The sequence below is a fragment of the Acidovorax sp. 56 genome (assembly GCF_002749705.1).
Taxonomy (GTDB): domain Bacteria; phylum Pseudomonadota; class Gammaproteobacteria; order Burkholderiales; family Burkholderiaceae_C; genus Acidovorax.
Genome location: NZ_PEEV01000001.1, coordinates 3,507,356 through 3,736,828, shown reverse-complemented (window position 1 = coordinate 3,736,828; position 229,473 = coordinate 3,507,356). Strand labels below are relative to the sequence as shown.

At 63.5% G+C, this 229,473-nt stretch carries 192 protein-coding genes, 6 pseudogenes, 1 CRISPR repeat array and 1 riboswitch (2 of these 200 only partly in view); of the genes and pseudogenes, 92 read left to right on the top strand and 106 right to left on the bottom strand.

All coding sequences use genetic code 11. From position 1 onward, the window contains the following. Positions 1–307, top strand: partial view of a response regulator transcription factor gene (locus CLU88_RS16505; protein ID WP_099657518.1) — the final stretch only. 413 nt of this gene lie to the left of the window's left edge; the window shows 307 of its 720 coding nt (coding positions 414–720); its start codon lies beyond the left edge, outside the window; it ends in the stop codon at positions 305–307. 8 nt (positions 308–315) lie between these two features. Beyond that, the gene (locus CLU88_RS16500) at positions 316–1,629 is read left to right on the top strand and encodes an ATP-binding protein (RefSeq protein WP_099657517.1); all 1,314 of its coding nucleotides are present in this window, start codon (positions 316–318) and stop codon (positions 1,627–1,629) included. Positions 1,630–1,634: 5 nt separating this feature from the next. Here the strand turns inward: CLU88_RS16500 and CLU88_RS16495 are convergent, their stop codons facing one another. After that, positions 1,635–2,891, bottom strand: coding sequence for a YbfB/YjiJ family MFS transporter (locus CLU88_RS16495; RefSeq protein ID WP_099658956.1), 1,257 nt, complete (start codon positions 2,889–2,891; stop codon positions 1,635–1,637). Between the two features lie 112 nt (positions 2,892–3,003). Here CLU88_RS16495 and CLU88_RS16490 point away from each other — a divergent pair, with 112 nt between their 5' ends. The 3 genes from CLU88_RS16490 (at position 3,004) to CLU88_RS16480 (ending at position 6,090) form a co-directional block, all read left to right on the top strand. Then, positions 3,004–3,930, top strand: a complete 927-nt coding sequence (locus CLU88_RS16490) for a LysR family transcriptional regulator (RefSeq protein WP_099657516.1) — start codon at positions 3,004–3,006, stop codon at positions 3,928–3,930. A gap of 16 nt (positions 3,931–3,946) precedes the next feature. Further along, a complete protein-coding gene (locus CLU88_RS16485; protein WP_099658955.1) occupies positions 3,947–5,020 on the top strand; it encodes a nitronate monooxygenase family protein in 1,074 nt (357 codons plus the stop codon). 92 nt (positions 5,021–5,112) lie between these two features. Continuing rightward, positions 5,113–6,090 carry a hypothetical protein gene (locus tag CLU88_RS16480; RefSeq protein WP_099657515.1) on the top strand — a complete coding sequence of 326 codons (978 nt, stop codon included), beginning with the start codon at positions 5,113–5,115 and terminating at the stop codon, positions 6,088–6,090. 8 nt (positions 6,091–6,098) lie between these two features. Here CLU88_RS16480 and CLU88_RS16475 read toward each other — a convergent pair whose 3' ends face one another. Beyond that, the gene (locus CLU88_RS16475; RefSeq protein WP_158235618.1) at positions 6,099–7,328 is read right to left on the bottom strand and encodes an O-antigen ligase; all 1,230 of its coding nucleotides are present in this window, start codon (positions 7,326–7,328) and stop codon (positions 6,099–6,101) included. Between the two features lie 155 nt (positions 7,329–7,483). On the opposite strand from CLU88_RS16475, the gene CLU88_RS16470 reads away from it, so the two are divergent. Beyond that, positions 7,484–8,173: a hypothetical protein gene (locus CLU88_RS16470; RefSeq protein WP_099657513.1), complete on the top strand. Its 690-nt coding sequence runs from the start codon at positions 7,484–7,486 to the stop codon at positions 8,171–8,173. Between the two features lie 8 nt (positions 8,174–8,181). Further along, complete coding sequence (locus CLU88_RS16465) at positions 8,182–8,922, top strand: glycosyltransferase family 25 protein (RefSeq protein WP_099658954.1); 741 nt, start codon at positions 8,182–8,184, stop codon at positions 8,920–8,922. A 9-nt stretch (positions 8,923–8,931) separates the two neighbouring features. Here the strand turns inward: CLU88_RS16465 and CLU88_RS16460 are convergent, their stop codons facing one another. From CLU88_RS16460 to radA, 5 genes are all read right to left on the bottom strand, one after another. Next, the gene (locus tag CLU88_RS16460) at positions 8,932–10,029 is read right to left on the bottom strand and encodes a glycosyltransferase (protein WP_099657512.1); all 1,098 of its coding nucleotides are present in this window, start codon (positions 10,027–10,029) and stop codon (positions 8,932–8,934) included. A 34-nt stretch (positions 10,030–10,063) separates the two neighbouring features. Beyond that, the gene (locus CLU88_RS16455; protein WP_099657511.1) at positions 10,064–10,270 is read right to left on the bottom strand and encodes a zinc-finger domain-containing protein; all 207 of its coding nucleotides are present in this window, start codon (positions 10,268–10,270) and stop codon (positions 10,064–10,066) included. A gap of 2 nt (positions 10,271–10,272) precedes the next feature. Then, positions 10,273–11,223 carry a branched-chain amino acid transaminase gene (locus CLU88_RS16450; RefSeq protein WP_099657510.1) on the bottom strand — a complete coding sequence of 317 codons (951 nt, stop codon included), beginning with the start codon at positions 11,221–11,223 and terminating at the stop codon, positions 10,273–10,275. Positions 11,224–11,321: 98 nt separating this feature from the next. Next, the gene (locus CLU88_RS16445; RefSeq protein ID WP_099658953.1) at positions 11,322–11,735 is read right to left on the bottom strand and encodes a glycerate kinase; all 414 of its coding nucleotides are present in this window, start codon (positions 11,733–11,735) and stop codon (positions 11,322–11,324) included. A gap of 113 nt (positions 11,736–11,848) precedes the next feature. Further along, entirely contained in the window at positions 11,849–13,231 is a 1,383-nt protein-coding gene (gene radA, locus CLU88_RS16440; RefSeq protein WP_099657509.1) for a DNA repair protein RadA, read from the bottom strand. 112 nt (positions 13,232–13,343) lie between these two features. On the opposite strand from radA, the gene hpaI reads away from it, so the two are divergent. The 3 genes from hpaI to CLU88_RS16425 all read left to right on the top strand — a co-directional run bounded on the left by hpaI (position 13,344) and on the right by CLU88_RS16425 (position 15,888). After that, a complete protein-coding gene (gene hpaI, locus CLU88_RS16435; RefSeq protein WP_099658952.1) occupies positions 13,344–14,174 on the top strand; it encodes a 4-hydroxy-2-oxoheptanedioate aldolase in 831 nt (276 codons plus the stop codon). Positions 14,175–14,221: 47 nt separating this feature from the next. Beyond that, positions 14,222–15,199, top strand: coding sequence for a 2-dehydropantoate 2-reductase (locus CLU88_RS16430; RefSeq protein WP_099657508.1), 978 nt, complete (start codon positions 14,222–14,224; stop codon positions 15,197–15,199). A 74-nt stretch (positions 15,200–15,273) separates the two neighbouring features. Continuing rightward, positions 15,274–15,888, top strand: coding sequence for a glutathione S-transferase family protein (locus tag CLU88_RS16425; protein ID WP_099657507.1), 615 nt, complete (start codon positions 15,274–15,276; stop codon positions 15,886–15,888). A 117-nt stretch (positions 15,889–16,005) separates the two neighbouring features. On the opposite strand, the gene CLU88_RS16420 is transcribed toward CLU88_RS16425, so the two are convergent. The 4 genes from CLU88_RS16420 to CLU88_RS16410 all read right to left on the bottom strand — a co-directional run bounded on the left by CLU88_RS16420 (position 16,006) and on the right by CLU88_RS16410 (position 19,579). Further along, on the bottom strand, positions 16,006–16,962 hold the full coding sequence (locus CLU88_RS16420) for an IS110 family transposase (RefSeq protein WP_099657506.1): 957 nt from the start codon (positions 16,960–16,962) through the stop codon (positions 16,006–16,008). Between the two features lie 3 nt (positions 16,963–16,965). Beyond that, positions 16,966–17,229, bottom strand: coding sequence for a hypothetical protein (locus tag CLU88_RS23010; RefSeq protein WP_158235617.1), 264 nt, complete (start codon positions 17,227–17,229; stop codon positions 16,966–16,968). Between the two features lie 86 nt (positions 17,230–17,315). Further along, positions 17,316–18,896: an ABC transporter substrate-binding protein gene (locus CLU88_RS16415; protein ID WP_099657505.1), complete on the bottom strand. Its 1,581-nt coding sequence runs from the start codon at positions 18,894–18,896 to the stop codon at positions 17,316–17,318. A gap of 74 nt (positions 18,897–18,970) precedes the next feature. Then, on the bottom strand, positions 18,971–19,579 hold the full coding sequence (locus CLU88_RS16410; protein ID WP_099657504.1) for a LysE/ArgO family amino acid transporter: 609 nt from the start codon (positions 19,577–19,579) through the stop codon (positions 18,971–18,973). Positions 19,580–19,656: 77 nt separating this feature from the next. On the opposite strand from CLU88_RS16410, the gene CLU88_RS16405 reads away from it, so the two are divergent. Further along, complete coding sequence (locus CLU88_RS16405; RefSeq protein ID WP_099657503.1) at positions 19,657–20,547, top strand: LysR family transcriptional regulator ArgP; 891 nt, start codon at positions 19,657–19,659, stop codon at positions 20,545–20,547. Positions 20,548–20,569: 22 nt separating this feature from the next. Here the strand turns inward: CLU88_RS16405 and CLU88_RS16400 are convergent, their stop codons facing one another. Beyond that, complete coding sequence (locus tag CLU88_RS16400; protein WP_099657502.1) at positions 20,570–21,376, bottom strand: siderophore-interacting protein; 807 nt, start codon at positions 21,374–21,376, stop codon at positions 20,570–20,572. 91 nt (positions 21,377–21,467) lie between these two features. On the opposite strand from CLU88_RS16400, the gene CLU88_RS16395 reads away from it, so the two are divergent. The 7 genes from CLU88_RS16395 to cas6f all read left to right on the top strand — a co-directional run bounded on the left by CLU88_RS16395 (position 21,468) and on the right by cas6f (position 30,825). Next, positions 21,468–21,905 carry a MarR family winged helix-turn-helix transcriptional regulator gene (locus CLU88_RS16395; protein ID WP_099658951.1) on the top strand — a complete coding sequence of 146 codons (438 nt, stop codon included), beginning with the start codon at positions 21,468–21,470 and terminating at the stop codon, positions 21,903–21,905. Between the two features lie 107 nt (positions 21,906–22,012). Continuing rightward, positions 22,013–23,059 (top strand): type I-F CRISPR-associated endonuclease Cas1f, encoded by a 1,047-nt coding sequence (gene cas1f / locus CLU88_RS16390; protein ID WP_099657501.1) that lies wholly within the window; start codon positions 22,013–22,015, stop codon positions 23,057–23,059. After that, on the top strand, positions 23,056–26,595 hold the full coding sequence (cas3f, locus tag CLU88_RS16385; protein ID WP_099657500.1) for a type I-F CRISPR-associated helicase Cas3f: 3,540 nt from the start codon (positions 23,056–23,058) through the stop codon (positions 26,593–26,595). Before cas1f ends, cas3f begins: the two co-directional genes overlap by 4 nt. Positions 26,596–26,640: 45 nt before the next feature. After that, positions 26,641–28,050 carry a type I-F CRISPR-associated protein Csy1 gene (gene csy1 / locus CLU88_RS16380; RefSeq protein ID WP_233205508.1) on the top strand — a complete coding sequence of 470 codons (1,410 nt, stop codon included), beginning with the start codon at positions 26,641–26,643 and terminating at the stop codon, positions 28,048–28,050. Next, on the top strand, positions 28,047–29,150 hold the full coding sequence (gene csy2, locus CLU88_RS16375; RefSeq protein ID WP_099657498.1) for a type I-F CRISPR-associated protein Csy2: 1,104 nt from the start codon (positions 28,047–28,049) through the stop codon (positions 29,148–29,150). The genes csy1 and csy2 overlap by 4 nt, the downstream gene beginning before the upstream one ends. A gap of 56 nt (positions 29,151–29,206) precedes the next feature. Further along, positions 29,207–30,232 (top strand): type I-F CRISPR-associated protein Csy3, encoded by a 1,026-nt coding sequence (csy3, locus tag CLU88_RS16370; RefSeq protein WP_099657497.1) that lies wholly within the window; start codon positions 29,207–29,209, stop codon positions 30,230–30,232. Positions 30,233–30,249: 17 nt separating this feature from the next. Further along, positions 30,250–30,825 carry a type I-F CRISPR-associated endoribonuclease Cas6/Csy4 gene (gene cas6f / locus CLU88_RS16365; protein ID WP_099658950.1) on the top strand — a complete coding sequence of 192 codons (576 nt, stop codon included), beginning with the start codon at positions 30,250–30,252 and terminating at the stop codon, positions 30,823–30,825. A 139-nt stretch (positions 30,826–30,964) separates the two neighbouring features. Beyond that, positions 30,965–37,008: direct repeats of the CRISPR family, unit length 28 nt; unit sequence GTTCACTGCCGCATAGGCAGCTCAGAAA. 66 nt (positions 37,009–37,074) lie between these two features. Here the strand turns inward: cas6f and CLU88_RS16360 are convergent. Continuing rightward, entirely contained in the window at positions 37,075–38,919 is a 1,845-nt protein-coding gene (locus tag CLU88_RS16360) for an ABC transporter ATP-binding protein (RefSeq protein ID WP_199173538.1), read from the bottom strand. A gap of 264 nt (positions 38,920–39,183) precedes the next feature. Here CLU88_RS16360 and CLU88_RS16355 point away from each other — a divergent pair, with 264 nt between their 5' ends. From CLU88_RS16355 to CLU88_RS16345, 3 genes are read left to right on the top strand one after another with little or no spacing between them, the layout of a single operon-like run. Continuing rightward, entirely contained in the window at positions 39,184–39,486 is a 303-nt protein-coding gene (locus CLU88_RS16355) for an iron uptake protein (RefSeq protein ID WP_099657495.1), read from the top strand. 14 nt (positions 39,487–39,500) lie between these two features. Next, positions 39,501–41,213: a PepSY domain-containing protein gene (locus CLU88_RS16350; RefSeq protein ID WP_099657494.1), complete on the top strand. Its 1,713-nt coding sequence runs from the start codon at positions 39,501–39,503 to the stop codon at positions 41,211–41,213. Then, positions 41,206–41,520 carry a DUF3325 domain-containing protein gene (locus CLU88_RS16345; RefSeq protein WP_099657493.1) on the top strand — a complete coding sequence of 105 codons (315 nt, stop codon included), beginning with the start codon at positions 41,206–41,208 and terminating at the stop codon, positions 41,518–41,520. Before CLU88_RS16350 ends, CLU88_RS16345 begins: the two co-directional genes overlap by 8 nt. Before the next feature lie 168 nt (positions 41,521–41,688). Here CLU88_RS16345 and CLU88_RS16340 read toward each other — a convergent pair whose 3' ends face one another. Beyond that, complete coding sequence (locus tag CLU88_RS16340) at positions 41,689–42,507, bottom strand: hypothetical protein (RefSeq protein WP_099657492.1); 819 nt, start codon at positions 42,505–42,507, stop codon at positions 41,689–41,691. A 96-nt stretch (positions 42,508–42,603) separates the two neighbouring features. Further along, positions 42,604–43,710 (bottom strand): alanine racemase, encoded by a 1,107-nt coding sequence (gene alr, locus CLU88_RS16335; protein ID WP_099657491.1) that lies wholly within the window; start codon positions 43,708–43,710, stop codon positions 42,604–42,606. A 136-nt stretch (positions 43,711–43,846) separates the two neighbouring features. Between alr and lplT the strand changes: the two genes are divergently transcribed. The 3 genes from lplT to CLU88_RS16320 all read left to right on the top strand — a co-directional run bounded on the left by lplT (position 43,847) and on the right by CLU88_RS16320 (position 46,761). Next, positions 43,847–45,151, top strand: a complete 1,305-nt coding sequence (lplT, locus tag CLU88_RS16330; protein ID WP_099657490.1) for a lysophospholipid transporter LplT — start codon at positions 43,847–43,849, stop codon at positions 45,149–45,151. Between the two features lie 138 nt (positions 45,152–45,289). Further along, positions 45,290–46,174: a DMT family transporter gene (locus tag CLU88_RS16325; protein WP_099657489.1), complete on the top strand. Its 885-nt coding sequence runs from the start codon at positions 45,290–45,292 to the stop codon at positions 46,172–46,174. A 98-nt stretch (positions 46,175–46,272) separates the two neighbouring features. Further along, positions 46,273–46,761: a glutathione peroxidase gene (locus CLU88_RS16320; RefSeq protein WP_099658949.1), complete on the top strand. Its 489-nt coding sequence runs from the start codon at positions 46,273–46,275 to the stop codon at positions 46,759–46,761. Between the two features lie 674 nt (positions 46,762–47,435). Here the strand turns inward: CLU88_RS16320 and CLU88_RS16315 are convergent. The 10 genes from CLU88_RS16315 to CLU88_RS16270 all read right to left on the bottom strand — a co-directional run bounded on the left by CLU88_RS16315 (position 47,436) and on the right by CLU88_RS16270 (position 57,654). Further along, complete coding sequence (locus CLU88_RS16315) at positions 47,436–48,182, bottom strand: YafY family protein (protein WP_233205507.1); 747 nt, start codon at positions 48,180–48,182, stop codon at positions 47,436–47,438. A gap of 66 nt (positions 48,183–48,248) precedes the next feature. Further along, positions 48,249–48,731 carry a GyrI-like domain-containing protein gene (locus CLU88_RS16310; protein WP_099657488.1) on the bottom strand — a complete coding sequence of 161 codons (483 nt, stop codon included), beginning with the start codon at positions 48,729–48,731 and terminating at the stop codon, positions 48,249–48,251. 146 nt (positions 48,732–48,877) lie between these two features. Beyond that, the gene (locus CLU88_RS16305; RefSeq protein ID WP_099657487.1) at positions 48,878–49,765 is read right to left on the bottom strand and encodes a ProQ/FINO family protein; all 888 of its coding nucleotides are present in this window, start codon (positions 49,763–49,765) and stop codon (positions 48,878–48,880) included. 96 nt (positions 49,766–49,861) lie between these two features. After that, complete coding sequence (locus tag CLU88_RS16300; protein WP_143226035.1) at positions 49,862–51,169, bottom strand: HD-GYP domain-containing protein; 1,308 nt, start codon at positions 51,167–51,169, stop codon at positions 49,862–49,864. A gap of 211 nt (positions 51,170–51,380) precedes the next feature. Next, positions 51,381–52,676: a glycolate oxidase subunit GlcF gene (gene glcF / locus CLU88_RS16295; RefSeq protein WP_099657485.1), complete on the bottom strand. Its 1,296-nt coding sequence runs from the start codon at positions 52,674–52,676 to the stop codon at positions 51,381–51,383. Between the two features lie 52 nt (positions 52,677–52,728). Beyond that, the gene (locus CLU88_RS16290) at positions 52,729–53,589 is read right to left on the bottom strand and encodes a YoaK family protein (RefSeq protein WP_099657484.1); all 861 of its coding nucleotides are present in this window, start codon (positions 53,587–53,589) and stop codon (positions 52,729–52,731) included. Positions 53,590–53,599: 10 nt separating this feature from the next. Continuing rightward, positions 53,600–54,733, bottom strand: coding sequence for a glycolate oxidase subunit GlcE (glcE, locus tag CLU88_RS16285; protein ID WP_099657483.1), 1,134 nt, complete (start codon positions 54,731–54,733; stop codon positions 53,600–53,602). Between the two features lie 227 nt (positions 54,734–54,960). Then, positions 54,961–56,508 carry an ammonium transporter gene (amt, locus tag CLU88_RS16280; RefSeq protein ID WP_099657482.1) on the bottom strand — a complete coding sequence of 516 codons (1,548 nt, stop codon included), beginning with the start codon at positions 56,506–56,508 and terminating at the stop codon, positions 54,961–54,963. A gap of 31 nt (positions 56,509–56,539) precedes the next feature. Beyond that, positions 56,540–56,878 (bottom strand): P-II family nitrogen regulator, encoded by a 339-nt coding sequence (gene glnK / locus CLU88_RS16275; protein WP_099658948.1) that lies wholly within the window; start codon positions 56,876–56,878, stop codon positions 56,540–56,542. A gap of 44 nt (positions 56,879–56,922) precedes the next feature. Continuing rightward, on the bottom strand, positions 56,923–57,654 hold the full coding sequence (locus tag CLU88_RS16270) for a TorF family putative porin (protein ID WP_099657481.1): 732 nt from the start codon (positions 57,652–57,654) through the stop codon (positions 56,923–56,925). Between the two features lie 213 nt (positions 57,655–57,867). Here CLU88_RS16270 and CLU88_RS16265 point away from each other — a divergent pair. The 3 genes and pseudogenes from CLU88_RS16265 to CLU88_RS16260 form a co-directional block, all read left to right on the top strand. After that, a pseudogene (locus CLU88_RS16265) lies at positions 57,868–58,110 on the top strand (magnesium chelatase domain-containing protein); the annotation flags it as partial. Positions 58,111–58,353: 243 nt separating this feature from the next. Next, the gene (locus CLU88_RS22855) at positions 58,354–60,081 is read left to right on the top strand and encodes a hypothetical protein (protein WP_143226034.1); all 1,728 of its coding nucleotides are present in this window, start codon (positions 58,354–58,356) and stop codon (positions 60,079–60,081) included. A gap of 19 nt (positions 60,082–60,100) precedes the next feature. Continuing rightward, positions 60,101–60,776 (top strand): annotated as a pseudogene (locus CLU88_RS16260) (IS3 family transposase); the annotation flags it as partial. A gap of 30 nt (positions 60,777–60,806) precedes the next feature. Here the strand turns inward: CLU88_RS16260 and CLU88_RS16255 are convergent. From CLU88_RS16255 to CLU88_RS16220, 9 genes are all read right to left on the bottom strand, one after another. Next, entirely contained in the window at positions 60,807–61,337 is a 531-nt protein-coding gene (locus CLU88_RS16255) for a hypothetical protein (RefSeq protein WP_099657480.1), read from the bottom strand. After that, positions 61,334–65,470 carry an RHS repeat-associated core domain-containing protein gene (locus CLU88_RS16250; protein ID WP_158235616.1) on the bottom strand — a complete coding sequence of 1,379 codons (4,137 nt, stop codon included), beginning with the start codon at positions 65,468–65,470 and terminating at the stop codon, positions 61,334–61,336. The genes CLU88_RS16255 and CLU88_RS16250 overlap by 4 nt, the downstream gene beginning before the upstream one ends. Positions 65,471–65,544: 74 nt before the next feature. Further along, on the bottom strand, positions 65,545–69,597 hold the full coding sequence (locus tag CLU88_RS23460) for an Ig-like domain-containing protein (protein ID WP_143226033.1): 4,053 nt from the start codon (positions 69,595–69,597) through the stop codon (positions 65,545–65,547). Between the two features lie 32 nt (positions 69,598–69,629). Then, positions 69,630–72,455, bottom strand: coding sequence for a hypothetical protein (locus CLU88_RS22845; protein ID WP_143226032.1), 2,826 nt, complete (start codon positions 72,453–72,455; stop codon positions 69,630–69,632). 37 nt (positions 72,456–72,492) lie between these two features. Further along, entirely contained in the window at positions 72,493–73,305 is an 813-nt protein-coding gene (locus tag CLU88_RS16240; protein WP_143226031.1) for a rhodanese-like domain-containing protein, read from the bottom strand. Between the two features lie 41 nt (positions 73,306–73,346). After that, positions 73,347–78,185 carry a choice-of-anchor U domain-containing protein gene (locus CLU88_RS16235; protein ID WP_158235615.1) on the bottom strand — a complete coding sequence of 1,613 codons (4,839 nt, stop codon included), beginning with the start codon at positions 78,183–78,185 and terminating at the stop codon, positions 73,347–73,349. Between the two features lie 521 nt (positions 78,186–78,706). Further along, on the bottom strand, positions 78,707–79,234 hold the full coding sequence (locus tag CLU88_RS16230) for a hypothetical protein (RefSeq protein ID WP_099657476.1): 528 nt from the start codon (positions 79,232–79,234) through the stop codon (positions 78,707–78,709). A 59-nt stretch (positions 79,235–79,293) separates the two neighbouring features. Continuing rightward, positions 79,294–83,049, bottom strand: coding sequence for a hypothetical protein (locus tag CLU88_RS16225; protein WP_099657475.1), 3,756 nt, complete (start codon positions 83,047–83,049; stop codon positions 79,294–79,296). 286 nt (positions 83,050–83,335) lie between these two features. Next, complete coding sequence (locus CLU88_RS16220) at positions 83,336–84,052, bottom strand: hypothetical protein (protein ID WP_158235614.1); 717 nt, start codon at positions 84,050–84,052, stop codon at positions 83,336–83,338. On the opposite strand from CLU88_RS16220, the gene CLU88_RS16210 reads away from it, so the two are divergent. Both CLU88_RS16210 and CLU88_RS16205 read left to right on the top strand, forming a co-directional pair. Beyond that, complete coding sequence (locus tag CLU88_RS16210; protein ID WP_369827657.1) at positions 84,045–84,257, top strand: addiction module antidote protein; 213 nt, start codon at positions 84,045–84,047, stop codon at positions 84,255–84,257. The two genes, CLU88_RS16220 and CLU88_RS16210, sit on opposite strands and share 8 nt — an antisense overlap. A 353-nt stretch (positions 84,258–84,610) precedes the next feature. Beyond that, positions 84,611–84,847, top strand: coding sequence for an MbcA/ParS/Xre antitoxin family protein (locus CLU88_RS16205; RefSeq protein WP_099657473.1), 237 nt, complete (start codon positions 84,611–84,613; stop codon positions 84,845–84,847). 44 nt (positions 84,848–84,891) lie between these two features. Here CLU88_RS16205 and CLU88_RS16200 read toward each other — a convergent pair whose 3' ends face one another. The 9 genes and pseudogenes from CLU88_RS16200 to CLU88_RS16160 form a co-directional block, all read right to left on the bottom strand. Then, complete coding sequence (locus CLU88_RS16200) at positions 84,892–85,464, bottom strand: helix-turn-helix transcriptional regulator (RefSeq protein WP_233205506.1); 573 nt, start codon at positions 85,462–85,464, stop codon at positions 84,892–84,894. Positions 85,465–85,483: 19 nt separating this feature from the next. After that, entirely contained in the window at positions 85,484–85,783 is a 300-nt protein-coding gene (locus CLU88_RS23555; RefSeq protein ID WP_099657471.1) for a helix-turn-helix domain-containing protein, read from the bottom strand. 332 nt (positions 85,784–86,115) lie between these two features. Continuing rightward, a complete protein-coding gene (locus CLU88_RS16190; RefSeq protein WP_099657470.1) occupies positions 86,116–86,427 on the bottom strand; it encodes an HU family DNA-binding protein in 312 nt (103 codons plus the stop codon). Between the two features lie 375 nt (positions 86,428–86,802). Then, positions 86,803–87,255, bottom strand: coding sequence for an HAD domain-containing protein (locus CLU88_RS16185; RefSeq protein ID WP_099657469.1), 453 nt, complete (start codon positions 87,253–87,255; stop codon positions 86,803–86,805). A gap of 56 nt (positions 87,256–87,311) precedes the next feature. Further along, positions 87,312–88,715, bottom strand: a complete 1,404-nt coding sequence (locus CLU88_RS16180) for a hypothetical protein (RefSeq protein WP_143226030.1) — start codon at positions 88,713–88,715, stop codon at positions 87,312–87,314. A gap of 80 nt (positions 88,716–88,795) precedes the next feature. Then, a pseudogene (locus CLU88_RS16175) lies at positions 88,796–88,915 on the bottom strand (IS481 family transposase); the annotation flags it as partial. Positions 88,916–89,046: 131 nt separating this feature from the next. After that, complete coding sequence (locus tag CLU88_RS16170; protein ID WP_099657467.1) at positions 89,047–89,835, bottom strand: hypothetical protein; 789 nt, start codon at positions 89,833–89,835, stop codon at positions 89,047–89,049. Next, positions 89,798–90,781 carry an MvdC/MvdD family ATP grasp protein gene (locus CLU88_RS16165; RefSeq protein WP_099657466.1) on the bottom strand — a complete coding sequence of 328 codons (984 nt, stop codon included), beginning with the start codon at positions 90,779–90,781 and terminating at the stop codon, positions 89,798–89,800. Before CLU88_RS16165 ends, CLU88_RS16170 begins: the two co-directional genes overlap by 38 nt. Before the next feature lie 8 nt (positions 90,782–90,789). Continuing rightward, positions 90,790–91,134, bottom strand: coding sequence for a hypothetical protein (locus tag CLU88_RS16160; RefSeq protein ID WP_099657465.1), 345 nt, complete (start codon positions 91,132–91,134; stop codon positions 90,790–90,792). Positions 91,135–91,584: 450 nt separating this feature from the next. Here CLU88_RS16160 and CLU88_RS16155 point away from each other — a divergent pair, with 450 nt between their 5' ends. Continuing rightward, complete coding sequence (locus CLU88_RS16155; RefSeq protein WP_099657464.1) at positions 91,585–92,301, top strand: hypothetical protein; 717 nt, start codon at positions 91,585–91,587, stop codon at positions 92,299–92,301. Next, positions 92,291–92,863, top strand: coding sequence for a hypothetical protein (locus CLU88_RS22840; RefSeq protein ID WP_143226029.1), 573 nt, complete (start codon positions 92,291–92,293; stop codon positions 92,861–92,863). The genes CLU88_RS16155 and CLU88_RS22840 overlap by 11 nt, the downstream gene beginning before the upstream one ends. A gap of 37 nt (positions 92,864–92,900) precedes the next feature. Here CLU88_RS22840 and CLU88_RS16150 read toward each other — a convergent pair whose 3' ends face one another. Next, on the bottom strand, positions 92,901–96,014 hold the full coding sequence (locus CLU88_RS16150) for a metallophosphoesterase (protein ID WP_099657463.1): 3,114 nt from the start codon (positions 96,012–96,014) through the stop codon (positions 92,901–92,903). Between the two features lie 283 nt (positions 96,015–96,297). Between CLU88_RS16150 and CLU88_RS23410 the strand changes: the two genes are divergently transcribed. Together CLU88_RS23410 and CLU88_RS23550 are read left to right on the top strand one after the other, a co-directional pair. Continuing rightward, entirely contained in the window at positions 96,298–96,426 is a 129-nt protein-coding gene (locus CLU88_RS23410; protein ID WP_255410668.1) for a hypothetical protein, read from the top strand. 178 nt (positions 96,427–96,604) lie between these two features. Continuing rightward, a pseudogene (locus tag CLU88_RS23550) lies at positions 96,605–96,706 on the top strand (DUF1810 family protein); the annotation flags it as partial. A 48-nt stretch (positions 96,707–96,754) separates the two neighbouring features. On the opposite strand, the pseudogene CLU88_RS16145 reads toward CLU88_RS23550, so the two are convergent. Further along, positions 96,755–97,084, bottom strand: a pseudogene (locus CLU88_RS16145) (SDR family NAD(P)-dependent oxidoreductase); the annotation flags it as partial. Between the two features lie 121 nt (positions 97,085–97,205). Between CLU88_RS16145 and CLU88_RS16140 the strand changes: the two are divergent. Together CLU88_RS16140 and CLU88_RS16135 are read left to right on the top strand one after the other, a co-directional pair. After that, entirely contained in the window at positions 97,206–98,132 is a 927-nt protein-coding gene (locus CLU88_RS16140; protein WP_099657461.1) for a LysR family transcriptional regulator, read from the top strand. Between the two features lie 135 nt (positions 98,133–98,267). Beyond that, positions 98,268–98,777, top strand: a complete 510-nt coding sequence (locus CLU88_RS16135; RefSeq protein ID WP_369803843.1) for a MarR family winged helix-turn-helix transcriptional regulator — start codon at positions 98,268–98,270, stop codon at positions 98,775–98,777. Between the two features lie 23 nt (positions 98,778–98,800). On the opposite strand, the gene CLU88_RS16130 is transcribed toward CLU88_RS16135, so the two are convergent. Continuing rightward, positions 98,801–99,688: an amidohydrolase family protein gene (locus tag CLU88_RS16130; RefSeq protein ID WP_099657460.1), complete on the bottom strand. Its 888-nt coding sequence runs from the start codon at positions 99,686–99,688 to the stop codon at positions 98,801–98,803. 157 nt (positions 99,689–99,845) lie between these two features. On the opposite strand from CLU88_RS16130, the gene CLU88_RS16125 reads away from it, so the two are divergent. The 7 genes from CLU88_RS16125 (at position 99,846) to CLU88_RS16095 (ending at position 110,556) form a co-directional block, all read left to right on the top strand. After that, positions 99,846–100,631, top strand: a complete 786-nt coding sequence (locus CLU88_RS16125) for a crotonase/enoyl-CoA hydratase family protein (RefSeq protein WP_099657459.1) — start codon at positions 99,846–99,848, stop codon at positions 100,629–100,631. A 160-nt stretch (positions 100,632–100,791) separates the two neighbouring features. Continuing rightward, positions 100,792–102,687, top strand: coding sequence for a feruloyl-CoA synthase (locus tag CLU88_RS16120; RefSeq protein ID WP_099657458.1), 1,896 nt, complete (start codon positions 100,792–100,794; stop codon positions 102,685–102,687). A gap of 61 nt (positions 102,688–102,748) precedes the next feature. Further along, on the top strand, positions 102,749–103,513 hold the full coding sequence (locus CLU88_RS16115; protein ID WP_099657457.1) for an SDR family NAD(P)-dependent oxidoreductase: 765 nt from the start codon (positions 102,749–102,751) through the stop codon (positions 103,511–103,513). Positions 103,514–103,582: 69 nt separating this feature from the next. Continuing rightward, positions 103,583–104,572, top strand: coding sequence for a Bug family tripartite tricarboxylate transporter substrate binding protein (locus CLU88_RS16110; RefSeq protein WP_099657456.1), 990 nt, complete (start codon positions 103,583–103,585; stop codon positions 104,570–104,572). 213 nt (positions 104,573–104,785) lie between these two features. Continuing rightward, entirely contained in the window at positions 104,786–106,564 is a 1,779-nt protein-coding gene (locus tag CLU88_RS16105; RefSeq protein WP_099657455.1) for an acyl-CoA dehydrogenase family protein, read from the top strand. 125 nt (positions 106,565–106,689) lie between these two features. Further along, a complete protein-coding gene (locus CLU88_RS16100; RefSeq protein ID WP_099657454.1) occupies positions 106,690–108,447 on the top strand; it encodes a tannase/feruloyl esterase family alpha/beta hydrolase in 1,758 nt (585 codons plus the stop codon). 453 nt (positions 108,448–108,900) lie between these two features. After that, on the top strand, positions 108,901–110,556 hold the full coding sequence (locus tag CLU88_RS16095; RefSeq protein ID WP_099658946.1) for a tannase/feruloyl esterase family alpha/beta hydrolase: 1,656 nt from the start codon (positions 108,901–108,903) through the stop codon (positions 110,554–110,556). A 590-nt stretch (positions 110,557–111,146) separates the two neighbouring features. Here CLU88_RS16095 and CLU88_RS16090 read toward each other — a convergent pair. After that, positions 111,147–112,184 (bottom strand): ankyrin repeat domain-containing protein, encoded by a 1,038-nt coding sequence (locus tag CLU88_RS16090; RefSeq protein WP_158235613.1) that lies wholly within the window; start codon positions 112,182–112,184, stop codon positions 111,147–111,149. Positions 112,185–112,734: 550 nt separating this feature from the next. On the opposite strand from CLU88_RS16090, the gene CLU88_RS16085 reads away from it, so the two are divergent. Next, positions 112,735–113,724: a hypothetical protein gene (locus CLU88_RS16085; RefSeq protein WP_099657452.1), complete on the top strand. Its 990-nt coding sequence runs from the start codon at positions 112,735–112,737 to the stop codon at positions 113,722–113,724. Between the two features lie 419 nt (positions 113,725–114,143). Beyond that, positions 114,144–114,620 carry a DUF5063 domain-containing protein gene (locus CLU88_RS16080; RefSeq protein WP_099657451.1) on the top strand — a complete coding sequence of 159 codons (477 nt, stop codon included), beginning with the start codon at positions 114,144–114,146 and terminating at the stop codon, positions 114,618–114,620. A gap of 164 nt (positions 114,621–114,784) precedes the next feature. On the opposite strand, the gene CLU88_RS16075 is transcribed toward CLU88_RS16080, so the two are convergent. Beyond that, on the bottom strand, positions 114,785–115,297 hold the full coding sequence (locus CLU88_RS16075) for an AAA family ATPase (protein ID WP_099657450.1): 513 nt from the start codon (positions 115,295–115,297) through the stop codon (positions 114,785–114,787). 180 nt (positions 115,298–115,477) lie between these two features. Further along, positions 115,478–116,101: a tyrosine-type recombinase/integrase gene (locus tag CLU88_RS16070; protein WP_099657449.1), complete on the bottom strand. Its 624-nt coding sequence runs from the start codon at positions 116,099–116,101 to the stop codon at positions 115,478–115,480. A 630-nt stretch (positions 116,102–116,731) separates the two neighbouring features. On the opposite strand from CLU88_RS16070, the gene CLU88_RS16065 reads away from it, so the two are divergent. After that, complete coding sequence (locus tag CLU88_RS16065; protein WP_099657448.1) at positions 116,732–118,354, top strand: PAS domain-containing protein; 1,623 nt, start codon at positions 116,732–116,734, stop codon at positions 118,352–118,354. A 403-nt stretch (positions 118,355–118,757) separates the two neighbouring features. On the opposite strand, the gene CLU88_RS23130 is transcribed toward CLU88_RS16065, so the two are convergent. The 4 genes from CLU88_RS23130 to CLU88_RS16050 form a co-directional block, all read right to left on the bottom strand. Next, entirely contained in the window at positions 118,758–118,919 is a 162-nt protein-coding gene (locus tag CLU88_RS23130; RefSeq protein ID WP_199173464.1) for a hypothetical protein, read from the bottom strand. A gap of 248 nt (positions 118,920–119,167) precedes the next feature. Continuing rightward, positions 119,168–120,643 (bottom strand): cytochrome c oxidase accessory protein CcoG, encoded by a 1,476-nt coding sequence (gene ccoG, locus CLU88_RS16060; RefSeq protein WP_099657447.1) that lies wholly within the window; start codon positions 120,641–120,643, stop codon positions 119,168–119,170. Between the two features lie 148 nt (positions 120,644–120,791). Further along, positions 120,792–122,210 carry a PLP-dependent aminotransferase family protein gene (locus CLU88_RS16055; protein WP_099657446.1) on the bottom strand — a complete coding sequence of 473 codons (1,419 nt, stop codon included), beginning with the start codon at positions 122,208–122,210 and terminating at the stop codon, positions 120,792–120,794. Positions 122,211–122,312: 102 nt separating this feature from the next. Next, complete coding sequence (locus tag CLU88_RS16050; protein WP_255410666.1) at positions 122,313–123,056, bottom strand: acyl-CoA dehydrogenase family protein; 744 nt, start codon at positions 123,054–123,056, stop codon at positions 122,313–122,315. 128 nt (positions 123,057–123,184) lie between these two features. Here CLU88_RS16050 and CLU88_RS16045 point away from each other — a divergent pair, with 128 nt between their 5' ends. From CLU88_RS16045 to CLU88_RS16035, 3 genes are read left to right on the top strand one after another with little or no spacing between them, the layout of a single operon-like run. Then, positions 123,185–123,562 carry a VOC family protein gene (locus CLU88_RS16045; RefSeq protein ID WP_099658945.1) on the top strand — a complete coding sequence of 126 codons (378 nt, stop codon included), beginning with the start codon at positions 123,185–123,187 and terminating at the stop codon, positions 123,560–123,562. A 19-nt stretch (positions 123,563–123,581) separates the two neighbouring features. Beyond that, complete coding sequence (locus tag CLU88_RS16040) at positions 123,582–124,010, top strand: VOC family protein (RefSeq protein ID WP_099657444.1); 429 nt, start codon at positions 123,582–123,584, stop codon at positions 124,008–124,010. Positions 124,011–124,019: 9 nt separating this feature from the next. After that, positions 124,020–124,544, top strand: coding sequence for an EVE domain-containing protein (locus CLU88_RS16035; RefSeq protein WP_099657443.1), 525 nt, complete (start codon positions 124,020–124,022; stop codon positions 124,542–124,544). Between the two features lie 112 nt (positions 124,545–124,656). Here the strand turns inward: CLU88_RS16035 and CLU88_RS16030 are convergent, their stop codons facing one another. The 4 genes from CLU88_RS16030 to CLU88_RS16015 all read right to left on the bottom strand — a co-directional run bounded on the left by CLU88_RS16030 (position 124,657) and on the right by CLU88_RS16015 (position 129,368). After that, complete coding sequence (locus CLU88_RS16030; protein WP_099657442.1) at positions 124,657–125,394, bottom strand: ABC transporter ATP-binding protein; 738 nt, start codon at positions 125,392–125,394, stop codon at positions 124,657–124,659. Continuing rightward, entirely contained in the window at positions 125,391–126,167 is a 777-nt protein-coding gene (locus tag CLU88_RS16025; protein ID WP_233205504.1) for an ABC transporter ATP-binding protein, read from the bottom strand. Before CLU88_RS16025 ends, CLU88_RS16030 begins: the two co-directional genes overlap by 4 nt. Beyond that, the gene (locus CLU88_RS16020; protein ID WP_099657441.1) at positions 126,160–128,079 is read right to left on the bottom strand and encodes an ABC transporter permease; all 1,920 of its coding nucleotides are present in this window, start codon (positions 128,077–128,079) and stop codon (positions 126,160–126,162) included. Before CLU88_RS16020 ends, CLU88_RS16025 begins: the two co-directional genes overlap by 8 nt. 80 nt (positions 128,080–128,159) lie before the next feature. After that, entirely contained in the window at positions 128,160–129,368 is a 1,209-nt protein-coding gene (locus tag CLU88_RS16015; protein ID WP_099657440.1) for an ABC transporter substrate-binding protein, read from the bottom strand. Positions 129,369–129,577: 209 nt separating this feature from the next. Here CLU88_RS16015 and CLU88_RS16010 point away from each other — a divergent pair, with 209 nt between their 5' ends. Then, positions 129,578–130,351: a ferredoxin--NADP reductase gene (locus CLU88_RS16010; protein ID WP_099657439.1), complete on the top strand. Its 774-nt coding sequence runs from the start codon at positions 129,578–129,580 to the stop codon at positions 130,349–130,351. 69 nt (positions 130,352–130,420) lie between these two features. On the opposite strand, the gene CLU88_RS16005 is transcribed toward CLU88_RS16010, so the two are convergent. After that, positions 130,421–131,290 (bottom strand): glycine zipper 2TM domain-containing protein, encoded by an 870-nt coding sequence (locus CLU88_RS16005; protein WP_233205503.1) that lies wholly within the window; start codon positions 131,288–131,290, stop codon positions 130,421–130,423. Between the two features lie 121 nt (positions 131,291–131,411). Further along, positions 131,412–132,332 carry a YihY/virulence factor BrkB family protein gene (locus CLU88_RS16000; protein ID WP_099657438.1) on the bottom strand — a complete coding sequence of 307 codons (921 nt, stop codon included), beginning with the start codon at positions 132,330–132,332 and terminating at the stop codon, positions 131,412–131,414. A gap of 148 nt (positions 132,333–132,480) precedes the next feature. Here CLU88_RS16000 and CLU88_RS15995 point away from each other — a divergent pair, with 148 nt between their 5' ends. After that, a complete protein-coding gene (locus tag CLU88_RS15995; RefSeq protein WP_099657437.1) occupies positions 132,481–133,077 on the top strand; it encodes a shikimate kinase in 597 nt (198 codons plus the stop codon). A gap of 93 nt (positions 133,078–133,170) precedes the next feature. Here CLU88_RS15995 and CLU88_RS15990 read toward each other — a convergent pair whose 3' ends face one another. The 3 genes from CLU88_RS15990 to CLU88_RS15980 form a co-directional block, all read right to left on the bottom strand. Continuing rightward, entirely contained in the window at positions 133,171–133,566 is a 396-nt protein-coding gene (locus tag CLU88_RS15990) for a hypothetical protein (protein WP_143226027.1), read from the bottom strand. A 116-nt stretch (positions 133,567–133,682) separates the two neighbouring features. Continuing rightward, the gene (locus CLU88_RS15985; protein WP_099657435.1) at positions 133,683–134,768 is read right to left on the bottom strand and encodes a hypothetical protein; all 1,086 of its coding nucleotides are present in this window, start codon (positions 134,766–134,768) and stop codon (positions 133,683–133,685) included. Between the two features lie 139 nt (positions 134,769–134,907). Beyond that, entirely contained in the window at positions 134,908–135,639 is a 732-nt protein-coding gene (locus tag CLU88_RS15980; protein WP_143226017.1) for a hypothetical protein, read from the bottom strand. Positions 135,640–135,942: 303 nt separating this feature from the next. On the opposite strand from CLU88_RS15980, the gene CLU88_RS15975 reads away from it, so the two are divergent. Together CLU88_RS15975 and CLU88_RS15970 are read left to right on the top strand one after the other, a co-directional pair. Continuing rightward, positions 135,943–137,085 carry a serine hydrolase gene (locus CLU88_RS15975; RefSeq protein WP_099657434.1) on the top strand — a complete coding sequence of 381 codons (1,143 nt, stop codon included), beginning with the start codon at positions 135,943–135,945 and terminating at the stop codon, positions 137,083–137,085. A gap of 223 nt (positions 137,086–137,308) precedes the next feature. Beyond that, complete coding sequence (locus tag CLU88_RS15970; RefSeq protein WP_099657433.1) at positions 137,309–137,662, top strand: cupin domain-containing protein; 354 nt, start codon at positions 137,309–137,311, stop codon at positions 137,660–137,662. Between the two features lie 123 nt (positions 137,663–137,785). Here CLU88_RS15970 and CLU88_RS15965 read toward each other — a convergent pair whose 3' ends face one another. The 3 genes from CLU88_RS15965 to CLU88_RS15955 all read right to left on the bottom strand — a co-directional run bounded on the left by CLU88_RS15965 (position 137,786) and on the right by CLU88_RS15955 (position 139,763). After that, the gene (locus CLU88_RS15965) at positions 137,786–138,217 is read right to left on the bottom strand and encodes a hypothetical protein (protein WP_099657432.1); all 432 of its coding nucleotides are present in this window, start codon (positions 138,215–138,217) and stop codon (positions 137,786–137,788) included. Further along, complete coding sequence (locus CLU88_RS15960) at positions 138,214–138,672, bottom strand: hypothetical protein (RefSeq protein ID WP_143226026.1); 459 nt, start codon at positions 138,670–138,672, stop codon at positions 138,214–138,216. Before CLU88_RS15960 ends, CLU88_RS15965 begins: the two co-directional genes overlap by 4 nt. A gap of 134 nt (positions 138,673–138,806) precedes the next feature. Further along, positions 138,807–139,763 carry a LysR family transcriptional regulator gene (locus CLU88_RS15955; RefSeq protein ID WP_099657430.1) on the bottom strand — a complete coding sequence of 319 codons (957 nt, stop codon included), beginning with the start codon at positions 139,761–139,763 and terminating at the stop codon, positions 138,807–138,809. A 153-nt stretch (positions 139,764–139,916) separates the two neighbouring features. On the opposite strand from CLU88_RS15955, the gene CLU88_RS15950 reads away from it, so the two are divergent. Next, on the top strand, positions 139,917–140,312 hold the full coding sequence (locus tag CLU88_RS15950; protein ID WP_099657429.1) for a RidA family protein: 396 nt from the start codon (positions 139,917–139,919) through the stop codon (positions 140,310–140,312). A gap of 118 nt (positions 140,313–140,430) precedes the next feature. On the opposite strand, the gene metH is transcribed toward CLU88_RS15950, so the two are convergent. The 3 genes from metH to CLU88_RS15935 form a co-directional block, all read right to left on the bottom strand. Next, a complete protein-coding gene (gene metH, locus CLU88_RS15945; RefSeq protein ID WP_099657428.1) occupies positions 140,431–143,169 on the bottom strand; it encodes a methionine synthase in 2,739 nt (912 codons plus the stop codon). A 29-nt stretch (positions 143,170–143,198) separates the two neighbouring features. After that, a riboswitch (S-adenosyl-L-homocysteine riboswitch) is annotated at positions 143,199–143,299 on the bottom strand. Between the two features lie 16 nt (positions 143,300–143,315). Further along, positions 143,316–144,065: a hypothetical protein gene (locus CLU88_RS15940; RefSeq protein ID WP_099657427.1), complete on the bottom strand. Its 750-nt coding sequence runs from the start codon at positions 144,063–144,065 to the stop codon at positions 143,316–143,318. Positions 144,066–144,118: 53 nt separating this feature from the next. Next, positions 144,119–144,601: a PACE efflux transporter gene (locus tag CLU88_RS15935; RefSeq protein WP_099657426.1), complete on the bottom strand. Its 483-nt coding sequence runs from the start codon at positions 144,599–144,601 to the stop codon at positions 144,119–144,121. 72 nt (positions 144,602–144,673) lie between these two features. On the opposite strand from CLU88_RS15935, the gene CLU88_RS15930 reads away from it, so the two are divergent. From CLU88_RS15930 to CLU88_RS15920, 3 genes are all read left to right on the top strand, one after another. Next, entirely contained in the window at positions 144,674–145,612 is a 939-nt protein-coding gene (locus tag CLU88_RS15930; RefSeq protein ID WP_099657425.1) for a LysR family transcriptional regulator, read from the top strand. 178 nt (positions 145,613–145,790) lie between these two features. Further along, positions 145,791–147,953 carry a TonB-dependent siderophore receptor gene (locus tag CLU88_RS15925; protein WP_099657424.1) on the top strand — a complete coding sequence of 721 codons (2,163 nt, stop codon included), beginning with the start codon at positions 145,791–145,793 and terminating at the stop codon, positions 147,951–147,953. A 160-nt stretch (positions 147,954–148,113) separates the two neighbouring features. Continuing rightward, positions 148,114–148,980 carry a PPK2 family polyphosphate kinase gene (locus tag CLU88_RS15920; protein ID WP_099658942.1) on the top strand — a complete coding sequence of 289 codons (867 nt, stop codon included), beginning with the start codon at positions 148,114–148,116 and terminating at the stop codon, positions 148,978–148,980. An 84-nt stretch (positions 148,981–149,064) separates the two neighbouring features. On the opposite strand, the gene CLU88_RS15915 is transcribed toward CLU88_RS15920, so the two are convergent. Together CLU88_RS15915 and CLU88_RS15910 are read right to left on the bottom strand one after the other, a co-directional pair. Continuing rightward, entirely contained in the window at positions 149,065–150,363 is a 1,299-nt protein-coding gene (locus tag CLU88_RS15915) for a zinc ribbon domain-containing protein (RefSeq protein WP_233205501.1), read from the bottom strand. Between the two features lie 194 nt (positions 150,364–150,557). Continuing rightward, complete coding sequence (locus tag CLU88_RS15910; protein ID WP_158235612.1) at positions 150,558–152,018, bottom strand: zinc ribbon domain-containing protein; 1,461 nt, start codon at positions 152,016–152,018, stop codon at positions 150,558–150,560. Between the two features lie 394 nt (positions 152,019–152,412). On the opposite strand from CLU88_RS15910, the gene CLU88_RS15905 reads away from it, so the two are divergent. Next, on the top strand, positions 152,413–153,720 hold the full coding sequence (locus CLU88_RS15905) for a Glu/Leu/Phe/Val dehydrogenase (RefSeq protein WP_099657422.1): 1,308 nt from the start codon (positions 152,413–152,415) through the stop codon (positions 153,718–153,720). A 266-nt stretch (positions 153,721–153,986) separates the two neighbouring features. On the opposite strand, the gene CLU88_RS15900 is transcribed toward CLU88_RS15905, so the two are convergent. Further along, complete coding sequence (locus CLU88_RS15900) at positions 153,987–155,081, bottom strand: hypothetical protein (RefSeq protein ID WP_099657421.1); 1,095 nt, start codon at positions 155,079–155,081, stop codon at positions 153,987–153,989. A 204-nt stretch (positions 155,082–155,285) separates the two neighbouring features. Between CLU88_RS15900 and CLU88_RS15895 the strand changes: the two genes are divergently transcribed. The 4 genes from CLU88_RS15895 (at position 155,286) to CLU88_RS15880 (ending at position 157,770) form a co-directional block, all read left to right on the top strand. Next, on the top strand, positions 155,286–155,930 hold the full coding sequence (locus CLU88_RS15895) for a hypothetical protein (protein WP_099657420.1): 645 nt from the start codon (positions 155,286–155,288) through the stop codon (positions 155,928–155,930). A 46-nt stretch (positions 155,931–155,976) separates the two neighbouring features. Further along, positions 155,977–156,615 carry a hypothetical protein gene (locus CLU88_RS15890; protein ID WP_099657419.1) on the top strand — a complete coding sequence of 213 codons (639 nt, stop codon included), beginning with the start codon at positions 155,977–155,979 and terminating at the stop codon, positions 156,613–156,615. Between the two features lie 127 nt (positions 156,616–156,742). Continuing rightward, positions 156,743–157,267: a hypothetical protein gene (locus CLU88_RS15885; protein ID WP_143226025.1), complete on the top strand. Its 525-nt coding sequence runs from the start codon at positions 156,743–156,745 to the stop codon at positions 157,265–157,267. Positions 157,268–157,368: 101 nt separating this feature from the next. Beyond that, positions 157,369–157,770 (top strand): hypothetical protein, encoded by a 402-nt coding sequence (locus CLU88_RS15880; protein WP_099657417.1) that lies wholly within the window; start codon positions 157,369–157,371, stop codon positions 157,768–157,770. A gap of 172 nt (positions 157,771–157,942) precedes the next feature. Here CLU88_RS15880 and CLU88_RS15875 read toward each other — a convergent pair whose 3' ends face one another. The 6 genes from CLU88_RS15875 to CLU88_RS15850 form a co-directional block, all read right to left on the bottom strand. Then, on the bottom strand, positions 157,943–158,299 hold the full coding sequence (locus CLU88_RS15875) for a hypothetical protein (RefSeq protein ID WP_099657416.1): 357 nt from the start codon (positions 158,297–158,299) through the stop codon (positions 157,943–157,945). Positions 158,300–158,354: 55 nt separating this feature from the next. Continuing rightward, the gene (locus tag CLU88_RS15870; RefSeq protein ID WP_233205500.1) at positions 158,355–159,728 is read right to left on the bottom strand and encodes an SH3 domain-containing protein; all 1,374 of its coding nucleotides are present in this window, start codon (positions 159,726–159,728) and stop codon (positions 158,355–158,357) included. 149 nt (positions 159,729–159,877) lie between these two features. Further along, a complete protein-coding gene (locus CLU88_RS15865; protein WP_099657415.1) occupies positions 159,878–160,912 on the bottom strand; it encodes a M48 family metallopeptidase in 1,035 nt (344 codons plus the stop codon). 197 nt (positions 160,913–161,109) lie between these two features. Beyond that, entirely contained in the window at positions 161,110–162,570 is a 1,461-nt protein-coding gene (yegQ, locus tag CLU88_RS15860; RefSeq protein WP_099657414.1) for a tRNA 5-hydroxyuridine modification protein YegQ, read from the bottom strand. 34 nt (positions 162,571–162,604) lie between these two features. Beyond that, positions 162,605–163,567 (bottom strand): tRNA 2-thiocytidine(32) synthetase TtcA, encoded by a 963-nt coding sequence (gene ttcA, locus CLU88_RS15855; RefSeq protein WP_099657413.1) that lies wholly within the window; start codon positions 163,565–163,567, stop codon positions 162,605–162,607. Positions 163,568–163,893: 326 nt separating this feature from the next. Further along, positions 163,894–164,958: a homocysteine S-methyltransferase family protein gene (locus CLU88_RS15850; RefSeq protein WP_099657412.1), complete on the bottom strand. Its 1,065-nt coding sequence runs from the start codon at positions 164,956–164,958 to the stop codon at positions 163,894–163,896. Positions 164,959–165,101: 143 nt separating this feature from the next. On the opposite strand from CLU88_RS15850, the gene CLU88_RS15845 reads away from it, so the two are divergent. The 4 genes from CLU88_RS15845 (at position 165,102) to CLU88_RS15830 (ending at position 169,588) form a co-directional block, all read left to right on the top strand. After that, a complete protein-coding gene (locus CLU88_RS15845; RefSeq protein ID WP_233205499.1) occupies positions 165,102–165,683 on the top strand; it encodes a hypothetical protein in 582 nt (193 codons plus the stop codon). Positions 165,684–165,692: 9 nt separating this feature from the next. After that, on the top strand, positions 165,693–166,289 hold the full coding sequence (locus tag CLU88_RS15840) for a hypothetical protein (protein ID WP_143226024.1): 597 nt from the start codon (positions 165,693–165,695) through the stop codon (positions 166,287–166,289). A 401-nt stretch (positions 166,290–166,690) separates the two neighbouring features. Then, a complete protein-coding gene (gene recQ / locus CLU88_RS15835) occupies positions 166,691–168,550 on the top strand; it encodes a DNA helicase RecQ (RefSeq protein WP_099657410.1) in 1,860 nt (619 codons plus the stop codon). A gap of 189 nt (positions 168,551–168,739) precedes the next feature. Then, the gene (locus CLU88_RS15830; protein ID WP_099657409.1) at positions 168,740–169,588 is read left to right on the top strand and encodes a hypothetical protein; all 849 of its coding nucleotides are present in this window, start codon (positions 168,740–168,742) and stop codon (positions 169,586–169,588) included. A gap of 181 nt (positions 169,589–169,769) precedes the next feature. On the opposite strand, the gene CLU88_RS15825 is transcribed toward CLU88_RS15830, so the two are convergent. The 4 genes from CLU88_RS15825 to CLU88_RS15810 all read right to left on the bottom strand — a co-directional run bounded on the left by CLU88_RS15825 (position 169,770) and on the right by CLU88_RS15810 (position 175,399). Next, positions 169,770–172,007: an NADP-dependent isocitrate dehydrogenase gene (locus CLU88_RS15825; RefSeq protein ID WP_099657408.1), complete on the bottom strand. Its 2,238-nt coding sequence runs from the start codon at positions 172,005–172,007 to the stop codon at positions 169,770–169,772. A gap of 259 nt (positions 172,008–172,266) precedes the next feature. Then, complete coding sequence (locus CLU88_RS15820; protein WP_099657407.1) at positions 172,267–173,025, bottom strand: anaerobic ribonucleoside-triphosphate reductase activating protein; 759 nt, start codon at positions 173,023–173,025, stop codon at positions 172,267–172,269. After that, a complete protein-coding gene (gene nrdD, locus CLU88_RS15815; protein ID WP_099657406.1) occupies positions 172,985–173,179 on the bottom strand; it encodes an anaerobic ribonucleoside-triphosphate reductase in 195 nt (64 codons plus the stop codon). Before nrdD ends, CLU88_RS15820 begins: the two co-directional genes overlap by 41 nt. A 201-nt stretch (positions 173,180–173,380) precedes the next feature. Next, on the bottom strand, positions 173,381–175,399 hold the full coding sequence (locus CLU88_RS15810) for a ribonucleoside triphosphate reductase (protein ID WP_099657405.1): 2,019 nt from the start codon (positions 175,397–175,399) through the stop codon (positions 173,381–173,383). A gap of 200 nt (positions 175,400–175,599) precedes the next feature. Between CLU88_RS15810 and CLU88_RS15805 the strand changes: the two genes are divergently transcribed. From CLU88_RS15805 to CLU88_RS15785, 6 genes are all read left to right on the top strand, one after another. After that, positions 175,600–176,190: a TetR/AcrR family transcriptional regulator gene (locus CLU88_RS15805; protein WP_099658938.1), complete on the top strand. Its 591-nt coding sequence runs from the start codon at positions 175,600–175,602 to the stop codon at positions 176,188–176,190. A gap of 40 nt (positions 176,191–176,230) precedes the next feature. Further along, on the top strand, positions 176,231–176,824 hold the full coding sequence (locus CLU88_RS15800) for a cytochrome b (protein WP_099658937.1): 594 nt from the start codon (positions 176,231–176,233) through the stop codon (positions 176,822–176,824). Positions 176,825–176,857: 33 nt separating this feature from the next. After that, the gene (locus CLU88_RS15795) at positions 176,858–178,057 is read left to right on the top strand and encodes a threonine ammonia-lyase (protein WP_099658936.1); all 1,200 of its coding nucleotides are present in this window, start codon (positions 176,858–176,860) and stop codon (positions 178,055–178,057) included. An 83-nt stretch (positions 178,058–178,140) separates the two neighbouring features. Then, a complete protein-coding gene (locus tag CLU88_RS23125; RefSeq protein ID WP_162996057.1) occupies positions 178,141–178,287 on the top strand; it encodes a hypothetical protein in 147 nt (48 codons plus the stop codon). 122 nt (positions 178,288–178,409) lie between these two features. Further along, entirely contained in the window at positions 178,410–179,117 is a 708-nt protein-coding gene (queC, locus tag CLU88_RS15790) for a 7-cyano-7-deazaguanine synthase QueC (RefSeq protein WP_099657404.1), read from the top strand. 371 nt (positions 179,118–179,488) lie between these two features. Then, on the top strand, positions 179,489–181,357 hold the full coding sequence (locus tag CLU88_RS15785; protein ID WP_099657403.1) for a phosphoenolpyruvate carboxykinase (GTP): 1,869 nt from the start codon (positions 179,489–179,491) through the stop codon (positions 181,355–181,357). Positions 181,358–181,614: 257 nt separating this feature from the next. Here CLU88_RS15785 and CLU88_RS15780 read toward each other — a convergent pair whose 3' ends face one another. Beyond that, on the bottom strand, positions 181,615–182,055 hold the full coding sequence (locus CLU88_RS15780) for a hypothetical protein (protein WP_099657402.1): 441 nt from the start codon (positions 182,053–182,055) through the stop codon (positions 181,615–181,617). A 128-nt stretch (positions 182,056–182,183) separates the two neighbouring features. On the opposite strand from CLU88_RS15780, the gene CLU88_RS15775 reads away from it, so the two are divergent. The 3 genes from CLU88_RS15775 (at position 182,184) to CLU88_RS15765 (ending at position 184,607) form a co-directional block, all read left to right on the top strand. Further along, positions 182,184–183,167, top strand: coding sequence for a LysR family transcriptional regulator (locus tag CLU88_RS15775; protein WP_099657401.1), 984 nt, complete (start codon positions 182,184–182,186; stop codon positions 183,165–183,167). Between the two features lie 43 nt (positions 183,168–183,210). Beyond that, positions 183,211–184,059: a metallophosphoesterase gene (locus CLU88_RS15770; RefSeq protein WP_099658935.1), complete on the top strand. Its 849-nt coding sequence runs from the start codon at positions 183,211–183,213 to the stop codon at positions 184,057–184,059. A gap of 125 nt (positions 184,060–184,184) precedes the next feature. Further along, positions 184,185–184,607, top strand: a complete 423-nt coding sequence (locus tag CLU88_RS15765) for a universal stress protein (RefSeq protein ID WP_099657400.1) — start codon at positions 184,185–184,187, stop codon at positions 184,605–184,607. 65 nt (positions 184,608–184,672) lie between these two features. Here CLU88_RS15765 and CLU88_RS15760 read toward each other — a convergent pair whose 3' ends face one another. Then, positions 184,673–185,287 carry a TetR/AcrR family transcriptional regulator gene (locus CLU88_RS15760; RefSeq protein ID WP_233205498.1) on the bottom strand — a complete coding sequence of 205 codons (615 nt, stop codon included), beginning with the start codon at positions 185,285–185,287 and terminating at the stop codon, positions 184,673–184,675. Positions 185,288–185,391: 104 nt separating this feature from the next. Next, positions 185,392–186,303 carry a LysR family transcriptional regulator ArgP gene (locus CLU88_RS15755; protein ID WP_099657398.1) on the bottom strand — a complete coding sequence of 304 codons (912 nt, stop codon included), beginning with the start codon at positions 186,301–186,303 and terminating at the stop codon, positions 185,392–185,394. 143 nt (positions 186,304–186,446) lie between these two features. Between CLU88_RS15755 and CLU88_RS15750 the strand changes: the two genes are divergently transcribed. Together CLU88_RS15750 and CLU88_RS15745 are read left to right on the top strand one after the other, a co-directional pair. Continuing rightward, positions 186,447–187,784, top strand: coding sequence for a D-amino acid dehydrogenase (locus CLU88_RS15750; protein ID WP_099657397.1), 1,338 nt, complete (start codon positions 186,447–186,449; stop codon positions 187,782–187,784). Positions 187,785–187,865: 81 nt separating this feature from the next. Further along, the gene (locus CLU88_RS15745; RefSeq protein WP_099657396.1) at positions 187,866–188,438 is read left to right on the top strand and encodes a flavodoxin family protein; all 573 of its coding nucleotides are present in this window, start codon (positions 187,866–187,868) and stop codon (positions 188,436–188,438) included. 184 nt (positions 188,439–188,622) lie between these two features. Here CLU88_RS15745 and CLU88_RS15740 read toward each other — a convergent pair whose 3' ends face one another. Both CLU88_RS15740 and CLU88_RS15735 read right to left on the bottom strand, forming a co-directional pair. Then, positions 188,623–189,786, bottom strand: a complete 1,164-nt coding sequence (locus tag CLU88_RS15740) for a M14 family zinc carboxypeptidase (RefSeq protein WP_233205497.1) — start codon at positions 189,784–189,786, stop codon at positions 188,623–188,625. Between the two features lie 74 nt (positions 189,787–189,860). Then, the gene (locus CLU88_RS15735; RefSeq protein ID WP_099657394.1) at positions 189,861–190,652 is read right to left on the bottom strand and encodes an alpha/beta fold hydrolase; all 792 of its coding nucleotides are present in this window, start codon (positions 190,650–190,652) and stop codon (positions 189,861–189,863) included. A 187-nt stretch (positions 190,653–190,839) separates the two neighbouring features. Here CLU88_RS15735 and CLU88_RS15730 point away from each other — a divergent pair, with 187 nt between their 5' ends. Further along, entirely contained in the window at positions 190,840–191,361 is a 522-nt protein-coding gene (locus CLU88_RS15730; protein ID WP_099657393.1) for a flavin reductase family protein, read from the top strand. Between the two features lie 91 nt (positions 191,362–191,452). Here CLU88_RS15730 and CLU88_RS15725 read toward each other — a convergent pair whose 3' ends face one another. From CLU88_RS15725 to minC, 5 genes are all read right to left on the bottom strand, one after another. Then, positions 191,453–192,964 carry a DUF4832 domain-containing protein gene (locus tag CLU88_RS15725; protein WP_099657392.1) on the bottom strand — a complete coding sequence of 504 codons (1,512 nt, stop codon included), beginning with the start codon at positions 192,962–192,964 and terminating at the stop codon, positions 191,453–191,455. Between the two features lie 781 nt (positions 192,965–193,745). Beyond that, positions 193,746–195,947, bottom strand: a complete 2,202-nt coding sequence (gene yccS / locus CLU88_RS15720; protein ID WP_099657391.1) for a YccS family putative transporter — start codon at positions 195,945–195,947, stop codon at positions 193,746–193,748. A gap of 146 nt (positions 195,948–196,093) precedes the next feature. Further along, on the bottom strand, positions 196,094–196,360 hold the full coding sequence (gene minE, locus CLU88_RS15715) for a cell division topological specificity factor MinE (RefSeq protein ID WP_099657390.1): 267 nt from the start codon (positions 196,358–196,360) through the stop codon (positions 196,094–196,096). A 3-nt stretch (positions 196,361–196,363) separates the two neighbouring features. Next, positions 196,364–197,182: a septum site-determining protein MinD gene (gene minD, locus CLU88_RS15710; RefSeq protein ID WP_099657389.1), complete on the bottom strand. Its 819-nt coding sequence runs from the start codon at positions 197,180–197,182 to the stop codon at positions 196,364–196,366. Between the two features lie 44 nt (positions 197,183–197,226). Beyond that, a complete protein-coding gene (gene minC, locus CLU88_RS15705; RefSeq protein WP_099657388.1) occupies positions 197,227–197,982 on the bottom strand; it encodes a septum site-determining protein MinC in 756 nt (251 codons plus the stop codon). Between the two features lie 228 nt (positions 197,983–198,210). Here minC and CLU88_RS15700 point away from each other — a divergent pair, with 228 nt between their 5' ends. Next, positions 198,211–199,191 (top strand): DMT family transporter, encoded by a 981-nt coding sequence (locus tag CLU88_RS15700; protein WP_099657387.1) that lies wholly within the window; start codon positions 198,211–198,213, stop codon positions 199,189–199,191. Between the two features lie 94 nt (positions 199,192–199,285). Here CLU88_RS15700 and pssA read toward each other — a convergent pair whose 3' ends face one another. Next, entirely contained in the window at positions 199,286–199,912 is a 627-nt protein-coding gene (pssA, locus tag CLU88_RS15695) for a CDP-diacylglycerol--serine O-phosphatidyltransferase (RefSeq protein WP_099657386.1), read from the bottom strand. Positions 199,913–200,125: 213 nt separating this feature from the next. Between pssA and CLU88_RS15690 the strand changes: the two genes are divergently transcribed. Together CLU88_RS15690 and CLU88_RS15685 are read left to right on the top strand one after the other, a co-directional pair. After that, positions 200,126–202,174: an acyl-CoA synthetase gene (locus CLU88_RS15690; protein WP_233205496.1), complete on the top strand. Its 2,049-nt coding sequence runs from the start codon at positions 200,126–200,128 to the stop codon at positions 202,172–202,174. Between the two features lie 108 nt (positions 202,175–202,282). Further along, the gene (locus CLU88_RS15685; protein WP_233205495.1) at positions 202,283–203,305 is read left to right on the top strand and encodes a tripartite tricarboxylate transporter substrate binding protein; all 1,023 of its coding nucleotides are present in this window, start codon (positions 202,283–202,285) and stop codon (positions 203,303–203,305) included. A gap of 233 nt (positions 203,306–203,538) precedes the next feature. Here CLU88_RS15685 and CLU88_RS15680 read toward each other — a convergent pair. Both CLU88_RS15680 and CLU88_RS23005 read right to left on the bottom strand, forming a co-directional pair. Then, positions 203,539–205,736, bottom strand: a pseudogene (locus CLU88_RS15680) (acetoacetate--CoA ligase). A gap of 487 nt (positions 205,737–206,223) precedes the next feature. Beyond that, positions 206,224–206,427 (bottom strand): hypothetical protein, encoded by a 204-nt coding sequence (locus CLU88_RS23005; protein ID WP_158235611.1) that lies wholly within the window; start codon positions 206,425–206,427, stop codon positions 206,224–206,226. A 29-nt stretch (positions 206,428–206,456) separates the two neighbouring features. Between CLU88_RS23005 and CLU88_RS15670 the strand changes: the two genes are divergently transcribed. Further along, positions 206,457–208,181 (top strand): right-handed parallel beta-helix repeat-containing protein, encoded by a 1,725-nt coding sequence (locus CLU88_RS15670; RefSeq protein ID WP_099657384.1) that lies wholly within the window; start codon positions 206,457–206,459, stop codon positions 208,179–208,181. A gap of 121 nt (positions 208,182–208,302) precedes the next feature. On the opposite strand, the gene CLU88_RS15665 is transcribed toward CLU88_RS15670, so the two are convergent. Next, a complete protein-coding gene (locus tag CLU88_RS15665) occupies positions 208,303–209,133 on the bottom strand; it encodes a M48 family metallopeptidase (protein ID WP_099657383.1) in 831 nt (276 codons plus the stop codon). A 599-nt stretch (positions 209,134–209,732) separates the two neighbouring features. On the opposite strand from CLU88_RS15665, the gene ubiM reads away from it, so the two are divergent. The 3 genes from ubiM (at position 209,733) to CLU88_RS15650 (ending at position 212,913) form a co-directional block, all read left to right on the top strand. Continuing rightward, the gene (ubiM, locus tag CLU88_RS15660; RefSeq protein ID WP_143226022.1) at positions 209,733–211,082 is read left to right on the top strand and encodes a 5-demethoxyubiquinol-8 5-hydroxylase UbiM; all 1,350 of its coding nucleotides are present in this window, start codon (positions 209,733–209,735) and stop codon (positions 211,080–211,082) included. Between the two features lie 226 nt (positions 211,083–211,308). Continuing rightward, complete coding sequence (locus tag CLU88_RS15655; RefSeq protein WP_099657382.1) at positions 211,309–211,740, top strand: hypothetical protein; 432 nt, start codon at positions 211,309–211,311, stop codon at positions 211,738–211,740. Positions 211,741–211,962: 222 nt separating this feature from the next. Beyond that, positions 211,963–212,913, top strand: coding sequence for an intradiol ring-cleavage dioxygenase (locus CLU88_RS15650; RefSeq protein ID WP_099657381.1), 951 nt, complete (start codon positions 211,963–211,965; stop codon positions 212,911–212,913). Here the strand turns inward: CLU88_RS15650 and CLU88_RS15645 are convergent. Next, the gene (locus CLU88_RS15645) at positions 212,910–213,671 is read right to left on the bottom strand and encodes a zf-TFIIB domain-containing protein (protein ID WP_099657380.1); all 762 of its coding nucleotides are present in this window, start codon (positions 213,669–213,671) and stop codon (positions 212,910–212,912) included. The genes CLU88_RS15650 and CLU88_RS15645 overlap by 4 nt on opposite strands. Before the next feature lie 139 nt (positions 213,672–213,810). On the opposite strand from CLU88_RS15645, the gene CLU88_RS15640 reads away from it, so the two are divergent. From CLU88_RS15640 to CLU88_RS15630, 3 genes are all read left to right on the top strand, one after another. Continuing rightward, entirely contained in the window at positions 213,811–215,100 is a 1,290-nt protein-coding gene (locus CLU88_RS15640) for a solute carrier family 23 protein (protein ID WP_099657379.1), read from the top strand. Between the two features lie 209 nt (positions 215,101–215,309). After that, positions 215,310–216,824, top strand: coding sequence for an acetyl-CoA hydrolase/transferase family protein (locus CLU88_RS15635; RefSeq protein ID WP_199173463.1), 1,515 nt, complete (start codon positions 215,310–215,312; stop codon positions 216,822–216,824). Positions 216,825–217,044: 220 nt separating this feature from the next. After that, a complete protein-coding gene (locus tag CLU88_RS15630) occupies positions 217,045–218,199 on the top strand; it encodes an ABC transporter substrate-binding protein (protein WP_099657378.1) in 1,155 nt (384 codons plus the stop codon). Between the two features lie 34 nt (positions 218,200–218,233). On the opposite strand, the gene CLU88_RS15625 is transcribed toward CLU88_RS15630, so the two are convergent. After that, complete coding sequence (locus tag CLU88_RS15625; protein WP_099657377.1) at positions 218,234–219,388, bottom strand: ABC transporter substrate-binding protein; 1,155 nt, start codon at positions 219,386–219,388, stop codon at positions 218,234–218,236. A gap of 195 nt (positions 219,389–219,583) precedes the next feature. On the opposite strand from CLU88_RS15625, the gene CLU88_RS15620 reads away from it, so the two are divergent. Next, positions 219,584–220,009 (top strand): hotdog fold thioesterase, encoded by a 426-nt coding sequence (locus tag CLU88_RS15620; protein ID WP_099657376.1) that lies wholly within the window; start codon positions 219,584–219,586, stop codon positions 220,007–220,009. 301 nt (positions 220,010–220,310) lie between these two features. Here CLU88_RS15620 and CLU88_RS15615 read toward each other — a convergent pair whose 3' ends face one another. Then, positions 220,311–220,631, bottom strand: a complete 321-nt coding sequence (locus CLU88_RS15615) for a DUF4148 domain-containing protein (RefSeq protein ID WP_099658930.1) — start codon at positions 220,629–220,631, stop codon at positions 220,311–220,313. 381 nt (positions 220,632–221,012) lie between these two features. Here CLU88_RS15615 and CLU88_RS15610 point away from each other — a divergent pair, with 381 nt between their 5' ends. Then, entirely contained in the window at positions 221,013–221,474 is a 462-nt protein-coding gene (locus CLU88_RS15610) for a surface-adhesin E family protein (RefSeq protein ID WP_233205494.1), read from the top strand. 16 nt (positions 221,475–221,490) lie between these two features. On the opposite strand, the gene CLU88_RS15605 is transcribed toward CLU88_RS15610, so the two are convergent. Further along, positions 221,491–221,943 carry a hypothetical protein gene (locus CLU88_RS15605; RefSeq protein WP_099657375.1) on the bottom strand — a complete coding sequence of 151 codons (453 nt, stop codon included), beginning with the start codon at positions 221,941–221,943 and terminating at the stop codon, positions 221,491–221,493. Between the two features lie 260 nt (positions 221,944–222,203). Here CLU88_RS15605 and CLU88_RS15600 point away from each other — a divergent pair, with 260 nt between their 5' ends. Beyond that, complete coding sequence (locus tag CLU88_RS15600; protein WP_099657374.1) at positions 222,204–222,983, top strand: hypothetical protein; 780 nt, start codon at positions 222,204–222,206, stop codon at positions 222,981–222,983. Between the two features lie 111 nt (positions 222,984–223,094). On the opposite strand, the gene CLU88_RS15595 is transcribed toward CLU88_RS15600, so the two are convergent. Both CLU88_RS15595 and CLU88_RS15585 read right to left on the bottom strand, forming a co-directional pair. Beyond that, the gene (locus tag CLU88_RS15595; protein ID WP_099657373.1) at positions 223,095–223,664 is read right to left on the bottom strand and encodes a cob(I)yrinic acid a,c-diamide adenosyltransferase; all 570 of its coding nucleotides are present in this window, start codon (positions 223,662–223,664) and stop codon (positions 223,095–223,097) included. Positions 223,665–223,965: 301 nt separating this feature from the next. Continuing rightward, complete coding sequence (locus CLU88_RS15585) at positions 223,966–224,250, bottom strand: hypothetical protein (RefSeq protein WP_099657372.1); 285 nt, start codon at positions 224,248–224,250, stop codon at positions 223,966–223,968. 313 nt (positions 224,251–224,563) lie between these two features. Here CLU88_RS15585 and CLU88_RS15580 point away from each other — a divergent pair, with 313 nt between their 5' ends. After that, entirely contained in the window at positions 224,564–225,001 is a 438-nt protein-coding gene (locus CLU88_RS15580) for a calcium-binding protein (RefSeq protein ID WP_099657371.1), read from the top strand. Positions 225,002–225,119: 118 nt separating this feature from the next. Here CLU88_RS15580 and CLU88_RS15575 read toward each other — a convergent pair whose 3' ends face one another. The 5 genes from CLU88_RS15575 to CLU88_RS15555 form a co-directional block, all read right to left on the bottom strand. Further along, complete coding sequence (locus CLU88_RS15575) at positions 225,120–225,929, bottom strand: amino acid ABC transporter ATP-binding protein (RefSeq protein ID WP_304528994.1); 810 nt, start codon at positions 225,927–225,929, stop codon at positions 225,120–225,122. Beyond that, positions 225,913–226,566: an amino acid ABC transporter permease gene (locus CLU88_RS15570; protein ID WP_099657370.1), complete on the bottom strand. Its 654-nt coding sequence runs from the start codon at positions 226,564–226,566 to the stop codon at positions 225,913–225,915. Before CLU88_RS15570 ends, CLU88_RS15575 begins: the two co-directional genes overlap by 17 nt. 6 nt (positions 226,567–226,572) lie before the next feature. Then, positions 226,573–227,247: an amino acid ABC transporter permease gene (locus CLU88_RS15565; RefSeq protein ID WP_099657369.1), complete on the bottom strand. Its 675-nt coding sequence runs from the start codon at positions 227,245–227,247 to the stop codon at positions 226,573–226,575. Positions 227,248–227,468: 221 nt separating this feature from the next. Next, the gene (locus tag CLU88_RS15560) at positions 227,469–228,308 is read right to left on the bottom strand and encodes a transporter substrate-binding domain-containing protein (RefSeq protein WP_099658927.1); all 840 of its coding nucleotides are present in this window, start codon (positions 228,306–228,308) and stop codon (positions 227,469–227,471) included. An 8-nt stretch (positions 228,309–228,316) separates the two neighbouring features. Beyond that, positions 228,317–229,114, bottom strand: coding sequence for a GntR family transcriptional regulator (locus tag CLU88_RS15555; protein ID WP_099657368.1), 798 nt, complete (start codon positions 229,112–229,114; stop codon positions 228,317–228,319). A gap of 313 nt (positions 229,115–229,427) precedes the next feature. Between CLU88_RS15555 and CLU88_RS15550 the strand changes: the two genes are divergently transcribed. Further along, positions 229,428–229,473: the 5' end (the start) of a DUF4397 domain-containing protein gene (locus tag CLU88_RS15550; protein WP_158235610.1), read on the top strand. It continues 731 nt past the right edge of the window; the window shows 46 of its 777 coding nt (coding positions 1–46); the start codon lies at positions 229,428–229,430; the stop codon falls past the right edge of the window.

Sequence of the window (229,473 nt, the reverse complement as noted above, 5' to 3'; positions counted from 1 at the left end):
GGCGCTGCGCTTTGGCTCGCTGGAGATCGACCGCGACTCGCGCACCGTCACCGTGGGTGGGCAGGTGGCCGATCTGACCTCGTACCAGTTCGACCTGCTGGTGGCCCTGGCCGAACGCGCGGGCCGCGTGCTGACGCGCGACCAGATCATGGAAGCCGTGCGTGGCCGCGAGCTGGATGCGTTTGACCGCTCCATTGACGTGCACATGGGCCGCATCCGAGCCGCCATCGAGCAAGACGCCAAGAACCCCCGCCGCATCCTCACCGTGCGCGGCGTGGGCTATGTGTTTGCCAAGCAGCAGGACTGAGCCCCGCCGTGAAGCTCTCTAACCCCTTCGCCCAGCGCCTGTCCCTGCGCATCTGGCTGGCCGTGGTGGCCGGCATGGCCGTGCTGACGCTGGCCGTGGGCTGGGCCTGGCGGGTGGCGGTGGAAGAAGGCAACATGGCGCAGCCCGCACCGCATGGACGGGAATTGCTGCTGCGCAGCGCCGACGGGCAGACCGTGATGCGCGGCTATGCGGTGCGCGAGCCCGGCCCGCCGGGTGAAGGCATCGACTTCCGCATTGAAACGGACAACGGCGAGAAGTTCACCCTGGAGCTGGGGCCCAAGCCCCCGCGTGAAGACCGGCGAGGCGAGCGCGCCGATGAACGCGGCGGCGAGCGGCGGCGTGCCGTGGGCCCCCCCGGCCCACCGGGCGGCCCACCCGGAGGGGCTGACCGCGCCTTCTGGCTGCGCCCCCCGTTTGGCTTCGTCTGGATGCTGGCCATCATGGGCCTGGCGGCCGCGCTGGGCGTGTACCCCGTCATTCGCCGCCTGACCCTGCGGCTGGAGGCCTTGCAGCGCAGCGTGAAAAAGTTTGGCGAAGGCGACCTGTCAGTGCGCGTGCCCGAGACCGGGCAAGACGAGGTGGCCGACCTGGCCCGTCAGTTCAATGCGGCGGCCGCACGGGTCGAGACCCTGGTCAAGTCGCACAAGTCGCTGCTGGCCAATGCCTCGCACGAGCTGCGATCGCCCCTCACCCGCATCCGCATGGGGCTGGAGCTGATGGGCGGCGACCAGCCATCGCCCGCCTTCCGCGCCGAAATCTTGCGCAACATTGCCGAGCTGGACCAGCTGGTGGATGAAATCCTGCTGGCCAGCCGCCTGGACGCCCGCGAGGCCGATGTGGGCACCGTGGAAGAGGTGGATCTGATCGGCCTGGCCGCCGAGGAATGCGCCCGCGTGGACGCCGACCTGGACGTGAGCGCCGTGCCCGAGGGGCTGGAGGCGCACGGCATCTCCAAGCTGCTGCGCCGCGCCATCCGCAACCTGCTGGAGAACGCCCGCCGCTACAGCACGGGCGAGATCACCGTGGTGGTGCAACGCGCCGGCGGCATGGCCGAAGTGCGCGTGTGCGACCAGGGCCCCGGTGTGCCACCTGCGCAGCGCGAACGCATCTTCGAGCCGTTTTACCGCTTGCCCGGCGCCAGCGAACGCTCAGGCGGCGTGGGCCTGGGGCTGGCACTGGTGCGGTCGATTGCCGGGCGCCACAACGGCACCGTGCACTGCGAAGACCACGCAGGCGGCGGTGCCTGCTTTGTGCTGCGGCTGCCGCTGGCGCAGCCCGTTGCCGGGCCTCACACGCCATAGTGAGTTCAAAGGCCAGGGGGCTTCAAGGGCCAGCGCCACACCATGGCGGCATACAGCACGGCCCCCAGCACCAGTGCCCCGGCAGCGGCCCCCAGCCCCTGCGCAAACCCTTGCCCCTGCGTAGCGGCGCCGTGCAGCAGCCACGCCACCATGGGTGGGCCTGCAATCTGCCCCAAGCCATAGGCAGCCGTCAGCAGGCCCGTAAAGCTGTCCCCCGCCGCAGGCCACACCCGACGTGCCTCTTGCAGGGCATAAAAGGTGATGGCCGTGAAGGGCAGCCCCAGCAGCCAACTGCCTAGCGCAAACCCTGCGGCGCCGGGCCACACCAGGGTCAAGGCAATGGCGGCTGCCTGCATCAAATAGGCCCCCAGAAGCAGCCAGCGGCGGTCCCACCGCGCGGGAGTGCGTGTCGATAGCGCCGCGCCCATGGCGACACCCGCGCCAAACAGCGGCCAGAAAAAATCAGGCCAAGGCGAACCCGCAGGTAAGGCAGCGCGCGCAATCACCGGCAAAAACGTGGCCGTGACGATGTACCCCAGCCCCGCCAACCCGTAGGCCAGCGTGAGCAGGCTGCGGGCTGCCCCCCCCAGCCCGGCGGGCGCAGCCAAAGGGGCCTGCGTGCTGGCCGCGCTGGGCTGGGGCAAGCCCTGCAGCACCGGCCACACCAAGGCGGACAAGCCCACGCACAGCAAGCCAAACACAGCCCAGCCCGCCGCTGCGGGCCAGTGCCAGGCCACCATGGCGCTGGCCGACAAGCCTGTGAGCGCAATGCCCAGCCCCGGCCCACAAAAAATAAAGCCCCCGAGCGCGGGCTGCCCCAGCGCCACCAGGCGCAACATGCACCAGGCCGAGACGTTCAAAAACACCAGGGCGCTGGCCACCCCTGCGGCAAAGCGCAGTGCGGGCCAGGCCCAGGGCCATGGCAAGGCCATGCCCAGCGTCAACACCACCGTGGCCAGCAACCCCCAGCGCGCCAGCCGCGCCGCATGCCAGCGCTGGCGCGCACGCGGCGCCACCCACGGGAAGGCCATGCAGGCCAGCGCCCCTAGCAGGTAGCCCACATAGTTGGCCGTGGCCAACCAGCTGCCACCGGCCAGCGACACGACCCCGTCGCGCAGCATCATGGGCAGCAGCGGGGTAAAGGCAAAGCGGCCAATGCCCATGGCCGCCGCCAGCGCTGCCATGCCCGCCAGGGCCACGGCGTAGGGGCGGTCAAACAGGGCGACGGGGGCAGACGAAGAGGCCGAGGCAGAAGAGGACATGAGGGCAGGTTCCAGGCCACCAGAGAGCGCCTGCTGAGCAGTGGCGGCCACCTGGCGTATTATTCTGAATTGAGATTTATTTTTTATAAATCATCTCACAAAGAGAATATTCATGGACCTTGCTGCACTGGAAATCTTTCGCGCCGTCGCCGCCGAAGGCAGCGTGACCCGGGCGGCCGAGCGGCTGGGCCGCGTGCAGTCCAACGTGACCACGCGCGTTCAGCAACTGGAGGAGCAACTGGGCGCTCCGCTGTTTTTGCGCGAAGGGCGGCGCATGCTGCTGACGCCCGCGGGTGAGTCACTGCGCGGCTATGCCGACCGCCTGCTGGCGCTGGCCGAAGAGGCCCGCCAGGCGGTGCACCCCACCCACCCCAGCGGGCGCCTGCGCCTGGGCGCCATGGAAAGCACCGCCGCCGCACGCCTGCCGCAGCCCCTGGCACGGCTGCATGCGCAGTGGCCCGAGGTGGAGCTGGAGCTGACCACCGGCGCCTCTGCCCCCCTGGCAGAGCAGGTGCTGGCCCACACCCTGGACGCCGCCCTGGTGGCCTGGCCTTTGCAGGGGTTAGCGCCCGATGCCCCGCTGGAACGCACCACGGTGTACCAGGAGTCTTTGCTGCTGGCCCTGCCCGCCGACCACCCACCGGTGCACAGCCCAGCCGATCTGCAGCTGCACACGCTGGCAGCCTTCGGCACCGGCTGCACCTACCGCCACCTGGGCGAGGCCTGGATGCAGCAGGCCCCTGGCACGGCCCAATCCATAGGCACAGGCAAGCCCCCCAAGGTGCTCGAGCTGGCGTCGTACCACGCCATCCTGGCCTGCGTGGCCGCAGGCCGCTGCGCGGGCGTAGTGCCCCAGGCCGTGTGGGACCTGATGCGTGATCCCCCCGCACTGCGCCTGGTGCCGCTGCAGCACTGCGACACCGTGCTGGTGCGCCGGCGCGGCTACCAGTCGCCCGCGCTCGATGCCCTGCTGGACACCTTGTTCAGCCTGCGGCAGGGCCACGGCCCCGCCGTGCCCACCTGGATTTCCTCGACCTGAAATGGAGCCCGCACCCATGAGCTATTCACTTTTGCAGCGCCTGCCCATCACCCTGCCCATCGTCCAGGGCCCCATGACGGGAGCTGACAGCCCCGCGCTGGCCGCCGCCGTATCGGCTGCGGGCGGGCTGGGCATGCTGGGCTGCGGCATGCGCTCGCCTACCGCCATGGCCGAGGCTGCGGCCGCCGTACGGCAGCTGACGGACCGGCCCTTTGGCATGAACCTCTTTGTGCAAGCCACCCCCGCCCCCGATGCGGCCACGGTGCAGGCCGCGCTGCAGCGCCTGGCGCCGTTGTATGCCGAGCTGGGCCTCACGCCCGAGGTGCCCGCGCAGTGGTGCGAAGACTTTGGTGCCCAGCTGGACGCCCTGGTGGCGCTGCGCCCGGCGGTGGCCAGCTTCACCTTTGGCATCCTGACCGCCGCGCAAGTGGCGCGCCTGCAAGCGGTAGGCAGCCTGGTGGTGGGCACCGCCACCACGGTGGCCGAGGCCCAGGCCTGGGCGGCCGTGGGGGCCGATGCGGTGTGCGCCAGCGGCATGGAAGCCGGGGGCCACCGGGGCACGTTTTTGGGCGATTTTCAGTCGAGCCTGGTGGGCACCCTGGCGCTGGTGCCCCAGTGCGTGGATGCGCTGGACATCCCGGTGATTGCAGCGGGCGGCATCATGGACGGGCGCGGCATTGCCGCCGCCCAGGCCCTGGGCGCGCAAGCAGTGCAGATGGGCACGGCCTTTTTGACCTGCCCCGAGTCCAGCATCAGCCCCGCCTACCGCCAGGCCCTGGTGCAGGCCAAGGACACCGACACGCGGCTGACCCGCATCTTCTCAGGCCGCCCCGCGCGGGGCATCGTCAACCCCATGATGCAAGCCATGGCGGCCGACGAGGCGAATGTGCCGGCCTACCCCGTGCAAAACGCGCTGACCGGCGCCCTGCGCCGCGCCGCAGCCGCCCAGGGCCGCTCCAGCCATTTGTCGCTGTGGGCTGGCCAGGGGGTGGCAGCGGTGCGGCCCCAGCCTGCAGCCCAGCTGGTGGCAACACTGGCCGACGAATGGCGGGCGGCTTGCAGGCAGCTCAGCGCAGCCACCGCGCACTGAGCACGCTGCCGAGAGAAAGACCGAAGGCGCACGGGGCGCAAGGCCGCAGCCTGCGTGCCCCTGCCTACAATCGGCCCGAACCCCGATTGCCCATGCCCCACATCATCGCCAACCCTTTCACGCTGACGGAGTTTTTGCTCGACAGCCTGCCCCCCGCGCAACGGGCCGGTGTGCTGACGCACCCCAAGCGCATCAAGGGCGTGGCCTATTCACTGCTGAAGGCGCTGGACGCGTGGTGCCCGTTTCGGCTGCCGGGGTTTCGCCCATTTCCTGAGGCTTACCTGCAGGCGCTGCAGGCCATTCCTGAGCAAGCGCCGGTGCTGATCTTCGGGATCGAGAACATCAAGGACCTGCGCATTCTGCGCAAGTACCTGCGCACCCGGCGCATCGCGGTGTTCACCTGGAACCCGGTCATCGACTACCAACAAAACCACCGGGTGCGGCAGTTGCACATCCAGCAGCTCAAAGGGCTGGGGTTTCACATCTTCACGTTCGACCCGGGCGATGCGCAGCGCTACGGCCTCACGCTCACGCAGCAGGTGTACCGGTCTGTCGAGGGTTTGCGCCAACCCCTGCCCGAGGCGTTTGACATCTACTTTCTGGGGCAGGACAAGCACCGTTTCGAGACCCTGCGCACGCTGGCCGAGCAATGGCACAGCCTGGGCCTGCGCACCTGCCTGCGCATGGTGCCCGAGCCGGGCCAAACCTACGCTCCGGTGCCCGGCCTGGAAGTGCTGGCGCACAGCATCGACTACCCCAGCAACATCGACAGCATCAACCGCGCCCGCTGCCTGCTGGAGATCACCCAGGCCAACCAGAGCGGGCTGACGGTGCGCTGCCTGGAGGCGCTGTTCTTTGACAAAAAGCTCATCACCAACAACCCATGCGTGCGCACGCTGCCGTTTTACAACCCCGCGCGCTTTTTCATCCTGGGGCAGGATGACCCCCAGGCCCTCCCTGCGTTCTTGCAAGCCCCCATGCCGCCGCTGCCCCCTGGGGCCTTGCAGCCGTACGACTTTGCACACTGGGTGCAGCAGTTCGACCACATCACAGCCCCAGCGCGGGCCTGACGGGCCAATCAGGCCGGCACACCAGCCTGCGCCTTGGCGCACGGCCGCAGCGGCGCCGTCAGCACCAGCACCAGGCCAAAGCTGTAGGCCAGCCCTTCGTTGGCCAGCCAGATGCCGCTGTGCGTGAGGCTGCCCACGCAGGCCACCCCCACGAAGGCAAAAGCCACGGCGCGGTCCAGCCGCTCCATGCGTGCGGCTTGCCACAGGGCGGCAGCAAACACGGCCGCAAAGGCCAGCAGCCCCGGAATCCCGTGCTCGATCATGAAAAACAAGAACTGGTTGTGCGGATGGAACGAGCCCGCCGCGCACCACTCAGGCGTGGTGGCAATGCGGCAAAACTCGCCGTGGTAGGCACCCGTGCCCCAGCCCAACCAGGGCTTTTGCCAGAACAGATCCAGCCCATAGTGCAGGAAATACAGGCGCGGCCCGATGGAGGTCGTGGTCTCTGGCACCTCGCCCAGCTCTTTCAGGCCCAGTGCCACACGCGGAACAATGGTGGGTGACAGCAGCACGGCGCCCGCCAGCAGCACGGCGACCAGTGCCAGGGCCATCCACCACCGGCGCACCGGCACCAGCGCCAAGACAAAGGCCAGCACGGCCACCGCCGTGGCCACATAGCCCGTGCGCCCGTAGAGCAGCTGGGTGTTGCACACAAAGGCCAGCGCTGCCACGGCCAGCCAGGCCCCCCGCTGCCAAGCCACGTTGGCGCGCAGCGCCAAGTACAGGCCGCGCAGCATCAGCAGAGCCATCAGCACGCTTTGGGTGATGTAGTCCTTGAACACAGAATGGTCGCCGCCCCAGCCCAGCGTCTGGGCGCGTGACCAGGGCAGCCGCCACCAGATGCTGAGGTAACTGCTCGCCAACGTGAACAGGGCGGCGACAGTGAAAGCCGTCCAGCAGCGCTCGCGGGTTTTCTCATCCTGCGCCAGCAGCGAGATGGCGATGACCATGAGCAGCAGCTTGTCGTACTTGAGCCAGTGGTCCAGCACCACGCGCCAGGGGGCGGTGGTGTACACAGCCCCCAGCAAAATGATGGCGTACAGGGCCAGCAATGGGAGGGAGACGGCATTGCCGCGGGCAGCATCCCAACGCTGGCGCCAGTCGCCCGCCAGCAACCAGGCAAGCACCAGGCACAGCAGCGAGATGTTGGCCCCCGCAAGCGTCCACGGGATGGAAAAGAAGGCTGCGATGGCGCTGAAAACAGCCGCCGAGCGCAGGAAAACGTGGGGATACTGCATAGACCTTGTCGCCACAACGGCAACAACATTGACACCAGGCCAGCACATCACTGGTGCCCAGGCCGCGATAATTAGAGCCTCACATTATCCATTGCACGGCGGCAGCCCCTGCGCCTGCGTGCTTCGCGCCCATGCCCCAACCTATCGTTCACACCATGCACTGGGACAACATCCCCAGTGTCATCCTGCAAAAGCAGCGTGAAGTTTTTGCCGCCCTGGACGTTCCGCTGCAGCAGGAATCTGCGCACCGCATCCCCCATGGCACCTGGATGAACAGCGTGGTGGAGCGCATGGCATCCGACGACATCGTCATCTTTTGCGACATTGACGCCTTCCCGCTCAAGCGCTCGGCCTACGACCTGGCCGTGGCCCACGCAGAGCAAGGCGCCATCTTTGGCCTGTCGCAGTTTTCCAACCACAAGAAAACCACCGAGACCTATGCAGGCCCCATGTTCATGGCGTTTCGCAAAAGCGTGTGGGAGCGGCTGGGGAGCCCCGACCTCAAATCATCGTCGGCCTTTGACGCGGCCGAAGGCCTGTCGGCCCTGGCGCGCGAACAGGGCGTGCCGCTGGTGCTGCACAAGCCCACCTCCACACTGATTTCCAAGTTTGCACTGGGCAACGAAGGGGTGTTTGGCATTGGCACCTTCTACGGCGACAACGACTTCTTTCACCTGTTCGAGTCGCGCGAGCCCGCGTACGAGCAACTGCTGGTGGCCGTGGCCGACGACGCCATCGCACAGCGCCCATTGCAATTTGCCCGCTACCTGGAAGCGGCCATTGCCCTGCAACAAGGCACCCCGGTGAAAAAGAAACGCCGCTGGTGGCGCCGCCTGCTGGGCTGAGCGCACCCATGAGCCTGCCCATCGTCTTCATCAACCTGGACCGCGACGCCGAGCGCCGCACGCGGCTGCTGGCCGCATTGCAGTCCATCGACATGCCCAGCGAGCGCTTTCCTGCGGTGTGGTGGGCCGACGTGCCCCCCGAAAAAACCAGCCGCTGGTACAGCGACGCCTTGAATGCACGCCAGTACTACAAGCCCCTGCGCAATGGCGAAAAGGGCTGCTACGCCAGCCACATCGGCGCCTGGCAACAACTGCTGGCCAGCGACGCGCCCGCGCTGGTGGTGCTGGAGGACGACGTGCGCCTGACGCCCCAGTTTGCCGAAGTAGTGAACGCCATCGCTGCCCTGCCGGAGCCCTGGGACATGGTGAAACTGCTGGGCCGCGACCGCGAGAAGGTGCGATCCGAACGACCCTTGGTGCCAGGCACTACGCTGGTGGACTACAGCCGCGTGCCCAGCATGACGGCAGGCTATGTGGTCAGCCGCGCCGGGGCCGCCAAGCTGCTGGCCCACCGCCAACCCTTTGGCAGGCCGATCGATGTGGACCTGCGCTTTTGGTGGGAATGCGATCAGCTGCGCATCCTGGGTGTTTCGCCCTCGGCCATTGCCCTGGACGACACCAGCGAGGTCAGCAGCATCTGGGACACCCGCGACACCCTCACCCCCGGCCAGCGCTGGCGCAAGTTCACGATGAAGCTGGCACTGACCGTGGGCAATGCCTGGCACCGCCGTCGTCTGCCCAAGCTCTGAGGTCCTGCCTCAGGGAGTCCCAAGCGCATGCACGCGCTCCAGCAGTTGCTGGTAGCGGGTGTGCATCTTTGCCAGGCTGTACTCCTGCACGGCCTGCGCCCGTGCCGCTTCGCCCAGGCGGGCTGCGCGGGCCGGGTCGGCCAGCAAACCCGCCAGCGCCTGCGCCAAGGCGGGGGCATCGCCCTCAGGCACCAGCAGGCCGGTGCGGCCGGACTGCATCACGCCACGCACCCCCACCACATCCGAGGCCACACAGGCGCAGCCTGCGGCCATGCCTTCGACCAGGGCCAGGGGCATTCCCTCGTAGTGGGTGGCAAGCACAAAAATCTGGTGTTGCATCAGGCGCTGGGGCAGGTCGGCCACCGAGCCCAAAAAGTGCACCTGTTCGGCCACACCACGCTGCGCCGCCAAGGCGCGCATGCGCTTTTGAATGCCTGCCTTGCCGCCGCCGGCCAGGTACACCGGGGCAGTCACGCCCTGGGCCTTGAGCAAGGCCGCAGCTTCAATCAGGGTGGCATGGTCCTTCTGGCGGGCAAAGCGGGCCGCCATCACGATGCCGGGCGCGCGCTCGGCAAAGGGCACCAGGGCCGACTCGGGGAACCGATCCAGGTCAATGCCGTTGGGAATGGCCACACAGCGCTCTGCCGGAAAGCCGCGCGCCACCAGTTGCTCGCGCACGCCTTCGGACACGCCCACCGTGGCCGCCGTGCGCTCGGCCAACCACAGCGCCTGCTTCAAGCGCCAGCGCGTGTAGCGCTCGCGGGAGTTGTGCTCCACATGCACCAGGCGGGGCACCTTGGCCCACAGGCCTGCGTAGCGCCCCCAAAGGTGTTCGCTGTAGCCATGGGCAACCAGGATGTCAGGGCGCCACTGCTGCGCCAGCGCGCGCAGGGCCCACACCGTGGCGAAATGGGTCCAGCCGGGCACCACGCGCACGTCCAGGCCCTGGGCACGCAAGGCGTCCACCTTGTCCGGCAGCGTGGTGCGGCGTTTGCGGCGCAGCACCAGCACCACGTCCTGCCCCGCACTGCGGGCGGCCAAGCACAGGTCTACCGCCACCTGGGTGGCGCCAGAGAACCCGCCGGTGACGAAATGCATCACCCGCATGGCGCCCCCGGCAGCCGGCTGCGCCGCTGCAAGCTCAGTGCCCTGCGCGAACGACTTCGCCCGCCTTCAGGCGATACACCGTGCCGCAATAGGGGCACTTGCCCTCGCCGTGGTGGGCCACGTCCAGGTACACCTTGGGGTGGCTGTTCCAGAGCTTCATGTCGGCCTTGGGGTTGGGGCAGAACACGCCGCCTTGGGCGTTCAGATCCTTGGCCAGAACTTCAATAACTGCTTGCGACATGATCAAACCTTGGTGAGCCAGTGGGCGTATTGGGGGTTGCGGCCGTTGACGATGTCAAAGAACGCAGTTTGGATTTTTTCGGTGATGGGGCCACGGCTGCCCACGTAGCTGCCCTTGCCCAGCTCAATGCGGTCCAGCTCGCGGATGGGCGTGACTTCGGCCGCCGTGCCGGTGAAGAAGGCTTCATCGGCGATGTACACCTCGTCGCGCGTGATGCGCTTTTGCACGATCTCCAGGCCCAGGTCCTTGGCGATATGAAAGACGGTGTTGCGGGTGATGCCGTTCAGGGCACCGGCCGACAGGTCGGGCGTGTAGATCACGCCGTTCTTGACCACGAAGATGTTCTCGCCCGCGCCTTCGGACACGAAGCCCGAGCTGTCGAGCAGCAGCGCTTCGTCGTAGCCCTCATCGGTGGCTTCCATGTTGGCCAGGATGGAGTTGGTGTAGTTGCTCACCGCCTTGGCCTGCGTCATGGTGATGTTGACGTGGTGGCGCGTGTAGCTGCTGGTCTTGACGCGGATGCCGCGCTTCATGCCCTCTTCGCCCAGGTATGCGCCCCAGGCCCAGGCGGCCACCATCAGGTGGATGGTGTTGCCCTTGGGGCTGACGCCCAGCTTTTTGTCGCCAATCCAGGTCAGGGGGCGGATGTAGCCGGATTCGAGCTTGTTTTCGCGGATGACCGCTTTTTGCGCCTCGTTCACCTCTTCCTGGGTGAACGGGATCTTCATGCGCAGGATCTTGGCGCTGTTGAACAGACGCTCGGTGTGCTCCTGCAGGCGGAAGATCGCCGGGCCATTGACGGTGTTGTAGGCGCGCACGCCTTCAAAGGCGCCGCAACCGTAGTGCAGGGTGTGGGTCAGCACATGGATCTTGGCGTCGCGCCAATCGACCATTTGGCCGTCCATCCAGATTTTGCCGTCACGGTCGGCCATCGAGGGAACTACGGGGCTCATGGGTGTCCTTTGTGGGTTGCTGTGGTTGAGCAAGCCCCTGATTTTACGGGCGGCAGCAGGGGCCGCGCACGCAAAACCAGCCCACCCCGGCCAGGGCCTTATTCAGCGGCGGTGGGTTCCTGCGCTTGCGGCCGCTCCAGCGTCCACTTTTGCAGGCGGCCCTTGGCAAATTCACAGGTCACATGCGACTGCGTGCCGTCGGTCCAGCGGTAGATCTCCGGATCGGTGTCCGCGGGCGAGAGGCGCTCGCCCAGCGACTGGGTCATGGCCATCACGTGCATCAGGTTCACGCCGGACTTGAGCCGGGCATTGAGCATGACCGCACTGCCCACATACCCAATAGGGCGCTTGGCGGCCTTGCGCATCACATTCATCAACCGGGTGAAATGCAGCAGCGCCCACATGACCAAGCCGCCCGCCACAGCCGCCACACCGGGCCAGCCTGCAGAGGCATAACCCACCAGCACCAATCCGATCACCCCGATGGGGACAAAAATATTGCGCAAATTCATGGGCGCCATTGTCGTATGCCCAGGCCATGCCCCTGCTGCGGAGAGTGCGTACAGGGCGCCGCGACCATGTCGCTCCCTGGTCGCGGTTGCCCCGCCGTTCGCACTCACCCCAATCAGACCAGGCCACGCACCACGTTCATGGCCTCTTCCACCCGCTCTACGGCGTGGATGGTGAGACCCTCGATGGGCTTCTTGGGCGCGTTGGCCTTGGGCACCACGGCCACGCTGAAGCCCAGCTTGGCGGCCTCCTTCAAGCGCTCTTGCCCACGCGGGGCGGGGCGCACTTCACCGGCCAGCCCCACTTCACCAAAGGCCAAAAAGCCCCGGGGCAGCGCCTTACCCCGCAGGCTGCTCGTGATGGACAGCATGACCGCGAGGTCGGCTGCAGGCTCGCTGATGCGCACGCCGCCCACCGCGTTCACAAACACATCCTGGTCCATGCAGGCCACGCCCGCGTGGCGGTGCAGCACGGCCAGCAGCATGGCCAGGCGGTCCTTGTCCAGGCCCACCGACAGGCGGCGCGGGCTGGGCCCGCCGCTGTCCACCAGCGCCTGGATCTCGACCAGCATGGGGCGCGTGCCTTCCAGCGTCACCATCACGCAGCTGCCCGGTACGGGATCGCTGTGCTGGCTCAAAAAGATGGCGCTCGGGTTGCTCACGCCCTTGAGGCCCTTTTCGGTCATGGCGAACACGCCGATCTCGTTCACAGCACCAAAGCGGTTCTTGATGGCGCGCACCAGGCGGAACTGGCTGTGCGTGTCGCCCTCGAAGTACAGCACCGTGTCCACCATGTGCTCCAGCACACGCGGCCCGGCCAGCGCGCCTTCCTTGGTCACATGGCCCACCAAAATCACGGCGATGCCCGTGCCTTTGGCCATGCGCGTGAGGTGCGCCGCGCATTCGCGCACCTGGGCGACCGAGCCCGGAGCGCTGGTGAGCTGGTCGGAATAGGTCGTCTGGATGGAGTCGATGACGACCACGGACGGTTGCGTGGCCTCGACCGTCGCCAGAATTTTTTCGAGCTGGATCTCGGCCAGCAGCTGCACCTGGCTGCCCTCAATGCCCAGGCGCCGCGAGCGCAGCGCCACCTGGGCGCCGCTTTCCTCACCCGTCACATACAGGGTGGGCAGGCCTGCGCGCTGCAGCGCGTCCATGGCCTGCAGCAGCAGGGTTGATTTGCCAATGCCCGGATCGCCCCCAATGAGCACCACGCCGCCTTCCACAATGCCGCCGCCCAGCACACGGTCCAGCTCATCGATGCCGCTGGGGGTGCGCGCCACGTCCTGGGCCTCGATGGCGGCCAGTGGCGTCACAGCCTGCGCGTTGGCCAGACCGGCATAGCCTTGCGGCGTGCTCAGGCGGTTTTTGCCAGCGCCCGCCTCTGCCACGGTTTCCACCAGCGTGTTCCAGGCGCCGCAGGACGGGCATTTGCCCAGCCAGCGCGGGCTGGTGCCGCCGCATTCGGAGCAGGTGAAGGTGGTTTTGTCTTTGGCCATGGAAGGTATCGGTAAGGAGCCCCAAGCGGGGGCAGCCGACTATAGCGGCCGCGCCTGCACGCAACCGCCACAGCCCGTACGATGGCGGGCTTGGCACCGCATGGAGTTGACATTGCAGACACCCATCAACCGTTTCAAACAGGCCATGGCCCAAGGCCAGGCGCAGATCGGCCTGTGGCTCGGGTTGGCCGACGCCTACAGCGCAGAAATCCTCGCGGGCACCGGCTACGACTGGCTGCTGGTGGACGGCGAACACGCGCCCAACGATGTGCGCAGCATCCTGCACCAGCTGCAGGCCATTGCCAGCGCGGCCAGCGCCCTGCCACCCGGCGCACAAGCGCCCCACCCCATCGCCCGCGTGCCCGTGGGCGACACCGCACTCATCAAGCAGTACCTGGACCTGGGCGCACAGACGCTGCTGGTGCCCATGGTGGACACCCCCGAGCAGGCCCAGGAGCTGGTGCGCGCCACGCGCTATGCGCCCGAAGGCGTGCGCGGCATGGGCAGCGCCCTGGCCCGCTCATCGCGCTGGCAGGCCTACCCTCAGTATGTGCACGAGGCCAACCAGCAGGTCTGCCTGCTGGTACAGGCCGAGACGGTGCAGGCCATGGGCTACCTCGATGCCATCGCGGCGACACCCGGTGTGGACGGCGTCTTCATCGGCCCGGCCGACCTGTCTGCCTCCATGGGCCACCCTGGCAACCCGGGGCACCCTGACGTGCAGGCCGCCATCCACGACGGCATCACGCGGATCCTGCGCGCGGGCAAGGCACCGGGCATTCTGGCCACCACCGAAGCGCAGGCGCGCCAGTGGCTGGCCGCTGGCGCGCTGTTTGTGGCCGTGGGGGTCGACACCATGCTGCTGGCCAGCGCCGCCCAGGATTTGCTGGCACGCTTTCGCACAGCAACCACCACCCCGGTTGCCCGCCCAGCGGGCTATTGATACCGCCACGCATTCAAAACACAACGCAAGACAAAGGCTCTATCACCATGAAAGCATGTATTTACGGCGCCGGCGCCATTGGCGGCTGGATGGGCATGGCACTGGCGCAGGCGGGCTGCCAGCTCAGCCTGGTGGCCCGCGGCGCCACGCTGGCGGCTTTGCAGGCCGAGGGCTTGCGCCTGCGGCGCCCTGATGGATCGGTGGCGCAAACGGCCGTGACCGCCCACGCCGACCCCGCCGCGCTGGGCGTGCAAGACCTGGTCGTGCTGGCCGTCAAGGCGCCCGGCCTGCCCGATGTGGCGCGCGCCATCGCCCCGCTGATCGGGCCGGAAACCATCGTGCTCACCGCCATGAACGGCGTGCCCTGGTGGTTTCTGGACGGGTTTGGGGGCGCCGCCGAAGGGCACGCGCTCCAGTCTGTGGACGCTGGCGGCGTGATCGCCAGCGCCATTCCCGCGCGCAACGTGGTGGGCAGCGTGGTGCACACCAGCTGCTCGCTGGAAGCCCCGGGTTTCGTCAGGCAGCACTTTGGCAACCGCCTGATCGTGGGCGAGCCCGATGGCAGCCAGAGCGCCCGCCTGCAGGCCCTGGTGGCCATGCTGCAGCGCGGCGGCATCGACGCGGAAGCCTCAGGCTGCATCCAGAAAGACATCTGGTTCAAGCTGTGGGGCAACCTGACCATGAACCCCATCAGCGCCCTCACCGGCGCCACCACCGACCGCATCCTGGACGACGACCTGGTGCGCGGCTTTGTCAGCGCCGTGATGCTCGAAGCCAAGGCCATTGGCGACAAGCTGGGCCTGCCGATTGACCAGCAACCCGAAGACCGCCACGCCGTCACCCGCAAGCTGGGCGCGTTCAAGACCTCGATGCTGCAGGACGTGGAGGCGAACAAGCCCATGGAGATCGACGCCCTGGTGGGCGCCGTGCGCGAGCTGGGGCAGATCACCGGCACCCCCACGCCCCACACCGACGCCCTGCTGGGCCTGGTGCGGCTGATGGCGCGCACACGCGGCCTGTATTGACTGATTTTTAAACCAAAAATAGCCTCTAGCGCTTTTCCATAAAGCGCCAGCAGCTATCAACTCAATAGCAAACCATGACCACACTCACGCTCTATTACACCCCTGGCACCTGCGCACAAGCAGTGCGCATTGCGCTGGAAGAAGCCCAAGCCCCGCACCAACTGGTGCGCGTGGACTTTGCCGCGGGCCAGCAGCGCACGCCCGAGTACCTCGCCATCAACCCCAAAGGCCGCGTGCCTGCCCTGGTCACGCCCCAAGGCACCTTGACCGAAACGCCCGCGCTGCTGGCCTATGTGGCGCAGAGCTTTCCCGAAGCGCAGCTGGCGCCCACCGATGCCTACGGCTTTGCGCGCCTGCAAGAGTTCCACAGCTACCTCGCATCCACCGTGCACATCGCCCACGCCCACCGCCCCCGCGCCAGCCGCTGGGCCGACGAGCCCGAGGCCCAGGCCGCGATGCAGCGCAAGGTGGCGCAGAACATGATCGACTGCTTCAACCTCATCGAAACCCACTATCTGGGCGATGGCCCGTGGGTGATGGGCGAGCAGTACACCGTGGCCGACGGCTATCTGTTCACCATCGGCACCTGGCTGCAAAGCGATGGGGTGGACATTGCCCAATTCCCCAAGGTGCACGCCCACACACAGCGCGTGTTGCAGCGCCCCGCCGTGCAGCGCGCACTGGCTTAAAGCATCCGTCCATCGGCACAAAAAAAGCCCCGGTGCTTGGGCAGCCCCGGGGCTTTTTTCTTGGTTGGGGTCTGCTCCTACCTACCCACCGTTCACGCTGAGGTTCTATGGTTCCCGTCAAGCTCTGCCAGCGACCAGCGCGGGATCGAACAGAGCTTGCTGCTTGAACAGTGAGAAAGCCACACGCAAGAGCTTACGGGCAAGCACGACAAGTGCAGCGGTCGTGCTCAAGCCTTTGTCACGCTGAGCACAGTAAAACCCGTTCCAGGTCTTTGTGCGCGCCGCCGACATGGCCGCTGCGTACATCAAACGCCTTGTCTCCGGCCAGCCCCTCTTGGACAAGCGCCTTTGCCCCGTCTTCTTGCCAGAGTCATTGGGGCGCGGGTCAAGCCCGGTGAATGCGATCACAGCATCCGCACTGCGTGTTTGCAAACGCCCAAACAGCATTACCAGCAGCGACCCACAGACCAGGCCTAGGCCGGGCACAGACGTGATGCATTTGAACGTTTCTTGGCTTGCGGGATCGGCCTGAACGGTGCTGGCGAGTTGCTCGTCGATATGTTCGATGGCTTGCTGCAGAGCTGCCAGCACCGGCTCGTCCAGGCGCGCCAGGTCTTTGCTGTGGTTGCCCGCCTGCGCCAATGCACTGCGCTGGCGCACCAGAGTTGCCCGGTGGGCCAAGAGCTCGCGCAACACGGCTTGGCAAGCGGTGGGTGGCTGCCATTGGCGCAGTTGCGCATGTTCGTGGCAGATATAGCGGGCCAGCACGAGCGCATCCATCCGATCGGTCTTACCGCGCTGGCCAACGGACTGGGCGTAGCGGCGTGCATCCAGGGGATTGAGGACATAGACATGCAGGCCTGCGGCGTGCGCTGCCAGCGCAAGCGGCACGTGGTAGCGGCCGGTGGACTCCAGCGCCAGTACGCTTGCAGGGCGCAACGTGCGCAGCAGCAGGGCAATGCCCTGGGGTGTATTGGCAAAACGGCGCACGCTGGCTTGGCCCTGCACGGCCACGTCCAGATGGGCGCTGGCGACATCCACGCCGACAAACTCAGTAGCTTGTTGAGGGTTCATCGCTCAAAATACGAGCGCCGGGATGTGTCCTGCTGTCGGCGTGAGCTTGCAAGAATTGACGATCGGTGCTGCCAAGCGCAGCTTGCCCTCGTCAGGTTCCTTATCGACGCTCGGCGCAGGGATGGGGTAATGACTCAGTAGGTCGGTCAGTTGGATCTGAAGCAACTGCCGATGCCTGTCGATGTCCCTGCATCCCGGCTCCTCGCCCTTTCTTACTGGTTGGTTGATGGGAGCTAAACCATACAAGCCTGTCGAAGCGAGGCGCATGGCTAGGGCAGGCTCAGCCCGAACGGGCGATGGTGGGACAGGGCAGCAGACCCAAAGGCGGCCCGGTCGCCCAGGCCCCTCACCCATCAATTCACCTTCAAATAGCGCCAGTCAATGCGGTTGTCGGCGCGGTGAATGATGTCCACCTTCTTCGTGGCAGCCCAAGGGATTACCTGGTTGTACAGCGGGATGTGCGAGACCAGCTCATGCTCCTTGATCAGCGCTTGCTCGATCAGCTGGTTGCGCGTGGTGGCATCGGTTTCCTTCTTCACGCGCTCGACCAGGGCGTCGATTTGCGGATCAGAGAAACGGCCCAGGTTGAAGTTGCCATCGCCGCCCGCACCCGTCGTGCGCACCAGCGACTGCAGGCTGTAGAACGCATCGAAAGTGGGCACGCCCCAGCCCAGCAGGTAGATGCTGGCTTCGTTGCGCTGGATCATCGGGAAATAGGTGGCAAACGGCAGCGAGCGCAGCTTGGCCTTCACGCCCACCTTGGCCCACTGCGAGGTGATGGCCTGGCACAGCTGTTCGTCGTTGATGTAGCGGCCTGCGCTACAGGCAAAGTCCACTTCAAACCCGTTGGGGTAGCCCGCATCGGCCAGCAGCTTTTGTGCGGCCTTGGCGTCGTAGGGGTAGCGCACATCGGCTTTCTTGCTCCAGCCATTGACCTGGTTGGCAATCAGCGTGCCCGTGGGCTGCGCCAGGCCGCGCAGCACCACGCGCTGGATGGACTGGATGTCGATCGCCTGGTACAGCGCCTTGCGCACGCGCAGGTCCTTGAGCGGGTTCTTGCCCTTCACGTCCGAGCCAGGCAGCTCGTCACGAAACTGGTCCAGGCCCAGGAAGATGGTGCGGTACTCAGGCCCTTCCAGCACCTGCAAATTGGGCGTCTGCTTGATGCGCGAGAGGTCTTGCAGGCTGGGGTCGATCACAAAATCCACCTCACCCGACAGCAACGCCGCCGTGCGCGTGGCGTCGGCCTTGATGGGGGTGTAGACGATCTCGGTCAGGTTGGTGGGGTACTTGCCCTTGCCCCACCAATTGGGGTTGGGCTCCAGCACCACGCGCTGGTCGGGTGCCCACTGCTTGAGTTGGTAAGGGCCGGTGCCCAGCGCGTTGCGGTGGGCAAAGTTTTCGTCCTTGGTCTTGATGTCCTTGGGCTCGACCGACTTGTTCTTTTCGGCCCAGGCCTTGCTCATGATGCGCAGCTCGGTGAGCTGGTTCACCAGCACCGGGTTGGGCAGGTCGGAGTGGATGTCGATGGTGTAGGCATCGACCTTTTCCACGCGGTCAATGCCCTGGGTGTAGACAGCGAAGTTGGAGCTTTTGGCCTTGGCCCGCTCCAGCGAGAACTTGGCATCGTCGGCCGTGAACTCGCTGCCATCGCTGAACTTGACGCCCTTGCGCAGCGTCAGGCGCAGTTGGGTGGGCTTGATGAGCTTCCACTCGGTGGCGAGCGACGGCTCTGGCTTGAAGGTCTTGCTGTTGTATTCGACCAGCGTGTCGTACACCGCGCCGTGCATGGTGTTGTTCACACCCACGTTCTGGGTGTGGATGTCCCAGGTGGAAATATCTACCGAGCGAGACCAACGGAAAGTAGCGGCCTGCGCCGCCAGGGGCAAGGCCGTGGCCACGGCAGCCGCCAGCAAAAGGGTTTTGAAACGCATGGGGAATCACTCCAGATCAGTCAATTCCCCCACTATGAACCAAACCGCTGCGCGATGTAACGAACTTATCGTTCTTAGCTTAGAGCCATCGCAAATGCCAGCGCCATCATGCAAGCCGCGGTGACCCCATCGAGCACCCGCCACGCCTGGGGCGAGGCAAACAGCGGGGCCAGCCAGCGGGCGCCAAAGCCAATGGCGGTGAACCACAGGGCACTCGCCAACGCCCCCCCTGTGGCAAAGGCGGCCCGCCCCCACATGGGGTAAGGGCTTGCCATGGTGCCCAGCAACACCACGGTGTCCAGGTACACATGGGGGTTGAGCCAGGTCAATGCCAGCAGCGTGAGCACCGTGCTGCGCAGCGGGTTGCCCGGCCCGCCCGCTGCCACCAGCAACTGGCCTGGCCGCAGCGCCCGTGCACCTGCCTGCACCGCGTACGCGAGCAAGAAGGCCGCACCCGCCCAGCGCATCCATTGCCCCCACTCGGGCCGCGCCAGCAGCACACCGCCCATGCCCCACACCCCAGCCTGCAGCAGCACCGCGTCGGACAAAGCGCACAGCACCACCACGGGCAGCACATGCTCGCGGCGCAAGCCCTGGCGCAGCACAAACGCGTTTTGCGCGCCAATGGCCATGATCAGCATGGCGGTGGAACTGAAGCCGTGGACAAAAGCAGTGGTGGTCATGGCGTTGGATTTTCGGCATTCCACACCAGTCACGCCAGCTATACTTTTTAACGATCCGTCAGAATAGCTAACCACCTATGCAACTCGACTCCGCCCAGCTCAACGCCTTTGCTACGGTCATCGACGAGGGCAGCTTTGAGCGCGCGGCCGCCGTGCTGCATGTCACGCGCTCGGCGGTGTCGCAGCGCATCAAACTGCTGGAAGAGCGCGTGGGCCAGGTGCTGGTGCGCCGCGCCACGCCCTGCACCCCCACCGATGCAGGGCAGGCCCTGTACCGCCACGCCCGCGAGGTGGCCTTGAGCGAGGCCGACGCGCTGGCCACCATTGGCGGCGGCCAGCGCAGCGCCACGCGCCTGGCCATCGGCGTCAATGCCGACTCGCTGGCCACCTGGTTCCCGGCCGCGATGGCGCAGGCGGCCGAGGGCCAGCCCATCACCTTCGACATCCATGTGGAAGACCAGGACCACTCGGCCAACCTGCTGCGCGAAGGCCGCGTGATGGCCGCCGTGACGGCCGACCCCCAGCCCGTGCAGGGCTGCAAGGTGCTGCCCCTGGGCACCCTGCGTTACCGCGCGCTGGCCAGCCCGGCCTTCATGCGGCGGCACTTTGCAACGGGCGTGACGGCCGCCACCCTGGCGCTGGCGCCCATGCTGGTGTTCAATCGCAAAGACGCATTGCAAGAGCGCTTTGTGCGCCGCATCACCCGCCGCGCCCTCACACCGCCCGTGCACTGGCTGCCCGAGGCGCATGCCTTCGTCAAAGCAACCGAGGCCGGTCTGGGCTGGGGCATGACGCCAGACCCCATGGTGGAGAGCCACCTGCGCGCGGGCACGCTGGTCGAGCTGATTCCGGGCAAGCCCGTGGACGTGGCGCTGTACTGGCAATACTGGCGGCTGAACGTACAAGCCCTGGCGCACATGACCGCCGCCGTGCAGGCCCAGGCGCGCAGTGCGCTGCCTGCACGCTGATAGGTTCAGCCTCCCTGCCGCTTCAGGCCGTCAGGTTCTCGTGGTGGTCGGCCTCGCCGCGCTTCCAATACGCAGCGATGCGCATGCGCTTGGCGTCCACACCCGGCTTGGCAGCCAGCACGCCACGCAGCGTGGCCATCTCACTGTGCTCGCCCGCCGCCCAGATATAGCCAGGGCCTGCGGGCACCGCCAGCGCCTGCGCAGCCTCGGTCAGCGAATCCACCCAGGCCACGTCCAGCTGCGCCGCCGATGCCAGCGTGCGCTGGTCTTGCGGGTTGCGCAGCTGCACGCGCACCACGGCGCGGGTGGTGGCAGGCAGCTCGGCCAGGCGGCGGGCCATGGCGGGCAGCGCGGTTTCATCGCCCAGCAGCCAGTGCCAGTCAAACCCCACCGGAATCACCAGGCTGCCACGCGGCCCCGCAATGCCCGCCCACTGGCCCACCTGCACAGCGGCCGCCCAGTCCGATGCAGGCCCGGCATCGTGCAAAGCCACCTCGATATCGAGCGTGCACTGCGCCGCATCAAAGTGGGCTGGGGTGTAGTCGCGCAGCACCGGGCGCGGCCCGGTGAACTGGGGCCGCCCATCCACCAACTCGGGCAGGCTGGCGCGCTCTTGCCCCGGCACGGGCAGGATGAGCTTCACATGGTCGTCAAACCCGGCGCTCGCAAAGTCGGCCATGTCGGGGCCTGCCAGCGTCAGCCGCACAAAGCCGGGGCTGATTTGCGTGCGGCGCACCACCTGCACATGCCGCCCCTTGAGGGCGTGGCGCACACGCTGCACGGCCAATGGGTCGGCCACATTGGCGGTGGCCGGGGTGGAAGAAGTCACAGAGGGATCAGAATGCTGGGTCACGATTTAAAATTGTTGATTAAGTCAACCAAATATCATGCATTTGGTTGACTTTGTCAACAACAAAGCCATGTCCACGAACCGCCCCGCCCAGATTTTTGAAGCCATGCACGACCTGGTGCATGTGTACCGCGCCCGCATGATGGAGGGGGTGGCCGCCATCCACCCCGAGCTGACGCACAACGAGGTGCGCGCCCTCATGTTCGTGGGCCGCCACCCCGGTGCCACGCAAAAAGAACTGGTGCAACACGCCAGCGCCGACAAGGCCCAGATCGCCCGCCTGGTGGCCCTGCTGCTGGACAAAGGCTGGCTGCAATGCGCCCCGCACGAGCACGACAAACGCAGCCGCTGCCTGCACCTGAGCCCCCAGGGCCAGGCCCTGTTCAACGCCGTGCGCCAGGCCCGCAGCACCCTGGCCGCCGACCTGCTCCAGCACGTGCCCGCCGCATCGCAAGCCCAGTTGCTGGACCTGCTGGAGCAGTTGCGGGGGCAGTTGGGGCGAGCGTGAGCCGCGCGATGTTCTAAACCAAGATCAATGGGCCCTCAACCAGCCGCCTCATGGGGAATTTGTACAAGCTATGCTGCCATCAAGGTAACAGTTTGCACACAATCCGCATGGAATCAGTGACAGCGACCGAACTCCGGACCATCCTCCACTCGAAACGGGCCAACATCTACTACCTGGAGCACTGTCGCGTGCTGGTGAATGGTGGCCGTGTGGAATACGTTACAGACGCAGGCAAACGTCAGCTGTACTGGAACATTCCCATCGCCAACACCACCAGCATCCTGCTGGGCACGGGCACCTCCATCACCCAGGCGGCGATGCGAGAGCTGGCCAAAGCCGGTGTGCTGGTGGGCTTTTGCGGTGGCGGCGGCACACCACTGTTTGCCGCCAACGAGATGGATGTGGAAGTGGCCTGGCTCTCGCCCCAAAGCGAGTACCGCCCCACCGAATACCTGCAAGCGTGGGTGCGCTTCTGGTTTGACGATGAACTGCGGCTGGCGGCCGCCAAGCAACTGCAACTGCAGCGTCTGAACTGGCTACCCGCCCAATGGACCACCCGGGCACTGCGCGAAGCGGGGTTTAACGTCCCCACCGATGCAGTGCAGGCGCTGGTGGCCCAGTTCAAGCCCATGGTAGCCAACGCGCCCGACATCACCGCCATGCTCACCGACGAAGCCCGGCTGACCAAGGCGCTGTACAAGCTGGCGGTGCAGACCTGCGGCTATGGCGACTTCACCCGCGCCAAGCGCGGCAGTGGCACCGATGCTGCTAACCGTTTTCTGGACCACGGCAACTACCTGGCCTATGGCCTGGGGGCCACCGCCACCTGGGTGCTGGGTCTGCCACACGGGCTGGCCGTGCTGCATGGCAAAACGCGGCGCGGTGGGCTGGTGTTTGATGCAGCGGATCTGGTCAAAGACGCCATCATCGTGCCGCAGGCCTTTGTGTCCGCCATGCGCGGTGATGACGAGCAGCAGTTTCGCCGCCAGTGCATCGAGGCCTTGACTCGCAGTGAAGCGCTGGACTTCATGATCGACCAGCTCAAAGCCATAGCTATCGACACCGCTCGGCTGGCGCAGCAGACAGACACGGCACCGGACACGAAACCTGACATGGCACCTGCCACAGCCTCCGGCACCGAGGGCTCTGCATGAATGTGCTGTTTGTCTCGCAATGCTCCAAGCGCGCACTGACGGAAACCCGCCGCATCCTCGACCAGTTTGCAGAGCGGCGCGGTGAGCGCACCTGGCAAACGCCCATCACCCAGGCCGGGCTGGACACCGTGCGCAAGCTGCTGCGCCAGACAGCCCGCAAGAACACCGCCGTGGCCTGCCACTGGATTCGCGGGCGCGACCACAGCGAACTGCTGTGGGTTGTGGGCGATGCAAGCCAGTTCAACGACCAGGGCGCCGTGCCCACCAACACCACAGCCAGCAACGTACTGCGCGCAGGCGACGAAAACGCCTGGCACCACCTGCCGCTGATGACGACCCTGGCTGCACTCGCCGCCCTGCTGCACGACCTGGGCAAGGCCACGCAGGCGTTTCAAGACAAGCTCAGGAACCCTGGCCTGCGCGAGCGCAACCACTACCGGCATGAGTGGGTGTCGGTACGGCTGTTCCAGGCCTTCGTGGGCCAGGACGATGACGCTGGCTGGCTGCAACGGCTGGCGGCGTATGCCGACGCAGACACCGATGCGCAGGCGTTGGAGGCAGCGTGGCTGGACCATGCAGGTGGGCGGCTGCTGCGCGATGGGCTGGATGAGCCTCAGGCCAAGCAGCACTTGCCATTCGCACACCTGCCGCCGCTGGCCCAGGCGGTGGCTTGGCTGGTGTTCACCCACCACCGCCTGCCCTGCATGCCCGTCAAGCAGTCGCAAGGCATGGAGGCTGAAGACTTGGAGGACGCCCGGCATACCTACCGCCGCTTTGGCGCGCGGCCCAGCTTCATCAACACCAGCGATCTGGACGACGTGCTGCTGCGCATCAGCGCCGACTGGAACGAACCCCGTGAAAGCGTGCCGGCCTCAACACTCGCCGCCCACTGGCACTTCCCGCACGGGCTGCCCGTCACCCAGCCCGCCTGGCGCAAGCAGGCCGCTCGCTATGCACGCAAGCTGCTGGAGTTGTCGCAAACCGCCGGACAAGGCACGGTGCTGCACGATCCCTTTGCCATGCACGTTGCGCGCCTGTGCCTCATGCTGGCGGACCACCATTACTCCAGCCTCACTGACACCACGGCACGCGCCCCGCACCTCAACCAAGGCTACCCGCTCTACGCCAACACCCGCAGCAATCACTATCAAAACAATAGCTGCTCGCGCTTGACAGATAAGCGCAAGAGCCCACTTTTCAATCAAACACTGGACGAACACCTGCTGGGCGTGCAGGCCCACGCCACGCTGGTGGCTCGCTCTCTGCCCAGCCTCACCCGCAGCCTGCCCGCGCTCAAAAGCCACAAGCCCCTCAAAAAGCGCAGCGCAGACCCACGCTTTGCCTGGCAAGACAAGGCTGCAGACCTGGCCGCCAGCGTGCGCACCCGCGCAGCGCAGCAGGGTGCCTTCATCGTCAACATGGCCTCCACCGGCTGCGGCAAAACATTAGGCAATGCCCGGGTGATGAACGCACTGGCCGACCCGGCCACCGGACTGCGCTGCGCCTTTGCCATGGGGCTGCGCACGCTCACGCTGCAAACCGGGCGCGTGTTCCAGAACGACCTGCAGCTGAATGACGAGCAACTGGCCATCCAGGTCGGCGGTGCGGCCAGCCGGGCACTGTTTGAATACTGGGAACAGCAGGCCGAAGCCACGGGCTCGGCATCCAGCCAGGCGCTGCTGGACGAAGCGGGCACCGTACTCTTTGAGGGCAACGACCAGCACCCGCTACTCCAGCGCCTGACCGACGACGCCAAAGCCCGCGCGCTGATTGCCGCGCCCCTGCTAGTGTGCACCGTAGACCACCTCACCCCTGCCACCGAAAGCCTGCGCGGCGGCCGCCAGATTGCGCCCATGCTGCGCCTGCTGACCAGCGACCTGGTGCTGGACGAGCCCGACGACTTTGACATGGCCGACCTGCCCGCCCTCACCCGGCTGGTGCACTGGGCGGGCCTGCTGGGCAGCCGCGTGCTGCTCTCATCGGCCACGCTGCCGCCTGCGCTGGTGGAAGGGCTGTTTCTGGCCTACCGTGCCGGGCGCGCCGTGTACCAGCGCCACCGCAGCGAACGGCCCAGCGAGCCTGTGAACATCTGCTGCCTGTGGATCGACGAATTCCACCAGACCACGCAAGACTGCGCAGATGGAGCCGCCTTCCGCGAAGCGCACACCCAGTACGTGCACAAGCGTGTTGCCAAGCTGAAGCAGGCCGAGGTGCGGCGACTCGCGCAGATTGCTCCCCTGCCCGACACCTGGCACAGCATGCAAGAAGCCGAACGCCGCAAAGACTTTGCCCGCCTGGTGCTGGGACAAGCTTGGCAACTGCACCAGCAGCCCCACAACCATAGCGCCGATGCCAGCGGAAAGCGCGTGAGCCTGGGCCTCATCCGCATGGCCAACATTGCCCCGCTGTACGACGTGGCGCTGGCCATGTACGCGCCAGACGCACTGCCGCCCGCGCTGCAAGGCCAGGTCCGCATTCACCTGTGCGTGTACCACTCGCAGTTCCCGCTGCTGCTGCGCTCGGCCATCGAGCAGCAACTGGACACCTTGCTCAACCGCCGGGGTGCCAAAGACGGGCACGACCCCGCGCTGCACCGCCCCGCCCTGCGCGCCCTCATTGACACCCACCCCGAGCCCCATCACCTGTTCATCGTGCTGGGCAGCCCCGTGACCGAAGTGGGCCGCGACCACGACTATGACTGGGCCGTAGTCGAGCCCTCGTCCATGCGCTCGCTCATCCAGCTGGCCGGGCGCGTGCGGCGGCATCGGCCTGGGGCTGTGGGCGGTGTGAACATGGTGGTGCTGGACAGCAACCTGCGGCACTTCAAAGACAAGAGCAAAGCGGCGTTTTGCAAACCAGGCTTTGAAATGGACCCACAGCCGCCAGGGTCGAGCGACGCTGCACAGAACTTCTACCTGCACAGCCATAACCTGAGCCAACTGATGACGCGTTTGGTCAAAGACGCTGAACCGTGGGCGGTGGATGCCCAACCGCGCATTGAGGCTGCCACTGCGCAATACCACCCACGCCGCCATTGGGCCGACCTGGAACACGAGCGCATGCGAGACGCCATGTTGCAGCGCTCTCCGGCCAGCAAATACACCACTGCCCCAGAGCGCGCGGCCTTCCTGCATTGGGCGCACCCCGGTCAGCTGTGGCTCACCGGCCTGCTGCCGCAGGTCCAGAGCTTTCGCTACGACCCACTACCACGCGACGATGTGGCCCTGCTGCCGGACGAGGAGGAAGAAACGCTGTTGCTGCACCGCGTGCAGGACGGGGAGCGGCGCTACGAAAAGCTCTATGTGCCCATCCACCAAAGCCTGTGCCACCCGGTGCCCCCAGCGCAACTGGCATCACCCAGCGTGTCGCCCTGGCCGCAGTTGGGTTTGATGGAGGAACTGGCTGCACTGGCAGATGCGCAGGGCTTGCCGCTGGAGCAATGTGCAGAACGCTATGCCACCGCCAGCCTGCCTGAATCGCAGGCAGGCTGGCGGTGGCACGAACAACTAGGTTTCAACAAGAAGGAGGCGTCTTGATGACAGAGAGGTACCGAAGACATAACCCACCCGGAGGGCCAATGCATGCCAATGAATGACGCACCGCCCACCTTTAGCAACTACCAAGAGGCGATCCACGCATTTCTGCAAGAGCGACTGCATGCCAAGCTGGAGAAGCTCAAAGCCGATGAGGATGGCAAACGCACGGAGTTGATTGCACAGCATCAACCCGCCGCGTGGCTGGATGACGCCGCACGACGCGTGCAGCAAATCCAGGCCGTCACCCACTCCCTCAAACCCATCCACCCTGATGCCCGGGGCACCAACCTGTATGTAGAGCCCCGTACCCAGCCCCCGCTGACCGAACTGGGCAGCCACGCGCTGGGCGAGCATTTTGTGGGCGACGTGGTGGGCAATGCGGCTGCGCTGGATGTGTACAAGCTGCTCAAGCTGGAGGTGAACGGGCGCAGCCTGCTCACCGCCCTGCTGGCGCAGGATGCCGATGCGCTGTCTGCGCTGCACACCGACCCGGCACAAACGCAGGCGCTGCGCGATGCTTTTGTGTCGCTGACACAGCCCCGCGCTGAAGGCCCCAGCAGTCACACGCTGGCCAAGCAGCTCTACTGGCTCACCGACACTGACGCCTGCGACGACTCCCACTACACCCTGCTGGCCCCGCTGTATGCCACATCGCTCGCACATGCGGTGCACGCCCAGGTGCAGGAAGACCGCTTTGGCGAGGCCAACAAGGCTGCCCGCCAGGCGCGGCGCGAGCGCAAGGTGCATGACGGCGTGTTCCACGACTACCCAGGCCTGGCCGTGCAGAACATGGGCGGCACCAAGCCGCAGAACATCAGCCAGCTCAACAGCGAGCGGCGGGGGGTGAACTATCTGCTGTCGTCGCTGCCACCGCAGTGGAAGGTCAGCGCAGTGCGGTTGCCGGTGCATGCCACTTCGGTGTTTGACCGACTGTTCATCGCCCGGCCCGAGGTGCGCCGCACGGTGCGGGCGCTGCGGGTGTTTTTGGAGTCCGCCCCCGACGCCAACCTGGCCACCCGTGATCGGCGCGAGGAACTGCTCGACGCGCTGGTGGACGAGCTGGTGTCGCTGGCTGCCGAGTTGCAACAGATCCTGCCACCGGGCTGGAGCCGGGATGACGAGCGCTTTAAAGAACTGGCCTACGAAGAGGCGCTTTGGCTGGACCCTTTACGCGCAGAGATACCCGAAGAAGCCCAGTTTGCACATGACTGGCAGTACATGAATTGGCCCGCAGCCATCGGCAAAGCCTTTGCCGGCTGGCTCAACGCGCAATTGCGCGACAAGCTACCCGTGGGTGATGCCGAAGCACGCGAGTGGAAGAAGGTGCTTCTGACTGACGAGGACGGGTTCAAGCAGCAGTTGCGCGAATTGCGCAACAAGCTGGATGCGCCCCACTACATCCCCATCCGCAAAACGCATGCGGAACTGGTAGCACTGCGGGAGGAGAACCCATGAGCCCGCAGCAAACCCAAGCCATCCTCGTCCTGCCCCACCTGTGCATCCAAAACGCCAACGCCGTTGGCAGCCCGCTCACGCACGGCTTCCCGTCCATCACTGCCTTCACAGGCGTGATGTGGGCACTGCAGCGCAAGCTGGCCCAGGCCGGTGTACCCCTGCAACTGCAGGGCGTAGGCGTGGTGTGCCACCACCATCAGGAGCAGGTCACTCAGGGCTATGTGCGCAACTTCAACCTCACGCGCAACCCGGTGGACAAAGACGGCAGCACCGCCGCCATCGTGGAAGAAGGCCGCATGCACCTGCAGATCACGCTGGTGCTGGCCGTGTCAGAAAAGCGCACGCCCGGCACCCCTGCAGCACTGGTGCAAAGCAACCAAACCCAGTTGGACGACTGGGCTGCGAAAGCAGGCCACATCCTGGCGGGCATGCGCGTGGCGGGGGGCAGCGTGCTGCCATCGCGCCCAGTGCCGGGCAAGCGCGTGCGGCCCTGGATGGCCATCGTGCCTGAAGCCCCCGGGGCGGCAGAGAAAGAGTTCCGCCAATGGCGGCGGCAGTGGCTGCCGGGCTTTGCCCTGGTGGGGCGTGATGACCTGCTGGCCGAGCGCCTGCATGCGCTGCGCACCACCCAGCCCGACGCCACCCTGCTGGACGCCTGGCTGCATGCGGCCCGCTTTAACTACGCGCCTGTGGTGCCTGACGGCGGAGTCCCAGCGCCCGACGGGCAGGTGAAGTGGGCGGACCCACAGCGGCCCAAGGGCAGCGGCTGGGTGGTGCCCATCCCCGTGGGCTATGCCGCGCTCACGCCCAGCCATGCCCCCGGCACCGTGCGCAATGCACGCGATGCCAGCGTGCCCATGCGGTTTGTGGAATCGGTCTACGCCCTGGGCGAGTGGATCAGCCCGCACCGCCTGACGCATCTGGTCCAGTTGCTGTGGCATGCCGAAGCCGACGAAGCGCAGGGCCTTTACCGCTGCCGCAATGGCTACCAACCCGCCAAGGCGGAAGGCGCTGGCGCTGGCCCAGACGGCAACTCCACTACCGACACGCTGGACGAGTTGGACGAATGGGATGACGACGAGGCCTATGCATACACCTGAGCCCCGCGTGCCTGCCCTTTCGCATTCAACACCCCTATTTTTGAAAGATTGACACCATGACCGACAAACTCACTACCGCTTCCGTCCTGGCCTTTGAACGCAAGCTGGACCCATCCGACGCCGTGTTCCACGCAGGCCGCTGGGACGACCGCGCACAGTCGCACGCGTGGCAGCCCGTCACTGTCCGTGAAAAATCTGTGCGCGGCACCATCAGCAACCGCCTCAAGGCCAAGGACCAAGACCCCGCCAAGCTGGATGCCGCCATCGAGAACCCCAACCTGCAAACCGTGGACGTGGCCGCCCTGCCAGCCGAGGCCGACACGCTCAAGGTGCAGTTCACGTTGCGCATGCTGGGCGGCGCGGGCACACCATCGGCCTGCAACAGCGCGGCCTACCAAGCCAAGCTGCTGGCCACGGTGCAAGGCTATGTGCAGCAGCACGGCTTTGGTGAACTGGCCCGCCGCTACGCGGCCAACCTGGCCAACGGCCGCTTCTTGTGGCGCAACCGCGCCGGGGCCGAACAGGTGCAAGTCACGGTGGATCAGATGCAAGGCGGGCAGGCCGCGCATACATGGTATTTTGATGCCCTGGCGCTTAATACACGCGCGGTAGATGCTATCAATACAGAAGCAAAAGGCCTGGACGAGCTGGGCCAGACGATTGCCGCCGGGCTGGCCGGGTCACAGCACGTGCTGCTGCGCATCACCGCCTTTGTACGCCAGGCTGCGGGGCAAGAGGTGTTCCCATCGCAAGAGCTGATCTTGGACAAAGAGAAGACTGGAAAGAGCAAGACGCTGTACCACGTGGATGGTGTGGCTGCCATCCACTCACAAAAGATCGGTAACGCCATCCGCACCATCGACACCTGGTACGAAGGCGCTGAAGAACTGGGCCCCATCGCGGTGGAGCCCTACGGCTCCGTCACCACCCAGGGCAAGGCCTACCGCCAGCCCAAGCAGAAGCTGGACTTCTACACCCTGCTGGACAACTGGCTGCTGAAAGACCAGGCGCCGCCGGTCGAGCAGCAGCACTTTGTGATGGCGGTGCTGATCCGTGGCGGTGTGTTTGGCGACGCCAGCTGATGCGCGAGGCGCTCTCCATGACCACGCATTACATCAACATCACCCTGCTGCCGGACCCGGAGTTCAGCCACGCGCACCTGCTGGGTGCGCTGGTGGCCAAGCTGCACCGGGCCCTGGCGCTGGGGCAGACCACCGACATTGGTGTGAGCTACCCGCAGCACATCGGCCAGCCGCTGACAAAACGCACCCTGGGCGCGGTGCTGCGCCTGCACGGCACGCCCGATGCATTGCAGCGCCTGATGGGGCAAGACTGGCTCAAGGGCATGCGCGACCACACGCAGGTGGGCGAGCTGCTGCCGGTGCCCGCCAACGCACCGCACCGCACCGTGTGCCGCCGCCAGTTCAAGACCAATGTAGACCGCCTGCGCCGCCGCCGCATGCAGCGCAAGGGTGAAACCGCCGAGCAGGCCGCAGCCGCTATCCCCGACACAGTAGAGCGCCGCCCCGACCTGCCGTTTGTGCAACTGCGCAGCAGCAGCACGGGCCAGCCGTTTTGCCTGTGCGTGGAGCATGGCCCGTTGCAGCCGCTGCCCGTGGCGGGGGCTTTCAACGCCTACGGCCTGGGGCACGAGGCGACCGTGCCCTGGTTTTAAGCAGGTTTGACCCTTTTTTACGAGGCCTGGGCATGGCCTTGTAAATCAAGCACTTACGGAACACCCCAGAAATTGGGGTGTTCTGGCTTGAACGGGGAATGTTCTTTAAAAATCAAGTGCTTGCGAGGCTAGACTTCTAGTTCACTGCCGCATAGGCAGCTCAGAAAGAAACGCTGGTGAAGCCTGTGTTCCAGGGCATGTTCACTGCCGCATAGGCAGCTCAGAAAACCCTTTGCCCAGCGAACGTCAGCACGACCAGGTTCACTGCCGCATAGGCAGCTCAGAAAAGCTGTCGCCGCCGGTGCGGTAGTGGACTGCTGTTCACTGCCGCATAGGCAGCTCAGAAAAACCGCCGCCGGGGAGTCTCATCCCTCCCTCCGTTCACTGCCGCATAGGCAGCTCAGAAACGATGTCGGCGGCCGAGCTGACGGCGGCCATTGTTCACTGCCGCATAGGCAGCTCAGAAATGAACCGCTGCCGCGAGCGCCTGCTTGATGTGGTTCACTGCCGCATAGGCAGCTCAGAAATTCTCCACAACCTGGCGCTGCTGGCACTTCACGTTCACTGCCGCATAGGCAGCTCAGAAATACACCCGCACGGCCCTGCAGCAGCTGATCCGGTTCACTGCCGCATAGGCAGCTCAGAAAGTCAGGATAGGCTTAGCCTTCTTGCGACTATTGTTCACTGCCGCATAGGCAGCTCAGAAAACTGCAGCAGCCCAGGCCATCCACGGGCGGAAGTTCACTGCCGCATAGGCAGCTCAGAAATGTCGGGCACGCAGTGCGCCAGCACGGAGAACGTTCACTGCCGCATAGGCAGCTCAGAAATCACGCTACCCGGAGCGTGATGTCCTGGTGCTGTTCACTGCCGCATAGGCAGCTCAGAAATTTGCGATCACGCTCAATCCATCGACCACCTGGTTCACTGCCGCATAGGCAGCTCAGAAATGTCGCGCAGCTCGCGCAATGCTTCGGCTGCATGTTCACTGCCGCATAGGCAGCTCAGAAATATTGGGAAGCCCTGCCGGCCATCAGCGGCAGGTTCACTGCCGCATAGGCAGCTCAGAAAACGATGGCGCGGGCCAGGGGTGGGCAGACGCTGTTCACTGCCGCATAGGCAGCTCAGAAACATGAGCAAAAGGGGGTGAGGGCGGTCTACAAGTTCACTGCCGCATAGGCAGCTCAGAAATCAAACGCCGCGCTATGGTCTGCAGCCGTCACGTTCACTGCCGCATAGGCAGCTCAGAAATCTCCGATTCACTCCTTCGATTCACACCTGAAGTTCACTGCCGCATAGGCAGCTCAGAAAAACAACCAGCGTGCCAAGGTGGACAACATCTCGTTCACTGCCGCATAGGCAGCTCAGAAACGGATGCTGGGGGACGTGCCGATGCGCTCCATGTTCACTGCCGCATAGGCAGCTCAGAAAATGCGCGAGCCGCTGCACACCGTCACCACCAAGTTCACTGCCGCATAGGCAGCTCAGAAAATCCAGACGCAGCACCTCATCTGCCGCAGCACGTTCACTGCCGCATAGGCAGCTCAGAAAGATGACGAAGCAATCGCCCACGCGATCTATACGTTCACTGCCGCATAGGCAGCTCAGAAAAATGGCATGGCTGCTCGCTGGGTGAAGCAAAAGTTCACTGCCGCATAGGCAGCTCAGAAATCAACCGCAGCCTGCGTGGCCTTGGTCAGCCCGTTCACTGCCGCATAGGCAGCTCAGAAACGTTCGCGGCGCAGTGGCTGCGCAACCTCATCAGTTCACTGCCGCATAGGCAGCTCAGAAATGCAGGTGCTTACAAACGTGAACATCGTCAGCGTTCACTGCCGCATAGGCAGCTCAGAAACAGCGATGGCATGTAGCACAGAGCAGCACAAGGTTCACTGCCGCATAGGCAGCTCAGAAAAGGCCGGCCAGCACCATGTCGGTGGTCAGCGTGTTCACTGCCGCATAGGCAGCTCAGAAAGCTTTGATGACTCCGCCTTCGCGTTGAAGAACGTTCACTGCCGCATAGGCAGCTCAGAAACTTGAGAGGGCCCGAGCGATGGCGCAGGATGTGTTCACTGCCGCATAGGCAGCTCAGAAACCTTCCAAGTCGATTCGGACAGCGGGCGAACTTGTTCACTGCCGCATAGGCAGCTCAGAAAAGCAGGTCGATGTACTTCACCTTGGCACCCGCGTTCACTGCCGCATAGGCAGCTCAGAAAATTTCGGCCCCGGTCGAAGCAATCACCATCATGTTCACTGCCGCATAGGCAGCTCAGAAAACTGCTGCTATCGCGACGCCTCGCAGGATTGAGTTCACTGCCGCATAGGCAGCTCAGAAAACTGCTGCTATCGCGACGCCTCGCAGGATTGAGTTCACTGCCGCATAGGCAGCTCAGAAAATCGCCTCAGTTGCATCTTCTGGCACCAGCTTGTTCACTGCCGCATAGGCAGCTCAGAAATGAAAAAAGAAGGCCGCGAGCATGCGGCACTGGTTCACTGCCGCATAGGCAGCTCAGAAAAGCGCCTGCGCCGCTGAGTGACACGGAGAGGCGTTCACTGCCGCATAGGCAGCTCAGAAATGCTTGCCGGTGTGCACGTCGGTGGCGTCAGTGTTCACTGCCGCATAGGCAGCTCAGAAATGATACGTCCCATCCCGCAACGCCTGCGCATCGTTCACTGCCGCATAGGCAGCTCAGAAATCTCCCGGATACGATGGGAGTCGCTTACACAAGTTCACTGCCGCATAGGCAGCTCAGAAAATGGCCCGAGAGCATCCCGCCGAGGATTTGTGGTTCACTGCCGCATAGGCAGCTCAGAAAGGAGGCAGCCACCCGTTACGGATGAAGTGGCCGTTCACTGCCGCATAGGCAGCTCAGAAAAACGGATGGCCCGAGGAAGATGCGGTTTTGTGGTTCACTGCCGCATAGGCAGCTCAGAAATTTCACTGGGGAGGTGTTGCCCCGCGTTGGCAGGTTCACTGCCGCATAGGCAGCTCAGAAATGGAGCCGCACTACTGGCTGCAGCTGGAGCACGTTCACTGCCGCATAGGCAGCTCAGAAATTTACCAATGGTCCGAGAAAGGCGGCAAGTATGTTCACTGCCGCATAGGCAGCTCAGAAAGCCAGTGCAAGGTTTGCAACGGCGGGAGCGCCAGTTCACTGCCGCATAGGCAGCTCAGTAATCAATGGCGCGCATCTCTGCGTCGTTCAAAGAGTTCACTGCCGCATAGGCAGCTCAGAAAAGAAGTCGTGGAACGACGCGGCCACCTCGGGGGTTCACTGCCGCATAGGCAGCTCAGAAATGTTCGATAGCCGCAGCCACGCCCAGCGGGACGTTCACTGCCGCATAGGCAGCTCAGAAAATGCGTTGAATGCGTTCTGCGCCTCGGCCAGGGTTCACTGCCGCATAGGCAGCTCAGAAAATTGAGGACGAGCCATTTCTCAAGGCGTACTACGTTCACTGCCGCATAGGCAGCTCAGAAATCTGCCAAATTGCCGCGCATGCGAATCAGGCGGTTCACTGCCGCATAGGCAGCTCAGAAATCAAGCGAATGGTCGAAGGCGGCAGGCTGGCGGTTCACTGCCGCATAGGCAGCTCAGAAATGCTGCACCCGCGAAGGTCAGTTTCGCCATGCGTTCACTGCCGCATAGGCAGCTCAGAAATCGATAGACGCATCGCGCGCGAGCCCTGGTGGGTTCACTGCCGCATAGGCAGCTCAGAAATGTTTGGTTTGGATCCGCAAGTCACCGAAACCGTTCACTGCCGCATAGGCAGCTCAGAAATTGTTCGCGCCAGCGATCCACTGTCTTCCGTCGTTCACTGCCGCATAGGCAGCTCAGAAAACTGCAAATAGTTGCCATGACAACACCAACAGGTTCACTGCCGCATAGGCAGCTCAGAAAAGGTGCTGGGCTTGCTCCCACCGGGTGATCGTCGTTCACTGCCGCATAGGCAGCTCAGAAAACCCAGCGCCCAGCATCTCTTAACAACGGGTGTGTTCACTGCCGCATAGGCAGCTCAGAAAAGCGTCATGGCCGCAGAGTCCGCTATCAAGTTGTTCACTGCCGCATAGGCAGCTCAGAAAATGGTGAAGGCGTTCAGCATGTGGCCACCTCTGTTCACTGCCGCATAGGCAGCTCAGAAATCGCAAATTGGGCGCTGCTGGCTGGCCGCAATGTTCACTGCCGCATAGGCAGCTCAGAAACTGGAGCGGCACCCCGCCGGGCCGGACTACGTGGTTCACTGCCGCATAGGCAGCTCAGAAATGCCACGCCGGGTAGTCCTGCAGCGCCTCGGCGTTCACTGCCGCATAGGCAGCTCAGAAAGACAAGGGCGCCGAGGCGGGGCACATCCTGGCGTTCACTGCCGCATAGGCAGCTCAGAAAACCAAGGAAGGCAAGGCGCTGCTGGCCGACCTGTTCACTGCCGCATAGGCAGCTCAGAAACTCGGAACCGTCCACGTAGGCGTATTCCACGGGTTCACTGCCGCATAGGCAGCTCAGAAAGACATGGAAACCCTGATACACGATGTCAAAACGTTCACTGCCGCATAGGCAGCTCAGAAAACGATGAAGCCGGCGGCAAAAATCACGGTGCTGTTCACTGCCGCATAGGCAGCTCAGAAAGACAGGCGGCGGCAAGACCCGCACGGCCTCATGTTCACTGCCGCATAGGCAGCTCAGAAAATCAGCCTGCGACCCTACCAAACGAAAGTCGTGTTCACTGCCGCATAGGCAGCTCAGAAATGGAGCCGCACTACTGGCTGCAGCTGGAGCACGTTCACTGCCGCATAGGCAGCTCAGAAAGAACCTTTGCTTCGCGGGCGGCCTTCTCTTTTGTTCACTGCCGCATAGGCAGCTCAGAAACTCTGCGCAGCTGCTGACCAGCGGTCGCAGCAGTTCACTGCCGCATAGGCAGCTCAGAAACATTGCGAAAACCTACGTGCGCCACTGGGGCAGTTCACTGCCGCATAGGCAGCTCAGAAAAGGGCCTGAACCGAGCCCACTTGCTCGCGGGCGTTCACTGCCGCATAGGCAGCTCAGAAAACAAAGCTGACGGTCGCCACGCAGATCACCGACGTTCACTGCCGCATAGGCAGCTCAGAAAGGCTTCATCGCCGCCCAGCTGGCCGGGTACTTGTTCACTGCCGCATAGGCAGCTCAGAAATGTAAATACCGCCAGCACGGGCCACGGCTGCCGTTCACTGCCGCATAGGCAGCTCAGAAATGCAGATGCAGGACGACATCGGGGAGGCGCATGTTCACTGCCGCATAGGCAGCTCAGAAATTGCTGGTCTGGCCCAGCAGCAGCGTGCTGGCGTTCACTGCCGCATAGGCAGCTCAGAAAAACGTGGTGGTCTGTGCACCCTATTACCCGCACGTTCACTGCCGCATAGGCAGCTCAGAAACACAACGGGCACCGGCATTTTTTCCAAGCACGGTTCACTGCCGCATAGGCAGCTCAGAAATCGTTGTAGATCAGCACAAACGTCTTGCCAATGTTCACTGCCGCATAGGCAGCTCAGAAAATGCCATGGGCCTGGGGCAGCGTCACGCCCGAGTTCACTGCCGCATAGGCAGCTCAGAAAAGCGCCTTTACAGCCCGCCGGCGCACGCCGTCGTTCACTGCCGCATAGGCAGCTCAGAAAATTCACATGGACAACGAATCCACGGCCTACGGTGTTCACTGCCGCATAGGCAGCTCAGAAACAGTGCCCCCCGCACATCAAGCCCGAACATGTGGGTTCACTGCCGCATAGGCAGCTCAGAAAAGTCAGAGTCTGGTCAGTGCCAATGCGCGTTCCGTTCACTGCCGCATAGGCAGCTCAGAAATAGGCCCGTGGCTTAAACGACTACCCCATGCTGTTCACTGCCGCATAGGCAGCTCAGAAATTGATCGCTGGAGAGCATGGCTTTACCGTAGTGTTCACTGCCGCATAGGCAGCTCAGAAAACCGGGCCGCCCTTGGCGGTGAACCACAGGTCGTTCACTGCCGCATAGGCAGCTCAGAAATGCGGGCCATCAAGGGCGACGGCGCTGAAAACGGTTCACTGCCGCATAAGCAGCTCAGAAATGCCTGAATTGCTCAAGGCCGGGAAGGTCCGTGTTCACTGCCGCATAGGCAGCTCAGAAATGCATTGCCGAGCAGTCGCGCCCCGTGCTGGTGTTCACCGCCGCACAGGCAGCCCCAGACACCTCAGCAGGTGACTCAAAATGAGGTGGGATTTGCACAATCAGGCAACCAAACGCACTCTGCGCCTCACTCCTCGCCGCGCTGCGCCTCTCCCAAGAACCCGCCGCTCTGGTGCGCCCACAGACGGGCGTAGATGCCGCCCTGGGCCAGCAGTTGGGCGTGGGTGCCTTCTTCGACGATGCGGCCTGCATCCATGACGATGAGGCGGTCCATCGCTGCGATGGTGGACAGGCGGTGGGCGATGGCGATGACGGTTTTGCCCTGCATGAGGCCGTCCAGGCTTTGCTGGATGGCGGCTTCGACCTCAGAGTCGAGGGCGCTGGTGGCTTCGTCCAGCAGCAGGATGGGCGCGTCTTTGAGCATGACGCGGGCGATGGCCACGCGCTGGCGCTGGCCGCCCGAGAGCTTGACGCCGCGCTCGCCCACATGGGCCTCGTAGCCCCGGCGGCCTTGGAGGTCGGTCAGGGTGTCGATGAAGGCGGCGGCCTCGGCACGTTCAGCGGCGGCGTGCAGGTCGGCCTCGCTGGCGTCGGGGCGGCCGTACAGGATGTTGTCGCGCATGGAGCGGTGCAGCAGCGAGGTGTCTTGCGTGACCATGCCAATGGCGTGGCGCAGGCTGTCTTGCGTGACGTGGGCGATGTCCTGCCCGTCGATCAGCACGCGCCCGCCCTGCAGGTCATGAAAACGCAGCAGCAGGTTGACCAGCGTGGACTTGCCCGCGCCGGAGCGGCCGATGAGGCCGATCCGCTCACCGGGGCGGATGGTGAGGTCCAGCGCGTCGATGACGGGGCGCCCATCGTCCTGGTAGGCAAAGCGCACTTGTTCAAAGCGCACTTCGCCCTGCGTGACGCGCAGCGGCTGGGCGCCAGCGGCGTCCACCACCTGGCGGGGGCGGGTCAGTGTGTTGATGCCGTCCTGGATGGTGCCCACGCTCTCGAACAAAGTGGTCACTTCCCACATCACCCAGTGGGCGTGGCCCGCCACGCGCAAGGACATGGCCGTGACGGCGGCCACGGCGCCTGCGCCCACTTGGCCTTGGGTCCACAGCCACAGCGCGGTGCCGCAGGCCCCCAGGATCATGCCCACCACCAGCACCTGGTTGACGATTTCAAACAGGCTCACCAAGCGCATCTGCGCGTAGCCGGTGAGCTTGAAGGCGTCCATGGCGGCGCGGGCAAATTCGGCCTCGCGGTGGGTGTGCGAGAAGAGCTTGACGGTGGCGATGTTGGTGTAGGCGTCGGTGATGCGCCCGGTCATGAGGGCGCGGGCATCGGCCTGCGCGCGGCTGACCTGGCCCAGGCGCGGCACAAAGTACCAGCAGGCCAGGCCGTAGCACACGATCCATGCGCCAAAGGGCAGCAGCAGCCGCGCATCAAAGCCCCCCGCCAGTAGCAAAATGGTGACAAGGTACACGCCCATGCCCACGACCACGTCGGTGGTGGTGAAGAGCATGTCGCGCACGGCCAGGGCGGTCTGCATGATCTTGGTGGTGATGCGGCCCGCAAACTCGTCGGCATAGAAGGCCATGCTCTGGCCCAGCATCAGGCGGTGAAAGTTCCAGCGCAGGCGCAGCGGCAGGTTGATGGCCAGCGCCTGGTGCTTGAGGCTGGTTTGCAGCGCCACCAGCACGATGCTGGCCACCATGGCGGCGGCCACCCACAGCATGGTGTTGCCCCGCTGAGCCCACAGTGTGGCGGGCGTGGCGGCGGCAATCCAGTCCACCACCCGGCCCAGCACGGCAAACAGCAGCGCCTCGTACACGGCAATCAGGGCCGACAGCCCCGCCATGGCCAGCACGTAGCCGCGCACACCGCGCGCGCAGGCCCAGACAAAGGCCACAAAGCCCTTGGGCGGCAGGGTGGGCTCGTGGGCGGGGTAGGAAAGAACGCGTTTCTCGAAAAATTTGAACAGCACAGGCAAGGGTCTCCAGAGGCCGCCATGGTAGTGGGGGACGCGCGCCGGCGCCCGCCCGGCGACATTGGCCCCAAGGCATTTTTGCTATTAATTTCATAGCTTTTAGCGCTTATCGCACGGGCACTTCAATCCTTTTTTTCACAAAATACTGCGCCAACCGCACCCGCGCATGCCCCCAAGACCTAGGGCCACAGGTGGGCAAAACGTCTTCACCAAACGATAATCGCCAATCATTCTCATTTATTTTCATCTACCCACACCATGAGCACCGGAACCCTCTCCACCCCTCGCAGGCATGTGCTGCTGCGCATTGCGGCCGCCGTGCTGGGGGGCTACGCCTTTTGCTGGGGCTTTGTGGCGCTCAGCATGGCCGGCCTGTTTGCGCTGGGCATGTCGTTCCACGACGCGGAACACCTGTGCGCCATGTTGGCTTTTTTGCTGTACGTCACGGTGTTTTGCTGGGCCTTTGCGGCCCGCAGCCTGGCGCGGGTGTGGGCGGTGCTGGCGGGTGGCGCGGCGCTGATGGCGGGCGCGGCCTCGCTTTTGCAGACCACGCTGGTCTGAGACGGGAGATCACGATGTTTCAAAACGCTCGCCAGGCGCTGACCTGGCTGCACACCTGGTTCGGGCTGGCGCTCGGGTTTGTGTTGATGGTGGTGTTCTTCTTCGGGGCGCTGTCGGTGTTCGACCGCGAGATCGACCGCTGGGCGATTCCGCAGTCGCGCTTTGCACCGCAGCCCATGCCCTCGTTTGACAAGGTGCTGCGCCCGGTGTTTGACAGCATGCAGCCCACGCCCGAGAGCGTGGAAGCCCTGCGCACCAAAACCGGCCTGCCCATGCCCGAGCGGTTTGAGACCATCCAGCGCCTGGGCGCCTACACCACCCACCGCGACCCGGTGCTGGGCGTGTTTGCAGGCTTTGAGCTGCCGGGCTCCAAGGACCACGACGACGTGGCCTGGGGCAACCGCACCATCGACCCGCGCACCGGCGCAGCGCTGCCGGACGACCGGCTCAAGGTGGGCAGCCAGTTCTTCTACCCGCTGCACTACAGCCTGAACTTCCACTGGAAGGACCTGGGCACCTGGATCGTGGGCTTTGCGGCGCTGATGATGCTGGTGGCGCTGGTCAGCGGCGTGGTCATGCACCGCAAGTTCTTCCGCGAGTTTTTCACCTTCCGCCCCACCAAAAGCACGCAACGCAGCGCGCTGGATCTGCACAACATGACGGGCGTGCTGGCGCTGCCGTTTCACTTCTTCTTTGCCTTCACGGGGCTGGTGATTTTTGCAGGCATCTACTTCCCGGTGGCGCACACGCAGCTCAACCCGCTGCACGAGCTGCACGAAAAGCTCGAAGCCGCCGAGACCGGCCTGCCGCACGAACGCGCTGGCGTGCCCGCCCCACTGGCGTCGGTCGATGCGATGGTGGCCGAGGCCCAGCGCCGCTGGGCCTCGCAGGGCATGGCAGGCGACGTGGGCTTTTTGGCGCTGCAGCACGTGGGCGACGCCAATGGCTACGTGAGCGTGTACCGCGCGGGCACCGACCGCATCGCGCTGGTGGGCAACGGCATCCACTTCAAGGCCAGCACGGGCGCGCTGCTGCGCGAAGACCCGCCGCACAGCGCCGTCAACAGCGTCAACGAGTTCCTCACCGGGCTGCACCTGCAGCACTTCAGGCACTGGCTGCTGCGCTGGATGTATGTGCTGGGCGGGCTGATGGGCTGCGTGTGCATTGCCACAGGCTTTGTGTTCTTTGTAGAAAAGCGCAAGAAGCAGCACGCCAAGCAAAGCAGCCAGGGCGCACGCGCAGTGGACGCGCTGGCCACCACCACCGTCACCGGCATGGTGCTGGCTGCGCTGGGCATTTTGATTGCCAACCGATTGCTGCCGGACGCCGTGCCCAACAGTTGGCCTGTGGGCTGGCCCAACCGTGGCAGCCTAGAGCAATACGCCTTCTGGGCCACCTGGGCGCTGGCGCTGGGCCACGCTTTCTGGCGCAGCGCGCCGGTGGCGCAGGGCCGCATGTCACCCGCGTGGCGCGAGCAGTGCTGGGCCATTGCCGCACTGGCCGTGTGCGCCGTGGTGCTGAACTGGGTGACCACGGGCGACCACCTCATCAAGACGCTGAGCGCAGGCTACTGGCCCGTGGCAGGCGTGGACCTCTTCATATTGACCGGCGCCGCCGTAGCCTTGCTGGCGGCGCGCAAGCTCACCCAGCGTGCGCAAGGCGCCCCGGCCACACCGGCCCGGGCGACCCACCCGCGCACCAACCCCACGGAGACCGCCCATGCCTGATGCAGTGATGCTTGCAGCGGCCCTGGCCGCCAGTGTGCTGGGCATGGCCTGGCTGGCCCTGGCCATGGAGACGCATTGGGAGCAGGTGCGCGGCACCGCCCCCCTGCCCGCCCGCACGGTGCGCGCCCTGCGCCTGCTGGGCGCCGCAGGCCTGGGCGCCTCGCTGGCGCTGTGCCTGGCGGTGGACCATGCCTCCATGGCGGCGCTGGTGTGGGTGATGGGCCTGGCCGCCAGCGCGCTGGCCGTGGCTTTTGCCCTGAGCTGGCGCCCGCGCTGGCTGGCGGTGCTGATGCCCTGGGTGCGTTAGAACCTGTCGAAGCGCTGCGCAGGGCTTCGACAGGCTCAGCCCGAACGGATTTTTCGAGTGCATTTCATGCAAAGAGGCCGACTCCATGATGTGCAGTCATTTTGGCCTCTAGCGCCTGATAGATAAGCGCAAGCAGCTACTAAAAAAGTAGCAAATATCCATCCAGCATCACTTGGGATAAGGCTGCAGCCCCTGCAACACCCGCACAGCTTCGGGCAGCGAATCCACCTGGGGCATGAAATGGTCGATGGTGGCGCCCAGCAGCACAGCGCACAGCAGCGCACCCAGCAGGGGCTTCCAGGTCAGGCGCACGGCGGCGGTGATCCAGCCTTCGCGCTCCACCCGGGTGGCCACCCGCGCGGCAGCCACTGAAAAGGCCAGTTCCACCGCCACGGCCAGCAACACATCCCAGCTGAAGAACAGCATGGCCAGCGCCCCCGCACCGGCCAGGATGGCGGCGCCGATCAGGAAGATGGCCACCACCGGAATGACCACCACCGCGCCTTCGTCGGCGCTGCCCAGGCCGTCCAGCGCATCCCCAGCCCACTCGCCAAGGTCTTTGCCAGCATCGGCAGCATCGCCCAGGCTGGGCGCTTCGGGCATGCGTGGGCCGCTACTGCGCGGCACGGCACGCGCCAGGTCGGCCACGTCCAGCGCCACATCCAGGGCGTCCACCCCGTCCACGTCGGCGCCCTCTTCCTCATCGTCCAGCAGCCGGGCGGCCCACCAGCGCAGCACCAGCAAGTAAATGCCATACCCCACCGTGAGCGTGATGGCGTAGCGCACCGACAGCATGTGCACGCCCGCCAGCTTCTGCCCCCAGGCGGCCAGCAGCATGCCCAGCAGCGTCAGGGTGCCGATGCACAGGCCATGCCAGCGCAGGCTGTGGCGTTGCTGCAGGTCATGGGCGACATCGCGTGCGGACAGGCGCACCGAGGTCCAGCGGCGGCGGCGTGAGGAGCGGTGAGTGGGGCGCTGTGTGGTCATGGGGCCGCACTATAAGGGGCTGGCCGCGCAAGCCCAAGGGGCAAAGTGCCCCCCCCTCCCGGGGGGCTTGGCGGCGCGGCGTTGTGGCGCTCTGCCTCAGTCCACCACCACCGACACCCGCTGCGCCAGCGCGGTCAGCAACTCCCAGCTCACGGTGCCTGCGGCGCGGGCCACTTCGTCGACGGGCAGCACCTCGCCATTGCTGGCGCGGCCCCACAGCGTGACCTCGCTGCCCAAGCCCACAGGCACACCGGCCTGCTGCAGGGGGGTCAGGTCCACGGTGACCATGTCCATGCTCACGCGGCCCACCAGGCGGGTGCGCACGCCGTTGACCAGCACAGGCGTGCCGGTATCGCAGTGGCGGGGGTAGCCGTCGGCATAGCCGCAGGCGGCCACGCCGATGGTGAGCGGCCCCTCGGCCGTGAAGCGCGAGCCATAGCCCACGGTGTCGCCCGCCTGCAGCTGCTGGGTGGCCAGCAGGCGGGTGGACAGCGTCATGGTGGGCTGCAGGCCCCAGTGGGCAGAGGTGTTTTCAGGGTGGTCGGGCGCGCTGCCGTACACCACGATGCCCGCGCGCACCCAGTCGGCCCGCACCCCGGCATCGGCGGCGTGGCGCAGGATGGCGGCGCTGTTGCTCAGGCTGCGCTCGCCGGGCAGGTCTTGCGTGGCGGTGTTGAAGGCGGCCATCTGGTGGGCGATGCCGCGCGGGCCGTCGGCGTCGCTGAAGTGGGTCATGTACGAGATTTCATCCACCTGCGGCAGCGCATTCAGCCGCGCCCAGGCGGCGCGGTAGCGGGCGGGGGTGAAGCCCAGGCGGTTCATGCCCGAGTTCATCTTGAGGAACACGCGGTGCGGCACCTGCGTCTTGTGGGCGGCCAGCCAGTCGATCTGCTCGTCGCAGTGCACGGCGTGCCACAGGCCCAGGCGCGAGCAGATCTCCAGGTCGCGCGGCTCGAACACACCTTCGAGCAGCAGGATGGGGCCACGCCAGCCCAGGGCGCGCACGCGCTCGGCCTCGGCCAGGTCTAGCAGGGCAAAGCCATCGGCGCCACGCAGCCCCTCAAACGCACGCTCGATGCCGTGGCCATAGGCGTTGGCCTTGACCACGGCCCAGACATTGGCGTCTGGCACGGCCTGGCGCACGCGCTGAAGGTTGTGTTGCAAAGCGGCGGTGTGGATGTGGGCTTGTATGGGGCGTGGCATGGGGTTTAACCGGGTGATCAGCCCCAGATTCTGGCACTGCCACCGTTTATCCGCGTGATATAACCGCCGGTCACTTGCCACGGTTTTCCACATTTAACAGGGCATCAGCCCAGCTGATGCCCGCACAAGCCCATCGATGAAGCGCGGTTTCTACACGATCATGTCGGCGCAGTTTTTCAGCTCGCTGGCCGACAACGCACTCTTCGTGGCCGCCGTGGAGCTGCTGCGGGCCGATGGCGCCCCCGAGTGGCAACGCGCCGCGCTAGTGCCCATGTTTGCGCTGTTCTATGTGGTGCTGGCGCCGTTTGTGGGCGCCTTTGCCGACGCGCTGCCCAAGGGCCGGGTCATGTTCATCAGCAACGCCATCAAGGTGGTGGGCTGCCTGATGATGCTGTTTGGCTCGCACCCACTCATGGCCTACGCCGTGGTGGGGCTGGGGGCGGCGGCCTACTCGCCCGCCAAGTACGGCATCCTGACCGAGCTGCTGCCCGCGTCGCAATTGGTCAAGGCCAATGGCTGGATCGAGGGGCTGACGATTGCATCGATCATTCTGGGCGTGCTGCTGGGCGGGCAACTGGTGGGGCAGCACCTGTCGGTGATGCTCTTGAGCATCGACATCCCCCTCATCGACACCGGTGTGGACACCCCGGCCGAGTCGGCCATTGCGACGCTGATCCTGGTGTATGTGGTGGCGGCCTGGTTCAACACCCGCATCCCGCACACTGGGGTGGAGATGCGCCCCCTGCGCACCGACCCTTCGCGCAATGTGCTGTCCAACACGCTGGCGCTGCTACCTGACTTCTGGGCCTGCAACAGCCGCCTGTGGCGCGACAAGCTGGGGCAGATTTCGCTGTCCACCACCACCCTCTTCTGGGGCGCGGGCGGCAACCTCAAGTTCATCGTGCTGGCCTGGGCTGCCGTGGCCCTGGGCTACAACACCACGCAGGCCTCGGCCCTCACCGGGGTGGTGGCCATCGGCACCGCCGTGGGCGCGGTGGTGGCGTCCATGCGCATGCGGCTCGATGCGGCCACCAAGGTGATTCCCCTGGGCATCAGCATGGGGCTGCTGCTCATCCTCATGGTGTTCATCAACAACATCTGGCTGGCCATTCCGTTCCTGATCTTGCTGGGTGGCCTGGGCGGCTACCTGGTGGTGCCCATGAACGCACTGTTGCAGCACCGGGGCCACAACCTGATGGGCTCCGGGCGCTCGATTGCCGTGCAAAACTTCAACGAGCAGGCCTGCATCCTGGGCCTGGGCGCGTTCTACAGCCTCTCGCTCAAGCTGGGGCTGTCGGTGTTTGGCGCCATCACCGCCTTTGGCCTGGTGGTGGCGGGCATCATGTGGCTGATTCGCCGCTGGCACATCAGCAACTGCACCCGCCACCGCGAAGAGGTGGAGCACCTGCTGCACATTGCGCGGCAAGACCACCACCACTGAGCCCCTGTTCCAAGCCCCCCGGCCGCACAGGCGCGGCAGGTGATGCACCGGGGATCTGCGCCACGCGGCCCAGGCGCTCAATCACTCCTTTTTTGATAGCTGCCAGCGCTTATTAAACAAGCGCTAGCACCCGATTTAATGCATAGTTTTTTGCCTGTACTGGCGTTGGTGTTCAACGCCTTTGTCTGGGGCGTTTCGTGGTGGCCGTTTCGGCAACTGCACGGCGCCGGGTTGCACCCCCTGTGGGCCACGGCGCTGATGTATGCGTTGGCCGTGGGGGGCCTGCTGCTGGTGCGCCCCGGCCTGCTCGCACGCACCTTGCAGCACCCGGCCTTGTGGCTCTTGGCGCTGTCGTCGGGCCTGACCAATGTGGCCTTCAACTGGGCCGTGACGGTGGGCGACGTGGTGCGGGTGGTGCTGCTGTTTTATCTGATGCCCGCCTGGTCGGTGCTGCTGGCCTGGCGCGTGCTGGGCGAGCGCCCCACGCGCATGGCCGTGGTGCGGCTGGTACTTGCGTTTGCGGGTGTGGCCCTGGTGCTGGTGCCTGCCGATGCCTCGATCGAGCGCCTGGTGGGCCACCTCTCAGGGGCCGACCTGCTGGCCCTGGCCGGGGGCTTTTGCTTTGCGCTGACCAACGTCACCCTGCGCCGCCTGCACCGGCTGCCCAGCGAGTGCCGCATGCTGGCCATGTTTGGCGGCGGCGCCCTCATGGCCACAGCCAGCGCCTGCGCAGGCTTGTTGGCGGGCTTTGTCACCCCCGTGCCCGCGCTGGCCACCGGCTGGGTGACGGTGGCCTTGCTGCTGGCAGCGGCCTTTTTGCTGAGCAACTACGCGCTGCAGTTTGGCGCCACGCGGCTGGCGGCGGGCACCACGGCGCTCATCATGCTGTCGGAGGTGGTGTTTGCCAGCGTGTCGTCGGTGCTGCTGACAGACACCGCGCTGGACGCCCGCACCGTGCTGGGCGGCGCCATGATCGTGTCGGCCGCGTTGCTGGCCACCGTGCCGTGGAGGCCAAAGCGCTGACGAACAGGCGCTGACAACAATGGGCTGACACCCCCGGGGCCTGTCCCGATACCATGGGCCTGCTCACCCCCCACTACCTCACCGACGGAGCCTTGCCCATGCCCCAAGACATCTACACCTTCGACGCCCAGGACATTCGCGGCCAGCGCGTGGCGCTGGAACAGTTCCGGGGCCAGGTGCTGCTCATCGTCAACACGGCCAGCGCCTGTGGCTTCACGCCGCAATTTGCGGGCTTGCAGGCGCTGCACCAGCAGTACGCAAGCCAGGGGCTGGTGGTGCTGGGGTTTCCGTGCAACCAGTTTGGCAAGCAAGACCCAGGCAGCAACGACGAAATCGCGGACTTTTGCCAGCTGAACTACGGCGTGGACTTTCCCATGATGGCCAAGATCGACGTCAACGGCGAGCAAGCCGCGCCGCTGTACCGCTGGCTGACCGAGCAAGCGCCCGGCATTCTGGGCACCAAGGCCATCAAGTGGAACTTCACAAAATTCCTCGTGGGCAAAGACGGGCAGGTGGTGCGCCGGTATGCACCGCAGGACGCACCGAAAAAACTGGCGGCGGATATTGAGGCGGCGCTGGCAGGTTAAGACGGCACGCTCGGTGGCGCCGCGCCGTTACCGGAACGATGGGGCGCGAGGGGTATGCGGCATTTTTGCCAACTGGGGCGCTGCGGCGGCTTTCGGCCAAGAGGAGCCGGTCGCGGCATATGAAAGCGGACGTTCAATATTGATATTCAGCGGATCAATCAGCGTAGCTGGCGCGGGTCCGCCGCAATAATGGGTCGGACCTCAAGAGCGCCCCCGCAACTCCGCAGGCTCTACCCAGAGTGATTGATATTTCTCTGGGGAAGTGCGAAGACCTTTGGTAGCTATGCGCGTTACTTCCAAAGACCCGACCAGGCAAGAGCCCTCCAATACTTGCAATGTCCGGCCTTCCCAGAGGCAATGTGGATAAACCTCGGGCGAAATCAGATGCACTTCGACCATCGCTGTCTCCCCAGGGCAAACGAGGCCGTGCGCTGGATACATGTGCATCCCGCTAGTCTGATAGTTTTCGTAAAGGGCGTGCTGAGGTCGATAGCCCGAGGTCACTGGCCGGTGCGACGCGAAGAGAGTAAACAAACCTTCAAAGTCGAATGGTCGATTCATGTGAATGATGCTGCCGATCAATTCGTCTTGAGTCAATGACCGCTTTGGGGAACAAGGCCAATCGGCTGCTCAGGGCCCCTTGCAGTCTTCGGCCCCTCCTTGCGCTCGCCCCCTCAAGAACGCCCATCAGCCCCAGGCGCCGCAGCGCACTCCAGCGGCGCATCGGCGGCCCAGCAGTTGCGTTCATCCTCCACCTGGCGCAGCAGGTCCGCCAGCGTTTTGCCGGGCTCTTGGCGAAAGCGCTCGGGCAGCACGGTGAAGGCGGCAATGCGGTCGATGCGAAAACCCCGAAAGTCGTTGCGCAGCTCGCACCAGGCCGACAAAGTCCACACCTTGCCCCAGTAAAAGCAGCCCAGCGGCCGCAGCCTGCGCAGGCTGGGGCGGCCCTGCACGTCGGCGTAGTCGATCTGCACCACATGGCAGCTTTGCACAGCCTCGCGCAGGGCCTGCAGCGTGGCCTGGGCGCGGGCGTCGAGCCCCACCATGGGGGCATACAGCGCCTGGGACTCGGCCGCCAGCCGGGCGGCCGGGGGCAGCACCGACAAAATCTTGCCCAGCGCGCCTTCCACTTCGCGCGCCAAGCCGGGGTCTAGCCAGGCCTGCGCCAGCCGGGCGGCGGCCACCAGCGCGTTGGCCTCGCCCTGGCTGAACATGAGCGGGGGCAGCTCAAACCCCGCCCCCAAGCGGTACCCCACACCGGCCTCGCCCTCAATAGGCACGCCCTGGTGCTGCAGGTCGGCCACATCGCGGTAGATCGTGCGCTGCGAAACCTCCAGCCGCTCGGCCAGAAAGGCGGCGGTGGACAACCGCCGACCGCGGATGAGCTGCACGATCTGGAACAAGCGGTCAGCGCGGCGCATATTCGCAATCAAAAGCCATGCTAGCGCTCTCCCTAAAAGCGCCAGAAGCTATACATTTCATAGCAATCACTCTTGAATTCCAATGTGGATCGCCACCTGGTATGGCCCGCTATACGCCTCAAAGTCGGTGCCAAAGCGGCGCTGCACTTGGGGGTTGGCTTCAAAGTAATTCCACACCGCCGTCCAGGCGTCGATGACCAGCTGGGGCATGTGGCCCTCTGACTCGAACACCAGATAGGCGCCGGCTTCGATGTCCACCACGTTGGCACCGGGCATGGCTTGGTGGTCTGCGGGGGCAGCGACCCCTGCCAGCACGTCAAATTCACCGTGCTGGTCGGATGCGTAGTGGCTGTACACCCCGAACACGCGGCCATCATCGCCTGGAGGGGGCAGCTTGTGCTCCCAGCTTTCGCTGAAGAAGCGGTCCCACAGCGCGCCGATGCGTGCGGTGGCGGGGTCGGCCTCGGCCGGGTTGGAGGTACGGGTGCGAATGCCCACCGCGCGGAATGCAGGAACAGACACCGCCCAAGGCGTGATGGCACACAACATGCAAACTCCTGTATGTTTAAACAGGTTTTGGATACTGCCTTGGGGCTACTGACACCGTTATGTCAGCAGGGTGGCAGGCGCCCCGGCCTGCCGTGCAACGCCCTGAAGCCTGGCACACACCAGGGTGGTTGCATCAGGTCAATCCATCAGTCAGCGGCGCCGCCATCTGCCTGTGGGGCAGCCTTGGCCGCTGCCAGCTTGCGGGCGCGCTCCAGTTGCTGGCCGGTGCTGCGCGGGTCCATGCCGTACATGTCGGCAAACTGCTCCAGCGTGCTGCCGCTGGCCTCAAAGGCGCGCAGCAGGGCTTCGGCCTTGGCGTTGCGGGCGGCCCATTCGGCAAAGGCTTCTTCCAGGATGGCGTTGGCAGCGTCGTCGCGGCCCACCACCAGCTCGGTGTAGGCCTCGCGGGTGAGTCCTGAGGCCTCGAACGCGGCGATCATGCGGTTGCGCAGCTTGGGCAGCAGGTCTTCGGTGGGGCGGCCCTTTTGGTTCTTGCGGCGGCGGTACACCTCCAGCAAGGCATGGTGCACATGCTCGGGCGCCATGGCTTCCACGGGTTGGCCTTGCAGGTCGTGGCGCTGCTCGCCAGCGGCCACGGTTTGCAGGTAGCGGGTCGAGCGGGTGTGGATGCCCAGCGCCACCTTGAGCGCTTCGCGCTCGAACAGTTCGGGATGAGCGGCCAGCAGGTCTTGGAAGATGCCGCGCTTGAGGGGGCGGAACACCGCGCCGAACAGGTGCGGGTACAGGCCAGCCAACTGCTCCAGTGCAGGGTGCACGCGCTGGGGGGCGGGCGCCTGGGCGGCGGCGGGCGCGCCTTCAGCGTTGCGGCCACCGCGGTCTTTGCCGCCACGGCGGCCCCGGTTGCGGGCAGCACGCCCTGCGGCGTTGCCAGCGCGGTCTGCGGCGGCAGCGCCTTCTGGTGTCGTTGCGGTGGCGCTCTCACTGGCGGCCCCAGCGAGGGCGGCCCCAGCATGGGCGGCCCCAGCATCTGCGGGCAGGGGGGCGGCAACGACTTCAGGCACGGATTCGGTCATAGCGATCAAAGTCCTTCAGGGGACGGGGGAGCAACAAACCCTCCATCATGCCACCGATGGCCTTTCGCGCACCCTGGGTGCCCCTCTGGCAGGACATCAGACCAGAGTTTGGGGAGGCTGCGCCAAGTGCAGCGACTGCCATAAGGGCGACAACATCTCGCGCTCCAGCGGCGAGACGCGCTCGGCCAGCAGCAGGCATTCGCGGTCCAGATCGCGCAGGCGTTGTCCCAGCTCGCGGTCGGCCATGTGCAGCTCCAGCCTCTCGCGCGCGGTGATCTCGGCGTGCTGCGCGCCCCAGTACCCCAGCGAGTTCCAGGCCACCTTCAGGCGCTCCAGCCGCGTGCTGGCGATGTCGGCAATCTCCAGCGCCGGGGCCTCGCCGCCCAGGGCCTGCAGCTGCGCATGCAGCTCAGAGGCCAGGGCCGCGCGCTGCTGGATCTCGGCCAGGGGGTTGCACACGAGGGAGTCGGGGGCGGGCACATCGGCCACAGCGGGCTCGGCCACGCGGCGCGCCATGTCGCTGATGAAGCCTATGTACTGCGGATCAAACTCGCCGGGCAGCACCCGCAGGGCAAAGCTGGCACGGGTCAGCGGCGCAGACTGCGCCCGGGCGATGCCCAAGGTCACCTCGGTCACGGCCAGCATGCGGCCCAGGGGCGACAAATCGGGCTGGCGCAGCCGCGCGGGGTAGCCCGCGCCATTGAGCCGCTCGTGGTGCTCGCCCACGGCGCGGCCAATGGCACGCGGGTAATCGGTGGTGCTGTCCAGCAGCAGTTGCGCCACGCGGGGGTGCACCACCAGGTGCTTGTGGCCCAGCAGGTCCATGCTGCGGCCGGGGTCCAGGTACTCGGGCTGGATGTAGATCTCGCCAATGTCGTGCAGCAGCCCGGCGAGCATGGCCATGCGCACGTCCATGGCCTGGCCCAGGTACTTGGTGGCAAGCGCGCCCATCAAGGCCATGGCCTGCACGGCGTGGGTCACCATCTCGGGTCGGTTGGCCAGGGCGGTGGTCAGCAGCAACTGGGCCACCGAGTGCAGGGGCAGCTGGCGCAACTGCTGGCCCACCCCCTCGGCCCAGGGCCGCAAGCCCTGCACCAGCGGCGTGGGCTCGGCCATGAAGCGCTCAAAATCTTCCTGCAGCGTGATCAGGCTCACGCCGTCTTCAGCGGCCAGGCACGATTCGAGCGGCTTGCTGAGCTTGCGCTCGAGCAGGCGCTGCTGCAGGCTGGCCGACACCGGCTGGTTCTTGGCCCAGAGCTTGACGCCCCGTACATCGACGATGTCCTCGGACGCGACGATGCTGTAGATCTCGGCGGCCCGCACGATGGCGTTCAGCGCCACCGGGTTGGCGGTGCTGCCCGCGTGCGAATCCTCTGGGTCTTCCCTGGTCTGTGCGTTTGGCATCTTGTGGCGGTCCTCACCGGTATGCAGGCTGCCAGGGCCACAGGTGCGGGCCCACGGCAGCCGCCGTGCCAACGCTGCCGCCGGGCAGGCCAGGCAACGTTGTCATCAGATTGTGGGCGCAGACACGGCCTGCGCCATGACAAACCAGGCGACGCGTGGGCTGGCTGCAACAGCCCCAAGGCCCGGCCAGCTCCCTTGCCCAGCGCAGCGGCTACAAGGCGGCAAGGGGGGCCGCTGGGGCCGTGGCCAGTGCCTCGTCCAGCACCTCCACCCAGTGCCGCACGGGCGTGCCGGTGCCGCTTTGCAGGTGGGTGATGCAGCCGATGTTGGCCGACAGAATCACATCGGGCGGCTGCTCGCCAAAGGCTTCGGCCAGCACGCCCAGTTTGCGGTCGCGCAGCTGGTGCGACAAATCAGGCTGCAGCACCGAATACGTGCCCGCCGAGCCACAGCACAGGTGCGATTCGTTGCGCGCCGTGCGCAGTTTGAAGCCCAGCTGGTTCAGGTGCGCCTCCACCCCGCCGCGCAGCTTTTGCCCGTGCTGCAGGGTGCAGGGTGGGTGGTAGGCGTACAGGGTGTCCGGTTGGCGCGTAGCGTCCACGCGGCCTTGCAGCTTGGTGGCCAGCTCGGGCAGCATGGCGGGCAGCAGTTCCGACAAATCGCGCGTGAGGGCGCTGATGCGCTCGGCCTTGGCGGCGTACTGCGCATCGTCCTTCAGGGTGTGGGCGTATTCCTTCACCGTCACGCCGCAGCCCGAGGCGTTCATCACGATGGCTTCCACCCCGCCCGCTCCGTCGGGGTCCACCAGCGGCCACCAGGCGTCGATGTTGGCGCGCATCTGGGCCTTGCCACCTTCCTGGTCGTTGAGGTGGAACTTGACCGCGCCGCAGCACCCGGCCTGGGCCACCACCACGGTTTGCACGCCCACAGCATCGAGCACGCGGGCGGTGGCGGTGTTGATGTTCGGCATCATGCTCGGCTGCACGCAGCCCGCCAGCATGATCACCTTGCGAGCATGTTCGCGCGCGGGCCAGGCACCAGCGCTGCGTGGTGTGGTCACTTTCTCCTTGAGCACCGTGGGCAAGGCACCGCGCAGGGCTTGGCCCACCTTCATGGCCGGGGCAAACAGGGGCGACGGCAGCCCCTCTTTCAGCGCCCAGCGCAGGGCTTTTTCGCCCACGGGGCGGGGCACTTTTTCGTCCACGATCTTGCGGCCAATGTCCACCAGGTGGCCGTATTGCACGCCGCTGGGGCAGGTGCTTTCGCAGTTGCGGCAGGTCAGGCAACGGTCCAGGTGGCGCTGCGTGGCGCGGGTGGGTACCGCGCCTTCCAGCACCTGCTTGATGAGGTAGATGCGCCCGCGCGGCCCGTCCAGCTCGTCACCCAGCAGCTGGTACGTGGGGCAGGTGGCGGTGCAAAAGCCGCAGTGCACGCATTTGCGCAAGATGGCTTCGGCCTCCAGGCCATCGGCGCGGGCGGCGTATTCGGGGGCGAGTTGGGTCTGCATGGTGCGTGCCTAGGGAAAGAGTCAACAACAGCGCGGGGGCATCCAGGCCCGCTCAGCGCGTTTCGTGCGGGCCGGGCCCATGGGCCGTGCCGTGGGGATGGGGGGGCGAGTGGGGGGGCAAATGGGCGGGGGATGGCAGCGCCGGAGGGCCGCTGCGCAACGCCTTGAGCAACTGCCGCAGGCGCACCCGGTCAGCCCACAGCGGCGGCAGCGACAGCGTGAGCAGCACCAGCGCCAGCGGCACCACAAAGATGAAGCCCACATGCTTGAACCCCGCCGCGCCCACCAGCCCGCCCATGAGGAACATGCCCATCAGCCCCGCCATCAGCCGCAGCCGCTCGCGGTTGGCGTGCACATGGCGATCGGGCGCGGTGCCGCTGCGGTTCCAGTACAGCATCTTGCCCATCTCGATGCCCAGGTCGGTCACCACGCCCGTCATGTGGGTGGTGCGGATCTGGGCCGACGACATCTTGGTGACCACCGCGTTCTGCAGCCCCATGAGGTAGGCCAGCAGCAGCACTGTGAGCGGCACCGAAAACGGCGTGCGCCAGCCCAGCGTGATGGCGCCCATGAGGCCAAACAGCAGCAACAGCACGGCTTCGAGCAGCAGCGGCAGCGCGTAGGTGCCGCGCAGGCGGTGGTGGCGCGCCCAGTTGACCATGATGGCCGTGCTGCCCGCACCGGAGAGGAAGGCCCACAGCGCCCCCACGGCCCCCAGCACCAGCTTCATGTTGCCCATCACAAGGTTGTCGGCCAGCGACGAGAGAAAGCCCGTCATGTGCGAGGTGTACATGTGCACCACCAAAAAGCCCCCCGCATTCACCGCCCCGGCGTTGAATGCCAGCAGCAGGCCCAGCACCCGGTTGGTGGTGACGGTGCGGTGGTGGCCCGTGAGGTGGCGCAGACGGCGCATGGCGGCCGCCCTACCAGTCAGCGGCCAGGCGGCCGGGGTTGAAGATGCCCGCAGGGTCAAACGCCTGCTTGAGGCGGGCATGGATCTGCGCCAGCGCAGCAGACTTTGGATCAAACTGGCCGCTAGCGCTTGAAGAATCAGCGCTAGCAGCTACAAAAACAGCAGCATTACCACCTGCCGCCTGGGCGGCGGCGCGCAGGGCCTCGCCCGCATGGGCTGGTGCCTGCACCCAGCGCAGCGCGCCGTGCCATTCCACCAGCGGTTGGGCGGCAGCGGGCAGCGTCAGCACCGGCGCGGTGGCGGGCAGCGACAGGCGCCACAGCGCGTGGCCGGGCTGCTGGGCGCGTGCGGCAAACCAGGGCAGGGTGTGGTCGCGGCAGGCGGCCCAGTCTGGCGCGGTGGCGGCGTTGTCCAGCCGCGTGCCGCCCATGGTTTTGCACGCAGCCTCCACCGCCGCCACTGCGCCGCGCAGGCGCACATACAGGGTGCCCACGCCCGCGTCCACCGCCGTGTCGTGTAGCCAGCAGCTGGCGTTCAGCGGCAGGGGCTGGCCGCCCCAGGCGTGCAGCTTGCGAAGGGCATCGGCCTGGTTGCATTCAAAGCGCAGCGTGGCCTCGGCCGGGGCCACGGGCAGCACCTTGAGGCTGACCTCCGTCAGCAGCCCCAGCGTGCCCCAGGCGCCCGCCATGAGACGCGAAACGTCGTACCCCGCCACGTTCTTCATGACCTGCCCGCCAAAGGTGAGCGCCTCGGCCCGCCCGTTGATGAGGCCCACGCCCAGCACATAGTCGCGCACCGCGCCCACGCTGGCCCGTGCGGGCCCTGACAAGCCCGCAGCCACCATGCCGCCCACGGTGGCACCAGGGGCAAAGTGCGGGGGTTCAAAGGGCAGGCACTGGCCTTGGTCGGCCAGCGCGGCCTCCAGCTCGGCCAGGGGGGTGCCTGCGCGGGCGGTCACCACCAGCTCGCTCGGCTCGTAGCTGGTGATGCCTGAGAGGACACGGGTATCAAGCACCTCGCCCTGCAGTGCGCGGCCATGGAAGTCTTTGCTGCCCCCACCCCGGATGCGCAAGGGGGTGTGGTCTGAGGCAGCGGCGCGCACGCGCTCGATCATCTGGGCAAGGGCTTGGTCCATGGCCTGCATCGTAGCGGGTGCGGCTTGGCAGGGGCGCCCCGCATGGCGTGAATTTTTTGAACAACGCCCGTGCAGGTTCTTTGCGCTGGCCACCCACCGGGCCAGGGACGCCACACCGGAGCGCCCATAAAAAAAGGGCCCACCGACAGGGTGGGCCCAACTCTTGAGGAGACTCTCGCTAGAAAACCTTGGGGCGGCGGCGGCACCACCAGATACCGCCACCGGTGGTCCCCCAATCAACGGTTGTAGGCCGTTTCGCCGTGGGACGTGATGTCCAGACCTTCGCGTTCGTCTTCTTCCGACACGCGCAGGCCCACCACTAGGTCCACCACCTTGAAGGCAATGAACGACACCACGCCAGACCAGACGATGGTCAGCAGCACGGCCTTGGTTTGTGTCCACACCTGGGCAGCGATGGAGTAATCGGCCGCAGTGACCATGGAGGCTGTGACCCAGTCGGCCACGTAGCCGGGGCCGCCCAGGGCGGGGGAGTTAAACACGCCGGTCAGCAGCGCACCCACGACACCACCCACACCGTGCACGCCGAACACGTCCAGCGAGTCGTCAGCGCCCAGCATCTTCTTGAGGCCATGCACACCCCACAGGCAGGCAAAGCCACCCACCAGGCCGATGACCAAGGCGCCGCCGATACCGACGTTGCCTGCAGCAGGCGTGACCGCCACCAGGCCAGCCACCGCACCGGAGGCAGCGCCCAGCATGGAAGCTTTGCCACGCATCAGCGCTTCACCCGTGCACCAGGCCAGCACCGCGGCAGCCGTCGCCACCAGCGTGTTGATGAAAGCCAGGGCGGCGAAGCCATTGGCTTCCAGGGCAGAGCCAGCGTTGAAGCCAAACCAGCCCACCCACAGCAGGGAAGCACCCACCATGGTCAGCGTCAGGCTGTGAGGGGCCATGGCTTCCTTGCCGTAGCCAATGCGCTTGCCCACCATGAAGGCGCCCACCAGGCCAGCAACCGCAGCGTTGATGTGCACCACCGTGCCACCGGCAAAGTCCAGCGCACCCCACTGCCAGATCTGGCCAGCCTTGCCATTCATGGCGTCCACCACGTCCTTGGCGGTGTAGGCGTCAGGGCCCATCCAGAACCAGACCATGTGAGCGATCGGCAGGTAGCTGAAGGTGAACCACAGCACCATGAACAGCAGCACGGCAGAGAACTTGATGCGCTCGGCAAAGGCACCCACGATCAGGGCGCAGGTGATGCCTGCAAACGTGGCCTGGAAGGCTGCGAACGAGATTTCAGGAATCACGACGCCCTTGCTGAACGTGGCGGCGTTGGCAAAGGTGCCCGCTGCGTTGTCCCAGATGCCCTTCATGAACAGGCGATCAAAGCCGCCGATGAAGGCACCACCTTCGGTGAAGGCCAGGCTGTAGCCATAGATGAACCACAGCACTGTGATGAGCGAGAACGTGACCATGATCTGCATGAGCACGGACAGCATGTTCTTGCTGCGCACCAGGCCGCCGTAGAACAGGGCCAGGCCGGGCAGCACCATCAGGATCACGAGGATGGTGGAGACCATCATCCAGGCGGTGTCGCCCTTGTTGGGCACGGGGGCTGCGGGTGCAGCGGCCTCGGCAGCAGGGGCAGCCGCAACGGCTGCAGCAGGTGCGGCTGCGGCGGCAGGAGCCGGAGCGGCTTCAGCGGGGGCTGCGGCCGGGGAGGTGGCGGCAGCGGGTTCGGCGGCAGGTGCCTGGGCCAGCGACAAGGTGCCGGCAGACAACAGGCTCAACCCCAGTACGAAAGAAGCAAGCAGTTTTTTCATGGCGTTTCTCTCTGTGTGATGCGGCGGGCCCTTACAGGGCTTCCTTGCCGGTTTCGCCCGTGCGGATGCGCACCACCTGCTCCAGGTGGGTCACGAAGATCTTGCCGTCACCGATCTTGCCGGTGCGGGCAGCGCCTTCGATGGCTTCGATCACGCGGTCCACCAGGTCGTCGGCCACAGCGGCTTCGATCTTGACCTTGGGGAGAAAGTCCACGACGTATTCAGCGCCACGGTACAGCTCGGTGTGGCCCTTTTGGCGCCCAAAGCCCTTGACCTCGGTCACCGTAATGCCTTGCACCCCCATGTCCGACAGGGCTTCACGCACCTCGTCGAGCTTGAAGGGTTTGATGATGGCTGTCACCATTTTCATGTTCATGTCCTCCGGCAACGGGCACGCGCGGTGCCCGCTGAGATTTACAGGGTTTTGGTAAGCGTGACGATCACGCGCGACTTGTTGACCGGACCAAAGACGTCCTTCTTGTTGGCACCCACCACCGCTGCGCCCAGCGACAGGCCGCTGCCAAAATCATAGGCTCCGCCGACGCTGTAGTCCATGTAGTTGGGCACGCCCGAGTCCTTGATGTCGCTGGCAAAGCGGGTGAAGCCCACCGATGCCTTCAGCGTGACCTTGGGCATCACTTCTTGAGAGAAGGCGAAGTTCAGGTAGCCTGTGTTGGTGCCTTTGCGGCCCGTGCCCAGCTTGTTGCCGGCGTAGCCGAAGTAGTCTTTGGAGATGGTGTGCGAGTACTTGGCGGTCAGCGGGCCGTAGGTGGCGGCGCCGTACAGCTCGGTGGTGTTGCCCAGCGAGTTGCCGGGGTAGGCATAGGTCAGCGCACCCACATCCAGATCGACCGCGCCGGCCTTGAATTTGTAGCCGCCGTAGAAATCCATCTCCAGCGAGTTGCTTGTGAGCCAATCCACGCTGGAATTCCAGTTACCCACGTAAAAGCCGGTTTCGCCAAAGGTATAGTCAAAACCACCTTGCAGCGCGGGCTTGACGGCCTTGACCTTGCTGGTGTCCTGGTCCTGGCCACGGAACTTGTAGTTGGTGGTCAGGCTGACATTGCCAGTGAGTTGCGCGCTGGCCAACACGGGCAGCGCAGCGACAAGGGCAACGCCCAGGGTCTTGATGGAAGTGCGAATCATGTTTCCTCCGGTTGGACAAAGTAGGGACAAGGGCTTTAAGCACGGACCGTGCCACCGCCTGCTGCATTCCAAAATTGAATGCACCGCAATGCGCGCTGATCGGCTGCGCAAAGCGGTGCAAGCTTTTTTTGACGATGCACCCGACTGGTGCAATCACAAGCCGTTACATCCCACCGCTTTAGCAAGTGCACCCATCTGGGGAGAAAGTTACATATGAGTCTTGCGTTGGTGCAAAGCCGCGCCCTTCTGGGGCTGCAGGCCCCCGCCGTCACCGTCGAGGTGCACCTGGCCAACGGCCTGCCCAGCTTCACGCTGGTGGGCCTGGCCGATGTGGAGGTGAAGGAAGCCCGCGAGCGCGTGCGCTCGGCTTTGCAAAATGCAGGGCTGGAGTTTCCGCACAACAAGCGAATTACCGTCAATTTGGCGCCCGCCGATTTGCCCAAGGTGACATCAAGACTGCAATTTGCGAAGTTATTGCTAAGTGCGAAGTCATGAAATTATTTGCGAGGAACGCATGTGGGAAAATTTGATGCCCTTTAGCGCGGACACTGTGTTGGCGCAGGTACGCATCTAGAAGCCTTGGCGAAAAAGTACAGACTTCCACTCCCCCTTCCACCTGGCCGATGGCGTGTCATTTGGTTTGGCAACCTTGCACAACTCCCCCAAGCGGCCAGCGCGCTGGGTATCCACACCTTTTTTGTGTCGTTGGACGTTGCCAAAGAAGAACGACGAATTGAGCGCGCGCTGATTTCACTGGCTCACATGCCGCTGCTGCACATAGGCGCAGAGATCGATGGCACAGACGGAACCATCTGGCCGGCCCATTCCTCACCAAAGCTGCGGCAACGCTCACTTGTGCTCGACCTGAGTACATCGAACACGGATCTGACCATACGTTCGTCACTTGAACCGCGAGAGTTGACGGCGTCACTCATGAACACACCGGAATACGACTCACACCTCATCAGAGTCAAGGCTACACAGCGCTCGCCTGAGGTCTTCATTCCATGCTCAACGCTGTTTCTGTTCTTTTGGGCGGTGTCGTCCCCCTTGGTTGATGCGGTGACCACGGAGAAGTTAATGCGCCCAGAGCGCTATCTGTACAACCCCAAAAACACAGACTTGGAATCCAATCCGGTACGTTTAGAGATCCGTCGTCAATGGAGCGATGATGAAGGCCCCTATCTGCTGACCCTACTCAAGGAACCAGGTGCGCTTAAGACCGGAGAGCGCGTATTTAAGCGGATAGCCGGCGCACGAATGCATGATCCCACCGGTTCGTTTCCTTTGGAGGTATGGCCACCATTTGCAAGAGTGCTCCCCATCACAGGTCTCTTTTCGCAGGTTGGAAATGCCTTACTTCTCACGCACATCATTTCCGCCGACCTAGAGGCAGACTGGACTGCCTTGGAACTGCATCGTGAGGGGGGACGGCGTCATCGCGCCTCGCCCCCGCCTATTGAGGATCCGGAAGGCCCACCTGAACCGCCGCGCGAGCCCCCCCCGCCAAAAGGCCCCACCATCGGCCCGGCACCTGACAACAATGAGGTGCAAGAGACGCCTAGTGGATATGGCGATGCCGCAGCAGACCTCCCAGCCATCGCAGCACTGAAGGAACGGTTTCCTGATCTATCCCGTCTCACTGTCGACAGGCCTTTTAACAATGATCAGTCAGAACAAAAGCCACGAAAACGTCGCCAACTCACACGTGGCCCTTGGAGCGGAATTAGTGGTGGGAAAGTCCCTGGAAAAACCGCCATCAAAGGCAAACTTGTAGGTGATAAAGCCAATGACCCAATCCCCGAATCCGCAGAGGAGGGCATTGAGGTCAAGACTCCGCTCGACGATCAGCTGATCAAGTTCGCAGACTTGCTTTCACGCCCATTAGAGAAGCTGGTCATTAATGGGGATGAGCTCACTGTTCAGTGGGATTTCTGGAATCCTTACAGAGGACTCGGTGGTGCTCGTGTACTTACCTTCTTCGAACTTCCAAAAACCATTGATGACGAAGTTCTCACTTGGCTCTACAGAGACCCGGATTGTCGGCAGACAAAGCGCGGTTTATGCATCCGGTTTATCACTCAGGACAGTTCCGGTCATTGCCAGACACGATACGTCCTAGACCTTGAACGACGGATACCGAGCCCTCGAGAGGGAACGCACAACGCGGGCCTAATCAAAAGCGGTTTGATGGTGGTTTGGTTCGATGAAGAGACAAGCGCGCTCGACACTTGTATCAATCTAGTCATTGTTTTGGCAGATGCGGCCAAATCCAGAAGTCCGGCCTTGCGCCAAAGGCCATTCGAAGGTGTGCACGTTGCCACCATTCGGCATAGTAATACGACCCATCAGATTCTTTCTAGCTCGCTCTTGGTGACTGACCAATGCAATCGTCCAAAACGAAGGCGCCAAAAGACTACCTCATGATCCGTTTAGGGCATGCGTTCGCATACGGGCGGCTCTGAGCAAGCAATGCGCGCGTCTGTCAGAAAAGGGGGGCAGCGCCTGATGAAGCAGGAGTTCCTGATCGTCGCAAAGCCTAAGCGTCGCCGGTGCGGGTCGTATCTGGGAGATGCGCATTCCGGCGATGGTGACCTCGTCAACCGTGACTTTACAGTGTCTACTCCCAATGAGAAATGGCTTACCGACATCTCGGAATTCCAGATCGCTGCCGGCAAGGTGTACCTGCCACCCATGATCAACTGCTTCGATGACCGGGTCGTCAGTTGGTCAATCGGCATACGGCCGGACGTTGACCTTGTGAACACGATACTGGATGCAGCTATCCAGACAATTCCCGGCAACAGTGACCTGCCCGTTGCGCATTCCGACCGCGGGGCCCACTACCGTTGGCCTGAATGGCTGCCGCACATCGCGGATGCCAAGCTGATTAGTTCGATGTCACGCAAGGGGAGCTCGCCTGACAACGCGGCATGGGAGTGCTTCTTCTGCCGGCTGAAAACGGAGATGTTCCACCCTCGCGACTGGCAGATGCGAGGATCGAGCAGTTCACCCAGACTCTAGACTCATACATCCGCCGGTAGAACGAGGAACGAATCAAGAAGTCCCTCAGCGCTCTCCGTCAGGTTGAATATCGCAGGAACCTTGGGCTCCTGGCATAACCAGTCCAAGAAATCCACCGCCCCCGGCTGTCAGTTTTCGGCCGGCGACAACAGAGCATTCGCAACGAGCGAATTCCATAGGGATTTCGCTTCCTGTTCTACGCCAATTTGTTTGGCATGCCCGCTCATCAATAAAACTTCAATACCAACCAATGCCATGTGGCAGGCATATTTTTCATTGCGTCTGGCCCAGCTTTTGAACATATCAAAGGCATGATGCGGATCATCGTTTCTGGCGATGAAGTCAGCCGCTGTATGGCGCAGCATCTGCTGCACATAGGTGGACTGGTGCTCATCGATTACCTGGACCAGCTCTCCTATTTGACTCGCAGAATATTTATCAATATCCGCAACGAAGGTTGTGAAGATTCTGTCAACGCCTGGTGCGGCAGTTGCATCGCGGTCAGAAAGAAGCCATTTGTAGACCTCCAACACTTCAGGCCCAATCGTCTGCTCCAGCAGTTGAGAGTCCTCGAATGCGTCGAGGGCTTGTTTCAGCTGCCGCTTGTTCCGCGACCCAACTGCATTGCGAATTTCTGTGAGGTGCTGTGCGGTATTCATGACGATGCGCACACCAAGACCAACGTGAATATGATCGCTCCCGTCACAGCTTCTGTCACAGCCTTGATTACCTGCTTGCAGCGATCTCCGCAAAATTCTTGACTGGGAGCTGGCGGCGGCGGCGGTTCGTCCTCGCACTCATCAGAGTAGCGGCGCTCGTATTTGCGAAGATTAGAATCGCGTTCGTTGATCAGTGTCCTGTGACCACGCCTTGAGGCACTCAATGACTCATTAGGACTGACGCGCTCTGGAAGGCCCTGTGGGTCTAATTCTAACTCAGACCATCGTTTGTCCAGATCATTATTGAGATTCTGAATCTTTCTGCGCAGTGCCGAGCAATGTGCGCTACTCGCAGGGAGTTTAGCCAGCCCTGCGGGGTCAATGAAGCTCAGCGGATTGCTATCCACATAGCTGTATCGATTCCAGCCCCCTCCGAGCCCAATCGGATCAGCTTGGATATACCTCCCCACCTGCGGCCTGTAATCCCTGAAGTAGTTCTGGTGCAGCCCACTCTCCCCATCAAAGTACTGCCCCGCAAACCGCAGGTTCATTGTGATGGCACTGCTAGTGTCTACCCTCGTGTCTCCAAACGCCTCGCTAATTGCCTTCCACGTTTGCGTGCCAGACTTGTCTGTCCCCAACACCGGGGTTTCCAGGTTGTCTGTGTGCAGGTAGTGGTAGGCTGTGGCGCTGCTGCTCAGACTGGCGTTTTGTGTGTTGGCTTGCCACAGGGGCGCTGTGCTCCAAAGGCTTCCGGCCTGCGGGCTCCATCCATAGGCTTTAGTGATAGCCCCTTGTTCATTCACTTCTGCCAGCAGGCTGCTTTCGCCGTAGACGTAGTAAGTGGTTAGGCTGATACCACGTTGGGTGGTGGTTTTGCTGATTCTGTGCCCAAACGGGTCGTAGCGGTAGCTGGCTTGTACGGAACCGGCGCTGCCGGTTTCTTCAAAACTCACCAGGCGCTCTGCTGCGTTGTACTGGTAGGTCTTGGTGCTTTGGCTGTTCGTTTCCTTTTGCGTGTGTCCCTGCGGGTTGTATTGCACTAGGGTGGCGAAAGTCTGGCCGTTTTGCTGGGCTGGGTATTGCGTCAGCTGGTTGTCTTGGTTGTAGCTCCACACGCCTGGCTGGTGGGCGCTGCTGGTGCGGTTGTGCACGATGTCGTAGCCATATTGCTCTTGCGGCAGGCCCAGGGTTTGCAGGGCTGTATCAGGCTTGGCTTCGGTGAGGCGGCCCAGGGAGTCGTAGCTGTAGCGGGTGACGCCCAGGTCGCTGGTGATCTGAGTGACGTGGCCTACTGGGTCGTACTGGTAGCTGCGACTCATCAGGGTTTGGTTGGCTGCGCCTTGCACGGTGATGCTGGCCGGGCGCTGTAGTGGGTCCAGCGTCTGGGTTTTGCTGGCTCCGGGGCTTTGGATTTTAGTGGGCTGCAGCCATTGGTAGTCACTGTAGGTGATGGCACTGCCGTTGGGCAGCTTGACTTGCGAGAGTTGCCCTTGCAGGTAGCTGTATTGGGTTTGGCTGCCATCGGGGTAGGTATGGCCCGCCAGTTGCCCATCTGGGTGGTAGCTTTGCCCCAGGGTGATGGCCGTGGGGTTGCTGCCTAGTTTAGTGCTGCGCTCAGTGATGCGGCCCAAGGCGTCTCTCTGGTAGCTGGCGGTACTGATGGTCTGGCCTTGGCCGTCTTGCTGGTCGTAAGCAATGAGTTGGTTGTTGGCGTTGTATTGGTAGGTGATGCGTTGATCCAGTGCGCTGCCGGCCAGCAGATGTTCTTCCGATGTGAGGTTGCCTGCTTTGTCGTATTGGTAGCGGCGGATGTTGCCGCCCGCGTCGGTGCGCAGGGTAAGTTGACCAGCTGGGTCGTATTGGTAGCGCGTGGTAGCTCCACCGGGGCGGGTTTCTTGCAGCAGTCGCCCTGCTTTATCGTAGTCAAAGCGGTGGGTATGGCCTTTGGCGTCGGTCACGTTCAGGAGCCTGCTGTGGGCATCCCATGTCTGCGTGGCGCTGCTGTTGAGGCTATCGGTGGTTTTGATGAGCCGACCCAACGCGTCGTAGGCATACAGCGTGGTGTGTCCTACAGGGCTGGTAGCGCTGATACGCTGGCCCAGTGCGTTGTACGCAAAATGCCAAGTGTGTGAAACTAGGTTGCCCGTCGAGGCACTCGAGGATTTACCGAGTAGTTTGGTGACTTGCGCGAATCTTCCTCGCTGGTCATAGCGGTATGACGTTTGGTAAGTGGGGTAGTCCACCGCGACCAGCAGCCCCACGTCAGGCGCTCCGTTGGCTCCGTACTTGTATTGGGTTATGTTGCCCGCTGTGTCAGTGGATTGGGTGACGCGACCAATCGGGTCATACACAGTTTTGACGACTGAGCCACTAGGTGTGGAAGCACTGGTTGCTCGCCCAAAACTGTCATAAGCCAGTTGCCATGAATGGCCTAGTGGATTTGTAACCTGAGTATTTAGTAGGCCTGCATTGTCATAGGTGCTCTGCCAAACCTCTCCTCCCATTGCAGTCTCACGTGTGACTTGGTTGGCACTGTTGAATTGATATTGCTCGGTATTACCGAGTGGATTTTGGACTGCTGTAAGCCGGCCAAGCTGGTCGTAACTGCGAGACCATGTGTTGCCCAGCGCATTGGTCAGGGTGGTAGGCCGCCCTTTGCTGTTGTAGGCGTAGCGGTCCACATTGCCTGTGGCATCGACCACTTCGACAAGGTTGCCCCAGTTGTCATACACATAGGTCTCTGTGACGGCATCTGCACCTTGCCCATCACCCGAGCCCCGTCGGTAGCTCAGCGTGTTGCCCCATTGGTCGTAGATGTAGAGATGGCTGCGCTGCTCGGGTTTGCCCAACGCATCGATCGCTTGCAGAAGGCTCCCCTTCGCGTCATACAGCCAAGTAGTGACGGTTCCCTCGGCGTTGGTGTAGCGCACTAAGCGTCCTTGGCTGTCGTACTGCCAAGACTCCTTGCTGCCATCTGGCTGGATGGTTTGCAGCGGACGGTAGTGGGTGTCGTAGTTGATGGTCGTTGTCAAACCGCGAGCATCTAGCGTGCGGTGCTGCGTGGTACTGTCCATCTGCCTCTGGGTTTGCACCTGTCCATCCACGACGTATTCCAGCAGCCAGCCTTCTTTGCTGTAACGGTACTGAGATGGTGTGCCGTCAGGGCGCTGTATGGACACCAAGTACTGCTGACTGACGCGGTTGAAATCAATGCGGTATACCCAACGAGCACCGTTTTCATCTTGATAGGTTGCGACCCTGGCGTTTCGCGGTTTGGGACTGCTGGTGCTACCACTGCTGGGCAGCGATTGGCCGGTAACGGCACCACCCGTGCCCGTGCCTGCAAATCCAGCGGTGTAGGGCATCTCGCCGGGTGCCGTTGCATACGTGATGTGCAAGCTGGCGCCTTCGGGATTGGTCCTTTGCGTGATTTGCTGGCGGCTGTCGTATTGATAGCGCCACACTTGGCCTTCACCGTCAGTCACCTGAGCCAGTACGCCGGGATCTTGCCACTGGTATTGCACGGAAGCTCCTGCAATGTCAGTGATGCGCGAGATACGACCCTGGGAGTCGTAGTCGAAGGTGTAGATGGTGCGATCCAGTGGATCTGTGAGGGCAATCAAGTTTCCGGCAGCGCTGCGCACAAAACCGATCTTGGCACCGTATGGATTGCTGTAGCTTTGAATCACTCCCGAGGAGTTGTAGTCGACGGTGTTGCCCAAGCGGTCGTACCACCGCCAACCCGTTGCGGTCTTTTGTATGAGGTTGTCGCTGTCGAAACGGTAAATGCTGCCTTGGGAGACTGTTCCGCCTTCGGCTATCCCCGCAGCTTGGCCTGCGGCTTGGCTGCCAGCCTGACTACCGGTGCGCTCATACATGCTGCCAGCGCGTTCGACAGCCAGCACTCCGCCCATGGGATCAGGCAACAAGCGAAGGTTCGCCCAAGCAGGATTGATGTACCACTGGCCTGCGACCCACGTGCGTTGTATGCGCACCAGACCAGCCAGAGTTTTCACACTGAGATCTACCTTGGTCTCCGTGTACTCCTGGTTGGGCTGCAAGATTTGCTGAGCCTGACCTGTGGAGGGCAACAGGAACAGCCACAACCCCAATGAAAGAAAGGCGACCAAGATACGGCTGCAACAACCTTCTTTGAATCTACCGATTACGGACTTCAATACAAACATGAATTCAACCCAACTGGTTAACGGCAACGGCCGAACGGACCATCTTTACTGTCTGGCTTTTGGTTGTTATCCAGATCGCTCGGTGGCGGCTCTGGGGCCGGATTTGGATTACCTGGCGACTTTGGTGGACTGGCTGGAGGATCGCCGTATGGGCCGTACGGACCATAGCCCGGCTTAAAGCCGCACCAGGCCCCGGTGCATCCACCGGGGCCTGGGCCTGGGCCTGGGCCTGGGCCTGGGCCTGGGCCTGGGCCAGGGCCAGGGCCAGGGCCAGGGCCACCGGGTCCGGGACCACCAGGGCCAGGGCCGCCGGGGCCAGGACCGCTACCAGGGCCAGCTCCTCCGCCAGCGCACCGACTGCAGCCCCCAGGCGGGCACTTGGTGATGAAAGTGAACAGTGATCCCCCTGCACCGCCAGAAGCACCACCACCCCAACCACCTGGTGGCACACCTCCGCTACCGTTCGAACCGGTACCGCCGCCACTTGGAGCGGTACAGCTGCCACCAAACAAGCGACTGATGTTCACGCAGAAGGACGCTGTGCCCGTATCCCCGGCGGCACAAGTGAATTTGAAATTCACACATGCACTGGCCCCGTAGCTACTGCAACTTGCGGCCTTGGCGACTGCGTCAGCTTTCTCCCGAGGCACTGCAGCGCTCTTTCCTGTGGTCAAGAGATTGCGAATGGCCTGCTGCACCTGAATGCTTGGGCTGTAACCCGTGGCAAGCGGCAACAACTTGGTGGTGTCATTGAGCACCACGCCGCTCTTGATAGGCGCAATCGCTGTTATCCGATAGGGAATGACCACGCGGGACTTCGCGGCCAGCTCTTTGGGCATCTCGCCAAAGAACTCATAGCGGTAGTTTTGGTCTGTCTTGGGCAACGTGAATTGCAAGTCGTCTGCACGCACCAATCCATAGTTGCTCACAGTAATCTCGCCTGTGATTTCCTCGCCCACCTGCATGTCTGGAAGATTGATGCTGGCGGGTTCCATCAGAACAACTGGCGCCGGAACCTGAGTTTGGTACGTTGCCTCCAAGGTGATGTGGTACTCGTCCTTTATGGTGGTTTCCGTCACGCTGAACTCAACACTGATCAACTGGCTGTCCAAGAAGACGCGCTCACTTGCGGTCAACCCTGCACGCACTTGCACGCGGCCACCTGCATCTGTGTGACCGGGCGCACTGACGCGCCAGCGGTAGTTGCCCGGAGCCAAGCTGGTCGCCTCTGCAATCCCTTGATCGTTGCTGGTAAGGCTGCGGATATCCGCCGTCAATGCTTCGTTTTGAAGCTTGATCGTGGCGCCTGCCAAACCGGGGATCAACTGGCCGTTCTTGTCCAAGGTGTTGGTGTAGATGTCCACCAGTTTGAAACGCACACCACCTTCACCACTTTGGGCCACAGCAATCGTGACGGGGACTTTGCCACCGGCATCGTTCTCGGCATTGATGCGCAGCTCGTATTGGTAGTAGCCGTCGCTGATCTCTGCGCCTGGACTGGCGACGATTTGCAAGCTGGTGGATTGCCCGATATCGAGGTTTCCGATATCGGAACTGCTCGCCAAACGAACCCAGTTGGGCGGGGTACCACCGGTCGGTGTGAGCAAGCTCGCCTTCACGGCCTGTGCGGCAGCCAACCCTTTATTGGTGACAGTCACGACACCACTGGCGGATTCCCCTTGCTTCACACCGATTTCCACCAAACTTGGCGAAGGGCTCAAGCCCGGGGTCGCTTCATGGAGCTGATAGTCCAAGCGCAGCTCAGCGCGCGGCGTGGTGCCACTCTCTTGTGCGAATGCCTTGAGGATGATCGTGCCCGTGGCACCTGCGGCCTCACTCCCCTTCAGCGTCAATGTCATTGGCACGGCGGTGCCTGCGGCTACATCGATTGGCTGACCGAGGTCGAGTGTGATGCCAGGGGGCAAGCTGCCCGAAGGCTGGTCAGCGGCTTGAGCGACCCACCGCACGGCCTTTGCCCCCGTGCCTGCACTGGCTCTCACCTGCAACTGCACTGGGGTCGCCTGACCGCGTATGGCATTGAGCTTGTACTGGCTGTAGTTGAAACTCAGACGGTTGATCGTGAATTGCCCAGCCGCTGGCCTGGACGCGTAGGTGCTGTCGTCGGGGTGGACAACGTAGACCGAATAGGTTCCAGCATCATTGGACTGTGGCACAAAGCTGTAGCTGAATTGCCCCGCTGCATCACTGACCAATGTGATCCGACGCTCGAAGCCTTGCACACGCAAAACCAGCTTGAGCGAGGCGTTGGGTACAGACTGCGCGGAACTGTCTGTGGTCGCAACCTGTCCAGTGATGATGATCGGCTGCTCGCCAAAGGACAGTGCGGGCGTGACATTGAGAGCACGAGTGCCGTAGGGCATGACCGGAGCAGGAGGTGGTGGTGGCACTTGCTGCACTTGCACGACGCGCTGAGTCTGCGCCGACTTTCCGGAAACGCTCGTAGCAGTCGCCGTCAGCGTGTAGTTGCCGTCAGGCAGAGCGCCCGTGTTCCACTCCATCGACCAAGGCGGCGAAGTGAGAGTCCCGAGCACCACTGGGCCTGCAGCGGTATCCGCTTGAATCTGTACTTGGGAGATTCCACTGGCATCAATTGCACTGACCTGGACGTTAACCATGCCCCTCACGATGGCTTGATCGCTTGGGCTCAAAAATGTCACCGTCGGTGGAGGCTGCACGTATGACACAGCAACCGCCGCACTGAACGGACCATCGCCACGCGCATTGATCGCCCGGGCCTGGAGCGAATGGGTACCTTCCGCTGGAAGCTGAACGCTACCGGCAAAGTTGCCAGTGCTATCTGCGGCGTAAAGCTGTCCAATCACTTGCCCATTCAGGGTCACCTGTACATTCGACCAAGGCTCCGCCGTCCCGGCAAAACTCAGGAAGGACGATGTAACCGTCGCGCCATTCAGAGGACTCGTAATGGCTGCAGCACCGGGGCGTTGCATATCCAAAGTGAAAGGCACATTGATGGTCGTGATACCACCCTCGGGATCACGTGCGATGGCCGCGATCGTGTGCGCGCCATTGCTGAGGTTTTCAAATCGCACGACACCACGAGCTTCCACCGGGCTTGCTTCGGTGCTTGGCGCGGGTGAGGCACCATAGCTACCACTGGCAACCGGCGCTCCGTCAACGTAAGCTTCCAGTTGTGTAACGCCCTTGGCACTGTATGCGCTGAGTACGAGCTCTCCTGCGTTGCGCAGCGTAGCGCCCGCAGACAAGGCTTGCCCCGCAAAACTGAGCGTCATCGTTGGGCCGGGTTTGCCTGTGGGGTCCAGCGTAAGGTAAGGCTGGTACGCCACGCCTGAGCTGACCCTGCTACCCTGCCCGGACGGGTTACCGGCACTGTCTCTAGGGCCCGTAGGATGTCCCCACCAGTTGTTCGCGGCCTGCACCACGGACTGTGGTGAGTCATTCAACACACCGTACGACGTGTTTTCTGCAAGACTGCTTTGGGTAATCGTTGGCGTTGCCATCAAGCTCGAACGCAGACCGATTCCATTGCCGACGATCCGACTCGATTGGATTTGAGGGGAGCCTTGTCCCGTCACCCAAAGGCCTACCGGGCTTCGCTCTAGGCGCAGATCAGAAAAGACAAAGGAGCCGCCTTTCAGATTCAGCGCCGCACCGGCATTGGCCAATGCTGGGGGAACATTTTGAGTCCCACCCGCATACCGCAAGGTGAGTCCGTTGATGCTGATGTTCGCGGGCTTCACCTCGTCAGACAGAAAGACTCCCAGCCAATCAGCGGCTGCGGGTGTGCTGCTGGAATTGCTACGAACCGGAGTGCCCGCCATCGAGTCATACTCGCTGGTGAAAACCACGCCTGAACCGGTTCGCAGTTGACCTCGGACCCAAAGCCCGGAGCCAGGCTTGTCTGCACTGGCGCCCGCGCCAAACTTGACCACGACTCCATCAGCAACAGTCAGTTGAGCATCTGCCGCGGCGGCGGTCTGAGCCAGGCCCAGTGCCAACCACAGACTCACAAAAGCCAGCATGCATCGACGAACGAGAGGCATGCCCAGCGCGCCCATGTACTTGGTCATAACCATCATTGAAAACATGTTGTTCGACCTCATCACGGCTGCACCTCAAAGCGCTTCGTATGGGCTGGCACGCCAGGCACATTAACCGTAAGCAGCGCAGCACCGGCAGAAATGAAGTTCATTTCAAGAGAGAGACACTCCTGCTTCGCTGGCCAGACATCGATTGGCGTCACACGTGCCACAGCTGGGTTGGAGGTAGACATCTGGATGTTCATGTCCGTCAGGGAGTAACTGCGCACGCCCCACGCAGGTTCAGACAAGCAGACCTCATAGGTACGGCTTTCACCTACTTTCACGTCAACTTCCGGTGTTTGCCAGTCACGGCTATCGAAGGACAGGCTGGGAGGAACCACCCTTATGGATCTACTTCCAACGTCGGGATAGACATCAGGCAATGCCGGGACAGTGGCTTCCAGATTTACCCGTCCTGGACTCAGACCCGTAACCTCAAAGTACGCATATTCCTCGTCGGGCTTAACATCCACAGGCGATGCAGCACTGCACGCCGATGCGTTGGAGCACCGGATATCCACACGTATCGGCTGCGAAGGCGACTGCGGAAGTCCCCGGTACGTTGCATACACACCAAACTTGGCAGTGAATCCCTGCACAACGGTCATATCTGAGCAATCGCCACAAACTGCCCTCATCTCAATCTGGTCATCAGCCAAAACGGTAATTGGCTCAGTTCGGCTATTCATGCCATTGGCCATGCTCAAACCAATGCGATAGCTGCCACGTCGACTGGCCTCGCTCACGTACAGGGTGTCAGTACATGTTGATCCGGGCTCTATACGCGCTTGGGTGACAGGTGCTCCGCCCTCCGGTTGGTCATAGATTGCGCTGACCAACCCAGCAGGCACTTGATCAGGCAAGCTCAGATCCATCACCCAGGCGGAACCGCTCAGAACTTGACGGTTGTAAGAATAAGAAATGACATCAGGGATGGACAAGCAGATATTGAAGCCCTGACGAACGCCCACATACCGCTCAGACGACGCACTCCAGGCCAGCTCTGGCTTCACGACATTCACATCGGCGATTGCAGACGCTGCGTGCTCGGCCGATGCATGCAACTTGGTCGCGCCAACGGCATTCCCAGCAATGGATACGCCTACTACCTGTTGCCAAGGAGGAATATAGACACTCTGAGTGGAACAGATCGAGGCGTCTTCACAAGTGAGGTTGATATACAAACCCACACCGTATCCGTGGTAGCTGAAGGGGTCGATTTTTCGGCCTACACGGACCTGCCCTACCAAACCCTCACCAATCACAAATTTCTGATTTTCAGTATTCGCCTCAATGAATAGCTCGGTGGGTTTGACCACTTGGATGTCGTTTGGCCCTGAAGTAAATCCAGCACCACTCAGTTGCAATCGAGCATTACCGGGGGCAATAGCTTGAATTTGGAATGAAGGCGTCGTTTCTGGATACAGGTTCTCTCCACTCACAGAGGCCTCGTTGACAATCACTTTCAGTACAGAAGGAGCGGAGCTATCCATCTGCGCTTTCAGTCCACCCTTTGGCCCTGGTGGAACCACTTGCCTGACAGAAATTTCAAGCTGCTCCCCCACCAGCATGCGACTCGGAGCAAGGAATTCAACATAGAGGTCAGAAACGAATTCCAGATCGACCGAACCCTCGCGAATGGCATACCCAGCTACGGCCTGTGCGCTCACAGTGGCCGTTGTCCCGGAGGCACCGCCCTGAACCACGAAAGCACCACGGCTCTCGCCCTCGGCAATCGCAACGCTTGCTGGATGCTGCACCGCACCCACAGGGGTACTGGACAACGGTACTGTTAGCCCACCGCTAGGCGCAGGTTTGGATAGATCAACGTACAGCGTGTATGGAGAGCCTGCCAGCATTTGATTGTGACTAGGCCACACGCTCAAATTGATGGTCGGAATATCGGCTACTTCTACTTTCACCCCGGCAGTACCCAACTCAGGATGAGAGACAGAGATAGAAGCAGTGCCAAACTGATACATCGACGAAACGCTGAAGTCGACCTCAGTTACCCCCTCTGGGACACTTAGTATGGCGTAACTACGCACGACATCAGGAGCGGATGAGGTGATCAACAGATCCCTCCCGCCCTGAGGAGCCGGTTGCATCAGCTTCAAGCGCAATGGCACATTCGAGTTGCGCGGCACTTTGACTTCGGCTGGCTCAATCAGCATCTGCGCAAGACCGACCTCCACCAGACCTTGCTCAACAAAATAAGGAATGCCTGCCAATGCCCAGCTGACTTGCCCAGTGATCACGCCCGCAGGCACTAGCACGGCATTGATCAGGTTTCCCTCCGCTGTAATTCCCTTGCCAACAGGCGACGATTCCAGATCTATTCGGACAGCGGGTCCATTGTTGAATCGCAGCGAAACACGGTTCAACGTAGGAGAAGATTTTTCGACAACGAGACCGCTGCCGTACTCGACACGTACATAGTCCCATTGGGTTTGCTCGTTTCGGGTTCCTTCGGTGAAACGCCACACCCCCCAGTCGCCAGGGGCTGGCGATGACTTGGCGGAAGTAATGACGATCGGCTGATCTTGGGTGCCCACGGCACGCACAGCCCCGCGCATGACTGTGAAGCTGGACGACGGCTCCATGCGAATTTGCACGCCAGGATCTACAGTCAACGTAGCGTCCTGATCCAGCGTCACATTGCCTTGCACCGTGACGGGAGACTGCGCCGCAGTCCAGCGAGTGTTCGTTGCAATAGAGCCAGAGACTGTTAATGCCCAGGCGGATTGGGATGTGCAAACACCCAACACCAGTCCCACGAAGGTTGCTGCGGTGCTTCTCACCACGCTCAACCGCCGCTGGTTTGTAGCGTCCTTGAGGACTTGCATGAATGAACCGATAGATCGCATGAAAAATCCCAAATGCTCAAGAACCACACGAGCGAGGCAAAGGACGCCCGGCATGGGCCGCCGACTGCTGCTGCTGTTGCAGATATGCGTTGTAAGAATCCCAACCGCCAGAGAGCCAGGCCAGAGCTCTTGCGCCGGGCTTGTACGGGGCTTGCTGCAGTCGCGCTAACAACGATTGCCCGCTGGCCTGGTTCTGCGTGATCAGCAACCATTGCTGGTGTGATCCCAGCGGCCTTGCAAGCTCTGCATCGTTCAGCGCTTGCACAAGTGCTGCGTCATCCACCGACGACGGTAAATTGACTTCTGGTTTTCCTACAAGGCTCTGTACTTGCTCTGGACGCAGACCAATGCCGATCAACCGCCACTGGCCATCCAGTGCACCGAGCCAAGCTTCTTGCGGCGTCACCATGTCCACGGACTGGATTCGCGCCCAACTTCGCGCACCGCCGAGCAAAACCTGCACTTTGGAGAAACCTTGCTTGCGCAGCGTCAGACATGCAGTTGTCAAAGCACGCAAATCAACCCCTGTTCCTACCAAAGTCAGAGGCTGGTCACGCAAATAACGGCGGTCCGCCACCGACGGCAGCGGCAGAGCAACAGCGCCAGGCAGAGGGGCCACAGCAGCCTCCCTCACATCGAGAGCCATTCCCCCAGCACGCCGAGCCTCCACGACGTCGACCCAACACTGCGTTTCTTGCGTCGAATACGAAAGTGCTTCGGTATGGCCAAATTCAGGCACCGTGGGCTGGGGGTAGTCCACGCGCAGGCATGCAGGAACCTCCGGCTCCTGCGCCCACGCGGGCAAAACAGTCGCAGACAGAACGACCATGCACCCCACCACAAGCGGGCGCAAAAAGCGTTCCCTGATCATCATGTGCCCCGAGAGTTGCGGCGCTGAACAACCCCTCCCAGCGCAAAGATCAACAGGCTCAGGAACATCAGAACTCGCCAATCCATGACAGGGATAGGCGCTGGATCTGTCGCAGGGATTGCGGCAGCAATCACCGGACCACCGGGATCGCGGATCACGCCGTTGACCGTCAAGTCATCGTCACCAAGGCCCCCGTCTTTGATCGTGTACGACACCGTGTTACCGCTGATTCGCAGGTTATTTGGTGGGTACCAAATCTTTCTGCCGCCAGAGGTACGGGTGACCCCGTACTTGAGGTAGCCCGTGATCCCACGCAGGTCTGGCCAAGTCGTTGTGATGGTGACTTCGCCGCCTGGTGTGCAACTGACCAACTCAAAGTCAAACACGCCATGTGGCAGCAGGATCTGCCCCAGAACAGGTCCCATTCCAGAGGCAGGCATCATCCTGGTTGCGTCGGGGTTGAACGCACAGGAAGCGCCACCACCAGAAACACGCGCGGTAACTTGCCCCGTTCCGGTCGCAGAAGTTCCAGTGAACACCGGCGTTGGCACTGGTGCAGCCACGTTGGTCATATCAAAAACTTGTGCAGCAGAAGCGTCAGACGCGATTGCGGTGCGCACTTGATAAGCCCCGGTCACCGCATTAGCACGCAACAGCGGAGATACAGCGGTCCCGTTGACATCGGTGTTGACCAAAATGACATTGGTGGACTGGCCTTCAAACTGTGCAGAAGCCCCGCTGGACGGCGCTTCAAAGCGCACGGCTACGCCGCTCTGAGGACGGCTTTGTGCATCCACCACCCGAACAGTCAGTGGCTTACTAAACACCACGCCTGTGCGTGCTGACTGGCCATTGCCGTCGACCGCCAACAAGCGCAGCGACTGCGCCAACTGGTTCTGCAGAGAGAAGCTCACACTAGAGGCCGCCCCTTGGGCTGCCGCACTGACTTGATAGGCGCCCACACTCATGTTGGCGCGCACCCGAGGCGATACGGCAATGCCTGAAGCGTCTGTGGTGGCAAGGACCGTCACGGCACTTTGACCCGCGCCTTCGAAAGCCGCCCCAGCGCCTGTTGCGGACGCAATGACATCAAACTGCACGGACACCCCTGCCTGTGGGCGATTTTGCGCATCCACGACACGAACACTCAGAGACTTCGCAAACAAGGTGCCAACTGTGGCGGACTGACCTTGCCCATCGACAACCTGAATGGTCAGGTTTGATGCGACCAACGGATTGTTTTGCAGCGAGAACACCGCAGAAGAACTCAGCCCGTTGACGGTAGCGAGCGCTTGGAAGGTGCCCGCAACAGCATTCGCAGTCAAGCTCGGAGAATGCGCAACGCCTTGGGAGTCCGTCACACCGACTGCACTTGCATTGCCTCCAGCAAAGCTTGCGCTGGCACCCGTACTTGGAAGCTCAAAACGCACCGACACACCGGCCATGGGACGACCACGACCATCCAGCACCTGCGCAGCGAGCGCTTGACCAAAGACCTGCCCAACGATCGAAGTTTGCCCGCTACCACCAACGCTCGTGATCTGCGCAGGAGTCAGCGCAGGATCAGGAGTCCAACGGGTTTGGAGCAAGAAGAACCATCGGGCAACGTCCAACCGCAACTCCGCAATCGATGGAGCGGAAGGCAAGGTCGACAGCTGGTCCAAACTCGCTTGCAAATTCCCAAGCAACTCAATCGCAGTATTCCAATCACTTTGCTGCTGCGCCAGCTCAACTTTGCTCAGGGCATCACGGGCTTGAGCGACCGCTTCTTGCTGCTGTGCCCCAACTGGCGTGATATCGGCCAGAGCCAACTTGATGCGCGGGACCAATGTATCCAGACCCAGTACCTGCAGCGCAGTGGTCTGCGTGGCGAGCAAGCCCATATCAGACGTATCCAAGAGCTGCGATTTCGCCTCGGCAGCGCCAGAGGTCAAAGGCATCATCAACTCCAGTTTGACGATTTGCTCCTGGCCCGCAGGCAATGCAAGCGCCCATGACGGCTGCGCGCTCGAGGAAGCCCCTTGTGCAGGAGGCACCGCATCGCGATAAGTGACGCCAGACGTGAGGTCCATCTTCAGGTTGACGGACTTTTCAGCTCCCCCCACAGGGGCAAGGCTTCGGGCTTTGACTTTCAGGCCGAACACGGAGCCCGCCAAAGCAGGCTGAGTCTTCGGCGCAGGAGTCAATGCGAGCAGGCGTTGCTCAGCAAATTGCGACCAAACGCCGCCGCTCGATGCAGCGTCGAGCAGATCAAAGCCCGCCAACAGGGATTGACCCAGACCATACACATGCGACGCGATGGCTGGCTTCCCAGAAGCGACATAGACGCCATCCAAAGTAGCAGTATTCAGCTGTAGTGGGTAAGCGGCACCGAGGGTCGGCATCGCCGTACCACCCGTCAACGCGACCTGGAGGTCGCTGCCCAGAGTGGGCTCTTCAAAGGTTGCGCCAAATACATCTGAGACTCCACGCATAGAAACTGCGTTTCCTCCGTCCAAGACCACAGAGTCACCTCTGCGCACCGCCGCGCGGACCTCAGCCTGGGCCGTGGCATCCAGACTGCTTGTGCCCCCCGCAAACCACAGGACGTTGTATGCACCGCTGCGCATGGCAACTCGCCAATCCCCCGACTGGGTCACAACCAAAGCCCGGATAGAACGCGCTGCGAACCAGGCGCGAGCAGCGTCAGCCTTGCGCACAGCACAAGCTTCTGCGTCTTGAGACGAGCTAACTTCTGGACATTGGCTCCACACCAGCACCTGGGTCTGCGAGTACAACTCTTGCGCAATCTCCGCGCCACTCTGCGGATCCTTTTGCACCAGCAGGTTCACGCGACTTTGGTTGTTGTCGCCCACAGGATCTTTGGTCTGCGAGCCAATGGCTGCGGTCCACGTGATGGAGCGGGACTTGCCGTCGCTCAAAGGTTGAGCAAGGGCATGCACCGTGAGAGTGGCCGACTGGTCCTTGGACAAAGCACCGACATTCCAAACCGATCCATCAAATGCGCCCAAACTCGCCGTGACGATCTGTTGAGACAGTCCAGCCGGAAGAGCCGCTTGAACCGTTACGCCTTGCGCTGTGTCAGGACCCTTGTTGGTCGCAGTGATCGTGACAATCGCTGTCTTGCCGGGAATCAACTCGTAAACGTTGGACTGCGCAGTCACCGCTACATCTGCCGATGAGGTCTGGCTGCTACCGTCAACTGGCTTGCGCTTGGAAATCACATAGCCGCTGGCATTCGTCCCTGCGAGGAGCACGATGTCACGAATCAAACCGTCCGAGGCAACACCACCCGCACTGCCTACAACCCAAGTTCCATTGATCCAACCGCTGCGCTCACCTGCTTCCAACTGGTACCGGCCTGGCATCAGGCCGTTGTACGAAAATTTGCCTTGAGGATCTGTGTATGCCTGAATCGATACATTTCGGCCCTGGGCATCAACCCCCTTCAGGGCAACCATGAGGTTGCCTTCAGGTGCTTCGCCCGCATCACGCACACCGTTGCCGTTCGCATCAAGATAGGCCGTGCCGCCCAACGAGGCTGTAGAGCTGTCCGAGAAAACCAGGGTGTACTGTCCCGTCGTGTTGCTGTCAAAAACGTGGACGTAGTAACTCCAGCTCAGGTCGCTGTTGCGCGACTTGGAGAGCCAGAAATTTTGAGCGAGCAGTTGTTTGCCATCGCTGCGCAGTACTTGAGCAAGCACACGAGAGCCGCGCGAAGGGTCGGGTAACTTGACATGCACATGGCCTTGAGTTGCAGGAAACTGCAATGCAAGGTTTCCGCCTGAGACGGCATTCAACGAAGCTGCGCCAGACAGGTTAAAAACCGGGTTATCTCCGCCTTGGGAGTCGTAGACCCGGTAACCGTCGCCCTGTTCAGCCAAGAAGTCATCAACGTCGTCCTGGCCGGGCAGATCGACACGAACATCGCGAACCAATTTGTGGGTCACGACTTCTTTGATCAGTGATGTCACCGCTCCACCCAAGGAATCGGCATGGACAAAGCTGGCGTTGAACTGTGTAAACCTACCCGCCAGCGTGGTCTGCATCAACCACCGCCCCATCTTTGCGCTCTGCGGCGCGATATCACCAAAATCCAGCAACAGGCTCTTTCCGGCGATCGCGTTACCCACGTATCCACCAAGGATGGTGAAGTCGATCAGCAAACCCTGGCGGTTTTCCACGATCTTGGGTTGGGCAGATTCAATTTGCAACTTTGCTGCAGTGCCTGCTCCAACGTTGGCAACTCGAACCCCTAGCGTGAACGGCTCAGATGCTTCTGTCTCCGGCGTGAATGGGTCGTCCCCGAAAACATCCGTGGGCAAAAAGTAGTCAAGCCGCAAAAGCGGCTGAGGACGGACAACAACGTAGTCGGGCGTTACTTCAACGGAGCTCGTCTGACCGTCCAATGTGTAGGTGACACGCGCGCCGATATAGTAGAGGCGCCCTTCCGAGGTGGTACCACCAGCGCCCTGCGAGGGAATGATCAGCCAACGGATATCAGCGGTAGCTTTTGCCGCCAAACTGGCACTGCCATCGATTGCCGTCAGACCCGTTAAATTGTCTGTACGTACGAAGAAGGAAGCGCCTGATGCATTGGCATCGGTTGTGGCGACAACATCGTTTTGATCCTGATCTTTGAAGAGCAGGTCGATCTTGACGTTGGACAGAGCGCTCGTTTCCAAGCCGTTTCTGATGACCATGTGGGCATCAAAAGCCTGGCGCTCCAAAGAGAGCTTTTGCTCGATGACGATTTTGACTTCGGCACAAACCGAATCTTGGGCATTGGCTGAGCGCCCCCATGCACCGCATAACGCGGTCAAGACCAGAACGGTCATCCACAGCCAATTCAGACATGCGCGCGCTGACACGCCGAGTTGGTTAAGTCCAACCCGCACCCCTCCCAAGCGCATATGCGCACTCCCTGATGATGCAGTTACGTGGCGCCTAGGGACGCTCTGGTTCGCAACTTTGTTTGTGTAGTTGTAGTAAAGCGTGCGAGCTTATCGCTTGTTCACATTTGATGCGAAACAAAATGTTAACAGATTGATTTTTGTTAACAATTCATCACACCAAGTCATGCCAAATCTTCATGTAAGCAGTAGGTGAATTTTTGGCATTTCCAGCAGATTTCATTTCGCATTTGTGCCGTGAAGACATCCATATCCTCAACGCAAGTTACCTGCTGCGGGTATTCATGCTGCTGGACTGACCGGTCATCATCACCGGAAGGCGCAATAGCTCACGATGATGAGTTCCCGGTAGATCATCGCAAGCGGGAACGATTTTTACGTGGACGACATAGGCAACCGATCGGTTTGCAGTATCTGCCCAACCGGGCAACCCCTACTAAGTTGATTCATTCCGAGCGCGTGTATCGCCATGTTTGAAATAGAGCAAAGCAAATCACAGACAGTCCGATCAGCTGAAACAATGAGCCGATGATTAAGTCGCGATTTAAAAGGCCCCAGCGGCTGAATATTTCAGTCCAATCGTGATCCCCACCACCAACCAACGGAAGCACTTGAGCTCTGGCGTCCTTCATATACCGAGCAACGTTCAGGAAATTTTCTCCAAGCCAAATAACACAAAGCGCCCATCCGGCACTCTGTCGTTCACGGTAAAAATGACGGACGAAAAGAGCAGGAAAAAGTAGCTGAAACAATGTTCCGCCGTATACAGAAAGCCGGTCGGAAAAGAAAGCAACCAGAGGATGCCCCGCCTCATGAAGTGCTAGGTTTGCATGATCCAAAAACGGCACCCATTTTTCTTGTGTAAAAAGGTGCAGCCAAACCAGCCCAGCGCTTGATCCGAACAAACAGAGTAGCCATGCACGCGAAACTGGCGACCAGTCTGGTACGTTTTCTTCAAAGTCGTAGCTATTCATGTGGCACGATCTTTATGGTCAGGAGCGGGCACACGGGACAAGCTGCTCCGGCTTAGGGTTTAATACTTAAGCTTGCTCTGTTCTGCTTCAACGTCCGCTCTTTCGGCGTGACGGTTCCAGTTATCAGAGATCTCCGTCAACATCGCTGAAGTTCGAGGGAAGTTCCTCGTAGCATCTGCCCAGTCTTTGTACGTTGCGGCGAACCGCCGCTCTTGGTCTCCGCCTTCGTTTATACCCTTGCCAAATACGCCGCGTTTATTGAAGCATTCGATCGCGAATCCGCGTTCAATCTGGGCAGAGGCGGCCGTTTCGATCACTCGACACACTGGGGAAGGAGGCCAGAAAAGCTCTTCGGCGTCCTTGGGTGCATGCGCCAAAACAAAGCCAATGCGTTGATCTCCGATCTCATCAAGCCCCTTCTCGGCCGCAAGCTCTCTAGCCTTCGTCACCCAGTTGGACAATTCACCTACGTCGATCTTTCCATCCAGCATTCCAGGCACAGTCGTGAATGTTGACAACACCTCGTACGACATCCTGGCACGCGCCTTCATCTCGTCACTAAGAACCGGCTCTTCTGTCGCCTTCTTGCTTTTGAAGATGTGAGACAGCACTTCGACAAACATTTCAGGCTCCGACGCCAAGAGGCTGTATATCGTCAGTGGTTCGCTGTCATGGCGCAGAACTGAGAGATACGCGTACTCCAACTTTGCTATTTCCATCTTCTCGACATCGCTGCGCGTTCTCAACTCCTGCAATGTCAATCCGACGTCGTAAGAAAGCATGTTTCCCTGACGCTTGATCCCATCGCTCACCTGTCGAGCACCTTTAGCAAGTAGGTCCACAAGGAGGCTAGACGGTAGATCAGTGCTTCGTTTGTGTAGCATCCCTAGGACTTCGATGTCACGCTCGACGCTTCGGAGTTGATCGATCGCGAAGAGCAATTCATCGATTGAGCCTTCGAGCGGTAAACGGCTCATGTGGCGCCAGTACTGATCGCGTACCTCGCTGCCAAGTGCGTCGACATAGGCCCAGGTCGATGGTGTAGCGGACCATCCCAAGAGAAGCTTGGCTTTTACCGAGCTGTCTGCAACTCGCGAAAGTACGCGATCGTGGAAGGAGTCTTTCCATTGGTCTCTAAAATTTTTGAAACCAGATGACGAGACGTAGTATGACAAACGGGGAGGAGCGTCGGGCTCCAACGCTCCTTGCATCAACTCAAACATCTGCTCGATGGTCAACGGGACTTCATCCAGAACTTGGCCTAGAAGATCCGGCAACTTGACCATCTTCGCGAGCTTCAGGATGCCCGGTACGCCGTCTCGCGCCAAGACGCGCTGAATGACTTCCTTGCGCAAGTCGGTGGCGTTTTCACGGAATTCAGCATTCGGGGCGTACTTGCCAATGTGCGGAGTCCAGTCATCGAAGGCATGGCGGTCCGATACCAAAGGATCAGTTGGTCGATGTCGCTCGACCACACTCTTCAGTGCAGAGATATCTTCCCCAGTCAATGCCCAGTCTGAATCGCTAAAGTACTCATTGCGTACCGCCTCGTCTTTGAGCTCGTGCCAGATCGCGCGGCCTTCGGCCGTCTGGTTCGCTGCAAGGTAGCTATCAATGTGTGCAAGTACCTTCGCGCGATTCAGTGACTGCAATTGCCCCATCGCCTTGACAAGGACGGCTAGACGGCTTTCGTCTTCACCAGCAGCGACAAGGGTGCGGTCCACGACGGCAACTTCAAAATCCCATACCAACCCGAAGGTAATCTCCTCGGGCTGTTCTGGCGCGAGATCGCGCAACTTTGGATGTTGCGTGGGCGATGATGAGTCGTGGTGCCGGGGGAGAAGTTTCTTGAGCAATTGCCAGCCGACGCAGGGACACGCCGCAAGGACCGCATCAAGACTCGCAATGCGCTGAGCCTGAAATGCGAAGGTGTTGGGCGACCAACCCAACAGGATGTCGCGCAGACTGTTAATCGGCCGGTTTACGTGGTTCGAGTCCGGATCCGGATCCAGTTGACCAAGCTTGGCGAGCACCACCACTGCACGGTTTAGGTATCGTGGGTCCCAGGCAATCGATTCCAGCGCCCAGAGAAAATGCACGTGCGTGCTCGACGGGCCGAAATATCGGTCCCGCTCTGACTCGAAGATCTGTGCGACCTGCTCAGGGGAGCCCTCGAGCATAGACTCGAGGGCCTTCAAAAAAGGGTTGGGGGCAGCCTCTGCGAGTAGCGCAGTCTGATCGCCCATGCGAACGATTGAATGGTGTGACTTACCCCAATCGGGCAACGCGTTAATTACCTCATCAACATACTGCTGCGGCGACCGACCCTTGAGGTGTAGATCTGCCACCTTGTGCATTGATGCGATTATTAGCAACGTCAACGCAAGTCCATCACGCAGCCACCGGCTGTGATCAGATGTAGCAGCTTTGGCATGATTGAATTTCTGGTCGCGGGACGGTTGCTCAGGCTGCTTCCCAAAAACCTTGACTATGGCGTCACGTAGCCGCATCAGGTCTTCTTCTGTGAGCTGACGACCATAGAAGTAGAAGGCATCTACGGGCGCGCGCACTTGCCAGACATCTGCTTCCCGATCGACCGGGCGGTCTGGTATGCCCAATGTCGGCATGAGGGCTGCCTCAATCGCTCCATAGTTAGCGTGGCCTCCCAGTTCCTTCAGCACCTCGCAGTCAGCATCAAGATCGCTGGACCAACCGCCGGCGAGAAGCGCGGGCTTCAGCATAGGCGCCTGGCTCACCCATACCGGGTCAGCAACCGGCGCATTCCTGATGAGTCGCTTCAGGATGATCAAGCTGCGCCCGCACCTGTGAGCCAGTTCGTAGCCCTGTCCATGATCGAGGCCCATCTCAATGAAGCCCGGCACCATGCCAGAGGCAGTTGGCCTGTTCAACACAGGACCACGCTTGGCTTGGGCACCAGTTGCAGCCGACAGCACCGGGCAGTGCTTTGCGAGGACACCCACCAGTGCCTCAGCGGCGCCCGTGGCAATGAAAGCCATCTTGGCGTGCATAGCTAAGAAGCGGGCAGCCGCCTCCGAGCGAACGATCAAAGTCCTCGACTCCAATGATTCGCGTGTGGCAGGCTCCGCGCTGCGTATTGCCGCAACTGCGAAAGCGATGACTTCTTCGGATGTTTCGGCGCCTAGCATGAAGGATTCAGGCTGCCCCATCAGCCTAGCAATGAGCGCGTCGGCCTCCTGCTTACGATCAGCGATGACGACCTTCTCGCTGAGTTGCGGCTTGAACTGCGTGCTGAACTCTTCCCAGTACTCATCCGTACTCAAGGCACCGTCCTGGGGCGCATTCTTGAGAACATTGCGGGCGTAGCGGGCAGCAATCGCCGGATGGTCCTGCAGCCATTGAACAAGCTGGACGCCGTCAATGTACTTGACGCCCTTCCATTTACCCTCCCGACGCCGGTCATCCTCCCACTCCGGAATCTTCTTCGTCGGCGTGTCCCAGGAGCCAAGATTGACGAGGATCAGCGTGTTATCCGCCATCTCTGCAGCGGGGGTCTGTCCGGTCCTCTTTTCATAGTCGGAGCTAGCCTTCGATGCGCCTGGACCAGTGCCAAACTCCCACTTCGACTTGCCTGCCGGAACGAAGCCTTTGGCCTCAGTCGTTTCGAGGTCTCCATCCCAGCCTCTCAGCTGGCTAGCCTCGCCGCTCGGGAAACGAAAGCGCGACGCATCGTCGATGGTCATACGGATCAGATCCGCCAGCATGGCCATCACCATTTCGCGAGCGTTCAAAAAGGTAGCCCAAGTTTCAAGGCCTTTTACGTCGATCCACTGCACGTCTACTTCCTCTCCAGGTGTCTCCCGCTCCTGGCAGGTCTGTGTTTTTGACTAAGGTGTAGTCGAGATTTTGCATGAGTGCCAAGCGTATCCAGGACATCACCGAGTACCGCTTTCACGTCGAGCGGATGGCGCTATACCCAAACGCTTGTTGGGTGCGGAACATGTGGCGCAGTCGAAGGTCGGCGCGGTGGCTCACTCCGGGCTCGGCAGCAAGCCTGACCGTCGGCATCAGTCTGGTCCAGCCCAAGGCGCGACCAATCAGCCTTCGCGGAAGGCGGTTGCCTCAACCAGGTGTCTGCCCTGACTTGGTAGACGCCGCGGGCTTCACCAGCCGCCCGATCTCACCACCGCACGCACTGAAGTTGCTGGCGTATTCCTCTGGGCTGTCGAACTGCACCTGGGCTTGCATCAGGCGGCTGAGCTCCTGTTTCGCGTAGACCAGGATGCCCGCGCTGCTGCCGCCCGAGGCCCAGGGATAGTCCAGCTCGCGGAACTGGCGCGCGATATCGCGGTGAATGCGCACATGGGTCTGCTCGTGTTTCATTACGTGCGCATAGGCACAGCTGCCCGGCGGGATCTCGCTGGCCACGCGCAGCACCGGTTTGATGTAATCCAGCCGCACGACGACGCCCTGGCAACTGGTCTGCGGCATCACCGCCAGCTTGGTCTCGACAACGACGTGGCCGAGTTGCGTACCGCTGCGGCCAGCGCCCGCGCCGATCTTCGTCAGTTCGGCGGACGGTTTGGCGTTGTCCACTTCCGGGTCGGCGAACCAAGCCGCACTGAAACGCACCGCCTTGTCGCAGGGAGGCAGGTCGGCGGACTGCGCCTGGAAGCAGGCGCTGACCAGCAGCAGAGCGAGGAGGCTTTTCATCGTAACCTTCTGGCTATCGGCAAGACGCGCTTGTCCTGAAGCGGTGGGCGCAAGGCGGCTAAGGCCACCCAAGATCGCGACCTTGAACGCGCCAAAGCAATGGCTCTGGAGTTGCAAAATGAGCAAGATGAAGACCCGTCCGTTTGGCATGGCCAACTACCTCACCGACGATGGAGAGGCTGCCGCATACCTGCGTCAAGTGCTGGAAGATGGCGACCCTGAGCTGTTGGCTGCTGCACTGGGAGACATCGCCAAGGCCCGAGGCATGAGCCAGCTTGCACGCGACACAGGGTTGTCTCGCGAGAGCTCTGTACAAGAGCCTGTCTGGTGAACGTGCGCCCAGCGCAGACACTCTTTTCAAAGTCATCCATGCGCTGGGGTTCAAACGGACGCTGGAGTCAGCACACGCCTGAGCTGTTGATCTCCGTGCAAACCTGACCACCCATACTTTCAAGATTCAATCGGCGCCTACAAAGGACCTCTTTTTCAAGAACGTCCCAGTTCAAAGGGAGCTGGAGGCCACGACCGCCTCAGAGAGAATGCGCCGCTGTTCATTTTTTCGCCATGTTCATTGCAAATGAACACGCACAATAAATGAACAGATCCCGAAGAAGCCCATGAGCACCCGGCCGTGGTTCGTCGTATTGGGTTTGCAGCCAACGGGCCGCAAGATCACAATGCCACATGGCCCACCTCAGCGAAACATCACCCCCGCAAGAGCTGGTCAATCTTGTGCTGCAGATCGTTGGGGAATCAGGCTGCACGGAAGGATTCAACGCCCAGGCCTGGCTGCAAGGGTGGCTCGCAGCGCCACTGCCCGCCTTCGGAAACCGCCGTCCAGGCGACCTACTGCAAGAACCCGGAGGGCTGGCCTTGGTCCAATCGACGCTGCTGCAAATCCAAAGTGGCAGCTACGCCTAGTCGTTCCAAACAGATCTAGCCCCGTCGCCGCACTGGCTCGGCCGTCAGGCATTTGCGGCTTGGCGAATCTTCTTCTCTGCCACGCGCGGCCCCATCCGCAGAGCTTCTTCAATCTTCGCCAGCTGCTTGGCGCGTGGGTGGGCTTGGCCTTTTTCCCACCGGGAATACGACAGGGGAGACACCGCCAGCAAAGACGCCATCTCCAGCTGGGTGGCGCCAAGGGCCTGGCGCATCTGCGCCAGCATCGCGGGATTGAACACAAACGCTTGGCCCGAGGCCCGCTTCGCCACTGTGGGCTGACCAGACGGGAGGGCAGTTTGCACTGCCTTGGTTTGGCGTTGGGCCGCCTTCAGTTGCGAGGTGAGGTTTTTGACGTCACGCTTCAACGCCGCAATCTCTGAGCGATGGCTGGTGATCGCCTTGCGCATGCTCTGCAACTCTGGCTTGAGCTCTTTGCGCGCCATGCGAACCACTTCAGCCCGGAATGCGTTGGAAAAGGTATTCATACGCCCGATGGTATCTGGGATGGAATCCGCAAGCATCGCGCACAGCAGCTGGTACGTTGCATCTGGAAGGCTTGGAAAGATCAAAGCATCCTGAGCTTCTCTCTCATTCATTCGCCCCTGAGCAGATTCCTCAGCCCTTTGACTTGGATGCCCTTTGCCTCTGTTGTGTGCCTTTGAGCATTTGCATGGGGCTGATGGAGACACGCGGCTTGAAGCTCTCAAGCCAAGACGTCTTGCCCAGTGCGCGAACCACCCGGATCAGCGTTTCCACACGCGAGCCCGATCCTTCCTCAAGGTTTCGCAGGGTCTGCTCTGAAATCGCAGCCTCCGTGGCCAAGACCTTCCTGGTCAGGTTCTTGCGCAATCGCTCGTGACGGATCTGCTCTCCAAGATCACGTTCAAGTTCTGAGGGGGTTCTGTGCTCCGTCATTCAACCTATGAATTGTCATGCGTTAAGGCCAAATGGTAGCCACAACAGCTCGTTCTTTGATGCGGCATGCCCGATGACTTGAGTGTCTTTAACCTATGCAATTTCATAGGTTGAATGCCAAAAGAGCCTGTAACACCCAACTTTCTATAGATTGACGGCAGGAAGAAACGGGTCAGCCTCGGAAAAAAGAAGGAGGCGCCGCGCAGGTGTACTGCGGTGACCTTCGGGGAAGATCGGCGCTGGTGAGACATGCAAAAAACCGCCCGAGGCCAATGGCCAGAGGCGGTTTTTGCTTGGATGCCCAGGCAGGCCTGGGCGACCTATTCGACCTATTACTTGCTGGCTTTGTCAGCCTTGCGCTTGGCGGCCTTGGGGTCCACCACGGCCTTGAACTTGGCACCGGCCACGAACTTGGGCACGGTGGTGGCGGGGATCTTCAGGGCTGCGCCGGTGGAGGGGTTCTTGCCCGTGCGAGCGGCGCGCTTGGCGGCCTTAAAGGTACCAAAGCCCACGAGTTGGACAGCGTCGCCCTTCTTGACGGCGGTTTGCACGGCATCAATGAAGGACTCCAGCACAGCTGCGGCAGCCACTTTGGAGAGGTCGTGCTTGGAGGCCAGGATTTCAACGAGATCAGCGCGGTTCATAGGTGGTGAGTGGGTGAATGCAAAAGAGGTGCTGTTTATACCGCCGCCTGCTGTCTGGTGGGGACGTGGTGGGGAAGCAAATCGCAACAATGAGACTGCGGGGCACCTGGTTCCTAACATGCGCATGTTGTCGACCATGCGCATGGTGCAAATGTTGGACACGGATCTCAAGAGGGGGCCTCGCGGGATACACCCCGGAGCAACAGAAGCGCAGCCCCGAACGATACCTAAATATAGATTTCGATAGAAAACTATATTTAGGTATCGTTGCTCCGAGACATGCCAGCGCCGTGGCTCCTCGGTGGCCCGACCTGTGTGCCAACATCGCCACTCCCCTGGAGGAGGCTGCTGGCTAGCCTGCAGTTCGCAGAATCCTCAGCACAACTGGCGCATCCTCTCCTTCAATTGCTCCCCGGCTGAAGCGGTGAGGCCCGTCTTGCCATTCACCAGGAACAGCGACTTGCAAAACGGCCGAAACAACCATGAGCGGTCATCCAAGGCCAGCCAGGGCAGGTAGGCCATGTCGTTTGCCCTCAGCCACGCCTGGCACTCGGCCTCCCGCTCGTAGCTGGCAAGGGTGGAGGGAACATCAACCAGGGTGTTGAAACGGGGAGTATCTGCAATCACTCTGGCAGCGATGTCTTCAGAAAACCGGCTGCGCAGTTGGTCAAGTGGCTTTAGCAGCCGCCAGGTGCTGCTGATCACCACCTGCCACTCAGGCGCTTGCCGCAGTGCGTCTTCCAGTACGGGCAGGCAGCTGAAGTGTTTGGACTCATGGCAGTGCTCGGGGTGCAAGACCCCATCAAAGTCCAGAAACAGTATGGGCATTCAACCTTTCGGAGACTGTCCGTCAGTAGGTAGGGGCCAGCTTTTGTTTTCCGGGCTCACTGGCCCAGCGTCACAAAGTGCGGGCAGTGGTCCGAGGGAACAGCATCCTGCGGTGTGACGATCATGGGAGTGGTCTCTCCTGTGCGTCGGTAGGTATACCGGTTCATCACAAAGCTGGTCTTGTTCAGCCGCTGCGCCAAAGCCGCAGACACCAGCACATGGTCAATACCGTCATGGGCCAACGAGGCCACCTCGTCCACGACCTTTTTGCCATCCTGACGCTTGTAGGTGCCTGAAGACTTGAGAACGCAGGCTCCCCTAGAGTTCTCTGGGTACTGCCCCCGCACCATCTTGAGCTCGGTGCCTTGTGCGGTCGTGAAGAAGGCGCGGATCAGACTTGCCCCTGCTGGCTTGTCGTCACTGATCTCGGGCAGCAGTCGCTCTACGGGCGCTGAGCATTCGGTTTTGCCGCGCTGCGCATTGAAGTCGCATGTCAGGGGGTCCTTGGGGTCCGTGTTGTCACTGCGGGCCGTCTTGCTGGCTTCTCCCTGCAGGTTGCGGTTGAAATCTCCGAGGACGACGAACTCTTCCTTGGCATCTGCACGCTCTTCGATCCAGCGCTCCAGCACCGGGACCTGGGCGAGCATCGCGTTGCACTCCGACTGCAGGCGTTCATAGTCCTCAGCGGTGTGATAGTCCCGCTTCACAGGGTTGGTGATGTCCGCAGAGCGGCATCCGGCCTTCAGGTGCACCCCCAGAAAGCGAACAGGCTTGCCTGCGACATCGGCCGTGAAGTCCAAGCCAGGTCTGACGGCATGGCGAGTGAGACCGACCTTGGAAAGGTCTCCATACGTTTGTACGTTCCTGACCCGGGCAGGATTGTCCTTGGGGTATGCCACTGCCAGTTGCTGAGGAATGTCTGGGGAGCCTGCCATGCCTTTGGTGGAGCGCACTTCCCAGTGGGGCGGGAGGATCTGGCGCACGGCGTCTTCATCGAAGACTTCCTGCAGGACCAGTACATTGACTTTGGCCTTGGCCAGCTCAGCGGCCATCTTGCGCAGGTGCTGGAGCTTGATCTCGTACTGGGACCAGCTGCCACTCAGGTCCAGGCTGACGCGGCATGGATGATTGGGCCCGTAGCGGGGAGCATCGGGCCAGCCTTCGCTCTTGCTGGCGTCTTCGATCAGGCAACTGTCGGGTGGGAAGACCATGCCGTTGTGCACATTGCAGTACGGTAGGCCCTTGAGTTCTTCACGGGCCTTGTCGCGCAAGCTGGCGTCCGTGATCTTGGAGACATCGGAGGGCCATCCATAGCGCTTGCAGGTGCTGGTCCAAGTGTCATAGGTGGGCTTGGCCATCAGCCAGGCCACGTTCCAGGTCGCCACCGTGGTTTGCGCAGAGACTGCGCAGGACATCATCCCCAGGGCCAATACGGCCGCAGACGTTTTCCATCGTTGCATGGTGTTTTCCTCCCTGGGGCGCATCCTAGAAGACGTGCTGCACGCGGGCAAGCGCAAAATGCCGCCTGACCTGCATACCTGTCGCATCCCGGACGATCATATGGCCGCTTGTGAAACAGATCCGGCCTCTCCTGGTACCACTGCTTCATGGCCTGCATCGGCGTCTTGCTGCCCAGTGCTGACTGCGGCAGCTGGCAATTGCTCTATCCCATCACCGAGCAATTACTCCCAGATCAATAAATTGAACAGATCTGATCTATTCAACACGAGCTCCCCAATCAACATATTGGACGCAGCGCACAGCGAATAGGGGTGCAAAAGACTTGGTCTGTCAGGGACGCTGTAAGGCATTAGGGGGAAGCTGTCGATCCATGCGAAGCAGAAGCACAGCGTCTTCGGCCACTTGCCAGTCAGCATTGCCTATCTCTGGTTTTTGGGATGGAACGCTGAGCAGGCTTTTCAAGCCACTTCCCCAAGTTGTGAATTGAGTTTGAGCCGCTTCAAGTACGCCAAATCGTGCCGCTGGATCGAGCATTAGAAGAAAGCCGAGAACCGCGAGGCCATTGAAGAAGCGTCGCTGTGCCACCTTGATGAAAGTGAGTTTCGTGTTGATAGTGTCCCGGTTGCGCCGCCCCTGCAGCAAAGTTTGTTGAATCAGCACTTTTTGGAGATTCAGCCTTTTTTCTTTGAACTGAACAATGTCCTCTACCCCTATAACGTGGTAGCTGGCAACGGCAAGGGTTTTGAGGGCCCAGTAGGCAGCAGTGATGAAGTACAAAACCGCCAGGGTAAAAACTCCCGTCCACAGATAACACCCCCATCCCGAAGAGCAAGTCACCGACGGCGCAGTACTGCCGATAGCCCACGTCATCAATGGAATCAAAGCAGCAACAGCAGCTATGAACGTTGTTGCACGAGTTTCTGCTCCTGCCTTGCGCTTGTCTTCGTAAGCTGTGATGTGTCTGGCGGCTTCCAAATACAAAGACGCGTCCGAGCCACCGAGATCCTTCAACCCCAAAATGCTCTGATCCAATGCGTCATCATTTTTCAGAGTCTCGGCAAGCAAATCTGCCGGGAACCGTTCAGGCCGTGGCCAAACCACCTGCAGCAGCTTTTTCATTCGCGATCCGCTCCAATTCAGCCACAATAGCGGCGGCAATAGGATGTCCTGTCCGCGTCTCTATCCATGCCCACTGACCATTTGGATTAATCTCAAGAAACCAAAGCTGTTCGTCCAGATCCAGAACAAAATCAATTGCGCCGAAACGAAGGCCCAAGCTTCGGGTGAGTGCCACACATTTCCGGGCAATCTCCTCTGGGAGAGCGTATGAAGAGTGCACTAGATCAGGCGCGGAAGACCTTCTCCAGTCCACCTCAGTTTCGGGATGGGCTTGTGAGTCGATCGTGGCGGCAAAAACCATCTCACCCACAACCGTTGCGCGCACGTCGTACCGTTTTTTGACTTCCCGTTGAATTATCAGTGGGCAAGCCTTGATGGAAAGCGGATCTGTTTGATCATTGATCTGAATCCGCGAAGTGAACACTATCTTGTCAGTGGGAGATCCCTTCAAGACAGCGTTTCGTAAAGGCTTGCCTACCACCCCTCCCTCGGCGGCAAACGCTCCAGCAGCAGTTGGCGAATTGCCAATCAAAGTTTGAGGTATGAGAAATCCAAATTGCCTAGCTGCTGCCAATTGCCTAATCTTGTCCTCTGCAAGTGCTATCGCATGCGGTGCGTTTAGCCAACGATTGCCAACCGCCCAGTACATTGATTGCAGTACCGCCTGCCACTCCCCTGCGCTGTATGCCTGCTCGGCTTCTGCAACATCTAAAAGTGTTTCGGGAGCCCCGGGGCGTCGGAAGTAAGCTGCTTTGACCTGAGACAAATCGAGGGAGACGCCGTCGAGGTCAAAGTGCCATGAGTCATTGAGTCCAGGCTGGCAGTAGAACGTTCCTTTGGGGAGGTCCTCGGTATTGAGTCTGAAGTATGCAAGTCCTTTTCGCTGAAGCTCGAGTACTACGAAATCGCTGGTCAAATCTCTCTTACTGGTGACGATAAGGATCATGGGCTACTTCAGTCATCACGTTCCGTGTTGGCGAACGTCTTCGTAACAAGGCCGAGCATGTCGATGCTGAAGCTTTGGTCGTCCTGCTCCACTTCTGCTTTCGTTTTTGTTTGTAGCTCTAGCAAGGTGGGGTCAGAACTGTCGTCCCGCTCGATCTGCGCATCAGTCTTCGTGGTCAACTCCGCCAAACCTGATACTGCTTCGATAATTGGTGTTCCGTCCACGAGCCACACATGCCTTTGCCCACAGTACTCTCCCGGCAACTGCTCGTTTCCAGTCCGCTCGGTGGCCGTTCCTGCCAGCAACGGGCTGATTCTCCCGATGGGAGCGGGCTGCAAATGGAAGTCTGCCATATCTCGTCCTTGTAGGGTGAAGTCTTACGGTATCTTATTCGCAAAGCCATGGAGCTTCGCCAAGCTCACATCCACGATCACACGGTCCGAAGTTCTATACGCGCCCCGGTGAGTCCGATTTGAGTGGACATCAGCCCCCCGTCTTCAATTAAACACACTTTAGACTGGAAATCTGCAATGGCGGCATGAATCTCAGTCGCTGGTAAGGGGCAGCGTAACGGAAACTAGCACCGACAATCGAGGTTTGAGTTCCTTACGATTTTCCGCATCTAGGAAGCCCTCGTGAACCCGTTCATATAAAAACGGGCGAGTCCACCGCATACACAATGCCTACGTCAGGTTCTGCCAAAGAACCTGACTACGACGATTCAATATACATCCAACGAAGAGACGAACGACAGTGTCCGCAACAGTAAAGTATCACCTACTTGGGATTTAGGAAGGGCGGAAATGCGAGATCCATACGAGAACATTTTGATCGGGACTTTTTTGTACAGCCTAGGTATCGTCTTTGGCCGAAAGTTTCCAGAAGCGGTTCCTCCCGGAATTGTCAATCTACTACAGCAAACCCCTCTAGACGGGCCGCTCGCAGACGTTCACTTGAACTATCCGGGCATCGTAAGGCTTATCGAGTTCAAGAGGGTTTCGAATTCGAGCAATAAAGAGCGCGAGAAGCGTACAACGCTGGAACATCTCATCGCCGATAAGCCAGATCTGCAAGAGGTCTCTAGAACCGTTCACTGGTATATAGAAACCAGTAAGGCGTTGGTTGATTGGTCAACCCGCATCACACCGTATCTAGATTTTGGAAGTATGGCTAACGGCAAAAGTTCTCTGATCGAGTTCACGACATCTATTGCTGAGGCCGTGGCATGTGTGAAGTCAAACGAAAGGGACAAAGCGGAATGTGACCCCGAAAAGGTGCAGCTCTACCTGAATCTCCTTGCAACGACATGTGGAAAGGATAGTTCGTCTTCCGGTGTACTTGTCATGGTCGGCAAAGACGGTGCTCTACGCTATGTCGCCTTGGAGAACTTCCGTGACCTGCGTCTCGAGCTATCAGTTCACAGATCCCACACCGAAGAATTGAGTCAACAGGTACAAACGCAGAGAGCAATGGACTCAGGTCTGATCGATAGATCGCGGGAGCAGTCCTATGAGCCCTGATGAACGCTGGGACCAAGTCGATCAAGTGGCAGATATTTTTCACAATGCCATACATCAGGCAATTGCGCTTCAGAGCGCAGCGCAACGCAGCAATGAGCAATCGGCGAATGCAGCGGCGCTATTGCGAGAGTTAGGACAGAAGTTGCCTGCTGATTTGGCTGCTGCGGTGAACGCGAGGTTAGAAGCTGCAGCAAAGTCGGCAGCCGAGCAGATGGTTCAGAAATGGTCCGCGGCAGACGCAGCCGCAGCTTCTGCTGCTGCTGTCTATAGGAATGCCGAATCTCGATTTACATGGAAACTAGTCGCCTGCCTCATTTCGAGCGTTGTCGCTATTGGCATAGTGTTCAGCACCTGGATTTTTTGCCTTACCCCCACCGAGGCAACACTGCATGCACGGAGAGAGGAGCACCGCTTTTTGGTCAGCGAGATTGAAAGACTTCGCGGTGTGGGTCTAGTTGACATCGCTCAATGCGACCACTACGGTCACCTGAAACCATGTGTGCGAGTCGCTCCCAGCTCACCTGACTTCAAGGGCGGCTACAAGCTCCTTCCTGCGAAGTAAGTGCCCCAAAAGTGTGAAATACCAGAAGGTTGGGTTGTTAGCCATGATAAGCCCAGCGTCTCGTTCCTGGCCCTTTCTGGTGCTTCATTTCAATGGCATTCTTTTGCCCATTCAGGCGGAATGCGCTTACCGCCCAATCCTTGTCGTCGTAATCCGTCTCGTACATATACAGCCGCTGAGTCACAAGAAGCTGCAGTACGCCCATCACACACGCGTTGTCCGCTTCATCCCGAGTGAGACGCGTGATCTCGAGCCGCGGCAATCTCCCAGGCCGCTGCAGCTCCTGCGATAGTTTTATAAGCCTGTAGGCGCATGTCGGCGAGGTTCCCATCACGTCCGAAACGTTGTTGGAGATCTCCTTCGACGAGAGATGCATCCCTGCTTTCGTGATGAAGATGGTAGAGATAAATCGGAGCAACAATCCGATCGCTGTTCTCGTAATCGCTTCGGCATCCTCCCTGGTCAACTCCTTGTCGCCGCTCTGGAACTTGTGCGAGAGTGCTTTGGACAAACCAGCGGTGTCTTTCTCAAACACATCGAAGAACATCCGAATAGCCCGCAGCGAACCGTCGAATACTGCGCGAATGGCCTCAGCCTTCTTGGCACGCGAATAGTTGGGGAACTGGTGGGTCAACAACGCGCCAGCTACTTCGACCGATTTGAACAGACTGATCAATTCCTGAACACTGTTCTTGGGTTGATCGACCGCATTGGGAGCTTCAGCCAAATCGTCTTTTCCATCGTCCCTTGAATCCTTGGCAAGCGCTTGTTTACGCCGGTAGTCCTTTGGGTTCTGCGCTTGATAGCTGACGTCAGGGGCATATGAAATCAGTTTTGCGACGGATTTAACGTCCTCCTTGGACAAGGTAACAGGCTTCAGCGCCGGAAAGTGCTCGTTCAACGAAACGACCACGTGGTCCAGGACTTTGCTGTTCGACGTGTGATGGGCAAGAAACAAAATCGTATTCGCACACTCGCGGACGTAAAGATTCCGCATGCAGTAGATGATGTAATCCTGCACCTCCTCTTGGTCGCTTATGCTTGCGAATCGCCCCAAGAAATAGTAGTAAGCGTAGGGGTATGTGAAGTACAGCGAGTCGGCATCCTGCTCCAGCAGACGGGATGCCAAGAGAACCTCAAGCAGCTCACGTTCGTCCGTCTGTGTCCAGTCTGCTGAGTAAACCGCAACAAACTCATTGAACTGCGTCACGGATATCCGCTGCTGATCTCCGTAGGACTTGATAAACCAACTGAGATGCGTCGCGGCTGCCATGTAGGCTTCCATCTCGTTGGGTTTCACCCCCCCTTTTTCGAACGCGCCAATAACCAAAAAATAGTAGTAGTGCGCGAAAGATGATTTCAGCAACTCCTTAGTTGCCCCGGATGCCGTCGCTTGCAGAAGCGAGAGAACGAAGATGGGGACGGTTGACGCCACATGCTGGATGCGAGCTGACTCAATCAGCCTTTCGGCCTCGTCGCAGGTCGCGAGCAGTGCGTTGTTATCTTCGGTTCCATTAGCACCGATGGAGTTCCATTTTTCAACTAACTCTGCCCGGCGCTGGTACCCCAGCGGAGAAATTCTGTAATGTTCTGTTTTATGTTCCTCTAATTCCTCCTCCGCATCAGGCTCGGCATTCGTTTCGCCAAACAACTCAGCGAGTTGATAATTTTCCCCAACGGTAATGAAAGCTCGACTGAAGTGTTTCTTTAGCTTCCTGAAGACTGCGGAAGAGGTCTGAGTGTTTAGCGGGGATGCGTCCAAATCGTCAAGATAGATAACTTTGGATGCGAAATCGGATTGGTTGTAGGACTCCTCAGCAGCCGCTCCGTACTGCGCGATGACAGCTCCTCGAATCAGCTTCCTAATCTCGGAGTCGGCGCCGCTTCGCAGAGCCGCGCCTTTGATGAACAGTGGCAAGGCACCATTTACGTGAGCCTTCTGAAGGAGGACGTAAAGCAATCGAGTCTTGCCTGCATTTTCGGCCCCTTCGATGATCACGTCGAGACCCGGCTTTTTTAAGTCGTTCAACGTTTTTGCACTAATCTTGCCAAGTCTAGTCTTTGAATCCTTTTCGTCTCGCTGAGCTCGACTGTCCAGATCCGGATAGACATAAATATCCTGAAGTGCGACCTTCTGGCCAGACGGATGCTTGAGCGTAGCGCCGACGTCGGAAAGGCACGCCTCCCACTCCGACGTGAACGGCAACTCAGACGTCGCCTTGGACTTCAGGTTTCGGTAATCAGCCCACTCTGCGGACGTGTTCTGCCGGGAGTATCCCGCCCCTGACAGCCTATATGTTTCGAATAGAAATGTGGAGTCGTCAATGTTGCAAAGAACAACGTTAAATCCGGACTCGGTGGGATCGTTTCTCTGCTGAAGAACAGCCCCCTCAATGTAGTTGCACCCTCCGGTCCAAACCTCGTCGGACGACCGCGCATTGGCGTAATGTTCATGGCCAGTGAAAATGAAATCCTCCAGCCCGTGCATGAAACTGCGAAACTTTTGCACATTCGTCTGGCTGAACCATGAAAACGGGTGATGGAGGATCGCCACTCGCAGATCTGGGGCAGCATCGACACGCGCTTCGACTTCGTAGTTCTCATACGGATAGTAGAGATTTCCCTGCTGCTCATGCCTCGTCGACACCCAACTCGCATTCAAGGCATCGAATGCGATAATTTTGCCTGCGACCTCGATCTCGTAGGTCTCCCAAAGTTTGTCGCCACGCTGTGCGGCCGGTGAGATTCTTTTCTTGAATACCACGTATTCGTCCTGCACCGCCGTCGCAAGCTCGACGTAACTTGGCGGAACAGAGGGCCCCTTCTTCGCGGCGGCCACGGCAATGACGTTGCGCGCTTCCTGATCTCCGTCAAAGTTGCAGTCGTGGTTGCCCGGCGCTACCAGGACTGTCACAGGGACTTGGCACTGAGAGGCAATGCTCGCTTTAATCTTCTCGATGAACTGCTCAGCCAGAAGATACTGAGACTGCCGCCCGGACTGCGCGATATCGCCGGACACCAAGATAACCACATGATTGGCGGCTGGTAGGTGAACATATGTGCAGGCCGCTATCTTCTCCGCCTTGGACAGGATATGGTCATCGCTTCGGTCGATATGGATGTCACTCAGATGCAATATCAGTACAGTCACTTAAAGAGTCTCCAAGCCTCGGAAAAAATACTTCTACTGTATCAAGATGAATCTTGCGCAAGAACGGGCGGTCGCGTTCCTCCCTGTGGTGTGAGTCCACAATTCGGACAGACCCAAGGCCAGTGGTACGGGGTGCAACAGCGCCACGCTGAATGTGAAGATCGACTACCCTGCCGGTTCGCTCACCGGACTGCAGCCACGCAAGTACGGCCCCAGCGCGGCCAATGCCGCCCCCAGCTGATTTACCGACGGCACCATCACGGGTGACTCTGTCACTTATTCGGTGAAGGACAACGATGTGGGGGATAACGACCTGACGGCTGGGCAGATCAAGGAGCCCTTTGCACTGGCGCTGCCTGCGGCGGCACCTGCCCTCGGTGGCGTGGCGTCCATTCCAACGCTCAGCGAGTGAGATTGATCTTGCTGTCTATGACGACTTTGGGAATGGGAGTGCTCAGTGTGCGTCGGCGCTCTTGGTCAAAATGAGCTCAGTGGGGGCAGACTTTTGCACTTGGTCTCGTGCGGGCAGCCCCATAGAATCAATTTTGATCTTCTCCCAACCAAAGCTCGCTCAACATTGAGCCCCCTGCATGCCTCTTCCACTCGTACTAGATCGATTCTTGCAGGCCCAAGAGCCTGTATGGCTGCGGATACAGAACGAACTGCGGGCCGGTAGAAAGCGTACTCACTGGATGTGGTTCGTGTTTCCGCAATTCAAGGGGCTTGGGCGCAGTGAGATGGCTGCCCGCGTTGTTCACCAAGAAGTCAAAGCGCTCGCGCTGCCAGTGGGTCTGCAGCGCCTGCGTCAGTTGGACGGCAAAGCCTTCAAAGCTGCGCACATCGCCCACATCCAGCGGCAGGGCCACGGCGCGGCGGCCCAGGGCTGTGATCTCGGCCACCACGGCCTGGGCCTCAGCGGCCTGCTGGCGGTAGGTCAGCACCACGTCAATGCCGGTGCGGGCGGCGGCCAATGCGGCGTTGCGGCCCAGGCCCCGGCTGCCGCCGGTGATGAGCACGATGGGGGTAGAGGGCGATGCGGAAGAAGCGGTGGAGGTGGTAGATGTGGTCATGGTGCAGTCCTGGGGTCTGTTGCCCAGTCACACCATGTGCCGGGCTGGGGTGAACTGTATTGGCGCAAACAAAACGAATAAATGGCGCAAAATCAGATTCATTGTCTTAACAAGGCGAACAATGAACCCCTTGGACCGCATGCAGATCTTTGCCCGCGTGGCGCAGCTGAGCAGCTTCACCCAGGCCGCACAGGTGCTGGGCATTCCCAAAGCCAGCGCCTCCCTGGCCGTGCAGCAGCTGGAGGCGCAGCTGGGCACGCGCCTGCTGCACCGCACCACGCGGCGCGTACAGCTCACACAAGACGGGCAGGCGTATTTCGAGCGCTGCCGTGATGTGCTGGACGACGTGGACGAGCTGCAAACCATGTTCCACCAGCCCGAAGGCACCGCCCTGCGCGGCCGGGTGCGCATCGACATGTCCACCGGCATTGCCCGCCACATGGTGCTGCCGCGCCTGCCCGAGCTGCTGCAGCGCCACCCGCAGCTGGAGGTGGAAGTGAGCAGCACCGACCGCCGCGTGGACCTGGTGCGCGAGGGCTTTGACTGCGTGATCCGCGTGGGCCCGGTGGCCGAGCCCGGCCTGGTGGCCCGCCCCCTGGGCCAGGTGCCCGTGGCCACCTGCGCCAGCCCCGCCTACCTGGCGCGCCTGGGCACGCCGCACACGCTGCAAGACCTGGCCCAGCACGAGCTGGTGCACTACGTGAGCACGCTGGGCACGCGGTCGGCCGGGTTTGAGGTGCAAGAGGGCGGCGCCACCACCTTTTTGCCCATGGGCGGGCGCGTGACGGTGAACAGCGCCGAGGCCTACCTGGGCGCATGCCTGGCCGGGCTGGGCCTGATCCAGGTGCCCCTGCTGGGTGCGCAAGACCTGGTGGAGCAAGGCCTGCTGGTGCCCGTGCTGGCGCAGCACCCACCGCCGCCCATGCCCGTCACGCTGCTGTACGCCCACCGCCGCCACCTGCCCCAGCGCGTGCGCGTGGTGATGGACTGGCTGGCCGCCGTGGTGCAGGCCAAGCTGGGACAGGCGCCTGCACCACACGTGCATTAGCTATATTTTTGATAGCTGCCAGCGCTTTATCAAAAGGGGCTGGAGACCATTTTCATTAGAATCAGCCCACCCAGCGCCTGGGCACCTGCCCCAACCGGTCCCAGACAGCGCCACGCCCCAACACCACCGCACCCCATGGCCCGCCGCACCCGCCAACTGCCCCCACCGCCCTTGCCCGAAACCTCCACCGTGGAGGAAGCCGCACCCGCCCCCTCCGTGGACATGGTGGACACCACCTTGCTGCGCACGCTGGTGGGCTACAACACGCGGCGCGCGTCGCTGTCCATCATTGCGGTGTTCATGGAGCGCATGGCGGTGTATGACCTGAAGGTGGTGGACTTCTCGGTGCTGTCGCTGGTGGCCCACAACCCGGGCATCACATCACGCCAGCTGTGCGCCACACTCAATGTGCTGCCGCCCAACCTGGTGGGCCTGATTGCCGCGCTGGAGCGGCGCGGCCTGATCGAACGCCGCCCCCACCCCAGCGACGGCCGCGCCATGGGCGTGCACCTGACGCCCACCGGGGCCGAGTTGACGCAGCAGGCCGAGCAAACCGCCGCGCAGCTGGAAGAGGACGCCACGGCCCGCCTGACAGCGGCCGAGCGCAAGACGCTGATCCGACTGCTGCAAAAGGTCTACGACTGACCGGGCGGCAGCCGCCGCCCGACTCAAGCGCCCGGTGCTGCCTGGGCCTTGTCCAGCCCTAACAAACGCACCGCATTGCCCTTCAAGATGCCGGGCATCACCTCGGGCTTGAAGCCCGCTTCCTGGAAGTCCTTCATCCAGCGCTCGGGCGTGATCAGTGGGTAGTCGCTGCCGAACAGGATGCGGTCCTTGAGCAGCGTGTTCGCGTACTGCACCAGCTGCTTCGGAAAATACTTGGGGCTCCAGCCCGACAGGTCGATCCACACATTGGGTTTGTGGGTGGCCACAGAGAGCGCCTCGTCCTGCCACGGAAAGCTCGGGTGCGCCATCACGATCTGCATATCCGGAAAGTCGATCGCCACATCGTCCAGGTGCATGGGGTTGCTGTATTCGAGCCGCAGGCCACCGCCGCAACGCATGCCGCTGCCAATGCCGCTGTGGCCGGTGTGGAAGATGGCGGGCATGCCGTACTCGGCAATCACCTCGTAGATGGGCCAGGCCATCTTGTCGTAGGGGTGGTAGGCCTGCACCGTGGGGTGGAACTTGAAGCCCCGGATGCCATGCTCTTCGATCAGGCGGCGGGCCTCGCGCGCGCCCATCTTGCCCTTGTGCGGGTCGATGCTGGCAAACGCCATCATCATGTCGCTGTTGGCCTTGGCCGCCTCGGCGATCTCTTCGTTGGGGATGCGGCGGCGGCCCATCTTGGACTCTGCGTCCACGGTGAACATCACCAGGCCAATCTTCTGCTCGCGGTAGTAGGCCACCGTCTCGGCGATGGTGGGGCGGCGGCCGTTCTTGAAGTACTTGTCCGCAGCGCGGTCGTACTCCTCGCCGTAGTTGTCAAACGGGTTCCAGCAGCTCACCTCGGCGTGGGTGTGGATGTCGATGGCGAGCAGGTTGGCGTGGTCCATGGTTGTCTCCTGTGGGCGGCGTCTTTTGACAGTGCGGGGCCTGGATGCGCGCCAATCCTATGACGCAGATCAAGGGTAAGTACTGAGAAAAAACAGGTTTTGCTTGCTTGAATTGGTTATTAACTATAACCACAATTCCCATCACACGAAAGACATCATGACCCATCCAGACATCCATTTCGAGCTGCGCGGCGACCACCAGGAAGTGGCCGTGATCCGCCTGACCCGCAGTGCCAAGCGCAATGCCTTGAACGACGGCCTGATCCTGGCCCTGCGTGACCTGTTTGAAACCATGCCCGCCAGCGTGCGCGCTGCCGTCATTGATGGCGAAGGCCCCCACTTCTGCGCGGGGCTGGACCTGTCAGAGCTCAAAGAGCGCGATGCAGGCCAGGGCCTGCACCACTCGCGCATGTGGCATGCCGCGCTGGAGCGCGTGCAGTACGGCCCCGTGCCCGTCATCGCGGCGCTGCACGGCGCTGTGGTGGGCGGTGGGCTGGAACTGGCCAGCGCCTGCCACATCCGCGTGGCCGATGAATCCACCTTCTACGCCCTGCCCGAGGGCTCGCGCGGCATCTTCGTGGGCGGCGGCGGCGCGGTGCGCATACCCAAACTGATTGGCGCTGCGCGCATGACGGACATGATGCTCACCGGCCGCGTCTACAACGCGCAAGACGGCGAAAAAGCGGGCTTTGCCCAGTACCTCGTGCCCGAAGGCCAGGCCTTTGACAAGGCCTTTGAGCTGGCCGTGCGCGTGGCCCAGAACGCACCGCTGACCAACTACGCCCTGATGCACGCCCTGCCCCGCATTGCCGAGCAGCCTGCCGACCAGGGCTTCTTCACCGAAGCCATGATGGCCGCGATTGCCCAGAGCGCGCCCGAGGCAAAAGCCCGCCTGGCCGACTTCCTCGAAGGCCGCGCAGCGAAGGTTCGCAAACAGGACTAAGTCGCCAAGGTCTCCATGCATTTCCAACCCCAACCCGTTCACGCTGAGCCTGTCGAAGCGCGGCGCAAGGCTTCGACAAGCTCAGCCCGAACGGCCTGGGGTGATTGAACGCGAATTCGCACGAACCGTCTGCCCCGCCCCAACCACCTCGGATTCCCTCATGAGCGCACTGCCCTCTACGCCTTTTTCGTCTACTTCCGCCCGCTACCGCCCCGTGAACTTCGGCGTCACCCGGGTCAACCTGCGCGAAGGCGCGCCGGGCGTGCGCTACCTGCAGGCCGACTTGCCGCTGGGCGCCTTTGCACGGCGCGTGACGGACTACCTGGTGCACTGGGCCGAGACCACGCCCGACCACAGCTTTCTGGCGCGGCGCGAGCAGCTGGGCACGGGCAAGCCGTTGCAGACGGGCGACTGGCAGCATGTGAGCTACGCACAGGCGCTCGATGCCGCTCGCAGCATTGGCCAGGCCCTGCTGGACCGGGGCCTGAATGCCGAGCGCCCGGTGGTGGTGCTGAGCGAGAACACCATCGAACACGCGCTGCTGGCACTGGGCTGCATCTACGCCGGGGTGCCCTACTGCCCCGTGTCGCCCGCCTACGCCACCGTGAGCCAGGACTACGACAAGCTGCGCCACGTCATCGCCACCCTCACCCCCGGGCTGGTGTTTGCGGCCGACGGTGCGCGCTACGGCAAAGCCATTGAAGCCACCGTGGCCGCCGATGTGGAGGTGGTGCTGGCCCAGGGCAGCATCGAAGGCCGCACCACCCAGACGTTCGGCAGCCTCAAAGCCACCCCCGCCACGCCTGCCGTGGATGCGGCCATGCATGCCACCGGCCCCGGCACCATCGTGAAGTTCCTGTTCACCAGCGGCTCCACCAAGATGCCCAAGCCGGTCATCAACACCCAGCGCATGTGGTGCGCCAACCTGCAGCAAATCTCGCTGTCGCTGCCCGTGCTGGCCGAGGCCCCGCCCGTGCTGGTGGACTGGCTGCCATGGAACCACACCTTCGGCAGCAACCACAACTTCGGCCTCACGCTGATGCACGGCGGCACGCTCTACATCGACGACGGCAAGCCCACGGGCGCGCTGATTGGCGAGACCCTGCGCAACCTGCGCGAGATCGCGCCCACCGTGTACTTCAACGTGCCCACCGGCTTTGAAATGATTGCCGAGGCGATGAAGGCCGATGCGCAGTTGCGCACCAACCTGCTGTCGCGCGTGCGCATGTTCTTCTACTCGGGCGCCGGGCTGGCCCAGCCCGTGTGGGACAGCCTGCACGCCACGCAAGAGGCCGCCATTGGCGAGCGCATCGTGATGTGCACTGGCTTAGGGATGACCGAATCGGCTCCCTCGGCCATGTTCTGCAACAGCCCCGACGTGCGCTCGGGCCACATCGGCGCGCCCGTGCCCGGCATGGTGCTCAAGCTGGTCGATGTGGACGGCAAGACCGAGGTGCGCTATCGCGGCCCCAACGTCACGCCCGGCTACTGGCGCTCTGACGCTGCCACGCGCGACGCGTTCGATGACGAGGGCTACCTGTGCACCGGCGACGCCGTGAAGTGGATCGACGAGGACAACATCCACCGGGGCCTGGCGTTTGACGGCCGCATTGCCGAAGACTTCAAACTCTCCACCGGCACCTTTGTGAGCGTAGGCCCCATGCGCGCCAAGATCATCGTGGCGGGCGCGCCCTACATCCAGGACGTGGTGCTCACCGGCCTGAACATGAAAGAAGTGGGCGCCCTGCTGTTCCCCTCGCCCGCCTGCCGAGAAGTGGCAGGCCTGGGCCCGGACGCTCCCTGGGCCGACGTGGTGGACCACCCCGCCGTGCGCCAGCGCATCGAGGCCGTGCTCGACGAGCTGGCCCGCGAAGCCACGGGCAGTGCCAGCCGCGTGGCCCGCGCGCTGCTGATGACTGAGCCGCCCTCCATCGACCTGGGCGAGATCACCGACAAGGGCTCGGTCAACCAGCGCGCCGTGCTCAAGCACCGCGATGCGCTGGTGCAGGCCCTGCATGCCGACACGGCGCCCCACATCCTCAAGCCCGGCGCCTGAGCCCCCACGCCCACACGACCCGCAGCAAACACAGGCACGACAGCCCGACAGGACACACACCATGCAAATTCAAGGACAAGCCGCCCTCGTCACCGGCGGCGCATCGGGCCTCGGTGAGGCCACCGCGCGCGAACTGGCCCGCCTGGGCGCCAAGGTCGCCGTGCTGGACCGCAATGCCGAGCTGGCCGAAAAGGTCGCCGCCGACATTGGAGGCGTGGCCTGCCCCTGCGACATCACCGACCCCGCCAGCGTCACTGCCGCCATCGAGCAGGCCGCCGCCGCCCACGGCCCGGCGCGCATCCTGATGAACGTGGCGGGCATCGGCAGTGCCAAGCGTGTGGTGCAGCGCGACGGCAGCGCCGCGCCGCTGGAAGACTTTGTGCGCGTGGTGCAGATCAACCTGATCGGCACCTACAACGTGAGCCGCCTGTTTGCCGCCGCTTGTGCCAAGCAGCCCGTGCTGGACAACGGCGAGCGCGGCGTGATGGTGTTCACCGCCTCCGTCGCCGCCTTTGACGGCCAAGTGGGCCAGCAGGCCTACAGCGCATCGAAGGCCGGCCTGGCCGGCATGACGCTGCCCATGGCGCGCGATCTGGCGCAGCACGCCATCCGCGTGTGCACCGTCGCCCCCGGCCTGTTTGCCACGCCGCTGATGCAAGAGCTGCCCGAGGCCGTGCAGCAGTCCCTCGCTGCTAGCATCCCGTTCCCGCCGCGCCTGGGCAAACCCCAAGAGTTTGCCGAGCTGGCCTGCCATATCGTGACCAACGGCCACCTCAATGGCGAGGTGATCCGCCTGGATGGCGCCCTGCGCATGGCCCCCCGGTAAGCGCAAGCTGCCGCCCCTTTTCGATTTTTTCGCACGTCATTGCACCAAGACACACAACAGGAGACAACCATGACGACACGCCGCCAATTTGTGCAAGCCTTTGGCTCTGCCGCCGCCCTCGGGGCGCTGTACCCCTTGTCTGCATCGGCCCAGCCGGTCGAGCAGGTGAAGGTGCTGTTCGGCTTTCCAGCCGGCAGCTCGGGTGACACCGTGGCCCGCCGCGTGGCCGAGAAGTTTCTCGGCACCGCGTATTCCAAGAACGCTGGGGTGGTGGAGAACAAGCCCGGCGCGGGCGGCCGCATTGCGCTGGAGGCGCTGAAGGCCGCACCGGCCGACGGCAGCGTGCTGGCCGTGGCGCAGGTCTCGGCCATCGCCAACTACCCGCACATCTACAGCAAGATGAACTACACGGACAAGGACTTTGCGCCCGTGTCCATCGGGGCCATCATGCACCACGGCCTGGCCGTGGGGCCCATGGTGCCCGCCAGCGTGAAGACGGTCAAAGACTTCCTGGCCTGGGCCAAGGCCAACCCCAAAGAAGCCAGCTACGGCTCGCCCGGCGCGGGCTCCACACCCCACTTTTTGGGCGCGCTGCTGGGCATCAACAGCGGGGTGGAACTGCGCCACGTGCCCTACCGTGGCTCCATCCCCGGCGTGACAGACGTGGTGGGCGGCCAGATCGCAGCCATGGTCACCCCGCACGGCGACTTCATCGCCAACTACAAGGCGGGCAAGATCCGCATCCTGGCCACCTCGGGCCCCAAGCGCTCCATGTACGTGCCCGATGTGCCCACGTTTGCCGAGCAGGGCTTTCCTGAGCTCACCACCGAAGAATGGTTCGGCTTCTACGCCCCGGCTGCCACGCCCAAGCCCATCATTGCCGCAGCCAACGCTGCCATCAACGCGGCGCTGAAGGAAAAATCCGTCACCGACAGCCTGGCCATCGTGGGCCTGATCCCGCACGGCACCACCCCCGAGGAAATGGCCCGCTGGCAAAAGGCCGAGTACGACACCTGGGGACCGCTGATCAAGAAGATCGGGTTCACGGCAGAGTCCTAAAGAGCACCCCCCTGAGGCGCTTCGCGCCTTCCCCCCGGAGGGGGGACGCCACCCGTGGCCTGGCAAAGCCAGCTCCACGGTGGCGCTAGCCTGGGCCGCGCCAGTGTGGGCGGGCTGAGCCTGTCGAAGCCAGGGCACTACGCCACTTCAAACAAAAACAGCCCCTAGCGCTTATCCATCAAGCGCAAACAGCTATCAAATCAAGAGCAAACCATGCAAGCACGCCAGTCCCTCGCTGACATCCAGTTCCTGCTGACCGAGGTGCTGCACGCTCCCGCGCAGTGGCAGGCGCTGGCGCCGTTTGCCGAGACCGATGCCGAACTGGCTGCACAGGTGCTGGAAGAAGCCGCCAAGTTTGTGGACACCGCCATCGCCCCACTGCAACGCGTAGGCGACGAGGTGGGCTGCCGGTTTGATGCGGGAAAAGTGCACACCCCGCCGGGCTTTCGCGAGGCGTACCAGGCCTTCTGGCAAGGCGGCTGGCCCGCGCTGGCCTGCGCGCCCGAAGACGGCGGCCAGGGCCTGCCCGCCGTGCTGGAGTGCGTGCTGTACGAATGGCTGGACGGCGCCAACCACGGCTTCACCATGGCGCCCGGCCTGCTGCACGGTGCGTACGAATGCCTCAAGCACCACGCCAGCGACGCGCTGAAGGCGCAGTACCTGGAGAAAGTGGCCACCGGTGAATGGCTGGCCACCATGTGCCTGACCGAAGCCCACGCGGGCAGCGACCTGGGCCTGGTGCGCACACGCAGCGTGCCGCAGCCCGATGGCAGCGCACGCGTCAACGGCAGCAAGATTTTTATCTCGGGCGGCGAGCACGACCTGACGGACAACATCGTGCACCTGGTGCTGGCGCGCTTGCCCGATGCTCCGGCTGGCCCGAAGGGCCTGTCGTTGTTCCTGGTGCCCAAGATGCTGGAGAGCGGTGACGGCCGCCGCGCCGGGCCGCCCCAAGCAAGGCCAGCCCCCTCGGGGGGCAGCGAACCACACGAAGTGGGGAGCGTGGGGGTACCGAACGCAGTGGTCTGCGAGCGCATCGAAGAAAAAATGGGCCTGCATGGCAGCCCCACCTGCGTGATGCGTTTTGACGATGCCACCGGCTGGCTGGTGGGCGAGCCGAACAAGGGCCTGGCCGCCATGTTTGTGATGATGAACGCCGCCCGCCTGCACGTGGGCCTGCAAGGCATTGGCCTGCTCGAAGCCGCCTGGCAAAAGGCCAGCGCCTACGCCGCTGAGCGCCGCCAGATGCGCGCCCCCGGTGCCACAGAGCCCGTCAGCCTCATCCAGGATCATCCCTCCATCCGCCGCACCCTGCACACGCAGCGCGCCTGGATTGATGGCGGGCGTGTGCTGGCCTACCACACGGCGCTGCAGCTCGACATTGCCAAACACAGTACCGATGCCGCCGAACGCGCCGCCGCGCAGCGCTGGTGCGCGCTGGTCACGCCCGTGCTCAAGGCCGCGTTCACCGACCAGGGTTTTCAAGGGGCCAGCGCCTGCCTGCAAGTGTTTGGCGGCCACGGCTATGTGAGCGAGTGGGGCATTGAGCAGATCGTGCGCGACGCCCGCGTGGCCATGATCTACGAGGGTACGAACGAGATCCAGGCCATCGACCTGCTGGTGCGCAAGGTGCTGGCCGATGGCGGCGCGGGCATGCAGGCCCTGCTGGCCACCCTGCCCGCCACGCCCCGCCGCAACGCCCTGGCGCAAACCACACGCGACCTGGTGGCCGCCGTGGCCGAACACGCCGACCAGCCCGAGCTGCCCTACTGGGTGGCCGACGACTACCTGCGCGCCACCGCGCTGGTGCTGCTGGAATGGGCCTGGGGCCGCATCACCGGCACGCCGGGCAGCGCCACCGCGCGCTGGCAAGACCCGGCCCACGCCCTGCGCACCTGGGTGCTGCCCGAGTTCGACATGCGCCTGGCCATCGTGCGCCAGCGCCTGAGCGACGCGGCAACACCTCAAGAGAAATTGCTCTCTAGCGCTTGATGAATAAGCGCAAGCAGCTATTGATTCAATAGCAAAACCAAACCACACCCCTTCCCCACCCACAGCGTGTTGAGGCCACGCTGCGGGCGACCTTGCGCCTCGAAAAACCAACCGGAGACAACCGAATGAGCACCCGAAAGAACCGTGCCTTTTACGCTGCGCAGCCATCCACCGGCCGCTACCACCCCACCCTGGCGCTCTCGGCCATCGCCGTCGCGCTGCTGGCGGGGTGTGGCGGCTCAGACGCGGGCTTGCCGCAGCTCACGGCTGCGCAGCCCGCCACCCTGCAGTCGTGCGCCACGCTGGCCAGCAGCCTGGCATTGCCCGACACGCGCATCACATCGTCTGAACTGGTGGCCGAGGGCGGCTTGACGGCCACAGGCGTCACCACGCCCATCCCCGCGCACTGCCTCGTCAAAGGCAAGATGAAAGAGCGCACCGGCCCGGTAGACGGCGCGGCGTACGCCATCGGCTTCGAGATCCGCATGCCCGTCAACTGGAACGGGCGCTTCCTCTACCAAGCCAACGGCGGGCTCGATGGCTCGGTGGTCACCGCGCTGGGCTCCGTCAGCGGCGCTGCCCCCGTGGCCCCTGCGCTGGTGCAGGGCTTTGCCGTGCTCAGCTCAGACGCTGGCCACGGCGCCCCCACACCCTTCTTCGGGCTGGACCCGCAAGCCCGGCTGGACTACGGCTACCAGGCCGTGGGCACCCTCACGCCCATGGCCAAGAACCTGATCAAGGGCGCCTACGGCAAGGCCCCAGACCGCTCGTACCTGGCAGGCTGCTCCAACGGCGGGCGCCACGCCATGGTGGGCGCATCGCGCTATGCAGAGCAGTACGACGGCATCCTGGCGGGCAACCCCGGTTTTCACCTGCCCAAGGCGGCCACCACCCAGCTGTGGAAGGCCCAGCAATACGCCAAGGTGGCAGGCAAAGACGCCAGCGGCCAGCCCGACCTGACCACCGCCGTCACGCCCGCAGAGTTCAAGCTCATCAGCAGCAAGATCGTGGCGAAGTGCGACGCGCTGGACGGCGTGGTCGACGGCCAGGTTCAGGATGTGGCCGCCTGCCAGACCGCCTTCAACCTGCAGACCGACGTGCCCACCTGCACCGGCTCGCGCGATGGCTCGTGCATCTCTGCTGAACAAAAGGGCGTGCTGGCCAGCATCTTTGCAGGCCCCAAGAACAGCAAGGGCGAAGCGCTATACACCGGCACCTGGTTTGACCCCGGCATTGCGGGCGCCAACTTTGCGTCATGGCACTTTGGCTCGCCCGCCACGCGCGATGCGGGCGCGGTGGCCTTCATCTTCACCACACCGCCCAGCACCGTGGCCGCCTTCAGCGCCACCACCGGCCTGCAGTACGCGCTGAACTTCAGCATGGAGACGGACTACCCCAAGATGTTCGCCACCAACGCCACGTACACAGAGTCGCCCTGGTCGTACATGACGCCGCCCAATGAGGCAGACCTGAGCCCCCTGAAAAACCGCGGCGGCAAGATGATCGTCTTCCACGGCGTGGCCGACGGCGTGTTCTCGCCCATGGACACCGCCCAGTGGATGGACAAGCTGCAGGCCAACCACGGCAACGACGCGGGTGCCTTCGCCCGCCTGTTCCTCATTCCCGGCATGAACCACTGCTCCGGCGGCCCCGCCACCGACCAGTTCGACATGCTGGCCCCGCTGGTGGCCTGGGTGGAACAAGGCAAAGCGCCGGACAGCGTGACGGCGAAGGTGCGCGGCGCAGGGGCCAATGTGGTCAACACCGAACTGCCCGCCAGCTGGTCTGCCAACCGCAGCCGCCCACTGTGCGTGTACCCCAAGGTGGCGCGCTACAACGGCACGGGGGATGTGGAGAGTGCCGGCAGCTTTAGCTGCAAGTAAGCCCGGCGGCGCAGCGCGGTTAGCACACACCTACGCGCTAGGCGCCACGGACCGCGCTCGCCCCGCCGCAAAAGGCCCTGGACTGGCACGCCCGTCCAGGGCCTTTGACTTTGGTCCTGCGCGCAGCGCCGATCTGCGAGGGGTGAGGTTGATGAATAATGACGCCAGCTATGGATTCAGTAGCAACCAAGCACCTGTTTTCATACACATCTGCCGCATCCATCCCGTCCCTCTGCGGGCGCACTGGACGCCAGTCCTGCCGCAAGACTACCGGCGGATGAGCACCGAACCACTCACCCTGCCGACCACAACAACCGCATGAACCACTCCCATCAGCGCACACCTTTGTCGCCTTCATTGCCTTTGCCCGGCCAGCCTGCCGCCACGTCTTCCAGCCGCAGCGCCGTGGGTGGCACCCTGGCTCTGTCGGGCATAGCGCTCAGCCTGCTGGCCATGGCCGCCCCCGCCCACGCTGCGTTGCCCCAGCTCACGGCGGCGCAGCCCGCCACCTTGCAGTCGTGCACCGACCTGGCAAGCCGCCTGAAGCTGCCCGACACCCGCATCACCTCGTCAGAGCTGGTGACAGAAGGCAACCTCACCATCAAGGAGATGACCACGACCGTTCCAGCGCACTGCCTTGTCAAAGGCAAGATGAAAGAGCGCACCAGCCCGGTGGACGGTGCCGCGTATGCCCTGGGCTTTGAAGTCCGCATGCCCGTCAACTGGAATGGCCGCTTTCTGTACCAGGCCAACGGCGGGCTGGACGGAGAAGTCGTGCCTGCCCTGGGCGCTGTCAGCGGTGGTGCCCCCGTGGCCCCTGCGCTGGTGCAGGGCTTTGCGGTGCTCAGCTCGGACGCAGGCCACCCCACGCCCAGCCCGTTCTTTGGCGTAGACCCGCAGGCCCGACTGGACTATGGCTACCAGGCCGTGGGCACCCTCACGCCCATGGCCAAGAACCTGATCAAGAGCGCCTACGGCAAGGCCCCAGACCGCTCGTACCTGGCCGGTTGCTCCAACGGCGGCCGCCACGCCATGGTGGGCGCATCGCGCTATGCAGACCAGTACGACGGCATTCTGGCGGGCAACCCTGGCGTGTATCTGCCCAAGGCGGCAGCCACCCAGTTGTGGAAGGCGCAGCAATACGCCAAGGTGGCCAACAAAGACGCCAACGGCCAGCCCGACCTGAAAACCGCCGTCACCCCGGCAGAGTTCAAGCTCATCAGCAGCAAGATCGTCGAGAAATGCGATGCGCTGGATGGCGTGACCGATGGCCAGGTCAACGACGTGGCCGCATGCCAGGCCGTGTTTGACCTGCAGCGCGATGTGCCCACCTGCACGGGCACACGCGACGGCACCTGCATCTCCAGCGAGCAAAAGGGCGTGCTCTCCACCATCTTTGCGGGCCCCAAAAACAGCAAGGGCGAAGCCCTGTACCCCGGCACCTGGTGGGACCCCGGCGTGATGGGCAGCAACTTCTCGTGGTGGCACTTTGATGCGCCCCCTACGCGCAACGCAGGCTCTGTGGCGTTCATCTTCACCACCCCCCCCATCTCTGTGGCCGACTTCCGCGCCAAGACAGGCATGCAGTACGCGATGGAGTTCGACCTGGACACCGACTTCCCCCGCATCTTCGCCACCACCGCGCTGTACCCCGAGTCACCCTGGGCCTACATGACGCCGCCCAACGCCACAGACCTGAGCGGCCTGAAGAACCGCGGCGGCAAGATGATCGTCTACCACGGTACGGCAGACTCGGTGTTCTCGCCCATCGACACCGCCCAGTGGATGGACCAGCTGCAAGCCCACCACGGCAACCAGGCCGACACCTTTGCGCGCCTTTTCATGGTGCCAGGCATGAACCACTGCTCCGGCGGCCCAGCCACCGACCAGTTCGACATGCTGGTCCCGCTGGTCGCCTGGGTAGAGCAAGGCAAGGCCCCCGACACGGTAACCGCCAACGCCCGTGGTGCTGGGGCCAATGTGGTGAACACTGAACTGCCCGCCAGTTGGTCTGCCAACCGCACGCGGCCGCTGTGCGTGTACCCGAAGGTGGCGCGCTACAACGGCAAGGGGGATATGGAGAGTGCGAGCAGTTTTAGCTGCAAGTGAGGGGAGTTGAAAGCGGGAAGCCCGGCTTGTGCCGGGCTTTTTTGTTTGGGCGATGGGGTGAATAGAAGCGCTGTAGTTTTCAGACTTCACGACTCGATTCACGCGCTATTTGGAAGCAACTTGCGCAGATTCATTGGCTGCTTTGCAGCGATTGCCGTCATTCGCTCTTCGTCCTTGAACGCGTACTATCGGCCAGAAGCAGTCGGTGGCGGCTAGCGAAAGCGGACGCTCAACGTCGAAATTCAACCGACGCCGAAGGCGGTGGGCTACAACGAGGAGGCAGCACGCAGCACGCAGCGCCACGCCAAAGCCAGTATTGATTCACCACTTGCGACGAGATGATCGACCATCATGGCCACCCGGGTTACTCCCACACTGGACTACACCGATAACTCTTCCGGCCGCTTGCCTGCCGCTTGTATCGTGTGGCGAAGCAGTGATGCAGATTCCATGTCGGCACGGGACATTTGCGATCCCACTTCAGATGCCGGATATACGACTGCAGGTGCTCTACCCTCTGGTTCCCAATCGATCAGGCTCTTGCTGTTGTGGGGGAGTCCATACAGGAACAGTTAGACATGCGCCATGTTCTACCGACGTATTGACGTGGAGTTTTCGCGCAATCGATATTCGACTGTGATCGCATCGAGTTCACGTAGAAACGCTTGGCCTACGTCATTATTGTGGTTCATCAGCACAAACTCTCTTATCGGGGGATAGCCCGCGATCTTCGCCTTTTCCGCGCGAGCCCCATATTGGTACAGCACGCCCAGTAGCTGCTTGCGTTTGAGTTCGATGTTTTCATAGTCCCGTCGGGTAGCTAGGCGGTACAACGCGCTCCCATTTGGGTTTGCTCCTCTGCGAAGCAGCGCTTCCACAATAGCTAGTTTTGTCGACGAAGAATCCATGGCAGCGGATAGCGGCGTGACGTACGAGTCGCGACCGTCACCATTTATCTTGTCGCCCGCCTTGAGAAGCAGAGCGACGGCTTCATCAGCATCGCCAGGTTTACCGTCATAGAAGACCAACTCCTCCAACGGTGAAAATCGCTCATTTTGCGAAGTGCGGTGGCGTGAAATCTTAGCCCCATGCTTCAGGAGGAGTTTCAGGACTTCGTTTCCATGTCCGGGGTGCCGCGCAGCGGCAGCTAGGGGCGTGACCCGGCCCAAAGCGAAATTTGCGCTAGCGCCGTGATCCAGCAACATTCGCACGACCGTTGTATTGTGGGCTCGGATAGCGAGTATGAGCGGCGTTCGTTCGTCAAACTCCACATTGACCCGAGCGCCCGCCTGAAGCGCCAATTTGATGCCCGCCATCTGTCCGGCATCGATAGCATGCATCAGACTCGTTCCCCAGCCACGCTCGCCTTTGGACGACCTATTTACATCGGCGCCCAGTTTCACAAGCAACTCGAACATGGCTTGATCGGTATGCTGCTCTTGGCAGCGGCTTGAAATTGGCTTGATCGAGACCGCTAGAGCTTCCGCACCCAAGCTCGGAGGAAGAGTGCCCATTTGCCTGACTTGCTCCTCTACCAGTGAAACGTCTCCCTGTGCCACAGTGTCCAGAAAAGCTGATCCGTAAGTGAAACTGCATAGCGGTGACGAGGCGTGCAACTTCAGGGTCATTAGAAGCGCAGCGAGAAAAATAGTTAGGCGAGCGAAAGTCATGCAAATCGAAGGGAATGAATCGCGTGGCAAGAGAGGGGATGCTCACGGCTAATGTGGCGTGGACGGCAATCTATCAGCCGCTGTCTAACGTGATTTGTCTCGCAAAACCTGCGGGATGAACTGGACCTGGCGGGATATTCTGGACACTGATTCCTCCTGAAAATGGCTTGCAAATTGCGCTTGCAGTCAGTGAGCTATTCAAAAGCACAGGTATAAAATTTCCGACAAACCCGGAAGGCATCAACTCAGCAAACTATAGCTTGCCAGTAGGCATGCACTGGGCACTTAGACAGCGCGGTTTGGATGGCAGCTTTGGGGTAGTTTCATCCACCGGCTGCTTCGGGCCCGCTAAGGTCCCACGCCGTGGGGCAGAATCCGGCCAATTTGACGTCATTCGCCAACGACCGATGGCGGAAAGCCAGATTAGAGTCATTAGGCACGAACGGGCCTACGAAGGTGGCTAAAGTCGACGTGGCATCTAGTTCATGCGAAACCACAATTAAAAGTTATGAACATTACGCGAAAAATCAAACTGAAGATGCTGCAGTTTAAAGCCAACATCAAAAGCACCTTCGCAAAGCAGCTGCCCTTCACAAAGGAGCAGTTCCTAGGTGATTGTGTCGACAATTCCCTAATAGTCGACAGCGTCAATGGCATGATTGGTCCAGCTCGATTCTCTATTCAGATAGTTGACAAGTTAGATCTCTTGGCGGAAGTTACCAAAGTTCCTGGCGATGACTACTACTTTGTTGAAGTCAGCTCGACATGTCTGCTGGCGCCATGTTTTGACTTTCTTGGACCCAGAATCGAGTCGTATTACAAGCGTCATGCTCCAGAGCTTGAAGTGAGCTCGGACCTCTTCCACAGAATGTGCATGTCGAGCGCCGTCATCTTGGCGTATTGGCATGAAGCTGCACATGTTGTTTGCGGGCACCTAGACTATCAGGAAAAGAAGGGGAAATTGCCTACACCGGACTGGACTGACAACGAAGCATCGATTGAACCTTGGTTAGACCCCAAGGTTTACCCGCTGCTCCCAACCAGAACTATTGAGCTTGATGCGGACATCCACGGTGCACAGTTTGCCCTAGGCCATATCATGCACACTAGCGAAGTTTTTAAGAAGATACGGGTTGAGACATACCTCCGGGCTTTTGGAGTCGGAATCAGAGGAATTTTTGAGTATCTGACTTGGGGAGAGCCGCATGAAACTCCCGCAACTACCACGCCGCACCCTGCGCCGATTACACGTGCCTACGTTGCCTTCACGCATGCGATAGCTCGAATGGACAAGATGGGTGTTCAACCCAGCGAGATTGAGCGACTTCAGCAATTTGCGCAAGGCATCTTGCTAGATTTTGAAATTCACGACCTCGGAATGACTGTAAACCCTGGTGCATTGAACGTGGCACAGAAAACAGAGCTGGCACTTTGGTCAAGGCGACACAAAGAGTTTGTGCCTTATCAACCAACACGTGGGAACCGCAATGCGAGTTGAGAGCAATTGGGGCCGCTGGTTGACGCTGCAGTCGATGGGCTAAATAAAAGAATCGCCTGCCCCAGTTCATGAGCACCTCGATTCCCATTAATTCAAGCCGAGGTGACATTGCTCGTGAATGAAGACAAAGTGTGGCGGTAAGTAGGGTGGTGCCAGAAAATTGCCGCAATGACTGCATTGAGGTCGTCCAACGGCTCAATGACCTATCCCTAGCAAATGACTGCTTTGCGGCTCTTAATCCGGCCATACAGATTTCCGCTTTGGGCCCAAAGGCGACTGTGGGCATCGCATCCCAAAGCCGTCGTTGATTCAAAACCCGCCTAAGCGCAGCTTCTTTTCGGGCAAACTTTGTACAAATTTCCCCGAATCGGGCGGTACTTTTCGCAGCCGCCGGTAGATGCGTAACGTGAGGCCTTCACATGTCAAATCAGGTGCGACAGTTCGCGGACGCTGCAGAGGAATTCTGCTCTTGGGCGGAAGCAAACCCGGAGGACCAAAGGAACCAGGTCCTTACTGCTTTACAGCATCTGTCGAATCTCTATCGACTCGCACTAGCCTTACCAGAATTGTTCGGCGAGCAGGACCCGCGCGATATTTCGCATGAGGAATGGAAGCAAGTCTTTGTCCGCTTCGGCTCGTTGCCATTCAACTACTATTCTCAATCTGTTCCACAGGAAGTGCCTGGGGAATCGTCGCTCGCCGATCTAGCGGATGATCTTGCTGACATATGGCGTGATTTGAAGAGTGGACTCTTGTTGTTCCAATTCGGGTATGCTGAAGCAGCCTGCTGGAAATGGCGAGGAAGCTTCTGGAGCCATTGGGGTGAACATGCAAGTGGGGCACTTTATGCCTTGCATAGCTGGCACAGTAGGCAAGAAGGCGCAGCCATTCCGTGAGCATTTCTGGTGTGCCCAAGGCCAGGGTGATTAGTCAAGCCGACGCGGCCAGCTTCGCTTGTGAGTGCAGTACGGGCTACGCAACCCGGTGCGGCTAACGTCGCTGCTGAGAGTCCGCTTTCATTGGCCGTAGTCGGCTGCTCCTGGCCGAATTCTGCCTTCGCTCAATCGTCGGATGACAGGCGGCGCGACGCTTCAAGAATCGAGTTCGCCGCATCGTTGGCTTCGACGAGCGCTGAATCAATTATTAGACGGCGCGTAGTCCAGGGCTCGTATTCATGATGGAAAACATCCTCCCATGTCGGCATGACGTGGCCTGGAATGTCAGCTTTGCGGGCCTGCACCCGCCTGCGGTGTTCAACCAAGTCAGAGCAGACAACTTCAACCTCGAGCAGGGCTGAGGATGTTCTGGCTGCAACATCGCGCCATGCTTCGCGCGTGACGGAGAGCGGGTTAACGCAATCGGCCACCACTGTTATGCCAAGCGCAAGGTTCGACGTGGCGAGTTCGTAAGCAACGACATACCCAGCTGGGCCAAGTTCTTGAGCCGCGTTGACTTTCTTAAACGCTTGTTCAATGGCGTCGATGCGCAGATAGGCAGAGGGGACACGGGTAACGATTTCGCGCGCGATGGCGGTTTTTCCAACTCCTGGTAGGCCGCCGAGAACAATCAGCATCTGGTTCCTCGTATTGAATTTTCGAAGCTGAAAAGCGCCGATGAAGGTATGCGTCTGGCCGAATTCTGCCCCAAGGGGGGGCGCTAGCAGGTCCCGGGGTGCCCTTGTGGTTCCACTGCTCTATGTGATCGGGAGCCCACAGCTTAGATGTCCTAGATAAGCCTAGCGCGCCTTCTCAACTTAAATCTCGGTCTGTTCAGATAGCTCAAGAGCATCGTCAACCTCAATGCCAAGGTAACGGACAGTTGACTCGATTTTGGAGTGGCCAAGTAGTAGCTGGACCGCACGTAGGTTCTTCGTTCTGCGGTAGATGAGCGTAGCCTTGGTGCGCCGCATGGAGTGCGTTCCATACTCGGCTGGATCCAAACCGAGCTGCAGCACCCAGCGCTCAAGGATTCGGGCGTACTGACGCGTCCCGAGATGTGGCGACTTGTGGAGGCGGCTCGGAAAGAGAAAGTCTTCTGATTTCAGCTTGGCGGTCTTGATCCATTGCTGAAGCGCTTCACGGGTGGTCGCTGTTATCTCGAACTGGACGGGGTGACGCGTTTTGTGCTGTATTACCGTCGCTCGAGATGCGACTTGATCGCCATGGCAAACATCGCGAACCTTCAGGGCGACCAAGTCGCATCCGCGCAGCTTGCTGTCAATTCCCAAGTTGAAGAGTGCAAGCTCGCGAACTCTGTTCTCCATCTGCAGGCGCACTCGCAGCGCCCAGATGTCCTTGGGCTTGAAAGGCGCCTTCTGACCAACGATCTTTCCCTTATTCCAAGGCTCGCGATGAACGACGGCTGCAGCGGATTCCATGATGGTCTCCTATCGAGCGGGGGGAGCAAAACCATGCGCCTTCCAGATCACGTTGTCCACGAGTGACCACGCTAGCTGTGTCGATTTTTGCTATCCAGCAAAGCGCCGGATGATGTTCCTCAACGTCTGCTCTCGCTAACACCAGTCGTTCAACTGTTGTGTCCTGAGCGGCAGCAACCAGCCTGAAGCAGCCTCGCCAATTCCACTTTCATCTTCGCAGCGTCTGGAGTCAGTCGCCGGTTTCGCTTGTACTCGCGCTGAATGCAGCGAAGCGGCTGTTGGGCGCTTCGACTTTCCCCGACCCGAGTGGCGGCTGGAGAAGGTACTGCTGCCATATCGTTTCGCGACCCAACTGGTACCGCACGACCAACCGCTTTTCAGTAACTTAGACTGACGGCTTCGACTCGTAGCGGTCGGTGGCACCCAAAGAAAAGCAGTCGCTCAACGTTGACTGCGGTCATTCACGTTCGACGGGCTGAGCAACTGCTTCGATCATGACCTGCCAATCGACTAACGACTCGCCAGTGGTGTGTGGCACGAGCCTGACAAAAACCCCTGCCATACTTGATCTGGTGTGGTTGACTTTCCTATCCGTTGGCTTCACCTGCACCCTTTTTGCGACAGTCCTGCATGCCTACCACTCCCCCACCGTCCGCAAACCTGCTGCAACTGCTACCCGAGGCGGTGGTGCAGACCGATGCGCTGTGGGAGATCACGTACCTGAATCCCGCGTGGCACAGCCTCACCGGCCATTCAGTGGAGGCAGCGCTCGGCAGGTCTCTGCTTGAATTTGTGCATCCCGACGACATTGGCACCATGCGCTCGGGCATGCCGGTGTTCCGGTTGCGATTTGCCGACGCGAACTATCGCTGGGTGCGTCTGAAACTCCACCCGGAGACGGATGCGGCGGAGCGGGTGATCAGCCGTCAGGGTGTCCTGATCGAGATTGCCGATGTCACCGAACAGGTGCTGGTGGAAATTCGCCAGCGCTTTCTGCGCTTGCTGGAGACCATTGATGGCGTGGTGTGGGAGGCTGAAATCGGCGTGGGCAATACCTTCTTGAGCCCGCAGGTCGAGCGCTTGTTCGGCTACTCCGTGGAGGAATGGCGGGCTGACCCGAATTTCTGGCGGGCGCATGTGTATCCCGACGATCTGGCGCAGGCCCTGGTGATTGACGATGCCGCCTACAACGCCACGCACAGCTATGCCTACGAGATGAGTTACCGGCTGATTGCCAAGTCTGGCAAGGTGGTGTGGGTGCGTGACCTGTGCCGCGCAGTGGTCGAGCCGGGGCGGCCGAACCGCATGATCGGCCTGATGATCGACGTCACACAGCAGAAGAACACCGAACTTGAGTTGTTGCGCTCCGAAAACCGCTATTCGCTGGCCACGCGCGGGTCCAACGACGGCATCTGGTATTGGGACTTGCGCACGGACGCCCTGCATGTGTCGGGGCGTTTTCACCAGATCGTCGGGCTGGAGAGCTTAGATCTGGTGCATAGCGGTGGCTGGCGCTTTCTGGAGCAGCTCATCGATCCCGAGGATCGCGGGCGCGTGCAGGAGGCCTACCGCAGGCACCTATCGGGAACCAGCCCGAACTTTTCGGTGGATTTCCGCGCGTTCCACGCGGCTGGACGGCTGGGGTGGGTCAATTGGCGCGGGGTAGCCGAGTTTGAAGACGGCGTTGCGGTGCGCATGGCGGGCTCATTGAGCGATCTGGCCGAGCGTGGTAGCTCCTACGATGCGTTGACCAACTTGCCGGGGCGGCCGTTGTTCCGCGACCGCCTTGCTCAACTGATCGCGCTGCACCAGACCGAGGCAGTGAATGGTGATGGCGCTCCGACACGCGGCGGATCCACGATGTTCGCCGTGCTGCTGCTGGACCTCAATGGGTTCAAGGCGGTCAATGACTGCTACGGACACTATGTGGGCGACCAGCTATTGCAACAGGTGGCTCGGCGGCTCGAATCCTGCGTGCGGGCAGTTGATTTGGTCGCCCGCATGAGTGGCGACGAATTCAATGTGCTGTTGGAGTCCATTGATCCCTCCGAAGCCAGCAACCGCGCCCAACAGATCGCCGCCGCCCTCGCAGCGCCTTATGTGGTCGGCGAACACACCGTGATCAGTGGCGCGAGTATTGGACTTGTCAGCAGTGCATCAAGGCTGGCTACGGTGGACGACTACCTGCGCGCCGCAGACACCGCAATGTACCGGGCCAAAAGCCAGTCATCGGGCTTGTGCGTGTTTCAATAAAAGGTGTCAGAGACGACTTCCTGCGCGGCTGTCGCATGGCTCGTTTCACTCGTCCCCTTGTGGTCCAGACAGGACATGAACCTGCCCCCGCTTTATGCCAAAGGTCGATGTTGTGGAGACTAGCTGAATGACCGCAAACGAGCTTCGCAACGATTAGACGCAGCCATCACCGAATGACTCAGTTCAGTCTGAAGCAGCCGCCTTAGACGCACCTGCGCTGCCGCGTGTTTTGTCGCACTTCAGCTGTAGCTCATGGCTGATAGCTCAATTTACGCCATCGGTTGCAAGTCGACTCACTGCACCGATTAGCCGCCAAACGATGGCCTCAGCAGGTCTCGACTCCGGGCGGTGATTCGCGGCTAGTGGGGTTGATGCGCCCCCGACAGACGCAAAAGTCAGTCCGCTACTCCGACGCGCCCGCCGCCCGTTCAGCCGCCTCCTGCCGCAGCCGGGCTTCTTCTTTCGCCTTCTTCCCCTGGTCGTGGTGCCATTTGATGGCGTAGAACATGCACGTGCCAAACACGATCACCTTGAAGGTGATGAAAACGACTGGGACCCAATCCATGGTTTGATTTTTCCTGGCTGTTGATGGGCGCTGCCATGTGTGCAGTGCCCTGCTGGCGCCCGTAGCACCGTTGTAGGCGCGGGGAATGTGGAGCGGCAAGCAGGGGGCGATGTTACCGAGCCTGCGAGCCGCGTGGCCACATCAGTTGGTTGCACAGGGGTGCATAGCAGATGGGCCGCAGCCCTGCGCGGCCTGCCGGGATAGCGCCCCAGCAATAGACCGCATGCGTAGCAGCACCCCGTGAACCACTACCGTGGCTGGATGAAGCTGCTGGAGCGGGTGCGCTGCTGCTGCGCATCTACCAGCGACTGCACCTGCAGGGCCATGGGTGTGATGGTGGACACGCCCCGACCAGGGTCCGCGCCGCTTGTGGAGCGGTAGGGCTGCACCACCGCCACGGCCACCGTGCGCTCTTCGCCTGATGCGATGACCACGGGCTCTTGCGGCGGCATGCGCAGTGGCGTTTCGCCCGCCAGGGCGATGCGGTAGGCGTGGGCCTGGGTGTCGTAGTTCTGGATGTGCACGCGGTAGATGTTCTCTACATCGCCGTTGCGCAGCTGGCGCGCCATCACGCCCCGATCGCGCACCACCTCGACCTGCAGGGGCACGCGCCAGGCCACCGTGGCCACCACGGCCAGTGCCGTCAGCCCCAGCAGCGCAAAGTACACCCGCACCCGGCGCTGGCGCAGGGTGTGGCGCCAGTCGGCGCCCTGCTGCGAGGCAAAGCGGATGAGTCCCTGGGGCTGGCGCGCCTTTTCCATCACGCGGTCGCACGCATCAATGCACAGGCCGCAGCTGATGCATTCGTACTGCAGGCCGTTGCGGATGTCGATGCCTGCGGGGCACACCTCCACGCACAGGTTGCAGTCCAGGCAATCGCCCCGGCGGGATGGTTGCACGGTGCTGGCCGCGGGCACCGATGCACGCATCGCTGCTGTATGCGCCGCTGCGTTCGCTACCGTGTGGGCCGTGCTGCGGCGCGGCTCGCCACGGGGCACGTCGTACACCACCGACTGCGTTTGCGGCGTAGCCATCACGCCCTGAAAGCGCGCATAGGGGCACATGTGCTGGCAGACCTTTTCGCGCAGAAAACCCGCCTGCGCCAAGGCAAATGCGGCGTAGCCCAGCATCAACGTGGACTCGGCCCCACCCAACTGGCCCTGCCAGGTGCGCTGCCACAGTGCAGGCGCGCTGGAGAAGTAGGCGGTGAGCGTCCAGCCCAGCGCGAGCGACACCATTGCCCACAACGCCCAGGTGAGCAGCCGCCGCGCCCACAGCGCGGCGATGACAGCTGGGGCGCCACTGGCCTGCCTGCGCTGGCGCTGGCCGGGGGTGCCCTGCACCCGCTGCTCAATCCAGATGAAAAGCGCCGTGTAGACCGACTGCGGGCACACAAAGCCGCAGAAGATGCGGCCACCCACGGCAGAGGTCACAAACAAGGCCAGCGCCCCACCGATCAGCAGCAGCGTGAGCAACAACAAATCCTGCGGCCCAAACAACCCACCAAACAAATGCACCTGCTGGCGCACCAGGTCAAAGCTGACCAGCGGCCGCCCCTGCCACTGCGCCCAACACAGGCCAAAGAACAGCATCTGCGTGATGCCAATGGACCACCAGCGGGCCCGGTTGAAGCGCCCCGCAATCGCACGGATGCCAAACTGCAGCGTGGAGTTGGGAGGGTAAAAATGGATGGGCTGGGCGCGTGGCGCGGCGGCGGATGACATGGCTGGCTCCTGCGGCCAGCGGGGTGCCAATGCACCCCCACACAGGCCGCCTTGTGTACCAGCTAGTAGGCCTGCGATGGGCTAGGAAAAACAGCGGCAGAGGCTGCGGTTAGGGGGCATAGCAGCAGCGGATTCAGCCGCTTTGCTCCTACCCAGCCGCCATTCCTCGCACCAACCCACCCAGCACATGCGTAGCCCGCGTGATGTCGTGGGCGGGGGCTGCGGCGAAGTTCAGGCGGATGCAGTGCGCAAAGCGCTGGTCGGCGGAAAACAGCTGACCGGGCATGAGGCTCACGCCCGCTTGGAGCGCCTTGCGCATGAGGGCCAGGGCGTCGATGTGGGAGGCCAGCTCTAGCCACAAGAAGTAGCCACCCTGTGGACGCGTAACGCGGGTGCCTGCGGGGAAGGATTCGGCGATGGCGTCGATCATCACGTCGCGTTGCAGGGCCAGGGTTTGGCGCAGTCGGCGCAGGTGCAGGTCGTAGCCGCCTTGGGCCAAGTAATCAGACAGCGCGGCCTGCGGTGGCACGGAGGCCGAGAGGCTGCTCATGACCTTGAGGCGTTCGACGGCCCGCGTCCAGCGCCCAGCGGCCACCCAGCCCACGCGGTAGCCGGGGGCCAGGGTTTTAGAGAACGATGCGCAGTGGATGACCCAGCCTTCGGGGTCAAACGCCTTGATGGGGCGCGGCTTGTGGGCGCCTGCGTACAGGTCGCCGTACACGTCGTCTTCGATCAGAGGCACCTGGTAGCGCGCCAGCAGGGCAGCCAGGGCTTGCTTGCGGTGCTCGGGCATCAGCGCGCCCAGCGGGTTTTGGAAGTTGGGCATGAACCAGCAGGCCTTGGCTTCACCGCTGGCCAGGGCGGATTCGAGCGCAGCCAGGTCCACCCCTTCGCTGGCGCTGGTGGGCAACTGCAGGGCGCGCAGCTTCAGGCGTTCAATGGCTTGCAGCGGGGCATAGAACGTTGGCGCCTCCAGCAGCACGAGGTCGCCCGGCGAGGTGACGGCTTGCAGGCTGAGGTTGAGCGCATCCATGGCGCCGTTGGTGATGACGATCTCGTCCACCTCGGCGCGCACGCCATCCACCGCGTAGCGCTGCGCAATTTGCTGGCGCAGGCGCAGGTGGCCGGTGGTGAGGTCTTCGATGAGTTTGTGCGGTGGCAGGCGGCGCAGGGCCGTACCCATGCAGCGGGCCAGCCGATCCAGCGGGAACAGGGCTGGGTCGGGGAAGGCCGAGCCCAGCGGCACCACGTCTTTGCGGCGCGAGAGGTTCAGGATCTCCACCACCAGGTCGTTGATGGCCACGGTGTGGGAGGTGAGCGATGGGCGCGAGGTGTCCGGCCCTTGCAGTGGCTCTTGCAGGCGCGGCAGCACGTAGTAGCCCGAGCGCGATCGCGCCTGGATCACGCCGCGCGATTCGAGCAGGTAGTAGGCTTGGAAGACGGTGGACTGGCTGATCTTGCGCCGCTCGCTGCACAGACGCACCGAGGGCAGCTTGTCGCCCACGCGCAGCGAGCCCGATCGGATCAGGGCGTGGATTTCGTCAGCGAGTTGCTCGTATTGCGTCATGGTGAGGGAGCGCACGGCCCGCGCCCCAGGAGGATGACGCGGCCTGCTGTGGACATTCTAGGAGCCGCGATGCGCGGTGACGCGCCCAGGCGCGGCGCATGCTCACAGCAGCGTTTCAGGCGCGGCAATGAGCGACTGGTACAGCACGCCCAGCGCCAGCCGCACGGGCTCGGTCTGTTGCAGCAGGCGGCTGTCGCCCAGCCATTCGTCAGCGCGAAAGAAGGCTTGATCGACCCGCACGCGGGCCGGGCAGGTGTTGTGCAGGTGGGGCAGCAGGGTGCCGGGCTCCAGGTGCACGCCGTCTTCCTCGCTTTGCAGCACGGCCCAGCCAGCGGAACCTGGCGTGGGTGCAGGCATGTGCACGGGCACGATGAGCGAGACCCCGTCGGCCTGCGCATTGGCGACCGACTGCACCCAGCCACTGAGGCGCAGGCCGAGCGCACCGTCCTGCGCAGTGAGCGCGGGGGCATCGAGCGACAGGGGCGTGGTGGCTGCGCGCTGGAAGCTGAGCAGGTCAGGCAGCAGGTGCTCACGCAGCGCCGCGTTGAAGGACTGCACCAAAAACTCGATGGCGGTGCGCTGGCACCAAAACAGCACCCCAGCCGACAGCGACTGGGCGCACAGCGAGCGCATCAGCAGCCCCAGCTCTTCAGGCCCACCCCCCAATCCACCCATGTGGGTGGGCACGGCGCAGCGCAGGTAGTCCACCGGGATGGCGGCACGCAACGACCGGGGATGGGCAACGTGAAAGGCGCTGGAAGACTGCATGGGCCGATGGTGCGGTAAGCAGGCGGGGCTGTGCCATGGCAGAGGCGCACAAAACGGACCGTAGCAGGCAGGATGCAAAAGCCTGCGCAAAAACCCGTTTCAAGGGCATCGGGATGGAGAGCCTGCTGACATGGCGGTGTCAGCAGGGGAGCCGCACCATGCGATTTAGCTTTTTCATCACGCGCTTTGACGCAAAGGAGGTTCCCATGAACAACGCCATCACCTGGTTTGAAATCCCCACCCCACACATCGACCGCGCCCAGGCTTTTTACGAAGCCGTGCTGGGCCAGAGCATGCGGCGCGAGGTAATGGGCCCGCAGTGCGAGCTGGCAGTGTTTGCGTACAACCAGGGCGCGGGTGTGGGCGGCGCGCTGATGACGGGCACCGCCGCTGCGCAGCCCAGCGGGCAAGGCACAGTGGTGTACCTGGATGCATCGCCCTCGCTGGATGCAGCACTGGAGCGTGTGGTCGCACAGGGTGGCAAGATCGCATTGCCACGCCAGGCGCTGCCCCCGGGCATGGGGTTTTTTGCGCACATCCATGACCTGGACGGCAACCGTGTGGGCTTGCACGCATTGAACTGACCTTTGAAAGGACAACGCCATGGAAACCCAGGAACTGCACCGCGGCCGGCTGATCGATCACGTCCAGCTGGTGGTGCGCGATCTCGCGGCCAGCCAGGCCTTTTACGCGGCGGCCTTCAAGGCCCTGAACGTGCCCATGGGCGGCGCCACGGCAGAGTATTTCTGGGCAGACGAGCTGTTTGTCTCGACCGCTGACAGCGTGGCTGCGCAGGGCCACCTCACGGGCCGGGTCCACCTGGCCTTCCAGGCGCAGGACCGTGACATGGTCCATGCGTTCTACCAGGCTGCGTTGGCCCACGGCGGGCAAGACAACGGGGCACCGGGCGAGCGGCCCTACCACCCCGGCTACTACGCGGCGTTCGTGCTGGACCCGGACGGCAACAACATCGAGGCCGTTTTCCATGGCGATGCGAAGCGCAGTGCGCCATCGGTCAAGGTCACGTTCTGAAGCAGTTGCATGAAGCAGCAAGCACTGTGGCCCGCTGCGCAGACTGCAGCCACATCCCTCTCAGGCGCGCGCCGCAACTGGATTGCGGTGGCCAGCGCCACCCACGCCCGCCGAGGCTGCGCCCAGCCGCAGGCAGGTTTCATGCAGGTCTGCCACGGCAAGTCTGCGCCACTCAAGCGCGTACAGGCGGGAGACCGCGTGGCCTACTACGCCCCCACCGTGACCATGGGCGGCGCCGACCGGTTGCAAGCCTTTGTGTCGATTGGCGTGGTGCTGCCGGGTGATGCGTATGCGTTTGACATGGGTGGCGGATTTTTTCCTTATCGCAAGGACGTGTCTTACCTGCCCGCACGCGAGGCACCGATTGCGCCGCTGCTGGACCACTTTGAGTTTGTGGACGATCGCCAGCGTTGGGGCAGCAAGTTTCGCTTTGGGTTGTTCGCCATCAGCGACCACGACATGGGCCTGATCGCTGAGGCCATGGGCGCATCTCTGCCAGTACTGGGTCTGTATTGCCCTCAGACAGCGGACTGAACCGCAGTCCACCGTTCACACTGAGCCTTTCGAGGCGCTGCGCAAGGCTTAGACAGGCTCAGCGTGAACGGATATTTCGCATTCAAGCAGGACTCTCACAACAGCCCTGCATCTAAACACCCAGGTAGCTTTTGCGAATCTCGGGGTTGCCCACCAGCTCGGCCATGCGGCCCTCGTGGGCGATCTGGCCTTGCTCAATGAGGTAAGCGCGGTCGGCCACGGCCTCGGCAAAAGGCAGGTTCTGCTCGCTCAGCAGCACGCTCACGCCCTGCGCCTTGAGCGCGCGGATGGTGCGGGCCATTTGCTGCACGATGAGGGGGGCGACCCCCTCGGAGGGCTCGTCCAGCAGCACTAGCAGCGGCTGGCCCATGAGGGTGCGCGCCACGGTGAGCATTTGCTGTTCGCCCCCACTCATGCGCCCGCCGGGGCGCTGGGGCATTTCGCCCAGGTTGGGGAAGAGTGCAAACAGCTTCTCGGGCGTCCACACCGGGGCGGGTGTGCCGTCGGGCCAGCGGCGCAGGGGCTGGCGGCCGACTTCCAGGTTGTCCATCACAGACAGGTCGGTGAAGATGCGGCGCTCTTCGGGCACATAGCCCAGGCCCAGGCGGGCAATGTCGTGCGGCTCGCGCCGCGCAATGTCTTGCCCCAAAAACTGCACGCCGCCGCGCCGCGCCACCATGCCCATGAGGGCCTTGAGCGTGGTGGACTTGCCAGCGCCGTTGCGGCCCATGAGGGCCACCACCTCACCGCGCCCCACCTGCAGTGACACGTCAAACAGGATCTGCGCAGCGCCGTACCAGGCGTTGAGGCCTCGCACCTGCAGCAGTGGCGCCGTTGCGTTTTCTGTCATGCGGCCGCCCCCACATCAAAGCCCGCGCCCAGGTAAGCCTCCTGCACGCGGGCATCGGCCTGGATCTGCTCGGGCGTGCCCTCGGCCAGCAGGCGGCCGCGCACCAGCACCAGCACGCGGTCGGCTTGGCCAAACACCACATCCATGCTGTGCTCGGTGAACAGCACGCCCATGCGGCGCTCGCGGGCGATTTGGCGGGTCAGCGCCATCAGGGCCTGTCGCTCGGCTGGGGCCATGCCAGCAGTGGGCTCGTCCATCAACAACAGGCGCGGGCCATGGGCCAGTGCCATGGCCAGCTCCACGCGCTTCACATCACCATAGGCCAGCGCGCTGCAGGGGCGGTCGGCCTGGGCCTGCATACCCACCTGCTCTAGCAAGGCCAGGGCATCGGCAGGCCGGTGCAGGCCCGCTGGGCGCCAGAAGCGGTAAATGCGGCGGTCGGCCGACAGCAAGGCCATCTGCACGTTCTCCAGCACGGTCAGCGAGGCAAAGGTCTCGGCGATCTGAAAGGTGCGGCCCACGCCGTGGCGCCAGATGGCGCGCGGCGGCAGGCCGGTGGTGTTGACCCCGCCCAGCAGGACCTGCCCCGCATCGGGCCGCAACTGGCCGCCCACCATGTTGAAGGTGGTGGACTTGCCCGCGCCGTTGGGGCCGATGAGGGCCAGCATCTCGCCAGCAGCCAGGTCAAAGCCGACCTGGTCAACCGCCTGCACGCCACCAAAGGCGCGGCTGAGACCGGTGACTTGCAGCAGGGGCGGCTCTGTCTTATCCACGCGAGCCCCTTTGATCTATAGAACCTGCATTACGGGCCTGCCAGCGCTGCGCTAATTGCTGACCAAAGCCTGCAATCCCCTGCGGGAACAGCAGCACCAGCACCAGCATGGTGGCGCCCAGCACGGCGCGCCAGTAGTCGGTGTTGCGGGCCACCGTGTCGTGCAGCCAGGTGAACACGGCGGCACCCACCAGCGGGCCCGACAGGGTTTGTACACCGCCCAGCAGCACCATCACCAGCCCATCGACCGATTTGCCCACCGACAGCCCTTCGGGCGAGATGCTGCCTTTGGAGAACACATACAGCGCCCCTGCCAGCCCCGCCATCACCCCGGCCACCCCAAAGGCCGCCCACTGCAGGCGGCGCACATCCACACCCAACGCATCGGCCCGCAAGGCCGAATCGCGAGCGGCGCGCAGCGCCAGGCCAAAGGGGGCCAGTAGCATGCGGCGCAGCAGCAGCACGGCGGCCACCACCACGGCAAGCGTGAGGCCGTAGTACGCCAGCGGATGCACCAACCATGCAGCCGGCCACACGCCCGTGAGGCCGTTGCTGCCGCCTGTGACGGCATCCCACTGGTAGCACAGCGCCCAGGTGATCTGCGCAAAGGCCAGCGTGAGCATGGTGAGGTACACGCCCGACAGGCGCACGCACAGCCAGCCGTACAGCAGCGCACCCAAACCTGCAGCCAGCGGGGCCAGCAGCAGCACCAGCTCCATAGGCACACCGGCGCTGCGCACCAGCAGGGCCGCAGCGTAGGCCCCCAGACCAAAGTAGGCCGCATGGCCAAACGAATGCAGGCCCGCCGGGCCCATGATGAAGTGCAGGCTGCTGGCAAACAGGGCGGCCACCAGCACATCGACCAGCAACACGGGCAGGTAGGGCCACACACCCGCAGCCAGGGGCACCAGCGCCAGCGACGCCAGCGCGGCCCAGCCCAGGCGGCGCAGGCCCACGCTGGCCGGGCGCAGTGGGGCCTCGGCCTGGGCCAGCGCACGCACCGTGGCTTGCGGGCGGCCCAGCAGGCCCCAGGGGCGCCACACCAGCACCACGGCCATCACCACAAATTCGACCACCAGCGTCATCTTGGACAGCGACAGGCTCACGCCCGCCACCTCCACCAGCCCGATCCAGATGCACAGCGCCTTGAGTTCGGCAATGACCACCGCCGCCACCAGCGCGCCGGTGATGGAGCCCATGCCGCCCACCACCACCACGACAAACGCCGCGCCGATGGTGAGCAGATCCATCTCCAGATGGGCTGGCTCGCGCGGCAACTGCAGCGCCCCGGCCAGCCCTGCCAGCAAGGCACCCAGCGCAAACACCGAGGTGAACAGCCAGGCCTGGTTGACGCCCAACGCGCTCACCATCTCCCGGTCTTGCGTGGCGGCGCGCACCAGCGTGCCCCAGCGGGTGCGGTGCAGCAGCAGCCACAGCAGGCCCAGTACCACGGGGCCCACGGCCATCAGGAACAGGTCATACACCGGGAACTGGCGGCCCAAGATGCTGACGGCACCCTCCAGCCCTGGCGCGCGGGGGCCAAACAGCTCTTCAGGCCCCCAGGCCCACAGCACGGCGTCCTTGATGACCAACACCAGCGCAAACGTGGCCAGCAGCTGAAACAGCTCGGGCGCACGGTAAATGCGCCGCAGCAGCGCCACCTCGACCACCGCCCCCAGCAACCCCGTGACCAAAGGCGCCAGCAACAGCGCGGGCCAAAAGCCCAGCGCAGGCGCGAGCCGCTCCACCAGCGTGTAGGCCAGGTAGATGCCGAGCATGAAGAACGAGCCATGCGCAAAATTGACGATGCGCATGACCCCGAAGATGAGCGACAGCCCCGCCGCCACCAGAAACAGCGACGAGGCCGAGGCCAGCCCGTTGAGCAGTTGAACGACCAGACCGGAGAAGCTCACAAAGATGGGGTCCGTTGCAGGGCGAGTCGAGGGGGGTGGATCAGGTCAGAGCGGTGCCACTCAGGCGGCTTCCGTTGACCTCAATCCGCCGGGCGCAGCTTCTTGACTTCCTCGGCACTGGGCTGAAAGCGTGCGCCGTCGGCGTACCGAAAATCCACCATCACGCCCTTGCCGCCATCGTTGCGGGTCTTGCCCACAAATGTGCCCATGGTGGACTGGTTGTCTTCTGGACGGTAACGGATACGGCCAAAGGGCGAGGTCACTTCGAGCCCCTTGAACGCCGCGATGAGTTTTTCGGTATCGGCACCGCCAGCCTTGCGCATGCCTGCAGCCAGCGATTGCACCGCCGAATAGCCCACCACCGAGCCCAGGCGGGGGTGGTCTTTGAACTTGGCCTGGTAGGCCTTCAAAAAGGCCTGGTGCTCCGGCGTGGTGATGCCGTACCAGGGGTAGCCGGTCACGGTCCAGCCGTTGGGGGCTTCGTTCTTGAGCGGGTCCAGGTACTCGGGCTCGCCCGTGAGCAGGCTGACCACTTCGCGCCCCTGGAACAGGCCGCGCGTGTTGCCCTCGCGCACAAAGCGCGCCAAATCTGCACCGAAGAGCACGTTGAACACGGCATCGGGCTTGGCGTCGCCCAGGGCCTGCACCACGCTGCCCGCATCCACCTTGCCCAGCGGGGGGGCCTGTTCGGCCACAAACTCCACGTCGGGCTGGGCCTGCTTGAGCAGCTTTTTGAAGGTGGCGGCGGCCGACTGTCCGTATTCGTAATTGGGGTAGACGATGGCCCAGCGCTTCTTTTTGAGCGCAGCCGCCTCAGGCACCAGCATGGCCACCTGCATGTAGGTGGAGGCACGCAGACGGTAGGTGTAGCGGTTGCCGTTTTCCCACACGATTTTGTCGGTGAGCGGCTCTGCGGCCAGGAAGAACACCTTTTTCTGCCGCGCAAAATCCGTCAGCGCCAGGCCGATGTGCGACAGAAAGCTGCCCATGAGCACATCCACCTTCTCGCGGGTGAGCAGCTCATCGGCAGCGCGCACCGCGTCGCCGGGGTTGGCGTTGTCATCGCGCACGATCAGCTCGATCTTGCGGCCAGCAATGCCGCCTGCTGCGTTGACCTCTTCCACGGCCAGCTCCATGCCCTTTTTGTAGGGTTCCAGAAACGCGGGCTGGGCCTTGTAGCTGTTGATTTCACCGATTTTGAGGGTGCCCTGCGCCAGCGCAGAGCCTGCCAACAGGCCCAACCCGACCAGGGGTGCCCAGGTTCGGAGCAAAGCGGTGCATAAGGGCATGACTTTTCTTTCGTTTGAATCAAAGGCTTGAGGGCCGACAATGTACCCGCGCGCCCAATTGCCTGACAATAGGCGGGTTTGCCTGCTAGCCAAAGGCGCTTCGGCCCTCAGAACCTGTTCTTGTTGTGTACGCGCCAGCCAAGCTCTGTTGTTCCGCCAACGCTCGGTGTCTGGCGGCCGCTCCCTGATTCTCATCTCTGCAAGAAACCATGAGTGCTTTTCTCGAAGAACGCGTTCTGACTGTTCACCACTGGACCGATCGCCTGTTCAGCTTCACCACCACCCGCGACCCCGCCTTGCGGTTCTCTAACGGCCATTTCACCATGATTGGCCTGAAGGTGGACGGTAAAAACCTGCTGCGCGCCTACTCTATTGCGAGCCCCAACTGGGAAGAGCATCTGGAGTTTCTGTCGATCAAGGTGCCAGACGGCCCGCTGACCTCCAAGCTGCAAAACATCCAGGTGGGCGACACCATCATCGTGGGCAAAAAGCCCACCGGCACGCTGCTGATCGACTACCTGCTGCCCGGCAAGAACCTGTACCTGATCGGCACCGGCACCGGCCTGGCCCCCTGGCTGTCCATCGTGCGCGACCCCGAGACCTACGAGCGCTTTGAGAAAGTGGTCGTGGTGCACGGCGTGCGTGAGGTGAACGAGCTGGCCTACCAAGACCTGTTCGAAAAAGAGTTGCCCAACCACGAACTCCTGGGCGACATCGTGCGGGACAAGCTGATCTACTACCCCACCGTGACGCGCGAGCCCTTCCGCAACCAGGGCCGAATCACGGACCTGATCGATAACGGCACCTTCCCCGCCAACATCGGCCTGCCGCCGCTGGACCCGATCAACGACCGCGTGATGCTGTGCGGCAGCCCCGCCATGCTGAACGACCTGAAGGTCATGCTGGAAAAGCGCGACTTTGAAGAAGGCAACACCAGCACCCCTGGTGACTTTGTGGTGGAACGGGCCTTCGTCGAGAAGTAAGCCAAACGCTGCAGCCAAAACAAAGGGAGCCCGAGGGCTCCCTTTTTTCTTGCCAACGTGGAGCCCAGCTCACTGCTGCATGGCCACGTAGCCGGGCTGCGACACCGTCTGGTATTGCGGCTGGGGTTGCTGCGCTTGCGGCATGGCGCGTTCATCGGCCACCCGAAAGCCCTTGCCCTGCAGCACCACGGGGGTTCCCACCGCTGGGGGTTGTGCGCGGGTGAAAACGCGGCTGGAGCCGTCTTCCATGCGCACGCGCACTTGGTAGGTGGTTTGGGTGCGGGTGCGCTTTTCAATCTGGTGCCCTGCGTAACCGCCGCCCACAGCCCCCAGCACGGTGGCAGCGGTGCGGCCGTTGCCCTTGCCGATCTGGTTGCCCACCACCGCACCCAGCACACCACCGGCCACGGCGCCTACGCCCGTGGCGGGCGCTGCCTGTTCAATGGCCTGTACCGATTCGACCTGACCGCAGGTTTTGCAGATGCTGACAGAACGCTGGGCCACTGGGGTGCCCGCATTGCCCATGGCGCCATTAGGTGCAGGCTCGGGCCACGCCCCACCCTGCTGTGCCACCGGGCGTGGCTGGCCGCCCATCGGTGCCGCAGCGGCGGGAGCTGCTGAGGGAGCGGTAAATCCGGCCGCCTGAAGGCCCGGCCCCCCCTGCCCGGCAGGCAGTGGCTGCAGCGATGAGCCCAGCGCTGGCGCCGTCAGCCCCCCAGGCGCTGCGGCCAAAGCGACAGGCTGAGCGCCAGAAGAGGCCCCCTCTGCACCGGAGGTGCCGGTGTGCTGCACCACCAGCACCGTTGCCAGCGCCACCACGCAAGCGCCCAGGCCGCCAATGGCCACCCACATCCACTTGAGGGCACCGGGAGCACCGGCCGCGCCGGGCAGCACCATGGGGGTAGCGGGTTGCACGGAGAGTGTGTTTGCTTTGTGCATCGTTTTTCCTTTTCTTTCATTGGCCAGGGCCAGATGTGCCCCGCCGTACTTGCATGTGCCTAAGGTACACAGCCTGGACACCGAATGCAGGCCCTGGCCGGTAAGCGTTGTAAGAAGCTGTTCAAGGACGCGGATGGGACGCGCGGCCTTCCAGCTCCTGCCAGGCCCGGGCGCAAGCGGCAGACAGCAGCAGCACCGCGGACGAGAAGTAAATCCACATCAACACCACCACCAACGAACCAGCCGCCCCGTAGGCTGACACGACGGCCGCCTGCGACAGGTACAGCGCCAGCCCGTGGCGCCCCACCGTGAACAGCACGGCCCCGCACAGCGCGCCTCGCACCAGGTAGCGCAGCTGGGGTTTGGGCCCCGTGCTCATGCGCAGCAGCCCGGCAAACAGGGCTGCGCAAATGGCAAAACCTGCCAGTTCATTGAGCAGATGCAAGGCCGGCGCCACCAAGCGCCACGTCTGCGCCCAGGCCGCCAGCACATTGAGCAGCGCCGACACAGCCAGCGACACCAGCAGCAAGAAGCCAAAGGCCATCACATAGGCCACGCCACGCAAACGCAGCGACACCCCTTGCCACCAGGGCGCCTCAGCGCCCGACCCAGGCCGCTCCAAAGCCCACAGCCGGTGCAGCGCCGCCTGCAGCTCGCCAAACACCCCGGTGGCGCCAAACAACAGCACCCCCAGGGCCAGCAGCGACGCCATCACGCCCTGCGCGGGCTGCTGCGCGCTGGCCAGCGCCTGCTGCACCACGGCCGCGCCCTGCACGCCCAGCACCGTGCCAATTTGCGCGACCAGGCTGTGCTCCAGCTGGTCGCGGTCCAGCCACCAGCCCAGCAGCGCCACCAAAAACACCAGCAAAGGGGCCAGGCTCAGCACGCCATAGAACGACATTGCCGCACTCATGCGTGCGCCGTCGGCCCCCGACCACAGCCCTGCCACCCTGTGCGCCCAGCCCAACCAGGAGCGAACGCGCGGGGAAGGCGCTGCCCCGGTGGGATGAAGACGGCCCTGGGTGGGCTCAACAGGAGTCATCGGGCAAAGGTAATCCAGCCCCATTCGGGCGGCTGTCAGCGCAGCGCCGCGCCGCGCGTCAGCCAAAGCCGACAAGCCGGCCCGCGCCCCACCCTTGCCGGGGCCGTAAACTCACCCCCCAGTTCAGTTGGGGGAAGACAGGAGATTTATGCAAGTTCGCTGTGCACTGGTCGGCATGCCCGGCTCGGGCAAATCCACCGTAGGCAAGCAGCTCGCCCAGCGGCTCGGTGTTCCCTTCATTGACCTGGACCACCAGCTCGAACTGGTGCTGAAGACCAGCATCCGCAATTTCTTCGAGACCGAGGGCGAAGCCCGCTTTCGGGACCTGGAAGCCCAGGTGCTGGCCGAAACCACCGCCCAGGCCGGCGGCATGGTGCTGTCTACTGGCGGCGGTGCCGTGCTGCGCCCCGAGAACCGCGAGGTGCTGCGCCAGTTTGGCAACGTGCTGTACCTGCGCGCCTCGCCAGAAGAAATCTTCAAACGCGTCAAGCACGACCGCACCCGCCCCCTGCTGCAGGTGGGCAACCCCCTGCACCGCCTGCGCGAGCTGTACGCCCAGCGCGACACCCTGTACCGCGACACCGCCACCTACGTCATCGAGACTGGCCGACCCACCGTGCACACCCTGGTCAACATGATCATGATGCAGTTGGAGATGGCCCAGGGGGCCCAGGAGCCACAAGTGCCGCATGGCACACCAGATGCCCCAACCCCGCCAGGCAGGCCGCACTCCGACGGGCCCTGAATCAGACACTACAAAAACAATAGCTGCTAGCGCTTTATTGGTAAGCGCTAGCAGCTATTTTCTTATGAGACATTCGCTGCAAATGGCATGCCCCTACCGCGCTTGCAACTGCCCCTCAAACACACAGGCCGCGCCCCGGTAGGCGCCACAACCCGTCTCCGACACCCAGGCCTGGCGCCCGTTGGCGTCCACGCGCACCCGCACTTCGCAGGCGGCGGCGTCGGGTTCAGGCCGGTAGGGCTTGAGCACCAAGGTGCCTTGCTGCCACTGCCCCAGGCTGTCCAGGCCGCCGCTGCACTGCGGTGAGCCCACCGTGAGCGCAGCAGCCACGGTGCCACGCTCCGCATCCAACACGATGAGCCGCAACCGCAGTTGCCCCACCAGGGCCGGGCCATCCCACTGTGCCGCCAGCCGACTGGCTGGCAAGGCAGCGCTGGCGGCCGGGGCGGGCGCCGGGGCCTGCGCCCAGCAGGCGGGTAAGGCGGACACCAATGCGGCGAACAACACCTTTCGAGCCCCAGCGCGCGCGACGCTGCGCACGGCCCCTACAAAACGCGAATGGAGGTGAAGGCGAGCAGGCAAAGTCATGGCGGTGGCAAAAAATTTCAGCGGAAGTTGGCGGGCACGATGCGTTGCTCAATGTACTGCCACAGGTAGGCGGTATAGGCCTTGGCCGCACTGCCTTCGTGGGCGTCGATCATCGATTGGCGCTTGTCGGCATCGGCGACATGGTTTTGCAGCAAGCCTTCCGCACGCGCATCGGTCAGCGTGCCTTTGAGGATTTGCGCCGCACCGCCCGCCCCTTCGTGGTGCACCAGGTAGATGTACTGCGCCTTCTGATCTGCGGGCAGATCGGCAGGGACCAGAGGGGTGCCATCGTCCTTGGTGCGGGCGCTCAGCTGGGTGAAGTAGCCCTTGTCCAGCTCAGCCGCAGCCACGATCGAGGTGGTGGCGTCAAAGCGCAGGTCCAGCAGCCCAGCGCGGTCCACCACCTGGTTGGCGTCGTTCACCAGCCCCAGGGACTTGGCCTGTTGATTGACGTAGCTGCCGGGCTTGGTGGCCGACTCGATCCAGGTGCTTTCCAGAAACTGCGTCAGCCCCCCAGCCTTGCTGGTGGTGTTGTAGCTCTGCGGGTCCCAGGTGGCAGACAGCTCACGGCGCACGGCCTTCCATTCGGCGGCATCGGCCTTGCCCAGCTTGGCTTTGGGGTCGAGCTGCGGGTGCAGTTCGTTGAAGAAGCGCTGGTTGGTGGCCTCGTCCAGCCGCTTGCCGCGCAGCGGGCCGGCTTCGGCCGATATCACCGCCGCAATCGTAGCGCGCGGGTAGCCCGTGCGGTCGGATGCCAAGGTGATGGCGTCGCGGTAGACCTCGTTCACCCCCAGGCGCAGCGGGTCCGTCCGGTCGCGCTCGGCCTGCCGCAACGCCGTCAAAGCATTGGGGGCAGGCACGGTGCCAGCCCCCCAAAACGGCGTGGTGTTGGCACTTTGCGCAGGGGTGCCGTTGTTGCCGTTCTGACTGCTGGCGCTGGGGTTGTGGGTATCGGCCTGCGCCAGCAGGACGCCGGGCTGTGCAGCCGTCGAGGTGTTGCCGCCGACAAGGGTGTCACCCCGAGACACGCTGGAGTCTGCCGCAGCTGCAGCCGTGCCACCGCCAGGAAACGCCCAAGTGCTGGTGTTGGTATTGATTTGCATGGTGAAGCGCGACGGGCCGCAGAACGGCCCGTTTCCATTGTTGCAACTGGCGATGATTGCCAGGAAGTGGCTGGGGCTGGGGCCGGAGCGGGCTGCATGGCCTGCCCCAGCCCAGCTCCCTGCTGCCCTTTACCGCCCCTTACTGCTTGCGCGCCATGCTGCTCATGCCTTCGCCCAGCGACTTCAGCGCCGTGTTGAACGCATCCGTGAGCAGCTTGAACTCCTGGCTCACCGCCTGGAACTCCGCATTCGTCGCCTGCATCTCCTTGGCCTGGTCTTGTTCGCTGCCGCCCGAGTTCTCCTTGAGCTTGTTGGACAGCTCCACCATCTTGGAGGCCTTGTTGCCCATGGCCTCTCCCATGGCCTGTGCAATCGCCTGCAGCCAGCTCTTGGCACCTGTCTTGCCACCGCCGCCGCATTCCTTGCCCATGTCCGAGGTGCCTTCCGTCATCTGGCGGCGCACGCTGTCCACGATTTGCTTGGCAATGTCGTCCACTGCGCTTTGGATGCCCCCACCTGCGGCGTCCGAGATCGCTTCGTCTGCGCCTTCGCTGGGCTTGTGGCAGTCTTGCAGCACTTTCTCAATGGCCTGGCTGATGGCGTCCTGCAGGAATTTGGGCATGCCGTCTTCGCGCTGCAGGGTTTGCGTGGCCTGCTGGGCGCCGCCGCCCATGATGGTGCTGACCAAGTTGGTGGTGGCGTTGAGGATGTTCACGGGCGAGAAGCCTTCCAGTGTCTTGCCCATGTCCGAGCCGCCCAAGAGCCCGCTGACCATGCCGCCCAGGAACTGGGAGCCGATTCCGCCGAGCAAGCCGCCCATGCCGCCACCACCCATCAATGCGGAACCCACTACGCCTACTGCTGCACCCATGTTCAACTCCTTCAATTGGTTTGGCTCTGTGGCCGTGATCGGTATCGTCCTTGCCTGGACCCGCAGGACCCGGTGTTGCACTGGGGCCTGGGGCCATTGCGCAGGGTGGTGCCTTGATGTGTTGGCAACCCTTTGCAATGGCCTCGATTGAATCGGCTTTGCCCCACCAAAGCTATACAGGCGATTCCCAGCTAGGAATCGCCCTAGCTGGGAAGAACACCTATGCCGAGCGGTTCCGCGGTCGTCCAGACCCCCAGGCAAAATCACCGCCACACCCACCCCACACACACCCCAGGGAGCCCCATGAACCCCACCGCACTGGCGCGCCTGCGCGCCGTTCTGGAACGCGATGTCGCCCAAGGCCTGCTGCCCGGTGCGGTGGCGCTGGTGCAGCATCGGGGCCACACCGTGTTGCACGAAGCCGTAGGGCTGCAGCGCCCTGGCGCCGACAGCCCCGCCATGGCGCTGGACACCGTGTTCCGCATTTACTCGATGACCAAGCCCATCGCCTCGCTGGCAGCGCTGATGCTGATGGAGGAAGGCCGCTTGCTGCTGGCGCAACCTGTGTCGCACTACCTGCCCGCCTTCAAGGGGCAGCAGGTGTACCAGCCCGCCACCGGCGCCCTGGCCCCTGTCGCGCGCGAGGCCACGGTGCACGACCTGCTGCGCCACACCGCAGGCCTGGGCTACGCGTGGGACACCGGCCCCATTGCCGAGCAGTACCGCAGCGCCCGCGTGGGCTCGCGAAGGCACAGCAACCAAGAATTGGCAACAGCTCTGGGCCCGCTGCCGCTGCTGCACCCACCCGGCAGCTGCTGGGAATACAGCCGGGCCACCGATGTGCTGGGCGCGGTGATTGAGCAGATCGAAGGCGCCCCGCTGGGCCAGGTGCTGCAGCGGCGCATTCTGGAGCCCCTGGGCATGCACGACACCGGCTTTTCGGTACCCGCCGCCAGCCGCCATCGCCTGGCCGAGCCCTTTGCCCACGACCCGCAGACGGGCGCGGGCGTGACGCTCATCGATGTGGACGCACCACCCCGTTTTGAGTCGGCCGGGGGCGGCCTGGTCTCCACCGCTGGCGACTACGCCCGCTTCTTGCAGTTGATGCTGGGGCGGGGCACGCTGCACACCAGCGCAGGCCCCGTGCGCCTGGCCAGCCGCGCCACGGTGGACTTCATGGCTGCCGACCATATCGGCGCCCTGCCCCGCGCAGGCGGCATCCTGCCCGAGGGCTACGGCTTTGGCCTGGGCGTGGCGGTGCGCACCGCCACCGGCAACGCCACCCGTCCCGGCAGCGCCGGGCACTACAGCTGGAGTGGAATGGGTGGCACCTTCTTCTTTGTGGACCCGGCCGAGGACCTGTTCGCTATCCTGCTCACGCAGGCACCGGGGCAACTGCAGTACCTGTGCGAGCTGTTTCCCACGCTGGTGTACGCCGCGCTGTAGCCCGCAAGGCAGGGCAAGCCCCCGCAGCACTTTGCGCTGCCAGGGCCCCTGCATCGCACATTTGCCACCACGGCGGGCCACCACTTTGGCACCCGCCCCAGGGCGGTCGGGCCTAGCATTCATCCCATCCGGTGCCCCTGCGCACCCAAGGGGTTGCCACACGCAGGCCCAGGGTGCAGGGGGCGTCAACCCACACCACACTGCACACCCTGCAAGGCCTGCCATGACCCGCAAACTCGTCACCTTCCACTTCGACCAACTGGGCGAGCCCCGCGAATCCCGCCCGCCTGCCGATCGCGTCATTGAGGGCGACATCGTCTGCCGCAACTGGGACATCGACAGCGCCAAGGACGGCAAGGTGCGCGCGGGTGTTTTTGAATCCACGCCCGGCACCAACCGCTCCATCAAAGGGGAGACCTGGGAGTTTTGCTACATCCTCAGCGGCGTGGCCGAGATCACCGAAGACGGCCACACCCCCATCACCTACCGCGCGGGCGACTGCTTCATCATGAAGCCCGGCTACGTGGGCCAGTGGCGCACCCTGGAGACGGTGCGCAAGGTGTGGGTGGCGGCTTGAAGCCAAGCACGCACTGCGCCTGCGAAGGCTTCAACCCAATTGACCTCTAGCGCTTGTCCAAAAAGCGCAAGCAGCTCTTATTTTCATAGCGATCGCATCCCCATCACGCAAAGCGCCATGGACTCAGGGCTCCTTGCAGGCTGAGGCGGCGGCCAATGTGGGCTCCACCGACACCCCGGCGCGTTTGGACGCATCTTCCTTCAAGACCGTGAGGTAGCAACGCTCGGTGTGGGGTTCAAAGTCCACCAGGTACTTCTGGCCCGCGGCAGGCACGAGGCTGACGCGTGCGTCGCAACGGAACACGACGTTGTTGCGCTGCTCGTTGTAGTACACGCTGATTTTCACCCGGCGCCCCGCAGGGATGGGGGCATATCCATCACCATCGTTCGCGGGCTTGTACAGCGCACCATCCACGCACAAACGTTTGTCCCCGACGCCCTGGATGTTCAGACGCGCTGTGGGCGCTCCAGGCGCCGCCCGGTACTCGGGCAGCGAGGCACAGCCCGCCAACCAACCCGCTGCCAACACCGTCGCCATGTACCAACCGCGCTTCATGGGGTCACCCCTTTCTTCACGCCAGGCCCCAGTCGGGCTAGCACCTCTTTGGTGTTTATCAGGCCTTGCGCGGGCGCGTTAAAGAACAAGATGTACGCATAGGCGCGGGCGGGCGCAGTGAACGTAACCGGCAGGTTGCTACTGGTGCGCTTGTCCAACGCTGCCGCCAGCAGCGTGGGGTACAGGGCGAAATAGGCCTTGTTTTCGCGCTGGGCGATCTCGGCGCACCGGTACACGAGGTAACGGCCCACAGCCTCATTCTCGGTCAATAAATTGCCATGAAAACTGACCTTGATGAGCTCTCCCGGCCCTTTGACCTCCCGGTAGCCAAAGGTGCCCGTTCCAATCAACGCATTGGACGAACCCTGATAACCCGTGGCACAACCAGCCAGCAGCGCTACAGCCACTGCAGCCGCAGCCGTCCCAGCCAGTGGCCTGGCTTTTCGCTTGAACACAATAGTTCCCTCCGTGTGGATTGATGGCCCACTGTCGCCTCTGACGGGCATTCACGGCGACCGCCTCTGCAGTCGCCGTGTTTGGGCCGGGCGTAGTGGACCACGGAGGACCAACAGAATCGGGGTTCTAACGGTTACGGTTGTTTGGGTTTGTAAACGGCCGGTGCCGCATCCACCGCCCGCTGCATCGGCGCATGCTGCGCCATCAGCCCAGCGATCCAGTCAATGAAGACGCGCAGCTTGGCGCTGACGTGGCGGTGCGGCGGATAGGCCACGGACATCGGCATCGCCTCCATTTGCCAATCGGCAAACAAGGGCTTCAAGGCGCCAGCCTCCACATGCGCGCGTGCCATGTAGTCGGGCAGCCACAGCACCCCCAGGCCCGCCAGGCCTGCAGCCAGGTAGGCATTGCCGTCATCCACCGCACACACATAGCGCCCCTGGGCCTGCACTTGCTCGTGGCCCCGGCGCATGGCAAAGGGCAGGGGCTTGCCGGTGCGGGCCCACACAAAGCCCACCGTGTGGTGGTGCGGCCCCTCCAGCTCCGTGGGGTGCTGCGGCACCCCACGGAGCTGGAGGTAGCTGGGGGCGGCATAGACGCGCAAGACCAGATCGCCCACATGGCGCGCGATGAGCGAGGGGTTGGTGAGGGTGCCGCCACGCACCACGCAATCGACCTTGTCACTCACCATGTCCACCACCCGGTCGCTGACGCCCAGGTGCAGCTGGATATCAGGGTATTGGGCATGGAAGGCGGGCAGTGCGGGGATGAGAACGAGGCTGGCCAGCGGGCTGGGCACATCCACCCGCAACCGCCCCCGGGGCGCGGCCACGGCGCTGGAGAGGCTGGCGTCCGCCTCCTCCAGATCCGCCAGCAGGCGCACCACCCGCTGGTAATAAGCGGCGCCGTCGGCGGTGAGCTGCACGCTGCGCGTGGTGCGGTGCAGCAGCTTCACACGCAGGCGGGCTTCGAGTTGCTGCACCAGTTGGGTCACGGTGGTGCGGCCCATGCCCAAGGTGTGGGCGGCTTTGGTGAAGCTGCCCGATTCCACAACGCGGGCAAAGGCCTGCAGGGCGTCAAAACGGTCCATGGCGGCGGGGGCAAGGCGCACACGGCGCCGCCCATTGTTGATTGTTTGGAAATGAAGAACAGTGCTGCGCAGATTAGCCTGTTTATCAGAACAGCGCTCGCTTCTACAGTGCCTGCATCACCACCCCTCCCCGCATGAATGAAAGGACTCTCCATGCCCACCCGTGACGTCGTGTTTCCCGCAGGCCGCCAGGCGCTGTACGAGCGCAACCGCTATTCGCCCGCCGTGCGCGCCAATGGCTTTCTGTTTGTCTCTGGCCAGGTCGGCAGCCGCGAAGACGGCTCGCCCGAACCCGATGTGGCCGCCCAGGTGCGCCTGGCATTCACCAACCTCAACGCCGTGCTGCAAGCGGCAGGCTGCACGTTTGACGACGTGGTGGACGTGACGATGTTCGTGGTGAACCCCGAGGCGAACTTCGACACCGTCTGGGGCATCGTGCCCGAGTTCTGGGGCGAGGCGCCCTACCCCACACTCACCGGCATTGGGGTGACGTGGCTGTATGGGTTTCAGTTCGAGATCAAGGTGATTGCCAAGCTGCCGCACGCCTGAACGCCAGATGGAGTGATCCCACACGGCAGAAAAAAGGCTCCTGCACAGGAGCCTTTTAAGGTCATAACAACGTCTAGCGCTTACCCAATAAGCGCTGATAGCTATTTATTTCATAGCATCACAGGTTCGGGGCCAACAACCGCTCCAACACCTTCTCGTCCATGCCCCGGCGCTGGGCCATGTCGTGCAACTGGTCTTCACCGATCTTGCCGACGTTGAAGTACACGCTGTCGGGGTGGCCGATGTAGAAGCCGCTCACGCTGGCGGCGGGCATCATGGCCAGGCTTTCGGTCAGGGTCATGCCGATTTCCTCGGCCTGCAACACGCGGAACAGCTCGCTCTTGGCGCTGTGGTCTGGGCAGGCGGGGTAGCCGGGCGCGGGGCGGATGCCGTGGTACTTCTCGGCAATCATGTCGTCGTTGCTCAGCGCTTCACCGGTGGCGTAGCCCCACAGGTCGGTGCGCACGCGGTGGTGCAAGGCTTCGGCAAAGGCTTCGGCCAAGCGGTCGGCCAGGCTCTTGAACATGATGGCAGAGTAGTCGTCCAGCGCGTCGATGAAGGCTTTTTCCTTCTTTTCGATCCCGAGGCCCGCCGTCACGGCGAACAGGCCCGCGTAGTCGGCAATGCCGCTTTCCTTAGGCGCCACAAAGTCGGCTAGGCAGCGGCTGGGGCGCGTCACGCCGTCGATGGTGTGTTTCTCGGCCTGCTGGCGCAGGCCGTACCAGGTCATGGCCACTTCGGTGCGGGTGTCGTCGGTGTAGAACTCGATGTCGTCGTCGTTCACGCTGTTGGCGGGCAGCAGCGCCATCACGCCGCTGGCTGTGAGCCACCGGCCTTCGATGATTTTCTTGAGCATGGCCTGGCCATCGGCGAACACGCGCGTGGCCTCCACGCCCACGATCTCGTCGGTGAGGATGGCAGGGTACGGACCGGCCAGGTCCCAGGTCTGGAAGAACGGGCCCCAGTCGATGTACTTGGCCAGCTCGCCCAGGTCGAAGTTCTTGAACACGCGGCGGCCCAGCGCGCGGGGCACGGCGGGCTGGTAGGCCGACCAGTCCACGGGCGTCTTGTTGGCGCGGATCTTGGCCAAGGGCCACAGGGGTGTGGCCTTTTTGTTGGCGTGCTGGGTGCGCACCTTGTCATAGTCGGCGTTCAGCTCATCCACGTAGCTCTGCACGCCGTCGCCCAGCAGGCTTTGCGCCACGCTCACGCTGCGGGACGCATCGGGCACGTAGACCACGGGGCCTTCGTAATGCGGAGCGATCTTGACGGCGGTGTGCACGCGGCTGGTGGTGGCGCCACCGATGAGCAGCGGGATCTTCTTGATGCGGAAGTGCTCGTCCTTCTGCATCTCGCCGGCCACGTACTGCATCTCTTCGAGGCTGGGCGTGATCAGGCCCGACAGGCCCACGATGTCGGCCCCCTCGACCTTGGCACGCGCCAAAATCTCGTGGCAGGGCACCATCACGCCCATGTTCACCACCTCAAAGTTGTTGCACTGCAGGACCACGGTGACGATGTTCTTGCCGATGTCATGCACGTCGCCCTTGACGGTGGCAATGACGATCTTGCCCTTGCTACGCACATCACGCCCGGCCAACTCGTCCTGGCGCTTTTCTTCTTCGATGTAGGGGATCAGGTGGGCCACGGCGCTCTTCATCACGCGGGCGCTTTTCACCACCTGGGGCAAGAACATCTTGCCCGCACCAAACAAATCGCCCACCACGTTCATGCCGTCCATGAGCGGGCCTTCGATCACATGCAGCGGGCGGCCGCCCTTGGCCAGAATCTCGCGGTAAGCCTCTTCGGTGTCTTCGGTGATGAAGTCGGTGATGCCGTGCACCAGGGCGTGGCTCAAGCGCTCACCCACGGTCTTGGGGTTGTCCGGCGTGCCGCGCCATTCGAGCTTTTTGCTCTCGTCCTTGGCGCCGCTCTTGGCGGTTTCGGCGATCTCGACCAGGCGCTCACCCGCGTCGGGGCGGCGGTTGAGCACCACGTCTTCCACGCGCTCGCGCAGCACGGGCTCCAGGTCGTCGTACACGCCCACCATGCCCGCGTTGACGATGCCCATGTCCATCCCGGCCTTGATGGCGTGGTACAGGAACACGGTGTGGATGGCCTCGCGCACGGGGTCGTTGCCGCGGAAGCTGAACGACACGTTGGACACCCCGCCCGACACCTTGGCGCCCGGCAGGTTCTGCTTGATCCAGCGCACGGCCTCGATGAAGTCGACCGCGTAGTTGTTGTGCTCTTCAATGCCGGTGGCCACGGCAAAGATGTTGGGGTCGAAGATGATGTCTTCGGGCGGGAAGCCGACTTCATCGACCAGGATGCGGTAGGCGCGCTCGCAGATTTCGATCTTGCGCTCGTAGGTATCGGCCTGTCCTGTTTCGTCAAACGCCATCACCACCGCTGCGGCGCCATAGCGGCGCACCAGGCGAGCCTCGTGCTTGAATTTGTCCACGCCCTCCTTCATGGAGATGGAGTTGACGATGCCCTTGCCCTGCACGCATCGCAGGCCAGCCTCGATCACCTCCCACTTGGAGCTGTCCACCATGATGGGCACGCGCGCGATGTCGGGCTCGGACGCGATGAGTTGCAAAAACCGCACCATGGCGGCCTTGCTGTCGAGCATGGCCTCGTCCATGTTGATGTCGATGACCTGTGCGCCGTTCTCCACCTGCTGGCGGGCCACGGCCAGGGCTTCTTCGTACTGGCCGTTCAAAATCATGCGCGCAAACGCCTTGGAGCCGGTGACGTTGGTGCGCTCGCCCACGTTGACGAACAGGGTGCCCTCGCCAATGGAGACAGGCTCCAGGCCAGAGAGTTTCATGGGAGGGACGGAAACAGCAGACATAGGGCTCACCTGTGCAGGAACACGGACAAAACAGGTGAGCGTCGTTACGGGGGGGCTGTGCCAGAGGGCTGGGGCCCAAGCCTGACGGCTTCACCATGGCGGTGAGGCCGCTGCAACGCTCCTTGGGCAGCGTGGATTTTACCGGGTCAGCGCACTGGCAGGAACTGCAGAAAACTGCCCCCCACAATCCCCTGTACATAGCTGATGGCGGCGCGGCGGTACTTTTCGGTGGCCACAGCGGCCAGCAGATCAAGCCGCGCGATGATCTTGCCGAACTCGCGCTCAAAGCTCAGGTTGCGGCCCTGGGGCCCTATCTCGTCGGCCAGCAGCAGCGGCTGGCCCTGGGCATTGCGGCGCTGGGCCAGCAACCACACCGCGCTCTCCACGTTGCGCGCGGCGTTGTACAAGTGCTGCGCATCGATGCTGTCGAGCAAGAAGAACTCTGTCTTGCCCCCGTGCGCCGTGATGAGCATGTCGGCCGTGGCGTGGATGAAGGCGCCCACGCGGTCACCAGTGAATTCAGGCGCCAGAGCCAGTGCCATGGCGGCGATATCGCGGCGCCCCTGCAGCGTCGGCCAGGCCTGGCGCAGGACGATGGCATCGCGCACCAGGTCCATGGCGTGCTCGCGGCTGATGGCGCTGGTCTTGCGCCACTCGGCGGGGTTGCGGCGATAGAGCTTGTCCATCAGCAGGTACAGGCTCGCCAGGTTGTCGCGCATGGCCAGCGTGGCCATGCGGTTCACGTCCGACTGCGCCAGCTCACCGGCCGAAGTGGCCGAGCCCTTGACTTCGCCGCGCTGGGTGTGCGCCGTGCTGGAACAGCCCGCCAACAAGGCGCACAGCAGGGCAAAAAGAGGCAGAAGGGGCAGAGACAGAAATGAGATGGACCCATGCATCGTGGCGCCATTATCAACAGCGCCCAGCCCCCACGGGCAGATGGAGCGGGCGCTCAGGCCGTCGCGGCCTCAGTGGCGGTTTGCGCGGAAGCCGTAGCCGACGCGGGCAGCCCGAACAGGTGGTCGAACACCCAGTTGAACACGAACGTGTAGCACAGGAAAAACACGATCAGCCCCAGGTCCATGACGAAGGCCTGCCACAGGCTGACCTGGAACCACCAGGCGAACAGCGGCACCAGCGTGAACACCAGCCCGCCCTCAAAACCGATGGCATGCGCCACGCGCCGCGCTGTGCTGCGCCCGCGCACCGCCTGGCGAGACTCCCAGCGCTCAAAAGCCCAGTTGAACACGATGTTCCAAATCACGGCGATCACCGATGCTGCCACCGCCACCACGCCCGAGTGGCCCGCGCTCTGGCCTGTCAGCAGGGCCAGCCCCACGGTGGCAGCGCCAATCGCAATCAGCTCGTACAAGCTGACGTAAATGATGCGGCGCTTGACGCCTTGCAGGCCGAAGAGGGTCGGTGTTTTGTCCATGGATGGCACTTTATGTGCATTCATCTGACATATAAAGTCAGCTTCTTTCAGATTAATTGACAGATCAACCCCATGGCCTTTTCTTCCGACAGCGTGCAGGTGTTCTTGGCCGCGCTGGACCACGGCTCGTTCTCGGCCGCTGCGCGGGCGCTGTCGCGGGTGCCTTCGGCGGTGAGCATGACCATCGCCCACCTGGAGGCCGAGCTGGCCGTGCAGCTGTTTGACCGCAGCGGGCGCGAACCCCGGCCCACGGCCGCAGCACGGGCGCTGGAGCCCCAGGCGCGGCTGCTGGCCGGGCAGTTGCAGCAGCTCAACGCCCAGGCGCTGGCGCTGACACAGGGGCTGGAAGAGCGCCTGACCCTGGCGATTGCGCCCGAGTTGCTGGCCTCGCGCTGGACGGCGCCGCTGGCCGCGCTGGCGCACGAGTACCCGCTGCTGCAGGTGGAAGTGCTGACGGCCCCGCAGGTGGATGCGCTGGCGCTGCTGCACAGTGGGCGGGCCCAGCTGGCGCTGGTGTTTGAGCGGCCCAGCATCGACGGGCGCGAGGGGTTTCAGGAAGTGGGCACCGAAACCCTGGTGGCCGTGATGGCGCCAGACCACCCGGTATTGCAGGGCGCACGCGCGTCGGCATTGGCCCGGGGCGAGCCGCCCGAGCGCGCCATGCTGCGCGAGGAGCACCTGACCACCACGCGCCAGATCGTGGTGGCCAGCCGCGACCTGGCGCAGACCGACCCGCGCTTTGTGTTTGCCCGCCACCACTGGCGCACCGACAACCACCTGGCCGCGCTGGGCCTGATCGAGGCGGGCCTGGGCTGGGGCTGGCAGCCGCGCGCGCTGGTGCAGCCGCGCATCGCGGCGGGTTCGCTGGTAGAGATGCCGTTTGAGAACCTGAGCAACGGTGTGGCGCTGTGGGTGGATGTGGTGTGGTCCAAGGAGCGGCCCCTGGGCCTGGGGGCGCGGCGCTTTGTGGCGCTGATGGAAGGGGCCACGGCCCCTGGGGCGCAGGCCTGACGCCAAGGGCCAGCCCAAGGCCCGGCCCAGGCCAGTGCCATTCCTGCGGGCGTCAAAAGACATCAAAGGCAAATACGAATTAGTTGCATTTGCATGGATAATGGCGACCCCTTGCCTTTTTGGGCCCGCCTCGGTGCGCAGTTTGCTGCCCGGCGGGCCTGTTCACCGCCCCTTCACCATGCACTCCCTGATCCATCGGCCTGCGCGCCATCCCCGCCTTTCGGCCATTGCCCACGCCAGCGTGGTGCTGTGCGCCTTCACCGCCACAGCGGCCCTGGCCCAGCAGGCAGCGGCCCCTGCGGCCTCTGCCGAGGCCAGCCCCGCCTTGTCGGAAGTGCAGGTGCGCGAAACCTCGGGCAGCAGCGGCTACCAGGGCGCGCAGCGCAACACCGCCGCCACCCGCACCGACACCCCGCTCATCGAGACGCCGCAGTCCGTGCGCGTGGTGCCCCAGCAGCTCATGCAAGACCTGGGCGCCCGCCGCCTGGCCGACACGGTGGACTTTGTCAGCGGCATCACCCGCCTCAATGACTTTGGCGGCACCTGGGACAACTACGCCATTCGCGGCTTCAGCAACACCGATGGCGGGCAGCTGCTTAACGGCTTTGCCTCCAACCGGGGCTATGGCCCGCAGCGCGACGTGGCCAGCGTGGAGCGCGTGGAGTTCCTCAAAGGCCCCGCCGCCGCCTTGTACGGCAGCAGCGAGCCCGGCGGCACGCTCAATGTGGTCACCAAAAAGCCCCAGTTCACCGCCGCCAACAAAGCGGGCGTGCAGGTGGGCACCCTGGGCTATCGGCGTACCACGCTCGACAGCACCGGCCCGCTGGGCACGGACGTGGCCTACCGCCTGAACGTGGCGGCTGAAGACGGCGCCAGCCGCTCGAACCTGGTCGACAACCGCAAAATGGTGGTGGCCCCGGCCCTCACCTGGAACCTGAGCCCCAACACGGTGCTGAACTACGAGGCCGAATTCATCCGCATCCGCACCCCGCTGGACCGGGGCCTGGTGCAGGTCAACGGCAACGTGGGTGCCCTGCCGCGCGACCGCTTCCTGGGCGAACCCGACCGGGGCAATCTGCATGTGAATGGCGACACCCACCAGATCACGCTGGACCACGACCTGGGCAGCGGCTGGCGCACGCGGCTGGGCGCGTCGTACCGCGAAACCGAGCTGTACGGCAACGCCGTGGACTTTGGCACGGGCCAGCTGGGCGTGCTGGGCAGCGACGGCCGCACCCTGGCGCGCAGCGACAGCTGGCGCAGCCTGCCTTCGCGGGACACGTCGGTGCAAGCCGAAGTGGAAGGCAAGGTCACCACCGGCGCGCTGCGCCACACCGTGCTGGCGGGGGTGGACTCGTGGCGGCTGACGTCGGGCCAGGACATTCGCTATTCCACGCAAAAGTACCCCATCGACATCTACAACCCCACCTACGGCACCGTCACCGGCAGCACCTTGGCACAGGGCTACCTGCTCAATGACCGCCTGCGCGCCACCGGCCTGTTTGCGCAAGACCAGATCGACCTGAGCGCCCAGTGGAAGCTGCTGGCCGGCGTGCGTTTTGACAGCTACCACCAGGACAACCAAGACCTGATGGCGGGCACGCGCCAAGTGCACTCCTACTCGGCCACCACGCCGCGCATCGGCCTGACCTACCTGATTGACGCCAACACCTCGGTCTACGCCTCGGCGGGTCGCTCGTTCCGCCCCAATGCGGGCACGGACGAAAACGGCAACGCATTCGAGCCGCAAAAGGGCAAGGCGTTTGAGCTGGGCGCCAAGTGGCAGTCGCCCGACCAGCGCCTGAACGCCAACGTAGCGCTGTTTGATATTCGCAAGACCAACGTGCTCACCCGCAGCCCCACCAATGCCAACTTCAGCATTGCCGCTGGCGAGGTGCGCAGCCGAGGGCTGGAGCTGGACGTGGCCGGGCAAATTGACACCCACTGGCGCATGACGGCCAACCTGGCCTACACCGACACCGAAGTCACCCGCGACAACAACGCCGCCCTGCTGGGCAAGCGCCTGCTGAACGTGCCGCGCGTCAGCGCCGGGCTGTTCGCCATCCGCGAAGACCAAGCCCCCTGGGGCGGTCGCTACGGCATTGGCGGTGGGCTGGTGCACGTGGGCGAGCGCACAGGCACCGCTACCGATGCCTACCGCCTGCCCGCCTACACCACGGCGCGCATCACCAGCTACTGGCAAATCGACAAGCGCACGCGCCTGACGCTGGACGTGCACAACCTGTTCGACAAGACCTACTACACCGCCTCGTGGGGCAACCTGACGGTGATCCCTGGCCTGGGCCGCCAGGTGGTGGCCGGGGTGCAGGTGGCGTTCTGACCGGCGCAGGCTAGGTTATAGGTAAAAATGCTGCTAGCGCTTATTGAATAAGCGCTAGCAGCTATATTTTTAATAGCATTTTATGGCATGAATGTCCGGTGAAGGACTCGGCTGGTATCGTGGCGCCAACGCCCTGCCAACCCCCACACCGGAGAGCCACATGCCCTCACCCCATGCCCATGACGCCCTTTGGGGCGTCGCCCGCCACAGCCTGGCCCCGCGCTGGGCGCCCTGGCAGCCCGAGCCGGGCAAGCCGTTTGCGCTGGACGCCATCGACCCCGGCGCCAAGCCCTTTTCTACCGGCAGCAAGGCCGAAGACAAAGCGGCGGTGGAAGCCCTGGCCGTGGAGCTGGATGCGCTGCAAAACCTGTTTTACGCCGACAAGCGCTACAAGCTGCTGGTGGTGCTGCAGGGCACCGACACCTCGGGCAAGGACGGCACCATTCGCGGCGTGTTCGGCCGCATGAGCGCCCTGGGCGTGCACGCCGTGGGCTGGAAGGCCCCGACCGAGCCCGAGCTGGCGCACGACTACCTCTGGCGCATCCACCAGCAGGTGCCACAGGCAGGTGACATCACGGTGTTCAACCGCAGCCACTACGAAGACGTGCTGGTGCCCGTGGTGAACGGCTGGATCACGCCCGAGCAGCACCAGCAGCGCCTGGCGCACATCAACGACTTTGAGCGCATGCTCAGCGAGACGGGCACCATCGTGCTGAAGTTTCTGCTGCACATTGGCAAGGACGAGCAGCGCGAGCGGCTGCAAGAGCGCCTGGACGACCCGGCCAAGCACTGGAAGTTCAGCATGGGAGACATTGCAGTGCGCAAGCAATGGGGCGACTATCGCCGCGCCTACGACACGCTGCTGGGCGCCACGCACACGCCCTGGGCACCGTGGACCATCGTGCCCGCCAACTCCAAAACCCACCGCAACCTGATGATTGCCACCGTGCTGCGTGCAGTGCTGCAGGGCCTGCCCTTGCGCTACCCCACAGGCGACGCGGCGCTGGAGCATTTCACGGTGGAGTGATCCACCGGGCGGAGGTGCCGCCATGCCCAGAGCGTGCCCTGGGCATGGCGCACCCCCTGCGCGCGCTATCTCGATTTCAACCGATCACACCAGCTTGTGGCCGCAGTGCTCGCAAAAGCGGTCATCGGCCTGCACCTCGCCATGGCACTGGGGGCAGGCTGGAGCGGCGGGCGCTGTGGATGCCGCAGGTGCCGCCGTGGCGGGTGCTACCGCTGCCGCCGAGGGCGTTGCAGCAGCGGACGCCACGGGCGCTGCCGCGGGGGCCTGGGCTGGTGCAGGGCTGGCCGTATTCGTCGTATTCGCCGTGTTGTGCGCGGTAGTGGCGGCCGTGGCGGCGGCTGCGGCCGCAGCGGCTTGGGCCTGGGCTTTTTCCTTGAGGTCCGCCACCTTGCTGTTCACTTCTTTGAGGGCTTCGTCTGCAGAGTCACGGATACTGCCCAGATCCACCTTCTCGGAAAACTCGCACCAGGTGAGCACGCCCACCATCAGCGGCAGCAAAAAGACAAACGCCGAGGCCAGCGCAAACACCAGGCTGAAGCCCACGCCCGCACCCATCACATGGCCCGAGGCGCCGCCCATCATGACGGCCAGCGGGTTGAAGCCGCCACCCATGCGGCCGCCCATACCGTAGCCCATGCCCCCACCAAAGTCACCGCCCATGCCGACCACGGCCGCAAACATGCCGCCCACCGTGAACGAGGCCGAGGTGAGCAAACCAAACAGCATCGAGGCAAAGATGGCCGACAGCAGCATGCCGCCCACGATCTTGCCGATGGCCGCAAACGGGTACTTGCGCGTGATGTGCCAGGCGATCGACAGCGAGTGCATGACGCGCTCACCGTCCCACAGCGCAGGCCCGACGATGGACGAGGCCACATACAGCGCCAGCATCAGCGCCGCCATCAGCAGCACCGCCACAGGCACCACCACCACCAGCAGCAACGGCCCAAGCACCGGGATCTTGCAGACAAAGAACACCACGGCCAGGGCCAGGAACACGGCCAGCACGCCCAGCCCCATCACCAGGCCCGCGCCCAGCAGCTTGGGCAGGCACAGCAGCCCGGCCATGAAGTACCCCACCAGCCCCCGGTAGGGGCGGCCCCGGGCCAGGTCAGACAGGCATGCGCCCGCCCCGCTGACACCCGCCATGCCCACCACCACGGCCACGATGGCAAACAGCAGCGTGAAGCCAAACCACACGCGGGCCATGACGCCGCCCAGCGCAAACACCAGGGCGGCCACCAGGAAGGCGGCGGCCATGACCGCCATGGCGGGCCAGCAGGTCAGCGCCTCGGGCAGGCGGTAGATGGAATACGGGTTGTCGGTGCGCGCGGGCGACGGGTTCAGTGGTGCATTCGGCGCTGGGTTGGGCGGTTGGTTCATGGTGTTTTCTCCCTCGGTAAATCGTCAGTTGTTGGTATGGGTGCAGGCCCGGCGCAGTGCCCTTGCACCCCTCATACAGATTCGCGTTCTCTGGATCAAGACCCCATCCGTTCGCGCTGCCCTGGTCGATGCCTCGCACGGCGCTCCGGCAAGCTCAGCGTGACCGGGTTTGTATTCTTGAACGCATCCCGGTATCAGTTGGCGTAGGGGTCGTTGTTGCGGCTGCTCATGGGGCAGTCCGGCACGCGGCCCCAGTGGTTGCCGCAGTGCTGGTGGCGCGCTTTCACCACGCACACGCCTTTGCTGAACATGTTGTCTTCGCGGTCGCACTGGCGCAGCGCCGCACGCAGGGGGCCCAGGCCATCGGCAGGCGGCGCGGTGATGACGGTGACTGCTGGCGGCTGCGGGGCGGGCGCCGGGGCGTTGGACAAGGTGGGCGGCGCCGGGGCCCGCGAGCCCGCGTGAGGCCAAGGCGGCTCGTTGGCAGGCTGCGCACCGGGGCGTGGCTTGGGCGGCTTGGGGGCGGCTTCACTGGCCTTGGGCGCGGGCTTAGCGGTAGCGGCTGGCGCTGGCGCAGCGGCAGCCACGGGGGCGGGTGCCACCACCTGCGGTTGCAGGGGTTCGGTCACCACGGCGGGCGATGCCACCGGCGCTGCAGGTGCGGGCTCTGGCAGGGCAGCGGGCGCAGCCACCACAGGGGCGGCGGGGGCCGATTCGATCACGATCTTGGGGCCGGACGCTGGTGCAGCGTCTGCCATCTGCGTACCCGCCTGCTGTGCCACGGCGGGCTGGCTTTGCGGCTTGGCCACCAGCAGCCACCAGGCCAGGCCGGCCACCACGGCCACACCGGCAAAGCCCATGGCGGCGTACTTCAGGGCACCGCCCGGTGCGGAAGAGGCCACGGGCTCCTCAGGCAACGGCCAGGCCGAGGCGGGTGCCGCCGGGCGTGGAGCGGGCGCTGCGGCTGCCGGGGCGGGGGCAGGGCTTGCCGCCGCCGGAGTTGCCGAGGTGGCTGGGGCCCGCACGGTGGGCACGGGCACTGCGGGCGTAGCAGGCGCCGCACCAGACGCTGACGCAGAGGAAGCCACGGCTGGGACTGCGGCCACCGCTGCGGCAGCCGCCGCAGGCGCTTCGGGCACCGGCGCGGCAGCTTCGGCGGCCACGACCGGCTCGGCGGGGGTGGGGGCGGGTACTGTGGGTGCGGGCGCCGCGTGGACTTGCGTGGCGGCGGGGGCCTCGGCGGCCATAGGCACGTCCAGCAGCAAGTCCATTTCTTCCTCTTGCGCCGACGCTACAAACTCCAGCGGCGCAGGCCGGGTGTCGGCATCGGGGTCCGAGGGGCCATCGTCCAGGTCGAAGTCCATGTCCAGCTCCAGCACGGGCTCGTCTTCCGGAGTGGTGCTGGGCGATGGCGCAGCGGAAACTGGGGGCACGGTGGGAGCGGCCACAGCGGGCTGTGGGGCCACCAGGTTTTCGCCGCACTGGCCGCAAAAACGCGCACCGGGTTTGCACGGGGCCGCACAGGCGGGGCACACCGTGCTGGTGACAGCTTCGGCGGCTTCAGCGGGTTGGGGGATCAGGGCTGTGCCGCAACCCTTGCAGCACTTGGCGCCATCGCGGTTCACGGTGGCGCAGGCATGGCAGTTGACACTCATTGGCGGACCTTGTTGGAGATTGGACAGACTGCACGCTGACCCCCAGGGCCGCAGCCAAGGCGCTGGCCCGGTCTGCCGCTGCGCCGGGCTGCGGGGCATGAAAAACACCCACCCCTCTCAGGCCGTGTTCTTCGCGGGGTTGCAGGTGCTTTGGCGCCCGAGTCTATCGGCCAAATGTTAATCACCGGTAACAAGCGCAAGCCACGCGCCTTGCAACGCGTGCAGGGCACAAAAATTGCACAGAAATCGGGGTTTCGTGCGCTGCCCAGGCCGCTCTTTTTGACCTTTGTCACTTTATGCATCAAACGCATAACCCGCAAACAGACTGGCCTTGGACACCGCAACACCGCAGGCATAAGCTTCGCGCCTTGAACTGGTCCCACAAGGAAATTACATGTCAAACCCCTCTGGCGCACCCGCCGCACCCGCACACCCCCTGCCCTCTTACCTGCAAGCCGATCATCTCGGCCCCTGGGGTAACTACCTGCAGCAGGTCGACCGCGTCACCCCCTACCTCGGCAACCTGGCGCGCTGGGTAGAGACCCTCAAGCGCCCCAAGCGCATCCTGATCGTGGACGTGCCGATTGAGCTGGACAACGGCACCATCGCCCACTACGAAGGCTACCGCGTGCAGCACAACCTGAGCCGCGGCCCCGGCAAGGGTGGCGTGCGCTTCCACCAGGATGTGACGCTGTCTGAAGTGATGGCCTTGTCGGCCTGGATGTCGGTGAAGAACGCGGCGGTGAACGTGCCCTACGGCGGTGCCAAGGGCGGCATCCGCGTGGACCCTAAGAAGCTGTCGATGGGTGAACTGGAGCGCCTGACGCGCCGCTACACCAGCGAGATCGGCCTGCTCATCGGCCCCTCCAAGGACATCCCTGCGCCTGATGTGAACACCAACGGCCAGATCATGGCCTGGATGATGGACACGTATTCGATGAACACCGGCGCCACCTCCACCGGCGTGGTCACCGGCAAGCCCGTGGACCTGGGCGGCTCGCTGGGCCGTGTCGAGGCCACCGGCCGCGGCGTGTACACCGTGGGCGTGGAAGCCGCCAAGCTGACCGGCCTGGCGCTGGACGGCGCCCGCGTGGCCGTGCAGGGCTTTGGCAACGTGGGCGGCATTGCCGCCAAGCTGTTTGCCGAAGCGGGCGCCAAGGTGGTGGCGGTGCAAGACCACACCGGCACCATCTTCAACAGCAAGGGCGTGGATGTGCCCGCACTGCTGGCGCATGTGAAGACCCGTGGTGGCGTGGGCGGCTTTGCCGGCGCCGATGTGATGAAGGCCGAAGAGTTCTGGGGCGTGGATTGCGAGATCCTGATCCCTGCCGCGCTGGAAGGCCAGATCACCAAGGACAACGCGGGCCAGATCAAGGCCAAGCTCGTGATCGAAGGCGCCAACGGCCCCACGACCACCGAGGCCGACGACATCCTGCACGACAAGGGCGTGCTGGTGCTGCCCGATGTGATCGCCAACGCCGGCGGCGTGACGGTGAGCTACTTTGAATGGGTGCAGGACTTCTCCAGCTTCTTCTGGAGCGAAGACGAGATCAACGCCCGCCTGGTGCGCATCATGCAAGAGGCCTTTGCGGGCATCTGGCAAGTGGCGCAAGAGCACAAGGTGAGCCTGCGCACTGCCACCTTCATCGTGGCGTGCCAGCGCATCCTGCATGCCCGCGAAATGCGCGGCCTGTATCCATGATGCCTGCCGTGGTCTGAATTTTTTCGCAGCGCTGGCCCACCGCCAGCGCCCCGAATCCAGGTGCGCCACAAGCGCCCGGCAAAGCCGCCCTCACCACAGGGCGGCTTTTTTTATGCCTGCCTCTTTTCTTTCTTGACGGGCCATTGAGTCGGCATCTTTGCACATGAGAAATCCGTTCGGGCTGAGCTTGTCGAAGCCCTGCGCGACGCTTCAACAGGCTCAGCGTGAACGGTTTGCGCAAGTTCACGCCGAGCCCGTGCGCAGCGTCAAGCCCGATCTATCGGAGGCACCGGCTCCACCCGCATGGCATGGCAAAACGGCTGCTCGCAAGGCGCGCGGCCTGCGTAGGGGCAGCCGGGGGTGTCGCAATGGCCCCGTGCACGGCGGCGCTGTTCCGCCTCTTCCTCATCGCGCCCGTAGCCGCTGGCTTGCAGCGCCAGCATCTGCAACCACGGGTCGTTGCGCGAGTGCAGTTGCTCGCGCCCGTACACCAGGCTGGCGGCGGCACCCGCCCACGGGGCCAGCTCCAGCGCCAACAAGGCACTGGTGTGCCCCCCCACGGGAGCACCACCGTGCGCATCGCCCGCCAGCACCGTCGGCTGCAAGACCAACGCAAACAAGCCGCCCGCCAACGCCTGGGGCCGCCCGGCAAAGGCGGCCTGCAGCGTGCTGGCAGAGCCCGGTGGCGCTGCGGCAGGCGCGGCAGGTTGCGCCTGCAACCACGCCGCTGGTACACGCAGCGTGGCGGAGAAAACGCGCTCGCCCTGCTCGGTAAGCACACGGCCCTGGCCCACCAGCCAGGTTTGCAGCGGGGGCACATCGACATCGGCAGCCACGCCACCGCCCGCCGCAGGCCCCCAGGGCTGCGCCACCACCACGCGCGGTGGCGCAGCAGGGGCAAGCTGCTGCACCAGCGCCTGGAGCAGCCCCCGCATGGCGGGCGACACGCCCTGCGCAGACCATGCAGCACCCTCCACCGCTTCAGCGCCGCCAGCAGCCGCGGCCGCCAAGGTGGCTGCAGCCGCAGGGGGCAAAGGCGCGGCCCGGGGCGCGGCCGGTGCTGCGTTGCCCTGCGCAACCCCACCCTGGCCCTGCGCCTGCAGCGCCTGGCTGGCGCGGGGCGACAGGCTCACCCGGTCGGCCTGCGCCGGGTCACGGGCCCCCTCGGGCAACGGCGGCGGGGCCAAAGGCGTGGCAGGGATTGGCGTGGGGGACGGCGGAGCCCCAGGGGTGGGCGCCGCTACACCGGTGCCCCCTTTGTCTGCGCCCAGCAGCATGTTTTGCCGCTGTAAAGCAGCTTCGGCCAACACCTGGGCTGCGGCGGGCACAGGGCTGCGGGGGGGATCCATTTGGATGGACATGGCGGCAAGGCGGTGTGGCTGAACGGTGGGGCGCAAGGCCAAGCCTGGCCCAGTGCAGCGGAGATGCCAGATTCTGTTCCCATTCAACCCGCATGAAAAGCCGCTACCCATTCACTATCAAAACAATAGCTGCCAGCGCTTTCATATCAAGCGCTAGAGGCACTTTTTATTCAAAATATTTCGGGTTTGGCAGACAATCGGCCCATGCCCCACGCTGCGCCACCCACACCGCTGCCCCGCCATCGCCCCAACCCCCACCGTGGCGTGGCGCCCGCGCTGCTCGCCGCCGTGCTGGGCTACCTGCTGCTCAGCGCCTGGGTCTACGCCCCCGCGTGGGAGCGCGCCTTCCGCTCGGACGCCTCGCCCGTGGCCTGGCTGTCGAGTGCGCTGCTGCTCACGCTCAGCATCACCGCCCTGCGGCTCGTGGGCGAACGCGCCCTGCCCCGCCTGCTGGGCGCGTGGCTGGCGGTGGCGTTTTTGGTGCTGGCGCTGGACGAGCAGTTCATGCTGCACGAGCTGTGGAAGTTTCGCTGCCACGAATGGACCGCCGCCTGCCAGTACAGCACCGTGCGCGAGGCCCCCATGCTGGCCGTGGCCGCCATCGGCCTGCTCACCTTGGCCTGGCTACACCACGCCTTGGGCCACCGCAGCACGCGAGCCCTGCTGTGGGCGGGCCTGGCCGTTGGCTGGCTAGCGATTGGCGTGGACCAGTGGCCTGAAGCACAAACGCACTGGCCCTGGCTGCCCGAGCTGCCGCCGCTGCTAGCCACCCTCGAAGAGGCGTTGGAAGTGCTGGCCGAGGCGCTGGTGCTGGCGGCGCTGTTGCGGCAGCCGGGCACCCAGGGGTGATCCCGCACGGACACAGCCCCAAATACTTGCATTCATGAGGCACCACATGCGCTGCATCCAACGCATTTCCACCACCATCGCCTGCCTGACCATGGCAGCGGTGGCATACGCCCAGCCGCCTGAATTTGCCAGTGCCAAAGCAGCGGTCGCTGTCCTGTTTCCGCAGCAGACTTTCGTGGAATGGACCTCCACGACAGGCGACTGGAACAGCGATGGCGTCCAGGACCTGGCCCTGATCCTCAACGAAGTCAATGGACCCTCGGATGCGCCGATGGAAATCCGCCTCGTGGTGCTAGCGGGCACGCCAGGCGGCCAATACACGCTCCTGTCTGCCTCTGCCAGCTATTGCAGGGCACAGAAGTTCTTCAACCTGGAGGCCAAGGGCTCATCGCTTTTTGTCACCGCTGTGGACAAGGCAGAAGACAACGCATCGGGCAACACCACCCTGCAGTTCCGCTTCAACCCAAAGCGTGGCGACTTTGAGCTGATCGGCAGGGAGAACGTCTGGAATGCAGGCAAAGAGGAAGGCCGCACCAGCGTGAACTACCTGACAGGCAAGTTCATCACCTCTGAACGGGTCAAAGGGCGCCTCAAGGTCAGCAAGGAAAAAGACTTTAGAGTGCCGTCTTTGGCGGTGCTCAGCAGGTTCAACTGCGATGCCTACGATGATGGGGTTTCGCCGTGATTGCGTTTCAGGGGGAACATACCGTTGGCGAAAACTGCAGGCTCTGGGCAGCCATCAAAATCCTCCGAGATGCAGGAGCCTGCCGCAAATTGCAGGGATGCACTCCAACCCCACAAAAGAGATCTTCATGAAGCATTTGTCCACACGGTTGGTGATTGGCGCATTCCTCAGTGGGCTCCTGCTGGGACAGGCGTTCGCCATGGAGGACCGCCCCATCTCAAAAGCCGCACGCGACGTGCTGTGGAAGGGCGCAGAGACAGCGCTGGCGGGATGCAGCCGCCCGCTGCCAGCCCCACGGTGCCCTGGCGGTGCACTGCTGCGGGCCAGCAAGCCGCAGGTGCTTCAAGACAACAACAGCGGTGACAAGTTCAGCATTCAGGACGCTTATTACCCAGGTATGTCCTTCACGATCAGGGCCAAAAAGGTGATATCGCTGGAACTCACGGGGCCGAACTGGCCGGTGCCTTTGGGCTTGACCGTGGGGGCCGACGGCGCACTGGTGAGGCAAAAGCTGGGACGCCCGTCGATGGATGGCACCACAGGCACTGTGCAAAGTCTTTCGTACTGCGAGCGAGAGAATTGCGTGGCATTTCTGGTGGACGCCGGCACAGGCCGCATCAGTCGCGTGTCTTGGAGTTTCTACTACGACTGAGGCGCTACCTTGGGCTGCCCATGGCATGTGTGCACCGCTGAACGGCCAAGCGCCTGGGGCCACATTGTGCGTGTCGCCCTGAATGATCTAAGGAGGTAAAAGTGAGCAACGTGAGCGAATTGAAATGGTGGGAAGAGCACGAACGCCTGTGGAGTGAACTCGTCCCTCAGTCAGGACAGGCCACCTCTGTGCAAGGCGAGCTGATTCGGTGCACAGGCAGGTTCTCGGACGAGGCCCACCGAAACGGCAACGCGAACTGGGATGAGGGTTACGAACGCATGCTCGCCTTCGTTGCGCAGAGCCTGGACGATCCGAACACGTTCGACGCACAGCAAAGAGCGAAAGTACGCGAGGCCATTCAATCCATCCACGCTGCGATTGATGCGCCAGACCTCTCAGGCCATGGCAGCGCGCTCTATTTCCTCAGCGAAATGGCAGTGCGTTGGTGTTTGAAAAATCCTGCCTTGGTCACGCATACCTACGACCCACACCTAAAGCGGTGAGGCGCTGCTTGCGTGGGTGGCAGGCGATCACCCAAGGTCATTGATGGGTGGCCTTGCACGCTCGCTTGCCCCACACCCCTGGTTACGAACACCCCTGACCCAGCCAGTAACTCGCCTGGGACCACTGGCCCATGCTTTGCATACTGCGCACAGGCACTTTTCAACATCAGCGTTAGTTGCACTGCAACAAAAATGCGCTGATCGCCGGTAGGGTGTATTTTTGTTCGGGGTCGACATCGGGGCCGTCACCAGAACGACGGTACTCCCCTCCATCAAAGGCCAGATACACGGCCCACGTGATGCGACTGATTTCGGTGTCCAGCGCCGTCGCCAGACTCCACACGTTGTTGATGATGCGGTCAGCGTCATCGAAAGACAACTGTCCGTCGAAGTATTCCCTAGCGACAAAAATCGCTACCTCATCGAGCAACTGGGGGGCTGGTAACGCTGCGTTGACAGCATGGAGTTGGAGATCTGTATGCGACACCCCTTCGCCGGCAAGCTGATTCAAGACACGTCGCAAATACATGATCGACTGACTCCAAAAGACAACTACTGGCCAAAGCTGACCTCAACCTTCTTCCTCACGTGCACTCCTGGTCCACCCAATACCCCGCCGGAAACCACTGGCCGTTGATATTGAGGTACCAGCGCCAATCAAAAATGGGCTCAAAGCTCATGCCTCCAGGCGAGGGGGTGTCGATGCGCAGGATGTCGGCCACGCCGTCGCGGTCCAGGTCGATTTCGTGCACCAGCACGGCGGTGTTCTTGCGTTGGGGCTGGGGCCGAAAAGGCGGCTCGGCGGGCATCATCCAGCTGGTGGGGTAACGCTGGGTCTTGACCTTCACGGCGTCGGGCGGCAGCTTGCCGGGCACCACCAAACGCACCAGCACTTCGGAGGTCTCTGACATCTTGGCGTAACCACGCACCGGCGTGGTTTCGTCGTTGCGCGGGTCGTCAAAGCCCTTGCCGGGATAGTAGCCGCCGCAATAGTGGTCGGCGTTGCTGATGTCCCAGTACCGCTGGCTGAGCGTGCGCGCACCGACCAGGCCCTGGTGGGAAATGGCATACAGAGTCAGCGCCGGGGCAAAGCCCAGGTTGGCAGCCCCCACATCCCAGAAACCCGTCACAAACTCGATCTCCGGGCCGCTGTGCCGGTTGAAGCTGCCGTAGGGCGCTTCGGTGGGGATGACGCTGATGCGGGTGCCTGCCACCGCAGCCAGGCCATCGGCGTCGGTCTCGTGCAGCAGGGCCACGCTGGTGTGGCTGCGAAAGTACGACGGCGCGATGGAAGGCAGCGTGGGCTTTTTGGCCAATGGCGCCACGGCGGGGATGTGGTCCTGGGCACGGGTCGCCAGTTTCAGATCGTCCAGCGGGTTGACGGGGCGGCCCCGGTCGATTTCCTGCTCGGGCCGCGGCTGCACACCGCCACGCATGAGCTTCTTGGCCGCTTCCCACTCGGCGCGGGTGGGGTACTGCACCGGCATTCTGGGCGGGTGGCTCTTGATCAATGCCGCCAGCTGCAACTCGGGCGGGCGCGGCAAGGCATTGCCGTAGGCACGCAGGCGGTTGGGCGATGGGGCCACCCAGAAGGCGCGGGCAGCGTCTTTACCAGCCTGGGCCAGCGTAAGGGGCTTGTCCGCCAACAGGTTGCAGGCCACGTGGGCCTGCAAGGGCTCGGGCAACGGCGGTCCCAGGCGCGCATCGCCTGCGTAGAGCACGGCGCACCAGCCATCGCGTTCGGTGAGCTGCTGCAGCACCGTGTTGGCGGGCACCTGGGCCACGATGCGAGACTGCGGCTGGGCCGACTCGCGCAGGTTGACCCATGAGCCCTGCACGTAGCGCGGTTTGGCGGGCGCCACGCCTGGCGCCGTCTGCTGGGCGCTGGCGGGCGACAGGCAACACAAGGACGCCCAGAGGGCAACAACAGACAAACGAAAGCGTTCGGGGTGCAGCATGGTCGGTTCGCGGGTGGGTCGCAAAGGGAACGCGCCCCACAGGCCCGCAGGCGCGTGGTGAAGGGCGCCGTGGCATCGTAGTGCAAGGTGTGAACACCCCGCAATGGCGCGTTGCGCTCCCGCCTCGGCCACCCGCTCAGTGCACCGCCTTACCGCTTGAAGAACCCCGTGGCCGAGGCCTTCCACTTGTCCACGGTGTCAGCGCCTGCGGCCAACAGGGGCTTGGCAGCCGACGCGTCGGCCGCGCCCGCAGCGGCATCAGGGCCGCCATCGGGCAGTGCTGCGGCCGTTGCCGTGGCTGGCAATGCCTTGGCTTCGCGGTCGTACTGGCCTGCCAGGATCTGGCGGTAGGCATCGCTGTGCGCGTACTCTTTGAGGGCCTTCAGGCGCAGCGGAATGAAGGGGTGCGTGGTGCTGGAGTTTTCGAGGATCGACACCAGCAGCACCAGTTTGTTGACCTCTTTGTGGGCCTCGGTCTGTGCAATGGTTTCTTCGATGTTGCGCTCGTCCTCGTACCCCGCCACCTTGCCCGAAAGCTGGGCCAGCGCGCTCAGGCCAGGGGCGGCGTCTTGCACGCACAGCAGGCCCGCACGGTCGCAGGTGAATTCGGCGCGGCGGTACCACTCCCAGTAGGCCAGCAGCAGCGGTATGCGCAGCAGGCCCACACCGGGGATGGGCACGACGGACGACAGGATGTCCCAGTAGCGGATCAGCATGTCGCCCAGCTGGCGGTACAGGCCATGCGCGGCCTTGATGTGGCCGATTTCGTGGCCGATGACAAAGCACAGCTCGTCGGGCGTGAGGGCCTCGACCAAGGCGCTGTGCAGCACGATGCAGGTGCGCCGCTGGCCCGAGGTGTAGGCGTTCATCTCCGGGTTGGTGGTGATGTACACATCAGGCACCTTGCACGAGAGGATGGCGCAGCAGCGCTCGACCAGTGCAAACAACGAGCCATAGTTGTTGGCATTGACCCGCACCATCTGCTCGTTGTTGTTGAGGTGGGTGATCTGCTCGGAGAAATTGGCGTCCAGCCAGGCCAGCAACGGGCCGGCGCCGGGGATGGCCTTGAGCGCGGCCAGGGCCTCCTGGTCACCGGGGTAGGTGAACGAGGTGTAGGAGATGTCGGAGAGAACGACCTGGTGGCTGGAGTACACCAGGGCATCGGCGTGTTTGAGGGCGGGCATGGATCGCTTTCTGTGGGAAGGTCTCAGAGCCGCGATTGTTGCCAGCCCCTGCGGGCTCGCAGGGGCCTGCGCCCGTCAGAAACGCCAGTGCAGTGAACTAGTTCCGCATTGGCCCATTGAATACCTCGCACATGGGGCACACCGTTGCGTGCGGGCATCAGACAGCGGCCCCAGGCGGCATCGCCGCCTTGCCTGGATCAATGCGCGGCCAGTGCCGCTTCGGCCGGTGCAGCGGGTGCCGCTGTGGGCTGCGACTCGATCACACGGGCCAGCAAGGCGCCGCTGTAGAGCGCAGGCAGCGGAATCCACACGCGCACGGGGCTGCCCTGGGCCACTTGCACAGGCTGGCCTTCCAGGTTGCGCATCTCCTGCAGCCGCACGGTGATGTTGCCGCTGGGGTGCACCACTTCGATCAGGTCGCCCACGGCGAAGTGGTTCTTGGTTTCGACCAGCACCCATTCCTGGTTCAGGCCGCTCAGGCCCGCTTCGGCCAGGCCCTCGGTACCGAGCACTTCGCCCACGTACTGGCTGCGCTGCGTGAGCGAGTGGCCGCTGATGTAGTTTTGGTAGTCGTTGCTGGGGCGGCGCTCCAGCAGGCCGCCGGTGTAGCCCCGGTTGGACAGGCCTTCGAGCTCAATCAGCAACTCAGGGTTGAAGGGGCGGCCCGCAACGGCGTCGTCGATCGCGCGGCGGTACACCTGGGCGGTGCGGGCCACGTAGTACAGGCTCTTGGTGCGGCCTTCGATCTTGAGCGAGTCCACGCCGATCTGCGCCAGGCGCGCCACATGCTCCACCGCGCGCAGGTCCTTGCTGTTCATGATGTAGGTGCCGTGCTCGTCTTCCATGATGGGCATCATTTGCCCGGGGCGGCCCGCTTCTTCGATCAGGTATACCTTGTCGGCCTTGGGATGGCGCTCGCCGTTGCCGGTGGTGGAGGCAAAGGACTGTGCGGCCTTTTGCTGCGCGGCCTCGAAGTTGAAGTCACCTTCCATCTTCTGCGCAATGGCTTCGCCGGTGGTCGGGTCGATGTCGGCGTCGTGCGTGGCGTAGTTCCAGCGGCAGGCGTTGGTGCAGGTGCCCTGGTTGGGGTCGCGGTGGTTGAAGTAGCCGCTGAGAAGGCAGCGGCCCGAGTACGCAATGCACAGCGCGCCGTGCACGAACACTTCCAGCTCCATGTCGGGGCATTCCTGGCGGATCTTTTCGATCTCGTCCAGGCTCAGTTCGCGCGAGAGGATGACGCGCTCCACGCCCATCTTCTGCCAGAACTTCACGGCCGCCCAGTTGGTGGTGTTGGCCTGCACCGAGAGGTGCACCACCTGCTCGGGCCACTTTTCCTTGACCATCATGATCAGGCCCGCGTCGGCCATGATCAATGCGTCGGGCTTGCAGTCAATCACGGGTTCGATGTCGCGCAGGTAGGTGCGGATCTTGTCGTTGTGCGCAATCAGGTTGCTGGTCACAAAGAACTTCTTGCCACGCGCGTGGGCCTCGTCAATGCCTTGCTTGATCTGCTCCAGACGGAACTCGTTGTTGCGCGCGCGCAGGCTGTAGCGCGGCTGGCCTGCGTACACGGCGTCGGCGCCAAAGTCGTAGGCGGCGCGCATCTTGTCGAGCGAGCCAGCAGGCAACAGCAGTTCGGGGGCTTTGAGGGTGGTCATGGGGTGGCCCAATCTAAAAATCGTCGGTGTCAGGTCAGCGGGGCATCACCGATAGGCCCGCGAGGGTGCCCACGGCCTGCGGAAACTCTTCGGCGTCGAAGGCCTTGTCGCCATCGGCGTCGGCCATGCCATTGGGCACCATGCCCTTGAAGTCGAACTGGCGCGTGTCCATGAAGTGCGAGGGCACCAGGTTGCGCAGAGCCACGGCCATGTTCTCGATGCGGCCGGGGTACAGCTGCTGCCAGTCGCGCAGCATCTGGCCGATCTGCTTGCGCTGCAGGTTCTCCTGGTTGCCGCACAACGAGCAGGGGATGATGGGAAACTGCTGGATCTCGGCCCAGCGGGTCAGGTCGCTCTCGGCCACATAGGCCAGGGGGCGGATGATGAGGTGGTCGCCCCGGTCGCTCTGCACCTTGGGCGGCATGCCCTTGAGCTTGCCGCCAAAGAACATGTTCAAAAAGAAGGTCTGCAGCATGTCGTCGCGGTGGTGGCCGAGTGCAATTTTGGTGCAGCCCAACTCGTCGGCCACACGGTACAGAATGCCCCGGCGCAGGCGGCTGCACAGGCTGCACATGGTCTTGCCCTCGGGGATGTGCTCTTTAACGACGCTGTAGGTGTCCTGCGTTTCGATGTGAAAGGGCACGCCCACCTTCGCGAGGTAGTCGGGCAGCACATGGGCCGGAAAGCCGGGCTGCTTCTGGTCGAGGTTGACGGCCACCAGTTCAAAGCGGTGGCCGTTGCGCTGCTGCAGCTTGTGCAACACGTCGAGCAGACCATAGCTGTCCTTGCCGCCCGAGACGCACACCATCACCTTGTCACCGTCTTCGATCAGGCCAAAGTCGCCAATGGCCTGGGCCACCTGGCGCACCAGGCGCTTTTCGAGCTTGATGGCTTCGCGCTCGGCCGCAGGGTCTGCCGACGGCTCAGCAGCGGGCGCTGCATGGCTCGCATCGATGGGCAAAGCAGCGGCAAATGGGGTTTCAGCGGTGGAGAGCATGGATCAAGGCAGTGGGGGACCGCAGGGCGGTAGCAAGGCACAAGCAGGGCAAAAAAGCCGCCAACGCGGCACAGGGGCCGCCGCCCCAACACCATGCCTGTGGGCATCGCGCAATCAGGGTGGCAGTGGCAAGGCCCTTTGCCTGTGGGTTGTTAGCTATGTTTTTAATAGCTGCCAGCGCTTACCAATCAAGCGCTGGAGCCGTATTTTCTTACAAACCCGGTTTTTCTCAAACATGGCGGATGCAAAACCGGGTTGAGGCCAGTGGCTCCATCCACAGCAAGGCCCGCTTGGCGCCTGACGGGGCACCAGTCCTGTCGGCCCTGTCAGGCCTCTGCGGGGTAGAACATCTTGCGCGCAGGCACCGTTTCCACCGCGCGGGCGATGGCGCCAATGTGGTCGGGTGTGGTGCCGCAGCAGCCGCCCACGATGTTGACCAGCCCTTCGGCGGCAAACTCATGCACCAGGCGGCTGGTCACCTCGGGCGTTTCGTCAAAGCCTGTGTCGCTCATGGGGTTGGGCAGGCCTGCGTTGGGGTAGCAGCTGATGAAGGTGTCCCCCGCCACGCGGTTGAGCTCCTGGATGTAGGGGCGCATCAGCGTGGCGCCCAGCGCGCAGTTCAGGCCAATGGCCAGCGGGCGGGCGTGGCGCACGCTGTGCCAGAAGGCCGTCACGGTCTGCCCGCTCAGGATGCGGCCCGACGCGTCGGTGACCGTGCCGCTGATGATGATGGGCAGGCGCTCGCCGCTTTTTTCAAAAAATTCGTCAATGGCAAACAGCGCGGCTTTGGCGTTGAGCGTGTCGAAGATGGTCTCGACCAGCAGCACATCCGAACCGCCTTCGACCAGGGCCTCGGTCTGCTCGTAATACGCAGCGCGCAGTTGCTCAAAGTCGATGTTGCGTGCGCCAGGGTCGTTCACATCGGGGCTGATGCTGGCCGTCTTGGGCGTGGGGCCGAGGGCGCCCGCCACAAAGCGGGGCTTATCGGGCGTGCTGTACTTGTCGCAGGCAGCGCGGGCCAGCTGCGCAGACTTCAGATTCATCTCGCGCGCCAGCTCGGCCATCCTGTAGTCCTCTTGCGCCACCGTGGTGGCGCCAAAGGTGTTGGTCTCGATCAGGTCGGCCCCGGCAGCGAGGTAGCGCTCATGGATGTCACGGATCACATCGGGGCGCGTCAGGCTCAGCAACTCGTTGTTGCCCTTCACATCGCGCGCAAAGTCCTTGAACCGGTCGCCTGCACCGTCAGGCCCGGTGTAGCCCTCGCCCCGGTACTGGGCCTCACCCAGCTTGAAACGCTGAATCATGGTGCCCATGGCACCGTCAAGAATGGCAATGCGTTGGGCAAGGATGCCGGGAAGCTGCTGGGCGCGGGTGTAGTGAAGGGCTTGCATCCCTCCATTGTAGAAACCACCCCAAGGCAAACGGCTGAATCGCCCCTATTGAGGCAATAACCGTCATATATGATCCCCCGCGCCGGGATCAGCCACGGCAAAAACAATTCTCTAACAAGACACGAAAGAGGGGGAACCGCTACATGCAGTCCAAACGCTCGATGTCCATGGCACTGCCATTGGCCGCACTTACATGCATTTTTTTGGTCGGTTGCGCTGGCCCTGCGCCCAACTACGCGCCATCAATTGACAACGTTGAAAAACTGAAGAAAGCAGACGTTTCTGCCGCCAAGGTAGGGGTTTTTGACACCAAAGCAGGTATGCAAAACGCAGACGCCATTGGGTTGCGCGCAGCATCTCTGGTGTCTCCTGTCGGCAAAAACTATGGTGACTATTTGGCCGCCGCTTTGCGCGCAGAGCTGGAGATGGCCAAGCTGCATGCGCCAGCATCGCCTCTCGAGGTCTCGGGCAGACTGCTGCAAAACAACATTAACGCAGGTGGTATCAAAACCAATGATGGCGTCTTGGAAGCCCAGTTTGTTGTGAAGAACGGATCTGAGTTGCGCTACGACAAGGTCAAGAAGATCACACGGCAGTGGGACGGCGCCTTCGCAGGAGCTGTCGCTATTCCACAAGCTGCAAACAATTACCCCCTGATGGTCCAGCAGCTTTTGGCCGAGCTGTTTGCCGATCCAGATTTCATCCGTGCACTGAAACAACGCTAAGAATTTGCCATGTCCCAAAGATCTATTTTTCTCGCCTGTGGCCTCGCATTGACGCTCATTTTGGGAGGCTGTGCCCATCCCATCTCTATGGCGCCCAACCTGGAAGCGGTTAAGGCAACACCAGACCAAAACCTGCTTGCAAAGAAGGTGGGTTATCACATCTCTGCGGCATCCCAAACACTCGAAGTAACAACACCAGGCGGTGGCGGCGACAAGGTGCGCTACTTCCCTTACCGCGATATTGAGCCCGGTTTGTACAAGGCATTGGGCACCGTTTTCCGGGATGTAACCAAGATCAAAAACCCTGGGGATCTCGCTGAAGTACAGACCAGCGGAATCCAACTGCTCATCACGCCAGAAATCACAACCAACTCATCTTCCGAAAGTGCGTTTACCTGGCCGCCTACGTCTTTCACCGTCGTACTCAACTGCCAGCTGAAAGACAATCAAGGCAAGACCCTGGACACGGTCCGGGTGGAAGGTGTCGGCAAAGCTGAGTTTGCAGAGTTCAAAGCCAACTTCTCTTTGGCGGCAGTCCGGGCCAGCGAGGACGCGCTGAAGAAACTCACGGTGGCCTTGCGGCAATCCAAGGCACTCGCAAAATAATCTTGCCCTGTGTGTCGCCCCCCCGCGCCCCTGCACGGGGTGGCGACAGAGTTCTTCATATCGCGGCGCGCCAAATGATGCAATGGCGCAAGCCGCGATGTCTCTGTGCCAAGAAAAAGTGCGGAGACATGGGTGTTCTCCCAGCATTCGCTCTGGAACATCAGCCACCGATAGCATCGGTGTACCGGCCAAAACCGATCACCTGAGCCCACACTCCAGGCCCGGCCTCAACCCACTCTTGGCCATGGCCCGATCCGACAGGTAGGTCCGGAACCGAGCGCACAATAAGCACTTGCTTTCACAAGCCATCGCGCAAAGCAACAGCAGTAGATGCGGATGCCAAGCTCGCCCAAGCATCTTGACTGCACCATTCGCTGCTATCACACAGAGAGTCTTTGAGTTTGTCCCCCGCACAGTCCGTACTACAAAGCGTCTTCGGTTACGAACAGTTCCGAGGCCCGCAGCAAGCCATCGTCGAGCATGTGATTGGCGGCAGCGATGCGCTGGTGCTGATGCCCACCGGGGGAGGCAAAAGCCTGTGCTACCAGGTGCCCGCCATCGTGCGCCAGCAGCAGGGGCGTGGGGTGACGATTGTGGTGTCGCCGCTGATTGCGCTGATGCACGACCAGGTGGGGGCGCTGCACGAGGCGGGGGTGAGCGCGGCGTTTCTCAACTCCACGCTGAGCTACGACGAGACGCAAGACATTGAGCTGCGCCTGCAAACCGGTGACATCACGCTGCTGTATGCCGCGCCCGAGCGGCTCAATACACCGCGTTTTCTGGGTTTGCTCGACAGCCTTTACCAAGGCGGGCACCTGTCGCTGTTTGCGATTGACGAAGCGCATTGCGTGAGCCAATGGGGGCACGACTTCCGGCCTGAATACCGGGCACTGTCGCTGCTGCACGAGCGCTATCCACAGGTGCCGCGCATTGCCCTGACGGCCACGGCCGATGCCCTCACGCGCGAAGACATCATCGAGCGGCTGCAACTGCAGGACGCGCGCCTGTTCATCAGCAGCTTTGACCGGCCCAACATCCGTTACACCATCGTCGAGAAGAAAGACGCTACCACGCAGTTGCTGCGCTTTATCGAGCGCGAGCACGCCGGGGACGCGGGCGTGGTGTATTGCCAGTCACGCAAGCGCGTGGAAGAGCTGGCCGCCACGCTGAGCGACGCGGGCATCAACGCCCTGCCCTACCACGCGGGCTTGGACGCCAAGGTGCGGCAGCGGCATCAAGACCGCTTTTTGCGCGAGGAAGGCGTGGTGATGGTCGCCACCATCGCGTTCGGCATGGGCATCGACAAGCCCGACGTGCGCTTTGTGGGGCATGTGGACATGCCCAAGAACATCGAGGGCTACTACCAGGAGACAGGCCGCGCGGGCCGCGATGGGCTGAACGCCGACGCCTGGATGGCCTATGGCCTGCAAGACGTGGTGAACCAGCGCCGCATGATCGACGAGAGCCCGGCGGGCGAGGAGTTCAAACAGGCACTGCGCGGCAAACTCGATGCCCTGCTGGCCCTGGCCGAGGCCACCGACTGCCGCCGCGTGCGGCTGCTGGCCTACTTTGGCGAAGAATCCACGCCCTGTGGCAATTGCGATAACTGCCTGAACCCACCGGCTGTGTGGGATGCCACCGATGCTGCGCGCAAGCTGCTGTCCACCATCTACCGCGTGCACCAGGCCAGCGGCATCAGTTTTGGCACCGGCCATATCATGGACATCTTGCGGGGCAAGAAGACCGAGAAGGTCGCGCAGTTTGGGCACGAGAAGATTTCCACCTTCGGCATTGGCGCCGACCTGACCGAGCCGCAGCTGCGCGGCGTGCTGCGCCAGCTCATCGCCACCGGTGCGGTGGGCTTGCAAAAGGTGATGCTGGACAGCGGCCACAGCTTTGACACGCTGTGCCTCACCGAAGGCTCACGCGCGGTGCTCAAGGGCGAGGTGCCGGTGCAACTGCGCGAATCGGTGTCCTCCGCCCCCGCCAAACGCACGCGCAAGGCCAGCGCCCCCCCGGCTGCCGCCGCCAACCTGGGGCCGGATGCGCAGGTGCGCTTCATCAACCTCAAAGCCTGGCGCGCCGAGGTGGCCCGCGAGCACAACCTGCCCGCGTACGTCATCTTCCACGACGCCACGCTGGCAGCCATTGCAGAGCGCAGCCCCACCACGCTGGAGGACCTGCAGGGCATCAGCGGCATGGGTGCCAAAAAGCTGGAGGCGTATGGGGCTGAAGTGCTGCGGGTGTGCGCTGGCAGCTAAGAATCTGCTCAAAGCCTTGCATGGAGCCTGTGTACGACGGCGAAGTGGTTGAACGAAGCAAGGCCAAGAAGAGACGGGTTGAGACACAGCATCGGTCGGTTAACAATTTCTCACGGATGTGTGCAAAAACGGTAAGGTGTGAAGTTTTGTAAACATTCATTCCAGCCGTTTTGAGGGAGAGCTTTGCACATGTGGAAGAAGAAATTGATGGCCGCAGCACTGCTGTGCAGCGCCGGTATGGCCTATGCGTTCATGCCCCAGGCAGGGACTTGGGTGGTGACTTCGGAGGTGGACGGCAAGCCGGGGCGTGGCTTGGCGATAGATGTACAAAACGACACGCTGCTGATGCAGATGTATGCCTATGAGGCCAGTGGTCAACCCACGTTCTATCTGGCGGTAGGCCAAGTGTCAGACAGTCGCACAACGACCCCTCTCACACGCTACACCGGTGGCCGTCACTTTGGTAGCGGCGCTCAGTCGGGCACGGCTGCTGGCAGTCCAGGCAATGTCTCCATCCGCTTCACTTCAGGCACCACGGGGTTCATTACCTTTCCCAACGAGCCTGAAAAAGCCATTTCCCGATTCAACTTTGGCTATGCAGCTCAACCGGCAAGCCTCAGGGGCTTTTGGGTATTCAACTCGATTGGCAACGAAGGGGCACAAACCGACGTAGTGGAGTTAGCGGCCACAGCCGGCGCGTCGAACACGGGCAATGGCACCATGATCACCCGTGACGGCCTTTTTGGTTGCGAGCACCAGGTCAGTGGCAACCTGGCTGGTGACGTGCTGTGCGTCAAAGTGAACGCGCAAGGGGCTCTGCAGCGTGCCTACATCCTTCAATACAGCGTGAATGACGGGGAAGGTTATTCACAGCGCTCAAGTACCAGTACACAACAGATGTTGCTGGTGCGCCGCATCACCACAGCCCAAGGAGTAGGTACTGGGCTGCTGTGGAAGTCGGAAGAGGCGCAGGCCCCCGAACATCCTGCCTTGCGAGAGCACATGGATTTCATCGGGACTTACGGCACCTTGCCCTAAATCCAAGGGGGCACACCAAACGTGCCCCGAATTTTCGCCAGCTGTAGCGCTGGCGCAAAAAAAAGGGAGGTGACGCACAACGTCACCTCCCTTTTTTTTGAACATCCCCTGCGGCCGCCTACCACCCCAACTTGGGACAAGCGGGGCGGGTCAAGCAGACGTCCGCAGCAATCAGCCCCCGTCAGCCCAACACGGTCTTCAACGCGTTGTTGAACGTCTGGCTAGGACGCATGATCGCGTCCAGCTTGGCCACATCAGGCAGGTAGTAACCACCGATGTCCACAGGCTTGCCTTGCACGGCGTTGAGCTCGTCCACGATCTTTTGCTCGTTGTCGGTCAGTTGCTTGGCCAGAGGGGCAAACAGCTTGGCCAGGTCGGCGTCGTCGGTCTGCGCGGCCAGGGCCTGGGCCCAGTACAGGGCCAGGTAGAACTGGCTGCCACGGTTGTCGAGCTGGCCGGTCTTGGGGCTGGGGTTTTTGTTGTTGTCCAGCAGCTTGCCAGTAGCGGCATCCAGCGTTTTGGACAGCACTTTGGCCTTGGCGTTGCCGGTCTTCAGGCCCAGGTCTTCCAGCGACACGGCCAGGGCCAGGAACTCGCCCAGACTGTCCCAGCGCAGGTGGTTTTCTTCGACCAGCTGCTGCACATGCTTGGGGGCCGAGCCGCCCGCGCCGGTTTCGTACATGCCGCCGCCAGCCATCAATGGCACGATGGACAGCATCTTGGCCGAGGTGCCCAGTTCCATGATGGGGAACAGGTCGGTCAGGTAGTCGCGCAGGATGTTGCCGGTGGCGCTGATGGTGTCCAGGCCACGGATCACGCGCTCGAGCGTGTAGCGCATCGCACGCACCTGGCTCATGATCTGGATATCGAGGCCGGTGGTGTCGTGCTCGTGCAGGTACATCTTGACCTTGGTGATGAGCTGCGCTTCGTGCGGACGGTACGAGTCGAGCCAGAACACCACGGGCATGCCGGAATTGCGGGCGCGGTTCACGGCCAGCTTGACCCAGTCGCGGATGGCTGCGTCCTTGACCTGGCACATGCGCCAGATGTCGCCTGCTTCCACGTTCTGGCTCAGCAGCACTTCGCCGGTGGCCAGGTCGGTGATGTTGGCCACGCCGTCTTCGGTGATCTCAAACGTCTTGTCGTGCGAGCCGTACTCTTCGGCTTGCTGGGCCATCAGGCCCACGTTGGGCACGGTGCCCATGGTCTTGGGATCGAACGCACCGTGCCACTTGCAGAAATTGATGATTTCCTGGTAGATGCGGGCGAAGGTCGATTCGGGCATCACGGCCTTCACGTCCTTGAGACGGCCGTTGGCATCCCACATCTTGCCGCCGTTGCGGATCATGGCAGGCATCGAGGCGTCCACGATGATGTCGTTGGGCGAGTGGAAGTTGGTGATGCCCTTGGCGGAATCGACCATGGCCAGCTCGGGGCGGTGCTCGTGGCAAGCGTGCAGGTCGCGCTTGATTTCGTCTTGCTTGGACTGGGGCAGCGTGGCGATCTTGCCGTACAGGTCGGCCATGCCGTTGTTCACGTTCACGCCCAGTTCCTTGAACAGGGCGCCGTGTTTTTCAAAGGCTTCCTTGTAGAAGATCTTGACGCAGTGGCCGAACACGATGGGGTGCGAGACCTTCATCATGGTGGCCTTGACGTGCAGCGAGAACATCACGCCGGTCTTGCGCGCGTCTTCGATTTCTTTTTCGTAGAACTCGAGCAAGGCCTTCTTGCTCATGAACATGCTGTCGATGATTTCGCGGTCGAGCAGCGAGACCTTGGGCTTGAGCAAGATGGTCTTGCCGCTCTTGGTGATCAGCTCCATCTTCACTTCACGGGCGCGGTCCAGGGTCAGGGACTTTTCGCCGTGATAGAAGTCGCCATGGTGCATGTGCGACACGTGCGACTGCGATGCCTGGCTCCATTCGGCCATGCTGTGGGGGTTCTTGCGGGCGTATTCCTTGACGGCCTTGGGGGCGCGGCGGTCCGAGTTGCCTTCGCGCAGCACAGGGTTCACAGCGCTGCCGATGCACTTGGCGTAGCGGGCGCGGATGGCCTTTTCTTCGTCAGTGTTGGGGGCTTCTGGGTAGTCGGGCAAGGCGTAGCCCTTGCCTTGCAGCTCCTTGATGGCGGCTTGCAGCTGGCCCACCGAGGCGCTGATGTTGGGCAGCTTGATGATGTTGGCATCGGCCTGCAGTGTCTTCTTGCCCAGCTCGGCCAGCGTGTTGGGCGCGCGCTGTTCTTCTTTCAGGAACTCAGGAAACTCACCCAGCACCCGTGCCGCCACAGAGATGTCGCTCTCTGTCACGTTGATGCCCGCCGGAGCCGCGAAGCTGCGGATGATGGGCAGGAACGACGCCGTCGCCAAGCGTGGCGCTTCGTCTGTCAAGGTGTAGATGATGGAGGGTTGCTGGGTACTCATGACTTGTCTCAAGGAACAGGAGTGGAAAAGCCACCGGCTGGGATTGCGCCCGGCGACCACGGTCAAATTCAGATAAGACTCACACAAATCGGGCCGCAAAAACGGAATTCACCCGGGGGTGAACCGTATGCCTGGGCCCTGTTTTACGCAAGCCATCTCAGATGGTCGCCGATTCTGCTTGCGTCGGCCTGTCGAAATTGCCATTTTTTGCAATGCATTTTCATGATGCAAAAAATTAGGCCTTTTGGCGCGATTTTTTTTACCGACCAAGGGTTTTCTCGGCCCCCCGGACCTCGAAGCGCGGGATTCTGGCTCCCACCGGCGCCTCGATGTCGGCACCCGCAGCCAGGGGCACGCCAGGCCCTTTTCGGCAGACCTGCACGGCCCAGTGGCGCACACCGGCATCGGCCAGGGTATCGCCCAGCGTCTGCAGCTCTTGTGGGCTGAAGAGGCCCTCGTGCCAGGTGGTGCGGCATTCAAAAGCCACCGCATGGGCCTGCAGCAACGCCAGCGACTGCCAGGCACGCGCGCCGCTGCCAGGCACGCCGGTGATGGCCTCGTAATGGTGCTCGGGTCCTTTGATGTCGAGCCCCACCCAATCAAGCAGGGGCAGCACGGCGGCCAGGCGTTCGGGGTACATGCCGCCGGTGTGCAGGGCCGTGGCAAAGCCCATCGCGCGCACCTCGGCCAGGGCGGCGGGCAGGCCCGTTTGCAGCGTGGGCTCGCCGCCTGAAAACACCACCCCATCGATCAACCCCCGGCGCTTGCCCAAAAAGGCCAACACCTCGGGCCATGGGGTGGCTGCGGGCACCGTGGCGTCCAACAGCTCAGGGTTATGGCAATAGCCGCAGCGCCAGGGGCAGCCCTGGCAATACACCACCGCCGCCAGACGGCCTGGAAAGTCGATGGTGGTGAGCGGCGTGAGGCCGCCCACGCGCAGCCCGCCTGGCCAGGCCAGTGGGGCTGCGCCTGCCGCATCAGCCACAGCAGCGCGACTCGTTGAAGAACTGGCGCTCATGGTGTTCGCCCTGCTTGCCCACGTTGAAGCTGGCCACCGGGCGGTGGTAGCCCATCACGCGGGTCCATACCTCGCAAGGCTGGCGCTCAGCGTCGGTCAGTTGCACGGCGGCGCTGGCCACGGCAGTGTGTTCGGTGGATGAGAAATGGGTCATGGGATGGATCTCCGAAAAAGGGGAGGGAAGGACAAAAAGGGGCCGCCGTTGTGGCCTGCGGCCCCGGGGGTATCGGCCCAGGGCCGATGGGGTGCTGCAGCTATCGCCATTGCATTTCATATTGCTATGTATTTGATAGCTGCTCGCGCTTTTATATTGGGCGCTGGAGGCACTTTTTACTCAAAACTGCCCTGCACCGCTTCAGGCCGCCAGGGCCGCACGCTTGGCGGCCAGCCGCTCTTCATCGCAGCGCGGGCAAAACGGGTGTTCGCCCGCCAGATAGCCGTGCGTGGGGCAGATGGAGAACGTGGGCGTGATGGTGATGTAGGGCAGGCGAAAGTTCGTCAGCGCCCGTTTCACCAGCTCGCGGCAGGCCGCGCCGCTGGAGACGCGCTCGCCCATGTACAGGTGCAGCACGGTGCCGCCGGTGTATTTGGACTGCAGCGCCTCTTGCCGCATCAGGGCCTCGAACGGATCGTCCGTGAAGCCCACGGGCAGCTGCGAGGAGTTGGTGTAGTACGGCTGCTCGGCCGTGCCCGCCTGCAGGATGCCGGGCCAGCGCTTTTTGTCTTCTTTGGCAAAGCGGTAGGTCGTGCCTTCGGCGGGTGTGGCCTCCAGGTTGTAGAGGTGGCCGGTTTCTTCCTGGAACTGCGTCATGCGCTCGCGCACGTGGTCGAGCAGGCGCACGGCGAAGGCGTGCCCCCATTCGCTGGTGATGTCGTGCTGGTCCGCCGTGAAGTTGCGCACCATCTCGTTGATGCCGTTCACGCCCAGCGTGGAAAAGTGGTTGCGCAAGGTGCCCAGGTAGCGCTTGGTGTAGGGAAACAGGCCCTGGTCCATCAGGCGCTGGATGAGCTTGCGTTTGGTCTCCAGGCTTTGTTTGCCCAGCTCCATCAGGCGGTCGAGCGCGGCGAGCAGCCCCGCCTCATCGCCCGCATGCAAGTACCCCAGCCGCGCGCAGTTGATGGTGACCACGCCCAGGCTGCCCGTCTGCTCGGCGCTGCCGAACAGGCCGTTGCCGCGCTTCAAGAGCTCGCGCAGATCGAGTTGCAGCCGGCAGCACATGGAGCGCACCATGTTGGGCTCCAGCTCGGAGTTGATGAAGTTCTGGAAGTACGGCAGGCCGTACTTGGCCGTCATGTCGAACAGCAGCTGCGCGTTCTCGCTCTCCCAGGGGAAGTCCTTGGTGATGTTGTACGTGGGGATGGGAAAGGTAAACACCCGACCCTTGGCATCGCCCGTGGTCATCACGTCGATGTAGGCGCGGTTGATGAGGTCCATCTCCACCTGCAAGTCACCGTACGCGAAGGGCATCTCTTTGCCAGCGATCACGGGCACCTGCTCGCGCAGGTCCTCGGGGCAGGTCCAGTCGAAGGTGAGGTTGGTGAACGGCGTCTGCGTGCCCCAGCGCGAGGGCACGTTGAGGTTGTAGACCAGCTCCTGGATGCACTGGCGCACGGCGGCGTAGTCCATGGCATCAATGCGCACAAACGGCGCCATGTAGGTGTCGAACGAAGAGAACGCCTGCGCGCCCGCCCACTCGTTTTGCAGCGTGCCCAGGAAGTTCACGATCTGCCCCACAGCCGAACTCATGTGTTTGGGTGGCCCCGCCTCCACCTTGCCCGGCACGCCGTTGAGCCCCTCGTGTAACAGCGTGCGCAGCGACCAGCCCGCGCAGTAGCCGCTGAGCATGTCGAGGTCGTGGATGTGGATATCGCCATTGCGGTGCGCCTCGCCGATCTCAGGCGTGTAGACGTGCGACAGCCAGTAGTTGGCCGTGACCTTACCCGCCACGTTCAGGATCAGCCCGCCCAGCGAATAGCCCTGGTTGGCGTTGGCGTTCACACGCCAGTCGGCACGCGTGAGGTATTCGTTGATAGAGCTTTCCACATCCACCAGCGTCTGCTTGTCCGCGCGCAGCGTGGCGTGCTGCTCGCGGTAGACGATGTAGGCGCGCGCCGTGGCGAGATGGTTGGCGGCGATGAGCGTCTGCTCGGCCACGTCCTGGATCTGCTCCACCGTGGGGGCTTCGCCGTGAAAGCGGTGGATCAGCACCTTGGTGACCTGCGCGGTGAGCAACGCGGCTTCTTCGGCGCCATATTCACCCGAGGCCTGGCCCGCACTGGCCAGCGCAGCGCGAATGCGCTCCGCATCAAAAGGAGCGCGCTGGCCGCTGCGCAAAACAACTTCGCGGGGCAAAGTGACGAGGGTGGACGCCATGGGTTCTCACAATCCAACGAGGGTTTAAAACACTACCTATAGCGTCAAAGATACCCACGAAACACTATAGGTAGTTTGATGAAGCGCAACGGGCGATGCCGCAACCACGCAATCCGCAGCCCAGCGTGACGCGCCTCAAGACATTGACATACGTTGCGTATGCCAATTAACATACGCAACGTATGTCAAAGGAGGAGCGCATGTCGCAGCGCCGCACACGGGCGGAAATGATGGAAGAGACCCGGGCCAAACTGGTGGCCACAGCACGCCACGCCTTCGCCGCACAGGGCTACGCACACACGTCCATGGACGACCTCACGGGCGAGGCAGGCCTTACACGGGGGGCGCTGTACCACCACTTTGGCGGCAAGGAGGGCTTGCTGGTGGCCGTGATTGAGCAGATCGAGGCCGAGGTGGGCACCCAGCTTGACGCGGTATCGCAGGCCGCACCGACCCTTTGGGACGGTTTTTGCCAACGCTGCCACACCTATCTGGAGCTGGCGCTGGAGCCCGAAATCCGCCGCATCATCCTGCAGGACGCAAGGGCCGTTTTGGGGGATGTGCCCCAGGCCGCCCAGTCCGTAGGCATTGCAGCACTGGAAGCGGCCTTGGAGCAGCTGATGGAAGAAGGCACTGTGGCGCGGCATCACGCTGGCGTGACGGCACGCATGCTATACGGCGCTGTCACCGAAGCCTCCTTTTGGATCGCCGAGCCAGATGACGATCCCTCCATCAAGCTGGCCCAAGCCCTGAACGGGCTGGACCGCCTGCTCAATGGGCTTCGTGCCTGACCACCACCGCTTGACCCCAGCCCACCCATTCAAAGACTTTATGCAGTGGAACAACTCCACCCACCGTTTCGGCGCCATCGCCCAACTCTTTCACTGGAGCAGCGCAGCCGCTTTCATCGGCGCATACGTGGTCGTGTACTACGTCATCTGGTTCATGGACGACACCTCGCCGGAGTCCCTGCCCGTGCTCAACATTCACTGGGTGCTGGGCCTGCTGGTGGGGTTTGTGGTCGTCCCCCGCCTGCTATGGCGCCTGTGGGCTGTGCAGCCTGCGCAGCCCACAGGCCAGGCGTGGGAGCACGCACTGGCGCATGCCGCCCACATCGGGCTGTATGGCCTGCTGATCGCGATGCCGGTGACTGGCTACATCGGCACGGGCGCGCCCACGGACTTCGGCCTGTTCACCGTCACCGGCTTCAACGAGACTGCGGCCTTTGCATGGGTCAGCAAGTCCTTTCACGTCACCTGGGATGAGTTTGAAGCGCCGGTGGATGCCGTCCACCACTTCCTGGGCAAGTTTGTGGCCTGGGGCGTCGTCGCACTGCATGTGGCAGCAGCGCTGTACCACCACTGGGTGCGGCGTGACGGCGTGCTGCAGCGGATGTGGCCTGGCGGTGGACCGCAGCCCAAGTGACACCACCAGCCCCGGTGCGCCACAATGGCGCCCATGCTGACCCTCCAAGACATCCGTGACGCCGCCACCCGCCTACAAGGCCAGGTGCTGGACACCCCTTGCGTTGAATCCAAGACGCTTTCTCACATCGTCGGGGCGCAGGTGTTTCTCAAGTTCGAGAACCTGCAGTTCACCGCATCGTTCAAGGAGCGCGGCGCCTGCAACCGGCTGGCGCTGCTCACCGATGAGGAGCGCGCACGCGGCGTGGTGGCCATGAGTGCGGGCAACCATGCCCAGGGCGTGGCCTACCACGCGCAGCGCCTGGGCCTGCGCGCGGTGATCGTGATGCCACGCTTCACCCCCGGTGTGAAGGTAGAGCGCACCCGAGGCTTTGGCGCCGAAGTGGTGCTGCACGGCGACACACTGGAGGAAGCCCGCGCACATGCCTATGCGCTGGCCGATGCGCAACAGCTGACCTTTGTGCACCCCTATGACGACGAGGGCGTGGCCGCAGGCCAGGGCACGCTGGGGCTGGAGATGCTGCAAGCCGTGCCCGACCTGGACACGCTGGTGATTGCCGTGGGCGGTGGCGGCCTGATCTCTGGCGTGGCCACAGCGGCCAAGGCGCTCAAACCCGGCATCGAAATCATTGGCGTGCAAACCCAGCGCTTCCCAGCCATGGTCAATGCCATCCAGGGCACGCACCACCCACAGGGCACATCGACCATTGCCGAGGGCATTGCCGTGGGCACACCCGGCAAGATCACACAAGAGATCATCAAGCGCCTGGTAGACGACCTGGTGCTGGTGGACGAAGGTGATATCGAGCAGGCCGTGCTGATGCTGCTGGAGATTGAAAAGACGCTGGTCGAAGGCGCAGGCGCTGCAGGCCTGGCCGCGCTGGTGCGCTACCCCGAGCGCTTCAAGGGCAAGCGCGTGGGCCTGGTGCTGTGCGGCGGCAACATCGACCCGCTGCTGCTGGCCGCCATCATTGAGCGCGGCATGGTGCGCTCGGGCCGCCTGGCACGCATCCAAGTCAGCGCACGCGATATACCCGGCGTGCTGGCACGCATCACCGCCACCGTGGCCGACGCGGGTGCCAACATCGAAGAGGTGCACCACCAGCGCGCCTTCACCATGCTGGCCGCACAAAACGTGGACATTGAACTGGTGCTGCAAACCCGCAGCAAAAGCCATGTCGAGCAGGTGCTGCAGCAACTGCGGGCCGCGGGCATGGAAGCGGCCCTGATGTGAGCGCCTGACCCGTAAAGACCCGCAGACGAAAACGCACGGGAACCGCTAGAATCGCGCCAACATTCAGCACTGGAGCCATCACCATGTCGGACCACAGCCCCTCGCACACCACTTCCGAGCCATCGCCTGACCCCGTGGAAAACGTGGTCTCCGTCATGCCCGTGGTGCTGCCCGTCATGGGCGGTGTCATCATGTTCCTGTTGGCCTTTATTGCCGTCAAAATGGCCTGAGGCGCCCCCTGCGCCCCAGAGCAAAAGCCCCGCACTGCGGGGCTTTTTTTCGTTTGGCGCCACGCGCTGACCCGCCTTGACCACGGCCCCGACTTCACCCATTTTTTGCAAGGAATCCACCCATGCGCAGCGGCAACGCACTCGTTTTGTTTTCTGGTGGCCAAGACTCCACCACCTGCCTGGCCTGGGCCTTGAGCCACTTTGCCCATGTCGAGACCATCGGCTTTGACTATGGCCAGCGCCACCACATCGAGCTGCAGGCACGCCACGCCGTTCTGGAGGCCATGCGCGCGCAGTTCCCGCAATGGCGCGGCAAGCTGGGCGACGACCACATGCTGGACTTGGGCGTGCTGGGCCGCATCAGCGACACAGCACTGACCAGCGAGACCGAAATCCAGATGACTGCGGCCGGCCTGCCCAACACCTTCGTGCCGGGGCGCAACCTGCTGTTTTTCCAGTTGGCAGCGGCCGTGGGCTACCGGCGTGGTCTGCACACGCTGGTGGGGGGCATGTGCGAGACGGATTTTTCGGGCTACCCCGATTGCCGTGACGACACGCTCAAGGCCCTGCAAGTGGCCACCTCGCTGGGCATGGGGCAACGCTTCACCTTTGAGACGCCGCTGATGTGGATCGACAAGGCCGACACCTGGGAGATGGCCCATGCACTGGGCGGTGACGCGCTGGTGGACATCGTGCTGGAGCAATCGCACACCTGCTACCACGGCGTGCGTGGTGAGCGGCACGCCTGGGGTTACGGCTGCGGCACCTGCCCCGCCTGTGCGCTGCGCAAGGCCGGTTTTGAGCGCTGGACAGCCAGCAAAGCCCCCTGAATGGCCCAGGCTGAGGCCCCACAGCCTCCATAATCACCACATAACCCCATGCAATTTTTGCATGGATTTGACCCGAGTCTGACAGACAAAACGGCGACAGATTCATAAAATCGTCATCCCAGCCGACCCGCGGAATGCGTGGAGACGCCTCCACACCGTGGGGGTAGCCACACCTGTTTCGCCCGCCGACTGAGCACAGGCACCGCGCTGTGCAAGGGGTGGCCCGCCCAGCGCTCCCTTTGCCAACGCTTGCCGCAAGCCGTTTTTTCAAAGGCAGCGCTCAGCATCGCAATTGCGCCAGGTCTTTGTCGTCGTGAGCCGCACGGTTCGCTTCCTTTGAAAAAACTGTTTTTCAACTTAGGAAGCTCCCGATGAACGCACCCACCATGCAGGGCCTGAATCTCAACGCCCCCGCTTACGTCAAGAACCCACGCCTGCTGGCCTGGGTGGCCGATATGGCTGCTCTGTGCAAGCCCGACAACATCTTCTGGTGCGATGGCTCCAAGGAAGAGTACGACCGCCTGTGCGAGCAACTGGTCAAGGCGGGCACCTTCAAGAAGCTCAACCCCGCCAAGCGCCCCGACAGCTTCCTGGCCTGTTCTGACCCCTCGGACGTGGCCCGCGTGGAAGACCGCACCTACATCTGCTCGGCCCAAAAGGAAGATGCAGGCCCCACCAACAACTGGATGGAGCCTGCCCAAATGCGCGCCACCCTGCAGCCCCTGTTTGACGGCTGCATGAAGGGCCGCACCATGTACGTGGTGCCTTTCAGCATGGGCCCATTGGGCAGCCCCATTGCCCACATCGGCGTGGAACTGACCGACAGCGCCTACGTGGCAGTGAACCAGCGCCTGATGACCCGCATGGGCAAGGCGGTGTACGACGTGCTGGGCGTGGATGGCGAATTCGTGCCTTGCATGCACACCGTGGGCGCCCCCCTGGCGGCAGGCGAAACCGACAAGACCAGCTGGCCTTGCAACCCCACCGTCAAGTACATCGTTCACTACCCTGAAACGCGCGAAATCTGGTCGTATGGCTCGGGCTACGGCGGCAACGCCTTGCTGGGCAAGAAGTGCCTGGCCCTGCGCATTGCGTCCACCATGGGCAAAAGCCAAGGCTGGCTGGCAGAGCACATGCTCATCCTGGGCGTGACCAACCCCCAGGGCAAGAAGTACCACGTGGCAGCCGCCTTCCCCAGCGCCTGCGGCAAGACCAACTTCTCGATGCTGGTGCCACCCACAGCGTTCGAAGGCTGGAAGGTCACCACCATTGGTGACGACATCGCCTGGATCAAGCCCCAGGCCGACGGCAGCCTGCGCGCCATCAACCCTGAAGCGGGTTACTTCGGCGTGGCACCCGGCACCAACACGCTCACCAACCCCAACTGCATGGCCAGCCTGGACAAGGACGTGATCTTCACGAACGTGGCCCTGACCGACGACGGCGACGTGTGGTGGGAAGGCATGGACAAGGACTCCGGCAAGCTGCCCGATCACCTGATCGACTGGCAAGGCAAGGACTGGACGCCCGCCATCGCCAAGGAAACCGGCGCCAAGGCCGCCCACCCCAACGCCCGCTTCACTGTGGCAGCCACCAACAACCCGGCCCTTGACTCGGCCTGGGACGACCCAGCGGGTGTGACCATCGATGCGTTCATCTTCGGCGGCCGCCGCTCCACCACCGTGCCGCTGGTGACCGAAGCCCGCAGCTGGACCGAAGGCGTCTACATGGCCGCCACAATGGGTTCGGAAACCACTGCCGCTGCCTTTGGCCAGCAAGGCGTGGTGCGCCGCGACCCATTCGCCATGCTGCCGTTCTGCGGCTACAACATGAGCGACTACTTCCAGCACTGGCTGAACATGGGCGACAAGATCACCGCCGCCGGTGGCAAGCAGCCCAAGATCTACACCACCAACTGGTTCCGCAAGGACGCGGCGGGCAAGTTCGTGTGGCCTGGCTACGGCGAGAACATGCGCGTGCTCAAGTGGATGATCGACCGCATCGAAGGCAAGGCCCAGGGCGAGGAAACCATGTTTGGCGTGGCACCTCAGTACGCTGAAATCAACTGGACAGGTCTGGAGTTCTCGCCCGAACAGTTCAACACTGTCACTAGCATCGACAAGGCCGCATGGAACGAAGAACTCAAGCTGCACACCACGCACTTTGAGCAACTGGCTTACCACCTGCCCCAAGCCCTGCTGGACACCAAGGCTGCTATCGAAAAGCGCCTGTCGGCCTGACCGGCACCCGCTGAACTTCCTGCGGCGCACTGGCGCGCAGGGTTCACCCTCTCTTTAAAGCCGCCCCGCCACTGTGCCGGGCGGCTTTTTTGTGGGCATCTGCGGACTCTACCGCATATGCAACCAAACAGCCCGGCCCCCCCGCCGTACAAGCAGACATAAAAAAAGCCGTGGACGTTGTACCGTCCACGGCTCGAATTTTGGGCTCAACCCTGGTGCTTATCCAGGGCCCGCCGCAGCTTGGAGTAACCTGATGCTCAGTAGTAGCGACGGATATCGCTCACAGTGGGCACGCCCATGGCATGGTTCAATTCGGCCATGATGCGGGGATCCTTCAGGGCGACTTGCCAGGTACGCTCGTCTTCTGCATTGCGAGCGCGGTTTTCAGCCCAGGCCTTGGCCGAGGCGCGCAGGGCCACAGCCATGCGGCGTGCGGGCATGGTCAAGAGGGCCAGGGCGGCAAAGGCCACGAGCCACAGCACCATCCAGGCGGCCAGCAGGTGGCCTTCGCTCCAAGTGTCGATCACTTGGTTGGCCACGACCAGCAGGGCGGAAACCACTGCGGCCAGCAGCAAAGAGGCAGCACCGCGGGTGCCGTCAAAGCGCGACGCCATGTCCTTGATGGAGGCGGCTGCGTTTTCGGCGCGGGTCACGCCAAGGTGTTCGGTGGGGTAGTCGACGTGTGCGAAATTGGTCATTTTGGAAGTCCCTTTTCAAACGCTTTTGGCGAGATTGCCGGGCGAATGCATGAATCTTAGGGTTTACCCTTTATCTATTCAAATTTATATTTTGAATTCTTTACATTCACATTGATGATGATCGAGCCATGACCTCACCCAAGACATCGCCCAAAGCATCGCTGGTGAACTTCCGATCACTGGATTTGAATCTGCTGCGTGTCTTCGATGAGGTGATGGCCGAGCGCAGTCTGACCAAGGCTGCGCACAAGCTTTCCATCACCCAACCGGCCGTCAGCAACGCCATGCGGCGCTTGCGTGAGGTGGTGGGTGACGAGCTGATGGTGCGCAGCGGCCAGGGCGTGGAGCCCACGCCCCGCGCACTGGCGCTGTGGCCCAGCGTGCGCGATGCACTGGCCCTGCTGCAGGAGTCCTTGGCCCCGGGCGCCTTCGAGCCGTCCACCGCCACGTCCACCTTTGTGCTGGCCATGGCCGATGCCACCGCCGCCACGCTGATCCCCGCGCTGGTGCAAATCATCGAGCGCGAGGCCCCGGGCATCTCGGTGCGCGTGCTGCCCCTCACCACCCGCGACCCACGCCGCCTGCTGGACGAAGAATCTGCCGACATGGCCGTGGGCTATTTTCCGGCCGCCCTGGCGGACCTGACGGCCCGCGCCCAATCGGGCGGCGCCGTGGCCTATGACAGCCGGCGCCTGTACGACGGTGAATACATGTGCGTGATGCGCCAAGGGCACCCACTGGCCAGCGGGGAGTTGACGCTCGATGCGTATTGCGCGGCGCGGCACATGCTGGTGAGCTTTTCCGGGCGCCCCTACGGGTTCATCGACGAAGCCCTGGCCTCGCTGGGGCGCAAGCGGCATGTGCTCATCACGGTCAACCAATTCTTCACAGCGGGCCGGGTGGTGGTGGGCTCGGACTTGCTCACCGTGCTGCCCCGGCACTTTGTGCCGGTGACCGGCATTGCCGACCGGCTGGTGCAACGCCCCCTGCCCCTGAACGTGCCCGCCGTGCACGTTGATGCACTGTGGCGGCGGCGCGGCCCCCAAGAGAAGGCCATGGAATGGCTGCTCAACGCCCTGGCGCGCTCGGCCCGCAGCATGTTCCCGGACTAGGCGCACCCAGCCCGGGCGCCCCTTGGGCATCTACACTGCCCGCATGAAGATTCAGCTCCTGTCCGATCTGCACCTGGAGGCGCACCCCCACTTTGTTCCCGAGCCCGCACCCGGCGCCGACCTGCTGGTGCTCGCTGGCGATATCGGTTCGTACCAGCAAGGGGGACAGCTCAGCGACGAAGACTTCGGCCTGGCCCGGTTTGCCCCCCAGGCGGCAGGCGGCACCTGGCCCACCCCCGTGCTCTTTGTGCCGGGCAACCACGAATACGACGCCCAAGACTTTGACGAAGCCCACCTGCGCCTGCGCGCAACCTGCGAACGCCTGGGCATTGCCTGGCTGGAGCGCGAAACCCTGGTGCTGGACGGCGTGCGCTTTGTGGGCACCACCCTGTGGAGCGACTTTGACGCGCTGGCCGAGGACGAAGGCACCGAAGACCTTGCCCGCCAACTGCGCCTGCGCGACAAAGCCTACCGCGCCGCCAATTTCTACCTGCGCAAGACCGGCGGCACCCGGCATGGCGAGCCCTTTCTGGCCGAGCCCATGCGCGAGCAGGCCCTGGTGTGCCAGCAATGGCTGCGCTCTGCCCTGGCCGCGCCATTTGACGGCCCTACCGTGGCCGTTACCCACTTTGCCCCCAGTCTGCGCAGTGCAGACCCGCGCTATGGGCTAGTGCCCGGCACTGCAGGTTTTTGCAACGCCCTGGACGGGCTGCTGCCCCACGCCCAGCTGTGGCTGCACGGCCACCTGCACGCGCCCAGCGACTACACCGTGCGCGGCACGCACGACGCCACCGGGCAGCCCTGGCAATGCCGTGTAGTGGCCAACCCGCTGGGCTATGCCCGCAAGGGGGAACAGGCCACCTTCCAGCCCCAGATGTGCGTCACCGTATGATCGACGCAGGCCCCTGAACACCCCTGTTCAACCGCCTTTCACAGCGCACGACGAAAAACATGACCCAGGTCAAGACAACAACCGCTCGCGCGCATTAGTCTGAGCACACCAACCTGGAGCACACCATGAACATTTTGCTGGCTGTCGACGGCAGCGCCTACACCAAGAAGATGCTGGCCTACCTGGCCACCCACGAAGACCTGCTGGGCGCAAGCCACAGCTACACCGTGCTGACGGTGCAGGCCCCGCTGCCCACCCGCGCACGCGCGGCCTTGGGCAAAGAAGTGGTGGACAACTACCACACGGAAGAAGCCGAGAAAGTCACCGCCCCCGTGGCCAAGTTCCTCGCCCGCCATGGCGTGCAAGCCAAGTGCATGTTCAAAGTGGGCGCGGTGGGCGAGACCATTGCCAAAGTGGCAGAGAGCGGCAAATTCGACTTGCTGGTGATGGGCTCGCACGGTCACGGCGCCCTGGCCACGCTGGTCGTGGGCTCGGTCACCACGCAGGTGCTGGCCCACTGCAAGGTGCCGCTGTTGATCGTGCGCTGATTCCACTCAGCCCCTCAACGGTACGTCACGAGCCCCGCCCCGAGCGGGGCTTTTTCATGGGAGGCTCAGCGTGCGGCCAGCCCATCGAAGCAGGTGCGCACCACCAGCTCGACGATCTCGACGTCGGAATACTGCCCGCCGTCCTTCAAGAAGGTCACCACCGGATCACACGCCCGCGCGTACAGGGTGTACAGCACCACCAGAGGCGGCAGCTTGGGGTCGATCACGCCTTGCGCCTGGGCCTCGGTGATCCATTCGCCAATCTGGTCGCTCACGTTCACCAGGCCATTGAGGTACTGCTTGTTGGCCATGAGCACCGCACGCAGGCTGGAATTGCGGCTGGGCAACAGCGGCATTTCGTTGGTGATGAGCCGCTCCAGCGACCAGCGCACCAGCGCCCGCAGCTTTTCAATGGGTGCAAGCTCGCTTGGCAAGCCAGCAAGGTAAGCGCGCACTCTCTCCAAAATCTGCACCATGGCGGCACAGCACAGCTCCTCTTTGCTGCTGAAGTGCTTGTACAGGCTGGCCTTGGCGATGCCGACGGCGTTGGCCACATCGTCCATGGTCATGGCGTCGTAGGCCTTCTCGCCCAGCAGGCGGCAAGTCGATTGCAGGATGGCCTCCTCGCGGGCGAGGTGCATCTGCTCTTTGAACGAAACTTTGGTGGGCAGCGAAGACATGGTTCGCATCTTATCCACTACGGTAAAAAAACTACTGTAGAAGTTGCTTTGCAACTACGGCGTTCACGCCGTGTAGCCGCCCGAATGCCCCAAACGTACTCCGGTCAGGCCACCAAGGTGCGTGCGGCCGTGGCCTTGAGGGCATCGGTCAGCGCATCCAGCAGCTCAGACTCCAGGTTCCAGCAGTGCCAATACAGCTGAATCGGCAGCGAGCGCCCGGGCACCAGGTCGATCAGGCTGCCATCGGCAATGGGGCCACGCGCCAACAGCTCGGGCATCACGCCCACGCCCCAGCCTGCGGCCACGGCGCGCATCTGCCCTTCGGTGCTGGGCACAAACAGGTGGTTCAGTGCCACGCGCTTGAGGCCGAACGCACGGGCCACAAACTCGGCCGCCATGTCGTCCTTGCGGTTGAAGGACAAAAAGGACACCTCGCGGAAGTTGTGCGGCGTGAGCCCCTGCGGCAGGTGCTTGTTGGCGAATTCGGCCGATGCCACCGCCACATAGTGCATGGCGCCCAGCGGCACCATCTTGCAGCCGCGCAGCGCCTGCTTGAGCGTGGTGACGCAGCCCAGCACCTGGCCCGAGCGCAGCCATTCCTGCGTGAAGTCCTGGTCGTCCGCAATGATTTCAAGCGGCAGGCGCTGGCGCACCAGGTCGTGCAGCGCGCCCATGGCCCAGGTGGCAATGCTGTCGGCATTGATGGCGATGGAGATGCGCTCGTCTTCGCGGGTGCTGCCGGGGGCGCTGGGGGCCAGCTCCTGCAGGTCGCGCTCCAGGTCAGCGCGCAGCAGGCGCAGCTGCTTGGTGTGCTTGAGCAGCAACTGCCCGGCAGACGTCGGCTTGAGCGGGCGGCTGCGCACGATGAGCACCGAGCCCACCTGCGCCTCCAGCGCCCGCAGGCGCTGCGAGACGGCCGATTGCGTCACGTTCAGCCGCTGTGCGGCGCGTTCAAAACCGCCCTCTTCCACGATGGCGGCAAGGCATTCCAGGGCGGCGGGATCGTAAGTGCTCATGGTCTCGCAAGGGCCTGCGCAGGCCGGTCTCAGGCAAATTTATACAGAAAAATGGCACTGCCAAACATTAGCGATGCTGATGATTTTGGAGTAAGTTTAATTTTGCTTTTACTCAAATGCAATGTCGCGCACACTGCGCCCTCATGAAAACCATTGTTTTGGGCGCCGGCATCATCGGCATCAGCACAGCGTGGCACCTGCTGGAACGCGGTCATGAAGTGATCGTCGTCGATCGCCAGCCCGACGCTGCCTTGGAAACCAGCTTCGCCAACGCGGCGCAGATCTCGGTGAGCTACTGCGAACCGTGGGCCAACCGCGAAGCGCCGCTCAAGGCGCTCAAATGGATGTTCGACAAAGAGGCGCCACTGCTGTTTCGCCCGCAGCTCGACTGGGACCAGTGGCGCTGGGGGCTGAAGTTTCTCGCGCAGTGCAACGACGTGGCGTTTGAGCGCAACGTGCAGCAGATCGTGGCCCTGGGCGCCTACAGCCACGCGGCCCTCAAGGACCTGGTGGCCAGCACCGGCATTGAATACAACCGGCTCGAACGCGGCATTGCCCACTTCTACACCGACCAAAAATCCTTCGATGCCGCAGGCCACGCGGTGGACCTGATGCGCAAGTTTGGCGTGCAGCGCCGTCTGGTCAGCCGCGATGAGCTGCTCCAAATCGAGCCCGCCTTCAAGGCCTATGGCGACAAGATCACCGGCGGCACCTACACCAGCACCGACGAAAGCGGCGACGCCCGCGTGTTCACGCAAGAGCTGGCCCGCCGCTGTGCAGCGCGGGGCGCGCAGTTCCTGTACGGCCACGATGTGCTGCGCCTGAACAAGATTGGCGACGCTATTGATTCTGTAGCTGTTATCGCTCGCAATACGGGCGCTGGTGGCCAAAAAGACTTCATACTCAAGGCCGATGCCTTTGTGGTGGCCTGCGGCTCGTACAGTGCACCGCTGCTGCGCACCGTGGGCGTGGATTTGCCCATCTACCCTGGCAAGGGCTACAGCGCCACCTTCCCGCTGCTCAAGCCCGAAGGCGCGCCCATGGTCTCCACCATCGACGACGGCAAGAAGATCGCCATGAGCCGCCTGGGCAACACCCTGCGTGTGGCCGGCACCATCGAGCTGGGCGGGTTTGATTTGAGCCTGGACAGCCCCGTGGCCCGCGCCCGCTGCCACATGCTGTCGCGCCGCATTGCTGAAATTTTGCCCGGCGTGTGCGACACCCGCACGCCCGAAGAAGGCGGCAACCCCGAGTACTGGACCGGCCTGCGCCCCGCCACGCCCACCAACATTCCGTTCATCGGCCACACCCGCGTGGGCAAGCTGTGGGTGAACGCAGGCCACGGCACGCTGGGCTGGACGCACGGCGCGGGCTCGGGCAAGGCCATGGCCGAGCTGGTGAGCGGCGAAGTGCCTGCGATGAACTTTGGTTTTCTGGGTGTGCAGGCACCGCGCGCCGTGCGCGGCACCGTAGCGGCCTGAGCCCCAAGGGACGGCATGGCGCATTGCGGGCCATGCCGCTCACCACGGCATCACGGCCCCGCCGCCGCTACCATCGGCGGCATGCCGAACACCACACCGCACTCCCCGCACTATCTCTTTCTGACCACCTCCACCCGCGAAAGCGGCCACCTGGGCAACACCGAATGGCTGGCCCAGCAAGCCGCCGATGCACTGCCCGCAGGCACGGTGCAAACCTGGCACCACCTGGCGCGCATGCACCTGCCACCATTTGTGGACCTGCGCCACACCGTGGGCACCTACTCCGCGCCCGAGGGCGACCTGAAAACCCTGCTCGACGCCACGCTGGCGGCTACGCACATCGTGTTCGTGTCGCCGGTGTACTGGTTCAGCATTCCCGCGCCGCTCAAGACCTACCTGGACCACTGGAGCGGCTGGATGCGCGTGCCGGGCCTGCCCTTCAAGGAGCAGATGGCCGCCAAGTCGCTGCAGCTCATCACCACCAGCGGCGACCGTGCCAAGGCCCAGCCGATGATCGACTCGGTCGAGCTGTGCGCCAAGTTCCTCTCCATGCCCTGGGGCGGTGCCCTGTGGGGCAAGGGTGGCCCACCCGGTGCTGTGCAGGCCGATGCAGAGGCCGTAGCGCAGGCCGCGCGCTTTTTGCTACCAAAATAGGAGCTTCTAGCGCTTGATGGATAAGCGCTAGCGCCTGTTTTTATTGATCCGGCCTCTTTGAGCTTGAAAAGTCCGTTCGGGCTGAGCTTGTCGAAGCCAGGGCACAGGCTGTGCGGCGCTTCGACTGCGCTCAGTGAACGGTTCAAGTAAGTTCGTGCCGGATCAACAACCCAAACCGTGGCCCTCAACGCGCCATGGCGGGGGCTGCCGTACCCGCTACGGCATCACCGCCGTCCAGCAGCCGGGTGTTCATCCACTGGCGCAGGTCGCGCCACATGGCGCGCACCTCAGTGTCGGGCGGCATACGCAGGGCATGCTCCAGCTCGATGGTGACCACCGGCACGCCCCGGTGCAGCCCGCCGTAATGCCCCAGCGAGCCGGGGAACACGCCCAGCTTGTCCATGCGCAAACGGCCCAGCCGGGCAGGTGGGTCGTGCGGGCCGTCAAAGTCCAGCACGCCATAAGGCGCGTGGATGCTGACCACCAGCTGGGGCTGGAACTGCTCCATCTGCTGGTGCAAAAAACGCGACTCGGGCTCGGACAGTGGCGTGTGGCCCGGCCAGCGGCGCGGGTCTTTGCGGGTGCGCTTTTCCCAGTACACCGGCGCGTCTTGCGCCCAGCCGGGGGTGGGAAAGTTGCGGTTCAGGTCCACCCCGCTGGCGTTGACCCGCGTGGGTTTGGGGGCCAACAGACCATCGGGGTTGAGCACGGGGATAAAGCGCCAATGCACGGGCGGCTGCGCTGCGCCGCGGTCCCCGCCCTCGGCCCCCGCCAGGCCAATCCAGCGCAAGGCCAGCGAGGCGGCCGTGAGTTCGTCGCCATGCATGGCGCCCACCACCAGCACGCGCAGCGGCGGGCCTTCACCAGCCGGGGCAGGCGCCCCCGTGCGTGGCACCACATCGCGCCAGTACAGCGGCACGCCTTGGCCTGATGCCGCGCCGCTGGGCTGCAGTTGCGTGGCCAGGCACTGCGAACGTGTCACACCGGGCAGGCGCGCCAACAGCAGTTCGCAGGCGGCTTGCGTGGCTGGCTCGGACATCCCGGGCGCAGCCGCCGCAGACATCTCCACCCCAGAGGGCGCCGTCAATGCAGGCACCGTGGCAGCGGGGCGGGGCTGCGCCTCAGCATCCACGGGCTCCATTGAGTCCCTTGGGTCCCTTGAATGGACTGCGCCAGGCACGGCCAAGTTGCCGTGCACTGCTGCGCGCCCTTCCAGCGCTTTCAGCCCCATCGGCCCCGAAGGCGCGCGGCCATACACACCGCCGGACGCGGGGCCACCAGGCCACAGCTGCGTGGGCACCCACAGCACGGCGGCCAGCGCAGTGACCACCGCACTCGCCGTCGCCACGGTCCACACCGGGGAACGTGCTTGGGAATGCCCCCGGTGCCGCGCCCCCTGGCCTGCGGGCTGCGCAGCGCCGCTCAATGCAGCACCCGCTGCGTGGCCAAAAAGTCGAGCAACGCGGCGTCAAACGCCTCGGGGTGCTCCAGCTGCGGCCAGTGGCCAATGTGGGGCAGGCTCAGGTGCTGGGCGTCGGGCATCAACTCGGCCAGCGCCTGCAGTGCCGCGGGTGGGGTGCAGTGGTCGGCATCGCCCCCCAGCAGCAGCGTGGGGGTGTGCACATTCACCCAGGCCTGGGCCCAGCGGTCAAAGCCCTGCATGGCCTGCAAGGCACGGCGGTAGGTGGCGGGGTGGACCTGCGCCAGGGCATGCTCGGCCAGGCGCACCCCCTCAGGCAAGGCGGCGGTGCCAATGCACTGCGGCACCAGGGTTTGCGCCAGCTGCTGCATGCTGCCGCCGGGCTGCTGCGCGGCGTCCAGCGCGCGCTCGCGTGGGGCCAGCCAGGCTTGCACGGCCTGCGCATCCAGCGCGGGCCCGCCCGCGCACAGCACCAGGCGGCGCACCACCTCGGCCCGGCGCACGGCCACTTCCAACGCCAGCATGGCGCCCATGCCGTGGCCCACCAGCGTGACGGGGCCGCACTGCAGAGCATCGATCAGCGCCAGACAGCTTTGCGCCAGGCCTTTGAAGGTGTAGGGCTCAATGGGTGCGCTGTGGCCGTAGCCCGGCATGTCCCACGCCACGGCGCGATAACCAGCGCTGGCCAGCATCTCCAGCTGGGGGGCAAAGGTGAGGTGGTCGCCATCAGCGTCGTGCAGCATGAGCACGGTGGGGCCAGAGCCCAGGGTGGAGAAGGTGGGGAGCAAAGCCATACAGAAAATGACGGACGCCAAACAGGGCCGAGGCGGGCGGCGTGCCCCAGGCTGGGCCGCCTGTTGCATCGCGATTTGCGTAAGTCCTAAAGAAATAAGTGCCGAGTAACCCCCACCGCACAGGCGCGCGGGCGGCACTCCATAATAGTTCCATCCCCCCTTGACGCAGGCCCCGCGCCCAACCTTTGTGAACAGCCCCTCGCCCCGCCCTGCCCTGGCACTGCCCCCCAGCTTCTCCTCCCGCGAGTTTCGCAACGCGCTGGGCATGTTTGCCACGGGCGTGACCATCGTCACCGCCCGCAACGCGGCGGGCGAGCTGGTCGGGCTCACGGCCAGCTCGTTCAACTCGGTGTCGCTGGACCCACCGCTGGTGCTGTGGAGCCTGTCACACAGCGCCAGCAGCATGCCCGCCTTTGCCAACGGCTCGCACTACGCCATCCACGTACTGGCCGCCGACCAAAAGGCCCTGGCCGAACGCTTCGCCACCCGTGGCATCGACCGCTGGGCAGGCGTGGAACACCGCCCCGGCATCCAGGGCGCGCCCCTGCTGGCAGGCGCCGCCGCCACGTTTGAATGCTTCAACCGCAGCCAGTACAAGGAAGGCGACCACACCATCTTCGTGGGCGAGGTCGAGCACTGCGAACACCGCGAAGGTGCGTCGCCCCTGCTGTACCACGGGGGCAAGTTTTACACCGAGCACCCGTTGTAGGGCGCGTCTTCGCAGCGCCTGACGCTACGAATTTAATAGCTGCTAGCGCTTATTCCATAAGCGCTAGCAGCTATTTTTGTTTCAAATCCCATCACTGCACCTGCAGCGTAGTTCCCAACACGAGCCGCCCCGTGCTTGCCTGCCACTGCACGCCCGTCACAGCGCTGTCGGCATTGGCAAAGCGCACGGCATAGGCGGGGGTGGCAGCCAAAGCGCTGGCGGCGTCGGGCGCACCAATGTGCACGCTGTAGCTGCCCGGCGCCAGCGTGGCGGGCAGGGCGACCTCGCCCGACCATTGCAGCGGCTCGCCAGGGCTGGCCTGGCGCAGGTCGGTGCCTGCCAAGGGCAGCACGGTGGCCACGTTGGTGGCGCTGACCAGAGTCAGCGCCAGGCTGCGCGCATTCAGCGGCCGGGCCCAGCCCTGGTTGCTGAGGGCCACCTGCCAGGCCAGTGTGCCGCCCGGCGCGGCCACGGCGCTGTGCGCCACAGCGGTCAATTGCAGCCGGTAACCGAGCTTGCGCGACACCTCGGCCATGCAGCCGCCCGCCTGCCACTGGGCGAAGAAGCCTTCGTAGTAGTCGCGGTTCAGGTAGGTCATGTGGTAGGCCGCGCCTTCGCGCAGGATGTCCTCACACGCCATGCGAGCCTGGGCTACCTCGGGCGGGGCGCAGGTTTCGCCGCCCGCGCCAGTCACCGCACTGGCCTGCTGGGCATAGGTGCGCAGAGCCGCCGATTGCGCAGGCGTATCGGCCCAGTAGGTGCCGACATCGTCGGGGCTGGCCAGAAAACAGTCGTTGTGCTGGCCTATGCGCGCGGCGGCCGTGGGGCTAGGGGCCAGCAGTTGCTCCAGGGTGGGCGGGGCGGTGTACCACGCGGCCACGTCGGCCGGGGTGCGCACATGCACTTGGCGGCTGGCGGGCACGGCGGCCAGCAGGGCATCGCGCACAGCGGCTTTGTTGGCGGGGGTGGTGAGGTTGTTGGACGAGGTATGCCACTCGCCCCACGCACCGATGAAGCCGCCCTGCACGGCCGCAATCACATCGGCATTGGCCTGCAGCACCGGTTGCAGCTGGGTGAGGTGGCGCTTGACGCGCGAGAGCGTGGCATCTTGCGCGTTGAGGTAATCGGCCTCGGTCTCAGGGTAGTTGTAGGCAAAGCGCACCACGGCCTTGAGGCCCTGTTTGCGCAGGTTGGCAAAGCCGGTGTTCAGCTTGGTGAGGTAGCTGCTGGGCAAGTCCTTGGTGCGGTAGGCGCTGAGGTCGGCCGGGGTGTAAACCAGCCGCTGCCCGTCTGCCACCACATAGTCGAGCGAGGTGGCCGTGATCTTGGAGGGGTCGGTGGCAAAGCGGTAGAAGCCGCGCTCGGGGTTGGGGAAGTCCTGGTCGGACGGAGCCAAGCTGACCTGGGCCAGTGGGGCGGTGGAGGCCAGTGCTATGGCCTTACCCATGGCTTTGGGCTGGGGTACCTCGGCTACGGCGGGCGGCGCCCCCGGCCCGCCGAACGAGATGGTGACACCATCGTTTTCGGCAGAGCCGCCGCAGGCTGCCAGGGCGGCACAGCCCAGGGCCAGCACGGCCCACTTCATGGTGGTTGGTTTGTTCATGCGCCCCTCCGCAATAGTTGCCGCATTGTTACGCCAACCGGGGCGCGTTACCAGAGGGCGTAGCGGACGCAATGGTGACGAATGGCAACCGAAAGAAGGTGCAGTCCTCTAGTGAGCCGTTGAGTTGCAACGGCTATTCGCCTTTGGCGGCATGCGGCAGATCTCAGATGTTTTCCGGTAGGGCCAGGGTTCATCCACGCTTTCTTGCTTCACGAAACAGCCAGCCAGAAATAAACGCCAAACCCATACATGCCCCAGACGACACCAATGTGGCGAGGATCAACCACACCAACACTGAAGATGCAGCGAACATGCGAAGCTGGATTCCCGTGTAGTTGCGGTCCCTGGTCAAGACCACGGCAATGAGCAAAGCATATGCAGCGGCAGGCCAAGCAACCCACAAATTCGAGGAATAGTGTCGAAGCCCTGGCAATGGATTTCCGCCAGTTCCGGGGACGGAACCCCAAGCTGCTGCAAATATGAGCATTGAAGCGGTGAGCCACGCAAAGAGGACTTCCCAGCGGGAAAAGTATGAGTTCATTGGCTAACTCGGTTGGGTCGGCGAAAGCCGATGGATTCATCTGGGCCTTCACGATACGTCACCTTAAAAGCATCCGCAAACCCACTGATACACGGCATCAATCACCACCAGCGCCGCAAAGCACAGACATCAAGCTTCGCAACCACCCGGCACGATTCGACTCCGCCACCTGAGAGCTATAGAGGATCCAGGGGCGAATGAAATCCTTTTGCACATCGCCAGATGCTGCGCACCAACCACTCACCCCCGCTCCACCATCTGCCGCGCCTGCTCCCTGAGCTGCGGAAACACCTTGCCCACCAGCTGCAGCTGGTTCGCCATCCAGCTCTGGGCGGGCGCCACGGGTGGGGTTTGGCCAAACTGGCGCAGCACCTCGGCCACGGCGGGGGCCTGGGCGACGGGGCGGCGGCGGCCGCCCATTTCGCGCTGGGCGCGCTCTAGCTCGTCCGACAAATCCTGCAACGACTGCAGCAGCGCCTGGGCCGAGGCCTGGGTGGCTTCGTCCATGGGCTGGGCGGCTGCGCCGCCGCGCTGGGCGCCCAGGGCAGACAGGTAGTTGAGCTGCGTGTGCGACAGGCGCAAGAAGTTACCCACCACCTCGGCACCGCCGCGCACCCGCAAAGGCTCTTTGAGCATGGCGCTGTAGGAGTTGGACAGGGCGGCGTCGGCGTTGTGGGCGTTGCGGCGGGCCACGCGGTAGGCCAGGTGGTCGCGCTTGCCGCTTTGGTACTGGGCCAAAATTTCGCGCAGGTAGATGGCTTGCGTCTGCAGCGCCTGGGCGGCCAGTTGGGGCCACTGGCGCGACTGCCAGTGCGGCAGCACCAGCCAGGCGGCGGCAGCGGCAATGCAGCAGCCTACGGCTGTGTCGAGCAGGCGGGTGAGGATCACGCCCTGCGACATGCCCATTTGGTGAAAGCTCAGCAGCAGCAGCGTGGTGACTGCGGCGGTGGCCAGCACATAGCGGGTGTGGCGTGCGCCAAAAAACACGGCGCCGCCCAGCACCAGCAAGGCGGCCTGGATGAAGTCGCCCGGGAACAGCTGGATGACCGCCCAGCCCAGTGCCAGCCCGATGGCCGTGCCCTTGGCGCGCTGCATGAGGCGCGTTTGGGTAGCAGCGTATTGGGGCTGGCTGACGAAGACGATGGTCAGCAAGATCCAGTAGCCGTGCGGGTCGGCCGTGGCCTGCATGACGGCAAAGCCCAGCACCAGCGACAGGCTCAGGCGCACGCTGTGGCGCAGCCAGGGCGACTGCGCGCGGCACTGGGCGCGGATGCGGCCCCAGGCGTCGCGCAGGGTGCGGGGCTCGCGGTCAAACAGGCTGTAGTCCACGGCCGCAGAGGCGCCGGGCTCGTCCACCGGCAGCGCCAGGGCCCCGGCAAATACGCGGGCCAGGGCGGTGAGGTTGTGGCCCAGGGCGCGCAGCGAGCGCAGGGGCCGGGCCTGCGCGGCGCTGGGGTGTTCGCGCTCGATCTCTTCCTGGTGGGCCAGGGCGGCTTCCATGTCTTCAATGGCGCGCGAGGTGACGCCGGAGTGCACCGGCTCGGTCTGCTGCTGGATGGCCACCGAGAACTTGAGCGCCTGCTCGCCCAGCTGCGTGAGCACGCGCTGGCAGCGGTAGAGCACGTCGCTGTGGAAGAAGGACTGGGCCAGCAGATCGTAGTGCTCGTGCGAAGAGCTGACACGCTCGTGCACGTCTTGTGCGGCCAGGTACTGGTGCATGGCGGTTTGCAGCCACTGCGGCGGCGTGCCCCGGCCCATGCGGCTGATGAGGCTCTCTTTGGCAGCGTTCAGGGCATCAACCACCCGCCCGTTGTGCAGGGCCAGCGCCATGCGGCGGCGCTCCAGGTCTTCGTCGCGCACGGGCTCCAGCAGCAGGGCTTTGAGGCGCAGGTATTCGCCCAGCATGGCGTACAACTTGGCCAGCCGATAGCGCACGGGGGCGCGGGGCATCACCGCGTTCCACAGCACCGACACCACGCCGTACCAGGCGGCCCCGCCCAGCATCAAGGGCGTGGCCACCACCGCCGCATCGCGGCTGGTGTGGGCGGCCAGCGCTTCGTAGATGAACAGCACCAGCGAGCCAAAGGCAATGGCGCGGTAACGCTCGCTCAGCGCCCCCAGCATGGTGAAGGTGAAGGCCGACAGCGCCATCACCCCCATCAGCACCCAGGGCCACGACACCGTGGCGCACACCGCCAGCGCCACCAGGGTGAAGCAGCCCATGGCCAGCAATTGCGCGCGCAAGCGGCCGCGCCAGCTGTCGTCGGTCTCGGTCAGGGCACTTGCGATCACGCCCAGCAGCACGGGCATCAGCTCGGTCTGCCAATCCGCCCACCAACCATAGGCCAGCACCACGGCCAGCGCCAAAAACGCCCGTGCCCCGCGTGTGAAGCCTTCGTGGTTGCTGGCACGCTGCCAGCTGAGTTTCCAGGTTGTGTCCACCAAAATGCTCTCTACCCATCGATATAGGGTTTACCCTGATTTTTTAAGCAATTGTCAGGCCAGTCACCGCAACACCGGCACAAAAAAGCCCGCGCCGCAGGGCTGCGGGGCGGGCTTGGGGGTGCTTGCCAGGCAGTGCCCGGCGTTCAGCGCACGGTGTCGGGCAACTCGATCTTGACTTCGAGCACTTCCAGGTTGTCCTGGCGCTCCAGGTGCACCTTGAGGTCTTCGGGGCTGATCTTGACGTATTTGGAGATGACAGCCACCAGTTCGCGCTGCAGTGCGGGCAGGTAGTCGGGCTCGGAGGCGTTGCGGCCATTGCGCTCGTGCGCCAGGATGATCTGCAGGCGCTCTTTGGCCACGCTGGCGGTTTTTTTCTTTTCGCCCAGAAGGAAAGAGAGGAACGAAGCCATGGCTTATTTGCTCCCGAACAGGCGTTTGAAGAAACCGGGCTTTTCGGCCTCGATGAAGCGCATGGGCTTGTCGGTCGCGCCCAGGAAGCGGTCGATCACGTCCTTGTACGCCTCGGACACGTCGGTGCCCTGCGCATGGATGGCGGGCGTGCCCTGGTTGGACGATTGCAGCACCACCTCGGATTCAGGAATCACGCCGATGAGTTTGATGCGCAGGATGTCCTGAATGTCTTCCAGGCTCAGCATCTGGCCGTCTTCCACGCGGGCGGGGTTGTAGCGGGTGATGAGCAGGTGCTCTTTGATGGGCTCGCCGCCGTCGATGGCGCGCTTGGTTTTGCTGCCCAGCATGCCCAGGATGCGGTCGGAGTCGCGCACGCTGGAGACTTCAGGGTTGGTCACCAGCAGGGCCTCGTCGGCAAAGTGCATGGCCATGAGGGCGCCGCTTTCGATGCCAGCGGGCGAGTCGCAGACGATGTACTCGAAGTCCATCGCGGCCAGGTCTTTGAGCACCTTCTCTACGCCGTCTTGCGTCAGCGCGTCCTTGTCGCGCGTCTGGCTGGCGGCCAGCACGAACAGGTTGTCGCATTGCTTGTCTTTGATGAGGGCCTGGTTCAGGTTGGCCTCGCCATGGATGACGTTGATGAGGTCATACACCACGCGGCGTTCGCAGCCCATGATGAGGTCCAGGTTGCGCAGACCGACGTCAAAGTCGATCACGGCGGTCTTGTGGCCGCGCAGGGCGAGGCCGGTGGCAAAGCTGGCGCTGGTGGTGGTCTTGCCCACGCCACCTTTGCCGGAGGTCACGACGACGATTTTGGCCATGTGTTGCAGATTCTCTGTGGGTTGATACGAGGGAATGGAAGCCATCAAGCCAAGGGCTCGATGATGAGTTTTTCGCCCTCCAGGCGAACCTGGGCGGGCTTGCCGGCCACGTTCTCGGGCAGGGCGGTTTCGGTGGTGCGGTAAATGCCTGCGATGGAGACCAGTTGCGGCTCCAGGCAGGTGCTGAAGATGCGGGCTTCGGTGTTGCCCCGGGCCCCGGCAATGGCGCGGCCGCGCAGCGGGGCGTAGACGTGGATGTTGCCGTCGGCAATCACCTCGGCGCCAAAGCTCACCACGGCCATCACCACCAGATCGGCGCCGCGCGCGTACACCTGCTGGCCCGAGCGCAAGGGCTTGTCGACCACCACGGTGCCGGGGCCGAGGGTGGGCACTTCGCGCACGACCTCGACCTCGCGCACCACTTCACGCACCACCTCCACCGGGGCGGGCGCTTCGGCGCGGGCGGGTGGAGCATCGGGGGCGGCGGCCAGGCCTGCAACGCGGGCCGCTTCCATCTGGGCAGGGCTGCCGCCGCGCACGGCCACGGGCAGGGTACGGTGCTCGCGCAGCTGCTCAGTGATGGCGGCAAAGTCGATGGCGTCTTCGGCCTCACGCACGGGCGACAGGTCAATCAGCACCGGGTCGTAGTCAAAGAAGCCTGGGGCATCGGCCACACGGTCGGCCAGGTCCACGGCAAACTGCGCCGCGTCCGTGGTCTTGAGCACCACGGCCACCACCGGCAGTGAAGCGCTTTTGAGGTCAAAACTGGCGCGGGTGTGCGCCGCCGTTTCAGTGGCCATGGAGGGGTGTGTTGAGCAGCCACGCCACCGGGCGCAGCCAAAAGGCCTGAGTGTAGCGGCAGCGCGTGGCCAAGCCGCCACAGGCGGGGCAACCGCTCACATTCGGTTTCAAGGGACGAACGCCTGCGGCCAGGGGCGTCTGGGCGGCAGGGGCGAGGGTGGCAGGTTGGGGCATTCCCCCTATTGAACCCCGAAGCGCCGCCCCTGTCACCTGACCATAATCAAGCCATGACCAGCCCCCGCGCACGCAAAACCCATCTCGACACCCTCTCCATCTCGCTGCTGCTGGCCTGCTGCATGTTCTGGGGGTTCCAGCAGGTGCTGGTCAAGGCAACGGTGGCCGAGGTGGCGCCGGTGTTCCAGGCCTTTGTGCGCTTTGCCCTGGCCACGGTGGCCGTGGCCGCGTGGTGCCTGTGGAGTGGCCTGCGCACCCCCGTGCCAAGCGCGGCAGGCGCTGTGCCCAGCCCCACACCGGCCGGTGCCGCAGACAAAGCCCCCCGGCTTGGCGGCTGGGGCCCGGGGCTGCTGGCCGGGGCGCTGTTTGCAGGCGAGTTTGCGTGCATTTACGTGGGCATGCAGTACACCACCGCCTCGCGGCTCACGGTGTTTTTGTACGGCTCGCCGTTCTGGGTGGCGCTGCTGCTGCCGCGCTTTATCCCCGGTGAGCGGCTGCGCGGCTGGCAGTGGCTGGGCCTGGCTGCGGCCTTTGTGGGGGTGGGGCTGGCCCTGGGCGATGGCATGGCAGGCCGGGCCCCGGATGCCCACCCCTTGGCCTGGCTGGGCGATGTGCTGGGGCTGGTGGCGGGCCTGATGTGGGCCTTGACCACCGTGGTCATCCGCAGCACGGCCCTGGCGCGGGTGGCACCGGCGCAGCAGCTGCTGTACCAGGTGGCGGTGAGCGCTGCGCTGCTGCCGCTGCTGTCCTTGGCGCTGGGGGAGGTGTGGTCTTGGCACTTCAGCGCGTTTGCCTGGGCATCGCTGCTGGTGCAGGCGGTGGTGGGCGCGTTTGTGAGCTACCTGGCCTGGATGTGGATGCTGGCGCACTACCCGGCCACCAAGATGTCTTCGTTTGTGTTCTTGACCCCGGTGTTTGCGCTGCTGTTTGGCGCCAGCTGGCTGGGTGAGCCGGTCACGCCCTCGTTGGTGGCCGCACTGGCGCTGGTGGCCGTGGGCATTGTGCTGGTCAACCGCAAACCGGCAGCGGCCTGAGCCCCCGCCCAAAGGGCCAACCCACCCATTTGCATAAAAAATAGCTGCTAGCGCTTACCAAATAAGCGCTAGCAGCTATTTTATTGATAGCAAATTACAGCTTCGGGATTTTGATCCGGCTGATCATCAGCGAGCCTGACAGCGCAAACAACAGCACCAGCGGGTGCAGCGTAAAGCCCCCCAGCACCACACGGCCACCCCACAGGTTGGCGCCCACCGCGCCCTGTGCTGCGGCCAGGGCCAGCAGGCCCACCAGCACGATGGAGGTGGGAATGGGCGTGCCCTCAAAGTACTTGACCTTGCCCGTGCCTTCCGAAAGCGTCTCGGCCGTGACGTTGTAGCGCGCCAGGCGCGAGACGCCGCAGGCCACAAAGTAGGCCAGCACCACGCGGTCGTACAGGCCCTGCATGCCGCAGCCGTAGGCAATGATGGCGGGCGCCACGCCGAACGAGATCACGTCGGCCAGCGAATCCAGCTCGCGGCCCATGGCCGAGCTTTTTTGGCGCCAGCGGGCGATGCGGCCATCGAGCACGTCAAAGATCAGCGCCGCCAGCACCAGGGCGGCGGCAAAGTAGATGTGCACCACATCGTGCGTGGCCAGGTACGACATGGCCGAAAACAGAGCCCCCACGCCACAGACCGCGTTGCCGAGGGTGAACCAGTCGGCCAGATGGAATTCGCGGATCATGGAAAAGCGTTTGGGGTGCTGGGGAGTATTCATGAAAAAGAGCGCCCTGAGCGCGCAGTGACAACACTTCCCATTATGGGCGCGGCGCCACCCCGGCCCCGGGTAACCCCTGGCTGCCTCCGCAGGCCCCCACGGCCCCCCACTGACCCCCACTGACATTTGCGCGACTGCTTTTGCGCCCGCACGCAGCGAGACTGTGGCCACACGCCACGGCACAGTGGCGCCAGGACCAGCGAGACATACACCATGCACACCACCGGGAACCGCCTGCACGAACGCACCCACCAGCCCCAGAGCGGGCTGACGCCGCCACAGCCCCCATCCTCGGCCCCTGCAGTCCCCATTCCTGCGCCCTCTGCCGCCCCGTTCTCCCGCGCCTTCCCCATCCGCAGCCTGCAGGATGTGCAGCGGCTCGAAGCCCGCCCCCTGGCCGAGGCGCTACCGGTGCAAAGCACCTACGAAATTTTTGTGAATTCGGCGGCGGCGTTTGGCGACAAGACGGCGCTGGCCTTTTTGCCCACCGCCGACCCGGCTGCCGAGCCCATCCGCTGGTCGTATGCGCAACTGCTCACCGGCATCCACCAGACAGCCAACCTGCTGCACCACCTGGGCGTGGGCCCGCAGGACGCCGTGGCCGTGCTGCTGCCCGGCTGCCTCGAATACCACCTGGCCCTGTGGGGCGGCGAGGCGGCGGGCATCGTGCAGCCGCTCAACCCCATGCTCACCGACGAGAAGATCGCGGCCATGATGACCCTGGCCCGGGCCAAGGTGCTGATTGCCTACGGCGGCGAGGGCGACCTGGGCTACTGGAGCAAAGCGCTGCGCCTACGCGCACTGGTCCCCACCCTGACTACGGTGCTGCGCGTGGCCCCGCACGATGAGGCACCGGGTACAACAACCGCCCTGCCCGCTGGCGTGGTGGACCTGGCCGCGCGCCACCAGCACCCGGGCGACCACCTGGTGAGCGGCCGCCGCATTGTGGCCACTGACATCGCCGCGTACTTTCACACCGGCGGCACCACGGGTGCGCCCAAGCTGGCGCGCCACAGCCACGGCGCGCAGGTGTTCACCGCCTGGGGCAGCGTGCAGATGCAGGGCATACGGCCGGAGGACGTGGGCATCAACGGTTACCCGCTGTTCCATGTGGCGGGCGTGCTGCCGGGCTCGCTGGCGGCGCTGTCTGCGGGGGTGGAGACCATCATCCCCACCACCGGCCTGTTCCGCAACCGCGAGGTGATTGCGAACTACTGGCGGCTCGTGGAGCGCTACCGCTGCACTTACCTGTCTGCCGTGCCCACAGTGCTGGCGGCGCTGGCCAATGTGCCGCTGGACGGGGCCGACATTGCCACCCTGCGCTACTGCCGCACCGGCGCGGCCATCCTGGCGCCCGAGCTGGCGGCGCGGTTTGAGCGGCTCTTTGGCCTGCACATCCACGAAAGCCTGGGCATGACGGAGATGGCGGGCATCTCCACCATCACCCCGCCCGGCGTCAACGCGCCCGCAGGCTGCGTGGGCTGGCGGCTGCCGTACACCCAGCTGCGCGTGGTGGCGCTCGATGCGCAGGGCAACGCGTCCGACCAGGACCTGCCGCTCGGCCAGCCGGGCATGGTGCTGTTCCAGTCGCCCAACCTGTTCTCGGGCTTTCTCGATGCGGCCGACACGGCCAAGGCCTTCACGCACGATGGCTGGCTGGCCACCGGCGACCTGGGCTTTGTGGACGAGCAAGGGCGCCTGCACCTGAGCGGCCGCTCCAAGGACCTCATCATCCGCAGCGGCCACAACATCGACCCCAAGGTGATCGAAGACGCGCTGGGCGCCCACCCCGCGGTGCAGCTGTGCGCCGCCGTGGGCGCCCCCGATGCCTATGCGGGCGAGCTGCCCGTGGTCTACGCCACCCTGCGGCCCGGCGTGCAGGTGACAGAAGCAGAGCTGATGGCCTTCACCGCCGAACGCGTGGACGAGGCCGTGGCCCGCCCGCGCTGGGTGCAGGTGATCGAGCACATGCCGGTGACCAACGTCGGCAAGATCTACAAGCCCGAGCTGCGACAGCGCGCAGCGTGCCAGGCGGTGCAAGCCGCCATGGCCGCTTTGCCCACCATGGCCGACCTGAACCCGGCGCAAGCACAGGTCCAGATCCAGGCCGAAGGGGATAACGCCGTGCGCGTGACCGTAGCCCCCACCCCTGGCGCAGACAACGCGGCACGGCTGACCGCGCTGCGCGAAGTGCTGGCCCCCCTGCCCTTGCGCATCACGGTGGTAGCGCAGGGCGCTGCAGCCACCCCTGTGCCCACCTGATTGGGCCCTGATGGTGCTGCATGCCGGGGCTGGCGGCTTGCCCCGGCACCCGCCCAGCAAAGCAAGCCAGGCTGACGATTTGCCAACCACAACGACAGGAGACATCGCATGCACCCCTCCCCATTGATGCCCCGCTGGATGCACCGCCGCCACTGGCTGCGCGGGGCCGCCCTGGCCACCGCAGCCTGCATCGCCGCAGGCACGGGCACCACAGCACTGGCCCAGGCCTACCCCAGCAAGCCCATCAAGGTGGTGGTGCCCTTTGCCCCCGGCGGCGCCACCGACGTGCTGGCCCGCGTGCTGGCCGAGAAGATGGCCGTGGGCCTGGGCCAGCCGCTGGTCATCGACAACAAGCCCGGCGCCGCCGGCATCATCGGCACCGACGCCGTGGCCAAGGCTGCGCCCGACGGCTACACCCTGCTGCTGGGGCTGAGCAACTCCATGCTCACCAACCAGTTCCTCTACACCAAGCTGCCCTACAGCCCCGAGAAGGACATTGCCCCCGTCTACCAGATCGCCATCGCACCCCTGGTGCTGGTGGCCCACCCCAGCGTGCCCGTAGCCACGGGGCCAGAGCTGCTCAAGTACATCGCGGCCAACAAAGGCAAGGTGTCTTACGGCTCGTATGGCACGGGCGCCTACCCACACCTGGCGGGTGCGTACATGAGCCAATCGCAAAACGCCGACATGAGCCATGTGGCCTACCGGGGCGAGGCGCCCATGGTGCAGGACCTGCTGGGCGGGCAGATCCAGATTGCTTTTGCCAGCGCGCTGCAGGCCAAAGCCCACATTGACGCAGGCAAGCTCAAGGCGATTGGCGTGAGCGGCGAGCGCCGCATGGGCACCCTGCCCAATGTGCCCACCCTGGCAGAACAGGGTCTGAACGACGAGGCCTACCGCGTGGCCGGCTGGCTGGCCGTTGGTGCGCCTGCAGGCACGCCACCCGCCATCCTGGAGCGCATCGCCACCGAGGTGCGCAAAGCCACCGAGCAGCCCGACGTGGCCCAGCGCATTGCAGCGATGGGCTTTGATGTGCAAAAGAGCTCGCCCGCTATGTTCACTGCGGCCATGAACAAAGAGCGCCCGGTGTGGGAGCGTCTGATCAAGGCATCCGGGGCAAGACTGGATTGACCCCCTGAGCGGCTACGCCGCTTCCCCCTGAAGGGGGACGCCACCCGTGGCCCGGCGAAGCCGGCTCCACGGTGGCACGGGTAGGGCTGCGTGCCCTGGGTTGAACGTTCGGGGCCCGGGCCTTCAGCCGGGCAAGCGATGCGACTGAGCCGAGAAAGCCCAGCATATGTCTGAGACGATGAACTTCAGGTAAAAACAGGCTTTAGCGCTTATCCATCAAGCGCTAACAGCTATTATTTTTGAAGCGCACTCGCCCGCTGAGCCGCAAACGCCACATACCAATCCAGGCACCCCGGGTTGGCCATCGCGTCCTTGTTCACCACCTTTTCGATGGGCTGGCCCAGCAGCAGTTTCTTGATCGGCAGCTCCTGCTTTTTGCCGCTGAGCGTGCGCGGCACCTCGGCCACGGCAAAGAGGTCGTCCGGAACGAAGCGCGGGCTCAGCGCCGTGCGCACTGCGGCGTTGATGCGGGCTCGCAATGCGTCGTCCAGCACAACCCCGGCGCGCAACACCACAAACAGCGGCATGTAGCTCTCACGGCCCAGGTACTCCAGGTCCACCACCAGGCTGTCCAGCACCTCGGGCAGGGATTCGACCGCGCTGTAGATTTCGCTGGTGCCCATGCGCAGGCCGTGGCGGTTGATGGTCGCATCGCTGCGGCCGTAGATGATGCAGCCGCCACTGGCCCCGTCGATCTTCAGCCAGTCGCCATGCCGCCACACCGCGCCCATGTGGGCAGGCCCGTCACCACCGCCGGGCTGGCGGCCATGGCCTGCGGGGTACATGTCGAAGTAGCTCGACAGATACCTCGACCCGTCCTTGTCGCCCCAAAGGTACAGCGGCATCGACGGAATCGGCTGCGCACACACCAGCTCGCCCACCTCGTCCGTCACCGGCTGGCCCTCGGCGTTCCAGGCTTCCACCGCCGCGCCCAGCATGCGGCATTGCATCTCACCCGGCACCTGGGGCATCTCGCGGTTGCCGCCGATGAATGCGCCGCAAAAGTCGGTGCCGCCCGAGATGTTGTTCCACCAGATCGGTTCGCCCCCACGCTCCCCCACTGCGTGTGGGTCGCTGCCCCCGAGGGGGCCGCGCCTTGCTTGGGGCGGCCCGGCGCTGCGGCGTTGCCGTGCGTGCCCAGCGCCTCAAACTGCGCCGTGCCCCACTGCTGCACCTCGGGCGACAGCGGCGAGCCCGTGGCGCCCAGAGCGCGGATGCGCGTGAGGTCGCCATAGTCGGCCAGCGTGATGCCCGCCTTCATGCAGTTGGCAAAGAACGCAGCCCCCGCGCCGAAGAACGTCACGCCCGTCTCGGCCGCAAAGCGCCACAGCACACCCCAGTCGGGGTGCTCCTTGCTGCCGCCGGGGTTGCCATCAAAGATGACGCAGGTGGTGCCCGAGAGCAGGCCGCTCATCTGCGCGTTCCACATCACCCAGCCGGTGGAGCTGTACCAGTGGTAGCGCTCGCCAAAGCTGTTGGCCTCGTAGCTGCAGCCAATGTCGTTGTGCAGCACCTTGAGCTGCAGCGCCACCAGCATGCTGCCGCCATGGCCGTGCACGATGGGCTTGGGCAGGCCGGTGGTGCCGCTGGAGTAGACGATCCACAGTGGGTGGTCAAACGGGAGCCACATCGGCTCAAAGGCTGTAGTTTCTGCATCGTTTTGGGCTGTAGCGCCTGTCCAATCAGCGCAACCAGCTATCGAAATAGAAGCATCCAGGTTGCCCAGCAGCACCACATGCTGCACGCTGGGCAGCGCGGCGCGCAGCTCGGCCAGCACGCCGGTGCGGTCGTGGTCGCGGCCGCCGTAGGTCACGCCGTCCACGCTGATGAGCACCTTGGGCTCGATCTGGCGGAAGCGGTCAAGCACCGCGTGCGTGCCCATGTCAGGCGCGCAGATGCTCCACACGCCGCCAATGCTTGCGGTGGCCAGGAAAGCAATCATGGCCTCCGGCACGTTGGGCAGGTAGGCGGCCACGCGGTCGCCGGGCTGCACACCCTGGGCCTGTAGATGCAACGCCAGCGACGCGACCTGGCGGCGCAGCTCGGGCCAGGAGAGTTCACGGTGCTGGCCTTTTTCATTGCGGCTGACGATGGCGGGCAGACCCGCAGCCTGGGCCGCATCGACATGCCGCAGCACCTGCCGCACGTAGTTCACCTGCGCACCGGGGAACCACTGCGCCCCCGGCATGGTGTTGCACGCCAGCGCGGCCGTGTGCGGCGTGGGCGACTGCAGGTCAAAGTAGTCCCACACGCTTTGCCAGAACGCATCCAGCTCGGTGGTGGACCAGCGCCACAGGGCGTCGTAGCTGTCGAACTGCAGGCCGCGTACATCGCGCAGCCAGTGCTGGTACAGGCGGATTTGCGGTATGTAGGGCGGCGTGGGGCCCTCGGCCGATGTGCCCCGGCCGTCAGAAATATGTGGTGTCTCCATGCCCGGCAACTTAGCAGTGCATCAACACATAAGCCACCCGGGTCAGTCACCTGTTTGACACTCACAGCGCCTGTGGCGGCGGCGCAGCACCTGGGCCTCAAAAATTACAAACCTTAACAAGGTGGGGATGGCTACGCGACACGTACGACATCCGATGACACAGAATCCGCGCTCAGAGAGAGAGGTCGCCAGCGAGCGGCAGCCAAAAAAAGAGCCCGGCGCCTGCCGGATTGAAACCAGACCCAGGATCTGAGCCCCATGCTGCCCCACGCCCCCCTGTTGCCAACCCACACTGCAGGCCCCCGCCACCATGCCACCGGCCGGGCACTGCTTGCCTGGACGCTGACCGCCGGCCTGGTCGCCTGCGGCGGCGGCACACAAGACACCGTGACCACGGCGAACCCGGAACCCGCCCCCTCGCCCGTGCAACCGACAACGCCCACGCCGACGCCGGTTCCCACACCCACACCCGCGCCTACGCCTACGCCTACGCCCGCACCGACACCGACACCGACACCGACACCGACACCGACACCGACACCTGCTCCTGCTCCTGCTCCTGCTCCTGCTCCTGCTCCTGCTCCTGCTCCTGCTCCTGCTCCTGCTCCTGCTCCTGCTCCTGCTCCTGCTCCTGCTCCTGCTCCTGCTCCTGCTCCTGCTCCTGCTCCTGCACCAGCACCAGCACCAGCACCAGCCAGCCCGGTCGCCCTGAATGTGCGGGTGCAAGGCCTCGGCCTGGGTGGCACGCTCAAGCTAGGGCACGGCTCGGCCACGCTGGATGCAACGCTGAACCAGCCTTACACCTTTGCACCGCAGGTGACTGCCGGGGCGCCGCTGGACTTGCGTGTGCTGGCACAGCCTGCGGGCCAGGCGTGTGCGGTGTCCGGCGCGGCGCCCACCTCCGTGCCTGCCAATGGCGCGCCGGTGTTTGTGCGCTGCATGTACACCAGCGCCGCGCACCTCACCCTGCCCGAGACATTGCCCAACGCCGCGCTGGCCGTGTCCTTTGGCCTGCGTGACATCGCCTACCCAGGCATTGCGTACGAAAGCCGCCCAGGCGTGGTGGGCGGAATCTTCCCGTACGAGTACCGCATCAAGAGCTTCACCCTGGGCGGCGTAGCGCAAAGCACCTCAGGCGTCTCGCTGGACTGGCGCCGGGGCACCGTGCGTTTCACTCCGGCGAGCGAGGGCGCCTACGTGCTCACCCTGGAGATCAAGGACAGTGGCGCTGCACAAAAGACGCTGGAGCAGAGCTTCACGATCCAGTCGACGGCCTCGCGCTTTCTCTTTGTGGACCCGAATGGCACAGACGCTTCAGGGCGCGGCACCCTGGCAGCGCCCTACAAGACCGTGGCCTATGCGCTGGCCAACTCCACGCCCAACCAGGCCATCGTGCTGCGCAGAGGGACTTACCTGCCCGGCAACATCAAGGTGTACGACAACAAGGCCAAGCAGTTTCTCGCCTACCCGGACGAGGTGGTGACGCTGAACTTCAACAAGACCACCAACATCAGCGTGGGCAGCGACATCGCACCCGCGGTGCGCATCGAAGGTTTCGACATCACCGGCGTCACCCAGTGGGGCATCGTCAGCGACCCGAGCAAGGCCGGGCTGGTGATCCGGCATGTGCGTTTTCTCGATGGCGAAGCCACCAACAACGGCGAGAACCCTGCGTTCATCCATGGCTGGGGCGACTCCGGCCCGGCCTGGCGGCACAAGTTCCTCATCCAGGACAACGACTTTGGCCCCTATGTGGGCAACGGCTACGCCACCACGCTGTTCGACGCGGGCCAATCGCTGATCGAGAACAACCAGCTGAACCTGGGTAAGGTGTACGGAGGCTTTCATGACAAGGACAACTCGCAGTACAACACCTACCGCGAGAACTACATCACCTTCTCGGACGCCAACCGCACCGCCATGGGGATTCAGATTTCCGCGCAGGACAACTCGGCCAACGTGCACATTCACCACAACCTGATCGTCAATGCCGGGATCCACCTGGGCGTGCAGTGCTTTCAATCGACCTGCTCCATGCGCGACCATGACGTGCACCACAACACCATCGTCAAGCAGCACATTGGCCTGAATTGGGGGCCCTTCAACCCCAGCAGTGCGGGCACACGCATCAGCCACAACATCATCAGCAACGGCAGCTTGAGCCCCTACGGAGGCCTTTCCTGCCAGAGCCGCCCGGCGGGTCTGGCAAGCCAGCTTGCGGTGGCAGCCAACCTGCTGGAGAGCACCCACCCGCTGGCGTTCAAGGACAGCGAGTGCACAGGCAACGACATGACCTGGGCCGTGTGGCAAGGCACCTATGGCTTTGACACGGCCGCGTCGGGCAGCACGGTGGGCACCACCAGTGTGCTCACAGGCAGCGGGCCTGGCATGGGTCTGCCCGCAGGAAACGCAATGCGCACGCGCCGGGGGCACCAGTACCCCTGAGGCCAGCGCCCTCCAGCACGTTGCCAACCCATAAAAAAAGCCCCGCAGTGCGGGGCTTTTTATTTGAAAATGGCCTCTAGCGGTTATGTATAAAGCGCTAGTAGCTATTTTATTGATAGCATTATTTGCTGCCTGCAGCCTTGTCACGCATGCGGTCGGCACGGGCGCCTGGATCGGGGTGCGAGGACAGCATCTGGTCCATGCCACCTTGCTTGCCGCCCAAGGAGGCCAGCTTGCGGAAGGCCCCTTCCATCGCCTTGACGTTGTACTTGTGCTTTTGCATGAAAGCCAGGCCGTAGTCATCCGACTCGGTTTCCTGGCTTTGCGAGAACTGGCTGTTGAGCAGTTTTTCGCCCAGCTCGCCCAGGTCCGAGTCCGCCAGCTTGGCCGCTGCGCCACCCGAGGCGGCCACGGCCTTGCGGCCGGCCGATGCCATGTAGGCGGTGCGCATCGCGCCCATGGTGTGGGCATGCTTGACGTGGCCGATTTCGTGGCCGATGACGCCCAACAATTCCTGGTCGTTCATCATGTCCATCAGGCCCGCATAGACGCGGATGGAGCCATCGGCTGTGGCGTTGGCGTTGACGTTCTTGCTCAGGTACACCTTGAAGTTGAGCTTGAGGCCATCTTCATTGACGTGCTTGGCCGTCAGGCGGGCCAGGCGCTGAGAGTACTTGTTGTTGGCAGGGGCCAGCTTTTCAGTGCGGTCGCCATAGGCGCGGTACTGCAGGGCTACGGACTTGAGTTCGTCGTCCGACACGGTGGCGGCCTTGAACACATCCAGGGCTGCGCCCACTTTGTTCTCGGACTTGCTGGCGCCCGAACCACCAGCGCTGGTCGAGCCCAGGGCCGACGAGACGGCCGACAGGCCACCGGCAGAGCCCCCGTCAGTGGTGGCGCAGCCCGTCAAGACCAGCGCGCAGGCCATGGCGATGTAAGACAGTTGTTTCATGGTGTGATTTCCCTCTTTGGATGGATGTGAATTCAGTGCAGCGCGCCCCTGCCACACCGCTGGTGCCGCGTGGCCCCTTGCAGCATTGGCAACCCGGGCAGGGGCTTGTTTCAAATGCGGCGTAATTGTTTCACGCACGCCCGCCAAACGCCCTGCCCAGCCCCTTCAATTGCAACCGTTCGTATCTTTACGGAGGCGATTGAAACGCGCCGTACTTTGTAACACTGGCGCTGCTCTGGCGGCCATCGGGCGGCGCAACGCACATCACTTTGCGTTACATATTTCACGCTCGGCGCGTCCATTGCACCACCCCGCACAGCCCAGGGATCCTCTGCACGAATCGAGCTGGCCAAGTGTGCGCTGCGGATCGGGATGGGCTGCAAGGCGCGAAACTGGAGCAATCGGCGCAGCAATAGCCATCGCTATTGCGAGTATTTGCAACGCCGCAGACCGCCCGAGACCGCAGATGCACACGGCGCGGCGATTTGTGCAGAGAGTCCCCAGGTATCCAGGCGCCCTTTGATGCAATGCAAGCCCCGGGGCCGAGGCCAGGGCCACAATGCCAGCGTCATTTTTCAGGGCCGCGCCCCACCCATTCCATGCACATGCACAGCGACGTACTCATCGTGGGCGCAGGCCCTGCCGGCCTGTCTCTGGCGATTTCGCTGGCGCAAGCCGGCTTTACCGCGACGGTGCTGGACCAAAACCCCACCGCAGCGCTGGAGCAGCCCGCCCCGGACGGGCGGGAAATCGCCCTCACCCACCCCAGCGCGGCCACGCTGCAGCGCCTGGGCACCTGGGGCGCGCTGGCGTCCCATGAAATCGGACACATCCGCACTGCAGAAGTGCACGACGGCCCCGTGGGCGCGCACAGCGCCATGCAACTGCAGGCGCCCGATGGGTTTGGCTCCGCCGACACCCCAGCGGGCACCACAGCCTCAGGCCCCCGCCCCCCGCTGGGCTTCATCGTGCCCAACCACGCCCTGCGCCGCACGGCCTACCAGGTGGCGGCCCGCACACCGGGCGTGCGCATCGTGGCCGGGGCGCAGGTGCACCGCGTGGCCGCCCTGGCCACTCACGCCGAGGTGGACTTTGCCCTGGCCACCCAGCCCGGGCAGCCCAGCGAGCGGCTGTGCGCCCCCCTGGTGGTGGCGGCCGACAGCCGCTTTTCTGCCGCCCGACGCCAATTGGGCATTGGTGCGCAGATGACCGACTTTGGGCGCACCGTCATCGTCTGCCGCATGCGCCATGCCGAGCCCCACGGCGACACCGCCCACGAGTGCTTTGGCTACGAACGCACGCTGGCCGTGCTGCCGCTGCCCGATGTAGCCGCCGGTGCGACCGACGGCGCCACTGAGGGCCAAGCGCAGTGCTCCGTGGTGGTCACCGCCCAGGCCGCCGATGCCACCCGCATGCTGGCGCTAGAGCCCGCTGCCTTCACGGCCGAGGTGCAAGCCCAGTTCCAAAACCGCCTGGGCACGATGGAGCTGCTGGGCGAGCGCCACGCCTACCCGCTGGTGGCTGTGTACGCGCAGCGCTTCACCGGCCCACGCTGTGCGCTGCTGGGCGATGCGGCGGTGGGCATGCACCCCGTTACCGCCCATGGCTACAACCTGGGCCTGGCCGGGGTGGAGCGGCTGACGCAGGCCCTGGTGGCCGCCCGCCAGCGCGGGCAGGACTGGGGCGATGCGGCAGCGCTGGCGCCCTATGCGCGGGCCCACCACCTGCATGCCTGGCCCATTTACCAGGGCACCAACGCCATCGTGCGCCTGTACACCGATGCGCGCCCCCTGCCCCGTGCACTGCGCCAGCTGGTGCTGCAAGGCGCGCGGCGCCTGCCGCCGCTCAAGGCGGCCATCGTGGCCCAGCTCACCGGCAAAGCCCCCCGCTGGCAAGCGCCCCTGGCCCGGCTGGGCAACGCGCTGGCCGCCGCCCGGCCACGCGGGTGACGGGCAGGGGCTGTGCCCACGTGCCAAGCGGCACAAGCGGCACAAGCGGCACAAGCGGCCGCTTTGTAAAACCTGCTTACCTCGTGGTCGGTGCTTTGGTCGCTGCGGCGCGGCCGGACCACTATCATCGGCAGCCGCGCCCGACAGGCGCAAAATCGGCCCTTGAGACGAACCCTGGGCATCTGGCGTCCCCACGGGCCTCAGCCCCCGCATTTCCACCGCTGCTATGCAAACACTCCTCTCCGCCTGGCCCGCCGTGGTCCTGCTGCTGCCCGCACTGGTGCTGGTGTCGGCCATCGTCTTTCTGGCCAAGGGTGACCGCCGGGCGTTCGCCTTCCTGATGTCCCTGCTGGCCTGCTACCTGATCGGCGCCTTGCTCATGGAGTTCTTTGTCTTCATGGCCGCGCGCATGGCCCGCGCGGGCAGCGCGCCCACCGTGCCCGTGCTGGGCACGGGCACCAAGCAGTTGCTTGAAACCCTCAGCAACCCCCGCTCCCTCACCGCACCGCCGCTGTCGCTGCCCGCCATCGCGGCCTACTCGGTGCTGGCGTCCTACCTGTGGCTGCTGGTGGGCTGGGGCCTGCACCTGCGCGGCAAAAAGGGCGGCACGGCCAAGAAGAAGCCCGCCAAAAGCACACGCAAGCCCGCCAAGGCCTGAGGGCCGGAGCGGGATCAGCCTGCCTTTGCGCCGCCAATTGCTACTAAATTTATAGCTGCTAGCGCTTATGGAAAAAGCGCTGGAGCCTGTTTTTGCTTAGAACCACACAGTTCCCTGCTCGCCCTGGTTTTACCGAATCTTTACGGCCCAGCAAAAAGGAGGTGCAGTGGGCTCTCTAGATTGCGTTGCTTGAACCGCAACCACCCAGAGAGAGAGCACACGATGGACCGCACCACCCCCCACCTCGCCCCCGCAGCCGCCCCCAACGCGCATTACGGCGGCCTGGCACAAGACCTGCACCGGTTGACCGAACGCCGCAAAGCCCTGCGCTGGCTGGCTGTGGGCACCAGCGTGCCCTTTTCCCTGTGGGGCTGCGGCGGCGGCAGCAGCGACGCCACCACGGCCACGGACACCACGACAGACACGGGGACCGGGACCGGGACCGGCACGGGAACAGGCTCTGGCAGTGGTACGGGAACCGGCACAGGGACCGGAACGGGCACGGGCACCGATACCGGCACCACCACCTGCAGCACCATCCCCAGCGAAACAGCAGGCCCCTACCCCGGCGACGGCACCAACAGCAGTGGCGGCACCGTGGCCAACGCGCTGCTGCTGTCGGGCATTGTGCGCAGCGACATCCGCAGCAGCCTGACCACCAGCACCACGGCTGCGGGCGTGCCGCTGACCATCCGGCTCAAGCTCGTCAACGCCAGCGCCAACTGCGCCAGCCTGGCAGGCTACGCCGTGTACCTGTGGCACTGCGACCGCGACGGCAACTACTCGATGTACAGCACCGGCATCACCAACGAAAACTACCTGCGCGGCGTGCAGGTGGCCGACGCCAATGGCGAGGTGAGCTTCACCACCATCTTCCCTGGCTGCTACGACGGGCGCTATCCGCATGTGCATTTCGAGGTGTACCGCAGCCTGTCGGTGGCCACCTCGGGCAACAACGATGTGAAGACCTCGCAGCTGACCTTCACCCCCGCCGCCATGGCCGAGGTGTACGCCACCACCGCCTACGCCACCAGCCGCACCAACTACGCGCGCACCTCGCTGGCGTCCGACAACGTGTTCAGCGACGACAGTGGCGCCTTGCAAATCGCCGACACCAGCGGTACGGTGAACGGTGGCTACACCGCTGTGCTGCAAGTGGGTGTGGCGGCCTAACCGCCCAGCAGCAACCCCACCACCAGGCCCACCCCGGCGGTCAGCAGATCGCCGGTGACGGTGCGGTCGTCCTCTTGCGTGAAGCGGCGCTTTTGCTGTTCGCGCTCGGCCCGGTTGCGGTCGCGCTCGATCATGATCAGCGCGTCGGCCAGGTCGGGGCGCGGCGCCCCGTCACCGGCGGCGCCAGGCACCTTGGCCGCCGAAGCCACGCGATAGCCCTCCAGGGCGCGTTTGACGGCCTCCGGGTCGATCAGCGAAAACGCCGCCCGGCAATGCGGGCAGGCGTGGTCTTTGCGAATGTCCACCGGCGCACCGCAGCCCGTGCAGTAGATGGCATCCACCCGCCGCGCCAGGTCTTGCACCTCGGCGCGGGTGAGGTGGCGCACGAAGCCCTTCTCGACCATGAACGAAGAAAACGCGCTGAAGCGCCCGTGCTGCTGCGCGCAGCGGTACACCATGTAGCGCCCGCTGCGCACCATGTCATAGCCCTGCGACAGGGGCCGCACGCAGCGCGGGCAGGCCAGGTTGTGCTGCAACGGCCTGCGCTCATCGGTGCGGTGCTGGTGCAGCAGCGCAAACAGCTCGACCACCGCCTGGGGATGCAGCTTCAGGTTCTCTCGGTGGTCAAACCAGATGCCCTGGCAGGCAAAGCACAGGTCCAGCTCCACCGCGCTCTGGCCCCTGCCATGGTCGTGGCCCGCCAGCGTCTGGGTCTGCATGGGCTGGCGGCACGAGGGGCAAAGCGAAGAGGGTTTCATGGCGTAGCGGCTGGACGGGAAGTGACGCGCCATCGTAACCGTCCACCCACCTCACAACCCGCCCACGCACAGCGGCCGCTTCTGCGCCCCGAAATCCACTAGCATCCAGCACACAAATTTTCACAATAAAGGAAACACCATGGGATTCATGGACTGGAAAGTCAAAACCCCCGACGTGCTGGAGCGGGGCGGCGTGGTCGGCCCCGACGAGCGCCTGCCCTGGCCGCAAACCGCCGTGATGGGCGTGCAGCACGTCATCGCCATGTTCGGCGCCACCGTGCTGGCCCCCATCCTCATGGGGTTTGACCCGAACGTGGCCATCCTCATGAGTGGGCTGGGCACGCTGATCTTCTTCCTGATCACCGGCGGCAAAGTGCCCAGCTACCTGGGTTCGAGCTTCGCCTTCATTGGCGTGGTGATTGCAGCCACCAGTTACGCAGGCAAGGGCGCCAATGCCAACATTGGTGTGGCACTGGGCGGCATCATTGCCTGCGGCCTGGTCTACACCCTGATCGGTGTGCTGGTGCAGGCCGTAGGCACGGGCTGGATCGAGCGCTGCATGCCCCCGGTGGTCACCGGTTCGGTGGTGGCCGTGATTGGCCTGAACTTGGCGGGCATCCCCATCAAGAACATGGCCGCGAGCAACTTTGACAGCTGGATGCAGGCCCTGACCTTTGTGTGCGTGGGCCTGGTGGCCGTGCTCACGCGCGGCATGGTGCAGCGCCTGCTGATTCTGGTGGGGCTCATCGTGGCCAGCATCGCCTATGCAGTGCTGACCAACGGCCTGGGCCTGGGCAAGCCCATGGACCTGTCGGCCTTGGCCAACGCGGCCTGGTTTGGCCTGCCCAACTTTGCCGCACCCGTGTTCAGCGCCAACGCCATGCTGCTCATCGCCCCTGTGGCCATCATCCTGGTGGCCGAGAACCTGGGCCACGTCAAAGCCGTCACGGCCATGACGGGCCAGGACCTGGACCGCTATATGGGCCGCGCCTTCATCGGTGACGGCATTGCCACCATGGTCAGCGGCAGCGCAGGCGGCACGGGTGTGACCACCTATGCCGAAAACATCGGCGTGATGGCCGCCACCAAGATTTACTCCACCGCCGTGTTCCTGCTGGCCGGTGTGTTTGCGCTGGTGCTGGGCTTTAGCCCCAAGTTCGGCGCGTTGATCCAAACCATCCCCCTGCCGGTGATGGGCGGTGTCTCCATCGTGGTGTTCGGCCTGATCGCCGTGGCGGGCGCCAAGATCTGGGTGGACAACAAGGTGGACTTCTCGCAGAACAAGAACCTGATCGTGGCCGCCATCACGCTCATCCTGGGCACGGGCGACTTCACGCTCAAGTTCGGCGACTTCGCCCTCGGCGGCATCGGTACCGCCACGTTCGGCGCCATCGTGTTGTACGCGCTGCTCAATCGGTCTACAGACTGACTGACGCAACAACCCACGGCGCACAGGAGATGTGCAGACAGCCCCTGCAGATCTCCGCCGCAAATTTGACGCAAGCCTGACGCCCCCTGACTTTCACGGGGGCATTTGAGGGTAATCACTGACAGGGTTTACACGGTCGTTACCATTTGCCCTGTAGAAGACAGAACCGCCCTGTGGGGCGGTATTTTTTTTGACCGGAGATGGCCCCCATGACCCTGGCAGAGCGCGTTCGTTACCCCGACTTTCACTCACGCATCATGACGGCAGAAGAGGCCGCAGCGTTGATTCCGGCAGGGGCCAACGTGGGGATGAGCGGCTTCACCGGGGCGGGTTATCCCAAGGCGATTCCGCTGGCGCTGGCCAAACGCATTGAGGCCGAACACGCAGCGGGCAAGTCGTTTCGCATCAATGTGTGGACGGGCGCGTCCACCGCGCCCGAGCTGGACGGAGCCCTGGCCAAGGTGGATGGCATCGACATGCGCCTGCCGTTCCAGTCCGACCCCATCTGCCGCGAAAAGATCAACACGGGCAAGATGCAGTTCAATGACATGCACCTGTCGCACGTGGCGCAGCATGCCTGGTTTGGATTTTTGGGCCATCTGGACGTGGCGGTCATCGAGGTGCTGGGGATTCTTCCCGATGGGCGTCTGATTCCCTCCACCGCCGTGGGCAACAACAAGACCTGGCTGGACCTGGCCGACAAAGTCATCATCGAAGTGAACTCCATGGTGCCCGAGGCCATGGAGGGCATGCACGATGTGTACTACGGCACGGCCCTGCCGCCGCACCGCAAGCCGATTCCGCTCACGCAGCCCCACGAGCGCATTGGCGAGCCTTACCTGCGCGTAGACCCCGCCAAGGTGGTGGCCGTGGTGGGCACCCACCAAAGCGACCGCAACACCGTGTTTGCCAAGCCCGACGAAGTGTCGCAAAAGATCGCTTCGCACATCATCGACTTCTTGCTGGCCGAGGTACAGAAGGGCCGCCTTCCCAAGCAATTGCTGCCCCTGCAATCAGGGGTGGGCAATGTGGCCAACGCCGTGCTGGCGGGCCTGCAGGACAGCCCTTTTGAGGGGCTGACCGGTTTCACCGAAGTGCTGCAAGACGGCATGCTCGACTTGCTGCGCACCGGCAAGATGGCTTCGGCATCGGCCACCGCCATCTCGCTGTCCACCGCTGCGCTGGCCGAGTTTGCGAGCAACCTGGACTTCTACCGCGAGCGCATCCTGCTGCGCCCCCAGGAGATCAGCAACCACCCCGAGCTGGTGCGGCGCCTGGGCATCATCGGCATGAACGCGATGATCGAGGCGGACATCTACGGCAACGTCAACTCCACCCACATCATGGGCTCCAGCATGATGAATGGCATTGGCGGCTCGGGCGACTTTGCCCGCAACTGCTACCTCTCGTTTTTCGTCACGCCCTCGCTGGCCAAGGGTGGCTCCATCTCCAGCATCGTCCCCATGGTCTCGCATGTGGACCACACCGAGCACGATGTACAGGTCATCGTGACTGAGCAAGGCCTGGCCGATCTGCGCGGGCACTCGCCCACACAGCGGGCCGAACTCATCATCGAGCACTGCGCCCACCCGGACTTCCGCCCCGCGCTGCGCGACTACCTGGCCCGCGCCCGCAAAGGTGCCACGGGCCAGCATACGCCACACCTGCTGAACGAGGCCTTGTCCTGGCACCAACGGTACGTGGACACAGGCTCCATGCGCTGAGCCGGGGGCGCCAGCCGCCCAGCAAACCGCGCCGAGGGCAGCCCTGCCGCTGCCGCTCGCGGACGCTGCGCTTGCAGAAATCCTCTACCACCCGGTAAAATTAGGGTTAACCCTAGGCTATTCGCCTGGGAATCTCAGGCCTTCGCACGGCCCCACCCCCTTCATGACTTAAGCCGACCTCCCTCAGAGGTCGGCTGTTTTACTTGCGGATTTCACAGCCATGCAACGTCGTCAATTCACACAATCGCTGGTGGCCACCAGCGCAGGCCTTCTCTTTGCCACCGCCTCGCGTGCGGTGGGCGTGCAAGACCCCATGGACAGCAAGACCGTGTCCATCGGTTGTTCCCTGGGCCTGACAGGCCCCTTGGCCAGCCTGGCCCGCGAACTCAAGCAAGGCCTGGATGCCGGTCTGGCGCAGGTCAATGCCAAGGGCATCAATGGCCGCGAGATCAAGCTGGTGGCACTGGACGATGGCTACGACGCCAAACGTTCTGAAGACAACGCCCGCAAGCTGATTGCCGACGCCAATACCGTCGCGCTGATCTCTTGCATGGGAACCCCCAACAACCAGCGCATCCTGCCCCTGGTGGACGAAGCCCAGATCCCCTATGTCGCCCCCCAAAGCGGGGCCACATCGCTGCGCAAGGCCGAGCACCGCTCGGTGTTCCATGTGCGTGCCAGCTATTCGGACGAAGCCCAGCGCCTGACGCAAAAGCTCTTTTCCATGGGCATCACCGATTTGGCCATCGTGTACCAGGACACCGTCTTCGGCCGCGAGTTTCTGGCCGATGTGACGGCGGCCCTCAAGTCCACCGGCCAGACGACGGCGCCCAAGGCGTTCAAGCTGGATGCAGAGGGCAAGGGCGTTGAGAGCGTGGTGGGCCAGGCCGTGGCGGCCAAGCCCATGGCCGTGCTGCTGGGCACGGCCGGTGACGTGACGGCGGCACTGGTCAATGAATTCAAGAAGGTATCGCCCAGCACCCCACTGGCCGCCACCAGCGTGGCCTTGAGCGGTGACAACCTGCGCCAGTTGGGTGGCAAGACGGCAGGCCTGGCCCTGTCAATGGTGTTGCCCGACTCAGGCCGCACCAGCGTGGCACTGGTGCGTGAGTACCAAAAGGCCATGCGCACTGCGGGCTTCCAGGAATTCTCAGCCCGCAGCTTTGAAGGCTATGTCAACGCCCGCGTGCTGGCCGAAGGCCTGGAGCGCGCAGGCCGCGAGCTGACCCGTGGCAAGCTGCGCTCTGCCTTGGCGAGCCTGCGCAGCCACGACATGGGAGGCATGACGGTGGACTTCAGCGGCGGCGCACCCTACGTGGGCTCGCGCTTTGTGGACCTGGGCATCCTGGGCGCCAACGGCCGCGTGGTCGGCTGATTCAGCCCATTAGTGGGGGTGCTCGCGCTGGCAATCAGCCGACGAAACGGCCCGAGCCGTTGAGCACACCCATATCGACAAACCGGGACCCTACGTAAGGGGCCTGGCCGCCGTAGTCGATGGTGAGCCCCCCCAGGTCCAGGTTGCGAATGCCCGCCAGCGCGGTGCGAAGCTTGCTGCGGGTAGGGTCGGCGCCGGCACGCTCCAGGCCTTCGGCCAGCACGCGGGTGTTGACGTAGGCCTCCAACGTGCCCAGGTTGAACTCTTGCACACCCTTGGCACGCATGGCGGCCTGGTAGTCGCGCACCAGCGCGGTCTTGGCGCGGTTGGGGTCAGGCATCACCATGGTGACCGCCAAACCACTGCCCGCATCGCCCAGTTGTTTGAGGCCATCGCTCGTCAGGGTCACACTCAGGCCCGCCATCAACACACCGGGCAGGTTCTTTTTCAGCCCGCGCACCAGCTCGACCGATGCCGAACCTGCCGTAGCCAACAGCACCGCCGCCGGGCGCGCCTGGCCTACCTTGGCCAGCACATCGCTCAGGTTCTTGCCATCGGTGGCCAGAGCCGCCTGCACGAGTGGCTTGAGGCCCTGCTCTGCCAAAAAGCGCGTGGAGTCTTCCAGCATTTCGCGCCCATAAGCGTTGTCCAGGTTCACGATGCCGATGTCCTTGAGCCCCATGCCCGCCAGGCGTTGCACCAGGCGGCGCACTTCGTCGGTGTAGCTGGCGCGCACATGGAACACGTTGCGTGAGCCCTTGCGCAGCGACGATGCCCCGGTGAACGGCGCCACATACGGAATGCCCGCTTCGTCGATCAAAGGCAGGATCCCTGCGTTGTTGGGCGTGCCCACACAGGACATCAGTGCAAACGCACTGCCCTGGCTGATGATTTGCTGGATGTTCTCGGTGGTGCGCTGGGGCACATAGCCATCGTCCACCACCTGCAGTTGCACCGCGCGGCCATGGATGCCGCCACGCGCGTTGATTTGTGCCAGCGCGGCTTCGGCGCCGAGTTTGATGTCTTGCCCAAAGCCTGCCAACGGGCCGGTGAGTGCAGCCGAGCAGCCAATCGTCAGGCTCTTGCTGCTGATGCCGCCCTCTTGCGCAAACACATTGCGCACCAGTGCAGGGGCTGCCAGGGCAGCAACCAGACGAGGGGCATGGGTGACAAATTGGCGACGCAGCATAGAACACGGACTCCTGAGAATTGACCACAATGGCACGCGACCGACCTGCCGCCACCAGTGCCCCGAACACAGGGCAACACGGCAATCTATGCGGTGGCTTGCGGGAGCGCCAGAGAATCAACCCTTAGGCTGTCTCTGCAAGCACCGTGCAGCCTCATTCGCACATCCCTCATGCACCGACAGGAACCCGCACCCATGTCCATCTGGAAAAAGCCCATCTCCGTCCAAAGCCTGAACGACACCAGCGCCAACACCGCCACCAGCCACCTGGGCATTGAGCTGACAGAAGTGGGCGACGACTTCGTGCGTGGCCGCGTGCCCGTGGACGAGCGCACCCGCCAGCCGTTTGGCCTGCTGCACGGCGGCGTGAGCGTGGTGCTGGCCGAGACCCTGGGCTCGCTGGGCGCCTACTACGCCAGCCCCGAAGGCCACCGTGCCGTGGGGCTGGACATCAACGCCAACCACCTGCGCGCAGCCACCAGCGGCTGGGTCACCGGCACGGCACGGCCAGTGCACATTGGCCGCACCACGCAGGTTTGGCAGATTGACATGGTCAACGACGCGGGCGAGCTGACCTGCGTCTCGCGCATCACCATGGCCGTGTTGGCGCCCAAGGGCTAAGCCTGTTGCCAGGCTCGCACCCGGGAGCCTCGGCGCAAATCGAGCAGTCATTCCGCGCCGCAGATTGACGAGGACTGCCGGTCGCAAGGCACAGCCATCGCTCTTGCCTCTATTGCGCGCATTGACTTGAGAAGCAGGCCGACTGAGGCCACGGGTGCCGGGTGCACGCTAATGAGCGCAGAGGTTTCCAAAAGGCTTGTCGCCGTCACGACCCCATGCCAATACATCCCCAAACGCAAAAGCCCGCAAGGCAGGCCTTGCGGGCTTTTTTGGGGTGCCCTCTCGGGGCAGCGCCGTTCGATCAGAACTCGCCGCGGTCGGTTTGATGGACGCGGGCAGCGGCAATCGCTTCGGCGCGCACTTCAGCGCGGCTGCGGGAACCGTGCGCAGAGGCGTCGCTGTAAGCAACGTCAGAGCCTTCGGCATCGTGCGGCATCGTGCCATTGGCGCGGGCAGCGGCCAGATCGGCAGCCACTGCGGCGCGGGTCAGCGTGCCTTGGGCCGATGCGGCTGCGGGGTAGTTGGAGCCTTCACCAAAAGCGCCCACCGATTGGGCTTGGGCAGCCAAGGAGCTCAGGGCCAGAACGGACAGGGCGGCGAGAGTGCGATAGTTCTTCTTCATGGTCATACCTTTCATATCAACAGTCAGATGCGGGCCAGAGGAGACCACCCAGAGGGCGGAGGCCAGTGCAACCTGCGTCGGTGAGCGCCAGTTGAACGCGTCGCTCATCGATGGGATGAACTGTATCTAGGGTTTCCACGGAGATAAACGCCCTTCCGTGGAACGAAATGTTCATGAAATTGAAACAATCAAACGGAACTTTTTGGATTCAATACACCGATGAACATGATGTAAAGAAGTGTGTCGACACCCCAGCCGGCCAGCCTTTTGGCCAACAAAAGGTCGGCGGACTGCCCTGTCGCCAAAGCAGTCTTTCGGCGGCTGACCACCATCCGTTACGATCGGCCAACCCGCTCACGCCTCCCACCCGCCTCAGCCTGCGTGACGCACTCCATCAAAGGCAATGTGGTGTTCCGCTTTCTGATCCATGGCTCGATTCTGTTGGCATTGGCAGCTCCCGTGGCGGCATCGGCAGAGCCTTGGTTCGCCGTGCTGGGAGACCCCAGCGAAAAAAACGGGGAACTGATCGAAGTACTGCCCGCCCCCACGTCCCTGGGCGAGCGTGTGCTGCTGGATTTGCGCGTATCACGCAGCCACCAGCGCACGTCGTTCCGAGGACAAAAATACCGCTCCTACGTGGCCAAAGTCAGCGTGGATTGCACGGCACAAAAGGCGTGGTATCTCTGGCTTTCGTACCATGCAGGGCCCCAATGGCAAGGGCCTGCGATTGCCAAGGAAAACTACGAGGAAGGTCAGGCTCCCGTGCTGTTCAAGGACGTGCCCGGTCAGCCCTACAAGCGGCTGATCAAAGCCGCGTGCAAGGCACGGCCAGCCGTCCGTTGATGGGCGGTAAGCAGCACTAACTGCGAGACTCCACCCGGGTCAGTACCAGGCGGTCTTCGTAGCGAATCACCACCAGATCTTCGCCGATATCGCAGACCTCGACAGGCAGCGGCAACTCTTTGCGGAAATCACCCGTCGACGTCAGGAGCCACACCGCTGCCCCGTCGGGCAGCGATACCTCCAGCTTCCATCCCCATTCGCTGGAGAACTGCTCGTGGGCCAATCGTGCAGGCATCCAGTCCGTAGAGGCTTGCGCCTGGGCCATCAGCGCCCCCTCTGCTTGCCACTTGCGGTACCCCAGCGCCTGGATCAGCAAAACCGCAGCGCCCAACCAACCCAAAGCAGGCGCCTCCCAATAGAAACCCAGAGCCACCATGGCGCAGGGGAAGGCCACGCCGAGCCAACCGAACTTGCCAGAAAAAGGATGTTCCTCGTTGACCCAGCGGGCTGAAGTGCGGTGACTGTCCATGGCAGTGGCAGAAGGAGGTTGGAGCCTTTTGGCGATCTATTCATCGTACCCGCAGCTCTGCAGCCATGCCAGCAGCCCAGACCCGCGAGTAACCATGCTTTTGGTGTGACAGCCTTGTGCAAACCCCTACGACCCATCACGGCATATGCACAAGGTCACCTTGCAGCAGAATGAAAGCCCTTAGAGAACACAGTCTTTTCTCACATGCGTCCCCCAGCGCCATGGCGCTTGGGCTCCCACCCTCCTCCATGAGACTCCGAATGAAAACTCGTGCAACGCTCATCCTGCCCCTGATCGTAGGCGCCGCACTGGCAGCCAGCAGCGCTCTAGTGCATGCGCAGAACACCATGGACGTGAAACTACTGGGTGTCACGTTCATCGAGGCCCCACCGGGAAAAGACAAGAACCTGGTTCCCTTTGCAACCTCCGGCGACTTGGAGAAAGTGGAGGTCAACGCCATCGCCACTGCGCGCGCCGGTCTGTTTAACCAGTGGACCAACTCCTTCTTCGACAAGGGTGACGTGCGCGTCACCGCGGTGTTCCCCGACAAGACCACCCAGAGCCTGGGCCAGGCAGAGATGGGAGGCTTTCCCAAATTCTCTGCAGACGCCCGTTCACGCAGCTTCAGCCTGTCCGTGAACCGGCTGCCGGACAAGACGGTGAGCGGCCTGATCTTCGAGGGCACGGTTCCGCTCAGTGTGGCCAAGGGCACCAAGAAAGCAGCGCAGGCCTTCGACCCCGGTAAGCCAGGGCCCGTCAAACTGGGCGACGTCGAAATCCAGCATTTCAAGTTGGACGGGAAGAGCCTGCAGCTCCAAGGAAACGACGCGCTGTTGCGTATCAAGGCACTGTCCTTCAAGCCCGCATCCGGTCCGGTAGTGCGTGCCGAACGCGGCGGATGGTCGCGCATGAACAACGAGCATCAACAAACCTGGAATTTCGACACCGCGCTGACCCGTGGCGAACTGCAAGCCGAGTTGTACGAAGGCCTCGAGACCATCCGCCAACCCATCCGCTTCGTCATCGGGCGTCCCTGGTAAAGGAACTTGCTGTGCTGGGTGCAAGACACCCGGCACGGTGACTCTTGCTGACTTTGGAAAGAGTGATTCTCACGGGCTCCTGGCGCTTGAGGGATAGGCGCAAGTCGCTATCTATTCAGTAGCATCCTGCTTCGCGAGCCGCTCACTCTTCCAATACACATCATCCCCGCCGTCCATGCGGTTGAGCACGCGGGCCAGCACGAACATCAGGTCAGACAGGCGGTTAAGGTACTGGCGGGGGGCATCGTTGATCGCCTCTTCGTTGCCCAGTGCCACCACCACGCGCTCGGCACGGCGGGCCACGGTGCGGCACACATGGGCCTGGGCTGCGGCGCGGGTGCCTGCGGGCAGGATGAATTCCTGCAGGCGCGGCAGGACTGCGTTGTGCTCGGCCAAGGCCTCGTCCAGCGCGAGCACGGCCTCGGCCTTGAGCAGTTCAAAGCCGGGAATGGACAGCTCGCCACCCAGATTGAACAGCTGGTGCTGGATCTCCACCAGCAGCGCACGCACGCCGTCAGGCAGGCGCTCGCACAGCAGCAGGCCAATGTGCGAGTTCAGCTCGTCCACATCACCCATGGCGTGGATGCGCAGGCTGTTCTTGGACACGCGCTGGTTGTTACCCAGGCCCGTGGTGCCAGCGTCCCCAGTGCGGGTGGCGATTTCGGTGAGGCGGTTTCCCATGCAATGTCTCCGGTGGTGTAAAGAACCTGTTCAAGATCTTTTTGGGGTCGCACAAGTGCCTTGCCGGGATGGGATGCTAGGCGTGGTGCGCAGCCGATAGCCCGTGCTATCGGCAAGCGCCGCAACACCGCAGACCGCCCGACAAGGCACTTGCCCGCAGGGTTGGAGTGAAATCGGGCGATTGGACGCCCCGGCTGCTTGCATGGGCACGAGCCCATGCGGCGCATCCGTTGCATCCACTCATCCCGATTGCACTCCAATGCGATCCCCCAAAAAGATTTTGAACAGGTTCTAAGCCTGTTCAAAGGTCTTTGTGCGAGTCGAGCACAAACACCATGCCCATGAAGCCCACCGACACGGTACGCCCACGGATGCTGGTGTACGAGGCCACGCCCACCGAGTGGTAGTTGGACACAAACGCGGCCAGCGCGCCCACGCCCAGCACACCCGCCAGCGGACTGCGCTCGGCCACGGATGCCTGGATCTGCTGGCGGTGCCGCTCGGCTGAAGGGTTGAGCAGCGCTGCGGCCGCGACCAACACGGCCACGGCGGTGATGACGGGGAAGGCTTTGGAAGCTTGGGCCATGGGCGAGACTGGGGGTGGGTTGGATCAACGAAAGCCCGATTGTGCCCGGTGTGGCAGCGGATCAACCCGTGCGCTGATAGCTATCAAAACAATAGCTGCCAGCGCTTATCTATTCGGCGCTACAAGGCATTTCTATTTGAAACGGTGTGCTGTGCCCTGCGCAACACCCTGCCGTGCGCCAGACCGCCGGTGCCCGCACCGTTACACGGCGCTGAAAAATGTTGGCCCAGGCAACAGCAGGCAAAAGTGCTGGCCTGCAGGGCCCTGCTGCGGTGCAATGAAAGCCTGTTCAACTTTACGGAGCACTGCATCCATGAAGACCAAGCAACAACTTGCATCCCACACCACCAGCCCCGCGAGCACCACCAGCCCGGCCAGCCGTGCCGCGGCCACTGGCTGGACCCGGCACTTTGAAGCCAGCAGCGTGGTGCTGTTTGCAGCCTTGACGCTGGGCACTGCCGGTGCGGTGCATGCGCAAAGCGGCGCCAGCAGCACGGGCACAGCGCCCTCTAAAACCGTGGTGGGCCCAGCCAACGCCACACCCACCGCAGGCCAGGCCACCTTTGGCGGTGGCAGCGCCAGCACCAGCAGCGACGCCGCTTTTCAGCGCGCCGATGCCAACCACGACGGCATGCTCAGCCTGCAGGAAGCGGCCACGCTGCCCGCCATTGGCAACCGTTTCCAAGCGCTGGACAAGAACAAGGACCAGATGCTGTCGCGCGAAGAATTTGAAGCAGGCGTGAAGTCATAACGCCCTGCGGTGCGGCCCCCGCCGCGCCCACCTCATGAGAGCCCGGGCGGTGGTGGACGCTCCGGGCTCTTTTTTTGGCGGTATGGCTCGCCCAGCCGCCGCTTTTTTTGGGTCGATCTCAGTCGTGCAACGACGACAGAAATTGCTGCAGCTCCGGCGTTTGCGGGCTGCCAAACAACTGCGCGGGGGTGCCCATCTCATGCACCCGGCCTTGGTGCATGAAGATCACGCGATCGCTCACCTTGCGAGCAAACGCCATCTCGTGCGTGACCATCATCAGCGTCATGCCTTCCTGGGCCAGGGATTCGACCACACGCAGCACTTCGCCCACCAGCTCGGGGTCCAGCGCCGAGGTGATCTCGTCGCACAGCAGCACCTGCGGCTCCATGGCCAGCGCACGTGCAATGGCCACGCGCTGCTGCTGGCCCCCCGAGAGCTGGTCGGGCATGGCGTCAAACTTTTCGGCCAGTCCCACGCGCTGCAGCAGCTGGCGCGCCTGGGCCTCGGCGTCTTGCGGGCTGCGCGCCTTGACCAGCGTGGGGGCCAGCATCACGTTGCGGCCCACCGAGAGGTGCGGGAACAGGTTGAAGCCCTGAAAGATCATGCCCACCTGCTGGCGCAACTCGCGCATGGCAGCGGGGTTGTCGTGCAGCAGCTTTTTGCCGTTCACGCTCAAAGCGCCTTCCTGAAACTGCTCGAGCCCATTCACACACCGCAGCAGCGTGCTCTTGCCCGAGCCGCTTTTGCCGATGATGGCAATCACCTCGCCCCGCGCTACCTTTAGGTCGATGCCCTTGAGCACCTCGTTGGTGCCGTAGGACTTGCGCAGCGCGGTGATGTCCACAATGGGGGGCGGGCCGACGAGGATGCCGTCGTGCGGGTGCGCAGGGGTGGCGACGGTCGCGGTGGCTTCAGCGGCGGGGGCCATGGAGTTTCCTTTCAAGCGATTGCGCCACCAGGCTCACGGGGAAGCACAGGGCAAAGTACAGCAACGCCACGCAGGCGTAGACGAGAAACGGTTGGTAGGTGGCGTTGGAGATCATGCTGCCCGCTTTGGTCAGTTCGACAAAACCGATGACCGACGCCAGCGCCGTACCCTTGATGACCTGCACCAGAAAGCCCACCGTGGGCGGCACCGCAATGCGCAGCGCCTGGGGCAGCACCACATGGCGCAGTTGCTCGGCAAAGTTCAGCGCCAGGCTCTGCGCAGCCTCCCACTGGCCCTTGGGGATAGCGGCCACACAGCCGCGCCAGATCTCAGTGAGGTAGGCGCTGGTGTAGAGCGTGAGCGCCACGGCGGCCGCTGTCCACGGCGAGGTCTTGATGCCGAACAGCGCAATACCAAAGTACGCCAGAAACAGCTGCATGAGCAGCGGCGTGCCCTGAAACACTTGCACGTAGGCACCCACGGCACGCTCCGCACCGCGCAGCTTGGACAGGCGCGCCACCAGCAGCAGCAGGCCCACCAGGCCGCCGCCGATGAAGGCGATGAGGGAGAGGGTGACCGTCCAGCGCGCTGCCATAAGCAGGTTGCGCAGGATGTCCCAAAGAGAGAAATCGACCATGGCTGCTTACCTCCCGACCAAGAAACGTGCACCCACCCACATCAGCAGGCGGCGGGTGAGCATCGACAGCGCCAGGTACACCAGCGTGGCCAGGATGAAGGCCTCGAACGCGCGGAAGGTGTTGCTCGAAATCAGGTTGGCCGCATAGCTCAGCTCGGGCGTGGAGATTTGCCCGCACACGGCAGAACCCAGCATCACGATGATGATCTGGCTGACCATGGCAGGCCACACCTTTTGCAGCGCGGGCGGCAGCACCACGCGGCGAAAGGTCTGCCCCGGCGTCAGCGCCAGGCTGTGCGCGGCTTCGATCTGGCCGCGTGGCGTGGCCTCAATGCCCGCACGAATGATCTCGGACGAATAGGCCCCCAGGTTGACCACCATGGCCAGCACGGAAGCGAACTCGGGCGAGAGCTTGAGTCCCAGCGCCGGCAGGCCAAAGAACAGGAAGAACAGCTGCACGATGAAGGGCGTGTTGCGCACCAGCTCCACATAGCTGGCCACAGCCCAGCCCAGCGGTGCCGGCCGGTGCCCCAGGTTGCGCGCCCGTGCCCAGGCACAGGCGGTGCCCAGCAACAGGCCCAGTACGGTGCCGACGATGGTGAGGGCAATGGTCCACACCACGCCCCGCACCAGCAGCGGCCACGCGGCCAGCACGGCAGAAAAGTCGAGTTGAATCAGCATGGTGGTTCCATCCAGCAGTGTTCATTCATGGCGTTGTGCAATCCATGGTGTGATCCGTTGCCCTATCTCAAGCCCGAGAGTTCTCACCCCACCCGTTCGGGCTGAGCCTGTCGAAGCCGGGGCACACCGCAGGAACGCCCCTGCCGGGCTTCGACAAGCTCAGCCTGAACGGTATTAGGTGCGCATCTGTGGTTGCCGTGTCCCGTCCAGCCCTGCACCGATCACTGCGGCAGATCACCCGCAGGGCGACCCAGCCACTTGCTCGACAGCTTGTCCAGGTCGCCCGCCTTCTTGGCGTCGGCAATGATTTCGTTCACGCGGGTGCGCAACTTGTCTTCGCCCTTGGCCACGCCAATGAAGTTGGGGCTGTCTTTGAGCAGCAGCTTGTATTCGGTCTGCAGCTGTGGGTTCTTCACCATGATGGTGCCCGCCGTGGAGGCGCTGGTCGCAATGGCCTGCGTCTGGCCCGATACAAAGGCCGAGATGCTGGCGGCATGGTCTTCAAAACGCTTCACGTCCACACCGGCGGGGGCCACCTTGGCCAGCTCCTGGTCTTCCATGGCGCCGCGCGTCACGGCCACGCTCTTGCCGGTCAGGTCGGCAAAGCTCTTGATGTTCAGGCTCTTGCTGGCAAACACAGCCTGGAAGAACGGGGCGTAGGCGGCAGTGAAGTCGATCACCTTCTCACGCTCGGCGTTCTTGCCCAGGGTGGAGATCACGAGGTCGGCCTTTTGCGTTTGCAGGTAAGGAATGCGGTTGGCGCTGGTCACCGGGATCAGCTCGACCTTCACGCCCAGCTTGGCGCCAATGTAGTTGGCCATTTCCACGTCCAGACCCTGGGGCTTGAGGTCGGTGCCGACAAAGCCGTAGGGCGGGTAGTCGGTGGGGATGGCGATCTTGATCTCTTTGCCCTTGAGGATGTTGTCGAGCGCGCTCTGGGCGTGCGCCGCAGGTGCCGCCAGGGCTGCCACAAAGCCCGCTGCGGCCAGCAGGGCCAGTGCCGTGCGGCGGGTGCGGTGGCTGTCCACAGCGGCAGCAGAGGAAGAGGTACGGGAACTCATCAAGGCGGTCATAGCAAGGCTCCTAGGTAGGCAGACCCGTCGTCGGACGGTGAGGGGGTGGAAGATGTGGGAGAGGTGGATGCAATGGCTTTGCGCGCAGCGGGTCGCCTTTTGGCGGCTTGCGGCGGGGTCTTGGCCACCGGGGCCAGTGCGTCGCGCAACCCGGCCAAGGGGTCGGTTTGGGCTTGCAGGCGCAGCGCCGCCTGCACGGTGCCGATGTGGTCGGCCATCAGGGTCTCGGCGCGGTCGATGTCGCCCGCCTCCAGCGCCTCGACGATGCGCACATGGTCCGCACAGCTTTGGGCCGCATCGTGCGAAGACTGGTAGAGCATGGCGATGAGCGTGGTGCGGGCGGTGTAGTCGCGCAGCGTGTCCGCCAGCAGCGCATTGCCCAGGCATTCGGCCAGGCACACATGAAAGTCGCCCAGCAAGTAGGTGCGCATGCCCACATCGCTGCCCGCCAGGGCAGCCTTTTCACGCGCCAGGTGGTTCTTGAGCTGGCGCAGCGCGCCCGGGTCCACCGCACGGGCCTTGAGCTGGTGCAACAGGCCCAGCTCGATCACGCGCCGGGCCTCAAACGCTTCGCGTGCCTCGTCTTGCGAGGGCTCCACCACATACCAGCCACGCCGTGCACTCACGGTGACGATGCCGCGCGTGGACAGCCGCGTCAGCGCCTCGCGCACGATGGTGCGGCTGCAGTCAAACAGCATGGCCAGTTGCTGCTCACCCAGGCGCGAGCCAGGGGCAAGCTTCTGGGCCATCACGGCTTCCATGATGCGGTTGCTGATGTCGGTGGCGGTGGTCATTGACCCAACCTACGCAGGTTCTGTGCCAACTGGTATACAAGACCGATGCACCACGGTGGCGCACCTGTTTCGTGCACACGGGCCCTGGCGAGGGGTCTCCACGCCCCGGCCGCACCAGTTCAACGCAAGGCGCAAGGCAACGGCGCCAACACTGGTGCACACGCCAGCGCCAAGGCGGTGCAGCCCGCCACAGGTGTGCGGCACTGCTTCAACTTTCTTTACCGCCCGGCGGGCTATCTTTACCCCCGGCACATGTGGACCTGCAGGCGGCTTCGTAGCCTCGTCGCTTTACCGACCACTACAAGGAAATCCTGTGTCCCATCGCTCCCCTCGCTCGGCATTCACCGCCCATCTGCCCC

Excerpts from the sequence above, each read along its gene's own strand:
- csy1 (WP_233205508.1), top strand. The coding sequence starts at position 26,641 with ATGCCAATGAATGACGCACCGCCCACCTTTAGCAACTACCAAGAGGCG.
- CLU88_RS16030 (WP_099657442.1), bottom strand. The coding sequence starts at position 125,394 with ATGACAGAAAACGCAACGGCGCCACTGCTGCAGGTGCGAGGCCTCAAC.
- CLU88_RS15575 (WP_304528994.1), bottom strand. The coding sequence starts at position 225,929 with ATGGCCCCCGCCGCTGAAGCCACCGCGACCGTCGCCACCCCTGCGCAC.
- CLU88_RS16055 (WP_099657446.1), bottom strand. The coding sequence starts at position 122,210 with ATGACGCAATACGAGCAACTCGCTGACGAAATCCACGCCCTGATCCGA.
- CLU88_RS16140 (WP_099657461.1), top strand. The coding sequence starts at position 97,206 with ATGAACCCCTTGGACCGCATGCAGATCTTTGCCCGCGTGGCGCAGCTG.
- CLU88_RS15905 (WP_099657422.1), top strand. The coding sequence starts at position 152,413 with ATGTCAAACCCCTCTGGCGCACCCGCCGCACCCGCACACCCCCTGCCC.
- nrdD (WP_099657406.1), bottom strand. The coding sequence starts at position 173,179 with ATGACCCATTTCTCATCCACCGAACACACTGCCGTGGCCAGCGCCGCC.
- CLU88_RS15935 (WP_099657426.1), bottom strand. The coding sequence starts at position 144,601 with ATGGACAAAACACCGACCCTCTTCGGCCTGCAAGGCGTCAAGCGCCGC.
- CLU88_RS16095 (WP_099658946.1), top strand. The coding sequence starts at position 108,901 with ATGGCCGCCCCCGCCCACGCTGCGTTGCCCCAGCTCACGGCGGCGCAG.
- CLU88_RS15840 (WP_143226024.1), top strand. The coding sequence starts at position 165,693 with ATGTCCCAAAGATCTATTTTTCTCGCCTGTGGCCTCGCATTGACGCTC.
- CLU88_RS15635 (WP_199173463.1), top strand. The coding sequence starts at position 215,310 with ATGACCCTGGCAGAGCGCGTTCGTTACCCCGACTTTCACTCACGCATC.
- CLU88_RS16160 (WP_099657465.1), bottom strand. The coding sequence starts at position 91,134 with ATGGCAGACTTCCATTTGCAGCCCGCTCCCATCGGGAGAATCAGCCCG.
- cas1f (WP_099657501.1), top strand. The coding sequence starts at position 22,013 with ATGGAATCAGTGACAGCGACCGAACTCCGGACCATCCTCCACTCGAAA.
- CLU88_RS16120 (WP_099657458.1), top strand. The coding sequence starts at position 100,792 with ATGAGCGCACTGCCCTCTACGCCTTTTTCGTCTACTTCCGCCCGCTAC.
- radA (WP_099657509.1), bottom strand. The coding sequence starts at position 13,231 with ATGGCCAAAGACAAAACCACCTTCACCTGCTCCGAATGCGGCGGCACC.
- CLU88_RS16425 (WP_099657507.1), top strand. The coding sequence starts at position 15,274 with ATGACCACACTCACGCTCTATTACACCCCTGGCACCTGCGCACAAGCA.
- CLU88_RS16090 (WP_158235613.1), bottom strand. The coding sequence starts at position 112,184 with ATGACCCTGAAGTTGCACGCCTCGTCACCGCTATGCAGTTTCACTTAC.
- CLU88_RS16015 (WP_099657440.1), bottom strand. The coding sequence starts at position 129,368 with ATGCCCTTATGCACCGCTTTGCTCCGAACCTGGGCACCCCTGGTCGGG.
- CLU88_RS16270 (WP_099657481.1), bottom strand. The coding sequence starts at position 57,654 with ATGATTCGCACTTCCATCAAGACCCTGGGCGTTGCCCTTGTCGCTGCG.
- CLU88_RS16165 (WP_099657466.1), bottom strand. The coding sequence starts at position 90,781 with ATGATCCTTATCGTCACCAGTAAGAGAGATTTGACCAGCGATTTCGTA.
- CLU88_RS15950 (WP_099657429.1), top strand. The coding sequence starts at position 139,917 with ATGCCCACCCGTGACGTCGTGTTTCCCGCAGGCCGCCAGGCGCTGTAC.
- CLU88_RS16000 (WP_099657438.1), bottom strand. The coding sequence starts at position 132,332 with ATGACTCCTGTTGAGCCCACCCAGGGCCGTCTTCATCCCACCGGGGCA.
- CLU88_RS22840 (WP_143226029.1), top strand. The coding sequence starts at position 92,291 with ATGAGCCCTGATGAACGCTGGGACCAAGTCGATCAAGTGGCAGATATT.
- CLU88_RS16450 (WP_099657510.1), bottom strand. The coding sequence starts at position 11,223 with ATGAGCCCCGTAGTTCCCTCGATGGCCGACCGTGACGGCAAAATCTGG.
- CLU88_RS16310 (WP_099657488.1), bottom strand. The coding sequence starts at position 48,731 with ATGTTGTGTGCCATCACGCCTTGGGCGGTGTCTGTTCCTGCATTCCGC.
- CLU88_RS15825 (WP_099657408.1), bottom strand. The coding sequence starts at position 172,007 with ATGAGTACCCAGCAACCCTCCATCATCTACACCTTGACAGACGAAGCG.
- CLU88_RS23125 (WP_162996057.1), top strand. The coding sequence starts at position 178,141 with ATGTCGGACCACAGCCCCTCGCACACCACTTCCGAGCCATCGCCTGAC.
- CLU88_RS16080 (WP_099657451.1), top strand. The coding sequence starts at position 114,144 with ATGTCAAATCAGGTGCGACAGTTCGCGGACGCTGCAGAGGAATTCTGC.
- queC (WP_099657404.1), top strand. The coding sequence starts at position 178,410 with ATGCGCAGCGGCAACGCACTCGTTTTGTTTTCTGGTGGCCAAGACTCC.
- CLU88_RS16130 (WP_099657460.1), bottom strand. The coding sequence starts at position 99,688 with ATGGACCACGCCAACCTGCTCGCCATCGACATCCACACCCACGCCGAG.
- alr (WP_099657491.1), bottom strand. The coding sequence starts at position 43,710 with ATGCCACGCCCCATACAAGCCCACATCCACACCGCCGCTTTGCAACAC.
- CLU88_RS16070 (WP_099657449.1), bottom strand. The coding sequence starts at position 116,101 with ATGGAATCCGCTGCAGCCGTCGTTCATCGCGAGCCTTGGAATAAGGGA.
- CLU88_RS15770 (WP_099658935.1), top strand. The coding sequence starts at position 183,211 with ATGAAGATTCAGCTCCTGTCCGATCTGCACCTGGAGGCGCACCCCCAC.
- CLU88_RS16455 (WP_099657511.1), bottom strand. The coding sequence starts at position 10,270 with ATGTCGCAAGCAGTTATTGAAGTTCTGGCCAAGGATCTGAACGCCCAA.
- CLU88_RS16495 (WP_099658956.1), bottom strand. The coding sequence starts at position 2,891 with ATGTCCTCTTCTGCCTCGGCCTCTTCGTCTGCCCCCGTCGCCCTGTTT.
- CLU88_RS16185 (WP_099657469.1), bottom strand. The coding sequence starts at position 87,255 with ATGCCCATACTGTTTCTGGACTTTGATGGGGTCTTGCACCCCGAGCAC.
- CLU88_RS15920 (WP_099658942.1), top strand. The coding sequence starts at position 148,114 with ATGCCCTCACCCCATGCCCATGACGCCCTTTGGGGCGTCGCCCGCCAC.
- CLU88_RS15735 (WP_099657394.1), bottom strand. The coding sequence starts at position 190,652 with ATGGCTTTGCTCCCCACCTTCTCCACCCTGGGCTCTGGCCCCACCGTG.
- CLU88_RS16210 (WP_369827657.1), top strand. The coding sequence starts at position 84,045 with ATGAGCAAGATGAAGACCCGTCCGTTTGGCATGGCCAACTACCTCACC.
- CLU88_RS15885 (WP_143226025.1), top strand. The coding sequence starts at position 156,743 with ATGAAGCATTTGTCCACACGGTTGGTGATTGGCGCATTCCTCAGTGGG.
- CLU88_RS15725 (WP_099657392.1), bottom strand. The coding sequence starts at position 192,964 with ATGAACAAACCAACCACCATGAAGTGGGCCGTGCTGGCCCTGGGCTGT.
- CLU88_RS15890 (WP_099657419.1), top strand. The coding sequence starts at position 155,977 with ATGCGCTGCATCCAACGCATTTCCACCACCATCGCCTGCCTGACCATG.
- CLU88_RS15765 (WP_099657400.1), top strand. The coding sequence starts at position 184,185 with ATGAACATTTTGCTGGCTGTCGACGGCAGCGCCTACACCAAGAAGATG.
- CLU88_RS16005 (WP_233205503.1), bottom strand. The coding sequence starts at position 131,290 with ATGCACAAAGCAAACACACTCTCCGTGCAACCCGCTACCCCCATGGTG.
- minE (WP_099657390.1), bottom strand. The coding sequence starts at position 196,360 with ATGGCTTCGTTCCTCTCTTTCCTTCTGGGCGAAAAGAAAAAAACCGCC.
- CLU88_RS16110 (WP_099657456.1), top strand. The coding sequence starts at position 103,583 with ATGACGACACGCCGCCAATTTGTGCAAGCCTTTGGCTCTGCCGCCGCC.
- CLU88_RS15555 (WP_099657368.1), bottom strand. The coding sequence starts at position 229,114 with ATGACCACCGCCACCGACATCAGCAACCGCATCATGGAAGCCGTGATG.
- CLU88_RS16255 (WP_099657480.1), bottom strand. The coding sequence starts at position 61,337 with ATGAATACCGCACAGCACCTCACAGAAATTCGCAATGCAGTTGGGTCG.
- CLU88_RS15955 (WP_099657430.1), bottom strand. The coding sequence starts at position 139,763 with ATGGACCGTTTTGACGCCCTGCAGGCCTTTGCCCGCGTTGTGGAATCG.
- CLU88_RS16105 (WP_099657455.1), top strand. The coding sequence starts at position 104,786 with ATGCAAGCACGCCAGTCCCTCGCTGACATCCAGTTCCTGCTGACCGAG.
- CLU88_RS15845 (WP_233205499.1), top strand. The coding sequence starts at position 165,102 with ATGCAGTCCAAACGCTCGATGTCCATGGCACTGCCATTGGCCGCACTT.
- CLU88_RS16460 (WP_099657512.1), bottom strand. The coding sequence starts at position 10,029 with ATGCGGGTGATGCATTTCGTCACCGGCGGGTTCTCTGGCGCCACCCAG.
- CLU88_RS16465 (WP_099658954.1), top strand. The coding sequence starts at position 8,182 with ATGAGCCTGCCCATCGTCTTCATCAACCTGGACCGCGACGCCGAGCGC.
- CLU88_RS16290 (WP_099657484.1), bottom strand. The coding sequence starts at position 53,589 with ATGCGCCGTCTGCGCCACCTCACGGGCCACCACCGCACCGTCACCACC.
- CLU88_RS15755 (WP_099657398.1), bottom strand. The coding sequence starts at position 186,303 with ATGAGCACTTACGATCCCGCCGCCCTGGAATGCCTTGCCGCCATCGTG.
- CLU88_RS15870 (WP_233205500.1), bottom strand. The coding sequence starts at position 159,728 with ATGCTGCACCCCGAACGCTTTCGTTTGTCTGTTGTTGCCCTCTGGGCG.
- CLU88_RS15930 (WP_099657425.1), top strand. The coding sequence starts at position 144,674 with ATGGCCTTTTCTTCCGACAGCGTGCAGGTGTTCTTGGCCGCGCTGGAC.
- CLU88_RS16200 (WP_233205506.1), bottom strand. The coding sequence starts at position 85,464 with ATGAATGAGAGAGAAGCTCAGGATGCTTTGATCTTTCCAAGCCTTCCA.
- CLU88_RS16115 (WP_099657457.1), top strand. The coding sequence starts at position 102,749 with ATGCAAATTCAAGGACAAGCCGCCCTCGTCACCGGCGGCGCATCGGGC.
- CLU88_RS15810 (WP_099657405.1), bottom strand. The coding sequence starts at position 175,399 with ATGGCGTCCACCCTCGTCACTTTGCCCCGCGAAGTTGTTTTGCGCAGC.
- CLU88_RS15800 (WP_099658937.1), top strand. The coding sequence starts at position 176,231 with ATGCAGTGGAACAACTCCACCCACCGTTTCGGCGCCATCGCCCAACTC.
- CLU88_RS16305 (WP_099657487.1), bottom strand. The coding sequence starts at position 49,765 with ATGACCGAATCCGTGCCTGAAGTCGTTGCCGCCCCCCTGCCCGCAGAT.
- CLU88_RS16445 (WP_099658953.1), bottom strand. The coding sequence starts at position 11,735 with ATGAATTTGCGCAATATTTTTGTCCCCATCGGGGTGATCGGATTGGTG.
- CLU88_RS16395 (WP_099658951.1), top strand. The coding sequence starts at position 21,468 with ATGTCCACGAACCGCCCCGCCCAGATTTTTGAAGCCATGCACGACCTG.
- CLU88_RS16100 (WP_099657454.1), top strand. The coding sequence starts at position 106,690 with ATGAGCACCCGAAAGAACCGTGCCTTTTACGCTGCGCAGCCATCCACC.
- CLU88_RS16485 (WP_099658955.1), top strand. The coding sequence starts at position 3,947 with ATGAGCTATTCACTTTTGCAGCGCCTGCCCATCACCCTGCCCATCGTC.
- CLU88_RS16155 (WP_099657464.1), top strand. The coding sequence starts at position 91,585 with ATGCGAGATCCATACGAGAACATTTTGATCGGGACTTTTTTGTACAGC.
- CLU88_RS15980 (WP_143226017.1), bottom strand. The coding sequence starts at position 135,639 with ATGGGTGCAGCAGTAGGCGTAGTGGGTTCCGCATTGATGGGTGGTGGC.
- yegQ (WP_099657414.1), bottom strand. The coding sequence starts at position 162,570 with ATGACCACCCTCAAAGCCCCCGAACTGCTGTTGCCTGCTGGCTCGCTC.
- CLU88_RS16230 (WP_099657476.1), bottom strand. The coding sequence starts at position 79,234 with ATGAATAGCTACGACTTTGAAGAAAACGTACCAGACTGGTCGCCAGTT.
- CLU88_RS16355 (WP_099657495.1), top strand. The coding sequence starts at position 39,184 with ATGAGCACCGGAACCCTCTCCACCCCTCGCAGGCATGTGCTGCTGCGC.
- CLU88_RS16190 (WP_099657470.1), bottom strand. The coding sequence starts at position 86,427 with ATGAACCGCGCTGATCTCGTTGAAATCCTGGCCTCCAAGCACGACCTC.
- CLU88_RS16480 (WP_099657515.1), top strand. The coding sequence starts at position 5,113 with ATGCCCCACATCATCGCCAACCCTTTCACGCTGACGGAGTTTTTGCTC.
- CLU88_RS16075 (WP_099657450.1), bottom strand. The coding sequence starts at position 115,297 with ATGCTGATTGTTCTCGGCGGCCTACCAGGAGTTGGAAAAACCGCCATC.
- CLU88_RS16180 (WP_143226030.1), bottom strand. The coding sequence starts at position 88,715 with ATGCAACGATGGAAAACGTCTGCGGCCGTATTGGCCCTGGGGATGATG.
- CLU88_RS15910 (WP_158235612.1), bottom strand. The coding sequence starts at position 152,018 with ATGAGTGTCAACTGCCATGCCTGCGCCACCGTGAACCGCGATGGCGCC.
- CLU88_RS16205 (WP_099657473.1), top strand. The coding sequence starts at position 84,611 with ATGGCCCACCTCAGCGAAACATCACCCCCGCAAGAGCTGGTCAATCTT.
- CLU88_RS15665 (WP_099657383.1), bottom strand. The coding sequence starts at position 209,133 with ATGAAACAACTGTCTTACATCGCCATGGCCTGCGCGCTGGTCTTGACG.
- CLU88_RS16035 (WP_099657443.1), top strand. The coding sequence starts at position 124,020 with ATGAAGCAGCAAGCACTGTGGCCCGCTGCGCAGACTGCAGCCACATCC.
- glcE (WP_099657483.1), bottom strand. The coding sequence starts at position 54,733 with ATGCAGGCCATGGACCAAGCCCTTGCCCAGATGATCGAGCGCGTGCGC.
- pssA (WP_099657386.1), bottom strand. The coding sequence starts at position 199,912 with ATGAATACTCCCCAGCACCCCAAACGCTTTTCCATGATCCGCGAATTC.
- CLU88_RS15875 (WP_099657416.1), bottom strand. The coding sequence starts at position 158,299 with ATGTATTTGCGACGTGTCTTGAATCAGCTTGCCGGCGAAGGGGTGTCG.
- CLU88_RS16045 (WP_099658945.1), top strand. The coding sequence starts at position 123,185 with ATGAACAACGCCATCACCTGGTTTGAAATCCCCACCCCACACATCGAC.
- CLU88_RS15630 (WP_099657378.1), top strand. The coding sequence starts at position 217,045 with ATGCAACGTCGTCAATTCACACAATCGCTGGTGGCCACCAGCGCAGGC.
- CLU88_RS16405 (WP_099657503.1), top strand. The coding sequence starts at position 19,657 with ATGCAACTCGACTCCGCCCAGCTCAACGCCTTTGCTACGGTCATCGAC.
- CLU88_RS15625 (WP_099657377.1), bottom strand. The coding sequence starts at position 219,388 with ATGCTGCGTCGCCAATTTGTCACCCATGCCCCTCGTCTGGTTGCTGCC.
- ccoG (WP_099657447.1), bottom strand. The coding sequence starts at position 120,643 with ATGTCATCCGCCGCCGCGCCACGCGCCCAGCCCATCCATTTTTACCCT.
- CLU88_RS15820 (WP_099657407.1), bottom strand. The coding sequence starts at position 173,025 with ATGAGCGCCAGTTCTTCAACGAGTCGCGCTGCTGTGGCTGATGCGGCA.
- CLU88_RS15995 (WP_099657437.1), top strand. The coding sequence starts at position 132,481 with ATGCAAGTTCGCTGTGCACTGGTCGGCATGCCCGGCTCGGGCAAATCC.
- CLU88_RS16240 (WP_143226031.1), bottom strand. The coding sequence starts at position 73,305 with ATGGTCGTTCTGTCTGCGACTGTTTTGCCCGCGTGGGCGCAGGAGCCG.
- CLU88_RS16415 (WP_099657505.1), bottom strand. The coding sequence starts at position 18,896 with ATGCGTTTCAAAACCCTTTTGCTGGCGGCTGCCGTGGCCACGGCCTTG.
- CLU88_RS16135 (WP_369803843.1), top strand. The coding sequence starts at position 98,268 with ATGGCCCGCCGCACCCGCCAACTGCCCCCACCGCCCTTGCCCGAAACC.
- cas6f (WP_099658950.1), top strand. The coding sequence starts at position 30,250 with ATGACCACGCATTACATCAACATCACCCTGCTGCCGGACCCGGAGTTC.
- CLU88_RS15805 (WP_099658938.1), top strand. The coding sequence starts at position 175,600 with ATGTCGCAGCGCCGCACACGGGCGGAAATGATGGAAGAGACCCGGGCC.
- CLU88_RS16410 (WP_099657504.1), bottom strand. The coding sequence starts at position 19,579 with ATGACCACCACTGCTTTTGTCCACGGCTTCAGTTCCACCGCCATGCTG.
- CLU88_RS15655 (WP_099657382.1), top strand. The coding sequence starts at position 211,309 with ATGCAAACACTCCTCTCCGCCTGGCCCGCCGTGGTCCTGCTGCTGCCC.
- CLU88_RS22845 (WP_143226032.1), bottom strand. The coding sequence starts at position 72,455 with ATGCAAGTCCTCAAGGACGCTACAAACCAGCGGCGGTTGAGCGTGGTG.
- CLU88_RS15650 (WP_099657381.1), top strand. The coding sequence starts at position 211,963 with ATGGACCGCACCACCCCCCACCTCGCCCCCGCAGCCGCCCCCAACGCG.
- CLU88_RS15605 (WP_099657375.1), bottom strand. The coding sequence starts at position 221,943 with ATGGACAGTCACCGCACTTCAGCCCGCTGGGTCAACGAGGAACATCCT.
- glcF (WP_099657485.1), bottom strand. The coding sequence starts at position 52,676 with ATGCAGACCCAACTCGCCCCCGAATACGCCGCCCGCGCCGATGGCCTG.
- CLU88_RS16320 (WP_099658949.1), top strand. The coding sequence starts at position 46,273 with ATGCCCCAAGACATCTACACCTTCGACGCCCAGGACATTCGCGGCCAG.
- csy3 (WP_099657497.1), top strand. The coding sequence starts at position 29,207 with ATGACCGACAAACTCACTACCGCTTCCGTCCTGGCCTTTGAACGCAAG.
- CLU88_RS15775 (WP_099657401.1), top strand. The coding sequence starts at position 182,184 with ATGACCTCACCCAAGACATCGCCCAAAGCATCGCTGGTGAACTTCCGA.
- CLU88_RS16350 (WP_099657494.1), top strand. The coding sequence starts at position 39,501 with ATGTTTCAAAACGCTCGCCAGGCGCTGACCTGGCTGCACACCTGGTTC.
- CLU88_RS15760 (WP_233205498.1), bottom strand. The coding sequence starts at position 185,287 with ATGTCTTCGCTGCCCACCAAAGTTTCGTTCAAAGAGCAGATGCACCTC.
- CLU88_RS15985 (WP_099657435.1), bottom strand. The coding sequence starts at position 134,768 with ATGCAAATCAATACCAACACCAGCACTTGGGCGTTTCCTGGCGGTGGC.
- metH (WP_099657428.1), bottom strand. The coding sequence starts at position 143,169 with ATGTCTGCTGTTTCCGTCCCTCCCATGAAACTCTCTGGCCTGGAGCCT.
- CLU88_RS15595 (WP_099657373.1), bottom strand. The coding sequence starts at position 223,664 with ATGGGAAACCGCCTCACCGAAATCGCCACCCGCACTGGGGACGCTGGC.
- CLU88_RS15585 (WP_099657372.1), bottom strand. The coding sequence starts at position 224,250 with ATGGCCCAAGCTTCCAAAGCCTTCCCCGTCATCACCGCCGTGGCCGTG.
- amt (WP_099657482.1), bottom strand. The coding sequence starts at position 56,508 with ATGAAAAAACTGCTTGCTTCTTTCGTACTGGGGTTGAGCCTGTTGTCT.
- CLU88_RS23130 (WP_199173464.1), bottom strand. The coding sequence starts at position 118,919 with ATGGATTGGGTCCCAGTCGTTTTCATCACCTTCAAGGTGATCGTGTTT.
- CLU88_RS15580 (WP_099657371.1), top strand. The coding sequence starts at position 224,564 with ATGAAGACCAAGCAACAACTTGCATCCCACACCACCAGCCCCGCGAGC.
- CLU88_RS15615 (WP_099658930.1), bottom strand. The coding sequence starts at position 220,631 with ATGAAGAAGAACTATCGCACTCTCGCCGCCCTGTCCGTTCTGGCCCTG.
- CLU88_RS15895 (WP_099657420.1), top strand. The coding sequence starts at position 155,286 with ATGCCCCACGCTGCGCCACCCACACCGCTGCCCCGCCATCGCCCCAAC.
- CLU88_RS15685 (WP_233205495.1), top strand. The coding sequence starts at position 202,283 with ATGCACCCCTCCCCATTGATGCCCCGCTGGATGCACCGCCGCCACTGG.
- CLU88_RS15560 (WP_099658927.1), bottom strand. The coding sequence starts at position 228,308 with ATGAGTTCCCGTACCTCTTCCTCTGCTGCCGCTGTGGACAGCCACCGC.
- CLU88_RS15900 (WP_099657421.1), bottom strand. The coding sequence starts at position 155,081 with ATGTCCATCCAAATGGATCCCCCCCGCAGCCCTGTGCCCGCCGCAGCC.
- CLU88_RS16065 (WP_099657448.1), top strand. The coding sequence starts at position 116,732 with ATGCCTACCACTCCCCCACCGTCCGCAAACCTGCTGCAACTGCTACCC.
- ttcA (WP_099657413.1), bottom strand. The coding sequence starts at position 163,567 with ATGCTCTCCACCGCTGAAACCCCATTTGCCGCTGCTTTGCCCATCGAT.
- CLU88_RS16170 (WP_099657467.1), bottom strand. The coding sequence starts at position 89,835 with ATGAAAAAGCTGCTGCAGGTGGTTTGGCCACGGCCTGAACGGTTCCCG.
- CLU88_RS15780 (WP_099657402.1), bottom strand. The coding sequence starts at position 182,055 with ATGACCAATTTCGCACACGTCGACTACCCCACCGAACACCTTGGCGTG.
- CLU88_RS15620 (WP_099657376.1), top strand. The coding sequence starts at position 219,584 with ATGTCCATCTGGAAAAAGCCCATCTCCGTCCAAAGCCTGAACGACACC.
- CLU88_RS15795 (WP_099658936.1), top strand. The coding sequence starts at position 176,858 with ATGCTGACCCTCCAAGACATCCGTGACGCCGCCACCCGCCTACAAGGC.
- CLU88_RS16345 (WP_099657493.1), top strand. The coding sequence starts at position 41,206 with ATGCCTGATGCAGTGATGCTTGCAGCGGCCCTGGCCGCCAGTGTGCTG.
- CLU88_RS16490 (WP_099657516.1), top strand. The coding sequence starts at position 3,004 with ATGGACCTTGCTGCACTGGAAATCTTTCGCGCCGTCGCCGCCGAAGGC.
- CLU88_RS15865 (WP_099657415.1), bottom strand. The coding sequence starts at position 160,912 with ATGCCCGCCCTCAAACACGCCGATGCCCTGGTGTACTCCAGCCACCAG.
- CLU88_RS16235 (WP_158235615.1), bottom strand. The coding sequence starts at position 78,185 with ATGACCGTTCTGGTCTTGACCGCGTTATGCGGTGCATGGGGGCGCTCA.
- CLU88_RS15830 (WP_099657409.1), top strand. The coding sequence starts at position 168,740 with ATGTGGAAGAAGAAATTGATGGCCGCAGCACTGCTGTGCAGCGCCGGT.
- CLU88_RS15975 (WP_099657434.1), top strand. The coding sequence starts at position 135,943 with ATGAACCCCACCGCACTGGCGCGCCTGCGCGCCGTTCTGGAACGCGAT.
- lplT (WP_099657490.1), top strand. The coding sequence starts at position 43,847 with ATGAAGCGCGGTTTCTACACGATCATGTCGGCGCAGTTTTTCAGCTCG.
- CLU88_RS15745 (WP_099657396.1), top strand. The coding sequence starts at position 187,866 with ATGCCGAACACCACACCGCACTCCCCGCACTATCTCTTTCTGACCACC.
- csy2 (WP_099657498.1), top strand. The coding sequence starts at position 28,047 with ATGAGCCCGCAGCAAACCCAAGCCATCCTCGTCCTGCCCCACCTGTGC.
- CLU88_RS15690 (WP_233205496.1), top strand. The coding sequence starts at position 200,126 with ATGCACACCACCGGGAACCGCCTGCACGAACGCACCCACCAGCCCCAG.
- CLU88_RS15600 (WP_099657374.1), top strand. The coding sequence starts at position 222,204 with ATGAAAACTCGTGCAACGCTCATCCTGCCCCTGATCGTAGGCGCCGCA.
- CLU88_RS16300 (WP_143226035.1), bottom strand. The coding sequence starts at position 51,169 with ATGCCAAACGCACAGACCAGGGAAGACCCAGAGGATTCGCACGCGGGC.
- CLU88_RS23555 (WP_099657471.1), bottom strand. The coding sequence starts at position 85,783 with ATGACGGAGCACAGAACCCCCTCAGAACTTGAACGTGATCTTGGAGAG.
- minC (WP_099657388.1), bottom strand. The coding sequence starts at position 197,982 with ATGGCCACTGAAACGGCGGCGCACACCCGCGCCAGTTTTGACCTCAAA.
- CLU88_RS15750 (WP_099657397.1), top strand. The coding sequence starts at position 186,447 with ATGAAAACCATTGTTTTGGGCGCCGGCATCATCGGCATCAGCACAGCG.
- CLU88_RS15970 (WP_099657433.1), top strand. The coding sequence starts at position 137,309 with ATGACCCGCAAACTCGTCACCTTCCACTTCGACCAACTGGGCGAGCCC.
- CLU88_RS15645 (WP_099657380.1), bottom strand. The coding sequence starts at position 213,671 with ATGAAACCCTCTTCGCTTTGCCCCTCGTGCCGCCAGCCCATGCAGACC.
- glnK (WP_099658948.1), bottom strand. The coding sequence starts at position 56,878 with ATGAAAATGGTGACAGCCATCATCAAACCCTTCAAGCTCGACGAGGTG.
- CLU88_RS15565 (WP_099657369.1), bottom strand. The coding sequence starts at position 227,247 with ATGCTGATTCAACTCGACTTTTCTGCCGTGCTGGCCGCGTGGCCGCTG.
- CLU88_RS16040 (WP_099657444.1), top strand. The coding sequence starts at position 123,582 with ATGGAAACCCAGGAACTGCACCGCGGCCGGCTGATCGATCACGTCCAG.
- CLU88_RS15785 (WP_099657403.1), top strand. The coding sequence starts at position 179,489 with ATGAACGCACCCACCATGCAGGGCCTGAATCTCAACGCCCCCGCTTAC.
- ubiM (WP_143226022.1), top strand. The coding sequence starts at position 209,733 with ATGCACATGCACAGCGACGTACTCATCGTGGGCGCAGGCCCTGCCGGC.
- CLU88_RS23010 (WP_158235617.1), bottom strand. The coding sequence starts at position 17,229 with ATGCGCCTCGCTTCGACAGGCTTGTATGGTTTAGCTCCCATCAACCAA.
- CLU88_RS16325 (WP_099657489.1), top strand. The coding sequence starts at position 45,290 with ATGCATAGTTTTTTGCCTGTACTGGCGTTGGTGTTCAACGCCTTTGTC.
- CLU88_RS16315 (WP_233205507.1), bottom strand. The coding sequence starts at position 48,182 with ATGCGCCGCGCTGACCGCTTGTTCCAGATCGTGCAGCTCATCCGCGGT.
- CLU88_RS15700 (WP_099657387.1), top strand. The coding sequence starts at position 198,211 with ATGACCAGCCCCCGCGCACGCAAAACCCATCTCGACACCCTCTCCATC.
- CLU88_RS16125 (WP_099657459.1), top strand. The coding sequence starts at position 99,846 with ATGACCCATCCAGACATCCATTTCGAGCTGCGCGGCGACCACCAGGAA.
- CLU88_RS15570 (WP_099657370.1), bottom strand. The coding sequence starts at position 226,566 with ATGGTCGATTTCTCTCTTTGGGACATCCTGCGCAACCTGCTTATGGCA.
- CLU88_RS16420 (WP_099657506.1), bottom strand. The coding sequence starts at position 16,962 with ATGAACCCTCAACAAGCTACTGAGTTTGTCGGCGTGGATGTCGCCAGC.
- CLU88_RS15965 (WP_099657432.1), bottom strand. The coding sequence starts at position 138,217 with ATGAAGCGCGGTTGGTACATGGCGACGGTGTTGGCAGCGGGTTGGTTG.
- CLU88_RS16470 (WP_099657513.1), top strand. The coding sequence starts at position 7,484 with ATGCACTGGGACAACATCCCCAGTGTCATCCTGCAAAAGCAGCGTGAA.
- CLU88_RS16010 (WP_099657439.1), top strand. The coding sequence starts at position 129,578 with ATGAGTGCTTTTCTCGAAGAACGCGTTCTGACTGTTCACCACTGGACC.
- CLU88_RS16475 (WP_158235618.1), bottom strand. The coding sequence starts at position 7,328 with ATGCAGTATCCCCACGTTTTCCTGCGCTCGGCGGCTGTTTTCAGCGCC.
- CLU88_RS16085 (WP_099657452.1), top strand. The coding sequence starts at position 112,735 with ATGAACATTACGCGAAAAATCAAACTGAAGATGCTGCAGTTTAAAGCC.
- minD (WP_099657389.1), bottom strand. The coding sequence starts at position 197,182 with ATGGCCAAAATCGTCGTCGTGACCTCCGGCAAAGGTGGCGTGGGCAAG.
- CLU88_RS15925 (WP_099657424.1), top strand. The coding sequence starts at position 145,791 with ATGCACTCCCTGATCCATCGGCCTGCGCGCCATCCCCGCCTTTCGGCC.
- CLU88_RS15850 (WP_099657412.1), bottom strand. The coding sequence starts at position 164,958 with ATGCAAGCCCTTCACTACACCCGCGCCCAGCAGCTTCCCGGCATCCTT.
- CLU88_RS23460 (WP_143226033.1), bottom strand. The coding sequence starts at position 69,597 with ATGACCAAGTACATGGGCGCGCTGGGCATGCCTCTCGTTCGTCGATGC.
- CLU88_RS16340 (WP_099657492.1), bottom strand. The coding sequence starts at position 42,507 with ATGACCACACAGCGCCCCACTCACCGCTCCTCACGCCGCCGCCGCTGG.
- CLU88_RS15640 (WP_099657379.1), top strand. The coding sequence starts at position 213,811 with ATGGGATTCATGGACTGGAAAGTCAAAACCCCCGACGTGCTGGAGCGG.
- CLU88_RS15940 (WP_099657427.1), bottom strand. The coding sequence starts at position 144,065 with ATGCATGGGTCCATCTCATTTCTGTCTCTGCCCCTTCTGCCTCTTTTT.
- CLU88_RS15915 (WP_233205501.1), bottom strand. The coding sequence starts at position 150,363 with ATGAACCAACCGCCCAACCCAGCGCCGAATGCACCACTGAACCCGTCG.
- cas3f (WP_099657500.1), top strand. The coding sequence starts at position 23,056 with ATGAATGTGCTGTTTGTCTCGCAATGCTCCAAGCGCGCACTGACGGAA.
- CLU88_RS16430 (WP_099657508.1), top strand. The coding sequence starts at position 14,222 with ATGAAAGCATGTATTTACGGCGCCGGCGCCATTGGCGGCTGGATGGGC.